The sequence below is a fragment of the Cellulomonas sp. P2_B4 genome, assembly GCF_056404795.1.
The window spans coordinates 223,928-448,951 of the sequence record NZ_JBFUDI010000002.1 but is presented as its reverse complement, the minus strand read 5'-3'; the positions used below and the strand labels follow the sequence as shown (position 1 = coordinate 448,951).

The window sequence follows — 225,024 nt, the reverse complement described above, 5'->3', positions numbered from 1 at the left end:
GGTAGACGTGGTCGGCGCCGACGACCACGACGATGTCCGGCCGCTCGTCGTCGATGATGTTCAGGCACTGGTAGATGGCGTCGGCGCTGCCCAGGTACCAGTGCTTCCCGACGCGCTGCTGCGCCGGGACCGCCGCCACGTAGTTGCCCAGGAGCGAGCTCATCCGCCACGTCTGCGCGACGTGGCGGTCGAGGCTATGGGACTTGTACTGGGTGAGCACGATCACGTGCAGGTACCGGGAGTTGATGACGTTCGACAGGGCGAAGTCGACCAACCGGTACAGCCCCCCGAAGGGCACCGCCGGCTTCGCTCTGTGTGCCGTGAGGGGCATCAGGCGTTTGCCTTCCCCACCTGCGAGGACGATAGCGAGGACGCGCGGCGCTGCCATGCCTCGACCCTAGGCCCCCGTCGCGGTCCCAGCGAGGCCAGGCGCCGCTCACGCGCTAGCGTGTCGCGAGAAGAGCCGGTCGTCGGTGCCGGTGGGCGAGGGGATGGTTCGCGTGCGTGTCGATCTGCTGACCCGGGAGTACCCCCCGAACGTCTACGGGGGTGCCGGCGTGCACGTCGTGGGCCTCACCCGCGTGCTCGCCCGCTCGATCGACGTCCGGGTGCACTGCTTCGACGGTCCGCGCGACGAGCCGGGCGTGTCGGGCTACTCGGTGCCCGCCGACCTCGCCACGGCGAACGCGGCCCTCCAGACGTTCGGGGTCGACCTCGAGATCGCCGACGCGGTCGGGCACGTCGGTGCCGACGGGGTCGCCTCCGACCTCGTGCACTCGCACACCTGGTACGCGAACCTGGGCGGCCACCTGGCGGGGCTGCTGAACGGGATCCCGCACGTCGTCACCGCGCACAGCCTCGAACCGCTGCGGCCGTGGAAGGCGGAGCAGCTCGGCGGCGGCTACGCGCTGTCGAGCTGGGCCGAGAAGACCGCGTACGAGGGCGCCGCGGCCGTGATCGCCGTCAGCGGCGGCATGCGCGAGGACATCCTGCGCTCGTACCCGGCGGTGGACCCCTCCCTGGTCAAGGTCGTGCACAACGGGATCGACCTCGACCAGTGGCAGCGGCCGACGGGCGACGAGGCCCTGGCCCGCGCGGACGCCACCGTCCGTGCGCTCGGCATCGACCCGTCCCGGCCGTCGGTCGTGTTCGTCGGCCGGATCACGCGGCAGAAGGGCCTGCCGTACTTCCTGCGCGCGGTCGAGCTGCTGCCCCCGGACGTGCAGGTGGTGCTCTGCGCCGGTGCACCGGACACGCCCGAGATCCTGGCCGAGGTGACCGGCCTGGTCGACGTGCTGCGGACGAAGCGCACCGGCGTGGTGTGGATCGAGCAGATGCTCCCGCGCGAGGACCTGATCGCCGTCCTCTCGCACGGCACGGTCTTCGCGTGCCCGTCCGTGTACGAACCCCTGGGCATCGTGAACCTCGAGGCCATGGCTGTCGGGCTGCCTGTCGTCGGCACCGCCACCGGTGGCATCCCCGAGGTCATCGACGACGGGGTCACCGGACGGCTCGTACCGATCGAGCAGCTGCAGGACGGCACCGGGACGCCCGTGGATCCCGCCGCGTTCGTCGCGGACCTGGGTGCGGCGCTCACCGACGCCGTGAGCGACACCGCGCGGACGGCGCAGTGGGGCCTCGCGTCGCGCAAGCGCGTCGAGGACCACTTCTCGTGGGAGGCCGTCGGCGACCGCACGCTCGAGGTCTACCGGGCAGCGCTGGCCTGACGCTCAGGACCCGCGCGCGGCCAGCTCCTGCAGGAACGCCGGCATCCGTCCGACGCCGAAGTCGTAGTAGCGCGCCCAGGTGGGCCTGATCGCGATCCGTGCCATCTGGTCGTACATGCCGCGGACGCTCTTCTCGAACTGCGCCGCGGCCTCCGGGCCCATCGACTTCCGGCTGGCGGCGAGGTACTCGGGGACGACCCCGTCGACGATCCGGATGCTCGCCGTCCCGCGCACGGACAGCGCGCGCGCCCCCGACGGCGTGTCGCCCCGGTCGATCGTCAGGGCGACCTCGGGTCGCGACGACAATGCGGCGACCTTCGGTGCCGTCGACGCGGTGGAGACGACGAACTCCTCGCCCGTCCAGAAGAAGCCGACCGGGACCACGCGGGGCGTGCCGTCCTGCGCCGTGTAGGCGAGGTGGGCCTCCGAGGTCGAGTCGACGAGCTCCTGAGCGTCGGAGAGCTCTCGGTCGATGTCGTTCTGCTGCATCACTACCTCCAGCACGTCAGGCTACGAGCGCCGCCGCCGCAGCGCTCGTCGCGACCCGTCGGGCAGTCGGGCTCGCGGAGTGCACCGGTCGCGTCACCCGGTCACGCGGCTCCGGCTCCAGTTCCACTGGACGTCCTGCAGGCCGGCGAGGTTCTCCTCGGTACGCGGACCGGTCGGGTTCGTGAAGTCGTCCGGGGGAACCGTCGCGAGCGCACCCGCGACCACCGCGTCCGCGAGGCTCCACGATCCGGGGAAGTCGTAGGAGCTCTCGCGCGTGCGCTGGTACTGCCAGCACCGGGCGACCATGATCGCCTGCCGGGCGTCCATCGGCGAGACCTCGCGGAAGGTGTAGCCGGCCAGCCGAGCGGCGTAGACCGCGGCCTCGGCCTCCAGCTCGGACCGTTCCTCCGCGTCGAGCTCGTCCCACTCCTCAGGATCGCCCAGGTAGCGGCCGACCACGGTCTGGACGTTCTCCTCGAGCATCGTGCGACCGATCTCGGTGGAGTCCCGCTGGGCGACCCCCGGGTAGTTCGGTGCGTAGCGACGGACGGCCGTCACCAGGTAGTCGATGTGGTCGGTACCGACGACGAACGAGCTCATGAGCATTCCCCCTGCGGTGTCGGGCCGGCCCTCGCCTGGCCACAGGTCCGCACGGTAGACGTCCGCACGGCATCGCGGGAGGAAGTCACCCGACCGGAGCAGGGTCAGTCCGAGAGCGTCGTCGCCGCCGCGCTCATCGCCCGGCGGGCCATCCGGTCCACGTCGCGCAGGGCCGTCGAGCGCTGGTCGGCCTGCCAGAGGTTGACCGCGGCGCCGTCGTCCTGGGCGGCCAGCGAGACGATGGCGCGCAGGCGGGCGGCGCTCGTCAGCACGCGCACGGTCCGCCCGTCGAGGCCGTCGGGCAGGCGCCACGACGGGATCCCGATGTCGCGCAGCGCCGCGATCGAGTGTGCGGCGTCCTCGCGCCAGCGCGCCACGTCGAGCCGCTGCAGGGCCTCGGTCGCCTGCAGGAGCCCCTGCCGCAGGTCGCGCTCCGCCTCGGCGAGCGAGCCGGTGGCGCCGTGGACGGCGTGCCGCCAGTCGGAGACCTCGGTGACCTCCCAGGTGACCAGGTGGCCCGGCTCGAGGTCCGAGCCGAACCGCTCGACCACCGGGACGGCGACGACGCACGTGCGGGCGGTGCGCACCAGCACCGCCTCGCCGGCGTCGGTCGCGGCGGCGCTCACCACCGCCGGCGTCGCGCCGAGGTCGCCGGGCGCGGGCAGCACCGTGGCGGTCTCGCGCGGCCCGGGTTCGAGCGCGTCGAGGAACGAGGTCAGCGGCTCCGTCGTGACGTCGTCGCGGACGGGGTCGTCCGCGGCCGGCTCGTAGCGCACCGTGTGCGGTTCGTCGTCGGACTGGACGGCGTTCAGCAGGGGTCCGCGACCGGCTCCGTCACCGCCGAGCCACAGGGCCAGCAGGACGGAGCGAGGTAGCTCCAGGGCAACGTCCACCGGACAAAGGTAGGACAGTGACAGAACCCACGGGCGCGCGGCCCGTCGTGACGCCCGGCGACCTCGCCCGCCGGTTAGGGTCATGCCCATGACGGACGTGCTCGACCTGCAGGACGTGACCATCCGCCGCGGGACGACGACGATCCTGGACGGGGTGTCGTGGACGGTCCGTGACGGCGAGCGCTGGGTGGTCCTCGGGCGCAACGGTGCCGGCAAGACGACGCTCGTGCAGGTCGCGGCCGGTCGGATGCACCCGACGACGGGCACCGCCGACCTGCTCGGCTCGCGCCTCGGCCGCGTCGACGTGTTCGAGCTGCGCCCGCGCATCGGGCTGTCCAGCGCGGCGCTCGCGGATCGGATCCCCGCCGGCGAGAAGGTGCGCGACGTCGTGCTCACCGCCGCCTACGGCGTGACCGGACGCTGGCGTGAGGACTACGAGTCCCTCGACGAGGCGCGCGCTGGCGACCTGCTGAACGCGTTCGGCGTGGCACACCTGACCGACCGGTACTTCGGGACGCTCAGCGAGGGGGAGCGCAAGCGCGTCCAGATCGCCCGCTCGCTCATGACCGACCCCGAGCTCCTCCTGCTCGACGAGCCTGCGGCCGGACTCGACCTGGGCGGCCGCGAGGAGCTGGTCGCCGCGCTCGCCGAGCTGGCGGCCGACCGGAAGTCGCCCGTGCTCGTCCTCGTCACGCACCACGTCGAGGAGATCCCCCCGGGGTTCACGCACCTCCTGCTGCTGCGCCAGGGCAAGGCGTTCGCCGCCGGCCCCGTCGACGAGGTGCTCACCGCGGAGACGCTGTCGGGCGCGTTCGACCTCGATCTCGTCGTCGACAAGATCGACGGACGGTGGTCGGCCCGCGCGGCCGCCCCGCGATGAGGTCCCCGCGGTCCTAGTATCGAAGGACGGATCCTCCGACGTCGGAGACCGCCGATGCAGGGGAGTGAAGCCGGATGGGTTGGCTGTGGTGGGTAGGCGCCGCGCTCGTGTTCGGCATCCTCGAGATGCTGTCGCTGGACCTGGTGCTGATCATGTTCGCCGGCGGGTGCCTGGCCGGCGCCGCCGCGTGGGGGCTCGGCGCTCCCGTCGGGGTGCAGGTCCTCGTCGCCGCGCTCACGTCCGTCCTCCTGCTGGCCACGCTGCGGCCGTTCCTGCTCAAGCACCTGCGGGAGCGCACGCCCCTCGTGGAGACCAACTCCGCGGCGCTCGTCGGCCAGGAGGCGGTCGTGGTCTCGACCGTCACCGTCGAGGGTGGTCGCGTGAAGCTCAACGGTGAGGTGTGGAGTGCGCGCGTCGACGCCGCGCAGGCCATCCCGCCCGGCACCGAGGTGCGGGTCGCCCGCATCGACGGGGCCACCGCAGTGGTCGCGCCCGTCGTGGGCAGCTGACCGCACTCGTCGTACGACCCGCGGGCAGGGTGCCCGCGCGTGAGCCTGTGGAGGATCGATGGACCAGGAGCCCGGAACGATCGCTGCGTACGTCGTCGGTGCCCTCATCCTGCTGTTCGTCATCATCGCTCTGGTGCGCGCGGTGCGGATCGTGCCGCAGGCGACGGCGGTCGTCGTCGAGCGGCTCGGCCGGTACTCGCGGACGCTGGACGCGGGCCTACACCTGCTCATCCCGTTCATCGACCGGGTGCGCGCGAGCGTCGACCTGCGCGAGCAGGTGGTCTCGTTCCCGCCGCAGCCCGTGATCACCTCGGACAACCTCGTGGTGAGCATCGACACCGTCATCTACTTCCAGGTCACCGAGCCCAAGTCGGCGGTCTACGAGATCGCCAACTACATCCAGGGCATCGAGCAGCTGACCGTCACCACCCTGCGCAACGTCGTCGGCTCGATGGACCTCGAGCAGACGCTGACCAGCCGCGACCAGATCAACGGCCAGCTGCGCGGCGTGCTCGACGAGGCGACCGGCAAGTGGGGCGTGCGCGTCAACCGCGTGGAGCTCAAGTCGATCGACCCGCCCGACAGCATCAAGGGATCGATGGAGCAGCAGATGCGTGCCGAGCGTGACCGTCGCGCCACGATCCTCACCGCGGAGGGCGTCAAGCAGTCGCAGATCCTCACCGCCGAGGGCGAGAAGCAGGCGGCGATCCTGCGCGCCGAGGGCAACGCCCAGGCCGCGATCCTGAACGCCGAGGGCGAGGCCCGCGCCATCCTGCAGGTCTTCGACGCCGTGCACCGCGGCGACGCCGACCCCAAGCTGCTGGCCTACCAGTATCTGCAGACGCTGCCGAAGATCGCCGCGTACCCGTCGAACAAGATGTGGTTCCTGCCCTCGGAGCTGACCAGCGCGCTGGGCACGTTCGCGAAGGGCTTCGGCGGGCCGTTCACGCAGGACGCCGACGACGCCCCCACCCGGCCCGCCGGGACGTCCCCGCTGAGCGACGACCTGCCGCCGACGACCTTGAAGGATCCGGCCGAGGCCCTGGCCGAGGCGCGGCGCGAGTCGGCGGCCGCCACCGCCGACGCGACGAGCTCGGGAACGCTCAGCGGGGTCCCGTTCGACCCCGCCGTCGAGCTCGGGCAGCGCCCGGGCGGGGGACCCGTGCCGCCGCGTCCCGTCGAGCCTCCCGCCGAGGGCTGAGCGCCGCCGCGACGGGGCCGGGCAGCGCGGCTCGGCCGTTCTCGACGGGAGGCTGAGCGGAAAAGCATCCGTTCGCTCACAGCGAACAGACTAACTGAGTGAGTGCTCACTCAGTTACGGTCGGCGCATGGAGACTGTTGCCCCGACCAAGGGTCGCGCGGCGCCGCTGCCCCCGGAGGAGCGCCGGGCCGCGATCCTCGTCGCCGTCCGCCCGGTCCTCCTCGAGCGGGGGGCGTCGGTGACCACGCGTGAGCTCGCCGAGGCCGCGGGCGTCGCGGAGGGAACCCTCTTCCGGGTGTTCACCGACAAGGTGACCCTGATCCGCGCGGCAGTCTGGGCGGCGACCGACCCGGCGGACGCCGTGCCCGGGATCGACGCGGTCGACCGCACGCTGCCGTTGCGCGAGCGCCTGATCACCCTGATGCAGCTCGGCTTCGCGCGCGTCGACACGATGATGCGCTGGATGACCCTCCTGCACGAGATCGGTCGCAACCAGCCCGCGCCGAGCGACATCGAAAATCGGATGCAGGAGTGGGGCCGTCGGCAGGAGGCTGGCAACGCCGCGGTGAATGCTGCCGTGGAGCGGGTGATCGGGCCCGACGCCGCCTCGCTCCGCATGCCCGTCGACCAGGCCGTGGCGCTCTTCTCCACGGTCCTGGTCGGGGCGACGATGCAGGCCGTCGACGCGAGACGCCGTCAGCTGGGCGTGCCTCCTCCAGACGCGGAGCAGCTCGTCGACCTCGTCCTGCACGGCGTCGTGCTCATCCCGCCCCTGTCGTCCCCCGAGCCCCCCGAGAGGAGCGCCTGATGCTCATCAAGCTGCTCAAGGTGCATCTCAAGCCCTACCAGGGAGCCGTGATCGCGGTCGTCCTGCTCCAGCTGATCCAGACGATGGCGACGCTGTACCTGCCGAGCCTGAACGCCCGGATCATCGACGACGGCGTGGTCGTCGGCGACACCGACGAGATTCTGCGCCTGGGCGGGATCATGCTCGCGGTCAGCTTCGTGCAGGTCATCGCCGCGATCATCGCCGTCTACTACGGCTCGCGCACCGCGATGGCCTTCGGGCGGGACGTGCGCAAGCGGCTGTTCGGCCAGGTGCAGACGTTCTCGGCGCAGGAGGTGGCCAAGTTCGGCGCGCCGACGCTGATCACCCGCACGACGAACGACGTCCAGCAGGTGCAGATGGTGACGATGATGACGTTCACCATGATGATCATGGCGCCGATCATGCTGGTCGGCGGCGTGATCATGGCGATGCGCGAGGACGTGGTCCTCTCCGGCATCCTGCTCGTCTCCGTGCCGGTTCTCGGCCTGATCATCGGCCTGATCATCTCGCGGATGGTGCCGTACTTCCGGTCCATGCAGAAGCGCATCGACGGGATCAACCGCGTGCTGCGCGAGCAGATCGCCGGCGTCCGAGTCGTGCGCGCGTTCGTCCGCGAGCGCCGCGAGTCCGAGCGGTTCGACGGCGCGAACAGCGAGCTCTACGACACGTCGCTGCGCGTCGGCAAGCTCATGGCCCTCATGTTCCCGTCGGTCATGGTCGTGCTGAACGTGACCAGCGTGGCCGTCCTGTGGTTCGGCGCGTTCCGCGTCGACGCGGGCGACATGCAGATCGGCCAGCTCACCGCGTTCCTGTCGTACATCGCCTACATCCTCATCGCGGTCATGATGTCGACGATGATGTTCGTGATGGTCCCGCGGGCCGTCGTCTCCTCCGAGCGGATCGGCGAGGTGCTCGAGACCGAGACCTCCGTGGTCCCGTCGTCGAACCCCGTCGGCCTGCCGGGCACCAGCACCGGGCTGCTCCAGCTGCGCGGCGTCGAGTTCCGCTATCCCGGTGCCGAGCGCTCCGTCCTGCACGGCGTCGACCTGCTGGCCGAGCCCGGGAAGACCACCGCGATCATCGGCTCGACCGGCTCCGGCAAGACGACGCTGGTCAACCTCATCCCGCGACTGTTCGACGTGACCGGCGGCTCCGTGCTGCTGGACGGCGTCGACGTGCGCGAGCTCGACCCGGACGTGCTCTGGACGCAGATCGGGCTGGTGCCGCAGAAGCCGTACCTGTTCGCCGGCACGGTGCGGTCCAACCTCGAGTACGGCAAGCCGGGGGCGTCCGACGAGGAGCTGTGGCACGCGCTCGAGGTCGCGCAGGCGCGCCCGTTCGTCGAGGCGCTGGCCGAGGGCCTCGACGCCCCGATCGCCCAGGGCGGCACCAACGTGTCCGGCGGCCAGCGACAACGGCTGGCGATAGCCCGCGCGCTCGTCAGGAAGCCGTCGGTGTACCTCTTCGACGACTCGTTCTCCGCGCTCGACTACGCGACGGACGCGGCGCTGCGTGCGGCGCTCGTCCCCGAGACCCGGGACGCGACCGTGCTGGTCGTCGCCCAGCGGGTGGCCACCATCCGGCATGCCGACTCGATCGTCGTCATGGAGGACGGCCTGGTGGTCGGCGTGGGCACGCACGCCGAGCTGCTGGAGACCTCGGAGACCTACCGGGAGATCGTGTACTCGCAGGTGAGCGTGGAGGAGGCGGCATGAGCACCGACGAGCGTCAGGCACCCGCCCAGCGGATCCCTCCTCAGCGCCGCGGCCCCGGCGGCGGCGGTCCCATGATGAACATGGGCATGCCCGGCGAGAAGTCGATGAACTTCCGTGCGTCGGCCAAGCGGTTCCTCGGCGAGATGCGCGGGGAGCGGTGGGCGCTGGTCGCGATCCTCGTGATGGGCACCGCGTCCGTGTTCCTGGCGGTCATCGGTCCCAAGCTGCTCGGCAACGCGACGAACGTCATCTTCGACGGGGTCATCGGCAAGCAGCTGCCCGCCGGGCTGACGAACGCCGAGGCTGCGGACGCCCTGCGCGCCGCGGGGCAGACCACCCAGGCGAACGTCGTCGAGTCGTCGGGAGCCGTTCCCGGCGTCGGCATCGACTTCACGCAGCTGCGCAACATCCTGCTCGTCGTCCTGGTGATCTACCTGGGCTCGTTCCTGTTCGGGTGGCTGCAAGGCCGCATGACCGCCGTGGTCGTGCAGCGTGTCGTCTACCAGATGCGCCAGCGCGTCGAGGCGAAGCTGTCCCGGCTGCCCCTGAAGTACCACGACGGGCAGCCGCGCGGTGAGCTGCTCAGCCGCGTCACCAACGACATCGACAACGTCGCGCAGACCCTGCAGCAGACGCTGTCGCAGGTCATCACGTCCGTGCTCACGGTCATCGGTGTGCTCGCGATGATGTTCTTCATCTCGCCGCTGCTGGCGGTGATCGCCCTGATCACGGTGCCGCTGTCCATCTGGATCGCCGGGATGATCGCCAAGCGGTCGCGCCCCCAGTTCATGCAGCAGTGGGCGTGGACGGGGCAGCTCAACGCGCACATCGAGGAGATGTACACGGGCCACTCGCTGGTCACCGTCTTCGGTCGGCAGAAGGAGGCCGCCGAGACGTTCGCGGACCGCAACGAAAAGCTGTACGAGTCGAGCTTCAAGGCGCAGTTCATCTCGGGGATCATCCAGCCCGCGCTCGGCTTCGTCGCCAACCTCAACTACGTGATCGTGGCCGTCGTCGGCGGCCTGCAGGTGGCCTCCGGTGCCCTCTCGCTCGGGTCCGTGCAGGCGTTCATCCAGTACAGCCGCCAGTTCACGCAGCCGATCACGCAGCTCGCCTCGATGGCGAACCTGCTGCAGTCCGGCGTCGCGTCCGTGGAGCGCGTGTTCGAGCTCCTCGACGCCGACGAGCAGGAGCCGGACCCGGCCACGCCGGTCCAGCCCGACCAGCCGATCCAGGGCCGGGTCGCGTTCGAGAACGTGGCGTTCAGCTACTCGCCCGACAAGCCGCTCATCCGCGACCTGTCGCTGGTGGCCGAGCCGGGTCAGACGATCGCGATCGTCGGCCCGACCGGCGCGGGCAAGACGACGCTGGTCAACCTGCTCATGCGGTTCTACGAGGTCGACGACGGGCGCATCACCCTCGACGGCGTCGACGTGCGCGACATGACGCGCGACGCGCTCCGCTCCGAGATGGGCATGGTCCTGCAGGACACCTGGCTGTTCGGCGGGACCCTGGCCGAGAACATCGCGTACGGCGTGGAGCACGCCACGCAGGACGAGATCGTCGAGGCGGCCGTGGCCACCCACGTCGACCGGTTCGTGCGCACGCTGCCCGACGGCTACGACACTGTGGTCGACGACGAGGGCGCGAACGTCTCGGCGGGGGAGAAGCAGCTGCTCACCATCGCCCGAGCGTTCCTGGCCGACCCGGCGATCCTCATCCTCGACGAGGCGACCTCGTCGGTGGACACCCGCACCGAGGTGCTCGTGCAGCAGGCGATGAACGCGCTGCGGCACGGCCGGACCTCGTTCGTCATCGCGCACCGCCTGTCCACCATCCGCGACGCGGACATCATCCTGGTGATGGAGGACGGCGCGATCGTCGAGCAGGGCTCGCACGACGAGCTGCTCGCGGCCGACGGTGCGTACGCGCGCCTGTACGCGAGCCAGTTCGCCGCGGCGGTGGCTCCGGTCGACTGAGGCAACCGGCCCGTACGCTCGGCGCATGTCCACGCTCCCCGGCGCCGAGCGTGCGGGCTTCTCCCGTGACCGGATCACCGTCGCGTTCTACGGCACGTTCGTCGTCTGGGGCTGGTTCCTCTACAGCTTCAACCCCAGCGTCCCCCTGCTCGCCGACGACCTGGGCGTCTCGGACGCGCAGGCGGGGCTGCACGGGACGGCGATGGCGGTCGGCGCCGTCCTCGCCGCGTTCGTCACCCCGCGGCTCGTCCTGGGGACCGGTCGGCGCCCCTCGCTCATGGCGTCGGTGAGCCTGATCGCCGTCGGCGTCGTGGCGCTCGTCCTCGCGCCCACGCTGGCGTGGAGCCTGGCCGCGATCTTCGTCGTCTCCGTGGGCGGCAACGTGGCGATCACGGCGATGCAGCCCGGCCTCGTCCTGCGGCACGGCCGGGCGTCCTCCGCCGCGCTGACCGAGGGGAACGGCGTCGGGTCGTCGATCGGGCTCGTCGGCCCGCTGGCCGTCGGGGCGTGCGTCGCGGTCGGTTGGGGCTGGCAGCCCGCCGTCGCGGTGACGGCGGTCCTCGCTCTCGTCTCGGTGCTGGTCTACTCGCGGATCCCGGTCGGCGGACCGATGACGCCTGCACACGCCGCGCCGGTCCCGGCTCCCGTGACGACGACGGCGCGCTCGACCCGCACCGCCCTGCCCGCCTGGTGCTTCCTCGTGACCATGGTCGCGGCGGTCGCGATGGAGTTCGCCACCACGTATTGGGCCACCGGGCTCGTCATCGACCAGACCGACGCCGGGGCGGGCATCGCCGCTGCTACGACCGCAGGCCTCGTGCTCGGCATGTCGGTGATCCGGTTCGTCGTCGGCCCCCTGTCCCTGCGGATCGCGCCCGCGTTCCTGCTGGCCGTGGCGTTCGTCGTGGCCATCGGCGGCTGGACGATCCTGTGGACGGCGACCACGCCGGCCGTGGCGATGGTCGGGCTGGTCGTGTCGGGCCTGGGCTACGGCGCGCAGTACCCGCTGTCGATCGCCCTGCTGCTGGCCACGGCCCCGCACCGGCCGGACGCGACGCAGGCGCGGGCCACGCTCGCCGCGGGGCTCGCCATCGGTGTCGCACCCTTCGCCCTCGGGGCCCTGGCGGACCAGTTCGGCACGCACCGGGCGTTCATCCTCGTGCCGGTCGTCGCCGTCGTCGGGGCGGCGGCCGCCGTGGTCGGAGGTCGCGCGGTACGACGAGCGGTCGTGGCCGAGGTGGACTCGGTCGCCCTGGAAGGATGACCGCGTGCCCCGCCCCGACCTGCAGACCGTCACGTCGTCCGACGACGCCCGCCTCACCGACTACGTCTCGCTGACCGACGTCGCGCTGCGCTCGAGGCTCGAGCCGTCGAAGGGGCTGTACATCGCCGAGAGCTCGACGGTGCTCGGCCGGGCCCTCGCGGCCGGCCACCGGCCGCGGTCGGTCCTGCTCGCGCCGCGCTGGGTGCCGGACCTGGAGCGGATGCTGGCGTCGCTGCCGGTCGACGACGTCGTCGTCCCCGTGTATGTGGCCGAGGAGCCCGTGCTGGAGGCCATCACGGGCTTCCACGTGCACCGCGGAGCGCTGGCGGCGATGCACCGGCCCGTCCTGGCGCCCGTCGTCGACGTCCTGCACGGAGCCCGTCGCGTCGCCGTGCTCGAGGACATCGTCGACCACACCAACGTCGGCGCAGCGATGCGCGCGTGCGCGGCCTTCGGCCTGGACGCGGTGCTCATCACGCCGCGCTGCGCCGACCCGCTGTACCGGCGCTCCGTGCGCGTCTCCATGGGCACCGTGTTCCAGGTGCCGTGGACCCGCATCGACCCCTGGCCGGACGGGCTGGCGCTGCTGCGCTCGCTCGGCTTCGTCACCGCGTCGCTGGCGCTCACGGACGACTCGATCTCGCTGGACGCGCTGGCCGCGGACCCACCGCCGAAGCTGGCCCTCATCCTCGGTGCCGAGGGCGACGGGCTCAAGGCCTCGACGATCGCCGGGTCCGACCTCGTGGTCCGCATCCCGATGGCGGGCGGCGTGGACTCGCTCAACGTCGCATCCGCTGCCGCCGTGGCCTTCTGGGCGACCCGGGTTTCCTGACACGATCGGTTCATGACCACTGATCTGTTCGAGCCGGTCGGTGCGGGCACCGACGACGTCGCCAACCGGCTGCTCGCCGCGACGCTGGGTGCGCAGGAGCTGTTCGCCGTCTACCTCGGGGACCGGCTCGGCTGGTACGCGTCTCTGGCGGAGCACGGCGCGTCCTCGTCGGACGAGCTCGCACAGCGGACCGGGACCGACGAGCGGTACGCGCGCGAGTGGCTCGAGCACCAGGCCGTCGCCGGGTACGCGACCGTCGACGACGACCACCGGTTCGCGCTCACGGACGGTGCGCGCGAGGTGCTCACCGATGCGGACTCGCCGGCGTTCCTCGCGCCGCTCGGTCGGATGCAGGCGGCCTCCGGACGCGTCGTCGACGACCTCCTCGAGGCCTTCCGCACCGGCGGCGGGGTGTCCTGGGGCCGGATGGGGGACGACGCCCGGACCGCGCAGGCCGCGCTCAACCGGCCGTTCTTCCTCGGCGCCCTCGTCGACGAGGTGATCCCGTCGATCCCGACGCTGCACGCGCTGCTGCGACAGGGCGGCCGGCTCGCGGACCTCGGGTGCGGGCAGGGCTGGTCGTCGATCGCGATCGCGCGGGAGTACCCGGAGGCCTCCGTCGTCGGCATCGACATCGACGCGCCGTCCATCGACGAGGCTCGTCGCAACGCCGCATCGGTGAGCGTGGACGTCGCCTTCGAGCTGGCCGACGCAGCGTCCGTGCGCGACGCACGCTTCGACGTCGTGACGTTCTTCGAGTGCGTGCACGACATGTCCGACCCGGTCTCGGTGCTCGCCGCGGCACGGGCGATGGTGCGCGACGACGGGTACGTGCTCGTCGCCGACGAGCGCACGCAGGAGACGTTCACCGCACCCGCCGACGCCGTCGAGCGGCTCTTCTACGGCTGGTCGCTGACCGTCTGCCTGCCCGACGGCCGCTCGACGACGCCGAGCGTCGCCACCGGCACGGTCATGCGACCGTCGACGCTGGAGCGTTATGCGCGCGAGGCGGGCTTCGTCGGGATCGAGATCCTGCCCGTCGAGCTCGACCTGCTGCGCTTCTACCGGCTGCTGCTCCCGCCGCGCAAGCCCTGAGGGCTTTCGTCCTGGCGCGCCACCGGCGGATGAGCGTAGCGTCGAACCGGGGCGAAATGACCGGAATGTCGCTTGTCGCTCGCGAAGGAGAGAGACGATGAGGAAGCCTGCTCTTGCCGTCACCGCCGCCGCGCTCCTGGTCCTCGGACCGGTCGGCGCCGCCACCGCGACACCGCCGCCACCGGGGCCGGTGACGCTCGCTCAGGGCCTGGTCGGTCCGCTGCACCTCTCGGTCGGGCCCGGGAAGTCGGTCACCGTCTCGCAGGAGTTCGCCTCCCAGCTCACGACCGTCAGCAGGGGCTCGACGACGCCGCTGTACGACGGTGGCCCGGACTGGGACGTCTCCGGCGTCGACAACCGGGGGAGCACGGTCTACTTCCTGCAGAGCCAGGGCGCGGGCCCGGACGACCCCCGACCGCTCGTCGGGGTGCTGAAGGCCATCGACGCGCGCGGGAACGTCAGCACCGTCACCGACCAGATCGGGGCCTACGAGACCTCGGTCAACCCCGACAGCGGCAACGCCTACGGGCTGTCTGTGGCCGACGCGGCGGCCAACCCCGGCTGCGTCGCGCAGCTCACGGCCCTCGGCTTCCCGGTCAGCTACACCGGGGAGATCGACTCCCACCCGTACGCGCTCACCGTCGTCGGCAGCACCGCCTACGTCGCCGACGCCGGGATCAACGCCGTGCTCGCCGTGAACCTGCACTCAGGCACGATCCGGACCGTCGCCGTCCTCCCGCCGCGGCCCGCCCCGATCACCGCGGAGGCCGGTGCGGCCTTCGGGCTCACCGACTGCGTCGGTCTGACCTACGCCTTCGAGCCGGTGCCGACCGACGTCGAGATGGGTCCGGACGGCCGGCTGTACGTCTCGTCTCTGCCGGGCGGGCCGGAGGACGCCAGCCTCGGCGCCCGGGGCGCGGTCTTCCGGGTCGCGCCGAGGAGCGGAGCCACCGACGTCTACGCGGAGGGCCTCATGACACCGACCGGGCTCACGCTCGACGGACGGGGCAACGTGTACGTCGCGTCGCTCTTCGGGGAGGGCGTCTACAAGATCTCGGCCAGGTCCCACGCCGTGACCGTGGTCCTGCCGGCGACCAACGCCGCCGACGTCGAGATCAAGGGCTCGACGCTCTACGCGACCACCGACGCCTTCGGCAACGGGACGCTCGTCTCGCTCCGGCTCTAGCCCGGGCGGTCAGCCCAGGGCGAGACCGTCGACGACCAGGACGCCCGGTGCGCGGGCGAGCAGGGCGCCGGGCAGCGCGATCTTGGAGCGGCGCACGCCGCTGCCGATGATGACGACGGGTCCGGCGTCCGGGTCGTCGACGGCCACGGACGCGTCCACGAGCACCCGGTAGCGGGCGGGAAGGCCGAGCGGCGTGATGCCGCCGTACTCCATGCCCGACTCCTCGACCGCGCGGTCCATCGGCAGGAACGAGGCCTTGCGGACGTCGAGCAGCCGCTTCACCGCGTTGTTGACGTCGGCGCGGGTGGTTGCGCGCACGACGCATGCGGCGACACGCTCCTCGCCCTCGCGACGGCCGGCGACGAGCACGCAGTTGGCCGACGCGGCGGGGGGCAGGGCGAACGACTCGGTCAGCGTCGCGGTGTCGGCCAGGTCCGGGTCGATCTCGGTGACCAGCACGGCGTCGGCCACGCTCGCGTCCTGCTCCGCCCACGCGGTGATCGTCGCGAGGGTGGAGGTGGCCAGGAGGTGGGGGTGGTCGAGCGCGCGGGTCCAGGTGAGCGTGCCCAGGCTCATCGCTGGTAGGTCCCGACGAGGATCGCGCGGGCGAGCGTGTGGAACAGGACCGCCGTGTTGGCGGCGCCCGGCATGGTGTCCGCGGAGAACCCGAGCGAGTCCGTGTCGAGGGCGTGGACGACGAAGAAGTAGCGGTGCACCTGGTCGCCGGGAGGTGGTGCCGCGCCGACGTAGCCGGCGACACCGTCGTCGCCCTTCAGCTGGATCGCGCCCGCGGGCAGGCCCGAGCCGTCCGGGTTGCCGGCGCCGCGAGCGAGGGACGTGACGCTCGCCGGGACGTCCGCCAGCGTCCAGTGCCACCAGCCGGCGGGTCCGGGGGCGTCCGGGTCGAAGCAGCTGACCAGGAACGACCTCGTGGCGTCCGGGAAGCCTGACCAGGACAGCTGGGGGGAGACGTTGCGGTCGGCGCCGGTGTTCGTGTGCACGTCGGGCACGCGCTCGCCGGCGACGACGTCCTCGCTGGTCAGCGTGAAGTCGGGGACCTTCGGCAGGAGCGAGTAGGGGTCCGGGGCGACGGGACGGGTGAGGTTCACGGCCATGGCGCCATCATCTCGCGGGCGGGGCCGGGGTGCTCGCCGTCCCGGCCAGGGAAGGCTCCAGCGCCTCGTCGCGAGGTCCGATCAGCACACGGGCAGGCAGCAGACGGTCGATGCCGACGAGCGCGAGGCCGAGCAGGAAGAAGCCGATCGCGTAGATGACGACGTTCTTCATCAGCCCGCCGTAGCCGATCTCGGACACGTCGACGAAGCCGTACGGGTAGGGGCTGCCCGGGCTGACGACGCCGCGGATCGTGCTGAACGCGCAGTACGCCACGGGGTAGGCCAGCCACCAGGCGGCCGTCCGGACGTGCAGCCGGCGGTGGGGGACCATCAGCAGGAAGTGCACGAACGTCGCGATGGGCGTCAGCCGGTGCACGAGCTGGTCGTGCGTCAGGCCCAGGGCGATGATCTCCTCGCCGGGCGGGGCAGGGTCGAGGATGAAGTACGAGACGAGCCCGGTGATCAGCAGGAACAGGGTCACGGCGCCCCAGAGCCAGGGCTGCGGCTCCCGTCGGCGGGCGAGGACCGCGATGCCGCCCCAGAGCATGACGACCGCCAGCAGCAGGTTCGACTGGTTGGTGAAGTAGACGTAGTCCTCGAGGTCGAGGCTGACGCCGCCGCTCGGCGACCAGAACAGCGCGATCAGCGTGATCGCTGCCAGCGCGAGGCGATAGACGCCGACGACGATTCTCATAGCTGCCCTTCCGGCTCGCCGGCGACGCTGCCGGTCGGCGAAAACGTACATCGCCCACGTGGGTGGTCGGCGGATTGACAGTGCCGACGATGTCAGCGTGTACTGAGATACTTCGAACAGTTGTTCGAGCCGACACCACGGACTCAACTCCACACCGCGACGAGGGAGGTGCGCATGACCGCCGGAACCATGACCCGCGAGGACCGGGTCCGGCTCGCGCGCGCGGCCCTCGCACGCGCCGAGGAGCGGACCGGCGCACGCAGCGTGCTGCCCATCGGCACCCGGCCCGAGGAGCCGGTCGTCACCCTCGTGCCGGTGGTGTCGGAGGCTGCGCCGGACCCTGCTCCCGCGGGGATCCTCACCACCGAGCGGCCGCCGATGGCCGTGCCGCCGGCCCTCGTCCCACTGCTCCCCGAGGGGCTGCGCCGCGGCGCGACGACCGTCGTCAGCGGGTCCACCTCGCTCGTGCTCGCCCTGCTCGCGCACGCGTGCGCGGGTGGCGCGTGGGCGGCGGTGGTCGGGCAGCCGACCGTCGGGCTGCTCGCCGCCGCGCAGGCGGGGGTGTCGCTCGAGCGGCTGGCCGTCGTGCCTCGGCCCGGGCTCGAGTCGCCCACCGTGCTCGCCGCGCTGCTCGACGGGGTGGACGTGGTGGTCGTCGGACCCCAGGTCTCGCTCACCGACACCGACCGTCGGCGTCTGTCCGCCCGCGCGCGCGACCGGGGGTCCGTGCTGCTGTCGACCACCGACTGGCCCGGTGCGGGCGTGGTGCTCACCGTGCAGCAGGGGCGGTGGACCGGGGTGGACGCKGGCGAGGGTCGGTTGCGGACCCACGAGATCCGGGTGGCGCGCACCGGACGTGGCAGCGCCGCGGTGCCGCAGTCGCTCGACCTCACGCTGCCGCTGGGTGCCGAGCCGATCGCCACTGAGCCGGCCACCGCTGCGCTCCCCGCGACCGGGCTGAGGCTCGTCGGATGAGCACCCGGACCACGGTGCTGTGGGTGCCCGACTGGCCGGTCGTGGCCGCGGCCGCCACCGAGGAGGTGCCCGCCCACCTGCCCGCCGCGGTGCACGACGGGCAGCGGCTCACCGCGGTGTCCGCCCTCGCCCGGGCGGAGGGGGTGCGGCGCGGGATGCGACGACGGCAGGCGCAGGGGGTCTGCCCGGAGCTGGTCCTGCTGCCCGCCGACGACACCCGCGACGTGCGCCTGTTCGAGCCCGTCGCTGCCGCCGCGGAGACCGTCGTGGCGGGCATCGAGGTGGTGCGCGCGGGAATGCTCCTGCTGCCCGCGGGCGGCGCGAGCCGATACCATGGGTCCGAGGAGGCGCTCGCGGAGCTGCTGGTCGACGCGGTCGCCTCCCGGTCGGGGCACGAGTGCGCGGTCGGCACCGCGGACGGGTTGCTGGCCGCGGTCCTGGCCACCCGGTCCGGGACCGTGGTGCCGCCCGGTCAGTCGCCCGCCTACCTCGCTCGGCACGGCGTGACCGAGCTGGTGCACGCGGCGGTCACCGACGAGGCCGCGGCCGCGGTGACGGACCTGGTGGACCTGCTGCACCGCCTCGGGCTGCGCACCCTCGGACAGCTGGCCGCCCTGCCGCCCACCGACGTGAGCGCCCGGTTCGGTCGCCTCGGGGCGTGGGCGCAGCTGCTCGCGCGCGGGGACGACGAGCGCCCGCCGGCCCGCCGCCGCCCGGAGGCGGACCTCGAGGTGTCCACCGAGCTGGACCCGCCGCTCGACCGGGTCGACCAGGCGACCTTCGCCGGGCGCAGGCTGGCCGAGGAGCTGCACGAGCTGCTGGTGGCGCACTCCGTGACCTGCGGACGCCTGCAGATCGCCGCCCGCACCGACGAGGGTGACGACCTGGTCCGGACCTGGCGCACCGACCTCGGCGGCTGGGGCGGCCTGACGCCCGCACGGATCACCGACCGGATCCGCTGGCAGCTGGAGGGCTGGCTGGCCGCGACCGCGGTCGAGACCGCCCGCAGCCGCTCCCTGGACGACCCGGCGGCACGTGCACGCTCGGCCGGCGCACGTGCGGCCGTGGCGTCCGGCAAGGACCCGTGGGCGCACGACGACCTGCCCGTGGACCCGTGGCCCGACGACTCCCGCCCGGTCGCGCTCGTGCACCTGGCGGTCACCGCCCTGGACGTCGCCCCGGCGGGTGCCGAGCAGGGGCGACTGTGGGGCGGACCGTCCGGCGGGGACCTGCGCGCGCACCGGGCACTGGACCGGGTGCAGGGGATCGTCGGCGGTTCGGGGATCCTCGTGGCGACGCTGCAGGGCGGTCGGGACGTCCGTGACCAGGTGCACCTGCAGCCGTGGGGTGAGCAGACCGAGCCCGCACGGCCGGTGGACCGCCCGTGGCCCGGGCGGCTGCCCGATCCCGCCCCGGCGACGGTCCTCGACCCGCCCGAGCGCGTCGAGGTCCGCGACGCCGCGGGGGTGCCCGTGGTGCTCGACGTGCGTGCCGGGATGACGGGGGAGCCGGCGTGGGTGCGGTGGATGCCGCGGGAGGACGAGGACGTGCCCCTGCGTCAGCGCGGGCCGAGCCGCTCCGTCGGGCGCCCGGCTCGTCTGGGTGACGACGTGCTGTTCGGTGGCCCGCGGTCTACGGACGACGTGCGGTCCGTCGTCGGGTGGGCGGGGCCGTGGCTGCTGAGCGAGCGGTGGTGGACCGACGACCGCCCAGGGCTGCGTGCGCACCTGCAGGTGACGTTCGACGACGGGCGCGCGGTGCTGCTCGCCTGCACGGCGAGCGGCTGGACGTGCGAGGCGTCGTATGACTGACCGGTTGCGCTACGCCGAGCTCCACGCGCACACGGCGTTCAGCTTCCTGGACGGGGCGAGCCAGCCCGAGGAGCTGGCCGCGGAGGCGTCCCGGCTCGGGCTGCGGGCGCTCGCGGTCACCGACCACGACGGCCTGTACGGCGTGGTGCGGTTCGCCCAGGCAGCCAAGGCGGTCGGGCTGCCGACGGTGTTCGGCGCCGAGCTGCACCTGCCCGCGCCGGACGGACGACGGCACCACCGGGAGGTGCGGGTGACGCCCGGACCACCGGTGCTGGACCTGCCGACGGGCGTCCCGGACCCGCGCGCGTCGCACCTGCTGGTGCTCGCCCGCGGTCCCGACGGGTACCGCGCCCTGTCCCGCGCGATCGCGGAGGCGCACCTGCGCACCGGGAAGAAGGGCGCTGCCGACTACCGGCTCGAGGAGCTCGCCGCGACGGCCGCCGGGCAGTGGCTCGTGCTCACCGGCTGCCGCAAGGGGTCGGTCCGGCGGGCGCTCGCCGGCGGCGATCCCTCGGGGGTCGCGGGCGTCAGCGCGACGGGGGTGGCCGCCGCACGCAGGGAGCTGGACCGGCTCGTCGCCCTGTTCGGGCGGGACAACGTGGCGGTCGAGACGACGGCGGCGGGGGACCCGTACGACGCGGAGCGCGCCGACGCCCTCGCCTACCTGGCGAAGGAGGCGGGTCTGCCCCTGGTGGCCACCGGGAACGTCCACTACGCCACACCGCGCGACGCCGACCTGGCCTCCGCGCTCGCCGCCGTCCGGGCGCGGTCGTCGCTGGAGGACCTGGACGGCTGGCTGCCCGGGGGACCGGGCGCGCACATGCGGTCGGCGGCCGAGATGCTCGCGCTGCACCGCCGGCACCCGTCGGCCGTCGGCACCGCGGCGGATCTGGCCGACGAGTGCGCGTTCGACCTCTCCCTCGTCGCGCCGAACCTGCCGCCCTACCCGGTGCCCCCCGGGCACACCGAGGCCACCTGGCTGCGCGAGCTGGTACGACTGGGTGCCCTCGAGCTGTACGGACCGCCGGAGAAGGAGCGCGTGCCCGGTGCGTACGCGCAGCTGGCGCACGAGCTGCGCGTGATCGAGGACCTCGGGTTCCCCGGGTACTTCCTGGTCGTCTACGACCTGGTCGACTTCTGCCGCCGCAACGGGATCATGGCGCAGGGTCGCGGGTCGGCGGCCAACTCGGCGGTCTGCTACGCGCTGCGGGTCACCGCCGTCGACGCCGTGCGGCACGGCCTGCTCTTCGAGCGGTTCCTCGCCCCGGAGCGCGACGGGCCACCGGACATCGACGTGGACATCGAGTCCGCGCGCCGCGAGGAGGTCATCCAGTACGTCTACGAGAAGCACGGTCGTACGCACGCGGCGCAGGTGGCCAACGTCATCTCCTACCGGCCGCGGTCGGCGGTCCGGGACGCCGCCCGGGCGCTCGGGTACGACACCGGGCAGCAGGACGCGTGGGCGTCGTCGATCGAGCGCTGGGGGAGCCTGCGCCCCGCCGCCGCCCCGGTGCCTGCCGAGCCCGAGCGCCCCTCGAGCACGCGACGACGCCCGCACGTCGGTCACGTCGGCCCGGTGCCCGAGCAGCCCACCTCCGTGGTCACCGCGCGCGAGGAGCGGTGGCGCACGCGTGCCTCGATGTGGGGCAACACGTGGGAGCCACCGTCGGTGCTGCGAGCTCCGAAGGGTGTGGACACGCCGGGGCTGGCCACCGCGGACGGGCACGACGTGGTCCCGGCGATCCTGCCCCCGTCGGCGAGCGACCTGGACGAGATCCCGGAGCAGGTCATCGACCTGGCGGACCGGTTCCTGCGCCTGCCACGGCACCTGGGGATCCACTCGGGCGGCATGGTCATGTGCGACCGGCCGGTGATCGAGGTGTGCCCGGTGGAGTGGGCGCGGATGCCCGGTCGCACGGTGCTGCAGTGGGACAAGGAGGACTGTGCCGACGCGGGGCTGGTGAAGTTCGACCTGCTCGGGCTGGGCATGCTCACCGCGCTGCGGATCGGGTTCATGTCGGTCAAGGAGCACGAGGGGCAGGTGCTCGACCTGCACGGGCTGCCCGCGGAGGACCCGCGGGTGTACGACCTGCTCAGCGCGGCGGACACGGTCGGGGTGTTCCAGGTGGAGTCGCGCGCGCAGATGGGCACGCTGCCTCGTCTGCAGCCCCGGACGTTCTACGACATCGTCATCGAGGTCGCCCTCATCCGCCCCGGCCCGATCCAGGGCGGTTCGGTGCACCCGTACATCGAGCGCGCGCACGGCCGGCAGCCGGTCACGTACCTGCACCCGCTGCTCGAGAAGTCGCTGGCCAAGACCAAGGGCGTCCCGCTGTTCCAGGAGCAGCTCATGCAGATGGCCATCGACGTCGCCGACTTCACGCCGGCAGAGGCGGACCAGCTCCGGCGCGCGATGGGGTCCAAGCGCTCGACCGAGCGGATGGAGGCGCTGCGTGGGCGCCTGCTGGCAGGGATGGCCGGGCACGGGATCGACGCGGAGACCGGCCAGCAGATCTTCGACAAGCTCAAGGCGTTCGCGGACTTCGGGTTCCCCGAGTCGCACGCGTACTCGTTCGCGTTCCTCGTGTACGCCAGCGCGTGGCTGAAGGTCTACCACCCGGCCGCGTTCTACGCGGGGCTGCTGGCGGCGCAGCCGATGGGGTTCTACTCGCCGCAGTCCCTCGCCGCCGATGCCCGTCGGCACGGGCTGGAGGTCCTGCGCCCGGACATCCAGGCCTCCGACGTGCAGGCGTGCGTGGAGCGGCTGGGGCCGACCCCGGTGGGCGGCGAGCCGCGGCTCGTACCGACGCCGAGCGGCACCGGCCCGGTCACGGCGCCCGGCGTGCGGACGGGGGACGGCAGGCGCTCGCTCGCGGTCCGTCTCGGGCTGGCCTCGGTGCGGTCGGTCGGGGAGGACGTCGCGCAGCGGGTGGTCGACGAGCGCCGGGCGCGCGGCCCGTACGCCGACCTGCGCCAGCTGGTCCGTCGCGTCCAGCTCTCGACCGCCCAGCTCGAGGCGCTGGCCACGTCGGGGGCGCTCGACAGCCTGGGCGTGACCCGCAGGGAGGCGCTGTGGGCGGCCGGTGCGCTGGCGCAGGAGGGGCCGGACACGCTGCCCGGGGTCTCGGTCGGGGTGAGCGCACCGACGCTGCCCGGGCTGAGCGAGGTCGAGGTCGCCACCGCGGACGTCTGGGCGACGGGGGTGTCCGTCGACTCCTACCCGACGCAGTTCGTGCGCGACGGGCTGGACGCGGCGGGGGTCCTCCGTGTGGAGCAGGCGTACACGCACGAGCTCGGGCGGCGCGTGGCCGTCGCGGGTGTGGTCACGCACCGGCAGCGCCCGGGGACTGCCGGCGGGATCACGTTCCTGTCCCTGGAGGACGAGACCGGGCTGCTCAACATCATCTGCTCGGCGGGCCTGTGGCAACGGTTCCGCAAGGTGGCGCGGACGTCGCGCGCCCTGGTGGTCCGGGGACGGCTGGAGCGTTCCGACGGGGCGACCAACCTGGTCGCCGAGCACCTGGTGCCCATGTCGCTGCGGGTCCGGACGACCTCACGCGACTTCCACTGACCGTCACCCTTCGGCGACCGGCTCCTTGTCCTCGATCGACTCGACCTCGTCCACGGGCTCGACGTCGTCGTCCGCCTCGTCCTCCTCCATCGGAGGATCGAGCGTCCTCAGCCGGGAGAAGATCGCCCAGCAGACCGCGACGAACGGCACGGCGATGACGGCGCCGAGGAGACCGAAGGACAACGTCCCGGCCGTCACGGACAGGGCGATGACCACGGGATGCAGCCGGACCTGTCTGCCCATGATGAACGGCTGGAAGATGTGGCCTTCCAGCTGCCCGATCGCGGCGATGCCGATGGTGACGAACACGGCCGACCAGAAGCCGTTGGCGGCCAGGGCCACGATCGCAGCGATGACCATCGCCAAGGGCGCACCGATCAGCGGGATGAACGCGCCGATGATGACCAGCACAGCGAGTGGTGCCGCGAGCGGCACGTGCAGGACGAGCAGGAGGATGAACGCCAGGATGCCGTCCGTGAGGGCGATGAGCACCGTGCCGCGGGTGTACCCGGAGAACGTGTACCACCCGGCCCCGGCGGCGGCGATCCACGTCTCGCGGACCCGGGACGGCAGCTGGTTGAGGAACCACGTCCACATCTGCCTGCCCCGCGCCAGGAAGAACGCCGTGCAGAAGATGGCCAGGGCGAGCGCGGTGAACACCTCGACCACGGAGCCGGCACCCGCGGCGGCCTGACCCGCCAGGTCGCCCGCATGGTCCTGCACCCACTTCTGGCCGTTGTTGATCCACTCGGCGATCTGCTCGTTGGTGATGGTGAACGGCAGCTTCCCGCTCTCCAGGAAGTCGGTGATCTGGGTGAGCCCGTTGCCGAACTGCTTGGTGAGGTCGGTCCACTGGTTGGCCACGGAGTACGCGACGTAGGCGAGCAGCCCGATGAAGACGAAGAACCCGCCGAAGATCGCCAGCGCAGTCGAGAGGCCACGGGGCAGGAACCGGCTGAGGAAGTCGACGATCGGTCGGAGCACCGCGGTGAACACGAAGGCGATGAACAGCGCGACGAAGAGCAGCATCACCTTCCCGACGACGAAGAAGATGAGCGCCACCATCACCAGGACGACGAGCAACCGCCACGAGACGCCGGCCGAGTTGCGCAGCCATCGCGGGGCCGTGTGCTCGACGCCGTACACGGCGGGGTTGCGTCGCGCACCTGCCACCTTGCGCGCGGCCGGTCCAGGCCCACGCCCCGGCGTCTGGCTCGCGTCCGTCATCAGGCTCCCTGCGTCGTCGGCACCCCTGTCGCTGCCACGCGCACAGTCTGCACCGGGTGGCCGATGCATGCCTGCCAGCCGCGCCGTGCTATCTTTTCTGCCGCACCTGAGGGCGCCTCCGGGTGTCTCACGGTCCACCTGTCCGGGTGGCGGAATGGCAGACGCGCTAGCTTGAGGTGCTAGTGCCCTAACGGGCGTGGGGGTTCAAGTCCCCCTCCGGACACTCGTTGAGACAGCGAGCATGAGGGCTCTGACCTGCGGAAACGCCGGGTCAGAGCCTTTCGTGTTTTGCCCAGGACCGCAGCCGTCCAGGCATGTCTGCAGGGCGTCCGCGGCACCACACCCGGGGAACCGTGAGTTTCGCAGCGTTCACTCGCTGACGACCCGGCTCCACGCTTACCGGGGTAGCACTGCGTCGAGCAGTCGGCCGCATCGTCGAGGATCCTCCGTCAGCCCGTGCTCGAGGCACCACAGGAGGTACGACGCCGCGCGATAGAGCACCCACGCCCGCGCGCGTCGCTCGTCGAGCCCGGCGATGTCGACGACCGTCCGTAGATGCCCCAGAACCTCATGGGAGTCGGCCATCTCGTCGATTCGGCTCCACAGCACGCGCGCGAGGTCGCACTCTATGTCGCCGCGCAAGAGGACCGGATCGACCACCAGCCATGTTTCCCGCGAACCTGCCAGAACCTGGCCCGCATGCAGGTCCGCATTGGCCGCGAGGTCGGAGCTGGTTGCGCTGAGCAGGTCGGCTGCCTCTTCGGCGGCATGGAACTGCGCCAGCGTGGCGTGGCGCCCTGCCCCTGCGGAGTGCCACGCCGCGACGAGCGTCGCGCGTTCCTCGAGGGGTCGCTGCGTGGTCGACGGCACGTGGGCGGGCGCCGGGCGCGCGAGTCGCAGCATCGTTCGGGCGAGAACGGGGATCGCGTCGTCGAGCGGGAGAGAGGACAGCGAACGCCGGGCGTCCAGGCGTTCGAGGAGCAGCGCACCCGCGGGCACGTCGACGTCAACCAGCGTCACGGTCCCGCGACCGTCCCAGAACCGCAGAGCCTCCACCAGAGCCGAGAGATCGTCGCCTGGTGGAGTCATGCGCAGTGCCAGGGCGTCGTCCCCACGTGGACCTCCTCGAACCGGCACCACGATCGCGTTGGACCCGTGCAGGGGAAGACCGTCGACCTGCAGGCCCCACACCTCGCACTGGGCGTCGACCAGGCCCGGCAGGCCGTCCAGCCACTCCGTCCCGCCACGCCACCAGCGCGGCATCGCTCGGAACGACGGGGGCACGCTGATCACCAAGCCACGCTAACGGGCACGGACACCGGATCGCAGTCGGTGGACGATGGGAGGAACGGCGGCTCGACGTGCGCGTGGGTCGGTCAAGGTGGCGTCGCGCTCGCGCCCTCACCGGCGTGCCTGCTCGTTCGTCCTCGCGCGCTCGAGAGAATTCGCAGGAACGTCGGCTCCGTGACGGCGAGACTCGCACGATGACCACCAGCGAAACGACCTACGAGTGGCGCGGCTCGTTCACCAACGACGAGGCCAACGCCCTGCACGCGGAGGCGTTCGAGCACCACCCGTCCGACGACGACTGGAACGACCGGCTCGCCCGCCTCAGCCTCGGCTGGGTCGTCGCCCGGGACCGCGACGGCATGGTCGGCTCCGTCAACGTCATCTGGGACGGGCTCGAGCACGCGTTCATCGAGGACACGTCGGTCGCTCTGCGCGCTCGCCGACGAGGGATCGGGGTCCGACTGATCGAGGTCGCGCGCGAGCACGCGGCCGCTGCCGGGTGCGCGTGGTTGCACGTCGACTTCGACGACGACCTGCGCACCTTCTACCTCGACGCGTGCGGTTTCACCCCGACGAGCGCCGGCCTGATGCGGCTGCGCTGAGCCCGGCGCCTATGCGTCGGCCGCGCCGGGGACCTTGTCGGTGACGTCCTCGTACGCGGCGTCGTTCGGCAGTGCGCCCGGCGCGTAGATCAGGCGGACGACGCCGGTCGGGAAGACGTCCGAGCGCAGCAGCGTGAGCGGGTAGATGGGCTCGCCCTCGTCGAAGAGGCGCTCGCCCTTGCGCGCGGCGACGGGGTGCACCAGCAGGCGGAGCTCGTCGAGGAGACCGGCGGCCAGCAGCTGGCGGACCACCGAGACCGAGCCGGCGACGAGGATCTTCCCTGGCGCCTTCTTCAGCTCGGCGACGGCGGCGACGAGCTCGCCGTCGACCTTCTCGACGTTGCGCCAGCCGAGGTCCTGCGAGCCCCGGGTTGCGACGACCTTGCGCATGTCGCCGAGCCGCGCCGCGAACGTGGCGTCCTCGCCGCCGGCGGCCTCCCGGTCGGGCCAGGCGCCGGCGAAGCTGTCGTAGGTGACGCGCCCCAGGAGGAGGACGTCGACGTCCTCGTAGTCCTCGGTCACCGCGGCGCCCATGTTCGCGTCGAAGTACGGGAAGTGCCATGTCGGGTCGATCTCGACGACGCCGTCGAGAGAGCTGAACAGGGTGGAGACGATCGTCGCCATGAGGTCCTCCGTGGGTCGTCGGCCGGGACGCGGCTCGGCGGAGCCGCAGGTGGGAAGCACTCTTGTGCCCGCCGCGCGAGCGGGCCTACGTTGAAAGTACCGCCGCCGGACGTCGGACCGCGGCTGCAGCGAAGCAGGCATCCATGTCCTCCGCGCTCTCCACGCTCGGCCGCTGGGCCTACCGGTCACGGCGACTGGTGGTGCTGCTCTGGGTCGGCGTGCTCGCGGTGCTCCTCGTGGCCGCCGGGCTCCTCGGCACCGGGACCGACAACACGTACAAGATCCCGGGCACCGAGTCGCAGGACGCGCTGGACGCCCTCGGGAGGACGTTCCCGCAGTTCAGCGGCACGTCGGCACAGCTGATCGCCGTCGCTCCGGACGGCGGCGACGTCACGGACCCGGACTTCGAGGCGGCCGTCGAGGCGACGGTCACCGCGATCACGGAGATCCCGCAGGTCTCCGGGGCGTCCTCGCCGTACGGCTCGTCGACGGCGAACCTGGCCACCGACCACTCGGCCGTGCTCGTGCCCGTCCAGCTGTCCGTGGGGACGACGTCGGTGCTCCCGGAGACGTCCGACGCGCTGCAGGAGGCGGGCGCGACGCTCGAGAAGGCCCTGCCCCCCGGGTCGCAGGTCGCGGTCGGTGGGCAGCTCTTCGCGCAGGGGTCCGCGGGGATCGGCGCCACCGAGCTCGTCGGGATCGCGGTCGCGTTCGTCGTCCTGCTCGTGACGTTCGGCACGCTCGCGGCGGCGGGGATGCCCCTGATCACCGCCCTGCTCGGTGCCGGCGCGTCGTTGGCGATCGTGTTCCTGGCCACGGGCTTCACGACGATCACGTCGACGACCCCGCTGCTCGCGCTCATGCTCGGCCTGGCGGTCGGCATCGATTACGCGCTGTTCATCCTGGCGCGCCACCAGGACCAGCTGAAGCAGGGGATCGAGCCGGAGGAGTCGGCGTCCCGCGCGGTAGCGACGGCGGGCTCGGCGGTCGTGTTCGCGGCGACGACCGTCATCATCGCGCTGCTGGGGCTGAGCGTCGCGGGCATCCCGTTCCTGACGACGATGGGGCTCGCGGCCGCGATGGCGGTGGGGATCGCGGTGGTCGTCTCCACGACCCTGACGCCCGCGCTGCTCGGGTTCGCGGGCTGGCGGGTGGCGCCGAAGCGGTACCGCCCGGACGCGCCCCAGGCCGAGGACGAGGACGAGGTCCCGAAGGAGCGCGTCGGCATCGTCCTCGGCTGGGTGCGGGCGGTGACACGGTGGCCGGTCGTGACCGTCGCCGCGGTCGTCCTCGTGCTCGGCGCGCTGGCGATCCCCGCGGCCGGCCTGCGGCTGGCGCTGCCCGACGCGGGTGCCCTGGACGAGCAGGAGCCGGCCCGCATCACCTACGATCTCGTCGCCGAGCACTTCGGCCCCGGCTACAACGGGCCCCTGGTCGTCACCGGGTCGGTCATCCAGAGCACCGACCCCGTCGGCCTCGTCGACGATGTCGCGGCCGAGATCGAGCAGGTCCCGGGCGTCGCGTCGGTGCCGCTGGCGACCCCCAACGAGACCGGCGACACCGCGATCATCCAGGTGGTTCCCGAGGGGTCGCCGGACTCGGAGGCGACCGCCGACCTGGTGGCGGCGCTGCGCGCGATGCACGACCACTTCGAGGACGAGTACCAGGTCGACCTTGCCGTCACCGGCTACACCGCGGCCGGGATCGACATCTCCGCACAGCTCGCGGCTGCGCTGCTGCCGTTCGGGCTGATCATCGTCGGCCTGTCGCTCGTCCTGCTCGCCATGGTGTTCCGGTCGATCGTCGTGCCGGTGACGGCGGCCCTCGGCTACGTCCTGTCGATCGCTGGCGCCTTCGGTCTCACCTCGCTGGTGTTCGTCGACGGGTTCCTCGCCGGGCCGCTGAACGTCGCGTCGGTGGGGTCGGTGGTCAGCTTCATGCCGATCATCCTCATGGGCGTCCTGTTCGGCCTGGCGATGGACTACGAGGTCTTCCTGGTCAGCCGCATGCGCGAGGACTACGTGCACCACGGCGACCCGGACCGAGCGGTCGAGCAGGGGTTCGTCAGCTCCGCGCGGGTGGTCACGGCCGCGGCGATCATCATGGTCGCCGTCTTCGCGGCGTTCATCCCCGAGGGAGACGCGAACATCCAGCCGATCGCGTTCGGGCTCGCGGTCGGGGTCGCGATCGACGCGTTCGTCGTCCGGATGACCTTCATCCCCGCCGTGCTCGCGCTGTTCGGGGACCGCGCCTGGTGGTTCCCGGGCTGGCTCGACCGGGCGTTGCCCCACTTCGACGTCGAGGGCGAGGGGCTGGCCAAGGAGCTGGCGCTCACGGGCTGGCCCGAGGGAGCCAGCATCGCGCTCGCCGCCGACGGCATGCGCGTCGGGGGCGCCGCCCAGATCGACATGCTGGTGCCGGCGGGCGACGTGCTGGTGGTCAGCGGGGGGTCGCACGCAGACCGGCAGCGGGTGCTGCTCGCGCTCGCCGGGCGGGCGGACGTGCTCGACGGGCACGTCAAGGTCGCCGGCCTCGTGCTGCCGCAGCGCGCGGGCTCGGTCCGTCGTCGCACCTCCTACGTGGACCTCGCGCTGCGGTCGGACCCGGTCGCCGACCTGCGTGCCGGGCTGCACGGTCCCGTGTCGGTCCTGCTCGTCGACGGCGTCGACACCATCGCCGACCCCCGCACCCGCGAGGCGGTCCGCGCGGCCCTGACCGAGGCCGGGCTCCGGACCCTCGTGCTCGCGTGCCGCGTCGACGCGGTCGTCGACGACGTCATCCCGGAGTCGCGCGTCGTGCACCGGCTCGACCTCCCGACCGTCGTGACGGTGGGCTGATGCGCGCCGGAAGAGCCGCCGCGGTCGGGCTCGTCGTCCTTCCGCTCGCCATCGCCGGGATCCTCACGTGGGCCTTGTCGAGCCCGACGGACGACCTCGACCGGATCACGGCCGCGATCGTCAACGACGACGTCCCGGTCACGCTGAACGGCCAGACCGTGCCGGTCGGACGCCAGTTCGCCGCCGGGCTGATGGGGGCCGACGACGGCTTCGACTGGGTCCTGACAAACGACGAGGACGCCGCCGAGGGCCTGGAGTCGGGGTCCTACGTCGCCGTCGTGAACATCCCGGCCAACTTCTCCGAGGCGGCCACGTCGTTCTCCGGCGCCGCCCAGAGCGCGCACCAGGCCGACGTGCGGATCGAGACGGCCCCGACGTCGGCGCTGCTGGACCCGGCCCTCACGCAGGCGGTCAGCGACGCGGCGGTCGCCGCCCTGAACCACCAGCTCACCGAGCAGTTCATCGCCCAGGTGCTCCAGGGCTACACCACGGTCGACGAGCAGATCGCCCAGGCGTCGGCCGGAGCCACCGACCTCGCGACCGGCGCGACCTCGCTCGCGGACGGGGCGGGACAGCTGACCACCGGCGCCGAGCAGCTCGCGTCGGGCCTGCAGACCCTCGACACGGGCGCGCAGGCGCTCGCGGACGGGACGGCGGAGCTCTCGTCGGGCGCGCAGGACCTGCCCGCGGACACGGCCGCCCTCGCCCGGGGATCGGCCGGCGTCGCGACGGCGACCGACACCGCGGCCGCCCAGCTCGACGCCGCGACCGACCAGCTGGCAGCGGCCGTCGCGACGATCTGCCAGACCCCCGGCCCCGCATGCACGCAGGCCTCGGACGCGCTGCTGCGGCTCCAGGGCGCCAGCGGCGACGTCGACGAGCTCGCAGGAGTGGCAGACCGCGTCGCGGCCGGCAACCGGTCGCTCGCCGCCGAGATGCCCGAGCTCGTCGACGGGATCGACAGCGCCGCGTCGGGTGCGGCCGACGTCGCGACCGGGGTCGACCAGGCGAGCACCGGGGCGTCCGAGCTGGTCACCGGCAGCCAGGGCGTGCAGGCGGGCGCCACCCAGCTCTCGACCGGCGCGACCGAGCTCGCGGACGGGCTCGCGCAGGCCGTCGGCCAGATCCCGACCTACACCGCCGACGACGTCGGCATCCTCGCGACGGTCGCCGCCCAGCCCGTCCGGGCCGACCAGGTCCACCCCGAGCCCGGCCTGCAGGCCGTCCCCTTCTTCGCCGTGATCGCGCTCTGGATCGGCGCGCTGGTGGTCGCGTACGTCCGACCGGCCCTGCCGCCGCGCTCGGCGCTGCTCACGGCCGAGTCGTCCACGTCGCTCGTCCTGCGCTCCCTGCTGCCCGGGGCGGTGCTCGGCGTCGTCCAGGGAGTCGTCGTCGGGATCGCGGTGCTGTTCGCGGCGCACGTCGACGCCGGTCAGTGGTTCGGGTTCGTCGCCGCGGCCGCGCTCGTCGGGCTCGTGTTCGCCGTCGTGAACCAGGGCCTCGCCGCCGCGCTGGGAGGGGTCGGACGGTTCGTCGCGGTCCTCGTGGCCGTGGTCGCGCTGGCGGTGGGCCTCTCGTCGACCGTGCCGCCCGCCCTCGACACCGTCGCGGGACTCCTGCCGACGACGTCCGCGCTCGGGCTGCTGCTCGGCGCGCTCACGGGAAGCTCGACGGTGTGGGCCGACGTGCTCGCCCTCGTCGTCTTCGGACTCCTCGGCGCGCTGCTCGTCCTCGTCGGGGTCGGGTCCCGTCGCCGGGTCCGCGCCGGCGAGCTCGCGGCAGCCTGACCGGCATCAGCCCCGGCGGGCCACCTGCTGCGCGTAGGCGTCGCGGATGACGGTCTCGGCGGCCTTGCCGAACACGGAGTAGTCCGAGTCGCCGGCCGCGGCGGACTCGTCGTACACCCGTGCCGGCCAGTCCCAGAGCATGAAGCCGCGCACCCAGTCCCGCCGCGCGCACGCACCGAACGCGGCCTCGTACCAGTCGACCTGCGCCTGCTGCGACGGCTCGCCCTGCAGGGTCCAGTCGTTGGGGATGGCGGGGGAGCCCTCGCGGCTCGGGCAGCCCGCCTCCATGAAGAAGAACGGCTTCCCGAGCTTCGTGACCACCGGTTCGATGCGGTCGAGCTGGTTCTCCCAGTCGTCGACAGGGTAGTAGCCGGACGACGAGACGACGTCGACCGCGTCCCACCAGGCGACGTGGTCCTCCTGGTACTTGTCGCAGTTGTAGGTGAGCACCCCGTCGTAGACCGCCCGCACCTGCGCGATCAGCGACCGCCACTCGGCCTCGCGGCGGTCCGTCTGCACCATCTCGCACCCGATGCAGAGCATCTCCACGCCCTCCTGCGCGGCGATGCGCGCGTGGTGGACGATGAACTCGGTGTAGCTGGCGAACCAGTGCGACCACTTGGGCTCGGGCGGCACCTCGATGTCGAAGAAGTTGATGTGTGCGCGCCAGGTGCCGTCGGCCACGTTGACCACGGGCTTCAGGACGACCTTCAGGCCCCGTGCCTTGGCCGCGCGGACCGCCCAGCGGACCTCGTCGTCCGTGACGGTGGGCTCGTCGCGGAAGTGGATCTCGGTGGACTGCGCCGTGTCCTGCAGAGCCGCGAACGTTATCGCGGTCCACGTCACGCCGAGCCGTTCGACCATCAGGTCCATCGACCGTTCGGCCTCGGCGTCCGCCCACGTGCCGCGCACGCCGGTCCAGCCCCAGGTCATGCCTGCCACGTAGGTGTCGTCGGTGATCACGAACCCCACCCTACGACTTACTTCGGCAATTGAACAAAGTGTCCCTGGAGTCGCGGACGGACGCCCGCGGCGTGACGATCGAGGTCCGACGACGGGAGGCGACCATGCCCAAGACCGCGAGGTCCGGTGCCGCCAGGCAGAGCGAGCTGCCGGCCACCTTGCAGCGATCCGACGAGAAGGCGCAGCGCACCTACGCCCACGCGTACGACGCAGCGATCGAGCAGTACGACGGTGACGAGGAGGCCGCTCACCGGGTCGCGTTCGCCGCGCTCAAGCACACGCACGAGAAGGTCGGCGACAGCTGGCGCCCCAAGGAGCACAACGGCCCGAGCGACGAGCGTGCCGAGGAGGGCTACGGGTCGACGGCCCCGACGGCCGGGGGTGTCGACGCGAACGCGTCGAAGGCGCACCTGTACGACGTCGCCAAGGAGCTCGACATCGCGGGCCGGTCGTCGATGACCAAGGACGAGCTGGTCGGGGCGATCGAGAGGGAGAACGACCGACGCAGCCGGCGCGCGACGTGATGTTCCTGGTCGGGCTGCGGCGGTCCGGACCGCTCTGGCAGCCGGGTGTCCCGTTGGAGGAGCAGTCCGGCTGGACGCAGCACGCCGCGTTCATGGACGGGCTCGTGGCCTCGGGCTTCGTGGTGCTCGGAGGGCCGTTGGCCGACGAGGTCCGCGTCGTCGAGGCGATCGAGGCGGACTCGGCCGACGCCGTGCGCGAGGTGCTCGCGGCCGACCCGTGGAGCGGGTCGCACCTGGTCGTCGACGCCGTCGAGCCCTGGACGATCCGGCTGGACGGCCGCCGCTAGTCGCCGAGGTCGCGCAGCGGTGACGTCCGCTCGCCGCCGGCGTCGCCGGTGTTCACCGTGCCCGCCGGCTCGACCAGCAGGGCGCACACCAACCCGTCGGCCCTCGGGCAGTGCTCGACGCCCTTCGGCACCACGTAGACGTCCTGCGGGCCGAGCTCGACGTCGCCGTCGCGCAGCTGGATGGTGAGGCGCCCGGAGACCACCAGGAAGAGCTCGTCGGTGTCCGGGTGGCTGTGCCAGACGAACTCGCCGTCGAGCTTGACCACCTTGACGTCGTAGTCGTTGACCGTGGCCAGGCGGTGGGGCTGCCAGGGCTGGGTGATCGTGTCGAGCGCGGTCTGGATGTTGCGCACCGGAGGCATCCGTCGAGCCTAGGTCGGCGGCTGCGCGCAGTCACCCGTCCGCGTGCCGAAAGCCGCCCGAAATGTCGCACTCAGCCGATAGGTTGCCGGTGCAGGCCGGGGCACGGGTCGCCGGCGACGAAGCCAGGGGGCATTCGAGACATGCGCGTTTCCCGATTCCGAGCCGGCGCGGTGGCGATCGTCGCCGCCGTCGCGGTGGTCGTCCCGGCAGTCTCCGCCTCCGCAGTGGCCAAGCCGGTCAACCGCCCGCCGGTCGTGTCCGAGGCCGGCATTGTCGACCCGGTCTCGTCGTGCGCCGTCGGCGCCGCACGCCCGACCATCCGCTCGACGACGCCGACCCTGCGAGCCGTGCTGAGGGACCCCGAGGGGACGAGCTCCTCGGCGACGTTCGGCATCCTCGACTCGCGCGGGAGGATCGTGTGGGGACCGACCGCGACGGCCGCGCAGGCTTCCGGTGCCGCGCACTCCGTCCGGGTGCCCGCGGGCAGGCTCGCCGACGGGGGTACCTACACCTGGGTCGTGAGCGGCCGAGACGCGTCCGGCCACTGGGCCCTGCCCAGGCTGTGCCAGTTCACGGTCGACAGCGTCGCCCCCGCGGTCCCGAGCGTCACGCCGGTCGCCGGTGAGCCGGCCGTCTACGTCGAGGGCGCCACCTCGGGAGGCACCGGTCTGCGGGGCTCGTTCACGCTCAGCGACACATCGGACGTCGTGTCGTACGTCTACGGGTTCAGCGGTGCCGCGAGCGGCTCCGTCCCGGCCGCGACGCCGACGATCGCCTACACCCCGACGGCGCCCGGCCCACAGACCCTGTCGGTCCAGGCCGTCGACGCCGCCGGGAACGTCAGTGATGCCCGGATCTACACGTTCACCGTCGCCTCCCCGGTCGTCACCGGCGGGGGGCGTTGGCTCCTCGACGAGGGAGCCGGAGCGGTCGGCGCCGAGGCCGCCGGGGGCGCGTCCCTCGCGCTCACCCCGAGCACCGGCTGGACCGGGGGCCCGCTGGCCGAGCTCGCCAACCGCCCCACCGACCGTGCCCTTCTCCTGGACTCGGTGGCCGACGGCGCGCAGACGGTGGGCTCGGTCGTGAACACGGGCGGCACGTTCACCGCGGTCGCGTTCGCGCGTCTCGACGCGACCGGCACCAGCGGGACGGTCCTGAGCCAGGACGGCACCAGCACGAGCGCGTTCACGCTCGGCTACACGTCCGAGGGCTGCGCCGCGGGCGTCGCGGCCTGCTGGAGCTTCGCCCTGCCGACATCGGACTCCGCGGCCGCGCCGCAGGCCGTCGTGCGGTCGGCCGCTGCCGTCGAGCCGGGCTCGTGGGTCGAGCTCACGGGCGTGCACAACGCCACGACCGGCGCCGTGTCGCTGTTCGTCTGCACGCTCGGGTCGGCCGCCAAGCCCGGCAGCGGGGTGCCCGTGGCGAGCGGTCCCGTCGCGTTCACGACGCCGTGGTCGGCGTCCGGCCCCTTGCTGGTCGGCCAGGCCTTCGGGGGAGCCGCGCCGTTCGCGGGAGCGGTCGGCTCGGTGCGCGTGCTCGAGGGTGTGGCGCAGACCGTCACGGACGTGCGGCGCTCCTGCGCCGCGGGCACCGTCTGAGCAGTCGTCGCGCCGGGCGCCGCCGAGGCTAGGACGGCTCCAGCGCGACGAGCGGCGGGACGAGCATCAGCGGCTCCGCGTCCAGGTCGAGCACCTGGGAGCGCGCCGGAGGGGTGTCGACGGACTCGAACCGGACCGTCGCCTCGCGGCCGCGCACGTGCACGACCCAGCCCCGGCCACGGGTCGGGTGCTCGATGTCGAGACCGGGGCGGGCGTTCTCCTCGGTGAGCGGTCGCGCCTGGCTCGGGTCCTCGGCCGGCAGGTCGAGCGGTTCCGGCTCGACGTCGAGGTCGTCGGCGTCCCAGGGGAGCGTCAGCTGGGCGTGCGCCGAGAGGTTGTGGAACGAGACCCCGAGCAGCCGCACGGAGTCGGTGAGGCCGGCGGCGAGCGCCGCCTGGTGGGCCGCCGCGCGCAGCTCGGCGGGCTCCGCGGAGGGCTGCGGGAGCGTGATCGACCGGGTGAGCGTCGTGAAGTCCGCGAACCGCACCTTGGCGACGACGGTCCGCGCGCCCCCGCCGTGCGCGGTGAGCCGGCGCAGCGCCTCGTCGGTCACCGCGTCGATCGCGGTGGTGATGGCGTCGCGACCGAAGATGTCGGCGGCGAACGTGCGCTCGGCGCCCACCGACTTGCGCTCTGCTCCCACCGTCACCGGCCGGGGGTCGATGCCACGGGCCAGACGGTAGAGGTTCGCCCCCGACGACTCGCCGACCGTCATGGTCAGGACGTCGAGCGGCTGGCGTCGCAGGTCCGCGACGGTCCGGGCGTCGAGCCGTTCGAGCGCCGCCGCCGTCGCCGGCCCGATGCCCGGCACGGCGCGCACGGGCAGGGGCAGGAGGAACGCGTCCTCGTCGGCAGGCTCCACGAGCCGGAGCCCGTCGGGCTTGGCGGCCTCCGAGGCGAGCTTGGCGACGAGCTTGGTCCGGCCGATCCCGATCGACACCGCGAGCCCGGTCAGGGCCCGGATCCGTGCGCGGACGTCGGCCGCCGCACCCGACGGGTCGTCGGCGAAGGTTCCGTCCTCCAGGTCGACGAACGCCTCGTCGATGCTCAGCTGCTCGACCACCGGCGAGAGGGTCGCGAGCTCGGCCATGATCGCGCGCGAGTACGCGCTGTAGGCCTCGAAGCGAGGGAACAGGACGGCCGCCGCCGGTGCGAGGCGTCGCGCCCGGCTCATCGGCATCGCCGACCGCGCGCCCGCCTGCCGTGCCTCGTACGACGCGGTCGAGACGACCCCACGCGGACCGGTGCCGCCGACCAGCACGGGCTTGCCCCGCAGCGAGGGCTTGTCGCGCTGCTCGACCGCCGCGAAGAACGAGTCGGCGTCGGCGTGCAGCACGGTCGCACGGGTGCGCAGGCGGTCGACCACGGGCCCACTCTGCCCGGTCGCCGACCGAGCCGGCGACATGCGTCAGGCGATGGCGAACGAGTCGCGCGACCGCAGCTCGTGCAGGGCGTTGAGCAGCACCCGGTTGAACGCGACGGGCGCGTGCGCGTTGACGTCGTGACCGGCACGCGGGACGACCGTCAGGCGCGTGCCGGGACGGGCCTCGAGGTAGCGGCGCTCGTCGAGGCGCAGCGGGTCGCGGCTGCCGTTGACCAGCCAGACCGGGACGGCGGTGCGGCGCAGGTCGGCGAGCGGGGAGTAGCCGGCGAGCGAGGTGAGCATGTCGGTGACGACGTGCCAGGAGCCGCCGCGCGGACGCAGGGTGCGGGCCACGAGATGGGCGACCCGTCGGTAGGCGCTGACGGGCTTGCCCTTGATCTCGGTGGAGCAGCCCGCCAGGACGACGCCGGCGATCTTCGTCTCGTGCTCACGGGTGTACGCCAGGCTCGCATAGCCGCCGAGGGAGAGCCCGACCAGCAGCGGGGGCTCGGAGCAGCTGTCGACGGCGCCGTCGATCGCGTCGAGCGCACCGGCCAGGCTGAACCGCTCCCCGGTGCGTGTGCCGTGCCCCGGCAGGTCGATGGCGATCGTCCGGTGACCGGACCGCTCCAGCGCGTCGACCTGTCGTCGCCAGATCGCCGACGACGTCCGTGTGCCGTGGACGAGGACGATCGGGCGACGGTGGATGGCGTGCTCCTTGCGTCGGGAGGCCGACCGGACGGTCGGGGCCTCTGGCAAGGTAATCGGCTCTCCTGGGAGTTTCGTGAGAGAGACTCAGAGCTGGGGCGCGCAGGAACCCGTCCCGAGCGCGGCGAGGCCCGCAAGATCACCCGGCTGGAACGTGGTGACGGCGGGCGAGGCGCGGGGGTACATGAGCTGGTTCGGGTCCTCGACGTGGTCGAGCCCGACGACGTGCCCGAGCTCGTGCGTGATCACGCCGTAGGCGCTGGTGGTGCCGCTCGGGGTGGCGAGCAGCTCCGCGAACCCGGGTCCGTCGAGGGTGACCGACCCGGTGACGTAGACGGACAGCCCCGCTCGCGTGACGGGGGCGGAGCCGCCGATCCCCACGGTGTCGCCGGCCAGCGCCGGGGTCTCCTCGGGCGTCGACCAGGCCACGAGCACCGGCGCCCAACGCTTCCCGTAGAGCTCGGGCTCGTAGGCGTCGCGGTCGACGTTCGGCGCCTCCTGCGTCAGCCCGTCGTCGACGAACACCAGCCCGGTCGCGGCCGACACCCGCGCGACCGCGGTGGCGATCAGCTCCGCGCCGTTGGCGGGACCGCCGTCGGGACGCACGACGTAGTGGATCGGTCGGCACGGGCTCCACGCGACGGGGCCGCTGCCGTCGGGCTGCATCGCTGCGAACGTGTGGTTGCCGGTCGCCTGCATGGTCTCGGGAGGCGGGGTGCCGAGAGGGGTCGCGGCTTCCTCGAAGCCGGCGGGCGGGACCGAGCTCTGGCCGATCGACCACAGGCGGCCGGTGAGGACCGCCGCAGCCGCGACGAGGACGACCATCGACAGCACGAACCCGCGGCGTGGGCCGCGACGCACCTGCACCGGAGGACCGAGGAACCGGATCCCGAACTCGTCCTCGAGCGGGGTCCGAGGAGTGGGGACCAGCGACGTCCGGGGCCCGTTCCCGCGCGCGTCGACCCACGGGTCGAACCCGTGCGGGTCTCCACCGCTCACCCGTGCCTCCTGGTCGTACGCCCCCGGAGGCGCTCCGCGTCGAGTGCACCGGTCCCGCAGAGGATCGCACACGGCCCGAACCGGCCGCGAGCGCTCGAGAGGGGAGCCGGAGCCGTCGGTAACCTCGTCGAATGCGTGCTCCGGAGGTCCCTGCGAACGTGCGCGACGGGGTGGGACGGACTCCCGACGGCGCCGTGTGGCTGTCGAGGCTGCCGGACCTGGTCACCCGTTCGGCGCAACGCTGGGGACTGGTCCTGGGTCGCCCGTTCGAGGCGGGCGCATCCGGTTGGACGGCACCCGGGCGGGACCGCGACGGGCGGGACGTGGTGCTCAAGATCGTGTTCCCGCACGACGAGGCGCGCGACGAGGCGGCGGGGCTGCGCGCCTGGCACGGCCACGGCGCCCCGGAGCTGATCGACCACGACCCCGACGACTGGGCGCTCCTGCTGGAGCGGGTCGTGCCGGGCACCCCGCTGGCCGACAGCGTGGCCAGTCCCGCGGACCAGCTCGTGACGGGCGCGCTCGTGGCGAGGACCCTGCACGAGGCGCCCGGGACGTCGGCGTTGGCGGTGGCCTCGATGGTCGACGTGTGCGCGGCCTGGGCCGACGTCCTCGAGCGGCGGGCCGACCGGCACGGTGTCGACGTGGGCACCGCCGCCGCTCTGCTGCGGACGCTCCCGGGCGGGGTCCCCGGGGTCGTCGTGCACGGCGACCTGAACCCGGGCAACCTCCTGCAGTCGGGCACCGGCACCGCCACCTTCGTCGCCATCGACCCGAAGCCGATGCGCGGGGACCCGGCCTACGACCCGTGGCCGCTGCTGGAGCAGGTGGACGACCCGTTCCGGCACGACGACGCGGTGCTCGCGGGGCGGGTGGCCCTCGTCGCCGAGCATCTCGGGACCGATCCGTGGCGCATCGCGGCCTGGGGGACGGCACGGGCCACGGAGTCGGCGCTGTGGACGTGGGACGCGTTGGGCGACGAGCGCGGTGCCCGCGAGGGCCTCGACCGGGCGCGGGCGTGGGCGCGGGTGGCGGGTCTCTAGAGCGCGGCGGTGCCGGGTGCGTGGACGTGCTCGAACACGAGGCTCGTCTGCGTGTGTGCCACCTCGGGGCGCGTGCTCAGGTGCTCCAGGACGAACCTGCGCAGCTCGGGGGAGTCGCGGACCGCGACGTGCACCAGGACGTCGTCGACACCCGCGAGCAGGTAGACGTCGCGCACCTCGGGACGCTGCGCCAGGCGGTGCGCGACCTCCGAGAGCCGGGAGCGAGCGGCGGCCTGCAGCCGGACCGCGATCATCGCCTGCAGCCCGCGTCCGACGGCCTCGGGATCCACCTGGGCGTGGAAGCCGCGCAGCACCCCGGAGTCCCGCAGGGCCCGCACGCGGGCGTGGCACGTCGACGGCGCCACCCCGACGAGGGCGGCCAGCTCCTTGTTCGAGATGCGCCCGTCGCGCTCGAGCTCACGCAGGAGGTCGCGGTCGATGTCGTCGAGCACCGGCGCCGGGCCGAACGTCGTTCGGTCAGAATCGGCCACACGTCGGACTGGAGAATCGGATGCGGACATGACGGCAATCTAGCGAATCTTCTGCCGTTGTCATCTGGCTGTGACACAGGAAGTTCAGACTGGTCGAGTCAGTTTCGACGCACCCGGACGGAGCCCCACCGATGAAGGTCGGCATCCCCAGCGAGGTCAAGAACCGCGAGTACCGCGTGGCCATCACGCCCGCCGGCGTGCACCACCTGGTCGCGTCGGGGCACGAGGTCATCGTGCAGGCGGGTGCGGGGGTCGGCTCCGCGATCAGCGACGAGGACTACCTGGCGGCCGGCGCCGCGGTCGTCGGCGACGCCGCGGAGGTCTGGGCGCGCGCGGACCTCGTCTGCAAGGTCAAGGAACCGGTCGCCTCGGAGTACGGGTTCCTGCGCGACGACCTCGTGCTGTTCACGTACCTGCACCTCGCGGCCGACCGCCCCGGCACGGACGCGCTGCTGGCCGCCGGGACCACGTCGATCGCCTACGAGACGGTCCAGCTCCCCGACGGGACGCTGCCTCTGCTGGCGCCGATGAGCGAGGTCGCGGGCCGGTTGTCCACCCAGGTCGGCGCCTACCACCTGATGAAGAACGAGGGTGGCTCCGGGGTGCTGCTGGGCGGGGTCCCGGGGGTCGACGCCGCGAAGGTCGTCGTCCTCGGTGGCGGGGTCGTCGGGCGGCACGCGGCCGAGATCGCGGTCGGCATGCGGGCGGACGTCGCGGTCCTCGACCTCTCGCTGCCGCGGCTGCGCGAGACCGACACCGTCTTCGGTGGACGCGTGCGCACCGTGGCGTCCAGCGCGTACGCCGTCGAGCGCGAGGTGCTCGACGCGGACCTCGTGATCGGCGCCGTCCTGGTCACCGGGGCCCGGGCGCCGAGGCTGGTCACCAACGAGCTGGTCTCGCGGATGAAGCCGGGATCGGTGCTCGTCGACGTCGCCGTGGACCAGGGCGGGTGCTTCGAGGACACGCGCGCGACGACGCACGACGACCCGACGTTCGTCGTGCACGGGTCGGTCTTCTACTGCGTGGCCAACATGCCCGGCGCGGTCCCGGTGACGTCCACGAGGGCGCTGACCAACGTGACCCTGCCGTACCTGTCCGCGCTCGCGGACCTCGGCTGGGAGGGGGCGACGGCCGCGCTGCCGTCGCTCGGGGCGGGCCTGACCACGCACGCGGGAACGCTGCGCAACAGTGCCGTGGCGCAGGCCCACGGCTACGAGGTGGCGCTCACGTCCCGCTGACGTAGCGTCGGCTCTCGTGGCGACTGCTCTGGTGATCGGCGGCGGCGGTCAGATCGGCCGGACGGCCGTCCCGGCGCTGCTCGCGGACGGCTGGGACGTGCGGGTGCTCGCACGGCACGCCCCGCCGCTGGAGGGTGTCGAGCCGGTGCTGGGCGACCGGTCCGACCCGGAGGCCGTGGACCGCGCGCTCGGCACGGGCGTCGACGTCGTCGTCGACGTCGTCGCCTACGACGACCGCCAGGCCGAGCCGCTGCTGGGGCGTCGGGACCGGATCGGCTCCGCGATCGTCGTCTCGAGCGCGGCGGTCTACGTCGACGAGCACCAGATGGGCTTCGAGTCGGAGGTCTTCGGCACGTTCCCGGTGCCGATCACCGAGCACCAGCCGACCGTGGACCCCGGCCACGACTCCTACGCCACCGGCAAGGTCGCCCTCGAGCAGGCGTGGCTCGCGTCCGAGGTCCCGACGACGATCCTGCGCCCGGGCGCGATCCACGGCCCCGGCTGCCGGCAGCCGCGCGAGTGGACGTTCGTCAAGCGTGTGCTGGACGGGCGCGACGTGCGCGTGCTGGCCTTCGACGGCAAGAGCCGCTTCCACACCACGTCGACCGCCGTCCTGGCGGAGCTGGTGCGGCTCGCGGCGGCCCGGCCCGGCCACCGCGTGCTCAACGCGGTCGACCCGGAGGCGCTCACGGTCGAGGAGATCGCCCGGACGATCGACGCGGTCATGGGCGCGACCTCGCGCATCGTCCGGGTACCGGGCGAGCCGTCCAAGGACGTCGGGCTCACCCCGTGGGCGGTGCCGACGCCGCTGGTGCTCGACATGGGCGCGGCCTCGCGCGAGCTCGGCTACCTGGCGCCGGGCGGCTACGCGGAGACGGTCGGCGCGTGCGTCACGTGGCTCGTCGAGGAGGCGGCGCGCACCGACTGGCGCGAGGCGTTCCCCGGCTTCGGCCGGATGGAGGCGATGGGTGACTTCTTCGCCTACGACGCCGAGGACGAATTCCTTTCCGGCGTCGGCCATGATGAACGCCATGACGACCGATCTCGCCGCTGACAACCCGTTCGCCACCACGTCGACGCTGCCGTACGGCCTGCCCGACCACGCGCGCATCCGTGAGGAGCACTACCGACCCGCCCTGCTCGCGGGCATGACCGAGCAGCGCGCCGAGATCGAGGCGATCGCGACGAACCCCGACGCGCCCACCGTCGAGAACACGCTGGAGGCGCTCGAGCGCTCCGGTCGCCTCCTGCAGCGCGCCGCGGTGTCGTTCTTCAACCAGTCCAGCTCGGACTCTTCGCCCGGCCTCGACGCGATCGAGGAGGAGATCTCCCCGCTGCTCGCCGCGCACCACGACGCGATCTACCTGGACCCGCGCCTGTTCGCGCGCGTCGAGGCCCTCCGGGAGTCGGCCACCGACCTCGAGCCCGACACCGCGTGGCTCCTCGAGCGCACGCACATCCAGTTCGTCCGCTCGGGCGTGGGTCTCGACGAGGCCTCGCAGGACCGCCTGCGCGTCCTGAACGGCGAGATCAACTCGCTCGAGACCGCGTTCGGCCGCGACCTGCTGGCGGCGACCAACGCCGCGGCCGTCCTGGTGACCGACGAGGGCGAGCTCGACGGGCTCGCCGAGGACGCGCGGGTCGCCGCGGCGAAGGCAGCCCGCGACCGCGGCATCGAGGACGGCTGGCTCCTCGAGCTCGAGCTGCCGACCCAGCAGGCGCCGCTCACGTCGCTGACCGACCGCGCCGTGCGCGAGCGGGTGTTCCGCGCGTCGATCACGCGCGGCACCGCGGGCGACGACCACGACACACGGGCGACGCTGCTCGGCCTGGCCCGCAAGCGCGCCGAGCGCGCCCAGCTGCTCGGGTACGCCCACCACGCGGAGTACGTCGCCGCGGACGCGACCGCCAAGACCGCCGAGGCCGTCGCGGACATCCTCGAGAAGCTCGCCCCGGCCGCCGTGGCCAACGCGAAGGTCGAGGCCGCCGAGCTGGCGGCCGCGCTGGAGGCCGACGAGCCCGGCGCCACGCTGGAGCCGTGGGACTGGGCGTTCTACGCCGAGAAGGTCAAGAAGGAGAAGCGCTCGCTCAGCGAGGACCAGCTGCGCCCGTACCTCGAGCTCGAGCGGGTGCTCGCCGACGGCGTCTTCCGGGCCGCGAACCACCTGTACGGCCTCACGTTCGCCGAGCGGCACGACCTGGTCGGCTACCACCCGGACGTGCGCGTCTTCGAGGTGTTCGACGAGGACGGCACCGGGATCGGCCTGTTCCTCGGCGACTTCTGGACGCGGGAGAGCAAGCGCGGCGGCGCCTGGATGAACAACCTCGTCGACCAGTCGACGCTCCTGGGCGAGCCGGCCGTGGTCGTCAACAACCTCAACATCCCGAAGCCGCCCGAGGGGGAGCCCACGCTCCTGACCTGGGACAACGTGATCACGCTGTTCCACGAGTTCGGTCACGCCCTGCACGGGCTGTTCTCGGCCGTGCGCTGGCCGTCCCAGTCCGGCACCGAGGTGCCGCGCGACTTCGTCGAGTACCCGTCGCAGGTCAACGAGATCTGGGCGTGGGAGCCGTCGATCGTGCGCGCGTTCGCCCTGCACCACGAGACCGGCGAGCCCATGCCGAGCGCCTGGGTGGACACGCTGCTGGCCGCCCGGCAGGACGGCGAGGGCTTCGCGACGACCGAGTACCTGGCCGCCGCGCTGCTCGACCAGGCCTGGTACCGGCTCTCGCCCGACCAGGTCCCGACCGACGTCGCCGAGGTCGAGGCCTTCGAGGCCGCCGCCCTGGAGAAGGCCGGGGTCGCGTTCGCGCCGGTGCCGCCCCGCTACCGGACCTCGTACTTCAACCACATCTTCGGCGGCGGGTACTCGGCGGGCTACTACTCGTACATCTGGTCCGAGGTCCTCGACGCCGACACCGTCGAGTGGTTCCGCGAGAACGGCGGGCTGCAGCGCGCGAACGGGGACGCGTTCCGCGCGAAGCTGCTCTCCCGGGGCGGGTCGGTCGACGCCATGGAGCTGTTCCGCGACCTGCGCGGCCGGGACCCGATCATCGAGCCGCTGCTCGTCCGTCGCGGTCTGGACGCGGCCTCCTCGTCCTGACCGCCCCGGTAGGTTGATCGCCATGCCCACCACGCTTCCCCCCTCGGCCGAGGACGAGGTCGTCGGCATCTGCCGCGACCTCATCCGGATCGACACCTCGAACTACGGTGACGACACCGGTCCGGGGGAGCGGGTCGCGGCGGAGCACGTGATGGGGCTGCTGACCGAGGTCGGGCTCGACCCGGAGCTCTTCGAGAGCGAGCCCGGCCGGTCCAGCGTCGTCGTGCGCCTGGAGGGCTCGGACTCGTCGCGCCCGGCGCTCGTCCTGCACGGGCACCTCGACGTGGTGCCGGCGCGGGCCGACGACTGGTCGGTCGACCCTTTCGGTGCCGAGGAGGTCGACGGCCTCGTCTGGGGCCGCGGCGCCGTGGACATGAAGGACATGGACGCGATGATCCTGGCGGTCGTGCGACAGATGGCCCGGGAGGGCCGTCGCCCCGCACGGGACGTCGTCGTCGCGATGTTCGCCGACGAGGAGGCCGGCGGCGCCAAGGGCGCGCGCTGGGCGGTGGACAACCGCCCGGAGCTGTTCGAGGGCGCGACCGAGGCGATCAGCGAGGTCGGCGGCTTCTCCGTCGACGTCGACGGCCGCCGTGCCTACCTGCTGCAGACCGCCGAGAAGGGCCTGTCGTGGCTGCGGCTCGTCGCCGACGGCCGTGCCGGCCACGGCAGCCAGGTCAACGCCGACAACGCGGTGACGCACCTGGCCGAGGCGGTCGCTCGGCTCGGCCGGCACCCGTGGCCGCTGCAGCTGACGCCCACCGTGCAGGCGCTGCTCGACGGCGTCGGCAAGCTCACCGGCCTGACCTACGACCCCGAGGACCCGGCCGCGATCGACGCCCTCGTGGCGGCCCTGGGACCCGCGTCGAAGTTCGTCGGCGCCACGCTGCGCAACACGACGAACCCCACGCAGCTGACCGCCGGCTACAAGGCGAACGTCATCCCCGGCTCGGCGGAGGCGACCGTCGACGGGCGCTTCCTGCCGGGCCACGAGGAGGAGTTCCTCTCGACCGTGCGCGAGCTGGCCGGCGAGCACGTGACGGTCACGCCGCTGCACCACGACCAGGCGCTCGAGGTGCCGTTCTCGGGCGACCTCGTCGACCGCATGGTCGACGCGCTCGTGGCCGAGGACCCGGACGCCGTGGTGCTGCCCTACACGCTCTCCGGCGGCACGGACAACAAGTCGCTGGCCCGCCTGGGCATCCGCGGCTACGGCTTCGCACCCCTGCGCCTGCCCCCGGAGCTGGACTTCGCCGGCATGTTCCACGGTGTCGACGAGCGCGTGCCCACCGACGCCCTGCGCTTCGGCACCCGCGTGCTCGACCGGCTCCTGCGCGACTGCTGAGCACCAAACCCTTCTCAACTGGCCTCTGCGTGTCGATGGCTAGAGCAAGGGAGTGCCGCGACGAGGGAGTCGGCCATGGACGAGCACACGCACGAGACCGCAGGGCACGAGGACGCTGGCCTGCACCGGGTCGACGAGCGCGAGGTGCGCCTCGCCATGGATCGCCTGGACCTGTCCGACCGGACCCTCAACGTCTACCGGGCCACCGCGTTCCTCACCGCGCTCGGCGTCACCGTCTCGCACGACGACCCGTCGGCGGACCAGACGGACGAGGACGAGCCCGAGGCGACGGCCGGCGACGTGGCGAACCTCATCGAGGTCCAGGGCTGGCTCCGCGAGCGCCGACCCGCGATGACCGTCGAGCAGTTCCGGGAGCGTCGCCGGGTCACGACCTTGCACCGCCGCGCCGCGACCGCGTAGGTCAGTCGAGGCTCGTGGTCTCCGCGAGGGTCGAGCGCACGCGGATGATCTTGCGACGCAGCCAGACCTTGCGCTCCCCGCCCGCGAACAGGAGCGTCCGTGACAGCTCCCAGCGGCCCAGCTCGGCCTGCTCGGTCAGCATGCGGCGTGCGTCGTTCCGGGACACGGTCGCGGGGATCCTGAGCTCGCGGTACTCGTACTGACCGCCTTGCGCGACCCAGTCGGGGCGCTTCGTCCGTGTCTGACCGTTTGCCATCCGTCACCCCATCGCCGCCGTCGTCCGACCTACGCCGCAACTCGAAGTCCTGCCGGTGCCGGGACACCTTACGCGCTCCCATTGTGCCGCGCAGGAGGCTAACGTCGTCGCATGACCGTCGACCCGCGTGCCGCGCTGGACCGCCTGATCGCAGCCCTCGAGGCCCACTACACCGCAGTCGCCTCACCGCACGGCGAGGACGACCCGGCCGTCGACGACGCGTACGACATCCTGGCCGACGCGTTCGAGGTCTACGACGACGCGCTCGGCACCGTGCACGGCGAGGCCACGCCGTTCTACCTCGCCGAGGAGGACGACGACGACGAGGACGACGAGGACGACGACGAGGACTACGACCCCGACGTCGACGCGGACGTCGACGACCTCGCCGAGGCCTGACCCGTCGCCTAGAACCGCTCGGGGTACCCGAGTGCCGGTGCGCTGACCTCGCTCAACGCGCGGCGCAGCTCGTCGGGAAGCTCCAGGTCGAGCGCCGCCAGAGACCCCCGCAGCTGCGTGGCCGTCCGGGCCCCGACGATCGCCGCGGAGATCCCGCGGCTCAGCACCCACGCGAGCGCGACGTCCAGCGGCGTGCGCTCGAGTCCCTCAGCGGCGGTGGCGACCGCCTCGACGACGGCGGCCGACGAGCGCGCCAGGTAGGGCTCGACGAACCCGGCCAGGTGCGGGGACGCCGCACGGGAGTCGGCGGGGATGGTGCGGCGGTACTTGCCGGTCAGCACCCCGCGACCGAGCGGCGACCAGGCGAGCACGCCGATGCCGAGGACGGTCGCGGCGGGCACGACCTCGCGCTCGATCCCGCGCTGCAGCAGCGAGTACTCGGCCTCGACCGCGGTCAGCCCGATCTCGTCCTCGAGCAGGGTCGCCGCGCGGGCGACCTGCCACCCGGCGTGGTTGGACAGGCCGACGTAGCGTGCGCGACCGCTCGTCACGGCGAGTCGCAGCGCCGAGACGGTCTCGTCGAGCGGGGTGCGCGGGTCGGGCGTCTGGACGAGCCAGAGGTCCACGTGGTCGGTGCGCAGCCGGCGCAGCGAGGCGTCCAGCGAGCTCAGCAGGCCACCGCGCGAGGCGTCGATCACGCCGCCGGTGCTCGTCTGCCGGATGCCTGCCTTGGTGCACAGCACCATCTCGTCGCGCGGGACGACGTCGTCGAGCAGCGCGCCGAGCAGCTCCTCGGCGCCGCCGTCGGCGTAGGAGGCCGACGTGTCGATGAGCGTGCCCCCGGCGTCGGCGAAGTCCCGCAGCTGCTCGGAGGCGTCGTGCGCGTCCGTGTCGCGGCTCCACGTCATCGTGCCGAGCCCGAGCCGGGAGACCCGCAGACCGGTCCGGCCCAGGTGGCGCTGTTCCATGAGGCGCAACACTAATCGGCGCGGGCTGCGCACCTGTGGCAACACGGCACGGCTAGGGTTCCGCTCGTGACTTCGGGAATGGGTTTGGGCGAGGCGATCCTTCTGGGGTTCGTGCAGGGGTTGACCGAGTTCCTGCCGATCTCGTCGAGCGCGCACCTGCGGATCGTCGGCGACCTGCTGGGCTCGGACCCGGGTGCGGCGTTCACCGCGATCACGCAGCTGGGCACCGAGACCGCCGTGATCCTGTACTTCCGGCGCGACATCGCGCGGATCTTCCGCGCCTGGTGGTCGGCGCTGCGCGGGTCGCTGGGCACGTCCTGGCGGGCACGCGTCGGCGCACCGGTCGGCGAGCCGTCCGACCACGACGCGCTCATGGCCTGGTACATCGTGCTGGGATCGATCCCGATCGTCGTGCTCGGCCTGCTGTTCCAGGACGCGATCGAGCAGACGTTCCGCAACCTGTGGCTCATCGCGCTCACGCTCGCCGTCTTCGGCCTGCTGCTGGGGTGGGCCGACAAGGTGGGCGCCAAACGGCTGGCGCTGGAGCAGATGTCCGGCCGGAACGCCGTGCAGTTCGGGTTCTGGCAGGCGCTCGCGCTGGTGCCCGGCGTCTCGCGGTCGGGCGGCACGATCACCGGTGGTCTGCTCATGGGCTACACCCGGTCGGCGGCGGCGCGGTACTCGTTCCTGCTGGCCATCCCGGCGGTCTTCGGGTCGGGCCTGTTCCAGCTGGCCAAGAGCCTCGACGGCTTCGGGAAGGACGGCGCCCCCGGGTTCTTCGCGACCCTCGTCGCGACGCTCGTGGCCTTCGTCGTCGGCTATCTCGTCATCATCGTGTTCCTGAAGATCGTCTCGACCTTCAGCTACAAGCCCTTCGTGTACTACCGGCTCGGCCTGGCGGCCCTCGTCGTCCTGCTGCTGCTCACGGGCGTGCTGGAGCCCAACTCGACCGTCGCCGGGTAGGTCCCGTGGTCGTCGTGCCGCACCGCCGTGGGGACTACATGACGACGCGGACCTCCTGCGGCCAGCCGCATCCCTCGGCGACCCTGCCCGCCCACATCTTGGCCGTCTCCAGGTCGGGCACGTCGATGACGGTGATCCCGCCCAGGTACTCGGTGGTCTCGGTGTAGGGACCGTCGGTGATCGACACGGTCCCGCTCGTCGCGTCGGCGCTGAACGCGTCGGCCATGTTCTCCTCGAGACCGCCGGCGAAGACCAGGACCCCGGCCGCCTCCATGTCACGGACGACCGCCGTGCTGGGCTCGACGCGGGTCTGGAACCACTCGGCCGGGTGGTCTCCGACCCACTGCTGGTTGAAGTAGATGGCGTACTGCGTCATGTCGCTCCTCCTGTTCGGCGGCCCCTGTGGCCTGTCCCCACTGTGACGGACGAGCCTCGCCGGAATCGACAGGCCGGTCGTGCGAGCGCGCAGCGCTGCCTGCAGCCGCACGAGAGCGACGCAGGTCTGGGAGACACGTCCTGGGCGGCTACAGCCAGCCCGACCGTCGGAACAGCGCGTACAGCGAGCCGCAGATGAGGGCCATCGCGCCGAGCGCCAGCGGGTAGCCGTACGTCCAGTCGAGCTCGGGCATGTGCTCGAAGTTCATGCCGTAGATGCTGGCCACCAGCGTCGGGGCCGCCGCGATGGCCGCCCACGACGAGATCTTGCGGACGTCCTCGTTCTGCCGGACCGAGACCTGCGACAGGTGTGCCGAGAGCATGTCGGTCAGCAGGTCGTCGTACCCGTCCAGGTGCTTGTCGAGCCGCTCGACCCATGCCGTCAGCCGTTGCAGCCACGGCTGCGAGTGCCTGCGGTGGTCGGCCTCCTCGGCCTCGGCGACGAGCTCGGGGAGGACCGTGGTGACCGGACTCAGCGCGCGCCGGGCCTCCGCGATCTCGCGCTTGAGGTCGTAGATCTCCTCGACGGGGCTCCGTCGGCTGCTCGAGAACACCGCGCGCTCGACCTCGGCGACCGCGTCCCCGAGCCCGACCTCGACGTCCGAGGCCTCCGCGACGAGCGACATCAGGACCGCCGCCAGGACCTGGTGGACGCCCTCGTCGGGGACCGGGAAGCCTCCGGTGAGCTTCTCCAGCGCACGGCCGACCACGTCCGCGTCGCCCAGCTCGCACATGAGCACGACGCCGTTGCCCACGACGCTGACCAGCGCGCCCGTGTGCACGTCCCTCGTCCGCTCGACGTAGGACAGCGTCGGCACGGTCAGCACGATCTCGCCGTCGGGGGAGCGGTCCAGGCGCGCGCGCAGCGGGTGGTCCGCCGACGACGGGTGCGAGCCCGGCCCACGGTGCTCGAGCATGTTCAGCGCGGTCTCGCCGATGCCGTGCCGGCGACACGCCTCGGCCAGGTCCCGGCGTTCCGCGACGATCACCCAGAGCGTGCCGCCTCGCTTGAGCCCGAGCGTCGGCTCGCCCCACCCGGTGGCGGTCCGGGCCACGACGCGTTCGCCGTCGTCGTTCGGTTCGAGGTCCTGCAGGCGGATCGGTTCATCGGTCACGTGGGCATTGTGGACCTCGGACCCGTGTGCCGCCGGGACGCGGTTAGGCTTCCGCCGTGCTCACCTGGCCGCCGCCGCATGTCCCTGCGCTCCCCGGGCACGGTGACCCGGTCCGGGTCCTCGACTCGTCGACCGGGCAGGTCGTGCTGGCCGCCTCGCGGGGAGACGCCACGCTCTACGTGTGCGGCATCACGCCGTACGACGCCACCCACATGGGCCACGCTGCCACCTACGTCGCCTTCGACGTGCTGGGCCGCGCCTGGCGCGACGCCGGGCACACCGTGCGGTACGCCTCCAACGTCACCGACGTCGACGACCCGTTGCTGGAGCGCGCCACCGCGACGGGCGTCGACTGGCGCGACCTCGCCCAGTCGCAGACCGCCCTGTACGCCGAGGACATGGCCGCGCTGGCCGTCATCCCGCCGGACGTCTACTCCGGGGTGGTCGAGGCCATCCCCGCCGTCGTCGAGGCCGTCGAGAAGCTGCTCGCCGCCGGCGCCGCCTACCGGGTGCCCACCGAGGGCCACGAGCGCGGCGACATCTACGCGGACCTGTCGGCGGACGTCTCGTTCGGGTCCGTCGCCGGTCTCGAGGACGACCTCATGCGGACACTGGCCGCCGAGCGCGGCGGTGACCCCGACCGTCCCGGCAAGCGTGACCCGCTCGACCCCCTGCTCTGGCGGCGCTCGCGCGACGGCGAACCCGCGTGGGACGGCGGCAGCCTCGGCGACGGCCGCCCCGGGTGGCACATCGAGTGCGCGGTCATCGCGCGCGACGCCCTGGGCCTGCCGTTCGACGTCGAGGGCGGCGGCTCCGACCTGTTGTTCCCGCACCACGAGATGAGCACCTCGCACGCGCGCCTGCTCGACGCCGGCCACGGTGCCCGGGTGCACGTGCACACAGGCATGGTCGGTCTCGACGGGCACAAGATGAGCAAGTCGCTCGGCAACCTCGTGCTCGTCTCACGGCTGCGCGAACAGGGGGTCGACCCGATGGCGATCCGGCTCGCGATCCTGGCGCACCGCTACCGCGACGACTGGGACTGGACCGACGCGGGCCTGGTCGAGGCGCAGGCCCGGGTGGAGCACTGGCGTGCAGCCGTCTCGGGCAACGGAGGACCTGACCCCGACGCGACCCTTGCCGCCGTGCGCGCGGCCGTCGCCGACGACCTCGACACCCCCACCGCGCTGACCGTCGTCGACGCCTGGGCGGACCTCTCGCTCGCCGGCACCGCCGACCCGGTCGAGGGCGCGCCGGGCGTCATCGCCCGCATGGTCGACGCCCTGCTGGGCATCCGACTCTAACCTCTGCGCATCGTCCGCGCGGGTGGGCCGACGCCCACCGCGGGTGAGCGTCAGCCGCCGGTGCCCTTGTCGCGGCGACGCAGGTAGCGCTCGAACTCCTGCGCGATCGCCTCGCCGCTGGCCTCCGGGAGGTCGGCGGTGTCCTTGGCCTCCTCGAGCTGCTGCACGTACTCGCCGATCTCCGAGTCCTCGGCGGCGAGCTCGTCGACGCCGTGCTGCCACGCCGCGGCGTCGTCGGGCAGCTCGCCCAGCGGGACGGGCTCGCCCAGCAGCTGCTCGATCCGGTGCAGCAGCGCGAGCGTGGCCTTGGGCGACGGCGGGTGCGCGACGTAGTGCGGCACCGCGGCCCACAGCGACAGCGACCGCATCCCGCGCGCCGCGGCCTCGTGCTGCAGGACGCCGACGATGCCGGTCGGGCCCTCGTAGGTGTTGGGCTCGAGCCCGAAGATGTCGCGGACCTCGGCGTCCTCGCTCGTGGCGTTCACCGGGATCGGCCGGGTGTGCGGGACGTCCGCGAGCAGCGCGCCGAGGGTCACCACGGTGTTCACCCCGAGGCCGGCGGCGATGTCCAGCAGCTCGGTGCAGTACCGGCGCCAGCGCATCGACGGCTCGATGCCGTGCACGAGCACGACCCGGCGACCGCTGACCGGCGCGTTCGTGACGGCCACCGCCGTCGTCGGCCAGGTGATCTCGCGGCGACCGTCGGGACCGTGCCCCACGATCGGCCGGTTCACCTGGAAGTCGTGGTACTCCTCGGGGTCGAGCTCGTCGACGTGCTCGGCGTCCCAGACCTCGTGCAGGTGCTCCAGGGCCTGCGTGGCCGCCGACCCCGCGTCGTTCCACCCCTCGAACGCCGCGAGCAGGACCGTCTCGTTGGCGGGCAGGTCCGCGGCTGGCGTGCTCATCGGTCCAGCCTAGGGCGCGTGGCTGCGGTGACGCCGGACGGGACGTGCCTGAGCGCGTCGGCAGCCCCTCGTACGATGGCTCGGTGAACCCCCACCTCGCTGCAGTCCTCTGGGACATGGACGGCACCCTCATCGACACCGAGCCGTTCTGGATCGCGGCCGAGACCGAGCTGGTCGAGGCGCACGGCGGTGTCTGGACGCACGAGGACGGCCTCGCCATGGTCGGCAACCCGATGATGGTGAGCGCGAAGGCCCTCGCCGAGCGCGGCGTCGACCTCCCGTACGACGAGATCGTCGACTTCCTGAACCAGCGAGTCGCGTCCGGCGTCGCGGCCGGGATCCCGTGGCAGCCGGGCGCCCAGGAGCTGCTCCGCGCCGTGCACGCGGCGGGGGTCCCGATGGCGCTGGTGACCTCGTCGTTCGCCGTGCTGGCCGACCCGTTCGCCGCGGCCGTGGGCCTGTTCGACGTCGTCGTCAGCGGCGACGAGGTCAGCCGCGCGAAGCCCGACCCGGAGCCCTACCTCCTGGCCGCCGAGCGCCTCGGGGTCGACGTCGCGTCGTGCATCGCGGTCGAGGACTCGCGGTCGGGCATCGCCTCGGCGGTCGCGTCGGGTGCCCGCACGATCGCGGTCGAGGTGCACCACGCGGTCGCGTCCCGACCGGGCCTCAGCCGGGTCGGCTCCCTCGAGGACGTGTCGGTGGCGGACCTGCTGCGGGTGGCCGAGGGCGACGTGCTGGACCTGCGCGCCGCTAGCTGAGCGCCGTCGGCTGCACGCCGATCGACCGCTCGACTGCGCCCTCCGGCACCTCGGGCGGCGTCCCCCCGAACGCGGGGCACAGTGCCTTGAACGAGCACCAGTCGCACAGCCTGGACGGCCGCGGCCGCCAGTCGCCCGATCGTGCGGCGTCCTCGATGCCGCCCCAGATCGACCGCACGCGCGCCTCGATGGTCGCCATCTCCGACTCGGACGGCTCGTGCGTGAGCACGACCCCGTCGCCGAGGTACTCGAGCTGCAGCCGCTTGGGCAGGATCCCGCGCGTGCGCCAGATGACGTAGGCGTAGAACCGCATCTGGAAGAGGGCCGAGCTCTCGAACCCGGGACGCGGCGACTTGCCGGTCTTGTAGTCCACGACGCGCACCCACCCGTTCGGTGCGACGTCGACCCGGTCGATGATCCCGCGCAGCTGGGGACCGCCCTCGGACAGCTCGGTGGACACCATGAGCTCGCGCTCGCGCGGCTCGAGGCGGGTGGGGTCCTCCAGCGTGAAGTACGTCGCCAGCAGCGCCTCGGCGCTCGTCAGCCACTCGGCGAGGTCCGTCGGCTCCGCGAACAGCTCACCGATCGACGGGTCGCGCTCCAGCAGCATCTCCCACTGCACCGGCAGCAGCGCCTGCGCGGCCTCGACCGTGCGCTCGGGGGCGGGCAGGTCGAACAGGTGCTCCAGCACGGCGTGCACCAGGGTGCCGCGTGCCGCGGCCGGGCTGGGCGGCTCGGGGAGCCGGTCGATCACCCGGAACCGGAACAGCTGAGGGCACTGCAGGAAGTCGTTGGCCCGCGACGGGGACAGACCGGGCCGCGACGGCGGCCGGTCGCCCGTGACGAGCTGCTCGACGGCGTCCTCGACGGCCTCGTCGACCACCTCGAGCTCGAGCGCGTCGCTGGTCATGCGGCGGGTCTTCCGTCGGAGCTGTGCACGCCTCCGACCCTAGGCGCCACCACCGACAGCGGGGCGGATCGACGCACACCTACTCTGGGCACGTGAGCAGCAACAGACCCACCGAACGCCGGACGTCGGGCTGGGTGATCGGCCGCGTCGTCGGCGCCCCGATCATCCTGGCCCCCAGCTGGCTGCTCGCCGCCGTCGTGCTGACGCTGTTCATCGCGCCCAGCGTGCGCCGCTGGCTCGGCGGGGACGTCGGCGTGAAGATCTACGTCGTCGCGCTCGGGTTCGTCGTCCTGCTGTTCGCCTCGGTGCTCGTCCACGAGCTCGCCCACGGCCTCATGGCGCGGGCACGCGGTCAGCAGCCACGCGAGTTCGTGCTCACCCTCTGGGGCGGCCACACGAGCTTCGGCGGGGTGTCCCCGACGCCTCTGACGAGCATCCTCGTCGCGATCGTCGGGCCGATCTCGAACCTCGTGTGCGCCGGCATCTTCGCCTTCCTGGCCGCGCGCGTCGGCACCGACAGCATCGGGGGGCTCCTGCTCTGGTCCGGCGCCGTCTCCAACGGGTTCCTCGGGGTGTTCAACCTCATCCCGGGCCTCCCGCTCGACGGCGGCTGGGTGCTCGAGGCCGCGGTCTGGGGCATCACCAAGAACCGGCACACCGGCACGGTCGTCGCCGGCTGGGCGGGTCGCGTCGTCGCCGTGGGCGTGCTCGCCTGGGCCCTCGTCGTGCCGCTCCTGAGCGGTCGGCAGCCGGAGATCAGCAGCGTGGTGTGGTCCGCCCTGATCGGGGCTTTCCTGTGGTCCGGGGCCTCGTCCGCGGTCCGCGGGGGGCGGACGCAGAAGGCAGTCCAGCAGATCACCCTGGCGAGCGTCGGGCGCCGGGCGGTCGGGGTCGGCCACACCGACTCCCTCGCGCACGCCGGGGCCGTCGCCGCCGCGGCCGGCGCCGAGGAGGTCGTCATCCTGTCCCCGGACGGCCGGCCCGCCGCCTACGTCGACCGCGCCGCCGCCGCCTCGGTCCCGGCCGAGGCAGCGGGCACGACGCCGGTGACCGCCGTCTCCATCCCGCTGCCCGTCGGGGCCACCGTCGACGGCCTGCTCAGCGGCCCGGCGCTCGTGGGCGCGATCGGGGAGGCCACCCGGAACTCGCCCGTCGTCGCCGCGCTCGTCGACGGCAAGGTGGTCGGCCTGATCCGCGCGATGGACGTCGTGGCAGCCATCCGCTCCTAGACTCGGGGACCGTGAACCCCGACCAGACGTCCACCGGTGCCGCGCAACGCCGCGGTCCCTTCCGAGCGGGCGACCGCGTGCAGCTGACCGACCCGCGCGGCCGGCTGCACACGATCACGCTCGCCGAGGGCGGGTCGTTCCACACGCATCGCGGCTACCTGACGCACGACTCGCTGCTCGGGGCGCCCGAGGGCACGGTCGTGCGGAACACGTCGGGCATCGAGTACCTCGCGGTGCGGCCGCTGCTGGCCGACTACGTGCTGTCCATGCCGCGCGGCGCCGCGGTGGTCTACCCGAAGGACTCGGGGCAGATCGTCGCGATGGCCGACATCTACCCGGGCGCGCGCGTGATCGAGGCCGGCGTCGGGTCCGGGGCGCTGACGATGTCGCTCCTGCGTGCCGTCGGCGACGGCGGGTCGCTGCACTCCATCGAGCGGCGAGCGGACTTCGCGGCCATCGCCCGCGGGAACGTCGAGGGCTTCTTCGGCGGCCCGCACCCCGCGTGGGAGCTGTCGGTCGGCGACCTGTCCGACGTGCTGCCGACCGTTGCCGAGCCCGGCAGCGTCGACCGCGTCGTGCTCGACATGCTCGCGCCGTGGGAGAACCTCGACGCCGTCGCGGAGGCCCTCGCGCCCGGCGGGGTGTTCATCTCCTACGTCGCGACGACGACCCAGCTGTCGCGGCTCGCCGAGGACATCCGCAGCGACGGCCGCTACACCGAGCCCGAGGCCTGGGAGTCCATGGTGCGCGGCTGGCACCTCGAGGGCCTGGCCGTCCGGCCGCAGCACCGGATGATCGGCCACACCGGCTTCCTGCTCACCACGCGGCGGCTCGCCGACGGGGTGGACGCCCCGCAGCGTCGTCGCCGTCCCGCCAAGGGGGCGTACCCCGTGGCCGCCGACGGAGCACCGGCCGTCGACGACGCCGAGCTCTGGTCGCCGGAGGCCATGGGGGAGCGCACGGTGTCCGACAAGAAGCTGCGCCGCGCACGCCGCGACGTCGGCCAGGCGCCCACCGTCTGAGCCGTCCCGCCGTCCTCGCGCGACCTCCGCCCGCCCGTGGCGCCGTGGTCGCGCGACCACCGCGCGACCCGCCGTCCACAGATCGGGATGAACCGGTCGAGTCGGGTGCGTCGGGCCCCCGACTGTTGACATCTGTGGTTAGGGTCGTCGGACCAGCAGGCACAACGCGGTGCACGATGGAGACGGAGACACACTTCGCGCAAGCGGGACGGAGGCCGACGACATGACTGATCCGGGCGCCCCTGGACGGGACATCCACCGAGAGCTCAGTGTGCTGGCGGCCAAGAACGAGCGTCTCAGCGACGCGCTCGTCGCCGCTCGCGAGCAGATCATCGACCTCAAGCGGCAGGTGGACGACCTGGCCAAGCCGCCGGGCACGTACGCCACGTACCTCGGCTCCCGCGACGACGGCAGCGTCGACATCATCTCCGCCGGCCGCAAGATGCACGTGGGCGCCAGCCCGTCGCTCGACGTCTCCACGCTGCGCCCCGGCCAGGAGGTCATGCTCAACGAGGCCCTTACGGTCGTCGAGGCCGGCGGGTACGAGGAGGTCGGCGAGCTCGTCACGGTCAAGGAGCTGCTGGGCACCGACCGTGCGCTCGTGGTCGGGCGTGGCGACGAGGAGCGCGTCGTGCGCTTCGCCGGGCAGGTCCGTGACGCGCACGTGCGGATCGGCGACGCCCTGACGATCGACTCGCGCAGCGGGTTCGTGTTCGAGGTCATCCCGCGCGCCGAGGTCGAGGACCTGGTCCTCGAAGAGGTGCCGGACATCGACTACAAGGACATCGGTGGCCTGGGCCCGCAGATCGAGGCGATCCGCGACGCGGTCGAGCTGCCGTTCCTGCACCCGGAGCTGTTCCGCGAGCACGGCCTCAAGCCGCCGAAGGGTGTGCTGCTGTACGGCCCGCCCGGATGCGGCAAGACGCTCATCGCCAAGGCCGTCGCGCACTCGCTCGCGGCCACCGCGGCCGCCGCGCGGGGCGAGGACACCGCCGACACCAAGAGCTTCTTCCTGAACGTCAAAGGCCCCGAGCTGCTGAACAAGTACGTCGGCGAGACCGAGCGGCACATCCGCCTGATCTTCGCCCGTGCCCGCGAGAAGGCGTCGCAGGGGCACCCGGTCGTCGTGTTCTTCGACGAGATGGAGTCGCTCTTCCGTACCCGCGGCACCGGCGTCTCGAGCGACGTCGAGACGACGATCGTGCCGCAGCTGCTCAGCGAGATCGACGGCGTGGAGCGGCTGGAGAACGTCATCGTCATCGGCGCCTCGAACCGTGAGGACATGATCGACCCGGCCATCCTGCGGCCCGGCCGCCTGGACGTGAAGATCAAGATCGAGCGCCCGGACGCCGAGGGCGCGCGCGAGATCTTCGCCAAGTACCTGGTGCCCAGCCTGCCGATCCACCCGGACGACCTGTCCGAGCACGGCGGGTCTGCGACGGAGGCCGTCGAGGCGATGATCAGCCGCGTCGTCGAGCGGATGTACACCGAGAGCGACGAGAACCGCTTCCTCGAGGTCACCTACGCGAGCGGCGACAAGGAGGTCCTGTACTTCAAGGACTTCAACTCGGGCGCCATGATCCAGAACGTCGTCGACCGCGCCAAGAAGTCGGCCATCAAGGACTTCCTGGCCAGCGGGCAGCGGGGCATCCGGGTGGACCACCTGCTCACGGCCTGCGTCGACGAGTTCCGCGAGAACGAGGACCTGCCCAACACGACCAACCCCGACGACTGGGCGCGCATCTCCGGGAAGAAGGGCGAGCGCATCGTCTTCATCCGGACGATCGTGCAGGGCAAGAAGGGTGCGGAGGGCTCGCGCACCATCGAGACCGTCACGAGCACCGGGCAGTACCTGTAGCGGCGGACAGTCTGCGCGCCCGGTTGCGGGACGACCCTAGGGTGGTCCCGTGACCGTGCGCCGAGTGATGGGGATCGAGACCGAGTACGGGATCCTCCAGCCCGGACGCCCGCTGGCCAACCCGATGCTGCTCTCCTCGCACGTGGTCGCGGTGCACGCCGCCGCGCGTGAGGGGGCACGGACCCGTGCGCGCTGGGACTACGACGACGAGGACCCGCTGCACGACGCCCGCGGGTTCCACCTGCAGCGCGCGTCGGCCCATCCGTCGCTGCTCACCGACGACCCGGACGTGCCGGCACCGTCGGGTGACGGCCCGCAGGCCCTCCCGCGCGCGTCCAGCGACGAGTACGAGGACCCGGGTGCCGCGAACGTCATCCTCACCAACGGCGCCCGGCTGTACGTCGACCACGCCCACCCGGAGTACTCGTCGCCGGAGGTGACCAACCCCCTCGACGCGGTGCGCTGGGACCGCGCGGGCGAGCGGGTGATGCTCGCGTCGGTGCGAGCCCTGGCCTCGACGCAGGCCCTGCCGGACGTCGCCCTCTACAAGAACAACGTGGACGGCAAGGGCGCCACCTACGGCATGCACGAGAACTACCTCGTCGACCGGGCCGTGCCGTTCAACGACCTCGCGGCCCGCCTGATCCCGTTCTTCGCGACCCGCCAGGTGTTCACCGGCGCCGGCCGCGTGGGCATCGGCCAGCGCGGCGAGACGCCCGGCTTCCAGCTGTCCCAGCGCGCGGACTACATGGAGGCCGAGATCGGCCTCGAGACGACCCTGCGCCGCCCGATCATCAACACCCGCGACGAGCCCCACGCCGACCCGGACCGGTGGCGCCGCCTGCACGTCATCATCGGCGACGCGACGATGCTCGAGGTCTCCACGTACCTGCGCCTGGGCACGACGTCGCTGGTCCTGTGGCTCATCGAGCGCGCCGTCGCCGAGGGCGGCGCCGGGGGAGCTCTCGCGATCGTCGACCGGCTGACGCTGCGCGACCCGGTGCAGGCCGTCCACCTGATCAGCCACGACCTGACCCTGACCACCCGCGTCGAGCTGGCCGACGGTCGGCACCTGACCGCCCTGGAGATTCAGCGCGAGTACCTGACGGCCGTGCGGACCGCGCTCGCCCACACCGGCGGCGACCTCGACGCGCAGAGCGAGGACGTGCTGGACCGATGGGCGTCCGTGCTCGACCGCCTGGCGACCGACCCGGCGAGCTGTGCCCGCGAGGTGGAGTGGCTGGCCAAGCTGCGGCTCCTCGAGGGCATGCGCCGGCGCGACCACCTCGCGTGGGACCACCCCCGCCTGGCCGCGATGGACCTGCAGTGGTCCGACGTGCGGCCGGAGCGCGGCCTGTACCACCGCCTGGTGAGCGCGGGAGCCGTCGAGCTGCTCGTCACGGCCGAGCAGGTGGCCGAGGCCGTCCTGCACCCGCCGAGGGACACGCGCGCGTACTTCCGGGGCGAGGCGGTGGCTCGGTACGGGACCGAGATCTCCGCCGCGAGCTGGGACTCGGTCGTGTTCGACGTCCCCGGTGCCGCGACGCTGCAGCGGGTGCCGATGCGCGACCCGCTGCGCGGGACCGCGGCGCACGTCGGCGAGCTGCTCGACCGGAGCCCCGACGCGGCGTCGCTGCTCGAGGCGCTCGGCGCCTAGCTCATCTGCGCGACGTATCGGGCGGCCTCCCGGGCGTCCCGCAGCCGTCGCTCGTAGGTCAGTCCGAGGCCCAGCAGGGCGGCGCCGCCGAGCGCGAGGACAGGCCACCAGCCGAGCCCGCCGACGGCCTGACGAGCGACGGGTGCCAGCTGGACGACCAGCTCCAGCAGGAGCGCCAGCGCCCCGACGACGAACGGCGCCTGCCACCGCCGCACAGCGCCGACGACCACGGCGAGCAGCCCGCCCGCGATCGCCACGCCGATGCGCCAGCCGGTGCCGGTGGCCAGCGCGGTGAGCGTGGGGACACCGAGCGCCAGGGCCAGTCCCGGTCCCAGTGCGCTCCACGTCGGCGTCGTGGGCTCCGTCCGCATCCGCACCGCACCCACGACCAGGACGAGCACGCCGAGGACGACGAGGACCGCGTCCTGCGGCACCGCCCAGGTCCGGGCCAGGGCGGCGACGGTGGTCACGACGAGCAGCGACGCGCCCATCCCGACCAGGTCCGGCGCCGGCGGCGACCAGCGGGCACCGGGGAGCGCGCCGAGGCCCGCGGCTCCCCGGGCGGCGAGGTAGGTGCCGAGCGCGGCACCCACGGCGATCCGGGCGAGCCCGGCGGGTCCGTCGTCCTGCGTGAGCAGGGCCGGGATCGTGGCGACGAGCAGCACGCCCCACGGGACCACCCGGCGAAGCCCCGCATCCTGACCGGGCCGGGCGAGCAGCCAGGCCGCGCCCGCGCCGGCGAGCAGGGCGGCGGCGGGCAGGGCCCACAGCTCCGTCGGCGGCTGGGGCTCGGTCCAGCTCAGGCCCGCCAGGACGACGGCGCGACGTGCCGGACCGAGCACGGCGAGCAGGGCGCCGACCGCGGCCACGCAGAGCACCGGGTCGTTCCCCGCCGTGTACGGCGCCGAGCGCCGCCGGACGAGGAGGAGCGCGGTGAGGACGAGGACGGCGGCCGCGACGGTCGCGAGCATCGTCCGGTCCAGCGTCGCGCGCCCGATCGTGATCGGGTCCACGATCACGGCGGTGGGGACAGTCGCGAGGGCGAGCCCGCAACCGAGGAGCTCGGCGGCGGATCGTCCGCCGGACCGCCACCGCACGACGCCGACGGCCGCGAGCACGGCCCCGAGCGGGGCCAGGTACGCCTCGGGGACACCGACGTCCCGGATCGCGAGCGCGCACCAGGACGCGGCGACGAGCAGGCCGAGCGCCGCCCACAGCTCGGCGCGACGGTCGCGACGGCTCGCGCACGCGGCGGCGACCAGCGACGCGAGGACGAGGCTCAGCGCGGCCGCGGAGACGCTCTGGCCGAACGACGCCGCGATGCCGGTGCCGACCACGACCCAGCCCACGCCCTCGAGCGGGAGCCGCCGGTCGGCGAGCGACGCCGGGAGCGTCCCGGCGACCAGGGCCGCAGCGCCCCCGAGGACGACGGCCGCGAAGCAGACGGCCACGGCGTCCGGCCAGCCGGTGAGCGCCTGGGCCGTGACGAGCTCGAGCATCGCCACGGGGGCGACGGCAGCCGTCGCCCAGACGACCACGGGCGCGACGAGGCGGGACCCGCCGACGAGCGCCACGGCGAGGACCGAGACCGCGACGACGGCGCCGAGCACGATGCTCGGCGCGACGACGGCCGGTACGGGGGAGACGCCCGTCATCCAGCACCCGAGACCGACGAGCGCGGCTGCACCGAGGGAGACGTGGCGCTCCGCAGTGCTCCTGGCGACCCGCAGCGCGACCAGGGTCAGGATCGCGACGGTGACCGAGGCGGCGACCGTCACGGGTGCGGCGACGTCCCCGGCGGCAAGGAGCTGCGCGAGCGCCGCGAGGCCGACCAGGGCGGTCGTGCCGGTCGAGACGGCCCGGGCGACCGGGGCGCCGCCCCACCAGCGTGCCGTGTACGCGACCGCTGCGCCGGCGGCCAGGACGCTGCCCGACCACCATGCCCCACCCCCGGTGGTGAGCTGCGCGGCCACGAACGCCGCGCCCAGCGACAGGAGCGTGCCGACCCGCAGGTACCAGCGCAGCCAGCCCGTGCGCAGCAGCCCGACGACCGCGCCCACGACGCCGACGGCGAGCAGCGCGGCGGTCGCCTCGTCGCCGCCGGCGACGGCGGCTCCMACGAGCACGATCTCGACGGTCACCGCGGCGGCTGCGTGCCGGGCGGCACGGGCCGCCCGACCGGCACCCCGCCACACCGCGATCGCGACGAGCAGGACTGCGACGGCCACGACGCCGGAGAGCCGGCGGAGCACCTCGGACGTGGGCGCACCGTCGACACCGGTGATCGCGTCGATCCCGTCGCCGTACAGCAGCACCGCCGCGGGGACACCGACGGCGAGGGCCGTCAGGCCGGCGCTGTCCGCGCACGCGCGCACGAGTCCGCGTCCGGGCCGGGTCGCCGGCCAGCGGGACGTGGTCGCGACGAGGGCGACGGCGATAGCCGCCGGGATCACGGCAGCCGCGAGCCCGAGGACGACGGAGACGGCGGTCGCGGTGGTGATGGCGAGGACCCCCGCGCCGTAGGCCCAGACGCGTCCGGCGCCCGCCCGGCGGCCGGCGGCGCGAGCCTCTCGCGCGGCGAGCGCACCCTGCGCCAGGGCGACGACGGTCKCGGCGGCCAGGACGGTGACCGGCGGCCAGACCTCACCGCCGTCCCACTCGACCACGACCCCGACCAGGGCCGTCGCCCAGGCCGCGACCAGCCCGACGGCCGCGGCGCCCGCCAGGACGGCCCGCTCGCCGCGCATGCCCCACGGCAGCAGGAAGCGGAGGGTCCCGACGACCGAGACGCCGAGCAGCAGCGCCGCGACCCCGGCCGCGCTCCCGCCGTGCCCGAGCAGCATGAGCGGGGCGGCAGGCAGGAGCAGGCTCGCGGTCACGGTGCCGGCGCGCACGCCCGTCTGCCGGCCGTACGCACCGAGGGCGGCTGCGCAGACGACGCAGGCCACCGCCGCGTAGGCGGCGGGGTCGGCCTTCGGGAAGATGCCGATCGCGTGCACGGCCCAGGCGTCGAGGACGACCAGGACCGAGCCGAGCACGCCGACCGCCTGGGCCGAGCCCTCGAGGTCCCGGCGCTTGAGCCAGGCGGCCAGGACGAGCACGACGACCGTGCCCAGCGCGATGACGCCGCCACGTTGGGCGACCGTCAGGACGTCCCAGCTGAAGACGAGGAACACGAGGCTGGCCATCGCGAGCAGCGCGACGCCGAGGATCTGGAGCACCGTCTGCACACGCCACGGCGCACGCGGCTCGGCGACGGGTCGCGGTGCAGGCGCCGGCCGCGGCACCGGTACCGACATCGCGAGCGGGGCCGGGGCGACGGGAGGAGGCACGGCCGGCGAGCCCGCGGCGGGGGAGGAGTACCGCGGCCGGGCGGCCAGCTGCTCACCGCGCACCTCGGCGGCCAGCGCGGCGCGCGCCTCGATCGCGGCGACGGCCTCGAGCGACGAGCGCCAGATCCGCAGCCCCGCGTCGCCCGACAGGTCGATCCCGCACGTACCGCACGTGGTCGTCCCGATCGGTCCCGCGCAGACGGGGCACGCCCGGGTGTCCAGGAGGATCGCCCGGGCGCGGGCCATCTCGGACGTGAGGTGGATCGCGGGGTCCGTCATCGGGTGATGATGGCAGCGCGCGCTTCCCGGTGACGGGACATCCGTCGATCTGTGGACGAGGTTCGCCCGTCGGTTCGTCCGAACGGCGGGCGCCTGAGCCGGGCACGTCCGAGGATGGGCCTAGGGTGGAGCTGAGCACGTCAGCTGGCACACCGGGAGGGTTCACGATGGCTGGTCAGGAACACGTACGCCCACGTCGCGAGGACGAGGAGCCGGAAGGCGGTCCGGACACCCCCACGCCGGCGACGCCCAGCGCGCAGTCCCGAGACGCGGACGTCGACGCCCTGCTCGACGAGATCGACGACGTCCTGGAGTCCAACGCGGAGCAGTTCGTGCGCGGGTTCGTCCAGAAGGGCGGCCAGTGAACCAGTACGACACGTCGTCCTCCGGGCGGCTGCCGCACGCGTTCACGACGCCCGGCTCGTCGTCGTTCGTCGAGTTCCTCTCCAGCCATGCACCGCACCTCCTGCCGGGCAGCCGCCCGGCCGGTGAGCTGCAGGCGCCCCACGGCACCACGATCGTCGCGCTCGCGTTCGACGGCGGCATCGTCATGGCCGGCGACCGCCGCGCCACGATGGGGTCGATGATCGCGAGCCGGGACATCGAGAAGGTGTTCCCGGCCGACGAGTACTCCGCCGTCGGCATCGCGGGCACCGCCGGGCTGGCGATCGAGCTGGTCCGCCTGTTCCAGCTCGAGCTCGAGCACTACGAGAAGATCGAGGGCTCGCTGCTCTCGCTCGACGGCAAGGCCAACCGCCTCGCGACGATGATCCGGGGCAACCTCGGCCTCGCCATGCAGGGCCTGGCCGTGGTGCCGCTGTTCGGCGGCTACGACCTGGACAGGCGGACGGGGCGCATCTTCTCCTACGACGTCACGGGCGGTCAGTACGAGGAGCACGACCACCACGCGGTCGGGTCGGGGTCGGTGTTCGCGCGCGGCTCGCTCAAGAAGCTGTGGAAGCACGGGCTCGACGCCGAGGGCGCCGTCCGCGTCGCCGTCGAGGCGCTGTGGGACGCGGCCGACGACGACTCCGCCACCGGCGGGCCGGACCGGACGCGGGGGATCTGGCCCGTCGTCGCGACCGTGACCGAGGCCGGCTACCTGCGCGCTCCCGACGAGCAGCTCTCGGCGATCGTCGAGCAGGTCGAGGAGCAACGACGAGGGGCCCACCGGGCGCGGGGAGGTGGCCAGCGATGAGCATGCCGTTCTACGTCTCGCCCGAGCAGCTCATGAAGGACCGGGCCGACTACGCGCGCAAGGGCATCGCCCGCGGCCGGTCGGTCGTCGTCCTGCAGTACGACGACGGGATCGCGTTCGCCACGGAGAACGCGTCGCGGGCGCTGCACAAGATCTCGGAGATTTACGACCGCATCGGCTTCGCGGCCGTCGGCAAGTACAACGAGTTCGAGAACCTCCGGGTCGCCGGCGTGCGCTACGCCGACCTGCGGGGCTACTCCTACGACCGGGTCGACGTGACGGCCCGCGGGCTGGCCAACGCCTACGCCCAGACGCTCGGCACGGTGTTCACCACGGAGTCCAAGCCCCTCGAGGTGGAGATCGTCGTCGCCGAGGTCGGCCACGAGGTGTCCGGCGACCAGATCTACCGGCTCGCGTACGACGGCTCGGTCACCGACGAGCACGGCTACGTCGTCATGGGCGGCCAGGCGGAACGGCTCGACACGATCGTCGCCGAGGGCTGGCACGCCGGGATGACGCTGCCGGAGGTGCTGGCGCTCGCGGTCAAGGCGCTCGGTGCACCCGCGGAGGAGAGCGGCGAGCAGCGGGTGATCCCGGCCGCGCAGCTGGAGGTCGCGGTGCTGGACCGCACGCGTCCGCGTCGGACGTTCCGTCGCCTGGCGGGCGCACTGCTCGAGGACCTGCTCGACTGAGAGCACGCGCCCTCCACAGCGAGGGCACGAGGCAAGGCACGACCGAGGGAGGTACGGCGATGGACAGGCGGATCTTCGGCCTGGAGACCGAGTACGGCGTGACGTGCGCCGCCCAGGACGGGCGTGGGCTGTCGGCCGACGAGGTCGCGCGGTACCTGTTCCGCAAGGTCGTCGCGTGGGGGCGCTCGTCCAACGTGTTCCTGCGCAACGGCTCGCGGCTCTACCTGGACGTCGGGTCGCACCCCGAGTACGCCACGGCGGAGTGCGACGACGTCCGCCAGCTGGTCACGCACGACCGCGCCGGCGAGCGCATCCTCGAGGGGCTCGTGGCGGACGCCCAGCAGCGGCTCGAGCACGAGGGCCTGCCGGGCACGATCCACCTGTTCAAGAACAACACCGACTCGGCCGGCAACTCCTACGGCTGCCACGAGAACTACCTGGTGCGTCGGCAGGGCGACTTCTCGCGGCTGTCCGACGTCCTGGTGCCGTTCCTCATCACGCGCCAGATCCTCACGGGCGCCGGCAAGGTGCTGGCGACGCCCCGCGGTGCCGTCTACTGCCTCTCGCAGCGCGCCGACCACATCTGGGAGGCCGTCAGCAGCGCGACCACCCGCAGCCGGCCGATCATCAACACGCGCGACGAACCGCACGCGGACGCGGAGCACTACCGGCGCCTGCACGTGATCGTCGGGGACTCGTCGATGTCCGAGACGACGACGATGCTCAAGGTCGGCACGACCGACCTGCTGCTGCGCATGATCGAGGCGGGCGTCCCCATGCGGGAGATGGCCCTGGAGAACCCGATCCGGGCGATCCGCGAGATCAGCCACGACATGACGGGCATGCACCCGATCACGATGGCGAACGGGCGGACCGTCACGGCGGTCGACCTCCAGGAGGAGTACCTGACCCGCGTCACCGACTTCCTCGCGTCCGAGGGCGGGCCGACGCCGGAGAACAAGCAGGTGCTGGACCTGTGGGAGCGCGGGCTGCGCGCCCTGCGCACCGGTGACCTGTCGCTCGTGGAGCGCGAGCTCGACTGGGTGATCAAGTACAAGCTCATCGAGCGCTACCAGGCCAAGCACAACCTCGAGCTGTCGGACGTGCGCGTGCAGCGCCTCGACCTGGCGTACCACGACATCTCGCGCACCGAGGGTCTGTACAACCTGCTCGCGGCGCGCGGCATGGTCGAGCGCGTCACCACGGACCTCGAGATCTTCGAGGCGACCGCGGTGCCGCCGCAGACGACGCGGGCGAAGCTGCGCGGTGACTTCGTGCGGGCCGCCCAGGACGCCCGACGCGACTACACGGTCGACTGGGTGCACCTCAAGCTGAACGACCAGGCCCAGCGCACGGTGCTGTGCAAGGACCCGTTCCGCAGCGTCGACGAGCGGGTGGACCGGCTGATCGAGTCGATGTGAGGACCTGGTGAGAGGCTCGCCCGCGAGTCCCTGAGCACCAGGTCGGGACCGTACAGTGTCCCGGTGCGTCGGCCGGTCGTCCGGGCGGCGTCCCATCTGCCCGTGACGAGGAGGACCGACCGTGCGACGACTGCGCGCCCTGGCGGCTGCGGCCGCGCTCGCGCTCACCTTCGTCGGCCTCGCCGGGTGCAGCACGCCCGAGACGTCGGTCCCGGACGTGACGGTCACCGGTGAGCCCGGTGAGGCGCCGACGATCACGTACCTGACGCCCCTCGACGTCACGACGACGCACACCGAGCAGATCTGGCCGGGCACGGGTCCGGACCTGGTCAACGGCTCCGCGGTCCTCATCGACTTCTGGCTCGAGGACGCCGCCGACGCGTCCCTGGTCAAGGAGAGCTACTCCACCAAGCCGACGGCGCTGCTGCTCACCGAGGTGGACCTGGGCAAGGACCTGTTCGACACGTTGCAGGGCCAGAAGGTCGGGGCGCGTCTGCTCCAGATCAGCCCGGGCACCGGCAACGGCGCCTCGGACTACCCCACGGTGACCGTCATCGACGTGCTCCCGACGCGGGCGTCGGGCGAGGCCGTCCCCCCGCGTGCCGACCTGCCCGCCGTCACGCTCGACCCGTCGGGGGCGCCGTCGCTGACGCCCACCGGGACCGAACCGCCGGCCGGGCTCGTCGCGCAGCCGCTGGTCCGAGGTTCCGGCGAGCAGGTCCAGGCCGACGACGTCGTGACGGTGCAGTACACGGGGTTCGCGTGGACGTCCGGCGAGTCGTTCGACTCGACGTGGTCGCACGACGGGCTGCCGGTCTCGTTCTCGTTGCAGGACGTGCAGGCCTGGGCGGAGGGTCTCATCGACCAACCGGTCGGCAGCCAGGTGATGCTCGTCGTCCCGCCGACCTACGCGCTCGGCGTCACGGAGAGCGAGGAGCTGGCCGGCCAGACGGTCGTCTTCGTCGTGGACATCCTCGACACCGGGCACCCGACCGCGGCCGCGGGCTGATCAGGCGGGCAGGACGCGCTCCAGCTCGCTGAGGTCGTCCGCGGCACCCTGCAGGTCGACGTGCGCCGCGGCGCCGCGTCCGAACAGGTACAGCGCCAGCTCGCTCACCGCGCCGCGGACCACGACCGAGCCGTACCCGTCGCGGGCCCGGTGCTGGACGTGGCGGACACCGTCGGGGCGGACCAGGACCACCCCCACGGGCACGTGGCGCAGGCGTCCGCCGCCCTGCCGGACCAGGGCCACCCACAGCGCCTCGGTCTGCTCGGGGTCGAGCGTCCGCGGACCGACGGGTCCGGCGCCGCGTCGCACGTCCTCGGTGTGCACGAAGAGCTCGAGCAGGTTCATGAGCTCCGGGGCCCAGGCGATCGGGTGCAGCCGGGACGGGCCGGCGGCGACCCGGTCGACGAGCTGCGCGTAGTCGCCGGGCGCGCGGGACTCGTCGGCGAGCCGGTCGATGGCCGACTCGGCCCGCCCGGAAAGCGGTGGGACGGCGAGCGCGAGGCCGACGACGGGCGAGTGCTCGCGCAGCACGACGTGCGCGGCGAGGTGACGTGCCTGCCAGCCCTCGCACAGGGTGGGGGCGTCGGGCGCGACGGCGCTGAGGGCTTCGGCCAGCTGCTCGCGCTCGATCGTGTGCCAGGGCATGCCGCATGCTCGCACGGTGCCCCGGGTGCGGTCCCGCCGAGGAGACCTGCTGTCCGACCCGTGAGAAACTTGCTGGCAACCCCCATCGGCTCCCTGGAAGGTCCTTGTCGTGCCCCCACTGCGATCGACGGCGCTCACCGGCTCGGTGCCGAGCCGCGCGACGCAGCTGATCTGGCGGGGCATGCGGGCACACCCGGGCACCTACGTCGTCGCGGTCGGCACGTCGGCCGTCTTCGGGGTGCTGACGGTCGGCGTCAGCCGGGTGCTCGGCACGATCACGGACGAGGTCGTCGTGCCGGCGATCTCGGGCTCGCAGGAGGCGCAGGACCGGATCTGGCTGGCGGGCGCGGCGATCGCGCTCGTGGCGGTCTCGCTCGCGGTGACGGTCGCGCTGCGCCGGATCTTCGCCGGTCGCGGGTTCGCCCTGATCCAGGAGGACCATCGCACGAGCGTCACGCGCCAGTACCTGCACCTGCCGATGAGCTGGCACCGCAGGCACCCGACCGGCCAGCTGCTGTCCAACGCGAGCGCGGACGTCGAGGCGGCCACCAACATCTTCAACCCGCTGCCGTTCGCGCTGGGCGTGGCGGTCATGCTGGTCGTGGCCACGGTCGCGCTGTTCCGGACCGACGTCTGGTTGGCGCTGGCGGCGCTCGTCGTCCTGCCGCTGGCCGTCGTCGCGAACCTGGTGTTCCAGCGCCGGATGTCCCCGGCGGCCATCCGCGCCCAGCAGCTGCGCGCCGACGTCGCCGACATCGCGCACGAGAGCTTCGAGGCAGCGGTGCTGGTGACGTCGCTGGGCACGGCGGCGCGCGAGGAGGCCCGGTTCGCCCGGCGGGCGCAGGAGCTGCGCGACGCCAACGTCCGCGTCGGCATCGTGCGTGCGCTGTTCGACCCCGTGATCGACGTCCTGCCCGGCCTGGGCACGCTCCTGGTCCTCGTCGTCGGCACCGTGCAGGTCAGCGCCGGGCACATCGAGACCGGCGACGTCGTCGCCGCTGCCTACCTGCTGACCCTGCTCGCGATCCCCGTGCGGGCGTTCGGCTGGGTGCTCGGCGAGGTCCCGCGGGCGCTGGTCGGGTACGACCGGATCTCCCGGGTGCTCGACGCGCGCAGCTCCCTGCCGGCGGGCGACCGGTCGTGGGTGCCCACCGGGGGCGGCGCCCGGGTCGAGCTGCGCGACGTCGGACTCTCGGTCGACCTGCCGGGCGGCGGGGACCTGGCGCTGCTGCGGGAGGTCTCGGTGGACGTCGCGCCGGGCCGGACCGTGGCCGTCGTCGGGCCGACCGGGGCCGGCAAGACCACGCTCGTCTCGCTCGTCGGCCGCCTGAGTGACCCGACGACCGGCGCGGTCCTGCTCGACGGCGTCGACCTGCGGGACCTCGACCCGGCCGACCTCGCCCGGCACGTCGCGCTGGTGTCGCAGTCGACGTTCGTGTTCGAGGACACCGTGCGCGGCAACGTGACGCTGGCCGACGAGGGCGAGCCCGGGGCGCCCGACGACGACGCCGTCTGGGACGCGCTGCACGTCGCGCGCGTCGACGACGTGGTCCGCGCGCTGCCCGGCGGCCTGGACTCCAAGCTGGGGGAGCGCGGCGCGAACCTGTCCGGCGGGCAGCGGCAGCGGCTCGCGCTCGCCCGCGCGCTGGTCCGGCGGCCGGCCGTCCTGATCCTCGACGACGCGACCTCCGCGGTCGACCCGCGCATCGAGCAGGCGATCCTGCGGGGTCTGCGCGGGACCGGCGGTCCGACGGTGCTGCTCGTCGCCTACCGGATGTCGTCCGTGCTCCTCGCCGACGAGGTGGTGCATGTCGAAGGTGGTCGCGTGGTGGACCGCGGGACGCACGACGAGCTGCTGGCCCGCGACACCGGGTACCGGGAGCTCGCCACCGCCTACGAGCAGGAGACCGCCCGTCGCGCCGCCGAGGCGGACGACGAGCTGGCGCTCGACGAGGTCATCGAGTCGTTCGCGCAGGACCCGGCATGAGCGCCATGGCACCCGCGAGCTCGCTCGGCGTCGTCGCGACGCTCCGGCGCGGTCTGGCGGTGTCCCCGCAGCTCCTGGTCGGCTGGAAGCTCACGCTCGTGCTGGCCGTCGTCGCGTCCCTCGGGCGGATCCTCGTGCCGATCGCCGTCCAGCAGACCGTGGACACCGGGATCCTCGCGCCCGGCGGTCCGGACGTGCACCGCGTGGTGGTGCTGACGAGCATCGCGGCGGTCGGCCTGCTGATCGGGGCGGTGTGCTCGGGGTACGTGAACGTCCGCCTCTTCCGGTCGAGCGAGAGCGGCCTGCTGTCGCTGCGGACGAAGGCGTTCCGCCACGTGCACGACCTGTCGGTGCTCACGCAGAACACCGAGCGCCGCGGTTCGCTGGTCTCCCGCGTGACGTCCGACGTCGACACGATCTCCCTGTTCGTGCAGTGGGGCGGGATCATGCTCCTCGTCTCGGTGCTGCAGATCGGCGTCGCGACGATCCTCATGGCGGTCTACTCCTGGCAGCTGACCCTGATCGTCTGGGCGGGCTTCGTGCCGCTCTTCCTCGCGCTGCGACCGCTGCAGAAGCGGGTCAACGGGCGCTACACGGTGGTGCGCGAACGCGTCGGCGCCATGCTCGGTGCCATCTCCGAGGCCGTCGTCGGGGCCGAGACCATCCGGGCGTACGGCGTCGGTGAGCGCACGCAGCGCCGGATCGACGCCGCGGTCGGTGCCACGCGCTCGGCGATGGTCCGGGCGCAGAACCTCGTCGGCGTCGTGTTCTCCAGCGGCGTCCTGGTGGCGAACCTCGTCCTCGCCGTCGTGGTGGTCGCGGGCACATACCTCGGGATCGCGGGGCAGATGTCGGTCGGCAAGCTGCTCGCGTTCCTGTTCCTCGTCCAGCTGTTCACCGGTCCGGTCCAGATGGCCACCGAGGTGCTCAACGAGCTGCAGAACGCCGTCGCGGGCTGGCGCCGCGTCCTCGGCGTGCTCGAGACCCCCGTCGAGGTGGTCGACGCAGGCTCCGACGGCGTCCCGAGCCCTCGCGGCCCGGCGACGCTCGAGCTGCGCGACGTGGCCTACCACTACCCGGACGGCCCCGCCGTGCTCCTCGACATCGACCTCGCGGTCCCGGCAGGGACCTCGGTGGCGGTCGTCGGCGCGACGGGCTCGGGCAAGACGACGATCGCCAAGCTCGTCGCCCGGTTCATGGATCCGACCGCGGGAGCGGTGCTGCTCGACGGCGTGGACCTGCGCGACATCCCGGTGGACGACCTGCGTCGCCGGATCGTGCTCGTGCCGCAGGAGGGGTTCCTGTTCGACGGCACGCTCGCGGAGAACATCGCGTACGGCCTGCGTTCGGACGACGACGCGAGCACGGCCTCGGCCGACGACGAGCGCGTCCGCGCGGCCGTCGACGCGCTCGGGCTGGCGGACTGGGTCGACGACCTCGCCGCCGGGCTCGGCACGCCGGTCGGCCAGCGCGGCGAGTCCCTGTCGGCGGGGGAGCGCCAGCTCGTCGCCCTCACCCGTGCGTACCTGGCCGACGCCGACCTGCTGCTCCTCGACGAGGCGACGTCCGCGGTCGACCCCGCGACCGAGGTGCGCATCGCGCGCGCCCTCGAGTCGCTCACGCGTGGCCGGAGCACCGTCACCATCGCGCACCGGCTGTCCACCGCCGAGGCCGCCGACGCCGTCGTCGTCGTCGACGCCGGGCGCGTGGTGGAGGTCGGGCACCACGACGACCTCGTCGCGCGCGAGGGGCACTACGCCGCGCTGCACGCCGCCTGGGTGTCGCAGACGCGGTAGGCCGGACGCCCGCCGACGCCCGTCGTCATACGTGGCAGGATTCGGGGCGTGTCGTCCGCACCCGTCCCCACGCTCGATCCCGCCGTCGCCGAACGCCTCCGCCACGACCCGCAGGGGCTCGTGGCCGCGATCGTGCAGCAGCACGACACCCGCGAGGTGCTGATGCTCGGCTGGATGGACGACGAGGCGCTGCACCGCACGCTGACCACGGGTCGCGTCGTGTTCTGGAGCCGGTCGCGCCAGGAGTACTGGCGCAAGGGCGACACGTCGGGGAACGCCCAGTACGTCAAGGCGGTGAGCCTCGACTGCGACGGCGACGCGCTCCTCGTCGAGGTCGACCAGGTCGGCGCCGCCTGCCACACCGGCGCCCGCACGTGCTTCGACGCGGGCGGGCCGCTGCCCGCCGTCGTCGGCGACCGCCCCACCGAGACCGGAGGCCGTGCATGAGCGCGCCGACGCTCCCGACCCACGTCGCCGCCGCCGAGGTCCCCTGGGGTGGCACGTGGCCGTCGCTGGAGACCTTCCGTGTGCTCGCCACCGAGCGGCGCGTGATCCCGGTGGTCCGCCGCCTGCTGGCCGACGACGTCACGCCGGTGGGCCTGTACCGCACCCTCGCCGCCGGCCGGCCGGGGACGTTCATCCTCGAGTCCGCCGAGGCCGACGGGACGTGGGACCGCTACTCGTTCGTCGGCGTGCACTCGCGCGCGACGCTCACCGTGCGCGACGGGGCTCCCGTCTGGGTCGGGGACGTGCCCGTGGGGGTGCCCACCGAGGGTGACGCCCTCGACGTCCTGGCCGGGACGCTCGACGCTCTGCGCACGCCCGCGATCGGCGGCCTCCCGCCGTTGACCAGCGGCCTGGTCGGCGCGCTCGGCTGGGACATCGTGCGGCACTGGGAGCCGACGCTGCCCGCCAACGCGCCCGACGAGCTCGGCGTCCCCGAGCTGACCCTGCTGCTGGCCACCGACCTCGCGGTCGTCGACCACCACGACGGCTCGGTCTGGCTGGTGGCCAACGCGATCAACTTCGACGACACCGACGAGCGCGTCGACGACGCGCACGCGGACGCGGTGGCCCGCCTCGACGCGATGCAGGCCGCCCTGCTGCACCCGGTGGAGCCCGGTCTCGCCGTACTCACCGACGTCGAGGAGCCCGAGCTGACCTTCCGGTCGACCCGCGAGGAGTTCGAGAGCTCCGTGCGCACGGGTCAGGAGGCCATCCGCGACGGCGAGGTGTTCCAGGTCGTCCTGTCGCAGCGGCTCGACCTCGACTGCCCGGCCGACCCGCTGGACGTCTACCGCGTGCTGCGCACCATCAACCCGAGCCCGTACATGTACTACCTGCAGCTGCAGGACGCGGACGGCCGGGACTTCGCGGTCGTCGGCTCGAGCCCGGAGACGCTGGTCAAGGTGACGTCCGGCCGCGTCGTGACGTTCCCGATCGCCGGGTCGCGTCCGCGCGGTGCGACGCCCGAGGAGGACCTGCGCCTGCAGGACGAGGTGCTCGCCGACCCCAAGGAGCGCGCCGAGCACATCATGCTCGTCGACCTCTCCCGCAACGACCTCGTCAAGGTCTGCGAGCCGACGAGCGTCGAGGTCGTCGAGTTCATGGCGGTGAAGCGCTACTCCCACATCATGCACATCTGCTCGACGGTGGTCGGCCGCCTGCGCGAGGGCGCCACCGCGCTGCAGACCCTGGTCGCGACGTTCCCGGCGGGCACGCTCTCGGGTGCGCCCAAGCCGCGCGCGATCGCGCTGATCGACCAGATCGAGCCGGCTCGCCGCGGCATCTACGGGGGCACGGTCGGCTACTTCGACTTCGCGGGCGACATGGACATGGCCATCGCCATCCGCACGGCCCTCATCCGCGAGGGGCGCGCGAGCGTGCAGGCCGGCGGAGGGATCGTGGCCGACTCGGTCCCGGCGCTGGAGTACGAGGAGTCCCGGAACAAGGCCGCCGCCGCGGTGCGCGCCGTCCAGGTGGCCTCGCGGCTGCGGCGCGCGGGCGCGTGAGCGGTCCCGCACGCCGGAGGGCCGGACGCGGACGCGCGGCCGCGCTCCTGCTGGTCCTCGCGGGCCTGACCGCCCTGACGGCCGTCCCCGTCTGGTTCACGACGACCGGCTCGACCGCGCTCGAGGGCACGGTCGACGTCGCGGTCCAGGGCACCGACGTGGCTCCGGGGATCCTCGCCGCCGCCGTGGCGATCCTGGCGGCCGGCGCCGCGGTCGGGCTGGTGGGGCGCGTCGGCCGCTGGGTCGTCGCGCTCGTCGTCGCCGGGTGCGGCGTCCTCGTCGTCGCGACGACGGTCTCGGCGCTTACCGACCCCGCCGCCGCCGTGGCGCCCGTGGTCGCCGCCCAGACGGGCGTCGGCCACCTCGCCGGGCCTGTCGCGACGAGCGCGTGGCCGACGGTCGCGCTCGTGGTCGGCGCACTCGACATCCTCGCCGCCGTCTGGCTCGTGGTCGCGTCCCGGGGCTGGGCCGGCCCGACGCGCCGGTACCAGTCGACCTCGACCGACCTGACGGACCCGGCATCGTCCGGACCGACGACGACCCCTGACGAGCGCGCCGACTGGGACGCGCTCAGCCGCGGCGACGATCCCTCCTGACCTGGATGCCGACACGGCCGAACCTGCGCGTCGGTCCGCTAGGGTGAGCCGCAGAACCGAGCACGAAAGGCACCACACCATGGCCGACCGCACCCTCGCGCACCGCGCGCAGAACGTCACCGTCACCGAGAAGCTGAACCTCCCGCCGACGGCGGCGCCGACGAACCACGGCAAGACGGTCGCCGCCTGGTTCACCACCTACGCGGTCGTCATCGCGTTCACGGTCGCCGGCCTCGGCGTCGCGTTCGCGCTCGTGTGGCTCTTCTGGGTCGGCATCGGCCTCATCGTGCTGAGCCTGATCGTCTCCCGGCTGCTCGTCGCGGCCGGCTACGGCCAGGGCGGCGCCAAGACGCGGGCGCACCAGGCCAACCACGGCGGTCACTGAGCTCGTCGCCGCGTCGCGTCCGGCGCCCTGACGCGCCGACGAAATCTCGGTGCGACGTGGTCGGATGCGCCTACGATGACCGGACATGGCACCGGTCGTGGGGGCAGGCTGTGTGCGTTCGCGACACTGCCTGCATCGACGTAGCCCGGGCTGCCCGCGACCCAGGAGGAACGATGTCCACCCCCGACGAGCCGCAGAACCCCTACGACCCGCAGGGCCAGCCCGCGCAGCCGCAGGACCCGTCGGCCCCGCAGACCCCGCCGCCCGCGCCCTACGGCGCGCCGGCCGATCCGCCGCCCGCACCGCCCGCTCCGTACGGGTCGCCCACCGAGCCGCCGTACCCGCCCGCGACGCCGTACGGCTCGCCGCAGTACGGACAGCCGCCGCAGCAGCCGCCGGCCCCGCAGTACGGCGCGCCGTCGCCCTACGGCCAGCAGCCGTACGGCCAGCCCCAGTACGGGCAGCAGCCGCAGTACGGGCAGCAGCCCCAGTACGGCGCACCGGGCGGATACCCCGGCTACGGCCCGCCCGAGTACCCCGTGAAGAACAAGAACGCGCTCGGCGTCTGGGCGCTGGTCACGGGAATCCTCGGCGTCATCCCGTGCTGCAGCATCCTGATCGTCTCGATCGCCGCCATCATCCTCGGCTCGCTCTCGCGCAAGGCGGTCGCCCGCGGCGAGGCGACCAACGGCGGGATGGCGACGGCCGGGCTCATCCTGGGCATCGTCGGTGTCGTCCTCGGCATCGGCTACTGGATCGTCTTCGCCTCCGGGGGACTCGACGGCTACTCGTCCGATTACCAGTTCTAGGCCTGCGACGGCGGCGCGCGCGGCGGACCCTCGCGCGCCGCTGGTCGTCGGCGCCTCCGTGGCGCTCGGGGTCGCGGTCATCGCGCTCCACGACCCGCACGTCTCCGGCAGCTACGGCGTCTGCCCGCTCTACGCCATGACCGGACTGTGGTGCCCGCTGTGCGGAGGCCTGCGTGCGACGCACGACCTCGCGCGCGCCGACGTCGCCGGGGCGTGGGCGATGAACCCGCTGTGGGTCGTCGTCGCCCCGCTCCTCGTGCTCGCGTGGGCGCGCTGGCTCGTCGCGACGACGCGCGGACGACCCACGAGCCGCCGTCTCCCGGCCGCGCTGCCGTGGGTCCTGCTCGGCGCGGTCGTCGCCTTCGGCATCCTGCGGAACATCCCCGCGTTGGCCCCGTACCTCGCCCCCTGACCGGCTGAGTCCGGGAGCGGCGTCCCAGCACCTGGTTGTGGTCGGGGTCACCTGTCCACCCCCTCTACGATGGAACCCGGCCCCGAGCCACTCACGACGGTGTGCGGGCCGAGCCGACAGGGGAGAGGGTGAGTCTTCGATGACCGTGCTGGACGACATCATCGCCGGAGTCAGGCAGGACCTGGCCGTCCGCGAGGAAGCAACGCCGCTCGCGCTGGTCAAGGAGCAGGCGGACCGTCGTCCGTCGGCGCTCGACTGCCTCAACCGGCTGCGCGCCGAGGACGCCGTCCGGGTGATCGCCGAGGTGAAGCGCTCGAGCCCGAGCAAGGGCGCCCTCGCGACCATCAAGGACCCCGCGGCGCTGGCCGCCGAGTACGAGAAGGGTGGCGCCGCGGTCATCTCGGTGCTCACCGAGGAGCGCCGCTTCCACGGGTCGCTGGCCGACCTCGACGCCGTCCGCGCCCGGGTCGACGTCCCGGTGCTGCGCAAGGACTTCGTCGTCACGCCGTACCAGGTCTGGGAAGCACGCGCGCACGGCGCCGACCTGGTCCTGCTCATCGTCGCGGCGCTCGAGCAGACGGTCCTCGAGTCGCTCGTCGAGCGGGTCCACTCCCTGGGGATGACGGCCCTCGTCGAGGTGCACGACGTCGACGAGGTCGAGCGCGCCGCCGACGCCGGTGCCCGGGTGATCGGCGTGAACGCGCGCGACCTGCGCTCGCTCGAGGTGGACCGCACGACCTTCGCCCGGGTCGCCCCGGCGATCCCGTCGCACATCATCAAGATCGCCGAGTCCGGGGTCCGCGGCCCGCACGACGTCATGGACTACGCCCGCGCCGGTGCGGACGCGGTGCTCGTCGGGGAGGCCCTCGTCACCGACGACGCCCCGCGCGAGTCCGTCGCGGACCTCGTCGCCGCCGGTGCCCACCCGTCCCTGCGCGCGGTGCGCCAGTGACCGGTCGGCCATCGGTCGGACCGCTGTCCGACAAGCTGCTCGAGGCCGTGTCCGACGGCCCGCTGTCGACGCACGCGGGTCCGTACTTCGGCCAGTTCGGCGGCAGGTACGTCCCGGAGGCGCTCATCGCGGCGCTGGACGAGCTCGACACCGAGTACCACAAGGCCCTCACCGACCCGGCGTTCGGGCGCGAGCTGGCGCGGCTGCACCGCACGTACACGGGCCGCCCGAGCCCGTTGACCGAGGTCCCGCGGTTCGCGAAGCACGTGGCCGAGGGCGTGCGCGTCTTCCTCAAGCGCGAGGACCTGAACCACACGGGCTCGCACAAGATCAACAACGTGCTGGGGCAGGCCCTGCTGGTCAAGCGCATGGGCAAGACGCGCGTGATCGCGGAGACCGGTGCGGGCCAGCACGGCGTCGCCACGGCCACCGCCGCTGCGCTGCTGGACCTCGAGTGCGTCGTGTACATGGGCGAGGAGGACACGCGCCGGCAGGCCCTCAACGTCGCGCGCATGCGCCTGCTCGGTGCGGAGGTCATCCCGGTCGCCATCGGGACCCGCACCCTCAAGGATGCGATCAACGAGGCCCTGCGCGACTGGGTGGCCAACGTCGAGACGACGCACTACCTCCTCGGCACGGTGACGGGTCCGCACCCGTTCCCCGAGATGGTCCGCGACTTCCACAAGATCATCGGCGAGGAGGCCAAGGCCCAGCTCCTCGAGGAGATCGGGCGGCTGCCCGACGCCGTCGCCGCGTGCGTGGGTGGCGGGTCGAACGCGATGGGCATCTTCAACGCCTTCCTCGACGACCCCGAGGTGCGGCTGTTCGGCTTCGAGGCCGGCGGCGAGGGCATCTCGTCGGGGAGGCACGCCGCACGGTTCTCCGGCGGCGAGCCCGGCGTGCTGCACGGCGCCAAGTCCTACCTGCTGCAGGACGACGACGGCCAGACGCTGCCCAGCCACTCGGTGTCCGCCGGCCTGGACTACCCGAGCGTCGGTCCCGAGCACGCGTGGCTGCACGACATCGGCCGCGCCGACTACCGGCCGGTCACCGACGTCGAGGCCATGGACGCGTTCCGCGTCCTGTGCCGGACCGAGGGGATCATCCCGGCGATCGAGTCCGCGCACGCCCTCGCGGGTGCCATCGCGCTCGGTCCCGAGCTCGCGGGCTGGACCGGCGACGACGGCCACGAGCCGGTGCTCCTGGTGAACCTGTCCGGTCGCGGCGACAAGGACGTGGCCACGGCCGCGGCCTGGTTCGACCTGATCGACGACGAACCGGTCGTGCTCGCCGACCAGGGAGAACAGCTATGACGCCGGTCGCCGTGCGGTCGCAGGTCGCAGAGTTCCTCGACGGCCTGGGGCGGTCCGCGCTCGTCGGGTACCTGCCGGTCGGCTACCCGAGCGTCGACGGCTCGATCGACGCCGTGCGCACCATGATCGACGCGGGAGCGGACGTCGTCGAGCTCGGCGTGCCCTACAGCGACCCGGTCATGGACGGCCCGCTGATCCAGAAGGCCGTCGACGCGGCGCTCGCCCGCGGCTTCAAGGTCCGCGACACGATCCGCGCGGTGGAGCAGGTGTCCGGCCGCGGTGCGCCGATCCTCGTCATGACGTACTGGAACCTCGTGCTGCGCTACGGCGTCGACGCGTTCGCCCGCGACCTCGCCTCCGCGGGTGGCGCCGGCCTGATCACGCCCGACCTGATCCCCGACGAGGCCTCCGACTGGATCGCTGCGTCCGACGAGCACGGCCTGGACCGCGTCTTCCTCGTCGCGCCGAGCTCCACACCCGAGCGGCTGGCCTCGACGAGCGCCGCCTCCCGCGGGTTCGTCTACGCCGCCTCGACCATGGGCGTGACCGGCGAGCGGACGTCGCTCGGCAACCGCGCCGAGCAGCTGGTGGCGGACACGCGCGCCGCCGGCGCCGGGCACGTCTGCGTCGGCCTCGGGGTCTCCCGGCCGGAGCAGGCCGCGCAGGTGGCCGGCTACGCCGACGGGGTGATCGTCGGCTCCGCGCTGGTGCGCGCCGTGCTCGACGCGCCGGACGCCGCCGCGGGTCGTGCCGAGCTCGCCCGGGTCACGGCGGCCCTCGCAGAAGGCGTGAGGTCGGCGCGGTGATCGCGGCCATCCCGAGCCCGTCCCAGGGCGTCTGGCACCTGGGTCCGTTCCCGCTGCGTGCCTACGCGCTCGCGATCCTCCTCGGCATCGTCGTCGCGCTCTGGATGACGCGACGACGCTGGGTCGAGCGCGGCGGTGAGGCCGACACGGTCCTGGAGATCTCGTTCTGGGCGGTGCCGTTCGGCATCGTCGGCGGCCGGATCTACCACGTGATCACCTCGCCCGAGGCGTACTTCGGCGCGGGCGGCGACCCCGTCAAGGCCCTGTTCATCTGGCAGGGCGGCCTCGGCATCTGGGGCGCGGTCGCGTTCGGCGGCGTCGGTGCCTGGATCGGCTGCCGTCGCCAGGGCGTGCGGCTCGCACCGTTCGCGGACGCGCTGGCGCCCGGCCTGCTGGTGGCCCAGGGGATCGGTCGGCTCGGCAACTGGTTCAACCAGGAGCTGTTCGGCGCCGCGACCACGTTGCCGTGGGGTCTGCGGATCGACGACGCGTTCCTCCCGCCGGGCTACGAGTCCGGCACGCTGTTCCACCCGACGTTCCTGTACGAGATGCTCTGGAACTTCGCGGGCGCCGCCCTGCTCATCTGGATCGACCGTCGCTACCGGCTCGGCTACGGTCGCGTCTTCTGGCTCTACGTGATGATCTACACCACCGGCCGGCTCTGGATCGAGATGCTCCGTGTCGATCCGGCGAACCACATCTTCGGCGTCCGCCTCAACGTCTGGACGGCCATCATCGTGGGCGTCGGAGCGCTGGTAGCGTTCGTTGTGGTCGGGCGCCGGCACCCAGGACGTGACACGACCCTCCTGCTGGCACCCCCGACAGTGCAGGAAGACTTGTCGCAGGTGAACGAGACAGCGACCGACCCGCCCGCTGACCCGCGGGAAGCCGGAAGCGCTTCTCAGCTCTGACGATGCGTGTGGTCTGCGGACCGCCCTGTATCGTCGCCACGTCTGGGCCGACGACGTCCCGCTATCCCTCTTGTTCGTGCTATTCCCCGACCCCCGGGGACCGTGAGGACGGTGCTGATGTCGACGTCGCCCGTGAGCCCTGGCGCACTTCGTGCGCCACTGCCGCAGGGTCTCTACGACCCCACCGCCGAGCACGACGCGTGCGGCTTCGCCTTCGTGGCCACGTTGCGGGGGACGCCCGGCAGGGACATCGTCGACGCCGGTCTGACCGCTCTGCTCAACCTCGACCACCGCGGCGCCGTCGGTGCCGAGGAGGACAGCGGTGACGGTGCGGGCATCCTCACGCAGATCCCGGACGCCTTCCTTCGTGATGTCGTCGACGCCGAGCTCCCGCCCGCCGGCTACTACGCGATCGGCATGGCGTTCCTGCCCGTCGACGAGGCGGAGCAGCGCAGCGCGGTGAGCGCGATCGAGTCGATCGCCGCGGAGGAGAAGCTGGACGTCCTCGCGTGGCGCGAGGTCGTCGTCACTGCGGACCTGGTCGGTCCCACGGCGCGCGCGTCCATGCCGGTGTTCCGTCAGCTCGTCGTCGCGGACCCGTCCCGGGAGCTGTCGGGCGTCGAGCTCGACCGCCGCGCGTACCGGCTGCGCAAGCGGGCCGAGCGTGAGCACGGCCTCTACTTCGCGTCGCTGTCCGCCCGCACGCTCGCCTACAAGGGCATGCTCACCACGGGGCAGCTCGAGCCGTTCTTCGCGGACCTGTCGGACCCGCGGTACGCCTCCGAGATCGCACTGGTGCACTCGCGCTTCTCCACTAACACGTTCCCGTCCTGGCCGCTCGCGCAGCCGTTCCGGATGATCGCCCACAACGGCGAGATCAACACGGTGCGCGGCAACCGCAACTGGATGGCGGCCCGCGAGGGCACGCTCGCCAGCGACGAGCTGGGCGACCTCGCCCCGCTCCTGCCCGTCTGTACGCCGGGCGGGTCGGACTCCGGCAGCTTCGACGAGGTGCTGGAGCTGCTGCACCTGTCCGGACGCTCCCTGCCGCACGCGGTGATGATGATGATCCCGGAGGCGTGGGAGAACCACGCCCAGATGGACCCCGCCCGCCGCGCGTTCTACGAGTACCACTCCACGCTCATGGAGCCGTGGGACGGCCCGGCCGCCATGACGTTCACCGACGGCACCCTGATCGGCTCCGTGCAGGACCGCAACGGTCTGCGTCCCGGCCGGTACTGGGTCACCGAGGACGGCCTCGTCGTGTGCGCGTCGGAGGCCGGCGTCCTGGACATCGACCCCGCCACCGTCGTCGCCAAGGGCCGCCTCGAGCCCGGCCGCATGTTCCTCGTCGACACCGGCAAGGGCCGGATCATCGACGACCAGGAGATCAAGTCCACGCTCGCCGCGCAGAAGCCGTACGCCCAGTGGGTGCGGGAGAACTCGGTCTACCTGGCGCAGCTGCCCGAGCGCGAGCACGTGGCGCACTCGGCGGCCTCCGTGCGTCGTCGCCAGCGGGCGTTCGGCTACACCGAGGAAGAGCTGAAGATCCTGCTCAGCCCGATGGCCGCAGCCGGTGCGGAGCCGCTCGGTGCCATGGGGTCGGACACGCCCGTCGCGGTGCTGTCCAGCCGCCCGCGCATGCTCTTCGACTACTTCACGCAGATGTTCGCGCAGGTCACCAACCCGCCGCTGGACGCCATCCGCGAGGAGCTGGTCACGGCCATCGGCGGGGCGATCGGCCCCGAGCCCAACCTGCTCGAGGACGGCCCCGGCCACGCTCGCAAGCTGATCCTGCCGTTCCCGGTGATCGACAACGACCAGCTCGCCAAGATCGTGCACGTCGCCAAGGAGCCGTCGCTCGGCTTCCGGTCGACCATCATCCGCGGCCTGTACAAGGTCAGCGGCGGGGGAGAGGCCCTGCAGGCGCGGCTCGACGAGATCTTCGCCGAGGTCGACGCGGCGGTGGCCGACGGCGTCAGCTTCATCGTGCTCTCCGACCGCAACTCGGACGCGGACCTCGCGCCGATCCCGTCCCTGCTGCTGCTGAGCGCCGTGCACCACCACACGCTGCGCCGGCACACCCGCACGATGATCTCGCTGGTGGTCGAGGCGGGCGACGTCCGCGAGGTGCACCACACGGCGCTGCTCATCGGCTACGGCGCGGCCGCTGTCAACCCGTACCTCGCGATGGAGACCGTCGAGGACCTCGCGCGCTCGGGCTACCTGCCGGGTGTCGAGGAGACCAAGGCCGTCGCCAACCTCATCAAGGCGCTCGGCAAGGGCGTCCTGAAGGTCATGTCGAAGATGGGCATCTCGACCATCGCGTCCTACCGCGGCGCCCAGGTCTTCGAGGCCATCGGCCTGTCGCAGGCCCTCGTCGACCGGTACTTCACGGGCACGACGAGCCGGCTCGGCGGTATCGGCCTGGACGTCATCGCGGCGGAGGTCGCCGCCCGGCACGCCGACGCGTACCCGGCCAGCGGCAACCGCCAGGCGCACCTGCGGCTCGCGGTCGGCGGCGAGTACCAGTGGCGTCGCGACGGCGAGGACCACCTGTTCGACCCCGAGACCGTCTTCCGCCTGCAGCACTCGACGCGGACGCGGCAGTTCGACATCTTCCAGCAGTACACCCGCCGGGTGGACGAGCAGTCGTCGCGCCTGATGACCCTGCGCGGCCTGCTCGCGTTCAAGGACGGCGCGCGGACCCCGGTGCCGCTCGACGAGGTCGAGCCGGTCAGCGAGATCGTCAAGCGGTTCAACACCGGCGCGATGTCCTACGGCTCCATCTCGGCGGAGGCGCACGAGACGCTCGCCGTGGCGATGAACAGCATCGGCGCCAAGTCGAACACCGGTGAGGGCGGCGAGGACTCCGACCGTCTCAACGACCCGGTGCGCCGCTCGGCGATCAAGCAGATCGCCTCGGGCCGCTTCGGCGTGACCAGCGAGTACCTGACCAACGCGGACGACATCCAGATCAAGCTCGCGCAGGGTGCCAAGCCGGGCGAGGGCGGTCAGCTGCCGGGTCACAAGGTGTACCCGTGGGTGGCCAAGACGCGGCACTCGACGCCGGGCGTCGGGCTCATCTCGCCGCCGCCGCACCACGACATCTACTCGATCGAAGACCTGGCGCAGCTGATCCACGACGCCAAGAACGCCAACCCGAGGGCACGCATCCACACCAAGCTCGTCAGCGAGTTCGGCGTGGGCACGATCGCCGCGGGCGTCGCCAAGGCGCACTCGGACGTCGTGCTCATCTCGGGTCACGACGGCGGCACGGGTGCCTCCCCGCTGACCTCGCTCAAGCACGCGGGCACCCCTTGGGAGATCGGCCTGGCCGAGACCCAGCAGACGCTCGTGCTGAACAACCTGCGCGACCGCGTCGTCGTCCAGGTCGACGGCCAGCTCAAGACCGGCCGCGACGTGGTGATCGGTGCGCTGCTCGGCGCCGAGGAGTTCGGCTTCGCGACGGCGCCCCTGGTCGTCTCGGGCTGCATCATGATGCGCGTCTGCCACCTCGACACCTGCCCGGTCGGCGTCGCCACGCAGAACCCCGAGCTGCGCGCCCGGTTCACCGGCAAGCCCGAGTTCGTCGTGACGTTCATGGAGTTCATCGCGCAGGAGGTCCGCGAGCTGCTCGCGCAGCTGGGCTTCCGCACGCTGCTCGAGGCCGTCGGCCACGTGGAGCTGCTGGACACCCGCGCGGCGATCGACCACTGGAAGGCCGAGGGCCTGGACCTCGCCCCGGTGCTCGCGGTGCCGTCGCCGGTCGCCGGTACGGAGCTGCACCAGACCAAGCTGCAGGACCACGGCCTGGACCGCGCGCTGGACAACCGGCTCATCGCGCTGGCGACGGACGCCCTCGAGCGCCGCGAGCCGGTCCGGATCGCCCTCCCGGTGCGCAACGTCAACCGGACCGTCGGCACGATGCTCGGCCACGAGGTGACCAAGCGGTTCGGCGGCGCGGGTCTGGCCGACGACACGATCGACGTCACCCTCACGGGCTCGGCGGGCCAGTCGTTCGGCGCGTTCCTGCCGCGCGGCGTCACGCTGCGGCTGTTCGGCGACGCCAACGACTACGTCGGCAAGGGCCTCTCGGGCGGGCGCATAGCGATCCGTCCCGACCGCAACGCGGTGCTCTCCTCCGAGCACAACGTCGTGGCGGGCAACGTCATCGGCTACGGCGCCACGACCGGGCAGATCTTCCTGCGCGGCCTGGTCGGCGAGCGGTTCGGCGTCCGCAACTCCGGCGCGACGCTCGTCGTCGAGGGCGTGGGCGACCACGGGTGCGAGTACATGACCGGCGGTACCGTCCTGGTGCTCGGCCGGACGGGTCGCAACTTCGGAGCCGGGATGTCGGGAGGCACGGCCTACGTGCTGGACCTGGTGCCCGCGCTCGTGAACCTGGACGCCGTGCGGACCAACGAGCTCGCGCTCGACCCGCTCGACGACGAGGACGCCGCGCTGGTGGAACAGCTGCTGCGCGCCCACCACGAGGAGACGGGGTCGCCGGTCGCGGCCCAGCTGCTCGAGGACTTCCCCCAGACCCGGGCGCGGTTCACGCGCCTGCTGCCCACCGAGTACGCCCGCGTCCGTCGCGCGCTCGCGCAGGCCGAGGCCGACGGCCTCGACCCCGCAGCGCCCGGCGTGTGGGACACGATCCTGGAGGTGGCCCGTGGCTGACCCCCGTGGCTTCCTCAAGGTCCGCGACCGCGAGCTCCCGCCCAACCGTCCCGTCGAGATCCGCCTGCGTGACTGGGCGGACGTGCACGAGCACCTGCAGGAGGGGCAGCCCTACCTCAAGGAGCAGGCCGGCCGCTGCATGGACTGCGGGATCCCGTTCTGCCACAACGGCTGCCCGCTCGGGAACCTGATCCCCGAGTGGAACGACCTGGTGTGGCGCGGTCAGTGGTCGGACGCGATCGACCGGCTGCACGCGACCAACAACTTCCCGGAGTTCACCGGTCGCATCTGCCCCGCGCCGTGCGAGTCGAGTTGCGTGCTGGGCATCAACCAGCCCGCGGTCACCATCAAGAACGTCGAGGTCTCGATCATCGACGAGGCGTTCGACCAGGGTCTGGTGACCCCGCAGGTCCCGCAGCGCCTCACCGGCCACACGGTCGCGGTCGTCGGCTCGGGCCCGGCCGGCCTGGCCGCCGCCCAGCAGCTCACGCGCGCCGGCCACACGGTCGCCGTGTACGAGCGGGACGACGCGATCGGCGGCCTGCTGCGGTACGGCGTGCCCGACTTCAAGCTCGAGAAGATCCACATCGACCGCCGCCTCGAGCAGATGGAGGCCGAGGGCACGCGGTTCCGCCCGGGCGTCGAGGTCGGCCGCGACGTGACCTGGCCGCAGCTGCAGGCGCGGTACGACGCGATCGTCATCGCGACCGGCGCCACCGTGCCGCGCGAGCTGACGGTGCCCGGCAAGGAGCTCACCGGCGTGCACGTCGCCATGGAGTACCTGCACCAGGCGAACGGGGTCGCGGCCGGCAAGCAGGTGGCCGACCAGATCACCGCGACCGGCAAGCACGTCATCATCATCGGCGGCGGCGACACGGGTTCGGACTGCCTCGGCACCGCGCTGCGCCAGGGCGCCGCGAGCGTCACCACGCTGGCGATCGGCAAGCGCCCGCCGCAGGACCGTCCCGAGCACCAGCCGTGGCCGACCGACCCCATCCTCTTCGAGGTCTCGTCCTCGCACGCCGAGGGTGGCGACCGCGCGTACCTGGCGTCGACGGTCGAGTTCCTCGGCGACGAGGACGGCACGGTCAACCGGCTCAAGCTTGCGACGACCGAGTACCTCTCCGACGGCCGGCGCGTGCCCAAGGCCGGCACCGAGCGCGAGATCCCGGCGGACCTCGTGCTCGTCGCGATGGGCTTCTCCGGGCCGGAGACGACGCCGCTGACCGACCAGATCGGGATCGAGCTGACCTCGCGCGGGCTCGTCACACGGTCCGACGACTTCGCCACCTCGGTGCCCGGTGTGTTCGTCGCCGGTGACGCCGGCCGCGGCCAGTCGCTCATCGTCTGGGCGATCGCGGAGGGCCGCGCCGCCGCGGCCGCCGTCGACACCTACCTCTCGGGCAGCACCGAGCTGCCCTCGCCGGTGACCGCCTCCACGGTGGCGCTGCGCCCCTAGACCACCCCTTCGACCGGCGTCGACAACCGCCCGGCCCTGGGGGCCGGACCGGGGCGTGCGGTCAGCCACGAAAAACACGGAAGGCATAGGCTCGCCCCATGCGTAGAGCAAAGATCGTCTGCACCATCGGCCCGGCCACGGAGTCCGCGGAGCAGATCCAGGCACTCGTCGACGCCGGGATGGACGTGGCGCGGCTCAACCGCAGCCACGGCGACACCGAGGTGCACCAGCGCGTGTACGACAACGTCCGCGCAGCGGCGCAGGCGTCCGGCCGCTCGGTCGCCGTCCTGGTCGACCTGCAGGGCCCCAAGATCCGCCTGGGCCGCTTCGTCGACGGTCCGCACAGCCTGGCGGTCGGTGACGTGTTCACGATCACGACCGACGACGTCGAGGGCACCAAGGAGCGCGTCTCCACGACCCACAAGGGCCTGACCGGCGACGCGCGCGTGGGCGACCCGATCCTCATCGACGACGGCAAGGTGCTCGTGCGCGTCACGGCCGTCGAGGGCAACGACGTGGTCACCCGCGTCGAGGTCCCCGGACCCGTCTCGAACAACAAGGGCCTCAACCTGCCCGGTGTCGCCGTCTCCGTCCCCGCCATGAGCGACAAGGACGAGGACGACCTGCGCTGGGCCCTGCGCGTCGGCGCGGACATCATCGCGCTGTCGTTCGTGCGCTCCGCCGAGGACTACACGGACGTGCGCCGGATCATGGAGGAGGAGAACCGGGTCGTCCCGGTCATCGCCAAGATCGAGAAGCCGCAGGCCGTCGAGAACCTGGCCGAGATCATCGCCGCGTTCGACGGCATCATGGTCGCCCGCGGCGACCTGGGCGTCGAGCTGCCGCTCGAGCAGGTTCCGCTGGTGCAGAAGCGTGCGGTCGAGCTGGCCCGCCGCAACGCCAAGCCGGTCATCGTCGCCACCCAGGTGCTCGAGTCCATGACCACGAGCCCGCGCCCGACCCGCGCCGAGACCTCGGACTGCGCCAACGCGGTGCTCGACGGTGCCGACGCCGTCATGCTCTCGGGCGAGACCTCGGTGGGCGACTACCCGATCGAGACCGTGCGCACGATGGCGCGGATCATCGAGGCGACCGAGGAGATGGGCCGCGAGCGGATGGCGCCCCTGGGCTCCACGCCGCACACCCGCGGTGGCGCGATCACGCGCGCGGCCGCCGAGATCGGCGAGACGCTCGACGTGAAGTACCTCGTCACGTTCACGCAGTCGGGCGACTCGGCGCGCCGGATGTCGCGCCTGCGCTCGGCGATCCCGCTGCTCGCGTTCACGCCCGTCGAGGACGTGCGCAACACGCTCTCGCTGAGCTGGGGCGTCCAGACCTACCGGTCGCCGCAGGTCGAGAGCACTGACGAGATGGTGAACCAGGTCGACTCGACCCTGCGTGCGAACGGCCTCGCGGAGGTCGGCGACTACGTCGTCGTCGTCGCGGGCGCGCCGGTCGGCGTCGTGGGCTCGACCAACTCGATCGTGGTGCACAAGATCGGTGACGACGAGCGCTCGAGCGGCCGCGTCGCCTGATCCAGCCGTACCGACGAGAGGCCCGGAGGACGTCCTCCGGGCCTCTCGTCGCGCAGGGACCGCCTCAGAGCTGCGTCCAGGCACACGCGCGCCCGGGGACGAGACGTCCCCGGGCGTGCGGTACGGCGGTCCTCAGGAGGTGAGGATCTTGTTCTTCTGGACCTCGAACTCGATGTCGCTCAGGACGCCGGCGTCGCGCAGCGCACCGAGCTGTGCGAGCTGGGCGAGCTTGGCGTCCATGTCGGCCGGTGCGGCGGCGGGCGCCGGAGCGGCGTAGGCGGGCTGCGGGGGCGGCGGCGCGTACTGCGGCTCCGCGTACTGCGGCGCCTGCTGGGCGGCCTGCTGCTGCTCCTTCGCGTTCCAGCGGCCCGCCTGACGGCGGGACACGTTGTTGGAGACATGGGTCGCGGTGCCGGCGATGACGGCGGTCCGGGCGACACCACGGATCAGTCCTGGCATGGTCTGGCCTTTCTCGGGTGGTGAGGGGGGAGGGTCACTCGGCGTCGAGCTCGTCCAGCTTCGCCAGGATGGCCTGGACGGGGATGCGGCCGCTCGCCACGAGCTGGCCCCCGGCCCGGCGCAGCGCGGCGGCGAACGGTGCCGCCCAGACGTTCTCGTAGACGAGGACCGCGGCCGCGGTGTCGGGCAGGAGCGCCTCGCCGGCCTCGGCGACGTCGTCGTCACCGATCAGGCCGGAGTGGACCCCGGCGAAGATCGTCAGGTCGAAGCCGCCGCCGTCGAGCTGGTCGAGCTCGATCGCGCCGACGTTCCCGTCGCCGTCCTTCAGCACGAAGACGAGGTCGAGGATGCGGATCGTGTTGTTGTCGACCAGGTCGAGCAGCAGCGGAAACGCTTCGCCGGTGAAGTTGGTCCGGGGGAACTCGACGACGAGATAGTCGATGGGACCAGTCTCTTCGAGGCTCTCGGTACCGGCGAGGTCGTCGGTCATGGTGGGCAGTCCTTTCGTCGCGCTGTACGCCCTGGCATGGATGGTGCGGCAGAACATTGCGACCTTAGCGCGCATATCCGGCCGCAGGGGACGACTCACACCGACGCCCGAGGTGGTTCGCCCAGACGCCGGAGGCCCTCATCCGTGCAGAGGACGTGCACGGGGCGCGCATGTGGAGACGGTGGCGTTCGGCCGGAGGATCCCGACGACGCGGGTCTAGTAGTGCGCGTCCTGCTTCTCGAAGTCCTCGGTCCGCACGCGCGCACGGAACACGTAGTACGTCCACCCCTGGTAGAGCAGGATCAGCGGGAGGAACACGACGGTGATGATCGTCATCAGCTTGAGCGCGTAGTCGCCCGAGGCGGAGTTGACCACCGTCAGGTCGTTGGACGAGCTCGTCGTGGAGACCAGGAGGCGCGGGTAGAGGTCGACGAACAACCCCAGCAGGGTGGTGGCGATGGTGACGCAGGTCGCGACGAACGCCCAGCCCGCCGCCTTCTCGTGCACCAGCCACCACGCAGCGACCACCGCGACGACGGCGACGACCTGCAGGACGTTGATCAGCACCCCCTTGTCGGCCACGACGTGCGTCCAGACCACGAACGCGAGCACGACGACGGCCGCGAGGGGCGCGATGCGGGAGGCGAACCGTGCGCTGCGCTCCTCGAGGTCGTCGCTCGTCTTGAGCCACAGGAAGACGGACCCGTGCAGCAGGCAGACCACGACGAGGGTCAGCCCGAAGTAGATCGGGTACGGCTGGAGAAGATCGACGATCGAGCCGGTGAACTCCTGGTCCTCGTCGACGGGCAGGCCGTTGAGCAGGCTCCCCAGGATGATGCCGATGACGAGCGGCACGACGACACTGCCGACGGTCATGAGGCCGTCCCACGTCCGGCGCCACGCGGCCGAGTCGTGCTTGCCCCGGTACTCGAAGGACACGCCCCGACCGATCAGCGCGACGAGCAGGAGCACCACCAGCAGGTACGCCGCAGAGAACGTGGTGGCGTACCAGGCGGGGAACGCGGCGAACATCGCGGCCGCGGCCACGACCAACCACACCTCGTTGCCATCCCAGAGCGGACCGATCGTCCCGACCGCCGCGCGCTTGCCGGCCTCGGACCCGCCGATGTGCCCGTGCAGCATGCCGACGCCCAGGTCGAAGCCCTCGAGGATGAAGAAGCCCGTCCACAGGACGGCGATGAGGATGAACCACAGCTCAGGAAGCGTCATGAGTTTCCCCGCTCAGAAGGTCATGGCCGGGACGTCGACCGGCTGCTCGGGCTCGGACGCGGGACCGGGGGGGAGGTCCTTTCGCGCGTAGCGCGTCATGAGGATCCAGGCGATCAGGGTCAGTGTCGCGTAGAGCAGGAAGAAGACGACCACGCTGATCACGACCTCGGCGGTGCTCACCGACGGTGAGACCCCGTCCTTCGTCAGCAGGAGCCCTTGGACGATCCATGGTTGCCGCCCGTTCTCGGTCAGCACCCAGCCGGCGGTGTTGATGACGAACGGCAGGATCGCGACCCAGACGGCGAGGCGCAGGAAGAGGGTCGACGTCGGCAGCTTCTTTCGCCACAGCCGCCACAGTCCCCAGAGGGTGAACAGCAGCAGCAGCCCCGCCGTGTAGGCCATGACCCGCATCGCCCAGTACTGGATGAACACGTTGGGCACGTACTCGCCCGGGCCGTACTCCGTCTCGTACTGGCTCTGCAGCTCGTCGAGGCCGATCACCTTGCCGTTCCACGAGTTGGTGGCCAGGAGCGAGAGCAGGTGGGGGATCTCGATGACCTTGACCGGGTCGTGGTCGTTCTTGCCGCCGCCGATCTGGAAGACCGAGAACGAGCAGGGCTGGCACGTCTCCCACTGGGCCTCCGACGCGGCGATCTTCATCGGCTGGAAGTCGGCCTCGGTCACGCCGAGCTCGCTGCCGACGAGCATGTTGACCAGCAGCGCGGGAACGACGAGCACCAGCGACAGGCGCGCCGCCGGCTGGAAGACCTCGGGCTCCTTGCCCTTGCGCAGCTGCCACGCGGAGATCGCGAGCATGATGATGGCGCCCGTGATCAGCGACGCGAGGACCACGTGCAGGTAGCCGCGCAGGAACACCGGGTTGGTGAGCAGCGCAGCGATGTCGTTGAGCTGGGGCAGGCCGGTGTCGGGGTTGATCTCGTACCCGACGGGATTCTGCATCCATGAGTTCGCCGCCATGATGAACGCCGCCGACCCCACGCCGCCGAGCGCCACGGCCCAGATGGTCAGGAGGTGGATGCGCGGGCTCAGCACGTTCCAGCCGAAGATCCACAGGCCCAGGAACGTCGACTCCAGGAAGAACGCGGCCAGGCCCTCCATCGCCAGCGGGGCGCCGAAGACGTCGCCGACGGTGCGCGCGTACGAGGACCAGTTCATGCCGAACTGGAACTCCTGGACCAGGCCGGTCACCACCCCGACCGCGATGTTGATGACCAGGAGCGTCCCGAAGAACTTGGTGAGCCGCAGGTACTCCGGCCGGCCCGTGCGGTGCCAGGACGTCTGCAGCAGGGCGATCAGGAAGCTGAGCCCGATCGTCACCGGGACGAAGAGGAAATGGTAGATCGACGTCATCGCGAACTGGGTCCGCGCGAGGTCCAGCTCGCTCATGCGTCGTCCTCCGGAGGTCGGCCGGTGTCGTGCGCCTCGGGGGATCATCGTCGTCTTTCACACAAACCGTCATCATCCGCGCCGGACGATGACGCCGGCAGGCGGGAAGACGACGGTCGTTCCGTGGCCGAAGCGCAGACATACGACGTCATCGTGATCGGGTCCGGCGCAGGCGGAGGGACGCTCGTCCATCGTCTGGCGCCCACCGGGAAGAAGATCTTGCTGCTCGAACGCGGGGGTTACCTTCCGCGTGAGATCGACAACTGGTCCTCGTCAGCCGTCTTCGTGCGCGGCAAGTACCGCGCGCCCGAGTTCTGGTACGACGGCCAGGGCAAGGAGTTCCCCCCCGAGGTCAACTACTACGTGGGCGGCAACACCAAGTTCTACGGCGCCGCGCTCTTCCGGCTGCGGCCCGAGGACTTCGGCGAGATCCGGCACCACGGGGGCCTCTCCCCGGCGTGGCCGATCAGCTATGACGACCTCGAGCCGTACTACACGCAGGCCGAGCACCTGTACAAGGTGCACGGGCATCACGGCGAGGACCCCACCGAGGGCCACGCCAGCGCGCAGTACGCGTACGAGGCCGTGAAGCACGAGCCCCGGATCCAGCAGCTGAGCGACGACCTCGAGCGGGTGGGCCTGCACCCGTTCCACCTGCCGATCGGCGTGGACCTCACGCAGGACGCGGACGGCAACGCCACGCAGACGAGCGCGTGCATCCGCTGCAACAGGGTGGACGGCTTCCCGTGCCTGCTCGGCGCCAAGTCCGACGCGCAGGTGCTGTGCGTGGATCCGGCACTGGAGTACGAGAACGTGTCGATGATCACGCACGCCCAGGTGCTCCGGCTCGAGACCGACGCGTCCGGGCGGACCGTCACCGGGGTCGTCGCGCAGGTCGAGGACGGCTCGACGGTGACGTTCAGCGCGGACGTCGTCGTGGTGTCGGCGGGGGCGGTCAACTCGGCGGTACTCCTGCTGCGCTCCCGGAACGACAACCACCCCAACGGGCTGGCCAACAGCTCGGACGTCGTCGGCCGGCACTACATGCGGCACAACAACCTCGCGGTCATGGGGCTCTCGCGCACGCCGAACCCGACGCGGTTCCAGAAGACGCTCGCGCTGAACGACTGGTACGCCGGGTCCGACGACTGGGACTTCCCGCTGGGCGGGATCCAGATGCTCGGCAAGGCGGACGCCGAGCAGGTGCGCTCGAACGCGCCGATGCACCTGGGCAAGCTCTCGCCGAAGTTCCCGCTCGAGCTCGTCGCCCACCACTCGGTCGACTTCTGGCTGTGCGGAGAGGACCTGCCGCTGCCGGAGAGCCGCGTGACCCTGGGGGCCGACGACAGCGTCCACCTGGCGTTGGACGAGGACAACAACATCGAGGGCGTCAAGCGCCTGCGCCACAAGCTCCAGTCGATGCTGCCCGCCCTCGGAATGGAGGACCACGACCTCCTCGACCACAGCATCTACTTCCACAAGGGCATGCCGATCGGAGCGACCGCGCACCAGGCCGGCACCGTCCGTTTCGGCTCCGACCCGACGAGCTCGGCGCTCGACCCGTTCTGCAAGGCGCACGACGTGGACAACCTCTACGTCGTCGACACGAGCTTCTTCCCGAGCATCGGCGCCGTGAACCCCTCGCTGACCGCGATCGCCAACGCGCTGCGCGTGGGGGACCACATCGCGGCACGCCTGTCCTGACCCCGTCCTGAAGGAGCTCGAGTACACATGCCGACCGAACCCATGGACGCCCTGGTGATCTTCGGGGCGACCGGAGACCTGGCCAAGCTCGAGACGTTCCCCGCTCTGGTCGGGCTCGTCGACCGTGGCGTGCTCACGGTGCCGATCATCGGGGTGGCCAAGAGCGGGTGGGGGCTCGACCAGTTCCGGGAGTATGCGGCCGCGTCGCTCCGGCTCAACGGGATGGACCCGACGACGCCCGCGGCGACGACGATGCTCTCCCTGCTGAAGTACGTCGACGGCGACCTCGACGACCCGGCCACCTACACGGCCATGTCGGAGGCGATGGGTTCTGGCAGCCGGGCCCTGTACTACCTCGAGGTCCCGCCGCCGCTGTTCGGACGCATCGCCAAGGGGATCGCGGGGGCCGGGCGGGCCGCCGGTGCGCGCGTCATGGTGGAGAAGCCGTTCGGCACCGACCTGGGGAGCGCGCAGGCGCTCAACGCCACGATGCACGAGGTGTTCGACGAGGGGTCGGTGTACCGCGTCGACCACTGGCTCGGCCTGGACCCTCTGGAGAACGTGCTGTTCGCGCGGTTCGCCAACTCGATCGTCGAGCCGCTGCTCAACCGGACGCACGTGAAGAGCGTGCAGATCACCATGGCCGAGGCGTTCGACGTGGCCGACCGCGGCAGCTTCTACGATCGCACCGGCGCCATCCGGGACGTCATCCAGAACCACATGCTGCAGGTGCTCGCCAGCGTGCTGGCCGAGCCGCCGTCGGGACCCGACGTCACCTCGTGGTCGGCCTCGAAGTCGGCGGTGATCGAGGCACTGCGTCCGCTCGACGCCGCGCACACGGTGTTCGGCCAGTACGACGGGTACCACGACGTCGCAGGAGTGGCGCCGGGCTCGACGACCGAGACGTACGCCGCCGTCAGCCTCGCGTGCGACTCGTGGCGCTGGGCCGACGTCCCGATCCTGATCCGTGCGGGCAAGAGCCTGGCCGTGACGTCGACCGAGATCTCGTTCCAGTTCCGCCGCCCGCCGCACGACATCTTCGGCCTGAAGGACTCCGCCGTCAGGAACGAGCTCCGGTTCCGGATCTGGCCGGAGGTCGCGGTGGGCCTGACGCTCGTGGGCAAGAAGCCGGGCGCCGGGTGGAACCAGCAGGTCGAGGACCTCTCGTTCGCGGAGCAGGCTGCCGGCGACATGCGACCGTACGACCGGCTCATCGGCGCGGCGCTCGAGGGCCAGCGCTGGCTGTTCGCGCAGCAGGAGACCGTCGAGGCGGCGTGGCACGTGGTGGACCCGATCCTCACGGGCGACATCCCGGTGCACGCCTACGCCCCGGGCAGCTGGGGACCGGCGCAGGCCGACGCGCTGCTGCCCGACGGCGCCGTCTGGCACGACCCGACCGGCTGATGGCCCGCCCGAAGGTGGTGATCGTCGGCGGCGGTTTCGCCGGCCTGTTCGCCGCGCGCTCGTTGAAGAAGTCCGCGGTCGACATCGTGCTGGTGGACCGCAACGGTCACCACCTCTTCCAGCCGCTCCTCTACCAGTGCGCCACGGGAATCCTGTCCGAGGGGCAGATCGCCGCACCTCTGCGCGACGTCCTCAAGAGGCACAAGAACGTCGAGTGCCTGCTCGCCGAGGTCGAGGACGTCGACGTCGAGCGACGGGTGGTGCACGCCGTCCGCCCCGGCGGCGACGCCCTCGAGCTGCCGTACGACCATCTGATCGTCGCGGCGGGCGTGCGTCAGTCGTACTTCGGGCACGACGAATACGCGCAGTTCGCGCCGGGGATGAAGACGATCTCCGACGCCCTGGCCATCCGGCGCCGGGTGTTCGGGGCGTTCGAGCTGGCCGAGACCGCGTCCAGCGACGAGGAGCGGACCCAGTGGCTGACGTTCGCGCTCGTCGGCGGGGGACCGACGGGCGTCGAGCTGGCCGGCCAGATCCGCGAGCTCGCCACGCAGACGCTGAGCGAGGAGTTCCGCACGATCAGCCCGCAGGACGCCCGGGTCCTGCTGTTCGACGGCGGGGACGCACCCCTGAAGGCGTTCGGGCCCACGCTGTCCGCCAAGGCGGCCGAGCGGCTGACCCATCTCGGCGTCGAGCTGCACATGGGTGCGCGGGTGACGTCGGTGGATGCAGGCGGGCTCCAGGTGAGCGAGGCCGGCAACGACGTGCGCTACGACGCGCGCACGATCCTGTGGACCGCCGGCGTCGAGGCGCCCCCGCTGGCGGCCAGGATCGCCGAGGCCTCCGGTGCGGAGCACGACCGGTCCGGCCGCATCGCCGTGGGCCCGGACTGCACCATCGAGGGCCATCCCGAGATCTTCGTGGTCGGCGACGTCATGACCCTGAACGGCATGCCCGGGCTGGCCGAGGTCGCGATGCAGTCCGGCGCCTACGCGGGCCGGCACATCCGGCACCAGGTCGAGGGCAAAGGGGCGCCGAAACCGTTCCGGTACCTCGATCTCGGGACCGCGGCCTACCTGTGTCGCGGCAGGGCGGTGGTCTCGGCGGGACCGTTGCACCTCACCGGCCGCTTCGGCTGGTTGGTCTGGCTCTTCATCCACATCGCGTTCATGACGGGCTATCGCAACCGGTTCACAGCGATCATGACGTGGCTCGTGGCGTTCTCCCGAGGCATCCGTCGCGAGCGGGCATTCATCACGCAGCCGGTGGACACGCATCGCGACCCGTACCGGCGGAACGCGGGTGCGAGCGGTGCCTGAACGACCCTGACCAGCACGAACATTTTCCCTGAATGAGGTAGGTAGACCCTTGTCCCGTCTCGTTCCGAGGGCTTGACTGGCCAACGGAGCGGTCTTGCCGGGGGGGAACCCAGCACGACGTGCCCTGCGGTCGGCATACTCGCGAAGGGGACGGGCGATGAGCAGCAGCACGTTTCCGCACGGGACGGTCGACCGACCACCGGCCGCTGCCGTCGGCATCCCGGCGCCCGCACCGCACGTCCTCGAGCGCCCCCGGCTGACCGAGGCCCTGTCCGTCGACGTCCCGCTCGCTCTCGTCGTCGCCCCCGCGGGCGCCGGCAAGACCGTGGCCGTGTCCACCTGGGCGGCGACCGTCCGGGGGCCGCTCGCGTGGGTGTCGTTCGACCGCACCGACCTCGACGGTCCCGCGCCGTGGGGGACGATCGTCGACGCCCTGCGCGGCGCCGGGGTGCGGGTGCCGTCGCTGATGTCGCTCGGCGACCGGGAGCAGGACCGTCGGGCGCTCCCGACGATGGTCGGCGCGCACGTCGCGGCGCACCCCGGCGGGGTCGTGCTGGTGCTCGACTGCGACGGTCCGGTGCCCGTGGACCTCGCCGAGGGCCTCGAGCGCGTGCTGCGGCACTCCCTGGGTCGGCTCCGGCTCGTGGTGCTGGCGCGCACCGACCCTCCACTGCCCCTGCAGCGTCACCGGCTGGACGGCTCGGTCACCGAGCTGCGGGCAGGCGATCTCTCGTTCCGCCCCGAGGAGGTGACCGCCCTGCTCGCCTCGAGCCGGCTCGTGCGGTCCCGCGACACGAGCCGCTCGCTGCACCTGCGCACGTGGGGCTGGGCCGCGGGCCTGAGGTTCGCGGTCCTCGACGCCACGCGTCGGGGCGGTGCCGAGGCGTCGGTCCGCGATCTGACGGGTTCGGCCGGACCTGTCGCGGAGTACCTGCGCACGGAGGTCCTCGACGCTCTGGACGTCCCCGACCGCCGCCTCCTGCTGGACTGCAGCGTCGTCGAGCTCCTCCCGCCGGGCCTGGTCGACGCTCTGGGCGGCCCGCGCGCCGGTCGGCGGCTGGAGCGGCTGGGGTGGGCCTTCGTCGAGGAGGTGCCGGAGCACCCCGGGTCGCTCCGCGTGCACCCTCTCGTCCGGGAGCTGCTCTACGACCAGCTGATCGTCGACGAGCCCGTCAGGGCGCAGGACCTGCACCAGCGGGTCGGACGGTGGCTGGCCGGGCTCGGCCGGTTCGACGAGGCGACCCGGCAGGCCGCCAGCGCCGGGGCGTGGCAGGACGCGGCCGGCTACGCGATCGAGGCCGGAGTCGCCGAGAGCCTGCTCGGCCCGTCGCGCACCGACCTGCTGCCCGTGCTCGACCCGATGCCCGCAGGGACGCCGGGTGCCGGCGCCGCGATCGTGCGCGCGGTTGCCGCGGCGACCCGCGAGGACCTGGGCGAGGCGGCTGCCCAGGCGGCCGAGGCCCGGGCCGCGGCGACGGCCGTGTCGCCGGCCGCAGCCGTAGCCCTCGACCTCCTCGACCTGGCCGTCGCGTCCGGCTCCGGCGACGCGGAGGACGCCCTGGCGGCGGCCGACCGGACGACGCAGGCGGTCGTCGCGGGTCCGGGGCTCGCGGCGGCGATCGGAGCCCGCCGCGGCGACGCGCTCCTCGTCCTGGGACGGCTGGAGGAGGCGGCGCAGGCGTACCGCGGCATCGACGCCCGACTGGGTCGGCACGCGTTGGTCGAGGCGGTCTCCGGGCAGCTGCGCACGGCTCGGGCGCTCGCGGAACGCGCGCTGGCACTGCCGGGCGCCGCGGACCCGTGCGCACAGCTCGCACTGGCCTGGGTGGACGCCGAGGGCGACGCGTTCGACCTCGCGCGCACACAGCTGCGTCGGGCCGGCGCCGTCGCGGTGACGACGGCCGACCCGGTGCCAGGCGTGCTGCTCGCGGTGCTCGACGCCCGGCTGCGCCGGGCGGCGGGCGACCTCGAGGGCGCGCGGGCCGCACTGGCGGTTCCGCCCGAGGAGCCGGCATGGCTCGCCGACCTGCTGATGCTCGAGCTCGCCGCGCTCGACCTCGCGGAGGGCCTGCCGTCGACCGCCCTCGAGCGGCACGCCGCCCTCGCGGACCGGACGAGTGTCGGTGGTCAGCGGCTGCTCTGGCAGGTGCGCCTGGCCCAGTGGGCCGACGGTTCGCACCCGGAGCCCGACCCGGGCGCCACGCTCGCGGCGCGCGTCGAGGGCTGGCTGCTCGAGGCGTCGCGACGACTGAGCCTGGGGGAGCCGGCCGCGGCTCGCCGGGCCGTGCAGCGCGCGCTCAGCATCGCCGCGCCGGAACAGCTGCGACGACCCTTCCGTGAGGCGTCCGCGGACGTGCGTCGGCTCCTGCTCGAGGAGGGCGCGGTCCGGGCGCCGGCGCGCTCGACCCAGGGTCGGCCGGTGCGGCCGGACCCGATGAGCGCCGAGCCCGTGCGAGACCTCGTCGAGCCGCTGACCGAGAAGGAGCGCGAGGTGCTGGGCCACCTGGCGGCCATGCTGTCCACCGACGAGATCGCGGCCGCGATGTTCGTGTCGGTCAACACGGTGCGCACCCATGTGCGCAACATCCTGCGCAAGCTGGGCGCCGCTCGTCGCAACGAAGCGGTCCGGCGTGCGCGCGCCCTGCAGCTGATCCCCGCCTGAACGGGCCCGTCAGACGTCGGTGAACAGGCAGGTGACGACGAACCGGATGCTCCGGTCGAAGGTGTAGGTACGGTCACCCTCGTTGGCGTCCCCGAGGTCGCTCACGAAGTACTGCCGCCCGTGCTTGATGGCGACGAACGCCACCGCCGACGGCTTGGTCCAGGTGTGCACGCCGGGCGGCAGGTCGGTCCGCGAGCAGTCGTACACGCCGCCGTACTCCCAGTACGTGGGGTTCGCCCGCGGGTCCGCGGGACAGGCCGCCGCGGGCCCGGCGGCTGCCAGGAGTGCTCCGGCGGCCAGCGCGGCCGCGGTCAGGGTGGTGCGAAGTCGAACCATGGTCTGCCCCCTCGTGGATGTCCGGAATGTCCACGTTGGCAGGCTCGCGCCTCACTCGGAAGGATGAAGCGCAGGTTCACCCGTCGTGGTCGCGCTCGACCAGGAAGGTGCGACCGTCCGGCCCGACCACGCGCACGAACTCCTGGCGGAGCTGGCTGTCGCGCTCGCGCTCGGCGTCGGTGAGGGCGCGCCTGCGGCCCCGGATGTTGCCCACCTGTGCCGGCCCGAAGTAGGTCAGGAGCCATTCGGTGGCGTCCCGGCGGCGCTTCTCGCTCACATCGTCTCCTATGCTTAGTGCACTAACTATATCCCGGAGGAGGGGCGATGTCCGACGAGCAGCCCGACCCGCTCGCCGTCGAGGCGCAGGTCTGCCTGACGGTCTCGGCCGCGGCGCGCAGCCTCGTGGGCTTCTACCGGCCCCTGCTGGAGCCGCTGGGCCTGACGCACCCGCAGTACCTGGCGATGCTGGCGCTGTGGCAGTACGGCCCCATCTCGTTGACCGAGCTGGCGGGCCACCTGCACCTCGAGCCGGCCACCACGTCGCCGCTGGTCCGGCGCCTCGAGGCGATGGGCCTGCTGCGCCGCGAGCGGGACACCGCCGACGAGCGCGCACTGCTCCTCGTGCTCACGGACGAGGGCCGCGAGCTCCGCGCCCAGGCCGTGCCCATCCCGGCGACGATGGTCGACCGGCTTGCGCTCCAGCCCGCGCAGATCGAGGAGATCCGGCGGGCTGCCGAGCTGCTCGTCGCCGCCTGCGCCGCCGCGTCCTCCTGAGGAGCCTCAGCCTGGCCGGAGCGTCGCGAGCGCGAGTCCCCGGGCGTCTGAGCGATGTCGTGTCCGGCATGCGGCACGATGGCCGCATGCCGGACCCTGAGACCCCGCGCCGCCCGGGCGCCGTGCGGCACCTGTGGTGGCGCGCCCGGGACTACGCGAGCGTGCTGGGCTGGCAGCTCGCCTCGTCGCGGGGTGCGGACGCGTGGGAGGCACCGGACGCACCGGTCGGGCCGCCCGTGGTGCTCGTGCCCGGCGTGTGGGAGCCGTGGCAGTTCCTCAAGCCGCTGGGGGAGCTGCTGTTCGTGCACGGCGTCCGCGTGCACACGGTCCCGGCCCTGGGCTACAACCGCCGCCCGGTCGCCGAGGCCGCGGCGGTCCTCGGTGCCTACCTGGTCGAGCACGACCTGCGCGACGTCGTCCTGGTCGCGCACAGCAAGGGCGGGCTGATCGGCAAGCTCGCGATGCTGCAGCAGGACCCCGACGGCCGGATCGACTCGATGGTCGCGGTCAACACGCCGTTCGCCGGCTCGGTCTACGCGCGCTGGATCCCCATGCGCTCGGTGCGGGCGTTCATCCCGTCCGACGCGACGATCGTGGCGCTGGCCGCCGAGGTCGAGGTGAACCGCCGGATCACGTCCGTCCACGCCTTCTGGGACCCGCACATCCCCGGCGGCAGCGCGCTCGACGGTGCTCAGGACGTCGTGCTGGACACGCCGGGACACTTCCGGCCCCTGGCCGACCCGCAGCTGCAGGCGCTCCTGCTGGACCGACTGACGGCGTGATCAGCCGCGCGGCAGCCGCAGCACCCGGGTCAGACCGGGCTGGTCGGGGTCGTCGACGATCTCCTTGTCGTCCAGCCACGACGTGATCACGTGCGCCAGCTCGCCGGGGTGGCTGAAGTTGATCGCGTGCGCGGCGCCCTCGATGAGCACGACCGTGACGTGGTCGGGCGAGATGCTGCTGACCTCGCGGACGCGCCGGGGCTCGGGCATCAGCGGGTCCTTCGAGCCGATGACCGCCAGCGACGGCACCGGGACGCGGATGAGCCGCTCGAGAGACGGGAACCGCGTGAGCTCACCGAGAAGGTTCAGCGTGTTGATCGGGCCGAACTTCAGGTAGTCCGGCACGGCGACGCGCGCCATCTTCGGGCTCTCGCGCACGCCGTCGGTCGCGAGCTGCTTGAGCGCCCGGCTCAGCGGCTGGTTGTGGACACCGCCCGCCGGGGAGACCAGGACCAGCCGGTGCACCCGCTCGGGGGCGGCGTGCGCGACCTCGAGGCTGACGACGGCACCCATCGAGTTGCCGATGAGGATGGACTTCTCGAAGCCTAGGGTGTCGAGCATCTCCAGCAGCGCGTGCCCGAGCGCGGGGATCCCGAGCGTGTGCGGCGGGCGCTCGCTGCGTCCGTAGCCCGGCATGTCGGGGACGAAGTTGGCGCCGCGGTCGGCCAGGAGGCGCGCGGTCGGCATCAGGTACGACCCGGAGATCCCGAACCCGTGGACGTGCACGATCGGGATGCCCCCCTCGACGTCGGGGCTGCGCCGGTAGAACACCTGGCGACCGTCGAGGGTCATGCTCGCTTCGGTCCAGGTCGCGTCGGTGCTGGTCACGTGCTGATCGTGACAGAGGGTTCGACCAAGATCGAGGGTGAACCGCCGACAGGTCCTACTTGCGACGTCCCGTGCTCGACGTCTGGCCCGTCAGCCCGCGCGCGTGGAGCACCGAGCGCTCGAGCGGCGAGAAGACGATGAGCTCGATCGCGATGCCCACCAGGAAGATCAGGAAGATCGACACGATGACCAGCGACATGTCGTTGAGGCTGCGGCCCGTGTCGAGGAGCTGGCCGAGGCCACCCCCGATGGACACGGTGATGAGCTCGGCCGCCATGAGCGAGCGCCACGCGAACGCCCAGCCCTGCTTGAGCCCGCCGAGGAAGCCCGGCAGCGCGGCCGGCAGCAGCACGTACCGGATCCGCGTCCAGCCGCGGGCGCCCAGCACCTGGCCGACCCGCAGGAACAGGGGCGGCACCTGGTCGGTGCCCGTGAGCAGGCCGTTGACGATCGACGGGACGGCGCCGAGCAGGATGACCGCGTACATCGTCGCGTCGGTCAGGCCGAACCAGATGATGGCGGCGGGCACCCAGGCGACCGACGGCAGGGACTGCAGGCCGGTGATGATCGGTCCGAACGCGCGGCGCAGCAGCGGCGAGGCGGCCAGCGCGGTACCGATCGCGACACCGGCGACGACCGACATCACGAAGCCGACCGCCGCGCGACGGACGCTCGTGCTCATCGCGAGCCACGCCGTGCCGTCCTGCACCGTGGTAAGGAACGTCTGCCAGGTGTCGGCCGGGCTGGGCAGCGCGTAGGGCGGCTTGAGCTCGAGCACGAACGCGATCTGCCAGACGACGACGAGGGCGACGAGCGCGGCGAGCACGGGCCAGGCCGAACGCCAGACCTGGGACAGGAACGACGGGCGCGGGTTGAGGATCGGGGTCTCGAGCGCGTCGAGCCCCGCCGCCAGGGCGCTGTCGGACGGCTTCTCGTGGACCGGGGCCGTGACCGGCGCGGTGGTCTCAGTGGCCATGGCGGGCGATCTCCTCACGCAGGTGCTCGGTGATCTCGGCACTGAGCGCGGACACGTCGGCGTCCTCGATGCGACGCGGCTGCGGGATGTCGATGCGCCACTCGCGCACCACCCGACCGGGTCGAGACGACAGCAGGACGACGCGCTGGCCGAGCCGGACGGCCTCGCGCACGTTGTGGGTCACGAAGATCACGGCGCGGCCGGTCTCCGACCAGATCCGGGTGAGCTCCTCGTGCAGGACGTCGCGCGTGATCGCGTCGAGCGCGGCGAACGGCTCGTCCATGAGCAGGAGGTCGCCCTCCTGCGCGAGCGCGCGGGCCAGCGCGACGCGCTGCCGCATGCCGCCGGACAGCTCGTGCACGCGCTTGGGCGCGGCACCGTCGAGCCGGACCAGCGACAGCAGTCGCTGCGCCTCCGTCTTGCGCTCCTTGCGGGGCACGCCGCGCAGACGCAGCGCCAGCTCGACGTTCGAGCCGGCGGAGAGCCAGGGATAGAGAGCGGGCTCCTGGAACATCAGCGCGGGCCGGCCGCCCGGCACCTCGACCGTGCCGCTGACGGGCTTGTCCAGCCCGGCGACGAGCGAGAGGAGCGTCGACTTGCCGCACCCGGAGGCGCCGAGCAGGCAGACGAACTCCCCGGGCTCGACCGTCAGGTCGATGTGCTCGAGGACCGGCGGGCGCGAGGCCTCGCCGAAGTGCTGGGTGACGTCGGTGAGGCGCGCCGCAACGGCGGCCGGGGCATCGGAGATGCCCGGGCCGCCGGCCGCCGTCGCGGTGGTGGTCACTTGCCGCCTGCTCCCAACCCGGCGTCGTCCGCCGCCTTCTGTCCGTTGGCCTCGAGCACCTGGTTGAGGAGCGTGAGGTCGTAGATGCCCGTGAGGTCGGTCTCCTTGGAGGTGCCGACCGCGACGGCGTGGTCCGCGGACGTCTGCAGGCTCGACGCGATCGGGTCGAGCGTCAGACGCAGGTTGCCCCACGCCCGGTCGAGCACACCGTCGGCCAGCGGCTTGCCGGTGAGCTTCTCGATGTTCGCGTTGGCCGCGGTCTTGGCGGCGTCCGGGTTGGCGGTGATCCACTCGTTGGTCGCGTACTCCGCCTCGATCAGCTTCTTCACCGTACCGGGGTACTTGTCGAGGTACTCGGTGGAGACGATGAGGTGCGTGGTGACGAAGTCGCCGTCCGGCCACAGGTCCTTCTCGTCGACGAGCACGTGCGCGCCGGCGTCGACCAGCCGCGAGGCCCACGGCTCGGGAAGCCACGCGCCGTCGACCTGGCCCGCCTTGAAGGCGTCCAGGGTCTGCGAGTTCTCCTGCGGGACGATGTTCACGTCCGAGGCCGCACCCGTGAGCGAGCTGCTGAGGTCCTGGTCGTCGAGCCAGGCGCGCAGGGCGACGTCCTGGGTGTTGCCGAGCTGAGGCGTGGCCAGCGTCTTGCCCTTGAGGTCTGCCGCCGTCGTGATCGAGTCGTTCACGACGAGCTGCGCACCGCCGGACGTCGCACCGGCGACGATGCGGATGGCCTCGCCGTTCGACTGCGCGAACGCGTTGATGGCCGGGTTCGGGCCGACATACGCGGCGTCGATCGCACCGCCGAACAGCGCCTCGACGGCGGCCGGTCCGGCGTTGAAGATCTCCGTGGTCAGCTTCGTGTCGCCGAGCGTCTTCTGGTAGGTGCCGTCCTCCACACCGATCAGGGGCAGCGCGTGCGTGACGTTGGCGAAGTAGCCGAGACGCAGCTCGGGGGCCTCCGCGAGCGCGGCCGGCGCGTCGTCGGTCGCGGTCGCCGACGGCTCGGCGGTCGCGCCGGCGTCCGAGGAGCAGGCGGCGAGGGAGGCGAGGACGCCCGCGGTGAGCAGGGCGGTGAAGGTGGCGGCAAGGCGGCGCGCGCGGTGCGCGGGGCGAGCGGTCATGTCAGGGTCCTTCGGGATCGAGTCGGTCGGTCAACGCGTGCGGCGGGCGGGCGACGGACATCGCCGACATCGCGCGGCAGCACGGACCGGCTCGTGCGCGACGGCACGGCCAGGGACTCGGGCAGGAACGAACAAGGTGGACGCCATGAGGGCGTTTCCTCCGCGGGGGACGGGGGTGGCACGCGGTCCTACCAGGCCGTCGTCCGTGACGGGGGCCGGGCGGTGAACGCGCGGCCGAGGGGGGACGGGGCCGAGGGTTCAGATGCTCCGCGGACAGCAGGGGCACGCGGAAGCCATGACGACGTGACAACACGTCGAGGCGGCGCGGCTGGTCTGCATGTGAAGAGGATGGCGGTCCCAGGCGTGGGGCGACACCCACGTCTCGAATATTGGACTAAGCGGGTCGGAATTTGGGACTTGTCGTCACGCCGTCGGTGGAGGGCTCGTCAGGACGAGCACCGACCAGCCGGGCACCCACACGCGCGCGCCGGCGCTCCGCGGCGCCACGACGGCGGGAGCGCCCGTCGGTTCGGACGAGTCCAGCGCCGCTGTCCAGCTCGCCCCGGGGCGGGCGTCCGGCACCGTGAACTCGACGTCGCCCGACCATCCGTTGACCAGGAGGAGCAGGTCGGTGTCGACGAGCGGCGCACCGAGGTCGTCGCGATCGGGGGCGTCCGAGCCGTCCAGGTACATCGCGACGCAGCGCGCGCGGGGGTCGGACCAGTCGGCGCCGGTCATGAACTGTCCGGTGGTCGCGTACCAGCCGATCTCCTCGGCCTGCGCGCCGGTCAGGAACCGTCGCCGCCGCAGGACCGGGTGCGCCCGGCGCAGAGCGATCAGGCGTCGGGTGAACGTCAGCAGGGTCGGGTCAGCCGTCGACCAGTCCACCCACGCGATCGGGCCGTCCTGGCAGTACGCGTTGTTGTTGCCGTCCTGGGTCCGTCCGAGCTCGTCGCCCCCGAGCAGCAGCGGTGCACCGAGCGAGGTCATCAGCGTCGTGAGGATCGCGCGGGTGCGCAGCCCGCGCAGCTCCTCGACCGCCTCGTCGTCGGTCGGCCCCTCGGCGCCGCTGTTCCACGACCGGTTGTCGGTGGAGCCGTCGCGGTTCTCCTCGCCGTTGGCCTCGTTGTGCTTCTGGTCGTAGCTGACCAGGTCGCGCAGCGTGAAGCCGTCGTGCACCGTGACCAGGTTGATCGACGCCGACGGGCGCCGGACCGAGCCGCCGAACAGGTCCGACGAGCCGGACAGCCGGGTGGCGAGCTCGCCGAGCATCCCGTCGGTGCCGCGCCAGAAGTCGCGCACCCCGTCGCGGTACCGACCGTTCCACTCGCTCCACAGCGGGGGGAACCGGCCCAGGCTGTAGCTGTCCATCTGGCCGACGTCCCACGGCTCTGCGATGAGCTTGGTCCGGCCGACGACGGGGTCCTGGGTGATCAGGTCGAAGAACGAGGCCGTGCGTTCGAAGCTCCCGTCCTCGCGCGCGAGCGTGGTCGCCAGGTCGAAGCGGAAGCCGTCCACGTGCATCTCGAGGATCCAGTAGCGCAGCGAGTCCATGATCAGCCGCAGCGTGGTCGCATGGTCGACGTTGAGCGAGTTCCCGCAACCGGTCGTGTCGACGTAGTAGCGCGGGTCGGCGGGGCTCAGGCGGTAGTAGGCGGGGTTGTCGATGCCGCGGTGGCACAGCGTGGGACCGCCGTCGCCCGCCTCTGCGGTGTGGTTGAAGACGACGTCGAGGATGACCTCGAGCCCGGCGGCGTGCAGCCGCTTGACCATCGTCTTGAACTCGTCCACCTGCCCGCCGACCAGACCGGCGCGCGCGTGCGCCGAGTACCCCTCGTGGGGCGCCAGGTAGCCGATCGTGTTGTAGCCCCAGTAGTTGGTGCGCCCGCTCTGGGCGAGAAACGCTTCGGGGACGCTGTGGTGCACAGGCAGCAGCTCGACCGACGTGACGCCGAGCTCGACCAGGTGGGCGATGACCGAGGGGTGCCCGAGCGCCGCATAGGTGCCACGCAGCTCGGCGGGGACGTCAGGGTGCAGGGCCGTCAGCCCCTTGACGTGGGCCTCGTAGAAGACCGTGTCGGCGTAGTTGGTCCCCGGGTGCACGTCCCCCTCCCAGTCGAAGGACTGGTCGACGACCACGCTGCGGGGCACGTGGGCGGCGGAGTCCAGGAGGCTCGGCACGTCGGGGGAGCCCTCGGCGAACCCGAGGACCTCCGGGCCGAAGACCACCTCACCGGTGATGGCTCGCGCGTACGGGTCCAGGAGCAGCTTGGCCGGGTTGCAGCGCAGACCCCTCGACGGGTCCCACGGACCGGTGGCACGGAACCCGTAGGGCGTGCCTGCCTCGACCCCCGGGACGAACGCGTGCCACACACCAGCGTCGTTGTCGACCAGCGGGACCTGGTGCTCGGTGCCGTCGGCGTCGAAGAGGCACAGGATCATGCCGACCGCGACGTCGGACGCCACGGCGAAGTTGGTACCCCCGGGCAGCAGCGTGGAGCCGAGCGGGAAGGCCGAGCCCGGGGTCGACCGGACAGGTACAGGAAGGGTGCCGGTGGCACTCACGATGCGGTCCTCACGAGGTGCTGGAGCGGGTGGTCCGGGCCGAGGTGATCACGAAGGCGCAGACGCCGAGAACGAGCGCGAGCACGGCGGTGCCGGCGAAGAGGGTCGACAGCGAGACGCCGGAGTCCTGCAAGGGACCGGTGCCGAAGGCGGCGACGCCGTATCCGAGCTGGTAGAACGCGATGATCGCACCGGCCGCGGCCGTCGACATGGTCACCAGCTGGCCCTGACCGAAGCTGATGGTCAACGGCAGGAGCGCCGAGCAGCCGAGGCCTGCCAGCCCGAACGCCACGACACCGGCGACCTGACTGCCCTCCGGGAGCGCGGCGATGAGCCCCAGGGCCAGTGCGAGCACGAACGGCAGGAGCCGGTACGCGCTCGCGGCAGGGAACCGACGCTGCACGGCCGCGATGAGGAGCCGACCGACCGTCACCATGCCCCAGAACGCGCTGAGCGCGATCGAGGCAACGGTCGCGGACGCGCCGAGCCGGCCCGTCATGTCCTGCTGGGCCCAGTTGCCGTTCATCGTCTCGCAGATGCCGTACAGCACGGCCGCGGCCGCGAACAGCCAGAACCGCGCTGGTACGGAGCCGGTGGAACGTGCTGCCTGCGTGGTGGCGATCCTCAGCGGCAGCCGGGCGCTGACGACGAGCAGGAAGACCAGCAGCAGGACGGACAGCAACGGCAGCCCCMACCAGATGCCGAGGCCCACGAAGACGGCGACGAACACGGGAGCCAGAGCGGTGCCCAGGCCGAGCAGAGCGTTGAGCACGAGCACCGAGCGATCGACGCGGTCGGGGTGGAACGCGGCGGCGAAGGTGTTGAGCGCGGGCACGGTGAGCCCGAAGCCGAGGCCGACGAAGGCGGTCGCGACGAGCAGCAGGGGGAAGGCCGCCGTGTCGCCGGCGAGGGGTGCGCTGACGACCAGAAGGATCATCGCAACCAGGCTGGAGACCAGTCCGGCCAGGCAGACCCGCTTCGTGCTGGACCGTCGTGCGAGCGAGCTGCCCAGCAACGAGCCCGAGATCGCGGTGACGACCTGCGGCAGGAACAGCGTCCCGTACTGGGTGCTCGACAGGTCGTACTCGTCGGACGACGTGAAGATCGTGCTGGCGGCGGGGAACGTGACGAGCACGATGCCCTGGACCAACCCTGCGGCGTTGACGACCCGTGACTCGAGAGCGGAGGCCATGGCCGCTACCGCGTGGGTGGGACGGGGTTGGTCGGGGCAGGTCCGGGCGGGGCCGTGCTGGAAGGGAACGGGCTGGACGGCAGGTGCAGGAGATCGCTCAGCGACGCGACGCCGGACCCGGGCCTACGCCGGATCAGGTCTGCGACGAGCCCCGTCCAGCCGGTCTGGTGGGTAGCGCCGAGTCCCGCCCCGTTGTCGCCGTGGAAGTACTCGTTGAACTGCACGAGCCCCTGCCAGTGCGGGTTGTCCCGGAACTGGGGGACGTAGCCGTAGCAGGGTCGACGTCCGTCGTCGCCGAGCGTGAACAACGAGATCAATCGGGTCCGCAGGTCCTCGGCGACCTCCGTGAGCGACTTGTGCACACCCGAGCCCGTCGGGAACTCGACGCGGGCGTCGTCGCCGAAGAACGTGCCGTAGACCCTGATGGAGCTCGCGAGCAGGTAGTTCAGCGGGAACCAGATGGGACCCCGCCAGTTGGAGTTGCCGCCGAACATCGCGGTCGTGGACTCGGCGGGCTCGTAGTCGATGCTCGCGGTGAGCTCGCCGATCTCGAGCACGTACGGGTGGTCCCGATGGGTGGCCGAGACGGCGCGCAGGCCGTAGGGCGAGAGGAACTCGCTCTCGTCGAAGAGCCGCGTGAAGAGCCGTTCGATGCGCTCGACACCCACGACCCCGATGAGCATCCGGCGGTCGCCGGGGGTGCCCCGGACGGCGCCGCTGCCCGGGGTGAGGTTCGCCGGGTCCAGGGCATCGCCCAGGAGGTTGGCGAAGCCCTTGCCGAGGGTCCCCACCTGCGAGATGAGCGACTCGTCGATCACCAGCCCGGCGAGGACGGGCAGGACACCGACCATCGAGCGCACCTTCACGGGGATGCGCTGACCGTCGTCGAGAGCGATGCGGTCGTAGAAGAACCCGTCGGTCTCGTCCCAGAGCCCCTGGTCGTCCAGGGCGTTCTTGATCAGGGCGAAGTGCTCGAGGAACTTGATGGTCAGGTCCTGCGTCGGCTGGTTGCCCCGGCGGCGCAGGACGAACGCCATCGTGGCCATGTGCAGCGAGTACAGGCCCATCCACGCGGTCGCGTCGGACTGCTGCAGGACGCCCTCGACCGGCAGCCTGTCGCGGTCGATCGGGCCGATGTTGTCGAGCCCGAGGAACCCGCCCTCGAAGAGGTTGGACCCGTCGGCGTCCTCGCGGTTGATCCACCAGGTGAAGTTGACCAGCAGCTTGTCGAAGACGCGCCGCAGGAAGTCGAGGTCGGTGCCCCCGTCCACCGCGAACACCTCGAGTGCGGCCCAGGCCTGGACCGGCGGGTTGAGGTCGTCGAACGACCACTCGTACGCGGGCAGCGCTCCCGTGGGGTGCTGGAACCACTCGCGGCAGATCAGGATGAGCTGGTACTTGGCGAACGCGGGGTCGATGTGCGCGAGGGCGACGCAGTGGAACGCCAGGTCCCACGCCGCGAACCAGGGGTACTCCCACGGGTCGGGCATCGACATGATGTCGAAGGCGTCGAAGCTGCGCCACGTGCTGTTCCGCCCGGTCTTGCGCGACTCGGGGGGCACCGGCTGCCCGGGGTCGCCGTCGAGCCAGCGTCCGACGTCGTACGCGTAGAGCTGCTTGGACCAGAGCATCCCGGCGAAGGCCTGACGCATGACGAGTGCCTCGTCGGCGCTCGTGCCCGCCGGCGTCAGCTCGGCGTAGAACTCGTCGGCCTCAGCGCGGCGCAGCGCGGTGACGGCGTCGAACGACGACCCGAGCGCCGGGCGCGCCCCGCCGCGCGGCCGCAGCCGCAGACGCAGCTCGACCGTCTGCTGCGACGCGACCTCGACCTGGTACCAGGCCGCAGCCTTGGTACCCGCACGCCGCGGGTCGACCGTGTCCGCGCCGTGCAGGACGTGGTCGTTGATCCCGTCCTTGGGGTAGGCAGGGCTCTCGTCGACGTCGAAGAGCTTCGCGGCGTTGGTCTCGTTGTCGCAGAACAGCAGCGGGGGAGCGACGCCGTCCGGTCCGGGACCGACGACGAGCTCCAGGTCGCCGAACAGCGGGTGGTCGATGTCGATCGACGACCCCTCGCCCGCCCGCAGCTGCGGCTTGGGCTCGTCGTCGCCCCACGACCAGGTGTTCCGGAACCAGACCGTCGGCAGGACGTGCAAGGTCTCCGTGTCGGGTCCGGCGTTGGTGACCTGCACCGTCATCAGCACGTCGTGCGGGCCGTCCTTCGTGTACTCCACCTCGACCGCCCAGAACCGGTCGTCGTCGAAGGCTCCGGTGTCCAGCAGCTCGTACTCGGGCTGGAGCTTGTCCCGTCGGCCGTTCTCGGCAACGAGCTCCTCGTACGGGAACTCTCCCTGCGGGTAGTGGTAGCGCCAGCGGTTGAGCGCGTGGCTCGGGAGGGCGTCCTTGAACCACCAGTACTCCTTGACGTCCTCCCCATGGTTGCCCTGGTTGCCCGTCAGGCCGAACATCCGCTCCTTGAGGATCGGGTCGGAGCCGTTCCAGAGCGCCAGCGACAGGCAGAGGCGCTGCTGTATGTCGCTGAAGCCGGCCATACCGTCCTCGCCCCACCGGTAGGCACGCGAGCGCGCCTGGTCGTGCGGGAAGTGGTCCCAGGCCTCGCCGTCGGCGCTGTAGTCCTCGCGGACGGTGCCCCACTGGCGCTCGCTGAGGTACGGGCCCCACAGGTACCAGTCGCTGGCGTGGAGCAGCCCGTCCTCGAGCTTCCCGAACGAATTGACGCGATCCCGCTCGGCGCCCACGTCAGGACTTCGCGTTCAGGGCCGTGCAGCTCTCGGTGTCCGCGAACGCCGACTTCAGCGTCGCTCCGGAGTTCGAGGCCGTCGTCAGGAGGGTGGTCGCGTAGTCCTTCGCGGCGGTCATCGCGGCCGAGGTCGCCGTCAGCGCAGCACCGGCCGAGCCCAGGAAGCCGGCCACGTTCTCGGCGTCGGCGGCCTCCTGCGCGGCATCCCTGGCCTCCTGCGTCGCGGTGCCGACCTCGTCGGCGCTGGTCTGCAGGCTCGCCTGGAACGCCTCGGCCTCCTCGGTGTCAGGAGCGTCACCGATCGCCGACCTGAGGTCGTCCAGCGAGGCTCCGGCCGTCGCGATGTTGTCGCTCAGCTGCGTCTTGAGCTGGTCGAGCGCGTCGCCGGAGCCCAGCTCCACGCTCAGGCCGTCCGCCACGGCGCCGATGTCGGTCGTGAGGTCGCCCAGCGCCGTGCAGACGTTGTCGGCCCACGCCGCCGCCGACAGCCCGGTCGGCGTCGGGGTGGGGGAAGGAGTCGGCGTGGGTCCCGCGCCGGGTTCGTCCGACGAGCATGCTGCGAGCGCCAGGAGGGCGACCACGACGAGGCTCGGCACGGAACTTCGGACGGAAAGACGCATGCGAGGCCTCCGGGTTCGACGACTCACCCTCTGCAGACTCTCCGTCGCCGAGGTGCACGTCATCATCCGGATCAGATGAAGACAGTGCACCTCAGCGCAGGAAGAACTCCCGGAGCACGGGCGCCAGCGCCGCGGCGTCGACGTCGTGCGTCTGCCCGTCCAGGGTCGTGTGCTCGCCCTGCGGCAGCTGGTCCACGACGGCCTTCCCGGCGGTGTGCAGGAACTGCGGGCTGGCTCCGCCGGTGACGACCAGGACCGGCGCGTGGACCGCCTGGGCGATCGCGCCCGGGACGCGGCTGCCCGTCATGAGCTCGTTGTCGTAGGCGAGCGTGGGCGCGATGGCCTCGAACAGGTCCCAGCCCGGTTGCGTGCGCATGCCGGCCACGACGGGCGCCGGGACGCCGACGTAGGACATGAAGGCCGCGACCGCGTCGCCGGTCCGCTTCTCGGCGAGGGCGCCGGTGAGCTCGGCCGTGTACTGGTCCGCGCGCTCCTGCAGTCCCGCCTCCGCCGTGTAGGGCGGCTCGTACAGGGCCAGCCTCGTGAGGCCCGGTCTCGTCGCGGCGGTCCGGAGGGCCAGCGCGCCGCCCGACGACATCGCGTAGACGCCGACGGAGCCGCCGGCGAGGTCGACCAGGGCCGACAGGTCCTCGACCTCGCGCTCGACCGAGTACGGGTGGGTGTCGGTGCTCCCGCCCCGCCCGCGACGGTCGTACGTGTAGACGGTGAAGGCGTCCTGCAGCAGCTCTGCCATCGCGTCCATCGGGCCTGCGCCGCGGTAGCACATCGCACCGTCGACGAGGATCAGGGGCGGGCCGTCTCCGGCGCGGGTGTAGGCGATGGTGGTGCCGTCGGTGGAGGTCAGGGTGCTCATCGGGGTGCTCCGTCGAGGATGTAGGCGTCGAAACGGTCCAGGCTGGTGACGAACCCGGCCTGCGCCTGCGGGTTCGCGAAGAGTGCGGGCACACGGCTCTGGTGGGTGACCACCTCGGTGCGCCCGTCGTGCAGGTCCACGAACGTGATCGTGGTGAGCATGTCGGTGTCGACGTCCTGCCAGACGAGGCGGTCGGGCCGTTCGATCTCCACGTAGACAGCGCGCATCGTGTACGTCCCGCCGTCGGACTCGCTGACCATGGTGGTCTCGAACGCGCCGCCCGGTCGCAGGTCGACGGTGATGTTCTCGACCGGGGTCGTCGTGCCCTGGGGACCCCAGAAGTGCGTCAGGTGCTCGGGCGTGGTCATGCAGTCGAACAGCAGCTCGGGCGTCGCCTGGTGGATCCGGCGGAAGGTCAGCTCGGTCACAGCGTCTCCAGGTGGGCGGCGAGGCGGTCGTGCCGGTCGGCCCAGACCTGCCGGTTGGTCTCGATCCAGCGGACGGCCTCGGCCAGGCGCTCGGCGTCCAGCGAGCACGGGCGCGACTGCCCGATGCGTGAGCGCGAGATGAGCTGGGCACGCTCGAGCACGAGCAGGTGCTTGGAGACGGCTTGCTGGGACATCGCGAAGGGTGCGGAGAGCTGGTGCACGGTGGCATCACCGTGCGAGAGGCGTTCGAGGATCGCGCGGCGGGTGGGGTCCGCGAGCGCGGTGAACACGAGCGTCAGGTCGTCCTCCAGAACGGGCATGGACCGAGCGTATGCACAACCGTTCTGTTGCACAACTCATTAGTTGTGAATGGGCCGATGTGGGAGCGCGCCGCCATAGTGGCGGGATGAGCGACGAGAAAGAGACCTTGCACGAGTACCTGCGGGAGCAGAGGGCGAGCCTGCTGAGCAAGCTCGACGGGCTCGACGAGTACAGCGTCCGCCGGCCCATGACCGGCACGGGCACCAACCTGCTCGGCCTGGTCAAGCACGTGGCGAGCGTCGAGGTCGGGTACTTCGGCGAGGTCTTCGACCGCCCCTCGGGCATCGACCTGCCGTGGTTCGAGGACGGTGCGCCCGACAACGCGGACCTGTGGGTCCCGGCCGACGAGAGCCGCGAGCAGATCGTGGAGCTGCACCACCGGTGCGCTGCCCACAGTGACGCGACGATCGAGGCGCTGCCGCTCGACGCCGTCGGCACCGTCCCGTGGTGGGGCGACCGGGGCAGGGTGACCCTGCACCAGATGCTCGTGCACATGGCGGTCGAGACGGCACGGCACGCCGGCCACGCCGACATCGTGCGCGAGCTCATCGACGGCAGCGTCGGCCGCCGGCCGGACGACCCGAACATCCCGGAGATCGACTGGGCCGCCTACGTCGCCGAGATCGAGGCCGCGGCGCAGGCGGCCGGGGGAGTCTGACGGTCCAGGTCGGGGCGCGCACCGACCCGGCGCTCCGCGTGCGGTGCGACGGTCCGTCGGCGTCGCGGACCGAGGGTTACGCAGGCGGGAGAAGGACCTCGACGTCGTGCTCCCGCAGGGCGTCCGCGAGCTCGGCGGGCGGGGCGGCGTCCGTGACCAGGTAGTTGGCGCGGCCCAGGTCGGCCACCTGCGCGAACAACCGCCGGCCGAACTTGGAGGAGTCGGCCAGGATGGCGACCCTCGAGGCCCGGTCCATCATGTCGTTCATCATCGCGGCCTCGCCGAGATTGCTCGTCGAGTAGCCGCCCGTGGACACCGCGCCGACGGAGATCAGGGCGAGGTCGCACTGGATGTCGCGGTCGTCGCCCACCGCGGCCTGGAAGCTCACCGGGCCGACGGTGGCCTGCGCGGTGAGCCGGACGGCGCCGCCGAACACGTAGAGGTCGCGGAACACGGTCGGGGAGATCTCCGCCGGGATGCGCAGGCTGTTCGTCGCGACCGTCAGCTCGCGGTGGTCGCGCAGGTGCCGCACGAGCGCGAGCGTCGTGGTGCCGGCGTTGATCATGATCGCCGTGCCGTCCTCGATGAGCCCGGCCGCGAGCGCGCCGATCTGCTCCTTCGCCGCGGTCTGCAGCCGCAGGCGCACGTCGAGGCCGGTGTCGGCGCGTGGCAAGGCCGAGAGGCTGACCGCCCCGCCGTGCGTCCGGATGAGCACACCGTCCGCGTCGAGCTGGTCGAGGTCGCGGCGGATCGTGTCGGGGGAGACGTCGAAGCGCTCGGCGAGCCGGGCGACCGTGACCTGTCCGACCTCGCCGACGAATGCGGCCAGGTCGGCCTTGCGGCCGGCAGGGAGGCGTCGGTCGCCTTCGGACGTGGGCAGGCTGGTCGCAGACACACAGAACTTCTAGCACAAAACCGCTCGAACCTGCGAGGTTCTGCGGTTTGTCGAGCCCCATGGACCCAGGGCGACCCCGCGAGATCGCCTCTGACGTGCGGTTCTGCGACGGTAGCCCCGCGCAACTACGCACGAAAGTGCAACGCTGCTGCAGCGGGCTAGCTAGGGGCCCGGTCGCCGCCACGAGAAACAATATGTGTCCTGACCTGCAGTTACGGACACGTGTTGCGAAATCTGACCGCAAGGTAACGATTCGGGTACCAGTTGCAGACCGGCACGAATCAGGGGTTGACGCCCGATTTGGCCGGGCCTACGTTGAGCAAACACGCAGAAGTCCGCATGGAGTCGCATGATGCGGCAACCAACGATGGGAGAGTCATGGGCAACGGAGCTCACGGTGGACGCTTCATTGCGGTCCTCGGCGCCGGCGCGATCGTGCTGGCCGGCTGCAGCGGTGGCAGTGGTTCGGACGACGGCGCTTCCTCAGGCGGGGACGTGACGCTCGAGTTCGCGCAGTGGTGGGAGCCCGAGCTTCCGGACGGCGCGCTGCGCGGGGTCATGGACGACTTCGAGGCTGCCAACCCCGGCATCAAGGTCAAGCTGCTCAGCGGTCCGTACGCCTCGACGAAGGAGCAGATCGTCGCCGGGTCCGCGGCCGGCACCATGTCGGACGTCGTCGGTCTCGACGGCGCGTGGGTCAACGACTTCGCCAAGCAGGGATCGCTCGCCGACCTCACGTCGCTCATGTCCGACAACGGATACGACGACAGCGAGCTGGCCAGCCAGATCCAGGTCGATGGTTCGACCTACATGATCCCGGTGGTGAACTTCGTGTACCCGATGTTCACCAACGACGACCTGCTCACGCAGGCCGGTGTGGCGGCGCCGCCCACCAACCGCACCGAGTTCGAGTCCGCCGCCGAGGCGGTCACGGGTCTCGGCGGCGAGGTGCACGGCTGGGTCCTGCCGCTGTCGATGGAGGCGCCGAACGGCATCCAGAACGACGTCATGTCCTGGGTCTGGGCCTCGGGTGGCTCGATGCTCAAGGACGGCAAGCCGGACGTCACCAACGACGACGTCGCCAGCGCCACGAACTTCGTCGTCGACATGTACGACAAGGGCTACGTCGCTCCCGGTGCGCTGACCATGAAGGAGCAGGACAAGGTCGAGGAGTTCACCAACGGCCGGGTCGGCATGATGATCGACTCCCTGGCCCACGTGACCACGATCCGTGAGGCCAACCCCGACCTGAAGTTCTCCATCGCCGCCATCCCGGCAGCCGACGACTACTCCGGAGAGCGCGGCATCCCGTACGCGTCCTGGGGCATCGGGGTCGCCGAGAACAGCAAGCACAAGGCCGAGGCGTGGAAGCTCATCGACTTCCTGATGTCGCAGGAGACGAATTCCGAGCTGTCGACGATGGCCAAGGCGTTCCCGGGCAACACCCAGTCGACGCCCGACTTCCTCGGTGACGACGCGCTCTACCAGACCGCCTTCGACATCTACAAGGCCGGCTACCCGGCCAACGAGTTCACCGGGCTGCCGGTGGCTGAGCAGCTGATGCGCGAGTTCGACGAGCAGCTCCAGCAGACGCTCTCGGGGGACCAGTCGGTCGACGACACCCTCCAGAAGGCACAAGACGCGTGGACGGCTGAGTTCTAGGCCCTCACACCGCAGCGGTCGCGCCAGGCCCTCACAGACGACGCCTGGCGCGGCCGCGATCCCGAGGAGATCCGCCCGTGTCCACTTCCCAGCTCGAACGCCCGACCGTCCCGGTCGCGGACGTCCCCCGGCAGCGCCCACGCTGGACCCTGTTCAAGCGCCGGGCCACGCCGTACGGCTTCCTGGCACCGACAGTCGTCCTGATGCTCGTCCTGATGATCACGCCGATCATCATGGTCATCGGCTACTCGCTCCTGAGCGGCGTGATCACCAACAAGAACCCGGTGTTCGTCGGCCTCGACAACTACCTCGAGGTGGTCCAGGACCCGGTGTTCTTCACCGCGATCCGCAACACCCTGTTCTTCACGATCGTGAGCGTCGCGGCACACCTGCTGATCGGCATGACGTTCGCGATGATGCTGAACACCAAGCTGCTCAGCAGCAGGCTCGTCGGCCTGTTCCGCGTGATCTACGTCCTGCCGTGGCTTTTCACCGTCGCGATCGTCGCGGTCCTGTGGCGGCTGATGCTGGCCCCGAACGGTGTCATCAACTACTTGCTGAACTCCGACGTCGAGTGGCTGGCCTCCCCGTCGCACGCGCTCATGTCGGTCACGTTCATCAACATCTGGGCGGGCTACCCGTTCTTCATGATCAGCCTGCTGGCCGGGCTGCAGGGCATTCCGGCGGACCTTTACGAGGCGGCCCGCGTGGACGGCGCCAATGCGGTCCAACGATTCTTCAACATCACGATCCCGCAGCTGCGGCCGATCATCATCAGCATGGCTCTGCTGGACTTCATCTGGACGTCCCAGCAGTTCGCGCTGATCTGGATGACGACGGGCGGCGGTCCGATCAATGTCACCGAGATGTTGAGCACGTTCACGTACAAGCTCGCATTCAGCCGGTACGAGTTCTCCGTGGCCTCGGCCGCCGCGGTCATCATTCTTCTCCTGTCGATGATCCTGGCCGTCTTCTACGCCAGGCACCAGAAAGCGCGGGACTGACCATGGCGACAGTCGTCTCTCCTCCGGTGACGTCCCAGACGCGCCGGCCCATGACGGTCAAGCAGGCACGGACGCGTCGGGCCAAGAAGGGCGGCCTGATCCTCGGGCTGCTCGTCGGCGCGGTGTTCGCGGGCTTCCCGGTGCTGTGGATGCTCTCGAGCTCGTTCAAGTCGAACCTCGAGATCTTCCAGTACCCGCCGCGGCTCATCACCAAGTCGTTCTCGTTCGACGCGTACACGACGATCTTCACCGACCCGACCAAGCTGCGGTTCTTCTTCAACAGCTACGTGGTCGCCTTGTCGGTGACGTTCCTGACGCTCGTCGTCGCGATCCTCGCGGCCTACGCGTTCAGCCGCTACGACTTCAAGTTCAAGCGGATCCTCAGCGTCGTGATCGTCAGCGTGCAGGCGGTCCCGCCGATCACCCTGCTCATCCCGTACTTCGGGCTGGTCGTCGCGCTCAAGCTCTACAACACCTACCAGGGCCTGATCCTCACCTACATGGTGTTCACGCTGCCCTACGCGATCATCATGCTCACCGGGTATTTCAACACGCTGCCCAAGGAGCTGGACGAGGCCGTCAAGGTCGATGGCGCCGGTCCGCTCACCGCGTTGTGGCGCATCCTCGTCCCCATCTCCGTGCCCGGTCTGGTCTCCGTGGGCGTCTACACGTTCATGATCTGCTGGAACGAGTTCCTCTTCGCGCTCACCCTGACGCGGACGGAGGACATGCGCACGGTGCCCATCGGCATCCAGCTCCTCATGGGTCAGCATTCCTATGAGTGGAACGAGATGATGGCGATGAGCATTCTCGGCTGCATTCCCGTGCTGGCACTCTTCCTGTTCTTCCAGCGGTATTTCATCGGTGGGATGACGGCCGGTGCCGTCAAGGTTTGATTCAACCCGCACGTCCAACTAGCAAGGAGAGTTGTACCCATGTTGCTGAACGGCGTAGACCTGCTGTCCGTGGCGAACGACAACGATTTCGCCGTGCCGGCGTTCAACATCAGCGACTACGCGATGCTGAACGGGATCATCGAGATCAGCGAGGAGAAGGAGTCCCCGGTCATCATCGCGATCCACCCCGACGAGCTGAGCCACATCGGCGAGGACGTGATGCCGGCGATCATCCAGCGCGCCCACCGCGCCAGCGTCCCGGTGACGATCCACTGGGACCACGGCGGCACCTACGAGCAGATCCTCACGGCGATCCAGTGCGGCTTCACGTCGGTGATGATCGACGGTTCGATGCTTCCGTTCGAGGAGAACGTCGCGATCACCAGGAAGGTCGTCGACGCGGCGCACGCGGTCGGCCTGTCGGTCGAGGGCGAGCTGGGCACGATCGGGAAGATGGACGACGAGGCCGAGGACGGCGCCTCGCAGATCATCTACACCGACCCCGACCAGGCGGTCGAGTTCGTCGAGCGCACGGGCGTCGACAGCCTCGCGATCGCGATCGGGACGAGCCATGGCATCTACCCGTCGACCATGAAGCCCGAGCTCAAGCTCGACCTGCTCACGCAGATCAAGGACAAGGTGCGCGTGCCCCTCGTGCTGCACGGTGGCTCGAACAACCCCGACGACGAGATCGGCCAGTCGGTCAAGCTCGGTGTGAACAAGATCAACATCTCCAGCGACATCAAGGTGGCCTACCACCAGAAGATGCGCGAGGTCCTGGCCGACGGGACGCTGAGGGAGCCCAACTCCATCCAGCCGCCCTGCATCGAGGCCATGAAGGTGACCGCCGCGCAGAAGATCGACCTCTTCAACGCGGCCGGCAAGTCGACCCTGTACTGACGGACAAGGACCAGCACACCCAGATGAGCACCAGCTTCGTCCTGGGCCTCGGCGGCACGGTCGACTACGAGATCCGGTGGGACTCCCGTGTCGTCGAGGCCCTGGTCCTGGAGTACGCCATCCGCGYGGCCGAGGTGAGCGCGACGGTTCCGATCGAGTCCGAGCGAGACCTGCTCAGGACGTTGCTGGCCTTCGTCCGCGACGGCGTCGGGGGAGAGCGGTTCGTCGCCTCCTCCGACATCGTCGAGGTGTTCGCCGCCCGGTTCGAGCGGCGCATCACGCTGGGCGGCACGTGCGTCCGGGCCGCGCTCGCCATGGACAAGCTCGGCATCCCGAGCACCGTGCACCTGGTGAGCATCGACGACCACGTGCGCCGGCTCCTGCCGGCATCGGTCGACTATCTCTGCAGCGCGACGCAGGACACGACCGACCCGCACCTGATCGTGCAGTTTGCGGCCGGGGCGCACATCGCCGCGGGCGACGTCGATGTCACGGCCGCCCACCCCAACCGCATCATCTACACCAACGACCCGCCCAACCGGGAGCTCCGCCTGAGCCCGGACCTCGGGCCGGCCCTGACGGACGCTGACGTGTTCCTGGTGTCGGGCTTCAACACGATCCAGGACCCGACCGTGCTCGACGAGCGCCTGGCCGAGACGCGCAAGGCGATCGAGTTCCTGCCGGACCGGGCGGTCGTGGTCTACGAGGACGCGGGCTTCCACGTCCCGGCGCTGGCCGCGCACGCGCGGGAGGCGCTGGTCGACCTGATCGACGTGTACAGCCTCAACGAGGACGAGCTGCAGGCGTACGTCGGGCGCTCGCTCGACCTGCTGGACGCGGGGGAGGTCGCCGAGGCGCTGCTGAGCCTGCACCACCTGGTGCCCGTCCCAGCGCTCGTCGTGCACACGAAGCACTGGGCCCTGGCGGTCAGCATGCACGCCTGGCGGTACCGCGCGGCGCTGCGGGGCGGGGTGACGATGGCAGGGGTCCGGTACCTGCTCGGCGACGGTTTCACCGCCGACGACTACGCCGGGATGGTCGAGCGGCCGGTCAGCCCCGAGGGTGTCGCGTTCGGCGAGGCGATCGAGAGCGCGCTGCCCGACCGGGTGGTGTGCGTCCCCGCCTTCGCGCTGACCACGGACGACCCGACGACGATCGGCCTCGGCGACACCTTCGTCGGCGGCTTCCTGGCGGCCCTGTCGTGACGCTCCTGGACGACGGGTTCACTGCCCTGCCGGACGGTGTCGCGAGCGTCTGGGAAGGAATCAGCGCACGGGGTGAGCGGGTCCTGTCGCTGCGGCTGCTCGACGGGCTGCACCTCGACGTCCTGCCCGACCGGGGCCTCGACCTCGGCGCGGCATGGTGGGGCGGGACACCCGTGGCGTGGCGCTCCCCGAACCCCGTCGACCCCGGTCCCGGACGCGACTGGGAGTCGCGGTTCCTCGGCGGCCAGCTGGCTACCTGCGGACCGGACAACATCGGCCCGCCGCGGGGCTCGTCGGGACAGCACGGCACGCACCACCTGACGCCCGCGCACGAGGTCCGGTGGTGGCGCGAGCGCACGCAGTCTGGCGTCGAGGTGCACGTGCACGGGCTGGTCGCGCACACGTCGCTGGGCGGCCCGCGGATCGTCGTCGAGCGCGAGATCGTCACGGCGACGGGGTCGCCGTGCGTCGAGGTCATCGACGTCGTCCGCAACGTCGGGGACGCCCCGGCCGGCGTGCCGCTGCTCTACCACGTCAACCTCGGCGCACCCCTGCTCGCGCCCGGCGGCGCGCTCGAGGTCGTCGCGGCGGAACCGGTCCTGCGCGACCCGCTGCCGCCCGGCCGGCACCCGCTGCGGATGCCGTCGCCGTCGCTCGGCGCCGAGCCCGTGGTGGCAGAGCACCGGGACCTGCGTCAGGACGGCGGCTGGGCGCGCGCCCTGCTGACCGGTGGACCGCATGCAGACGTGCTCGTCGAGTGGTCCGCCCAAATCCTGCCCCGCCTGTGCACCTGGAGCTGGCCCGCGACCGGGGCCTGGGTGCTCGGCGTCGAGCCGACCAACGCCCCGCTGTTCGGCCCCGAGCGCGACCGGCCCTTCGCGGGCGCGCCCCGGTCCTCGAGCCGGGGGAGCAGTGGCGCACTGCCGTCCGCGTGGTCGTCGTTCCGCGCGACCTCGAGCACTAGGAGATGAACGTTTCGGCGCAGCAGCTCCGGGCGAACCAGCCGCCGGACCGGTTCTACGCGGGCGGCGACCGCATCGCGGCGTTCCGTGGCGAACAGGTGCGCTCGCACCACGTGCCCGAGGACTGGGTCGCGTCGACCACGACTCTGTTCGGCGAGTCGATGCTCGGCCTCTCGACGCTGCCCGGAGGCGACCTTCTGGCCGACGCGATCGCCCGCGACCCGCTGGGCTGGCTCGGCCCGGAGCACGTGGCGGCGTTCGGCGACAACCCCGAGCTGCTGGTGAAGCTGCTCGACGCGGGCCAGAGGCTGCCGGTGCACGCCCACCCGGACGTGGCGTTCGCCGCCGAGCACCTGGGCCTCGCGAACGGCAAGACCGAGGCGTGGGTCATGCTCGAGCCGGCGACGGTCCACCTCGGCTTCACGCGCGGCGTCTCCGTGGACGAGCTGACCCGGTGGACGGACACGCAGGATGTGGACGCGATGCTGCACGCGATGCACCGGGTGCCGCTCGCGGCCGGGGACGCGGTCCTCGTCCCGGCCGGCCTGCCGCACGCGATCGGCGAGGGGGCGTTCCTGGTCGAGCTGCAGGAGCCCACGGACCTGTCGATCCTGCTCGAGTGGACCGGCTTCGACATCGACGGGCCCCGCGACGGCCACCTCGGTGTCGGCTTCGACGCCGCGCTGGCGGCGGTCGACCGGCGCGGCTGGTCCGCCGACGAGATCGCACTCCTGCGCGGCGCGCGGGCGTCGACCACGGGGGACCTGCTGCCGGACGCCGCACCGTTCTTCCGCGCGGAACGGCTCCGGGGCGACGCGACCCTCGACGCGGGTTACAGCGTCCTGGTCGTCGTCGCCGGCGCGGGGACGCTCGCAGGCGCGCAGCAGCTGCAGGCAGGGCAGACCCTCGTGGTGCCCTACGACGCGGGCCCGCTCGATCTGCGCGGCGTTCACCTGGAGGTCATCCGCTGCCGTCCGCCGCGGGCCTGACCAGCGGCTACAGTCGGATCGCCCGGATTCATGCACTTCACGTCAAGGAGCTACACATGTCTGAGGACAACGACATCGAGGTCGTCGCCGCCGTGAGCGACGGGGCGTACACGCTGCTCGTCGCCGACTTCGCCGACCTGGACACCGCCTGGGAGGCCTACCAGGTCCTCGAGGAGCTCGAGGACGGGCGCACCGTCGAGATCGAGGGTGTCGTCGTCGTCAAGCGCACGCAGGACGGCAAGCTCGAGGTCCAGAAGGCGACCGACCACAGCACCAAGTCGGGCCTCAAGTGGGGCATCGTCGGCGGGATCGCGCTCGGCGTGATCTTCCCGCCGTCGATCATCGGCAGCGCCGCGGTGCTGGGTGGTGCGGGTGCCGCCATCGGCAAGGTGCGCGAGCTGAAGAACAAGGGCGAGCTGGCCAAGGAGCTCGAGGACGCGATCCTGCCCGGTCACTCGGGTCTGCTCGCGCTCGTCTCCGACCCCGGCGAGGTCAAGATCCGCAAGGCGCTCGAGAAGGCCGACCGGATCGTCGAGGGCGCGATCGAGGACGTCGTCGCCCAGGACATCAAGGCCGCCGCCAAGGACGCCGACGCCTGACGGCACGACGAAGGGCGCCGCACCGGTGGGTGCGGCGCCCTTCGCGTTGTCACGGAGTGATCGTGAGCGGCGTACCGCCCGACGTCAGCTGCCAGTCGGGGTTGGTCGACGAGAACGTCGCCGGGTCGACCACCTCGTTCTGGCTCACCCAGTCGATGAGCAGCTGCCGGATCTCGACCTGCCGGTTGTAGACGACTGGTGCGCCGACGACGCCCGGGAAGTTGCCGCCGCCGGACTGCCGGTAGTTGTTGATCGCGACGACGAACTCCTGGGTGTCGGTGACCGGCACCCCGCCGTAGGCGAGCCCGGTGATGCGGCTGCCGACGGGCTGCGCGAGGTCGATGTCGTAGGTCAGCGGCTGGTCCAGCCCGCCCATGACGTCGTAGTTGTAGTCGGGGGTGCCGTTCGGCGCCGTGGCCGTGGGCGCGTTGGTGAGGTCGGCCGCGGCGTAGGTGCCCGGTGCGGCGGCCGGCTTGAAGTACTCCGCCGACTTCTCGAGGTACGCCTTGACCTGGGCGCCCGTGAGCTTGATGCCCAGGAGCGTGTTGTCGTAGATGTACAGGCCCGCGATGTCGCGGACCGAGACGTCGCCGGCGGGGATGGCGGCGTCCTTGTTGAACGGCGCCGCGATGGACAGGACCGGAAGGTCGGCGTCGGCCCCGGTCAGCTCGGCCTTCACCGCCCCGGCCTGGACGTAGTTGATGAAGTCGAGCGCCGCGGTGTCCTCGTAGCGTGCGGTCGCCGCGGACATGGACTCGGTAGCCGTGCCGATGACGCCGTTGACGTAGGAGACGACCTTGGCCTGGTCGGCGCTCAGCATCTGCACGATCTTCGGGTCCTCGGGCACCGTGTTCGTGTTGAGCACCTGGGCGCCGACCGACTGCACGGACCAGCGTCCGCGCGCGAACGACAGGTCGATGTCGAACACCGACAGGCGCTCGCCCCACTTGAGCGGCTCGGAGAGGACGACGGGCTTGCCGGTGGCGGTGTTGGTCACGACGCGCTGTGCGATCTCCTGGTGCGCGTGGCCGACCAGGATCGCGTCGATGCCGGGCACCTGCTGGGCCACGAGCGTCGCGGCGTTCTCCGGGAACGGCAGCGTGTCGCCGTACGAGCTGGACGTGTCGGCACCCGAGTGCGCGGCGACGACCACGACGTCGGCCCCGCGGCGCTTCATCTCGGGCACGTACCGGGAGGCCTGCTCGACGAGCCCGTCGAAGTGCATCTTGCCCTCGACGTTGGCCTTGTCCCAGATCGCGATGCCCGGGTTGGTGAGCCCGAGGATGCCGACCTTGATCGGCTTGCCGTGCGGGGGCTTGACGGTCTTGATGACGTACGGCTCGAACGCCGGCCGGCCGGTCCCGTCGTCCAGCGCGTTCGCGGCCAGCAGCGGGAAGTCGAGCTGCTTCTCGAACGTCCGCAGGTACGGGATGCCGTAGTTGAACTCGTGGTTGCCGACGGCCGCGGCGTCGTAGCCGATGGCGTTCATCGCGGCTGCCATCGGGTGCTCGGTGCGCTTCGAGATCGGCTCGATCTTGGCGTAGTAGTAGGCGAGCGACGTGCCCTGGATGGTGTCGCCGGCGTCGATCAGGAGGGTGTTGCGCTTCCCCTTCTCGCCGCGGACCTGGTTCACGAGGGTCGAGACCTTGGCCAGCCCGACGTCGTTGTGGGCGCTGTCGTCGTACTCGGCGTTCTTGAAGTAGTCCCAGTTCAACGCGCTGCCGTGCAGGTCCGTCGTGCCCATGACCGTCAGGTGGTAGTCGTCGGAACCGCCGTGCCCTCGCCCGTCGGCCTGATCGCCGGCGGTGGCCGGTGAGGCGAGCGCGACGACCAGCGTTGCCGCTGCCGCGACCACCCCGGCCCCCAGACCTGTTCTGATACCCATCTCGGATTCCCTCCTGTGCATCGACTGTGCACCGGGTTGCGGTGCGTCGCGCACGGTATCCCGATCGGGTGAAGGAGACATCTCGGGGCGATCGGGTGGATCCAGAGTTCTGCCGCAGTTCGCCCGGCGGTCGCATTCCCCCGTCCGAGTGACGCGAGAACACTGGTGACATGGCACCGATCCCGACCCCGCCGCCGCCGAGCTGCCCGATCAGCTGGCAGCCCCAGGCGCTCGCGCCCGTCTTCTGGGGAGCGCGGTCGCTGGGTCCGGCCGACGGGGCGCCGGTCGACCTGCGCATCTTCTTCCCCAGTCTCGACCGCGCCGTCGAGTCCGCGCCGCTGCTCGCCGGGTGCTCGACGGGTCGCGCACGACGAGCCGCGGGACGACGCCGTGAGCGTCCAGCCCCCGGGCGACGAGCCCGCCGACGGTGCCCGTCGCGCCGGTGACCGCGATCAGGAGCGCCCGTCGTCGGGCTGGGCCAGCAGGTGGTCCGGGTCCAGCCGGCTCAGGATGCGCGCGGTGATCCGGTCGAGGTCGGCGACGTCGGCATCGCTGAGCGGATCGATGACCAGGTTCTTCACGGTGGCGACGTGCCCCGGGGCGGCGTCGACGACCATCCTCCAGCCCTGCTCGGTCAGCACGGCGTTCGTCGCACGCCGGTCCTGCGCGCAGGGTTCGCGACGGATGAGCCCGCGCTTCTCCAACCGCGACACGACGTGCGACAGGCGGGCGAGCGTCGCGTTCGTGCGCGCCGCGAGGGCGGTCATGCGCAGGGTGCGCGCGGGCGCCTCGGAGAGCATCGCGAGCGTGAAGTACTCGAAGTGGCTGAGGTCCGCGTCGCGCTGGAGCTGCGACTCGAGCGATCCCGGCAGCAGCTCGACCACCGCGATGAGCTGCTTCCAGGCGTGCAGCTGCTCGGCGGTGAGCCAGCGGTCGTCGTCCACGAGATCGACCCTACCCGTTACTTGACGCTACAAGCATTCGTCGCCTCAGGCCGGCGTCGCGACGGGCAGGTCGAACGGGCGCCAGAGGTGATCGTCGAGGAACCGCGTCACGGCCTCGACCCGGTCGCCGGCGAGCGTGAGGACGAGCAGCCCGCCCCACGCGCCGCCGAGGTAGCAGCCGAACGCGGGCTGGCCGTTCGCCGTGGTGGGCAGAAGGGTCAGGTCCCCGTTGCCCGGCCAGCCCCAGCTCGCCGCCAGGAACGCCGCGATGTCGTCGGCCCCGCGGTACTCGTGCGGTGCGGGCGGCATCGACCAGGTCGCGTGCTCGGCGAGCAGCGCGACGACGCCCTCGATGTCGCGGGCGACGAAGGCCGTCGCGAACCGGGCGGCCAGCGCGTCCGCCGCGATGCTCGGCGGGGTCGCGACGGGCCGTGACGCGAGCGTGGCGCGACCGCGCTGCAGCAGGCCCTTCACCGCGAGCGGCGTGGTGTCGAGGATGCCGGCGACCTCGTCGAGCGAGAAGTCGAGCACGTCGCAGAGCACGACGGCGGCGAGCTGACGGGGCGGAAGGTGCTGCAGCGCGACGACGAAGGCCAGCGAGACCTCCTCCCGGGCGTCGTGGCGGCTCGTCGGGTCGGTGTCGACCCACGACGTCGGGCACGGCTGGAGCCAGGTGATCTCTGCGCGGCTCGTCGGCTCGGGCACGTCGAACGGTGGCACCGGCACGGCCGGCCGGCGGCTCCCGGCACGCAGCACGTTCAGGCAGGTCCGGGTCGCGACCTGGTACAGCCACGTGCGCAGCGAGGAGCGCCCCTCGAACCGGGGGAGCCCGCGCCACGCCGCCAGCAGCACGTCCTGCAGGGCGTCCTCGGCGTCGGTCGCGGAGCCCAGGATGCGGTAGCAGTGCAGGCGCAGCTCACGTAGGTACGGCGCGACGAGCGCGGCGAAGTCCGCGTCGTGATCAGGTCCCACCTCGACGGTCGACGCCATGCCGCGAGTATCCGCGTTCCGTCCGACACCCGCGCGGTGTCTACACCTGCGTCGGCTCGATCACGAAGGAGGCCCGTCATGGGCAAGGCCACGGGCAAGGCACTGCAGACATCGTCGGCGTACTTCGCCGCCTGGACGGCCGGGGACCTCGACGCGGCGATGGCGTACGTCAGCCCGGACGTCGTGGTGGTCGCTCCACCGGGTCGCCTCGAGGGCGCGGAACGGCTCCGCGCGTTCATGGAGCCGTTCGCGCGGACCGTCCTCTCGTCGGCGATCCTGTCGGCGTTCGGGGACGACGAGGTCGCGGTCCTCTACTACGACACGTCGACCGTGCTGGTCGCGTCCGCGCCCGGGGCCGAGCGGCACACGGTGGTGGACGGACTGATCACCGAGGTGCGCATCGTGTTCGACCGGCTCCCGTTCGAGCAGGCGCGAGCCGCCGCCGCAGTCACGGCCGCAGCAGCACCTTGATGGCCCGCCGCTCGTCCATCGCCCGGTAGGCCTCGGCCACCTCGGCCAGGGGGAGCGTCAGGTCGAAGACCTTCCCCGGGTCGATCTGCCGCCGCCACACGAGGTCGATCAGGTGCGGCAGGTAGGCGCGCACGGGCGCCGGGCCGCCGCGGATGCCCTTGTTCTGCCAGAACAGCTGGTCGGTCGGGATGTCGCCGTGGGGGACGCCGACCAGCCCGATCATGGCGCCGGGCCGGGCGCTGTCGATCGCCTGCACGCGCGCCTCCTGCGTCCCGACGCACTCCAGCACCGCGTCGGCGCCGATGCCGTCGGTGAGCTCGCGGACCTGGGCGAGCCCCTCCTCGCCGCGATCGGCGATGACGTGGGTCGCGCCGAACTCCCTGGCGAGCTGCTGGCGCGGCTCGTGCCGGCTCATCGCGATGATGGTCGTCGCGCCGAGCTCGGCCGAGGCCAGCACCCCACTGAGCCCGACTGCGCCGTCCCCGACGACCACCACGCTCATCCCCGGCCCGACGCCGGCGCTGACCGCGGCGTGCCAGCCCGTGCACATGACGTCCGAGAGGGAGAGCAGGCTCGGGATCAGGTCGGCGTCCGGCTGCCCGGGTGTCGCGATGAGCGTGCCGTCGGCGTCCGGGATGCGGATGAGCTCGGCCTGGCACCCGTCGTAGCCGCCTCCGTGCAGGCACGCCGAGTGCATCCCCTTGCGGCACACGGCGCACGTGTTGTCGCTGTGCAGGAAGCCGCCGACGACGAAGTCGCCCGGCTGCACGGTCGTCACGGCGGCGCCGACCTGCTCGACGACGCCGACGTACTCGTGCCCGATCGGCGTCGGCTTCGGCACGTCGGAGATGCCCCGGTAGCGCCACAGGTCCGACCCGCACACGCAGGCCGCGACGGTGCGGACGACGGCGTCCGTGGGTTCGACGACGACGGGGTCGGGCCGCTCCTCCAAGCGCACGTCGCCAGGTCCGTAGATGATCGCTCCTCGCATGCCACCAGCGAATCACGCCCGGTCCGCCCGCGGCAGTTACTGCCAGTACCTCCCAATCCTGCGGAATTGGCCCGGGCTGCCGATGGGACATGACGGGCGTTCCGCCGAGCGCCCGACACGTCGCCGTCCCGGGAGCTCGATCGCATGCCGTTCCGCCCGCTCGTCACCCTCGCCGCTCTCGGCGCCGTCCTGGCGGGGGTGCTCCTGGCGCCGTCCGCGGCCGCAGACGGTCCGGACCCGCTGCGGTCGGACCCGCGCGGCATCCTGCTCGGCGCGCACGTCACGACGGGGACGCAGCCCGATGCCGAGTCGGCGATCACGGCGTTCGAGGGCACGCTCGACCGGCGTCTCGACGTCGAGCGCTGGTACTCGCGGTGGGACGACGTCCAGCCGGTCACACCGGTGGCGCAGGCCGTCGCGCGCGGCCGGACGCCGCTCCTGTCCATCTGGCCGAAGAAGAAGGACGACACCATCGTCACGTGGGCCGCGATCGCGCGCGGGGACGCCGACGCGCAGATCCGTGCCCAGGCGACCGGCATCGCCTCGCTCGGCGTCCCGGTGTACGTCGCGTTCCACCAGGAGATGGACACCTCGAGCTCGTGGGGCACGCCCACCGAGTTCCGGGCCGCCTGGCGGCACTACGTCGAGGTGTCCCGGGCGGCGGGCGCGACCAACGCACTCTGGACCTGGGTCACGACGACCGGCAGCTACGGGCTCGTCTCCACCGCGGGCGCCGACGCCTACTACCCCGGTGACGACGTGGTCGACCGGGTGGGCCTCAACGCCTACAACTGGAACGCCTGCTCCGTGAACAAGATCAAGGACTGGCGCTCGCTCGAGACGATCACCGCCGCCTTCCGGACGTGGGCGAAGGCCCGCGGGAAGACCCCCGTGCTCGCCGAGTTCGGGACGGTCGAGGACGCCGCCGACCCCGGTCGCAAGGCCGCCTGGCTCACCGACGCGTTCGCCCTCTTCCGTTCGTGGCCCGAGCTCGAGGCGGCCGTCTACTACCAGGGCACCGGGACCTGCCCGTGGTCGGTGACGACCTCGACCGCGGCGACGTCCGCCTTCGCCGGGGCGGCGTCGGCGCCGACCGCCCACGGCCGCCCCGAGGCCTGGCTCATCCCGTCGACCAGGCTCGGCGGCGCACCCCTGGCGGTGTCCTTCGACATGTCCCGCAGCACCGGAGCCTCCTCGACCAACCGCTCGGGTGTCGTGCGCTGGCAGCTCGACCCGGGCGACGGCACCCCGGTGCTCTCCGGGACGGGCCAGCCCGGCAAGGTGTCGCACACCTATGCGGCGGGCAGCTGGACTCCCCGCCTGACGGTCACCGACGCGTCCGGCGCGACCGCGACCGACTCACGTCCGGTCCGCTCCGCGCCGAAGCCGACCGTCACGGCGGGGGAGCGCGACGTGACGAGCGCGTCCGCGACCCTGCAGACGTGGGTCGGTTCGCAGGGGCTGGCCGCGACGGTGCGGATCGCGTGGACCTCGTCGGCCGGGGGCGGCTCGGCGGACCTGGCCGTCGGCGCGCAGACCTCGACGCAGAAGCTCACGCAGGCGGTCTCCGGTCTTGCGCCGGGCACCACGTACACCTGGACCGTGACGGCGACGAGCGCGGCCGGGACGACCGTGCTCAGCCGCACGTTCCACACGCAGGCGCCGCCGTCGGTCCGCGCCGCACCCGCGATCGACCTCGCCCGCACCGCGGGCACGGTCAAGCTGCGCGTCACGCCCCACATGCTCGCGACGACCTCCTGGGTCGAGTGGGGACCGTCGTTCGCCCACCGCACGGCCGAGGTGCCGATGTCCGCGGTCTCCTACGAGTGCGGCTCGACGGCACGACTCACCGGACTCAGCCCGAAGACCACGTACGCGTACCGGGTGGTCGCCCGCAACGCGCTCGGCACCACGTACGGCCCGACGCAGACGCTGGTCACCACGTCGTGAGGCTCACGTCATGATGTTGACGGCGCGAGCGAGCACCACGGCGAACGTGGCGAGCGAGACGAACGACTCCCAGACCATCAGCATCTTGGCGGTCCGGCTCAGGGGCATCGTGTCCGTCGGCGAGAACGCGACGAGGTTGGTGATCGCGAGGTAGAGGTAGTCCAGGAACCGCGGCTGCCAGCTGTCGAACTGGTCCGAGTACTCGCGGATCGCGTCCTGCGTGAACCAGAACGACATCCGCTCGGGGTCCGGCAGGGCGCGACCGTTCGGCCCGCCGCGGTCGAGCTGCCAGAACAGCAGCCCGAACCCGACCGTGAGCACCACGAGGATCTGGACGCCCTCCGAGAAGAGCTGCTGGACGCTGACCGGGTCGACGTCGATCACGTCGGCGATGAGAAGCGCCGCGGAGCTCGTGGCCGAGATCGCGAGCACCAGGGCGAGTGCGTAGCGCAGCACGCCCGCTCGGCGGCGTTCCGCGACGAGCACCCCGTCGACGATGACGAGCGCGACGCAGAGCGCGACCTCGACGGTCGGCACGAGCAGGGGTGGCCCGAGCACGATGCGGTCGCGCATCAGGACCTGGGCGAGCACGGCGACGGCGACCGCGCTCAGGGGTGCGAGGCGCGTGCCGAGCGTCGGATAGGGCGTGGGCGGCTCGGTCACCCCGCCAGCCTCCCACTCCGACGCCGCCGGCCCGCCATGGTGCGAGCGCCGAGCACGTTAGCCTCCGGGCATGAGCACCCTTGACGAGGTCGGCGAGCGCGACGGCTGGCGATGCTGGCTGTGCGACGAGCCGGTCGACCCGGACGCGTCCGTGAACTCCGACCGCGGTCCGAGCATCGACGGGGGAGCGACGCCCAAGGGCAAGAAGCCGGTCCCGGGGTCGGAGCGGCTCGCGCACCGTGCGTGCAACACGCGCAAGGGAGCGGTCAAGCCGGTCGTGGCCTGGTCGCCGTCGCTGTTCGTCGTCGAGCCCGCACCGATCGTGTCCACCGTCGAGCGCCTGACGCGCAAGGGCGGCCGCGAGGTCGTGGGTCGGTGCCCCACCCGTGCCGACGGCGACGAGGCCGCCGCGTGGCTCGAGGACCGTCTCTCCCGGTTCGCGCCGGACCTGCGGGTCGCGGCCGACGTCGAACCGGGAGGCGGTCAGTTCCTGCTCGTGCTGCGCACGCTCTGAGGGCTCCTACGGGATCGGGTTGACCCGCAGGTTGTCGAACGCCGAGACGATCGGCCCGTTGGTCACCGACCCGCCGACGTACGTCGACAGGGCGAACGAGCCAGGAACCTGCAGACCGTCCGTCGAGTCGGTCATCGTCGCGTTCCAGGCGGCGGGCTCGGGCTGCGCGGCGGGCCAGATCTTCGCCCGGACCGTCGTCGGGGACGTCCCCTGCACCTGGACCCGGACCTGGAGCTGGTCGCCCGCGGCGAAGGTCAGTCCAGCGACCGTCCCACCCGCGACCGGCGTGCCGTTGCCACGCGTCACATGCAGCTGGACCGTGCCGTTCGCCTGCAGCGCGACACGTGCACCGTAGAAGTTCGTCGGTGCGGCGCGGCGCGCCTGGACGCTCAGCCACACGTACGACCCGGTCGGCGCCTTGTCGGCGCTGAGGGTGAGCGTCGTGTCGCTCGTCGTGGTCGAGACCGCGTCGAGGGTCGACGTGGCCGTCTGCCCCGCTGCGAGCGTGTGCAGCCCGCGCTGTCCGGCGACCGAGTAGCGGCTGGCCGTCGTCGCGGCCGCCCAGCTGCCGCCGAAGTCCGCCGGACCCCAGCCGTTCGACACGGTGCGACCGAAGTCGTCGACCACGAACGCCTGACCGGGGTCGGGCGGTGCCACGACGGTCACGTCGCGCGTGGTCGAGGCGGTCGCGCCCTGGTTGTCCGTCACCGTGAGGGTGATCGTGTAGGTGCCGGCCGTGGCGTACGTGTGGCTCGCCGGGTTTCCGGTCGACGTGCCGCCGTCGCCGAAGTTCCAGGCGTAGCCGGTCACCGATCCGTCCGGGTCGCTCGAGGCCGCGCCGTCCACCGACACCCCGAGCCCGTTGCTCGATGCCGTGAACGACGCCGTCGGGCTCTGGTTGGCAGGCGGCGTCGCCGTGACCTGCCGTGTCGTCGTGCCCGTGGCTCCAAGGTTGTCGGTCACCGTCAGCGTCACGGTGTAGGTGCCCGCGGTCGCGTAGGTGTGGTTGGCCGTGACCCCGGTGCCCGTGGTGCCGTCGCCGAACGCCCACGAGTACCCGACGACGGTGCCGTCCGGGTCCGTCGAGGCCGACGCGTTGAGGGCGACCGACATCAGCGACGGGGTCGCGGTGAACGAGGCGACCGGGCTCTGGTTGGACGGCGGCACGGCACTGCGTGCGACGAAGTGCGCCGAGACCGAACCTGCGCTGAGCACCCGGTTGTACACGGCGACCTCGTCGAGGTCCCCGTTGAGGTAGTCGCTGGTCGGCCGGTTCGGGAAGTTGGTCAGCCGGTCGCCACCGACGCGCCAGTAGCCCCAGATGTTGCGCAGGTAGACCACGTCGGTGCGCTGAGCGACCTGTACCCCGTCGACGTAGAGCCGCATGGCGCCGGCGCCGTACGTGCCGACCACGTGGTGCCAGGCGTTGTTGTTGAACCCCGTGCCGCTGTTGACGGTCATGATCGCGGAGCTCTGGACGCCGAAGAAGACGCGGCCGCTGTTGTCGAGGTACAGCGTGCGGTCGGCCTGCGAGGAGGTCCCGTTCGCGCTGTTGCCCCATCCGACGATCCGGCCGCCGCGGTTGGACGACGTCTTCACCCAGGCCTCGACCGAGAAGACGTCGGGGGCGTTGCCCACGGCATCGGTCGTCGAGAAGTAACCGGTGGACGTCCCGCTGAACCTCGACGCGGTGTTCGTGTCGTTCAGCAGCGCCCCGGGCACGTTGCGGGTCACGCCTGCCGCGGCGGTCGCCGGCAGGAAGCCCGTGGTGTCGTTCACGGCGGTCCCGGAGGGCTCGCCGAGCCGCCAGTAGGCGAACGGTCCGTCGTTCAGGACGGTGCGGGCGTAGGTCGACGGGGTTCCGTCGGACGCGACGGTCACGGTGATCCAGTTGGACCGTGCGACGTTGCCGAAGGGGTCGCTCGCCACGATCCGGTACCTCTGCGAGGAGCCGGGCACCTGTCCCGAGTCCCGGAAGCTCATCGCCTGGGGCTTCCAGAACGGTGTGGTCACGGTCGACGTGTAGATCGCCGGGTTGGACTCAGAGGCGCGGTACAGGTTGTAGGTCAGCGTCTCGTTGTCACGGTCCCAGTTGGTCTGCCACGTCAGCTGGACGCTCCCGGGTCCGTCGGGCGTCGCGACGAGCGGGAAGCCCTGTGCCGTGGACTCGGGGCCGACGGCGTTCGGGGCGCTCGACGACGGGGCGAACCGGACGAGGCCCTGCTGCGGGACGCCGTTGACCTCGGTGAACTCGCCGCCGTACAGGACGTACGAGCCCGAGCCGGTGACGGTCCAGGGTCCCTGCGACTTGCCGGTGAACGTGCCCGCGTTGATGTCGGGGTACCAGTTCAGGAGGGCCGGCGCCGGCAGGCCGCGGTGGTCGGCGTACCCGTTGTACTCCGGCGTGATGACGCCCATGGCCGCCTTGGACAGCGCGGTGCCGCGGTGGAACTGCCACGGCGTCGTCTGCGGGAAGCCACCGATGTTGCCGCAGAAGTGCTTGTGGCTGGCCGCGTAGACCGCGTCGCCGACCGGGTAGGCCGAGTACGTGTCGCCGTGGCAGTCCTCCATCCACGTGAGGTTCGCCGTGGCCCAGTCGGCCGCGAACGTCCCCTCGAAGTTCCCGCCGCCACCGAACGTGAAGCCGGTGCCGTAGAAGCTGGTCGCGTCGCTCTCCAGGTCCAGGATCGCGGCGTTGTTGCCCCCGTTGCGCACGAGCGTGTTGACGGGCATGGGAAGCGAGGCGCCGGTGCTCGCGTTCAGCCGCGCGAGCCCGTAGCCCGGGCTGCCGGAGCCGTTCATCGTGGTGAACCCACCACCGACGACCACCGTGCCGCCGTCGGGCGACACGGTCAGGGCCTGGATGCCACCGCCGGCGGGGGTCGCCGCGAAGGGCAGGGTCGCGGCGTCGGACGCACGCAGCGACGCGAGGTTCGACTTGGCCACGCCGTTCACGCTGGTGAACGAACCGCCGATGAAGACCGCGTCGCCGACGGCGTCGATCGCGGAGACCGGGGCGTTGATGGTCGGCTTGAAGGTGGTCAGCAGTGCGCCGGTCGCGGTGCTGAATGCGGCGACCCGGTACCGGTTGGCGCCGTTGACGGTGGTGAACTGCCCGGCGACGTACAGCACGGTGCCGTCCGGGGAGGCGGCGAGGTCCTTGACCTGCGCGTTGAGCACCGGAGCGAACGGCAGGAGTGCGCCCGTCGTGAGGTCGTACGACATCAGGTAGGTGCGCGGCGACTCGTTGGTGCCGGCCGGCGAGCCCGGCGGACGGGCCGACGAGAAGTCGCCGCCGACGAACACGGTGCTGCCGATCACCTGCTGCTTCCAGACGACGCCGTTGATCTGCGCCGTCGGCAGCGGGTCGGCGGAGACGGTTGCCGGCAGCGACGGGTCGGACGGCGCCGTGTCGGCCTGAGCGCTCGGCACGGTCGCGCCGACGCACAGGACCGCCGCGACGGTGACGAGGGCGACGCGTGTACGCAACCTGCCGAGTGCAACCATGATCAGACTCCGATGCCGGGGGACCGCCCACCCGCCGCGGGGCGTACAGCGACGTGGGCGCAATACGGACAATTGTCACAGTTCCGGCAAGCGCGGGACGGGTGAATTCGGGGTCCGTGGGCCGAACGAGCGAAGCCGAGCGGCGTTCTTCACCCATCGGTGGTGCCCGGAAGGGTTGCGCAGCGCGGTTCGGGCGCCGAAATCCCGGAGCGCCAGCGCGCCTCTGGCTTTGACCTGCGGTTTCGGCAATGATCCGATTCGGGGCACTTGCTCCGGTTGCTCGAGACAGCGAGGCGACACCGCCTCGCGACGACGCGCCCGCGAAGGGGACCGACCATGAGCACGCAACGCAGCGGTCTGGCAGTCGGCATGACGATGTTCGCCGCGACGATGATGATCCTCATCGGCCTCTTCCAGGCCATGCAGGGGCTCGTCGCGCTCGTCAACGACTCGTTCTACGTGGTCGGCCAGAAATGGGTCTTCACGTTCGACGTCACGACGTGGGGGTGGATCCACCTCATCCTCGGCATCCTGATCGGTCTGGCCGGCGTCTTCATCCTCATGGGCCAGGTGTGGGCCCGCGTCGTCGGCGTGATCGTCGCGACCTTCAGTGCCGTCGTGAACTTCGCGTGGCTCCCGTACTACCCCGTCTGGGGCGTCATCGTCATCGCGCTCGACGTGTTCGTGATCTGGGCGCTCACCGTGCACGGACGCGACGTCACGAGCTGACCGCTGCGGTACACCCTTTGTCGACTTCGCCGCGCTAGCGTGGCGAGGGAGTTGAACCGCCAGCAAAACCGATGGGAGTCCTCGTGACACCGACCTCTGCACCGACGTCGATCGCGACGGCGGAGACCGAGCCGACGAGATGGTGGGCTCGCACGCCGGAGGAGGCCACCACCGAGCTGGGGAGCAACCTCGAGACCGGACTCACCGCCGCCGAGGTCGCCGAACGGCAGGCGCGGTACGGCCCGAACACCCTGACCGCGCAGGCGCCGCCGTCGCTCTGGGCGGTGCTGCTCCAGCAGGTGCGCGACCCCATGAACATCATGCTGGTCGCGGTCGCGGTGGTGAGCGCCGCCATCGGGCAGGGCTCGACCGCGCTGATCGTCGGGTTCCTGGTCGTGCTGAACGTCGTCATCGGCGCACGCCAGGAGATGCTCGCCCGCAAGAGCGTCGACGCGCTGGCGACCATGCAGGAGCCGCAGTCACGCGTGCGCCGCGACGGGGTGCTCGTCCAGATCCCGGCCCACGACCTGGTGCCCGGGGACGTCGTGGAGCTGGAGGCCGGCGACATCGTGCCGGCGGACGGGCGGCTCGTGCGCACGGCCACGATGGAGACGCAGGAGGCGGCACTCACGGGGGAGAGCGCGCCGATCGGCAAGGAGGTCCTGCCGCTCGCCGACGACGAGGTCCCGTTGGGCGACCGCGCCAACATGGCGTTCCAGAACACCTCGGTCACGCGCGGCACGGGAACGATGCTCGTCACGGCCACGGGCATGACCACGCAGATCGGCAACATCGCGACGCTGCTGTCGTCGGTCGAGAAGACCAAGTCGCCCCTGCAGCGCGAGCTCGACAAGCTCACCAAGGTGCTCGGCGCGATCGCCTGGAGCGCCGTCACCGTGATCGTGCTCATCGGCATCCTGCGCGGCGAGTCCCTGAGCGACCTGCTGTTCCTGGCGACGGCCGTGGCGATCTCGGCGATCCCGACGGGCCTGCCCACGTTCGTGCAGGCGATGCTCGCGTACGGGGCACGGCAGCTCGCGGACGCCAAGGCGGTCGTCGCCAACCTCAACGACGTCGAGACGCTCGGCGCGACGAGCTCGATCAACTCGGACAAGACCGGGACCCTGACCCTCAACGAGATGACGGTGACCGCGCTGTACACGGTCGGCCAGCACTTCGTCGTCGAGGGCACCGGCTACGGCAAGACCGGCAGGATCCTCGGTGCGGCGGGCGGCGAGGTCCCCGACCTGACCCCGCTCGCCTACGGCCTCTGCCTGGCCAGCGACGCGACCGTGTCCGACGACGGCGCCGTGATCGGCGACCCGACGGAGGCAGCGCTGGTGGTGCTGGCCGCGAAGGTCGGCATCGACGCCGAGGAGAGCCGTCGCACCTACCCGCGCGTGGCCTCGGTGCCGTTCGACTCCGCCTACAAGTTCATGGCGACGACGCAGTGGCTGCCCTGGCGCGGTGATCGCACCCTCGTCGAGGTGGTCAAGGGCGGCCCCGACGTCGTCCTGCAGCGCTGCACCAAGGCGCTGTCCGGCCCGGGCGAGGTCGTCGACATCGAGACGATGCGCGCCGACATCGAGGCCGAGATGGAGCGGCTCGCCCAGAAGGGGCTGCGCACGCTCGCGTTCGCGACGCGCTTCCTCACGCCGGCCGACGAGGCTCCGCTCACGGCCGACCCGATGTCCTACGTCGAGGACCTCATCTTCGTCGGGCTCGTCGGCATCGTCGACCCGCTGCGCCCGACGGCCAAGATCGCCGTCGAGCTCGCGCTCAAGGCCGGCATCGAGGTCCGCATGATCACCGGCGACCACGCCGTCACGGCGAGCGCGATCGGTGCCGAGCTCGGGCTGGGCCCGGGCGCGATCAGCGGTCCGGAGCTGGCCAGGCTCACCGACGAGGAGCTGCTCGAGCAGCTGCCGAACCTGCACGTCTTCGGCCGGGTCACCCCGGAGGACAAGCTGCGGCTCGTCCAGCTCATGCAGAAGCAAGGGCTGGTCGTCGCCATGACCGGCGACGCCGTCAACGACGCTGCCGCCATCAAGCAGGCGGACATCGGCGTCGCGATGGGCTCCGGCAGCGAGGTCACGAAGCAGGCCGCTCGACTGGTCCTGACCGACGACAACTTCAGCACGCTGGTGCACGCGGTCGAGCTGGGCCGCAGCATCTACCAGAAGATCACCGCGTACATCCGGTTCCAGATGAGCCAGCTCATCGGGCTGGTGCTGCTCTTCCTCGCGGCGAGCGTGTTCGACATCGCGGACGGCGTCGCGATGACGCCGATGATGGTGCTGTTCCTCAACTTCTTCGTCTGCGTCTTCCCGGTGATCGCGATCATGCTCGACCCGGTCGGGCCCGGGATCATGGACCGCGTCCCCCGCGACCCCAAGGTCGGCATCAGCAACGGCCGGGCCGTGAGCCGCTGGATCCTCTACGGCACGGTCCTGTGCGTCTCGTCCGGGCTCCCGCTCGTGCTCGGGCCGGACACCCCGACCCCCGACCACGCGACCGCGTCGATGACGATGGCGTTCGTCGTCATGGGCCTCGGGTCGGTGCTGTCCGGCCTGGTCCTGCGCCGCGAGCCCGACTCCGGGCTGGCCGCGCCGTTGCTGACCGCCATCAAGGTGCTCTCGGCCCCGATCATCCTCATCGTGCTGGCCACCGAGCTGGACTTCCTGCAGGGCTGGCTGACCACCCAGTCGCTGACGGGAGACCAGTGGCTGGTGGCCCTGGGCCTCGCGCTCCTGCTGCCGCTCGTCGCCGAGATCGACAAGGTGATCATGCGGCGCCGCGCCGCGACGCCGACCGTCCTTGCGACGCAGGACGCGGTCGTCCCCGCCCGCGCTCGTGTCTGAGGGACGCTCGGCCGACCCGGCGGGGTCCGGGCTGCGCGCGACGGACTGAGCGGTAGCCGCCGGAGGATGGTCGAGAGCCGGCGGTTCCTCGGAGCGCGCCACCGCGACGTGTACCGACGCCAGAGCAGACCGGGCCGCCGGATCGTCGCCGCGTTCGCCCTCGGTGTCGCCGCCGGCACGGTGCTGCTGCTGCTACCCGTCGCGCGTGCCGGTCCCGGCGGCGCGTCCCTGCTGCAGGCGCTGTTCACGGCCACGTCCGCCCTGTGCGTCACCGGGCTGACCGTCGTCGACACCGCGACCTACTGGTCGACCTTCGGCCAGGTGACCATCCTCGTGCTCATCCAGGTGGGCGGCTTCGGGGTCATGACGCTCGCGTCCCTGCTCGGCCTGCTCATCTCCCGGCGGCTCGGTCTGGGCTCCCGGCTGCTCGCGGCCAAGGAGACCAAGAGCACGCGCCTCGGCGACGTCCGGACGGTCCTGCTCGGCGTCGCGCGCATCAGCCTCACGGTCGAGGCCGTCACCGCCGTGATCCTGACCGCGCGCTTCGCCCTGGCCTACCACTACGGATGGGGCGAAGCCCTGTGGCTGGGTGTCTTCCACTCGGTCTCGGCGTTCAACAACGCCGGCTTCTCCCTGTTCAGCGACAACCTGGTCGGCTTTGCCACCGACCCCTGGATCTGCCTGCCGATCGCCCTCGCGGTGATCATCGGAGGCCTCGGCTTCCCCGTCGTCCTCGAGCTCCTGCGGCACCGGCGGCGTCGGCACTGGAGCGCGCACACCCGCCTCACCGTGACGATGACGGCGATCCTGCTCGTCGGCGGGACGCTGTTCGTGACCGTCGCCGAGTGGAACAACCCGGCGACGCTCGGCATGTTCGACCCGGCCGGGCGGACCCTGGCGGGCTTCTTCCAGGCGGTCATGCCACGCACCGCCGGGTTCAACAGCGTCGATCCCGGGGCGATGAACACCGGGACGCTGCTCGGCGTCGACGTCCTGATGTTCATCGGCGGCGGCAGCGCCGGCACCGCGGGCGGCATCAAGGTGGGGACGTTCGCCGTCCTGCTCCTGGTCATCATCGCCGAGCTGCGCGGCGACCCCGACGCCGACGTGTACGACCGGCGGCTGCCGACGTCGACGATCCGGCAGGCCCTGTCGGTGGCGCTGCTCAGCGTCGCCGCCGTCGTCGTCTCCACGCTGGTCATCGCGATGACCAGCCCGTACACCCTGGACCAGATCCTCTACGAGTGCGTCTCCGCGTTCGCCACGGTGGGGCTGACCACCGGGATCACGGCCCACCTGCACCCCGCCCAGCAGCTCATCCTCGTCCTGCTGATGTTCGCGGGCCGGCTGGGTCCGGTGACGTTCGCCTCGGCGCTCGTCCTGCGGGAACGGCAACGGCTGTTCCGACGACCCGAGGGACGCCCGCTGATCGGCTGAGCCGGCAGCGTGTCGGCGCCGCGGACTAGCCTGGCGCGAGCCCAGGGAAGGAAATGCCGACATGGTCCTGATCGGTGCACACACGCACGGCGACGATCCCGTCGCGACCGCCGCCGGGCTGGACGCGCAGAGCGTCCAGCTGTTCCTCGCGGACCCGCAGGGGTGGAAGAAGCCGGTGCGACGCGACGACGCCGACGCGCTGATCGCCTCCGGGCTGGGCATCTATGCGCACGCGCCGTACCTGGTCAACGTCGCGTCGACCAACAACCGGATCCGCATCCCGAGCCGGAACATGATCGCGCAGCACTCCGCGGCCGCGGCCGACCTCGGTGCGCGCGGGCTGATCGTGCACGGCGGCCACGTCGGCGACGGCGACGACATCGCGGTCGGCATCGACAACTGGCGCAAGACGTTCGAGCGCGCCACGTTCCCGGTGCGCGTCCTGGTGGAGAACACGGCCGGCGGCGACAACGCGTGCGCCCGCACCCTCGACCGGATCGCGATGCTCTGGGACGCGATCGGGCAGTACGACGTCGGCTTCTGCCTCGACACGTGCCACGCCTGGGCGGCGGGCGAGGACCTCGAGACGATCGTCGAGCGCCTGCGGGCCATCACCGGGCGGATCGACCTCGTGCACGCGAACAGCTCGCGCGACGAGGCGGGCTCGAGCCGCGACCGGCACGCGAACTACGCGAAGGGCACGATCCCGCCCGAGCTCGTCGCGCACGTCGTGCGGGAGGCCGGCTGCGACGCGATCGTCGAGACGCCGCCCGAGGGCCAGGCCCAGGACATCGCGTTCCTCAAGGCTGCGCTCGCCGGCTGAGGCTGTCAGATCCGTCCGCGCACAGGCGTGCGCTCGACCGGGTCCTGCGGCATCTCCATCTCCGCGCGCACGCCCAGCAGCCGGACCTCACGATCCTCGAGCGTCTCGGCCAGGGCGGTCGCCGCCGCGACGACGACCTCCGGGTCGTGGGTGGGCTCCGCGAGCTTGCGGCTGATCGTCTTGGTCACGAACGGCGCGTAACGCACCTTGAGCGCGACCCGGGTGACCGGCCGCCCGTCGGCCTCGGTGTCCTGGACGACGTCTCGTGCGAGCACGGCGACCGCGTCGCGCACCTGCTCGGGTGTCGTGAGGTTCTGCTGGTAGGTCGTCTCGCGGCTGTGCCCGCGCGGCACCCACGGGGTGTCGTCGACCGTCGTCGGCCCGAGCCCCCGACCGAGCCCGTGGTACCAGACGCCCATCCGCGGCCCGAACTCCGCGACGAGCGCCTCCTCGGGTGCGTCGGCCAGCTCGCGCACCGTCGTGATGCCCAGCGAGGTCAGCCGCCCCGACACCTTCGACCCGACGCCCCACAGCTCCCGGGTCGCCCGGTGCCCCATGACCTCGAACCAGTTCTCGGCGGTGAGCCGGAACATGCCCGCGGGCTTGCCGAACTCCGTGGCGATCTTGGCGCGCACCTTGTTGTCGCCGATGCCGACCGAGCAGTGCAGGCGCGTCTCGCGCAGCACCGCCTCCTGGGCGGTCCTCGCGAGCGCCTCGGGGTCGTCGGTGGTGACCCCGAGGAACGCCTCGTCCCACCCGAGCACCTCCACGACGACCCCCAGCGACCGCAGCGTCGCCATCACCTGCTCCGAGGCCTCCTCGTAGGCGGGGGCGTCGACGGGCAGGAACACCGCGTCGGGCAGCTTGCGCGCCGCGATCCGCAGCGGCAGCCCGGACCGCACCCCGAACGCACGCGCCTCGTAGGACGCGGTGGAGACGACGCCGCGCTCGGTCGGGTCGCCCCGGCCGCCTACGACCACCGGCTTGCCGGCCAGCTCCGGGTTGCGCAGCACCTCGACGGCCGCGACGAACTGGTCGAGGTCGACGTGCAGCACCCAGGGGACGCCCATGCCCCGAGTCTGCCCGGTCGGTCCGACAGCTGTCGTCAGCGGACGCGTTCGGGGCCCTCGAGCCCGTGCGACCCGCTCATCCGGGCGTTGCGCTCGGGCGGCTGACAGAGCGCCCCGCGCCGGAGAGCCGTCGTGACACGCGGTGTGCCTCGAGCAGCAGGAGGCGTCCGAGCTCGGGCTGCCGGTCCGGCTGGAACCGTGTCTCGATGCCGGTGAGCGTCAGTGCCCACATCGGGCGGTTGCCGCGGTCGAAGATCGCCGCCGCCATGCCCCAGCTGCCCTCGACGATGCGCCCCGGGTTGACGATGTAGCCGAGCCGCTGCGCGTCGGCGATCGTCTGCCGGATCGCGGGGATGGACTGCTTGACGCCCCAGCGCTGTCCGCGCAGGTCCAGCCGCGCGAGCGCGTCCTCGCGCTCGGCCTCGTCGAGATGGGCGAGGATCGCCAGCCCCGCCGAGCCGATGCCGAGCGGGAAGCGGGTCCCCTCGGTCAGCACGAACGAGCGGATCGGGAAGCTGCCCTCCTCGCGCAGCAGGCAGATGGTCTCGTTGCCACGCCGCATCGAGAGGAACGCCGACTCGCCCGTGGCCGCGGCGAGCCGCACCAGCGAGGGGTGGGCGATCTCCTCGATCGGGAACCGGCTCGCCGCAGCCGTGCCCATGACGTACATCTCCGGGCCGAGGAACCAGCGGCCGGTCTCGTCGTCCTGGTCGAGCAGCCCCTCGACCGCCAGGGCACTGAGCAAGCGGTGCACGGTGGGCTTGGTCAGTCCGGTCGACTCGACGAGGTCGCTCAGCCGGGCTCCGGTCTCCCGGGCGAGGGAGATCTGGCGCAGCAGCGAACCGACGCGCTGCACCACCTGCGTGCCGGCGGGATGCGGCGCCGTGGCCGACAGAAAGTCCATCATGTGGAATCAAGCCTCCTGGATTCCACATCGTAGTCCACATGATGAAAAGGCTTGCGATCCGTTCTACGGTTCCGACGACAGCGATCGAACGCTCGAGGGAGAGACGTGTCGAAGCAGGTGGAGAGCGCCGCGGCCGCCGTCCGGGACGTCGTCCGGGACGGGATGACGATCGCCGTCGGCGGGTTCGGGCTCAGCGGCAACCCGTTCGACCTGATCGACGCCGTGCGCGACTCGGGGGCCAGCGACCTGACCATCGTCTCGAACAACATGGGCGTCGACGGCGTCGGGCTCGGGGTCCTGCTCGAGAACAACCAGGTGGCCAAGGTCATCGCGTCGTACGTGGGCGAGAACAAGCTCTTCGCGCAGCAGTACCTCTCGGGCGTGCTCGACGTCGAGTTCGTGCCACAGGGCACCCTCGCGGAGCGCCTCCGTGCGGGCGGCGCCGGGATCCCCGCCTTCTACACCCGCACCGGCGTCGGCACCCTGGTCGCCGAGGGCAAGCCGACGGCCGAGTTCGACGGCGTCACCTACCTGCAGGAGCGGGCGATCACGGCCGACGTGGCGCTCGTGCGCGCGCACCGCGCGGACACCGCGGGCAACCTCACGTACCGCTACACGGCTCGCAACTTCAACCCGGCCGTCGCGACCGCCGGCCGGATCACTCTGGCTGAGGTCGAGGTGGTCGTCGAGGCGGGCGCGATCGACCCGGACGTCGTCGTGACCCCCGGGATCTTCGTGCAGCGCGTCGTCGTCGCGACGGCCCGGCCCAAGCCCATCGAGCAGCGCACCGTGCGATCCCGCGTCGCCGCGACCGCGTGAAGGAGACGACACCCATGCCCTGGACGAGAGACGAGATGGCCGCCCGTGCCGCCTCCGAGCTGCGTGACGGCAGCTACGTCAACCTGGGCATCGGCATCCCGACGCTCGTCGCCAACAACATCCCCGACGGGCTGACCGTGACCCTGCAGAGCGAGAACGGCCTGCTCGGCATGGGGCCGTTCCCGTTCGAGGGCGACGAGGACGCCGACCTCATCAACGCCGGCAAGCAGACCGTGACGGTGCTGCCCGGCGGCAGCATCTTCGACTCGGCCGCGTCGTTCGGCATGATCCGGGGCGGCCACGTCGACATCGCGTTCCTCGGCGCCATGCAGGTGTCGGGCGCAGGTGACCTGGCCAACTGGTCGATCCCGGGCAAGCTCGTGAAAGGCATGGGTGGAGCGATGGACCTCGTCGCCGGCACCAAACGCGTCGTCGTGCTCACCGAGCACACGGCCAAGGACGGGGCACCGAAGATCGTCGACGAGTGCACGCTGCCGCTGACCGGTCTGCGGTGCGTGCAGCGCATCATCACGAACCTCGCGGACTTCGAGATCACCCCGGACGGCCTGGTCCTGACACAGCTGGCGCCGGACGTGACCCTCGACGAGGTGCGCGCGTCCACGGGTGCGTCGTTCGTGGTCGAGATGGCGGTGGCGCGATGAGCCTCGTGGACCGCTTCGGCACCGACGTCCTGCTCAGCGGATGGGGCCACTCGCGCTTCGGCAAGCTGACGGACGAGAGCCTGGAGTCGCTCATCGTGCAGGTCGCCCGCGAGGCGATCGTCGCGAGCGGCCTGGCTCCCCGGGACATCGACGAGATCTACCTCGGCCAGTTCAACTCGGGCCTCGTCCCGCTCGGCTTCGCGTCGTCGCTCGCCCTGCAGGTGTCCGACGACCTCGCGGGCGTCCCCTCCACACGGGTCGAGAACGCGTGCGCCTCCGGCTCGGCCGCGCTCCAGCAGGGCGTGAAGTCGCTGCTCGCGGGCACGGCCAGGACCGTGCTGGTGATCGGAGCCGAGAAGATGACGCACGCCCCGGCGTCCCTGGTCGGCTCCGCGCTGCTCGGTGCCGACTACGAGGCCGCCGGGACCGAGTCGACGAGCGGGTTCGCCGGTCTGTTCGCGAACACCGCGCGCTCCTACCAGGACCGGTACGGCAGCGTCTCGGACGTGCTCGGCTCGATCGCGTCGAAGAACCACCACAACGGCATGGCCAACCCGTACGCGCAGCTGCACAAGGAGCTGTCCGTCGAGTTCTGCCGCACCGTCTCGGAGCAGAACCCGATGGTCGCCGACCCGCTGCGGCGCACGGACTGCTCGCCCGTCTCCGACGGGGCCGCGGCCGTCGTCCTGACGACGTCGCGCGTCCCCGGCGCGACGACGGACGCCGTGCGGCTGGTCGGGTTCGGTCAGGCCAACGACTTCCTGCCCGCGAGCAAGCGCGACCCGGTCGCGTTCGCGGGGAGCGTCGCGGCGTGGAACCGCGCCCTCGACATGGCCGGCGTGACGGTCGACGACCTCGACCTGGCCGAGGTGCACGACTGCTTCACCATCGCCGAGCTGGTCATGTACGAGGTCATGGGGCTGGTTCCCCAGGGCAAGGGTGCGCTGGCGATCGAGGACGGGTCGGTCTACCGCGACGGCCGGCTGCCGGTGAACCTCTCGGGCGGCCTGAAGGCGAAGGGGCACCCGGTCGGCGCGACGGGGGTGTCCCAGCACGTCATCGCGGCGATGCAGCTGTCCGGGACGGCCGGCGAGATGCAGCTGCCGGGTGCGCGCCGTGCCGCCGTGCACAACATGGGCGGCCTGGCCGTGGCGAACTACGTGAGCGTCCTCGAAGCCGTCTGACGGACCACCTGCCCACCATGGCGGCCGCTCTCGAGAGCCTGGCTTCGTCTGGGGTACCGCCGATCCGCACGAGCCCGTCCTGCGGAGCATCCACGAGTGGTTCGAGAACGCGCGCCCGGACCTGACCCCGCGCACGTGGGGGCCGCCTGAGGTGGCCCGAGGTCGCGACGTCAGCCGCCGGCTGTGGGGCCCGGGGGCGCGGGCTGCGACCACCGATGGCATGACCGACCAATGACAGTGTCGTCATCCACCGCACGGGCACCGCGTGCACTCCTAGTGTTTCCGCCATCGCCACGGTGTCGCCGGGAAGGTGGATCCGCGAGTGCACGCGCCCATCCGAGCTGTCGGAGGCCGACGACGCGCGCCGGTCGGACGAGAGCGTGCGTGGCAGGTCGTCGGGCGGGCGTCCGCCCTGCTCGCGTGCGTCCTGGTCGCGGTCGTGCTCGGCGCCCCCTCCGCGCAGGCGCACGCGCTCCTCGTCAGGTCCGATCCGGCGAGCGGTTCGGTCCTGGAAGAGCCGCCGACCGTGATCACGCTGTGGTTCGACGAAGAGATCTCGCAGCCGCTCAGCTCCGTGCGGCTGGTCGACGACGGCGGGAGAACCCTCGGGGGGACGCATGTGGGCACGCCCTCGGACGACGAGCGGATCGTCACCGTGACCCTGCCCCGACTGGGCGACGGCTCGTACGGCGTCCTCTGGCAGGTGCTCGCCCAGGACGACGGCCACACCTCGTCGGGAACCGTGGTGTTCACGGTCGGGGAACCGTCGGGACGACCTGGCCCGGAGCCGACCGTGGGCGCGGGACCGACGCCGTTCGACGTCGCCCTTCGCTGGGCGCGCATCGGCGCACTGGCCGCGCTCGTCGGAGCGCTCGTCGTCCGCGGCCTCGTTCTCGGCCGGTCCCGGACCGAGCTGTCACCGCCCCTCACGCTGACGCTGAGCACGACCCGGCGCCGGCTGCTGGCCATGGCGATCGCTGCGGCGGCGGTCGGCGCGTTGGTGGGTCTCGTCGACCTCGTCGCCGAGGTGCGCAGGCTGCGGCCGCCCGGGAGCCCGTGGGCGGCCACGGTCGGCGGGCTGCTCGGCGACGCGCGATGGGGGCGGCTCTGGCTCGCGCGCGAGGTGGCGCTGGTCGTCGTGGTCGTCCTGCTCGGGGCTGCGTGGTCGCGCGGCGGCGCGGGCCGCTGGGCGTTGCCGGGTGCGGGTGCCGCAGCCCTCGCACTCGTCGCCGTCGAGGCGCTCGGGAGTCACGCGGCAGCCGCAGACACCGACCGGACGTGGGTGATCGCCGTCGACGCCGTGCACGTCCTCACCGCGTGCGTGTGGCTCGGCGCGGTCGCCGCGCTCGGTGTGATGCTCTGGCCGCACGCCGCCGGCGCGAGCGGAGGTGCGTTGGCACGCGCCCACCGGGAGGCGTTCTCGCGGATCCTGGTGACGAGCGTCGTCCTGGTCCTGGCCTCCGGGCTCTACGGCGGAGGCCGGCAGGTCGCGTCCGTCGACGACCTCGTGACGACGACGTACGGCCGCACGCTGCTGGTCAAGCTGGCGCTCGTGGCGGCGATGCTCGGCCTCGGGTTCGTCAACTCCACACGGCTGCACGGCGTGCGAGTCCTCGGTGCCCGTCGGCCCCTGTCCCGACGTCTGGTCGCCGTCGAGGTCGGCGTCGCGGCCGTCCTGCTCGTCGCCGTCGGCGCGCTCGTCGAGACAGCACCGCGTGGTGTGGAGGGCACCGCGCCGCCAGCGTCCGGCGGGGTGGTCAGCGGGTCGGCGGCCGACCTGGTCGTCACCGTCGCGGCGACGCCGGGCCGGCCAGGTCTCAACGGGTTCACCGTGACGGTGGCGAGCACCCGACGGCCCGCACCGGCGAGCGTCGACGGCGTGGCCCTCGAGCTCGTGGGTGGCGGCGTGACCTCGGCGCTGACGCTCCAGCAGGTCGACGGCGACCGCTACTTCGGCACTGCTGAGGTCGCCGCGTCCGGACCTGTCGCCATCACCGCCGTTGTCGACCGCGCCGGGGCCCAGGTGGAGGTCCCGATCGTGTGGCGCGCCGACCCACCGGACTCACAGCCGACCGTCTCGCGCTCGCTCGCTCCCTACGCGAACGGGCTCGCGGTGCTCCTGGTCGTGGTGGCACTCGTAACCGTGACCACCCGCCGGCGGGCGCAGCGCAGGCGAACTGTCCTGGACCAGCACACGCCGGTCCAGGACGACGACGTCGTGGCGAGCCACCGCTAGAACGGCTACCGCACGACCACGGTCAGCGTGGTCTGGTGCACGAGCGAGCCGTTCTTGCCCGAGATGCGGATCGTGAACGTCCCTCGTGGCGTCTGCGTCGTCGTGCGGACCCGGAGCGTCGACGTCCCGGCCGTGGTCACGGGATTGACCGAGAACGTGGCGGTGGATCCGGAGGGCAGCCCGGTCACCGACAGCGTGACCCCTCCGGTGAAGCCGCCCTTCGCACCGACCGTGACGACCGACGCCGCCGTCTGGCCGCGCGTGACGGTGACCGACGTCGGCGCCGTCGAGAGGGAGAAGTCCCGGGCGACGACGACGAGCGATACGGACGCGGTGTGGACGACGGAGCCGCTCGTACCGGCGACCGTGAGTACATAGGTGCCCGCGGGCGCGGTGGCGAGGGTGGTGATCGTCAGCACGGTGTTCCCCGCGCCGTTGACCACGGTCGGCGCGAACGACGCCGTGCCGACCCCGGCGGGCAGTCCGGTCAGGGCGAGCGTGACGCCGCCCGTGAAGCCGTTCTTCGCGCCGACCGCGGCGGTGAAGGTGGCGCTGCCGCCTGCGTTCACGGTGCGGCTCGCTGGTGACGCCCCGAGCGTGAAACCCGGTGGGGGTGCGACGACGAGCGTGGCGGCGGTGCTGCGCGTCGTCGTGCCGCTCGTCCCCGTGATGGTGAGCGGGTACGAGCCTGCGGGCAGGGTCGGGTCGGTCGTCACGGTGAGCGTCGAGCTCCCGGACGCGCCAGGCACGACCGCCGGGGAGAAGCTCCACGACTGCGGTGCCCCGAGCCCGGTGAGCGCGAGCGCGACGTTGCCGACGAAGCCGCTGACCGGTGCGACCGTGACGGTGAACGTGGCCGTGCCGCCCGCCGGCGCGGTGACCGACGAGGGCGACGCCGTGACGGTGAAGCTCGGCGCCGCGGGGACGACCAGGACGAGCGGTACCGCGTGAGCGAGCGTGCCGCTCGTCCCGGTGATCGTGAGCGGGTACGTGCCCGCGGGGAGCGTCGGGTCGGTCGTCACCGTGAGCGTCGCGGTCCCGGACCCGCCGGTGACGCGGGCGGGGGCGAAGGAGCCGGCACCCTGTGCCGCCGTGAGACCCGCGAGCGACAGGTCGACGTCGGCGGCGAAACCACGCACCGCCCCGACGGACACGGTGACGGAGGCCGAAGCACCCGCTGCCACGGTGACGGATGCCGGGGACGCCGCGACCGTGAAGTCCGGGGTCGTCGCGAGCCACTGGTAGGCCGCGGCGACGTCGAGACGTCCGTAGCCGGTGTCGTTGTCGAGCCCCACCGTTCCCAGGTCGACCGCGCTGACCTCCAGGGCACTCTCCTGCCGGTCGGCGGGCAGGTCGGGGAACGCCGACAGCAGCAGCGCGAGCGCGCCCGCGACGTGCGGCGCCGCCAGGGACGTCCCCTCCGCGGTCAGGTAGAGGCCGTACAGGTCCGTCGTGCGGATGCCGACGGCCGGGGCAGCGAGCTTCGGGGTGGTCGCGCCGGCGCAGCTCGAGGGTCCACGGCTCGTCGAGCTGTACAGGCCGTCGCTGTTGTCCGTCCCGCCGACCGCGAAGGCCTCCGGATTGTTCGCCGGGCTACGGATGTTGCCCGCCGTCGCGCCCTCGTTGCCGGCCGCGAACACGGGGAGGATCCCGGCTGCGCGCAGGCTGCGCAGGTCCGCCTGGAACTCGAGGGAGCAGCCGGCGACGGACATCGTCCACGAGTCGTTGACGACGTTCGGCGCGTCAGCCGTCGCGATGTTCCCGTCGGGGTCGAGCAGCCACTGGAATCCGCGGTGGATGTTGGTCGACGTCGCCGCTCCGCGGTCGTCGAAGATCTTCACCGCGATCCAGGTCGCGGCGGGTGCCACCCCGATCGAGCTGCCGCCCGCCGCGCCGCCGACCATCACCCCCATCGTCGCGGTCCCGTGGCCGTTGACGTCGGTCGGTGTGGGGTGCTGGCCGTTCGGGTCGAACCAGCTGTTCGTCCCGCCCCGCCAGGTGCTCGCGAGCTCGGGCTGGGACACGTCGACACCGGTGTCCATGTTCGCGACGACGATGCCCTGGCCGCGGAACCCCTGCGCCCACATGGCCGGTGCGCCGACGCGCTCGATGTTCGGCTCTGTCGCCGCTGCCGCCGCTGCCGCGACCGCGCCCACGGTAGAGGCGCGCAGCACGATCGTCGACCGGACGCGGGCGACGTCGGGCCGCGCGGCGAGCTCCCGGATGACCGACGGCGTCGCCCGCAGGTCGATCTCGTTCGTCACCCAGAGCGGCACGACGTCCGAGACGAGGCTCTGCGCCTGCCGTGCGGCGAGGAGCGCGCGGAGACCCCTCTGTGTCCGGTCGGAGTGCGTCCGCAGCGTGCGCTCGACGGCGCCGAGCCGCGCCTGTCGCTTCAGGTTGCGGACCGCGCTCAGGTCGGCACGCGTGGTCAGGACGACGGCGACGTCGAGGCGGTCGGTCGGAGCCGCGGCGGCGAGCTGCTGCTCGAGCGCGGGATCGATCGACCCCGTGCCGACGGCGGACGAGGCTCTCGCGGTCGCGGTCGCGGGCGCAGCGCCTCCGACCAGGACCAGCGCGAGCCCCAGGATCGCCGCGAGCACCGGCCTACCCGACGATGACATGCTCCACCTGCGCGTCCCCCAGCAGGACCGTGACGACGCTGCCCTGGTGGATCCAGTTGTTCGGGTTCGTGAAGACGAGGTAGTAGGTGATCCCGGCCTTGAACGCGCCGCTGTGGGCGTGGTTCATCAGGAGGTCGTGGACGACGAGCCCCGACTCCTCGTCGATCACCGCGGGCGGCGTCCGTGGGTCGTGGAGCGCGTTCGCGGCGTCCGGGTCGACGACCTGGTAGCGCAGGTCCACCAGCCCGCCGCCGCCGGAGACGGTGACCTGCGTGATCCGCACGCCGCTGCGCCGCACGAGCTCGTCGGCGCCGACCGCCGGCCGTCCCCAAGCCACGGCGACCTGACCGTCCGCCGCGGCGCCGGCAGGCTCGGCCGGGCCGCGAGTCAGCCAGAGCAACACCCCGATCACCGCGGCAGCGAGCACCGCGCCGGTGACCAGGCCGAGCACCCGGAACCCGAGGCCGTGCCGGGTCGGCGGCGCCGGAGGCGTCGCAGCCGGCTCGACCGTCGTCTGGCTGGTCACCGCGGGCTCACGGGTGGATGAACGTCAGCATGCCGCCGCCGGTCACCGGTGTCGGGCTCGTCGCCGTCTGCGGACCGTTGGTGAGGTGCAGCTGCCGGTTGTACAGCGGGAAGCCGTTCGGGCTCGGCGGGGCGGTGGCGGGGACGGTGGCGATCGCGTCCTCGGTGGCGCCGGCCGGGAGGGTCTCCGCGGCGGCGTCGACGGGGACGTTCAGCAACCGCGCGTCGCGGGCCACGACGTGCTGGCGCATCCCGAGCAGCGTCATCGTCGTGTTGTCGAAGCCCGCGTTGACGTAGCGCAGCAGGACCCGTTGGCCGGCCGAGGCGATGACGGGTGCCGTCTGCGGGTAGGGCTGTCCGCCGATGAGCCACGACGTCGCGCGGTAGCCGTGCAGGTCGAACGTGTCCGGTGCCGCGTTGAACGCCGGGTCCACCGCGCTGAGCACGAGGACGGCTTCCACGTCGTACGCGGTCGAGGCGACGTCGTAGGCCTGGTTGGCCGTCGTCGGGCGGACGACGAGTGCGCCGTAGAGCCCCATCGCCTCCTGGCGTCCCGCGTCCCCGCCGCTCTGGTACAGGTACGTGCCGGGCGCAGTCGCGGTGAACGTCCGGGTCACGGTCGAGCCGACCGGCGCATCCGTGGGCCCGGGGTCGAACGCGATCCCGGGAGCCTCGAACCGGAGCACGTGCGGGACGTCAGACGTCCCGGCAGGCAGGGCGTTGGTGACCGCGATCGTCACCGTGTCTCCCTCGGTCACCGAGAGGGTCGGACCGGGCAGGCTCACGGTGGCGGTCGCGCAGTTGCCTGGGGTCGTCGGAACTCCGAAGCCCCAGATCGGCACGGGCGCGATCTCGCCCGGGAGCGTGGTGGTCCCCGCCCTGGCGCACAGGGTGAGGGCGACCGGTGCGGCCGAGGCGCTCGAGCTCACGAGACTGAGCCCGGCGCACGCCATGACGAGCGCGACGAGCGCCGTGATCCTGGTGCGGGTGCGTGCAGGCATCGCCAACCTCCGGGACTGCTCGGGTCTGGTCATGGCGCGTCATAGACGACCCGGAGGAGGTTTCCCCAGGTCGAGAAGGCGGTCGGCGAGGGCGCGGTGAAGCGCTGGGTGTGCACCAGCACCCGCACCTGCCCCTTGTTGGCGCCCGTGCCGACGTACGCGGCTGCGGGGTTGGGCAGCGCCCAGGTCGAGGTGACGTCGGTCGACCCGACGCCCTGGGGCTGGGCGGGCGGCGCGGGCAGCGCCACCCAGCCGGCCGACGTCGACGTCGTGCAGCCGGCCGCACCGGCGATCGTCCAGTTGCAGATCTTCACGGTCTGCTGCGGCAGGTTGGTCGTCAGGGCCGCGCAGGTCCCTGCGGTCGTGGTCGCACAGTTGGCGCCCCGGTACGTGACCTTGAGGTTCTGGGAACCGGCGGGGAGGCCTGTGAACCCGGCGTACCAGTCGGTGGCCAGTGCGGTGACCGTCGCTCCGCTCACGTGCGCGGCCGCCGCCGTGCCGAGCTGACCACGGGACACCGTCCACGTCGTCGTGCCCTGCCCGCCGGTGACCTGCAGGACCTCGTTGTCGATCCGGACGGCGTACGTGCCCGCGGTCGGGAAGCCGGATGCCGAGGCCACCGTGATGCTCGTCGCCGCTGCGGTCGTGGCCGTCGGGCGCGTGGTCGTCTTCGGGTTGACCTGGTAGTACGTGGAGTCGGCCACCCCGAGAGCCGTGACGGCGCCGCTCTTCAGCGCCCCGCCGACGAGCGTGGCGGAGGCCGGGAACGCACTGCAGCCACCCACCGGGTCGACGCGGAGCAGCGTGCCCATGCCGCCGAACCCTTGGTCGAAGTTGGTGAACTCGTTGAGGGCGTGGCTGTGCCAGGGGAAGTACCACTCGCCGCAGATGTTCTGCGACACCGTCCCGGTCGGGAGCGTCCCCTTGTAGCCCAGGTACGGGCTGCCGCTGTAGTAGGTGTTGCCGTCCTTGAAGACGACGTTCCGGTAGTTCGGCGGGGTGAGCGGGAACGGGTTGGTGGTCGGGTTCCAGCTGTCGGTGTCGTCCCAGCGCAGCAGGAAGTCCTCGGTCTGCCCGGAGCCGATCGTCTCGCCGAAGTGCTCCGTCGCGACGACCTGGCGGCCGTCCTGCGCGATCTGCGTGGTGTGGTTGCCGTGCGGGTGGAACGGGTGGTTGAGCAGACCCACGTTGATCATGCGGACGAGGGCGGGCTGGGTGCTGGTCGCCGTGTTCGGCTGGATCCGGACCAGCGAGCCGTACGGCTGGTTCGGCAGCTCGCCCGTGCCGTTGTCCTTGACGGTGTCGGGGAACTCCCGGCCGTTGATCGAGAAGTACCGGTCGTGCTGGGCGTTGAGATCGTAGGTGGCGCCCACCTCGACCGCGTGGTGCAGGTCCGGGTCGAGCTCGCTGAGCAGCAGGAGGTACTCACGGCTGGGGTCGAACTGGGTCGACGCCCCGTAGGCGTAGCCCGCGCCCAGGCTCGGGCGGATCACCAGCGCGCCGTAGAGACCCATCTCGACCTGCTTGGCGACGTCGGAGCCGCTCTCATAGAGGTACGTGCCGGGGCTGCCGGCGACGAAGCTGTAGCTGACTGTCCCCGAGGATGCTGCCGCCTCGGTCGTGAGGAGGCCTGCCGCGCCACCCGTCGCGGTCACGGCGGAGTCCTGGCCGGGGAACACGATCCCCGACGGCTCGGGCAGAGTGTTCGTCAGGTTGACGACCACGGTCTGCCCCTGGGTAGCGCACAGCACGGGGCCGGGGCTCTGGAACTTGCCGTTGTCGGTCGCGTCGGCGTTCGCGTAGCTCCACATGAAGACGCTGTTGCCGTCGGGGGTGTCGATGTAGCCGGGCTTGGCGACCAGGTTGAACGTGTGGGTGCCGCCGGTGATGGTCCCGGGGGTGCAGACCATTCCGGTCTTGGGCGCACCGGCGGGCAGGGCGAGGGCGGCCGACGGTGCGACGGCCATCAGCCCGGCTGCCAGCGCAGCGACGAGGGCGACGTGCCGAGCTGGCCTCATCGTGACCTTCTTTCCGCGTCGCGGGTCCACCGCTCGCTCAGACATAGGTCTGGCTCACGACGGTCTGTGCGGGCAGGGGGGTCTGGTAGACGCGGACCTCGGTCATCATCCCGCCGGCGCCGGGGGGCGCTCCGAAGTTGGTGAGCCTGCGCCAGTCCCGGTTCTTGAGGTAGTAGACGTTGTAGCTGCCGCGCGTGTCCGTGCCCGACGGACGTGCGGCGGAGTAGGCGGGCGCGTCGAAGAGCACGTCGCGGGCCTCACCGGGGCCGATGTAGAGGGTGTTGGTCCAGTACGACGTGTCCGTCCCCCCGACGCCACCGATGCGCAGCAGGGAGGCGTCCTGGCCGATGACGTGCATCGGGATCCCGGGCAGCTGCATGGCGTGCTGCTGGTACCCCAGGTTGGCCAGCCGCAGCAGGACCCGGTCGCCCGGGCTCACCTGGACGAGTGCGGAGTTGGGCTGGCTGTAGTCGAGCGCGTCGTCGTAGTTCGGGTTCGGCGTCGCGATGCGGGACGAGGCCGGCAGGCTCGGCGCGTCGTTGGGGAGCACGGTCTGCGGGTACACGCGACCGTTGAGCGTGAACCACTGCGGGTCGTAGTCCGTCGCGATCGACTCCTGGATGTCCCGGTCGCCGTCGTGGAAGTTGCGCCACAGCTCGTTCAGGAGGATGGCGAAGTGGCGGTGGTAGCCGGTCGACCCGTCGCCGTCGTTGTACGCGAACTTCGTGAACCCGCCGACAGGCGTGCCGTCTTGCAGCGGGCGCACGAAGACGATGCCGGTCATGCCCATCTGCACGTGCTCGACGTCCTCGAAGTGGCAGTGGTACATGTACGTGCCCTCCCGGTGAGGGCGGTAGAAGTAGGTGAACTGCTTGGCGATCGGCACCGCCACGGACACCTCCGGGACGCCGTCGTTGAGCGGTGACGGGATGTCGAACCCGTGCCAGTGGATCGTGTGCGCGTCGGTCAGGTCGGGGCGCTGCACGAGGCCGAGGTTCGTGAGCGTGATCTTGATGTCGTCGTTCTGCAGGAAGTCGAGCGTCGGGGCCGTGTGCTTGGCGTGGCCCTTGTAGGTCGTGATCAGCTGCGAGACCGACAGGCTCGGGTCGACAGGCACGAACCCGAAGATGTAGAGCGGGTTCCCCTCCCGCCCCGGCACCGAGATGTAGCCGTCCGTCGCGACGAGCGACAGCGACGTGCTCGCTGCCGCGGCGGGGACGAGCAGCCCCTGTCCCACCACGTCCGCGGCCACGACCGTGCCGAAGGCGCCGAGGCCCACGAGCTGGAGGAACGCCCTTCGGTCGAGGCCGTTCTGGCGAGGTTCCATCCCACCCTCCTTGGAGGCGATGTCGGTCGGTCGAGCGGGTCAGGGCAGGAGGACGGGGACGCCGATGAGCTCGTCGGCCCCGAGGTCCCACGGCGTCCTGACCCGCAGCGTCCGGAGCATGGGGCGGTACTGGCCGTCGTAGTCGCCGAGACCACCGAGCGAGGGCGTCAGCGTCGGCGCCTGGATCCCGCCACCGGTGCAGGCGCTCAGCGCGCCGGCGGGTGCGGGGAACGCGGTGTTGGAGCAGCGCACACCTCGGTCGACGACGGGCGAAGCGCCCGTGAGGTGGAAGTTGCTCGTGAGCCCGACGGGCGGGTCGCCGGCCGTGAGAGTCACGGCCGCCGTCTGGGGGTCGAGCCGCGACCCGGTGACGGCCAGCTCCGTCGTGATCCCGATCGGGTTCACGAAGAGGGGATCGGAGCTCAGGTTGCCCTGACCGGCCGGCACCGGGTGCAGCACGCCGTTCGGACCGAGGATCTGGCCGTTGGTCAGGTCCGAGTACCGCGGCGTGAACGAGTCGGCGTTGGTCGTCGTCCCGTGGATCTCGAGGTCGATGACCCCCTGGGGGACGAGGGTCGCGCCAGGTCCGGGCTGGCTCAGTGTGTAGGCGGTGTTGTTCCAGAACACGTTGTTGAACAGTGCGGCGGGCCGGGAGAAGTCCGGAGACCCGGGAGGCAGGGTCGCCTGGAACAAGGGGTCGTTGCCCTCCGAGGCCAGGCCGGCCGAGTGCGCGTTGCCGTCGGAGTTCTCCGAGGAGGCGGTCGAGACGTTGTTCGCGATCGTGGTGTTGATGATCCGGACGTTGGAGGCGTCGTCGAGCATGATGCCGCCCGCGATGTCCGCCGCGCCGTTGTCGACGATCAGGTCGTCGCGCAGGTTGATGGCGGCGCTGAACGGGTCGAGCACGAACACGCCACCACCGTCGTCGCCGCTGAAGTTCGCGGTGATGAGGTTGCGGTCGACGTTGACCGGACCGGTGCCCGCGCCGAGACCGCCGCCCACGGGCAGCTCGGACTCGATCGCGACACCGCCGCCGGAGTCCACCGCGTCGTTGTAGTAGATCTGGTTGTCGTGGATGTTGCCGTTGGGGCTGAGCCCGATGTGCGACAGACCGGCGCCGTAGTTCACGCTGAAGTTCGAGCACAGGATGCTGCCGGCCACCTCGTAGCCGTTGGAGTTGTCGAAGATCCCGAGACCGCCGGCCTGGGTCAGGCCGCCGTTCCCGAGGAAGCGGTCGTTGGCGACCTTGACGTTGAAGTTGTGGCTGGCCGGTGCGTACGGCTGCCCGATGGCCATGCCACCCGCGACCACGCCGCCGTTGTTCTCGAGCACGGTGTTGGTGACCTGCAGGTTGTTGACGTTCGCCTGGACCTGGATGCCCCCGGCACCCTCGCCCTGACCGGTCATGAGGCCGACGCCGTCGGCGCGCGCCGCGCTGAAGACGCCGATCGTGCCGGCGGGGACGTTGTACGCGGCCGCAGTCTGCGCCACGAGGGTCAGGTCGGCGCCGCGCAGGACGGTCGGCATCGTCGGATCGACCGCGTACGGCGCGTGGGCCGCGATCGTGGCGTCGTAGGCCGTCGCGTTCTGCTGGAAGTAGCGGCCGTCGATCACAGAGCCACGCACGTTGAAGCGCGGGTCCTCAGGGTCACGCGCCTGCAGCTCGTGGGCGCCGATGATGCCGCCGGCTCCGACGCCCTGGATCTTGAGCGGCTTCCACTGCACGACGTTCTCGTTGTAGACGCCGGGGCGGAGCACCAGCAGGCTGCCGGCCGCTGCGCCGTCGATCGCGTGCTGGAGGGCGTGCGCGTCCGTGCCGGCGCCGGGCGGGGGAGCCGCGACATTGACCACGGGCGGGTTGTAGGTGATGCCGCCGCCGGTGCCGAGGGCGTGCACGGTGATGCCGTTGACGGTGGACACGCCGCCGTTCGCGTTCGCCGTCGTGATGGACAGCTGCTTCTGACCCGCGGGGAAGAGGACGCTCAGAGCAGGCACCTGGATGACGATCGTGTCCGGAGTCGCACCGGTTCCCGGGGTCCAGCTCACGACCCCGCCGTTGGCGCGCGTCAGCGTCGTCGTGGCACCCGTCCGATCGTCGGTGAGCGTCACGCGCCCGCCGGTGGCGCCGGTCGGGCCGGCCGTCCCGATGAAGTCGGCGAGGATCGTGATCCGCCGCGGGTTCGCGGCGTTGCCGCCGTTGCCGGGCGCCGCGTTGGGCACGTACGGCGTCGAGATCTGGAGCAGCTCGGGCCGTGCCGGGACGGCCGGGTCCTCGCAGCCCGTGCCGGAGATCGGGTCCAGCGGCAGGTCGAGCTGGGTGCTCAGACCGGGCCACGCCTCAGCCGGGGTCGTCGCGGTGAGCAGGTTCGGGTTGTACCCGGCGTTCTTGGCCGTCGTCGTGCCGGGGTCGTCGACCTTGACCAGGTACATCCCGGGGCACGGCCCCTGGGGGATCGGGCAGTTGAAGGTCTCGGTCGACGGCACGAGCGCTTCGAACGAGCCGTCCGGGCTCGTCGTCACCGTGGTGAGCAGGCGCCAGTTGTTGGCGTCGTACGGGGCGTTCACGTTCGGCGTGGCGCAGCCGGGCTCGTCCGCCGGGCAGACCGTGTCGACCCGCGCGTAGATGCCGACCGGGATGCCGGCGATCGGCCGGGGCTCGCCGTACCAGGGGGACTGCGGGTCCCGTTCGAAGTAGATGTCGTTGAACACCTGCCCGACCAGGCGGCCCGGCTCCTGCACGTCACCGGTCCGCGTGTCCGTGTCGTCCGACCCGTTGGGATCGGTGCGGAAGTTCGTCATCAGGTTGAAGTCGGCGTTGGCGTTCTGCCCGTTGGTCAGGACGATGAGGCGCTTGTCGCACAGGGGTGCGTGCGCGCCCGCCACGCCGTAGTACGTGCTCCGGGTGACCAGCGAAGTCTGGTCGATGACGTGGTTGTCACCGGTGCACGCGGGCGGCGGGATGGCCGGCGTGAACTTGTTGCCGAGGTCCACGTTGACGTCCTCCTCCCGGACAGGCCGGTAGAGGCAGCCGTCGCCGTCGCCCGGGATAGCGCCCTTGGCGCTGCTGACGTTCTTGAAGCCGTTCGCGTTCGTCGGGTTGCACGCCCGGGTGTCCTGCTCGTCCTTCGGCATGACGACGTGGGTGATGTAGGTGCCTGCGACGAGCGGGCTCGGGTCGGAGCCGCCGACGCACGTGCCGTCGTCGTTCGCCAGGTCGTACCCGTTCGGGCAGTAGTCGGCGAACGCGTAGCCGCCGTCGAAGGCTCCGTCCTTGGTGTGCGCACCGGTGAGCGGGACCTCGAGGCAGTTGGGTCCGATCTTGTCGGCGAACTGGTCGGTGATGTCCGTCCCGGTGAAGTCACGGATCGGGTTGCAGTTCTGGGTGAACGCGTTGCCGTCCGCCTGCGGGTCCTGGCTCGCGTTCGGTTGCTGCCAGTGGTCGGTCACGTACTTGTTGAGCACGACGTCGTCGGCCGTGTTCGGTTGCCCGTCGGCGCCGAGCCCTTCGAGGAGCACAGTCACGTCGGGAACGGCCGGCTCGTAGTCCTCGTGGGCCTGGAAGCGCGCGTCGAACTCGTTGCGGGTGGTCGAGAAGTAGGTGATGCCGACGATCTGCCCCGGCGTCCCGGCCGGGTAGTCGCGCTTGCCCCAGTCCACGGTCGCTCGGTGGCCCTCGAGCAGGAGCTGGTTGGTCAGCAGGCCGCCGCCCTGGTCCGTCGGGACGCAGGTGTCGGCCGGTGTCACACCGGGCGCGGTCGCGCACGACGGCGTCACGGCGTCGGTGATCTCGTCGTGAGCCGACGGTCCGGGGTAGGCGGAGAACCGCGCGAAGCCTTGCTCGTTGACGATCCAGCGGCCGAGGGCGCCCCCCTCGGCGGTCGGGTACGAGTAGTAGCCCTGCGAGTCGGTGAACGTCGCTTCCTTGATGGACCCGTCGCGCCACCGCTGGTCCACGTCGGTGTTGCCGATGAGCGTCTCGCCGGGATCGAGCATGCCGTTCCCGTTCTGGTCCTTGTAGACATGGCCGTCGAGCCAGCCGAACCAGCGGGAGACGCCGACGCCGCTGCTGCCGTCGTCGCCGGTCTCGTTGACGTCGACGGACTCGCCCGGACCGACCGTGATGGGCTTGAACCGCATGATGTAGCTCAGCTGCTCGTCCCAGATCGCCAGGTTGTACGTGCCGGGCGGCACGCCTTGGATGTCGAAGTTGCCCTCCCCGTCGCCCTGGCCGATGTAGACCGTGCGGTCGGTCGTGCTGTCGGAGAGGGCGACGAACGGGTTCTCGACGGGGTCGTTGAAGGTGCCTGTCGTGTAGGGCGCCCATTCCACCCAGTTGCGTGCCGTGCCGGTGATCTCGCCGGTCCCCGTCGAGGCGAACGCCTGCGGTGCGCAGACGAACCCGAACCAGTACGCCGTGCGGTTGTTCGGTGCCTCCCAGAGCTGCTCGCCGGGCGCGCCGGTTCCGTCGCTGCCCTCCTCGACCGAGGCGAGCAGCTGGAGCCCGCCGTCGATCGTGGTGGTCTGGTACCACTGGCTGCTCGGGTCGGCGTTGCAGGGGCCCTCGGGCGGGTGCACGTCGATGAAGTACGTGGCCGGCCCGAGGTTGTCGAGCTGGACGAAGCCGTCGCCAGCCGTCAGGCACGTGCCTCCGCAGAGCGGGTCGTTGTTGTAGTCGACCGTGACCGCGCTGTGGGTCTGCTCCTCGAGCCCGACCTGGAACCCTTCCAGACCGCCTTCCTCGGTGTCCGGGGCGCCGTTGGCCCAGGCGGTGTCCTGGAACACGAAGACCCGGATCTTTCCGAGCGGGAGGGGGTGGTCGTCGCTCTGCACGGACAGGTCGATCCGTGCGGTGAGGGAGCCGTCGGCCGCCGTAGAGGGCAGCGTGATGTGCTGGCCCCACATCTTGTGATCGAGCGAGCGCACGGAGATCAGGTACCGTCCGGCCGGCAGGTTCACCGCGGTGCGGTCCTGGTCCCCCTCGGCGACGATCGCGCTGTTGCTCTCCGTGCTGACGGCCAGCGGATCGTCGGGCAGCTTCGAGTTGTCGACGTTGATGATGTAGGTGAAGTCGCCGAGCGGGGCTCCGGTCGGCAGGTCCCGAGCGTCCACGGTGACCGCGCAGCCCGCCGCCGGACAGGTCGTGGCGGCCTGGGCGACCGGCGTGGTCGACGGTGCCAGCGCGGCGACGCAGGTGACGAACGCCGTCGCCAGGGCGACGACCGCACCCCGCACCACCTCGTGCCAGCTGTGCGCCCTGCGGCCGGGTCGCGACGGGGGAGCCGTCGCGTCGTCGGCCCCCGCTTCAGAGCGAGGGCTGCCGGAACCGTCGACCGACCCGTATCCGCGCATGGTCACACCTTCCAGGCGGCGCTCCGTTGCGGGCGGCCGTGCCCGTGGGATGCGTCGGCGCCTCCATGGAAGCGGTTGCGACGATGGCGGCGTGGGTTCCTGACCGAGATGTCATCGCGTCGTCACAGCGCGGTCATGCGCCGCTCACAGGCTCAGCCCTGCGTGGCGGTCAAAGGGTCGTGTCGACCTCGAGCCGGGGGCTCGGCGATCTCTTTGGCGAGGGTCTCGCTCGTCGCCGCCGTGGTCAGCCGGAGAGCCGGGACCGACATCAGCAGCAGAGCGCCGCCCTCGCTCGACCGCCCGGCGATCAACCGTCCGCCCCGAGCCGAGACGAGGTTGCGCACGAGGCTCAGGCCCAGACCCGTCTGGGAGAGCTCGTCGCGCGGCGTGCGCAGGTCGTCGTCGGAGTCGTTGATGACAGCAACGAGCTCGGCGCTCAGGCCGGACCCGGAGTCCGCGACCCCGAGCACGACCTGGTCGCTCTCTCGCGCTCCGATGAGGCGCACCGTGTCGCCGTCCCTCGTGTAGCGGACGGCGTTCTCGATCAGGGTGTCCAGGCACGCGCGGATCCGCTCCGCGGAACCCTCGTACCGCCCGGCGTGGGCCTCGACCACCCAGTGCCGGTCCGCGACCTGGGTCCACCGCTCGGTCGTCTGGTGCAGGATCTCGTCGAGATCGACCGGTCCCATCTCGCGGCCGCCCTGCAGCCGGATCACCCGTACCAGCCGTTCGGTCACCCTCGTCAGCCGGTCCAGCTCGTCGTCGACGATGGCCAGGTCGTGGGCCTGCTCGGGTTCCTGCTCCCGGCTGAGCATCAGCTCGACGTAGCCGCGCGCGATGGTCAGCGGTGTCCGCATCTCGTGGGAGGTCAGCCTGGTCAGTCGCTGGTTGTCCTGGGCCCGCTTCCGCTCGCGCTCGGCCATCACCGTGAGCTCGGCCAGCGCGGCCTGCCGCCGCCGCACGTGCCAGACCATGAGCACCATGAGAAGCGACATCAGGGGTATCTCGGCAGTCTCCTGCCAGCTGAGGACCCCCGTGGCCGCCCGGTCGATGAGGATCGCCCCCGTCGCCACGGCGTAGATCACCAAGCCGGTGACGGCGCGGCGCAGCCGCCAGTTGCCGAGTCCGTACAGGAGCGCGAACCCTGCCCAGGCGACGTGGTACGGGATGGTCTCGTTGCCGGGCGACATCCACATCAGCCACGTGCACACGACCGCCAGCGCGAGCCAGGGGTAGTACAGGTCCCGCCGGACGGGCTCGTCACTCAGCGGCGAAGCAGTAGCCCACACAGCGGATCGTCTCGATCGGGGGCTCCGGCTGCAGCTTGTTCCGCAGCCGTCGGACGCAGACCTCGACGATGTTGCTCCCGGGATCGAAGTCCAGGCCCCAGACGTCGTGCACGAGCTCGGAGCGTCGGCACACCTCTCCGCGTCGGCGCATCAGGTGCGCCAGCAGCGAGCACTCGCGCTCGGTGAGGGACACCTCGCGGTCGGCGACGATCGCGCAGCGTCGCTCGAGGTCGAGCCTGATGCCTCCCGCCGTCAGGAACCTCGGTTCTGCCCGTGTCACGGTCGCGGCCTCGAGGTGTCGCCGCGTCCGGGCGAGCAGCTCGACGAGCGAGAACGGCTTGGCGACGACGTCGACCGCGCCGCGGTCGAGCGCCTGCACGCGGGTCGCGACGTCGGTCACTCCGGTCAGGACGATGACGGGGGTGCCGTCCTCGCGCTGGCGCATCGACGACAGCACCGTGGAGCCGTCGCAGCGCGGCATGACCAGGTCGAGGAGCACGAGGTCGACGTCCTCGGAGGCCAGCCAGTCGAGCGCCCGGAAGCCGTCGGCGGCGGACACCACGTTGTGTCCCGCCGACGACAGCGACCGGCTGACGAGAGCGCGGATGCGCTCCTCGTCGTCGACGACCATCACCGTGCTCAACGGGTCCGCACCTCCTCGACCCTGACCCGCGGACTGTCCGTACCCGACGGGCCCGTCTCGGCTCCGCGCGCCGCAGCCGACGCCCCCTGTGGGGCCACCCCGACGCTGCCGGCGTAGGGATGACCCGAAAAACTGGACGGTTAGGCCCACCTTGGCCCGGACAAGTGGGGTGCAACAGGGGCAAATCGGGTGAAGTTGGCACGTGACCGGTGGCTGGTCGCAGGCTCAGGCTCGACGGGGACCCGAAGGACGCGGCCGTGGTCAGCTGTCGGTCGTCGCCGCCGTGCTCGGAGCTGCCGGTTCGGCCTGATCGTCGACCGCTGGATCTGGCTGGGCCGGGCACGGCGGCAGCGGTGGCTCGTCGCTCGCAGCCGCCGGCTCGAGCTCGGCAGCCGGCGACGGAGGGGGCGTGGACGACGCGCCGTCCGCCTGGGGAGCCGCCTCGGAGACCACCGGAGGGTCGTTCGGCGAGCCCGGGATCGTCTGGTCTTCGCACGTGGGGCCCACATGCTCGGCGACGTCGGGAGAGTCTGGAGCGTCCGGTGGTGCCGGGTCGGGGAGCGAGGGTTCGAGGAGCGCGGGAGATGTCGGCTGTTCCGTGTGCTGGTCCTCGATCGGCTCGGCGACGGGCACGAGCGGGGGCGCCACGTCGGACGGCGGTCCCGCCGACGGGCTGGGCACCACCGGAGCGGCGACCGGTTCCGTGACGAGCGGAAGCACCACGGGCGAGCCCTCGGCCCGAGCCGGCGATGACCTCGACGGGTGGTGGTCGGTCGTCCCGAACTCCCAGTGCCACGGTTCGTGCGGTCCGACTCCGTCCCGGTCCATGTACGCGGGGTGGTGCCAGCCATACCGCGCGGCGTGTTCCTCGAGCCAGGCGTACTGGGGCGAGTCGTAGGACTCGACGCCGCCACCGAGGTCGACCGCCAACCCCCACCCGTGGTTCGAGGTCCCGGGAAGCGCCGCGAGAAACGGCTTGGCTGCCTTCACGGCGAACTGGCCACCGAGGCTCCTGTACGAGTCGGTGAGGGCCAGGTCGGTGCCCAGCGCAGCACGGAATGCGACGTTCAGCTCGTGGAGCGCGTCGGCCGCATCGCAGCGCAACCGGTGGCCCGGCGCAAATGTCACTGGACAGAGCACCTCGAGCGGGATCATGCCGTTGGCGTAACCGTCCGTGGTGCGGGCCCCCCGGGACCGATCGGCCGCCGGCTCGTCGGCGTCGAGCGCGTGCGTGGCCGCCGGCTCGTCGGCGTCGCGCGCGTGCTCGGTGATCGAGTGCAGGGCTGCCGCCAGGTCGCGGGACTGGGCGGCGTACCGAGCCGACGGCTCGACGGATCGCGCCGCGGCGGCGAGGTGCACCAGCCTGGCTGCGCGGTCGAGCCGCCCGACGAGCTCGTGGTCCGGCCAGGCGGCGCGGTCGGGTGCGGCGGACTGGACGGCGTGCTCGCAGATCTCCACGGCGGCCGCGAGGACGGCATGCTCGGCGTGCAGCACCAGGCTCCGCCCTGCGGCCAGGTCGTGCTCGTCGAGGGCGTTCTGCAGCTCGATGAGGATCGCGTCGATGTGGGCGTGCGTCTGGGCCGGATGAGGGGACTCGTCGGCCGGCGCACGAGCAGCGACCTGGACGACCGTCATCGATCGCCCAGGCTCTGGCTGGACTGGCGAGATCGTTCCGGCCAGAACCGCCGCCGCGGTCCGCACGCTCGCCGCCCGACGGACGAGCAGCGGGAGCTCGTCAGCCTCGTCGGGCCACGTGATGTGAGCCTCGGCCTCCCGGTCCGGTGCGTTCGCCAGGATCAGCTGCAGCCGCTGCTCGTGCGCGGAAGAGGTCCATGACGCGGAGACCAGTGCCGACCCTCCCGCGATCAGCGCCAGCGCGGTCGACGCGCCCACCACCCGGAGCGCGATGCCGGAGCGGCGGCGCAGCGAGGGCGGCACGAGATTCGGGATCGCAGCATGACCGGTGCGCTGGCCGGACGACGGGATCATCAGGGGATGTCGAATGCGTCGGTGTCGAGGGTGTCGTTGGCCAGGCCGTGGCTGGTGCCCTCCGCCGCGACCCGCCACCCAGGAGTCCCTGTCGCGGCAACCGCCAGCTCGCGCATGTGCTGCACCCCTTCGGCCCACCGAACGCTATGAGTCCCCAAGGTCGCCCCTGTGGGTCGTGGATCGGCGCTGAATGTCGAGGCCGTCACGTGCTCGTCATCTCGGCGTCATCGTGCGGACGCGGCGTGCCACGGGCTGAATCCACCGCTCTCGTGCTCCGGGCCCGACCAGAATCCGTGCGCTCCACGTTCGACGGCGACACCGTGCGGCTCGGCGGTGCGCGCGCCGCGGGGTGGGTCGACCCGACGGCGGAGCGCTCCTGGTGACGCGGGTCCCGGCTGTCGTCGGCACCCGGCCCTCCCGCTCGGAATCGACCAATGGGTCGCCACGCCAGGGCGCTGCAACCCGTGGCTGTGCCCGGTCGCATCCCGGGATCGCGCCGCAGGCCGCAGAATGCGCGCAAGGACGCGGACCCGCGAGCGATGCCATGTTGCTCGACGACTACCTCGCCGAGACGATGGAGCTGCTCGGCGGGGACGACGTCGAGGTGCTGGTCGAACGTGCGAGGGTGCGACGAGACGCTCAGCGCCCCGACGAGGTCGGCGTCACCGAACGGTTCAACGACATGATGCGCGGCACAGCCGCACCCAGGAAGGCGTGACGTGAAGCTCCACGAACTGCGTACGTACAAGAGCTCCGAGCCGCTGCCGCGCGAGCAGCAGCTGGCCTGGAAGATCGCCGAGGTCGCCGCGGACCCGGTGGCCGTCGACGCCGACGTCACCGAGATGATCGTGAACCGGTTCATCGACAACGCGTCGGTCGCGGTCGCGTCGCTGAAGCGCGCGCCCATCGTCGCGGCCCGCGGTCAGGCGCAGGCCCACCCGGTCGGCCCGGCGTCCGGGGGAGCGGGCGCGACGGTCTTCGGCATCGACGGGCGGTACGGGCCGGAGTGGGCCGCGTACGCGAACGGCGTGGCGGTGCGCGAGCTCGACTACCACGACACGTTCCTGTCGGCCGAGTACTCGCACCCGGGCGACAACATCCCGCCGATCCTCGCGGTCGCCCAGCACACCGGCGCGGACGGCACCGCCCTCGTGCGCGGCATCGCCACCGGGTACGAGATCCAGGTCGACCTGGTGAAGGCGATCTCGCTGCACGCCCACAAGATCGACCACGTCGCCCACCTCGGTCCGTCCGCGGCCGCGGGCATCGGCACGCTGCTCGGGCTGCCGGTGGAGACGATCTACCAGGCGATCGGCCAGGCCCTGCACACCACGACGGCCACGCGGCAGTCGCGCAAGGGCGAGATCTCGACCTGGAAGGCGTCCGCCCCGGCGTTCGCCGGGAAGATGGCGATCGAGGCGGTCGACCGGGCCATGCGCRGCCAGACGAGCCCGTCGCCGATCTGGGAGGGCGAGGACGGCGTCATCGCGTGGCTGCTGGACGGGCCCTCGGGCCGGTACGAGGTGCCGCTGCCGGAGAAGGGCGAGGCCAAGCGCGCGATCCTCGACACGTACACCAAGGAGCACTCGGCGGAGTACCAGGCGCAGGCGTGGATCGACCTGGCCCGCGCGCTCGGCGCGAAGCACCCCGAGATCCGCGACCCCGCCAACGTCGAGCGGATCGTGCTGGCCACGAGCCACCACACGCACTACGTGATCGGGACGGGCGCCGACGACCCGCAGAAGTTCGACCCCGAGGCCAGCCGCGAGACCCTCGACCACTCCATCGCGTACATCTTCGCGGTCGCGCTGCAGGACGGGTCGTGGGACCACGACCTCTCGTACGCGCGGTCGCGGGCGACCCGCGCCGACACGGTCGCGCTCTGGCACAAGATCAGCACCGTCGAGGACCCGGAGTGGACGCGGCGGTACCACTCGAACGACCTGACCGAGAAGGCGTTCGGCGGCCGCGTCGAGATCGACCTGGTGGACGGTGGACGGATCGTCGACGAGATCGCGCTCGCCGACGCCCACCCGCTGGGCGCGCGACCCTTCACGCGGCCCGACTACGTGCGCAAGTTCCGCACGCTGGCCGGTCCCGTGCTGTCGGAGGGCCAGATCGACGACTTCCTGGCGCTCGCCGAGCGGCTGCCGTCGTTGACCGCGGCCGAGGTCGGCGACCTCAACGTCCTGGTCGCGGACCTGCCCGAGGCCCCGAAGGGACTCCTCTGATGCTGCACTCAGGCGTGAGCGCTGCCGACAAGCGCGCGTCGTTCCGTGCGCGACTGGCCCAGGGTGACCTCCTGCGGATGCCCGGCGCGTTCAACCCCCTGAGCGCGGCCCTCATCCAGGACAAGGGCTTCGAGGGTGTCTACATCTCCGGCGCCGTGCTGTCGGCGGACCTGGGCCTGCCGGACATCGGCCTGACGACGCTGACCGAGGTTGCGCAGCGCGGCGGGCAGATCGCCCGGGTCACCGACCTGCCCACCCTGATCGACGCGGACACGGGATTCGGCGAACCGATGAACGTCGCCCGGACCGTCCAGGTGCTCGAGGACGCCGGCATCTGCGGCATGCACCTCGAGGACCAGGTCAACCCGAAGCGCTGCGGGCACCTCGACGGCAAGGAGGTCGTCGACGAGGCCACGGCGCTCAAGCGCATCCGCGCGGCCGTCGAGGGTCGTCGCGACCCGAACTTCCTCGTCATGGCGCGCACCGACATCCGGGGCGTCGAGGGGCTGGGCGCCGCCGTCGACCGAGCCAAGGCGCTGCAGGACGCGGGCGCCGACGCGATCTTCCCCGAGGCGATGGCGTCGCTGGAGGAGTTCGAGGCGATCCGGGCCGCGGTGAGCGTGCCGATCCTGGCCAACATGACCGAGTTCGGCAAGAGCGAGCTGTTCACCACGGCTCAGCTGGCCGACGTCGGCGTGAACATCGTCATCTTCCCGGTGTCTCTGCTCCGGCTGGCGATGGGCGCGGCCGAGCGCGGCCTGGAGACGATCCTCGCCGAGGGGTCGCTGACCACGAAGGTGCCCGAGATGCAGACCCGCGCCCGCCTCTACGAGCTGCTCGACTACGAGGCCTACTCCACCTTCGACTCCGGAATCTTCACGTTCGACCTGGACAACAACAGGAGCGGTGCATGAGCGACATCAAGAAGGGGCTCGCCGGCGTCTACGCCGACGTCACGGCCGTCTCCAAGGTCAACCCCGAGACCAACTCGCTGCTCTACCGCGGCTACCCCGTGCAGGAGCTGGCGTCCACGCAGCCGTTCGAGGCCGTCGCGTACCTGCTGTGGCACGGAGAGCTTCCCGACGAGGAGCAGCTCGCGGTGCAGAGGGCGGCGGAGCGGCCGCTGCGCGCCCTCGATACCGACGTCCGCACGATCCTGGACCTGCTCCCGCTCGACGCGCACCCGATGGACGACCTGCGCACCGCCGTGAGCCTCCTGGGTGCCGTCGACCTCGCCGGCTCGGGTTCGGTGCTCGACGCGAGCGGGAGCGCCGACGACAACCTCGCGCGCAGCCTGCAGCTGTTCGCGGCGCTGCCCGCGATCGTCGCCTACGGCCAGCGGCGTCGTCGCGGGCTGGACGTCGTCGAGCCGCGGGACGACCTGGACTACGCGGCCAACTTCCTCTGGATGACCTTCGGCGAGGAGGCCGACGAGGCCGTCGTCGACGCCTTCAACCAGTCGATGGTGCTGTACGCCGAGCACTCCTTCAACGCGTCGACGTTCACCGCGCGCGTGGTCACCTCGACGCTCAGCGACCTCTACTCGGCCGTCGTCGCCGCGATCGGTGCCCTGAAGGGCCCGCTGCACGGCGGCGCCAACGAGGCGGTGATGCACATCTTCGACGAGATCGGCTCCGCGGAGAACGTGTCCGCCTGGCTCGACACGGCCCTCGGCGAGAAGCGCAAGATCATGGGCTTCGGGCACCGGGTCTACAAGCGCGGGGACTCCCGGGTGCCCACCATGAGGGCGGCGCTCGAGGACCTCGTCGAGCACTACGACCGGCCGGACGTCCTGGCGCTGTACACGGCGCTGGAGGAGGACTTCGTCGCACGCAAGGGCATCTACCCCAACCTCGACTTCCCGTCCGGGCCGGCCTACAACCTCATCGGCTTCGACACCCCGACGTTCACGCCGATCTTCGTCGCGTCGCGCATCACGGGGTGGACCGCGCACATCCTCGAGCAGGCGGCGTCCAACGCCCTCATCCGCCCGCTGTCGGAGTACGTCGGCCCCGACGAGCGGCACATCGAGGGCTACGTCCCGCACGCCCACGAGCTCGCCATCGCCGACCGCCCGGACGAGGCGGGCTGACACCCCGAACAGGTGCCGATCGGCCCTGATGCGCGGCGGTGCCTGCGTGCCACCGTTCTGGTGTGCTGACGATCGACGACGCCATGGACCACCAGGCCGACTACGCCGCGGCGAAGGTGGGTCTGACCCGCCGCCCCCTGGCCTACCTCGTGCAGGCCGCGCTCGCGGGGTCGTTCATCGGCGTCGCCGTCGTGCTGATGGTCTCCGCGGCCGGGGGCCTCGCCCTCGCGGGGTCGCCCTGGACCCGGCTCGTGCAGGGGCTGGTGTTCGGCGTGGCCCTGACGCTGGTGTTCAGCGCCGGCGGCGAGCTCGCGACCTCGAACATGATGACCTTGACGCAGGGCGCGATCCGCCGGTCCATCGGGTGGTGGGCCGCGGGCGTGACGCTGATGTTCTCGTTCGTCGGCAACCTCGTCGGCAGCGTGCTGTTCGCGGGGATGGTGCACGCGACCGGGCTGCTCGAGCCCGAGACCCCCGCGGGCACGATGCTCGCGAGCCTCCTGGCGGCCAAGAGCCACGAGTCCGGGGGACAGCTGTTCTGGCGCGGGGTGCTCTGCAACATGCTCGTCTGCCTGGCGATGTGGTCCGCGGCCCGGCTGCGCAGCGAGGGCGCCAAGCTCGTCGTCATCTTCTGGTGCCTGCTCGCGTTCATCACCTCGGGCTTCGAGCACGTGGTCGCCAACATGACGACGTTCTCTCTCGGCCTGTTCGGCGACGTCCCCGGAGCGACGGTCGAGGCGTTCGGCCGCAACCTCCTGCTCGTCGGCGTGGGCAACCTCGTGGGCGGCGCGGTCGTCGTCGGTGCTGCCTACGCGCTGGTCGCGGGCCGCGAGGCGCGTCCCGGCGCAGTCGCCGACCGCGACGGGGCGTCCGAGCTCGCCGACCGCCCCGCCTGACTGCGGGAACCGACCGGTCGAGCAAACGGGTTGCTCCCACCGCGCGGTCCGGCCACGGTGGAGCCATGGAACCGGTCCCCGCGGCGCACGGTCTCGCCGTGTGCGTCGCGCACCCCGACGACGAGGCCTACGCGGTCTACGGCACGGTCGCGCTGCACCGCGACGACCCCGAGTTCCGGCTCACCGTGCTGCACGCGACGGACGGTGACGCGGGGGAGATCGCCCCGGGCGTCGACGCCACGCCCGAGACGCTCGCGGCGGTCCGTCGTGAGGAGTCACGACGGGGGTGGCTCGCGGCCGGGGTCGCGCCGGCCCGGCACGACTTCCTCGGGCTGCCGGACGGTCGCCTCCCGGACGCGCCGTTCGACGAGCTCGTCGACACCGTCGCGAGGTTCCTCGACGAGGAGCGTCCGGCGGTCGTGATGACCTTCGGTCCCGATGGCGTCACCGGCCACCCCGACCACGTGACGATCGGCCGGGCGACGGACCTGGCGTTCGAGCGGGTGCGCCGGGACGGCGGGCCGGGCCTGCACCGGCTCGTGCACGGCGGGATCCCGACGGCGCTCTTCGAGCGGATGCAGGCGTCGCTGGCCCGGCACGGCAAGCCGCTCTGGGACCCGAACCGCACGTACCACCTGCGCGGCTTTCCCGACGAGCTGCTCGGGATCACCGTCGACTCACGTCCGGTCGCGCAGGCGGTCGTCGACGGTCTGCTCGAGCACCGCACCCAGCGCCACGTCCTGTGGGACGGGTCCGACGACCTGTGGCGGCGCACGGTCGGCGTCGAGAACTACGCGATCGCGTGGCCGCCGGGACGACCGGACCCGGTGCTGACGGACGTGTTCGAGGGGTTGTGACGCCACGAGCGAACGGTCGCACGACGTGCGGCGACGCCCGACCGGGACGACGATGCAGATGTCCCGATCAAGCAGCGGTGGGGACCACACCGGCGACGGCGACGTCGCCTCGTCCAGGAAGGCACGGCCGTGGCTCTGTGGCTCATCCTCATCATCATCGGTGTCGTCATGATCATCCTGGGCGTCGCCGTCACCGCAGCGAAGGTGCTGCTGTGGATCGGCATCGCCCTCCTCGTGATCAGCCTGATCGGCTGGCTGCTCGGACGGGGCAGGTCGCGCGCTTAGGCGCCGCCGCGGACGCCTCCGGTCCCGGCGTGGGACCGGAGGTCGTGCACGAGCTCGGACTCGTCGTGACGTTGCACTCGTCGCGCACCGGCGGCCGCTCGGTGAGAGGCTCGACCAGCTGAAGCAGGCGGCACCGGCACGTCGTGCAGGGAGCGAATCATGTCCGACAGCACGCCGCAATTCCCCGCCCAGCAGCAGCAACCACCCGGGCTGACCAGCCGCATGTCACCGGTCCCCGACCACGGCGAGTCCAGCTACCAGGGCTCCGACCTGCTGTCAGGCAGGCGGGCGCTCATCACGGGCGGGGACTCCGGGATCGGCCGGGCCGTCGCGATCGCGTTCGCTCGCGAGGGCGCCGACGTCGCGATCGTGTTCCTGCCCGAGGAGAAGGTCGACGCCGACGAGACCGCCGCCTGGGTCGAGCGCGCGGGCCGCCGATGCGTGCTCGTCGCAGCCGACCTCCGCGACGAGCAGCAGGCCCGCGACGCCGTGGCGCGCGCCGTCGACGAGCTCGGTGGCCTCGACATCCTGGTGAACAACGCCGGCTACCAGTGGGCGAGGCGGTCGTCGATCGCGGACATCACCACCGAGCAGCTCGACCGGGTCCTCAAGACGAACCTCTACGCCCTGTTCTGGGTGACGCAGGCCGCCCTCGAGCACCTGGGCGAGGGCAGCGTCATCCTCAACAACTCCTCGATCCAGGCCTACCAGCCTTCGGAGGCCCTGCTCGACTACGCCTCGACCAAGGCCGCGATCAACAACATCACGGTCAATCTCGCCTCCGAGCTGGGACCGCGCGGCATCCGGGTCAACGCGGTAGCCCCCGGCCCGATCTGGACGCCGCTGCAGCCCGCCACCCAGCCGCCGGAGAAGATCGAGGCGTTCGGCACGGACACCCCGCTGGGCCGAGCGGGACAACCGGCCGAGGTCGCCCCGGCCTTCGTCTTCCTGGCCGCGCAGTCGACCGCGTCGTACGTCTCCGGCACGGTCCTGGGCGTCACGGGAGGCAAGCCGGTCTTCTGACGGCGCGGACTACCGCAGGTCCAGGACCACGCGGCCGTCGATCTCGCCGCGGAGCATCTCGGCGAAGATCGCGTTGATGTCCTCGAGCGGCCGGAGCGTGTAGGTCGGGTGGATCAGGCCGCGGGCGTAGAAGTCGAGCGCCTCGGTCATGTCCTTTCGTGTGCCGACGATGGAACCGCGCACCGTCAGCCCGAACAGCACCGTCGTGAAGATGTCGAGCGGGAACTGGTCCGGCGGCAGCCCGACGAGCGCCACGGTGCCGCCCCGACGCAGCGCGCCGACGGCCTGCGGGAACGCGTGCGCGTTGACGGCCGTCACCAGCGCGCCGTGCACCCCGCCCGTGAGCTCCTGGAGCCGCGCAGCCGGGTCCGCCTCGAGCGCGGCGTTCACCACGACCTCGGCCCCGTGCTTGGTCGCGAGCGCGAGCTTGGTCTCGTCGACGTCGATCGCCGCCACGCGCCGCCCCATCGCGACGGCGTACTGCACGGCGAGGTGGCCGAGTCCGCCGATGCCGGAGATCAGCACCCACTCGCCCGGACGCGTGTCGGTCATCTTGAGGCCCTTGTAGACGGTCACGCCGGCGCACAGCACGGGTGCCGCGCCGGCCGGGTCGACGCCGGAGGGGATCACCGGGCAGTACCGCGAGTCGACGACCATGTACTGGCCGAAGGAACCGTCCACCGAGTAGCCGCTGTTGCGCTGGTTCGGGCACAGCGTCTCCCAGCCGGTCTCGCAGTACTCGCACTCGCCGCACGCCGATGCGAGCCAGGCGTTGCCGACGAGGTCGCCGACCGCGACGCGCGTGACGCCCGCGCCGACCGCGACGACGTGCCCGACGCCCTCGTGCCCGGGGACGAAGGGCGGTATGGGCTTGACGGGCCAGTCCCCGCGAGCGGCGTGCAGGTCGGTGTGGCACACCCCTGAGTAGTCGACGCGGACCAGTGCCTCGTGCGGACCGACCGCGGGGACCGCGACCTCCGTCACGTCGAGATCCTCGGTGAACGACCGGACGACGCCGGCCCTCATGGTGTCCATGGCGCGCACTCCTCGCTGAGCTGCTTCCCTGTGACGGGTCCCCGCGACGGTGCGGGGACCTCCAGTCTTCGCCGCGGTGGAACAGCCCCGTAGGGCCGAAGGGCCCGAGCCGACCTGTACGCGCTGCGTCGGCGCGCCCAGACTGGGCTCAGCCCCGGGAGGTGCCATGACCGCAACCAGCAGCCCGCGTCACATCGCGCTCGTCGCCCACGACAACAAGAAGGTGGAGCTGCTGCGGTGGGCGGAGTACAACCGCGGCACCCTGGCCGATCACGTGCTCTACGCCACCGGCACCACCGGCACGATGCTCGAGTTCGAGCTCGGGCTCCCGGTGCACCGCTTCCTGTCCGGTCCGGTGGGAGGCGACCAGCAGATCGGCGCCCGCATCGCCGAGGGCTCCATCTCCATGCTGATCTTCTTCTGGGACCCGCTGGAGCCGCAGCCGCACGACCCGGACGTGAAGGCGCTGCTGCGGATCGCGACGGTCTGGAACGTCCCGATGGCGTGCAACGTCTCGACCGCGGACATGATCATCTCGTCGCCGCTCCTGGCGGGCGACTACGAGAACACGCGCCCGGACCTGAGCCCGCGCACGTGGGAGGGCCCGACCGAGGAGGCCTGAGGTCACGCCGCCGACGAGCCCCGTCGTAGGAGGATGAGGCCGTGACCACCGATCATGCGTGCTGCGCTCCCGGAGCCGGGCACGACCACGGACCGGCGACGATCCCGCTCGGCGTCCCCACGCTCGCTGCAGACGTCACCGCGAGGCTGCGCGCCTCCGTCCTCGCCGACATGGTCGACGTGCCCGGCGGCGAGTTCGTCATGGGGCACGACGGACCCGACGGCTACCCCTCCGACGGCGAGGGGCCGGCCCACGTCGTGCGGCTCCGACCGTTCCGGATGATGCGGACCGCGGTGACGAACGCCCAGTTCGCCGGCTTCGTCGACGCGACGGGGTATCGCACAGAGGCTGAGGTCTACGGCTGGTCGTTCGTCTTCGCGGGCCTGCTGCCTGACGACTTCCCGCCCACCCGGAGCGTCGTCGGCACGCCGTGGTGGCGCCAGGTCGAGGGCTCGGACTGGCGCCATCCCGAAGGACCGCACTCCGACGTGGCCGACCGTGCCGACCACCCGGTCGTCCACGTGAGCTGGACGGATGCCTCCGCGTTCGCCTCGTGGGCCGGGGTCCGGCTGCCGACCGAGGCCGAGTGGGAGCGCGCGGCGCGGGGCGGTCGTGGGGGCGCTCACTACCCCTGGGGAGACGAGCGCGAGCCGGACGGTGAGCACCGGATGAACGTGTGGCAGGGGGAGTTCCCCGCCCGGAACACGCTCGAGGACGGCTACCTGGGCACGGCCCCGGCGGCAGCGTTCGCCCCCAACGAGTTCGGGTTGCACAACACCACCGGGAACGTCTGGGAATGGTGCCAGGACTGGTTCGCCACGGACACGTACCGCTCGTCGCCCGGTTCCGACCCGACGGGACCGGCTCAGGGATCGGCGCGGGTGATGCGGGGAGGCTCCTACCTGTGCCACGAGTCGTACTGCTTCCGCTACCGCGTCGACTCGCGCAGCTCGAGCTCACCTGACTCCTCGGCGGGCAACGTCGGCTTTCGATGCGTAGCCGAAGCAGGTTCACACGTAGGGGGTGATGTCGCGGCAGCTGCCCGCACCTAGCGTGGAGGGACGCGGGCATGCCGCCCGAGACCGGACGGAGACTCCCGATGCGCCCCGACAGCCACGCCCGCACGATGCTGCCCATCCCCGACCGGCCTGCGCCGACGCTGACGACGTACGACGCGAAGGACCCGGACACGGCGTTTCCGCCGATCGAGCCGCTCCTGCCGCCTGAGGGCTCTCCGAACGTGCTGGTGATCCTGCTCGACGATGTGGGCTTCGGGGCGTCGAGCGCGTTCGGCGGTCCGTGCAGCACCCCGACCGCGGAACGGCTGGCGGAGGGTGGTCTGCGGTACAACCGGTTCCACACCACGGCGCTGTGCGCACCGACCCGGCAGGCGATGCTCACCGGGCGCAATCACCACTCGGTGGGCATGGGAAGCATCACCGAGACCGCGACGTCGGCGCCCGGGAACAGCTCCGTCCGCCCGAACACCAAGGCGCCGCTGGCGATGACGCTCAAGCTCAACGGGTACTCGACCGCGCAGTTCGGCAAGTGCCACGAGGTGCCTGTGTGGCAGACCTCGCCCATGGGCCCCTTCGACGCATGGCCGTCCGGAGGAGGAGGGTTCGAGACCTTCTACGGGTTCATCGGTGGCGAGAACAACCAGTACGACCCGGCGCTGTACGAGGGGACGACGCCCGTCGAGCCACCGGCCACAGCGGAAGAGGGGTACCACCTCACCGAGGACCTCGCGGACCACGCGGTGGCGTGGGTGCGCCAGCAGAAGGCACTCATGCCGGACAAGCCGTTCTTCATGTACTTCGCTCCGGGCGCCACGCATGCGCCGCACCACGTGCCGAAGGAGTGGATCGAGAAGTATCGAGGGCGGTTCGACGAGGGTTGGGACGTCCAGCGCGAGCGCACGTTCGTCCGCCAGAAGGAGCTCGGGGTCGTCCCCGCCGAGACCGTGCTGACCGCGCGGCACGACGAGATCCCGGCGTGGGACGACATGCCGGACGAGCTCAAGCCGGTGCTGGCGCGCCAGATGGAGGTGTACGCGGCGTTCCTGGAGCACACGGACCATCACGTCGGGCGCGTCATCGACGCCATCGAGGACCTCGGGGTGCTGGACGACACCCTGATCTACTACATCGTCGGCGACAACGGTGCATCGGCCGAGGGCACGCCGAACGGCGCGTTCAACGAGATGGCGAACTTCAACGGCATGGCTGCCTTGGAGACGCCGGAGTACCTGCGGAGCCGGATGGACGAGCTCGGTTCGCCCACCTCGTACAACCACTACGCGGTCGGCTGGGCCTGGGCCATGAACTCGCCCTTGCAGTGGACCAAGCAGATCGCGTCGCACTGGGGCGGCACCCGTAACGGGACCATCGTGCACTGGCCGAGCGGCATCGCGGAGAAGGGCGGGCTCCGCTCGCAGTTCACGCACGTGATCGACGTCGCCCCGACGATCCTGGAGGCGGCCAGGCTCCCCGAGCCGGCGATGGTCAACGGCGTGCAGCAGTCGCCCATGGAGGGCACCAGCATGCTGTACACGTTCGACCAGGCGGACAGCCCCGAGCGTCACGACCTGCAGTACTTCGAGATGTTCGGCAACCGCGGGATCTACCACCGCGGGTGGAGCGCGGTCACCAAGCACCGCACGCCCTGGATCATGGTCGGCGGCACCGTCCCGGCGTTCGACGACGACGTCTGGGAGCTCTACGACGGCTCCGTGGACTTCAGCCAGGCGCACAACCTGGCCGCGGAGCGACCCGACCTCCTCGCCAAGCTCCAGCGCCTCTGGTTGATCGAGGCGACCAAGTACAACGTTCTCCCCATCGACGACCGCACGGCCGAGCGGTTCGACCCCCCGACAGCCGGGCGGCCGACGTTGATCCGGGGGACGTCCCAGCTGTTCTTCGCCGGGATGGGCCGGCTCTCGGAGAACAGCGTGGTGAGCATCAAGAACCGCTCGTACTCCGTCACGGCCGAGATCGACGTCCGCGAGGAGGGGGCGCACGGCGTCCTCATCGCACAGGGAGGCAAGTTCGGAGGATGGAGCGTGTGGGTCAGCTCAGGTCGCCTGACGTACACCTACAACATGCTTGGCATCCAGGAGTTCACGGTGACGGCCGACGAACCCGTGCCGCCGGGCAAGCACCAGGTGCGCATGGAGTTCGCCTACGACGGCGGCGGGCTGGCCAAGGGGGGCGACGTGACGCTCTTCCACGACGGGACGCCGGTGGGCAGCGGGCGCGTCGGAGCGACGCAGCCGATGATCTTCTCCGCCGACGAGACGACGGACATCGGCTACGAGTCCGGCACCACCGTCAGCTCGGGCTACACCGCACGGACCAGCCGCTTCACCGGCAAGATCCACTGGGTGCAGCTCGACGTCGGCACCGACGACAACGACCACTTCATCGATCCCGACGAACGCTTGCGGATCGCCATGGCTCGGCAGTAGGCCGGGTCGCCGTGTCCGGTGTGCGCGCAGGCCAGCTCGGGACGCGGCGGGAGCGACGCCGCATCCTCACCGGGATGGTCGTCCGTTGCGTCGGCGTCGTCGCGCTGCTGACAGCCGTCTACGCCCTCCTCCCGTTCGACCGCATCGCCGACGTCCCGCTCTGGCTCCTGCTGCCGGTCGGCATCCTCGTGCTCACGGCGGTGGCCGCGTTGCAGATGCGGTCGGTCCTCCGGTCGTCGACCCCAGCTCTGCGCGCGATCGAGGCGCTCACCGTGACGGTGACGCTGTTCCTGCTGCTGTTCGCCAGCTGCTACGCCGTCCTGTCGCGCGTGGACGAGGGGAGTTTCGACCTGCCCTCGATGACCCGCACGGACGCGCTTTACTTCACGGTCACCGTCTTCTCGACCGTCGGCTTCGGTGACCTGAGCCCGGTGAGCCAGGGCGCGCGCGTCATCGTGACGATCCAGATGGTGCTCGATCTGCTGCTGGTGGGCCTGGGGATCCGCGCGCTCGTCGGTGTGGTGAACGAGGGGCGTCAGCGCGTGGCGGGCGAGTCGGGCGCCGGCGCGTCGGTGACGAGCGAGTGAGGTGCGCTCAGGGCGTCGTGCCCACCCGTTCCAGCGCGAGCTCGACCACCTGGTAGGGGTCCTGCCCCGGCACGACGTTGTGCATCGTGAGGACGGCATCGCGTGGCCGGACGTGGATCTGCCAGCCCCAGTCCGGCCCCTCCTCGGCGGGATAGGTCCCGTTCAGCCGCAGCTCGTCGTCCTCGACGCCGCCCGTGAAGCTCATCCAGGTCGGACCGGTGTGCCAGGAGTCCACCCAGACGGCCGAGGCCTCGTCGGCCGTGCCGCCGATCAGGATCAGCCCGTCCTGCGGGGCGTCACCGTCCGCCCACGTGTAGGCGACGGAGACGAAGCGGAGGGCCGTGACGCCGACCGTCGCGGTGGCCGGCGAGGACTGGTAGTCGTCGGTGGGCATCAGGCGCAGGAGGTTCGTGCCCTGCCAGCTGCCGGACAGGGGAGCGAGGTGGTCGACGACACTCATGGGCCGACTGTAGCGACCGGTGTTGCTCGGCTGACCAGAGCGACGTGGGTCCACGGGTCGCACGTTAGGGTCGGCCGATGGCCCTGATCCACCGCGCCTCCATCCGTCCGACCAAGGCGGAGCTGCTCGCCGACTGGGTACCCGCTCAGCCGTGGGGGGAGCCGGAGTTCGAGCTGGTCGGTGCGTACCGGTTCGACGACCCGGACGGCGAGGTCGGTATCGAGACGCACGTCCTGTCGACTCCCGACGGGCACCTGCTCCAGGTTCCGCTGACCTATCGCGGCGCCCCGATGCCCGAGACGGAGCAGTTCCTGGTCTGCACCATGGAGCACTCGGTGCTCGGGCGGCGCTGGATCTACGACGCGACCGGGGACCCCGTCTATGCCCGCGTGCTTGCGTCCGTGCTGCTGGCGGGCGTCGACCAGGCCGAGGAGCTGGTCGAGGGCGCCGACGGACCGCGCGAACCGAGCGTGCGCGTCACCGGGAGCGGGTCCCGCTCGCGGGAGGTCCCGGCCATCAGCGACGTGAGCTCGTCGTCCGACGGCTCGACGACGGTCATGGAGATGCCGGGTGCTCCGCAGATCGTCATCTGCCGCCGTCTCGACCGGCACGCACCCACGGCCGACCGTGCGGCCACCCTCACGGGCACGTGGTCGGGTCTTGAGGCGCCGGTCCTGCTGGCCTACGTCGCCTGAGGCGTCGCCGCGCCGGGCTGCCGAACCCGTGAACGACGACGAGCGGCCAGGGCGGCACCGAGCTGCGATGTTCGGCAACGTTCATCCCAGTCGTCCGATCCCGGGGCGACCCCGCACCTACGCTGGCGATCGTGCCCTCCCGAGCGTCCAGGCGCGCAGTCGTGGCCGCCGCGACCTGGGCTGTGTGCCTCGTCGTGGTCTGGGTCGGCGGCCTCCTGCTCGAGCACGCCGGTGCCGTGATCACGTACAACGACGCGCCGCCGTTCGTCGGGCATCTTCGTCTGCGCGTCTCGGTCGGGACGGTCGTCGCCGTGCTCGTCGCAACCTTGGTGGTCGTCTGCGGTCCGGCGTTCGCGCGGTCGGCGCGTTGGGGCGTGCTCCTGCTGCTGGGCTGGGTCGCGACCGCCGCGTTCGCGGTCGCGCTCGCGACCACCGACGGCTGGTCCGCCGTGACGGCGCCGCTGCGGGGCGAGCACGACTACCTCGGTGTCGTGCCGCTGGTCCGGGACGACCCCGGGGCGTTCCTGCGGACGTTCACCGACCGCGCGTTGGACTACCCGATCCATGTGCGCGGGCACCCGCCCGGGTTCCCGCTGCTGCTCGCCGGAATGGACAGGGTCGGGCTCGGGGGCGCCGGCTGGGCGGCCGCTCTCGTGATCGGGGTGGGGGCGAGCGCGGTCGTCGCCGTCGCGGTCACCGTCCGGGCGCTCGCAGGCGGACCGGGGCAGGACGTCGTGCGGCGCGCGCTGCCTGCGGTGGTCGTGGCGCCGGCGGCCCTCTGGCTCGCGACGACCGCCGACGCGTTCTTCGCCGGCGTGCTCGCCTGGGGCATCGCCCTGCTGGCACTGGCCTCGACGCGGGAACGGGGCTGGCCGTGGGCGCTGGCCTCCGGGCTCGTGCTCGGGCTGTGCCCGTTCCTGTCCTACGGCCTGCTCCCCGTGGGTGCGCTCGCGCTCGTCGTCGGCGTCGCCACGAGGCGCTGGCTGCCGACGATCATCGCGGGGTGCGTCGTCCTGGCGAGCGCCGGCGCGTGGGCGGCCGCAGGGTTCTGGCTGCCCGACGGCATCGCGGTGACCCACCTCGCCTCGTCGCTCGGGCGGGCCGCCGACCGGCCGTACGCGTACTTCGTCGTCGCGGACCTCGTGCTCCTCGGCCTGCTCGTAGGTCCCGCCGGGGTGGGCGGGCTGACGGGCCTGCGGAACCTGCCGCGGGCCGTGCGGCTCCTCGTCCTCGTCGCTCTCGCCGCCGCCCTCGTCGGCGCGCTGTCGGGTGTGGAACGCGGCGAGGTCGAGAGGATCTGGCTGCCTCTGGCCTGCTGGGTCGTGCCGGCTGCGGCGGTCCTCGCGCCGAGCCGACGCTGGCTGGTCGCCCAGGCGGCCACCACCGTCGTGCTCCAGGTCGTCCTCGCCTCGGCCTGGTGAACGGCATCGTCACGTAGCCGTCATCGCCCGGCCGGGTTCGTGGGCCGTGGTCCGAAATACCGTCGAGAGCATGAGCCGCCTGTCCGAGCTCCGGCGCCTGGCGAAGCCTCCCGACCAGGACGACTTCGCGTCGCCGATCCACGACCCCCGCGTCGTCGCGCGGGTCGGCGTGCTGCTCGCGACCGCGATCGTCGTCGCGTTCCTCACCGGCCTGCTCTCCCACCTGCACCAGAACCCGACCCCGCTGCTCCCGCTCCCGCCCGTGCCTGTGTGGGGCTACCGGATCACCCAGGGGCTGCACGTCGCCGCCGGCCTGGCCGCGATCCCGCTGCTGCTGGCCAAGCTGTACGCCGCCTATCCCGCCCTCTTCGCCCGGCCGAGGCTGCGCAGCCCGCTGCACGCGGTCGAGCGAGCGTCGGTGGCCGTGCTCGTGGCGAGCGCGATCTTCCAGGTGGCGACCGGGCTGCTGAACATCTTCCAGTGGTACCCGTGGTCGTTCTCGTTCGTCCGCGTGCACTTCGCGGTCGCCTGGGTGCTCGTCGGCTCGATCATGGTGCACGTCGCCGTGAAGCTGCCGGTCATCATCGACGCGTTCCGGCGACCCGTCGCGGAGCCGTCGGAGCCCTCTGAGGTGGGGACGACGCGCCGTGGGTTCCTGGCAGGCGTCGCCGTCACGGTGCTGGGGTTGACCGCCCTGACGGTCGGCCAGACGGTCCCGGCGCTGTCGGGAGCCGCCATCCTCTCGCCGAGACAGGCCGGGAACGGGCCGCAGGGTCTACCCGTGAACCGGACGGCCCGAGCCGCAGGCGTCGAGGTGACGGCGACCGACCCGGCGTGGCAGCTCTCCCTCGTCGGGCCCGCACGGACCGTTCTCCTCTCTCGCGCCGACCTCGAGGCGTTGCCGCAGGTCACGGTCGTGCTGCCGATCGCCTGCGTGGAGGGGTGGAGCACGACGGCGACGTGGGAGGGCGTGCGCGTTCGGGATCTCGTGGCGCTCGCGGACGGGTCGGTCGACGACGACGTCCGCTTCGTCAGCCTGCAGCAGGGTGGGTCGTACAGGGAGTCGGTGCTGCCGGCCTCGTTCGTGCAGCACCCCGACAGCCTGCTCGCGCTGCGCCTGGGCGGTGAGGACCTCGACCTCGATCACGGATACCCCGCGCGGCTGATCGCGCCGGACCGACCCGGCGTCCTGCAGACCAAGTGGGTGGACCGGATCGAGGTTCTCGCATGAGGTGGTCGGTCGGTCGGCTCGCCCTGCTCGGGGTCGGCGTCGCGCTCGTCGGCGTCGGCGCGGTGGTCGGTCTGACGTCGATCCCGCAGAGGCAGTGGCCCGGCATCGTGCTCTGGATGGCCGGCGGCGTCGCGCTGCACGACGCGATCCTCGCGCCCGCCGCGGTGCTTCTCGGGCTCGTCGTCCTGCCCCGGGTCGAGCCGAGATGGCGGCCGGCGCTGCGGGCCGGCGCGCTGGGGGCCGCGGTGCTCGCGATCTTCGCGGTGGTGATCGTCGGTGCCGCGAGCCGTCGGCGCAACGACTCTGTGGTACCGGTGGCGCCGACGACATCCCTGGTGACCGCGGGCGCCGTGCTCGTGATCGCGGTGCTCGTCGGCGCCGGGGTGGGCTCGTGGACCCGGGGGCGTCGCGCGCCCGCGGATCCCGACCTGCTGCCGCGCGAGACCGACTAGGTGGCCCGGAGCGCCACGACGGTCCGGCCCTTCAGCTGCCACTGCTCGAGCACGGCGAAACCGCAGGTCGGCGCCAGGACGGCCATCGTCCGGGCACCGACACGCGCCCACGGCATGGGCCGGCTCACGTGCCCGTCGGCGGACCGCAGCGTGAGCGGCTCGGTGTCGTCGGCGTCCGGGTCGGCGTCCGTCTCGACGAGCACCAGGCCTCGGGGTCCGACGAGCAGCCGGCACCGACGCAACAGGGCCGCCGGGTCGCCACCGATGCCGATGTTGCCGTCCGCGAGCAGGACCGTACCCCAGCGCCCCTCGGCCGGCACGGGCTGCTCGACGGCGCGACGCAGCGCCATCGCCCCGCGGCGGCGGGTCTGCTCGACCGCGCGCGGTGACACGTCGATCCCGAGCGCCGGTACGCCGCGGGCGTTGAGCGCCCCCACCAGCCGGCCGGGGCCGCACCCGACGTCGAGCACCGGAGCCTCGCACCGCGCGAGCATCAGGTGGTCGACGTCGTCGGGCTCGTCGCTCCAGCGGGCGACCGCGAGGGTCACCGCCCCGGCCGAGCCCACCGCGACCACGGAGGCGCCCTCCAGCGCCGACTCGTAGACCGCGAGCGGGTGCGGGCGCATCAGGCGTCGACCCCGGTCAGGCGCCGCCAGGCGGCAGCGAAACGGGTGTCGGGGTGAGCGAGCGCCACGGCCCGGGCGTCGGCAGGCTCGTCGACGTCGCGCAGCCGGGGCAACATCCGCACGCTCAGGCCGAGCTCGTGGAGCCGGGCCAGCTGGTCGGCTCCGGTGCGGGCCGTCGACATCGGGACTCCGTCGAAGGCGCCGGGGCAGGGCTCGCGCAGGCCGACGGCCCAGAAACCGCCGTCATCCGTCGGCCCGAGAACGGCGTCCGCCCCCCGGAACGAGACGTCGAGCGAGAGCTGGGGCGTGTCCATCCCGACGAGGAGCACGGGCCCGCCGCGGTCGAGACCGGCGTCGACGGCGGCGGTCAGGCGTGCCCCGAGATCGCCCGACGGCTGTCCGACCACCTCGAAGCCGGGCGGCAGCCACGGCCCTGGCCGCCCGTCGAGCGCGACGAGCAGGTGCTCGGCCTCTGCCGCCGCCATGGCGGTCACGGTGTCCTCGATCGCCGCCGACGCGAGCTCGGCGGCCTCGGTCGAAGAGAAGGCGCTGTGCAACCGGGTCTTGACCCGGCCAGGTACCGGCTCCTTGGCGAGCAGGACCAGGGTCCGTGCCCTGTCTGCGGTCGTCACGAGGCGAGCACCCCGGACATGTCGCGCACCGCCCGCACGACCCCCAGCGGCGTGCCGGTCACCTTCGAGCGGCCCGTCCGGGGGGCGTAGTCCACGTCCACCTCGGCGACGGACCACTGCTCGTCGGCAGCCTTCACGACCATCTCGAGCGGGTAGCCCGAGCGTCGGTCCGTCAGCCGCAGGTCGAGCAGCGCGGACCGCCGCGCCGCTCGCATGGGACCCAGGTCGTGCAGCCGCAGGCCTGTACGTCGTTCGAGGCGACCAAGGAGCACGCGGTTGGCGTAGCGCAGGTGCCACGGCCACGCCCGCGTGCTCGTGGGGCGGCGCCGTCCGAGCACCAGGTCGGCCGCGCCGTCCAGGACCGGTCCGAGCACCCGGGGCAGCTGGGCCGGGTCGAGGCTGCCGTCAGCGTCCATGAACGCGACGACGTCCGCCGTCGACGCCAGCAGGCCGGCATGGCAGGCCGAACCGAACCCGCGCCGGTCCTCGTGCACGACGAGGGCGCCGTGCTCGGCGGCAACCGCGTCGCTCCCGTCCGTCGAGCCGTTGTCGACGACGACCGCGCGACAGCCGGTGGGCAACCGGGGGAGCAGCCAACGCAGGGCAGGCGCCTCGTCGAGGCAGGGGAGGACCACATCCACGGTCATCTCTCCACGCTAGGTCGGGGGCACCGACCGGGTCCGTCGCGCCCGATGACGGTTGCCTGACGGATCGCCGCGACGCACGCTCGCGGCGGGTCCCTCGTCATCGGGTGCGGGCTAGCGTGGCCCTATGCCGACGGTTCTGGTGGTGGACGACGAGGAGCTCGTGGTGCGCAGCATCGCCGCCTACCTCGAGGCCGACGGCGTGCACGCCGAGGTGGCGGGCGACGCGCGTGCGGGCGAACGTCTGTGGCGCGAGCTGCGCCCCGACGCCGTGGTGCTGGACGTCCGCCTGCCGGGTGCGTCGGGACTCGACCTGCTGCGCAAGATGCGGCTCGACGCCGACCGGACCCCGGTGGTGCTCCTGTCCGGTCTCGACACGGTGGACGACCGGATCGTGGGCCTGGAGTTCGGTGCCGACGACTACCTGACGAAGCCGTTCAGCCCGCGCGAGCTCGTGCTCCGGCTGCATGCCCTTCTGCGACGCGGCGACATCCAGCCGGGAGACGGCTCGCGTCCGTTCACGGTCGGTCCGCTGACGCTCGACCCGACGGTCCGCACGGCGACGTTCGGCGGCGACGTCCAGACGCTCGCGCCGCGCGAGTTCGACCTCCTGCTGTTCCTCGCGCGGCACGCCGGGTCGACGTTCGGAACGCGCGAGCTGCTTCGTCGCGTGTGGGGGTGGGACTTCGGCGACGACTCGACCGTCGTCGTCCACGTCCGACGTCTGCGCCGCAAGTTCGAGCCGGACCCGGCCGCGCCGGTCCTTCTCACCACCGTCCGCGGGACCGGCTACCGGCTGGCGACCGCGGACGAGCTGGCCGTGGCCGTCGGAGCGGCCCGATGAGCAGGGACCTGTGGTTCATGACCGGCATGACCGCGCTGTGCGCGCTCGGCGTCGGGCTCGTGGGCGCGCTCGTCGTGAGCCGGGTCCGCCGTGCCTCGCTCGTCGCCGCACTGGTCGTGACCGCGCTCGTGCCGGCCGCGGTGATCGGGCTGGCCCTGTGGATCAACGTCGGCGCGATGTTCTTGTCGGACCACGACGCGGCCGTCGCCCGGCTGGTCCTCGTCCTGTCGTCCGTGCCGGCGGTCGTGCTGGCCGTGCTGCTCGGGCGGATGCTCCTCGCCGACGTGCGGTCGGTGGGGGAGCAGGCCCGCGCGCTGGCCGCCGGGTCGACCGCGCCCGCCGCGGGACCGGTGACCGCCGAGCTGGCCGAGCTCGGGGCCGAGCTCGCGCGGACCCGGTCGAGCCTCGAGGCGTCGCGGGCTCGCGAGCAGGCGCTGGAGTCCGCGCGGCGGCAGGTGCTGGCGTTCGTCAGCCACGACCTGCGGTCACCGTTGTCGGGGATCCGCGCAACCGTCGACGGGCTTCGTGACGGGGTGCTGGTCGACACGGGCTCGGCCTACGCCGGGATCGAGGCGGCCACCGACCGGCTGGGTCGCATGATCGACGACCTTGCCGAGCTGTCCCGGACCGAGGCCGTGCCCACCGAGCCCTCGCCGACCGACGTTCCGCTGAGCGAGGTCCTGCACGAGGTCCTGGCCCACTCGGCGGCCGGCGCAGCCGCTCGATCGGTGGCCCTCGAGATCGACGTGCAGCCGGGCCTGCGGGTACGAGGCGTCTCCGAGGAGCTGGCCCGGGTGCTCGACAACCTGGTCGGCAACGCGGTGCGCAGCAGCGGCACGGGCGGGACGGTGCGTGTCGCCGGGCGACGCGCCGACGGCCAGGTGCGCGTCGCGGTCGAGGACACGTGCGGTGGCATCCCCGACGACGACCGGGCGCACGTGTTCGACGAGGGCTTCCAGGGCCACGGCGTATCCGCCGGCGTGGGAGCGTCGGGTCTCGGCCTGGCCATCGTCGGCACCGTCGTCGCGGCGCACGGCGGTCGCGTGGGGGTCGAGGCGACCGACGGGGGCTGTCTGTTCGAGGTCCTGCTGCCGGCGAGCTAGCTCTGCGACAGCCCGTCGGACAGCGACGTCGTCGCGTGCCAGCCGAGCACCTCGCGCGCCATGTCCGACGACGCGGTGACGTGCCGGACGTCGCCGAGGCGGTACTGCCCCGTCACGACGGGCTCGGGCCCACCGACCGCGTGCGCGAGCGCCTCGGCGAGGCCACCGACCGTGGTGACGGTCCCCGATCCCACGTTGAGCGCGACGAAGCCGTCGGTGTCCGCGCGGACTGCGGCACCGACGGCTGCCGCGACGTCGTGCACGTGCACGAAGTCGCGCCGCTGCCCGCCGTCCTCGAACACGCGCGGTGGTCGCCCMGCAGCGAGCTCGGAGCGGAAGAGCGACGCGACGCCGGCGTAGGGCGTGTCCCGCGGAGATCCCGCGCCGTAGACGTTGTGGAACCGGAGGGCGACCGCGCTTCCACCGGTCTCCCGCACCCAGGCGGACAGCAGGTGCTCGCCGTGCACCTTGGTCGCTGCGTAGACGTTGCGGGGATCGAGCGGGGCGTCCTCCGCCACGAGCGTCGGTACCAGGACGGCGTCGCAGCGGGGGCAGCGCGGGTCGAAGATGCCCGCGTCCAGGTCCGCCGGCCTGCGCGGTCCGGGCGCGACCCGTCCGTGCTCCGCGCAGTCGTAGGCGCCCTCGCCGTACACGACCATCGAGCTGGCGAACACGACCCGTGCGACGTTCTCGGTCGCGGCGGCTCTCAGGATGCAGGCCGTGCCGAGGTCGTTCGAGGACACGTAGTCGACGATGTCGCCGAGGTCCACCCCGAGGCCGACCTTCGCGGCGAGGTGGACCACGACCTCGGCGTCCTGGGTGAGCGTCCCGACGAGATCCTCGTCGCGGATGTCGCCGCGCACGAGTCGGCCACCGGATGCCTCCGGCGCGGCCGGGTGCACGTCGGGCCGCAGGGAGTCGAGCACGGTGATGTCGTGACCGGCCCTCGCCAGGGCGCGGACGGTCGGACGGCCGATGAAGCCGGCTCCGCCGGTGACGAGGACGCGCATTCCACCAGCATCTGCGCGGCACGCCCTCGACGGCAGGGCGGCGGTGATGACGGGATCCTGACGGATCGCCGGCGCGATGGGTCCAGGCTCCGACCTCGGGCTACGGTCGCCGCATGGACGCATCGCCCATCGGGATCATCGGCGGATCAGGTCTCTACGAGCTGTTGGAGGATGCGTCGCAGGTGCGGGTGCAGACCCCGTACGGCGATCCCAGCGATCCTGTGCACCTCGGACGGCTCGGCGGGCGGAACGTCGCGTTCCTGCCGCGGCACGGCGCCGACCACCGCTTCCCGCCTCACCGGGTGCCGTACCGAGCCAACCTGTGGGCCTTGCGTTCTCTCGGTGTCCGGCGCGTCCTGGCACCCAGCGCGGTCGGTGCGCTGCGCCCCGACCTCGCACCGGGCACGCTCGTCGTTCCCGACCAGATCATCGACTCGACCTGGGGTCGGGAATCGACGTACTACGACGCGCCGGGCGCCGTCGTGCACGTCGGCTTCGCGGACCCGTACTGCCCGCAGGGGCGCACGGCGGTCCGCTCGGGCGGGATGCCGGTCGTCGACGGCGGCACGCTCGTCGTCATCCAGGGGCCACGGTTCTCGACGCGTGCCGAGTCCCGGCGCAACTCGGTCGCGGGCGGCGACGTCGTGGGCATGACCGGCATGCCGGAGGCGGTGCTGGCCCGCGAGCTCGCGCTCTGCTACACCGGCCTGGCCGTCGTCACGGACGCCGACGCCGGAGTCGAGGCGGCCGGTGCTGTGAGCCACCAGGCCGTGCTCGAGCAGTTCGCGCACAGCGTCTCCCACCTGCGCACGGTGCTCGCCGACGTCGTCGCCGCACTGCCCGTCGAGGACGAGTGCTCGTGCCGTCACGCCCTGGACGGGCTCACCCTGCCGTTCGAGCTGCCTACCTCGTCGGGCCCCTACTGACGTTCGCACCGCTTGCGCCCCGGAGCGCTGCGGGGTCAAGATCGGCGGACGGCTCCAGCCGTCCCCACGAAGGAGGTCGGCGCATGGCCACGACCGAGACAGCGATCCTCGCCGGCGGATGCTTCTGGGGTGCGCAGCAGCTGCTGCGACGCCGCCCGGGAGTGATCTCCACGCGCGTCGGCTACTCCGGCGGTGCCACGCCGAACGCCACGTATCGCAACCATGGCGACCACGCCGAGGCGGTCGAGATCGTCTTCGATCCTGAGGAGATCTCCTACCGGACCCTGCTGGAGTTCTTCTTCCAGATCCACGACCCGTCGACGAAGAACCGGCAGGGCAACGACATCGGCCGCAGCTACCGGTCGGCGATCTTCTACACCTCTGAGGAGCAGCGTCGCGTTGCGCTCGACACGATCGCGGACGTCGACGCGTCCGGACTGTGGCCCGGCGCGGTCGTGACCGAGGTCGAGCCGGCCGGTGAGTTCTGGGAGGCCGAGGAGGAGCACCAGGACTACCTGGAGAAGCTCCCGCACGGTTACACGTGCCACTACGTGCGGCCGGGCTGGCAGCTTCCGCACCGCGACGAGCAGCGGGTCGGGTAGAGCCTGAGGTTCTGCACTCGGGCGGCGACGTCGCCGTGTGCGACCCCTCGTTCATGCCTTCCGCCCGACCCGCGCGTCGGGTCACACGCCCTGTCACACGGGTGCGCAGTCTCCTGGTGCCTCGAGCCCGACGGACGTCGCCGGGCTGAGCACCGGAAGGTAGACGCAATGGCACTCTTCATGGACGCCCACACCGTCGCGGGCGGAGTCTCGGCAGCCGCCGTCGCATCCGCCCACCAGGCGGACGTGGCGACGCAGGACGCGTACGGCGTCAACTACATGCGGTACTGGGTCGACGAAGCGGCAGGCAAGATCTTCTGCCTCGTCGAGGCGCCGGACGCCGAGACCGCCTCCACCGTGCACCGCGAGGCCCATGGCCTCGTCGCCGACGAAATCTACTCCGTCGCCGAGGGTGCCTGACCCAGCGGGTCGGCAGCGACGCGGCCTCGTTCTGCGTCGCTGCCCGACCCGTGCCGCACACCCACATCCTTGCCGCGCCCAGATCGGGCGTACGGACCTCCAGACAGAAGGTGCAGCACCATGGATCCGAAGGGCACGTTGCCCGCAGGGTCGACGTCTCACGCGCGAACCTCGTCGCGGCGGGCGGTCGAGCACACCAGGCTCGCGGCGGGAGAGCGCCGCGCCGCCGTCGCGCACGGCCGTTCCGCGCAGCCGCCGGGCACCGGCCTCCGGCGATCGGCGGAGCCGTTCCGCTCAGGGACGGTCGAGCTGGCGCAGGTACTCGACCAGGCCGCGCACCGCATCGCCGAGAAGGGCACGTCTGTTGAACGCCGCCTGTTCGAGGCCATGGCCGAGGTGGCGGCCCAGTCCGCGCCGGGTGTCGCAGCGGCACTGACGGACCCGGACGGTACGGAGATCTCTCGGCTGCGCGCGTTCGGCCTGGCGCACACCCATCTGCTGGAGTCGCTCGGTCCGCGCGAGCACGCCTGGTTGCTCGACCTCCTCGAGGGCGAGACGGGCGGCCTCGAGCGTTCTGCCGTCCCGGCGTGATGGGACGCCTCCGACGTCACCGACCGGCCGCGTCCCCGGGTGTTGTGCAAGGCTGCTCGACGTGAGCGCGAGCCCGCAGGAGCCGGCGCGGACCCCGCCGTCGAGGCTGGTCGTCCAGCTGCTCGGCCGGCCCCGCACCGACGTCGACGGCGCACCCGGGTACCGGTTGCGCAGCCGCAAGAGCTGGGCGCTCCTGGCCTTCCTGCTGCTCGGCGAGAGGCCGCCCACACGCACCCAGCTGGCCTCGCTGCTCTTCGCCGAGGCGGACGACCCCCTCGGGGCCCTGCGGTGGTGCCTGGCGGAGATCCGACGCGCGCTCGGCCACGGTGTCGTCCTCGACGGCGACCCCGTCACGATCTCCCTGCCCGTCGGTACCACCGTGGACGTGGACGTGCTGGTCCGCGGTCACTGGAGCGCGGCGGTCGAGCTCCCGGGTCTCGGCCAGGACCTGCTCGACGGCCTGGTGATCCAGCATGCCGATGCCTTCGAGTCGTGGTTGCTCTCCGAGCGCCGTCGGCTCACGGCCGCCACGGAGTCGATTCTGCACGAGGCGGCGCTCGGGCATCTCGCCCGTGGGGATCTCGACCGCGCGCGCGACCTGGCCGTCCGGGCGGCCGTGCTGAGTCCTCTGGACGAGAACCACCAGGCCCTGCTGATCAGGCTCTACCGTCTGGCAGGCGACGACGAGGCCGCCCGGCGCCAGTTCGACGCCTGGGCGGCGGTCGCGGAGCAGGAGCTCGGCGCGCCTCCCGGCGCTCCGGTGCTGCTCGCGATGCGGGAGGGACCCAGGCCGGCAGGCGGTGCGGGGGCCGTCTCGATCCAGGCGGTGACCGAGGCCGGGGTCGCGGCCGTCTCCGCGGGTGCTCTGGCCGCCGGCGTGTCCTCGTTCGAGAACGCGGTCGGACTCGCCGACCGCAGCGGCGTCGACAGCGCGCGGATCTCGACCCGCCTGGTGCTCGCCGAGGCTCTCATCCATACGTTGGGCGGCCTCGACGAGGCGGGTCTGACGATCCTGACCGAGGCCGAGCGCATCGCCGTCGCGAACGGTGACCGCGAGGCCACGACCCGGGTGCAGGCCGAGGTGGGGTACGTCGACTTCCTGCGCGCACGGTACGACCGAGCTGAACGATCGCTGTCCCAGGTGCTCGCCGAGGAGGCGACGTCGCCGTCCGTCCGGGCCAAGGCGCTGACCTACCTCGGGTGCGTGGCCAGCGACCGCGCGGAGTATCCACGCGCCGTCGCCCTGCTGCAGGGCGCAGTTCACGCCTCGCGCGAGGTCGACGAGCCCCGGCGAGAGGCCTTCGCTCTGTCGATGCTGGGCCGGGTCAGCCTGCTCCGGGGGGACCTGGCCGGAGCCACCGAGATCCTTGCGTCCGCGAGCGACCTCGCCGAACGCGACCACTGGCTCTCGTTCCTGCCGTGGCCGCAGGCGCTGCTGGGCCAGACCTGGCTGTCGCTCGGCGACCTCGACGCCGCCGAGCGCGCGCTCCACCAGTCGTTCGCCCGGGCGTGCCAGATCGGTGACCCCTGCTGGGAGGGGATCTCGGCCCGCGGGCTGGCCCTGCTGGGGGAGGCTCAGGGTGAGGTGGACCAGGCGTTCGAGGTGCTCCTGGACGCGCGGGCGCGCACCAACCGACTGGCCGACCCGTACGTCTGGCTCGACGTCCACATCCTCGACGCGCTGTGCGAGATCGGACGACGTCACGGACATCCGCTGACCGCGTCGTGGGCCGACGCGATGCTCGACCGGTCGTCGCGCACCGGCATGCGGGAGCTGACCGTGCGAGCGATGCTCCACCAGGCCGCATTGCGCGTCCGCGGGGACGCCGAGCTGGCCGCCCTGCTGGCCGACGACATCGACAGCCCGGTGCTCTCCGCGCTGGTCGCGGCGGCCGACGAGCGCTGACAGCGCTGCACGTCCTTCGTGGCACCGGGACGAGCCGGGGTGCATCCCGCTCAGCGGGCGCAGGCGCCGAGGAGATCGGCGCCTGCGCCGCCGGGTGTCAGTCCGCGTCGGCAGGTCGAGCAGGATCGGCGCCCGTCGGGTCGTCGGGGTAGATCTTCTCCACGGGCACGTCCTGGTTGTCGCCCTGCTCGGGTTCTCCCTGTTCGGGCTTGGACTCCGGCAGGGCGGGCTCGTCAACGGCCGGGCGCAGCGTCGGGTCGTCTGTCGTCATGGGCCTTTCCTTCCTTGTCAGGATGCCGCGCGGGCTCGGGCGACGAGCGCGTCGGCGACCGCGGGCACGAAGCGGTGGAGGTCGTCGGGGTTCCTCGAGGTGATGAGCCGGTAACCACGGTCGTCGTCCACGGCGACCGGTTCGTCGACCCAGGTGGCGCCGGCGTTGCGCAGGTCGGTCTGCAGCGAGGCGTACGACGTCAGCGTCTTGCCGCGGACCACGTCGGCCTCGACGAGCGACCACGGTCCGTGGCAGATGGCGGCGATCGGCTTCCCGGCAGTCGCGAACGAGCGGACGATGTCGACGGCCGCGGTCTCGAGCCGCAGGGAGTCGGCGTTCAGGGTGCCGCCCGGGAGCAGGAGCAGGTCGAAGTCGTCGGGCGAGACGTCGGACAGCGCGGCGTCGGCGTCGACGGTCCGTCCCGGATCCTTGTCACCGACGAGCGTCTGGACCGGATCGTTCGACACGGCGGCGACGACGACGGTCGCTCCTTGTGCGCGGAGCCGGTCGACGGGCACGACGAGCTCGTCCTGCTCGACGCCGTAGTTGGTCACGAGAGCGAGGACCGACCGGTCCGTGAGATCAGGGTCCGTCATGACGCCTTTCCTTTCGCCTTGTCGGTGGTGATTGGCCCGTAGAGCGGCTGGACCTCGGCCATCTCCAGGTCGGCGGTGGCCTGGATGAGAGCCAGGAGATCGGTGTCCAGCCCCGGGGAGAACTCCTCGTAGCGCTCCTCGGCGATCGTCGAAGGGACGCCTGCGGGTGCCTGCTCGGTCGCGTCCAGCTGGGTGCCGTCCTTCGACGGCGACATGCCCTGGAAGATCTTCCCGGCCTCCGAGGCCGCGGTCAGGTCGAAGCTGTACTGCTTGCTCTGGAGCCCGAGGTCGACCAGCTTCTTGACCTCGGGGAACCGCTCCGCGTTGGTCTTGGGGATGGGCAGCACCTTGGCCCAGTCGACGCCCAGCGTCTCGAGGGCGCGCGCGTAGGCGTTCTCGTGCGCCTGGTCGCGCACGATGAGGTAGGCGATCGTCGACCGCGCCGTCTTGTTGGCGGTCATCTCGTAGATCCGGCACTTCTGCAGACGACCGGTGGACTCGAGCATCAGGTTGTAGAGCAGGTCGAGCACGAGGTTGCCGGAGTTGTAGACGTAGGAGCCGCTCCAGGGGTTGCCGGCGGCGTCCACGGGGAGTGCTCCCTGCGAGGCGACGAGGTAGTGGTGGATGTTGCCCTGGTCGAGCGCGGACTCCAGCGGCGTGGCACCCCCTGCACCCGGCTTGTCGAGCGGGTCGGACTTCTTGCCGTTGTAGGCGGGGGAGCCGTCGAGCAGTCGCGCGATGGTGGTGCCGATGAGCTCGACGTGGCTGATCTCCTCGGTGCCGATGCCTTGGAGCAGGTCGCGGTACGGCTTGGCCTTCGGTCCTCGGAAGTTGATGCTCTGGAAGAGGTACTGCATCATCGTGCGCATCTCGCCGAACTGACCGCCGAGCCCCTCCTGCAGGGCATTGGCGGCGGCCGGGTCCGGCTCGTCGGCCTCGATGTCGTTGATCAGGCGCTGCACGTGCAGGTACATCGGATCTCCTTCGATCGGGGGTCTATCGCTGGTCGGTGTCGTCGTCCTTGCCGCGCGACTGTCGCAAGGCGCGACCCCGTCGCTCGTCGTCGTCCTGCTTGGCCTGCTTCTTCTCGCTCGCCGTCGTGTCTCGCGGCGGGAGCTGGATGGTCTTCTCGGCGGCGATCCCGCCCTGAAGCTCGCGCCCGCGCTCGACCTCGGCGTCGAGCTCGGCCCCGAACAGCAGCGCCAGGTTCGTGATCCACAGCCACAGCAGCAGCACGATCACGCCGGCCAGCGACCCGTAGGTCTTGTCGTAGCTGGAGAAGTTCGACACGTAGAGGCCGAACCCGACCGACGCCAGGACCCACACGACGATCGCGACGACGGCGCCGATGCTGGTCCAGCGGAACTTCGGCTGGCGCACGTTCGGCGTGAAGTGGAACAGGATCGCGACGGCGGCCACGACGAGCACGAGGACGACCGGCCACTTCACGATGTTCCAGACGGTCACCGTCGCGTCGCTGAGGCCGACGGTCGAGCCGACCGACCGTGCGACGTCGCCCGAGAGCACGAGCGCGGCGACGACGACCACCGCGATGACGACGAGGACCAGCGTGACCAGCAGCAGGACGGGACGCAGCTTCCAGATCGGCCGCCCCTCGTCGATCTCGTAGACGCGGTTCATGCCCCGGCTGAACGCCGCGACGTACCCGGACGCGGACCACAGGGCCACGACGAGCCCCAGGACGAGCGCGAATCCCGCCGCCGGTGCCTTGGTCAGCTGATCGAGGATCGGCTCGAGGCTCTCGACCGCGGACGCCGATCCCAGGTCGCCCACGATCTCGAGGACGTCGTCGACCATCTTCTGCGGGTCACCGAGCAGGCCCAGGATCGAGACGAGGGCCAGCAGCGCGGGGGCGATCGCCAGGACGGCGTAGTACGTGAGCGCCGCCGCCAGGTCCGTGCACTCGTCCTTGGCGAACTCGCGCAGCGTCTTGCGGACCACGTAGGTCCACGACGGGCGCGTGATGTCGTCGGGCGAGTCGGGCTTGCGTGGGTCCTCAGGAGCGGGCGCGCGCTCCTTCTCGGTGCTGCGGGTGCTCGCGGTGTCGTGCGTGGTCATACGGCCGGGCCGTTCCCCGTCTGGGTGTGCACGCCGCGCACCGAGTCCGCCGCCTCGGACGCGTCCGACCGCAGGCCCGAGGCGGCGGACCGGCCCTCGTCGGCGAGCGTGCTGCCCGCCTCGCTCGCGCGATCCTTCACCGCGGCCGCGGCGTCCTGCGCCGGCTGCCGCAGGTTCTCCGCGAGATCCTGAGCGGCATCCTTCGCCTCCTCGACCAGCGGCGCAGCCTGCTCCTTCGCGGACTGCGCAAGACGCTGCTCCTGACGGGTGCTGGGAAGCAGCGACGACACCAGCCAACCCGCTCCGAAGGCGATCAAGCCTGCAGCGAGCGGGTTCCCTCGCGTCCGCTCCTTGGCCGCACCGGGCAGACCGGAGGCGGCCTCGCCGAGGCCCTTCGCGGCGGAGCCCGCGGCGTCCGTCCCGTCGGAGACACCTCCCATGAGCCGGTCCTTCACCCCGGCGGCGGCACCCCGCAGCCGTTCGGCCTGCCGCTGCGCGGCCTGGGTGGGGCTGACCTTGTCGGTGAGCGCGTCGACGTCCGAGCTGAGCTCGGCACGCGTGCGCTCGATGTCCTGGCGAATCTGGTCCGGGTCGGTGCTCATCGGTTCTTCTCCTCGTGACCTTGCAGTGCGTGGGGGATCTTCTTGACGGACGAGGCGGTCTGCTGCAGACCGCGGACGCGGCGCGTCTCGGCACGACCGCGCACGGCAAGAACGGCGCCCACGACCGCCCAGACGCCGGCGACGACGAGGGCCGACCAGCCCCAGCCGAGGGACTCGCCGAGTCCCCACCAGAGGGCGACCGAGAGGAACAGCAGCACCATGTGAGCGGCGACGGCGGCGCCGGCGAACATCGACCCGCCCTTGGCGGCCTGCTTCGCGGACTGTCGGACCTCGGCCTTGGCGAGCTCGACCTCCTGGCGGAGCAGCGTCGACAGGTCTCGGGTCACATCGCCCAGGAGGTCGCCGACGGACTGACGGGGCGGCGCATCCAGCGGGTCGGTCATGTCTGGTCCCAACCCACCGTGCTCGGCACGGGTGTGGCGAGGTCGTCGCTGAAGCGCGGACGCTCCTCGACCGGGTCACCGTCGAGGCGGTGCGTCCCGCCCGTGCGTGCAGCCTCCGGCGCCGCAGGCGACGCGTCGCGGAGCCCCCGGGTGAGGCGTCCGAGAACCACGCCGGCCGCAGCAGACGCGATCAGGAACGTGCCGGGGCGGCGTCGCGCGAAGGCGACGATCTCGTCGAGGACCTCGTCGGGTCCCCGGCTCTCGAGCCAGCGCCCGGCGCGGCCGATGCGGTCGCCGAGCTCCCGCACCACCTCGGCGCCCACGCCGGGACCGGCCGCGGACGTCGCCATCTGGTTCAGCTGGTCGCCGACGGACGACAGGCCCGAGGCGATCCGGCTCTGCTGCGCGCCCGTCTGGTCGGCGAACTCGGCCCGTGCCTGTCCCCACAGGTCACCGATCTGGCGCTTCGCCTCGTCGGTCACCGCACCGGCCTCGCTCTTGGCGTCGTCGAGGAGCTGATGTCCTGCCTCGACCGCCGAGTCCTTGAGGGAGGCCCCTTCGTCCCGCACTGCCTCGGCGGTGGTGGTCGGCGAGTCGTGCCTTGCGCCGGTCGTGCCGGGATAGGGGCTTGCGTACTGGTCCGTCATGGTGGCCTCGTCTCGTGTCGAGCGGGGCCCGAGGACCGGACGTCGAGGGACGACCGGGCGCCGGGCCTGGTCGCGAGGAGCGACCGTCCGCATGGGGGTGGGAGCGCGCTACGCGCTCGGTGGTGCATCACGGTGTGCGCGAGAGCCGGCACACCTACCCATGTCCGGCGACATGTCCTGTCCCGGGCGACGGTCGACGGACGGAGAGTTCCCGTCCGGTCCTCGGACGCTAAGCCTGATGCCGGCGTCTCGCCACCGGAAGGTCGCTCCTGGCGCGCGAGAGGCTGGTCCCCGGGCTCAGCTGCGCTGGCGGAAGGTGTCCGTGAGCTGCGGTGCCCTGCCGGTCACGGCCTCGACGATCGTCGCCGCGACCTCGCGCAGCTTGACCTTGCGATGCTGCGACGCCGCGCGCAGGATGGCCATCGCCTCATCGGTTGAGCAGCGGTTCTCTGCCATCACGACACCGAGGGCCTGGTCGATCACGGCGCGCGAGGCGAGCGCGGCGCGAAGGTCGGCGTTCATCTCGACCTGCTCCGCGCTCTTCAGGCACAGGGAGACGGCGCGGGCGATCTCATCGGCGTACATGTCGGCCACGCGGATCGCGGCCTCGTCCCACGCGTTCGCCTCGACGGCGTAGAGGTTCAGTGCGATGTGGGCTCCGTCGCGTACCTGCCGGGGGAGGGCAGCAGCCGACCTGAAGGTGCCCTCGGCCGCGGCCCTCCAGGCTGGCCAGCGGGTCTCTGCGGCGATGTCGGGGACATGCACGATCTCTCCGATGTCGATGGAGGTCAGGCACGGGCCGTCATCGGCGGAGTACTCGACCTCGTCGCACACCGCTGCCATGGGGTCGCTCGCGGCGACGAGCGTCGGGCGGCCGTTGCGGCGCAGGGTGATGGTCGCGGAGGTCGCGGCGCCCACGTGGCGCGCAGCCGCTTCGGCGACGCCGTCGAGGAAGTCCTCCACCGTCGTGGTCGTCAGCAGGACGTCCTGGAGCTCCCTGTAGGCGGTGACCTGCTCGGCCTCGTTCATCTCAGCGCATCTCCTTGCGTCCCACCGGGGCGGCTCTCGGAGCACGCCCGTCCCGCGTGTCTGCACTCTGAACGCTACGCCGGTCACGGTCGTCGGACACGGACGTCGACGGCGACGAGGCCGGGCACCGAGACCGCGCGGGTGGCACGGCACGTCGAGAGGAGCGGATCTGACGTGACCTGCGCCAACGTCACGGCGACGAGGCCCTCCGCGGTCGCCAGCTCGACGTACCAACCGTCCTCGCGACGCTCCTCCAGCACCGGGGGGAACGCGCCGATGCGCAGGTCTCCCAGCAGTCGCCGAGCGGCGTCCTGGGCCGACTGGACGGCGTGCGAGAAGCAGCTGCGGCCGCGCAGCAGAGCCGGCACGACCCGTGCGTCCAGGTAGGCGTCGGCGACGTCCACGGCGTCTGCGTCGTCCACCCGCCCGTAGTACAGCCCGTGCGGCAGCACGACCATGGTGCCCGCGAACCGGTCGCCGCCGAGGTGGGAGCACTCCCAGGTCTGCTCGGGGTAGCGCTCGGCGAGCCGCAGCGCGACGGGCCTGCCCCGGACGGCGCAGCACTGGTCATGGCGACCGTGCGTGCACACCGCGAAGACGGGCTCGTCGGACGACCTCCCGCTCGAGCCGTCGAGAGGCACCTCGAGGAGCTCGCCGGGGTGGTCGACCTCGCCCCAGACGACGGTCTCCGTCCCGGGCCGGGAGTCGACCCAGGCCCAGCGCACGGTGGAGGGGGCCCGTCGCCGGTCGACCCGACGGATCGCGAGCGGACGGACGCCGGCGTCTTCCACCCGTCGAACGAGCTCGCGGCCGAGGCGCACGTCGTACGGCGGGTCCAGGAACGCGTGGGCTCCCCAGCCGGCCGGGCTCTCGACCAGGAACCACGTGTCCCCCCGGGACGCCGTGCCGGCGAGCGGATCGACGCGTTCGCGGGCACGGTCGCTGCACGGTGCCCAGTCGCTCACTCCGCGGTCACCACGTACCCCTCGCGCAGCAGGCGTCGGCCGACGACCACGCCGCTGGCCGGGTCGAGCCCAGGGAGCGCACCCACCGCGACCGGTTCGCCCGTCAGGATCCGACGTAGCGCGGGCTCCGCCTCCGCGGGCAGCGTCACCACCTTGCCTCGGGCTGCGAGCCTGACTCGGCCGCCGACCGTGCGCAGCTCCGGATCGAGCGCCTCGCGGAGCCGGACTCGTGTCGTCGCAGTCATCGATGCAGCCCGGGACAGCGTGCCGACGGGCCCGACAGGCTCCGGCCGGGTGTCGCGTCGGAATCGCGCGCCCAGCCGGTCGGCGACGAGGGCTGGAGAGTCGTCGGCGCTGCCGGTGAGCGCGTCGACGAGCAGGTCGGCGACCTCGTCGACGAGCGGGCGCAGCTGCTCGGGGTCGCTGACGTCCACGCCGAGCGGCAGCGAGGACCGCAGGCCGGCGCTGTCCCCGATCGTGCTGACCAGTGCATCGACGATGTCGGCTCGGGTATAGGCCGACATGCCGACCGTCAGGTGCACGGAGGTATCGCCCAGCGCCTTCGCCGAGTGGATCCATCCGCGCGGCAGGTAGAGGGCGTCGCCCGGCCGCAGGACCTCGTCGATCACCGGAGCGCCCTGCGCGGCGAGTACGACCTCGTCGCGGTGCTCGGTCCACGGCTGGTCCGCGAGCGGGTCAGGGTGGACGGGCGCGTGGATGGTCCAGTGCTTCTCCCCGGCGATCTGCAGGACGAACACGTCGTGCGTGTCGTAGTGCGGGTCGAAGCCCTGCGAGGAGGGCGGCGTGACGTAGGCGTTGACCTGGGCCGGATGGCCGATCTCCGCGACGAGCCGTCGTGTGAAGTCGATCAGGGGCGGCCACAGGCGGTGCAGGCCCTGGAGCACGATGGTCGCTCCCGCGCCGAACTCGGTCAGGACCTTGTCGGACGAGAGCTGGTCGCCGACCTCGGCACCGTAGCCGCCGGGCGCGGTGAACCGGCCCGGAGGCAGGACCGTGCCTTCGTGAGCGAGCCGCACGAACGGCGTCCGGACCCCTCGGCGGGCGACGAGCTCGTCCACCGCGTCGACCGAGAAGAGGTCCTTGAAGCCGCCGTCCCCGAGCGTGTCAGCGCGCGAGAGCAGCGGCGCCTGCGCCCAGAACTCGCGCGCGAACTGCTCGGTGGGGATGCCGAGACACCGGCCCAGGACCGAGCCTGGGCCGGTCGTGAGCCCGACCACTACGCCGAGCCGTCGGCGCCGCCGTCGTGGCCCTCGGCGTTGGCCCCGCCGTCCGCGGGACCCTCGCCCGCCGAGCCGTCGGCTCCGCCGTCGTGCCCGCTCGGGTTGGCGCCGCCGTCCGCCGGGCCCTCGCCCGCCGAGCCGTCCGCTCCACCGTCGTGACCTGTGAGGTTCGCCCCGCCGTCGGCAGGTCCTTCGCCCTCGGACGGCTGCTCGGTCGTGATGTCGTCGTCGTTGATGCTCATCGTTCACCCCTTGCTCGGCGTGCCAGCCCTGCTGCTCGAGCTTGCTGCCGTCCGAGCGTATAGACGGACTACCGCGTCCGCCGGTCGGGAGAGGTCAGCCCGACAGGGCCGAGCGCAGGTACCGGGCGTAGCCGCCCGGCGTGCGACCCGTCGTGCGGCCGGACGTGAGCACGTCCCCGTCGTCGCAGGCGACGAGGACCGCGGACCCGGTCGACGCGATCCGCTGCACGAGGTGGACGTCCTCGTGCTCCGGCTCGTGGTCGAACCCCCCTGCGCGGAGGTAGGCGTCCGCCCGGACGCCCAGGTTCGCCCCGTGCACGTGACCGTTCGGCCGACCGGGGATGCGTGTCGCGGCCCACCTCGCGAGCTGCTGCTCGTCCAGGTCGCGAGGATCAGGGCGCACCGTGCCGACGACCACGTCGGCGCCCAGGTCGGCGTGCGCGAGCTGCCGGGTCAACCAGTGGGTGGGCACCTGCGAGTCGGCGTCCGTGCTGGCGATCCACGTGCGGGCCAGGTCCGAGCGCGCAGCCGACAGCCCGTGGGACACCCCGAACGCCCGGGCGGCACCGACCGACCGCGAGGCGATCGTCTGCACGTCCACGGGGAACCGGACGGCGATCGCCTCGGTCGCGTCGTCGCAGTCGTCGAGCACGACGACGACGTGCACGCTGGGACCGACGGTCGCCGCAGCCGCCTGGGTCACCGACTGCAGGCAGCGGGCGATGAGGACCTCCTCGTTGCGCGCAGGCACGACGACGACCACGTGCTCGATCGGCGCCGTCACGCCAGCCCCGCCCGGCTCGCGACCGAGCGCGGATCGCGGCTCCACGCCTCGAGGACGAAGTCGTCCTCGACGTGCACCAGGAGCCGTCGCGCATCGATCGAGCGGCGCAGGACGTGGTGCACCGCGTCGCCGCCCAGCGGGTACTCCGCCACGGGGTGTCGCCAGTGGCACGCCACCAGGGTGCCCGTCTCGGTGAGCGCGCCCGTCAGCTCGGACGCCAGTCGCCGCAGATGTGGCGCGGTCAGGTAGTACCCGACCTCTGAGAGGACGATCAGGTCGTAGGGACCACCCGGGACACCCTCCGCCATGTCGTGCTGGACGAGGTCGACGTTCGACAGGTGGCCGAGTCGTTCCTTCGCCTGTGCCAACGCTGCCGACGAGACGTCTGTCGCCACCAGCCGGTCGCAGCGCCGAGCGAGCTCGACGGTGAGCGTGCCGATCGAGCAACCGATCTCGAGGACGCTCCCGAGCTCGTCGTCGGGGATCGCGGCGAGCGTTGCTGCCCGCTTTCGGCGCTCGTACCACCGCGTCGCCAGGTACCACGGGTCGCCGCGGCGGGCGTAGCTCGCGTCGAAGAACGCCGAGGGCAGATCGTTCGACGGCTCCCCGGCGGTGACGAAGACCTCGACGTCCCGGTCGAACGCGCGAAGGAACTCGGGGTGCAGCGGGGCCTCGTCCGCAGCTGCCGGCGACGCCGCGCGGACCTGCGTGATGTGCGCGCGGACCGCCCGGTTCTTCAGCACGATCGAGCGGTCGGACAGCGGCAGCGCCCGCATGTGCGACCACGGCACGTCCGGGTCCGCCGGCGTCGCCCAGTGCCAGAGCCAGATCGGGTACTCGAGCAGCAGTGCGCCGGTCTGGGCGGCGAGCTCGGCGCAGATCTCACCCAGCACCCGGTGGTCCCGGTGGCCATCGCCCCGCCACGGCGCCACCAGGGTCGCGACCGAGGCGCCGCAGATCTCGGCCAGCTCGGCGGCGATGGGCTCACGCTCCTCCAGGACGCTGCCGTCCCGATGGCCGAGAAGCGTCACCGGCGAGTCGGGTGACAGGAGTGCGACGGCCCGCCGGACCTCGTCTGCCCGGAGCGCGGCGAGCCTGTCCGGCGGCAGGGTCGCCGAACCCGGGTGAGAGGCGCTCCCGTCGGTCGCGACGACGATCTGCGGGGGACGCCCGGCCGCGGCGAGCTCGGCGATCAGGCCACCCGCGCCCAACGTCTCGTCGTCCGGGTGTGCCGCCACGACGACCACGCGGCCACGTCCGGGCAGGGTGATCGGGTCGAGGTCCGCGAGCCGGCAGTCCGTCGACCAGTCGTCCGCCGACGTGCCGGGCGCGCGTCCGTCGAACGTCACCATGGCTCGTCCGACGACGCTGCCAACGCCACGCCCAGTGACGCGTCGTCGCGCTCGGCGTGGTGCTGTCGGACGTAGACCTGCAGGTCCACCACGCGCTTGGCGTGGTCCTCCTCCTGCGTCAGCGGTGCCGGGCCCAGGGCGTGAGCCGAGCTCTGCAGGACGTCCTCGCAGGCCCGCGCGACGACCGCGCGCACGCGGCGGGCCAGCAGCCGACCGGCCTCCCGTTCGCTGTCGGAAGCCATCGCGCGTCCGCCGTCGGTCGCGCGCCCGGAGGCATCGACGGCGCGTGCGGCGTGGGCGAGGGCGTAGCGCGCCGCCGCGAGCCGTTCGTCGATCTGGCCGACGTGCATGGCGAGCAGGCGGTCGTCGGGCCGTCGGCGCACCTCGTTCAGGACTCGTCGGGCGATGCCGACCGCGCCTCCGTACCAGCATGCGGCGACGCCGATCCCACCCCACCAGAAGCCCGGTCGTCGCACGTACCAGTCGCTGTCGCGGACGAACTCCGCACGCACGTCGGAGAACTGGACGGCGGTGCTCGGGATCTCGCGCAGTCCACGCGACACCCACGCGTCGCTCATGACGGTGAGACCCGGGTCGCGCAGGTCCACGACGAACAAGCCGTGGTCGTCGGCCTCGCCGGGCAGCTGCGCGGTGACGAGCGCGCCGTCCAGTCGGTCCGCGAGCGAGCACCAGGGCTTGACCCCATGGAGCCGCCACGGCTCGCCCGGTGCTCGCGTCGCGCGCAACCGCTGGGTGGGCGTCTGGGCGGCGAACACGCCCCACGTCCCCAGCGGACCGCTGGTGATCTCGGCGGGCTGGGCCTGGTCCAGGATCGCTCGCGCGTCGAGGTGCGGCTCGACCGCGCGGGCCACGGCCAGGTCCGAGGCTGCGAGCGACGCCAGCAGCTCCCACAGTCGCATCGTGTCGCCGTGCCCGGGCAGCAGGTCGTCGGGCCAGTCCGGGACGTCCCGCAAGGCCTCGTCGACGCTGCCGGGGAGTCCCGAGAGGGGGCGGGCCGGGCCGGGCCCGATGCGAACGCCCACCGGGCCGACGCCTGCCGGCGCCGCCGGCCGCATGGTCGTGCTCAACGGGACCGCGGGGTGTGGACGAGGTCGAGCGTGGTCATCGACGGCCCGCAACCGTTCCCGGCGCTCGGACCTGGATGTCGCTGGGGCATGGGCCGGCCTCTCGTTCTCCGGCGTGGCAAGCCCGCCGGTCTCGACAGCCGCTCCTTGACCTGGCACGAGCGTAGGTACTTCCCCGTGTGATCGCGCGCCACCGGCTGCGGCCGGTCAGCATCGAGCGAGCGTGAGTCTGGACCGATGTGCCCGCTCGGATTGCCGAGTCGCGCCATCCATCCGACGATCGGCCGTGCATCGAGAGCCCGGTGCTCCTGCCACAGACGGGAACCCTTGGTGTCCGGTGACGGTGTTCAGCAGCCCGTGACGGTCTCCGTCGTCATCCCAGCACTCGACGACGCGGAGATGCTCGAGCGATGCCTGGAGACGCTCGCGGCGCAGCGGATGATGCCGCACGAGGTGATCGTGGTGGACAACGGGAGCTCCGACCACACAGTCCTGGTGGCTCGTGCGCACGGCGCGACGGTCATCGCCGAGCGCCGGACGGGGATCGGGTACGCGGCGTCGACCGGGTACGACGCCGCCCGCGGCGAGGTCGTCGCCCGATGCGACGCCGACAGCCTCCTGCCGGTGGACTGGATCGACCGGATCGCCCTCTCGTTCGTCGAGAGCGACGAGCGGGGCGCCGTGACGGGGCCAGGCACGTTCTACGGCGCTCCCTGGCTGGCACGGTGCGTCGGCGACGTCTTCTACATGCGCGCGTACTTCGCCATCATGCGGGTGACGCTCGGGCACCCGGCCCTGTTCGGCTCGAACGTCGCGTTCCGACGCTCGCTCTGGCTCACCGTGCGCGACGAGGTCCACAACGGAGCGCACCTCCACGACGACATCGACCTGAGCTACCACCTCGGTGACCTGAGCGTCGTCCGGTACGACCGGTCGTTGCGCGTCGGCATCTCGGCGCGACCCCTACGATCGGCCCGAGGTCTCGTGCTGCGCTGGCGCAGGGGCGTGCGATCCGTCCTGACGCACTGGCCCGACGAGGCACCCTGGAGGCGCTGGAGCCGACGGCGGGGCCGCGTCGACCGTCGACCTCTCGTCGGTGCCATGTCACCTGCTCCTGCGCGGAGGACGCCATGAGCAGCCCGGTTCCCGACCCTGGCAGGGTCCCGGACGGTCCGTCGAGCCGCCGGACCAGTGGTTGTTCGCGTCTCGGAGCTGCCCGCACGAGGAGGTGACGCCGCCTGTGCCCTGCCGACGTGCCGGCGGGTCCGAGAGCTGCCCATCCTGCACGCCACATCCGAGCCGAAGGACGCGAATGGGTCGCTCCCGTGCCCCAGACCGACGTTCTCGGCTAGTCGTCGGGGACGTCGTGCGAGGTCTCGCCGCATCGAGCCTGCTGGTCGCGGCGACGCAGTGGGGCCTCGTCGGCGCAGCTCTGTTCCTCCTCGTCCTCGGCGGGACGATCCTGCCGCGGGTGCTCGGCGCGCCGGACGCGCTGGACGTCGCGTGCTGCAGCACCCTGCTCTTCGCCGCCTGGGCGGCTCAGCTCGACTGGTACGTGGCGGTGAGCTGGCTGGACGTCGTCGTGCACGCGGCGGCGACCGGGCTCCTGGCGATCGTGGCGTGGCTGCTGGTGGCGCGTCGGGACCCCGAGGCCGGGATGTTCGGCAGTCTCGGCACGTCCGTGCTGGTGGTGGGCGCAGGCGCCGCGCTCGCCATCCTCTGGGAGCTGGGGGAGTGGTTCGGGCACACGTATCTCGACGGCCGGATCCAGGTGGGATACGAGGACACGATGGGGGACCTGGCCGCAGGAGTCCTGGGCAGCGTGCTCGCCGCCGTGCTCGTCGTGCGCGCGCCGAGGTCGGTCTGGGCGCGGAGGTTCGCCGAGCGCGAACAGTGACCGATCTCCGCTGGCACTCGCGGTGGTCGAGTGCTAATTCTTCTGCTGTAGCCGCTCCGGCCGAGGCCGGAGAGCATCCGGGCGCCGGACCGTCCGACGCCCACCGAGAGGGAGGTGAGGATCATGGCTACGCGATTCGACCCGTTCCAGGAGCTCGACCGGATCTTCGGCCAGCTGGTCACCGCCGAGCGATCCTCGGCGACGATGCCGATGGACCTGTACCGAGCCGGCGACCACTACGTCCTCCACATGGACCTGCCGGGCGCCGACCCCGGGACCATCGACGTGAACGTCGAGGACCGGACCCTGACGATCAGGGCGCAGCGCACGGCGAGGCCGGACGAGGGCGTGCAGTGGCTGGCCAAGGAGCGCGCCGTCGGAACCTACGCGAGGCAGCTGACGGTAGGCCGCGGCCTGGCTCTGGACGACATCTCCGCCACGTACGCCGACGGTGTCCTGACGCTCAGCATCCCGGTCGCGGAGGAAGCCAAGCCGCGCCGGATCACGGTCCAGCACGGCAGCGAGGCAGCCGAGATCACCGCGGCGGCGGACGCCACCGCATAGCAGAGTGATCGGTGGGGGCGCGCGGCGCGGACTGCGAGAGCGCCGCCGACGAGGCGAGGGACGTCCTGTGCGGACGAGCCGGACCTGCGCGCCCCTACCGCGCTCGCTGCCGTCTGCGAGGACTGATGCCGGCAGCGCCGGGGTGCGAGCATGCGCTCGCCGACCGACGATGGAGGTCGACGTCGAACAGGGCGCGTCGGTGGTTCACCGGATCACTGGAGGCACCCATGTGGTTTCTGCTCCTTCGGCGGGTACGCCTGCTGCTCGTCGTCGTCGTCCTCCTTCCCCTCGTCGCGACCATCGCCCGGCGGCTCGCGCTCAGGGTCGAGCGTCATCAGGAGGGCCCGACGCTCGGATCGCGCGGCCTCCACGTGGTCGAGTCGTCGGCGACGAAGGCTCGGTCGCTGCTGCGAGCGCACTAGCGAGCCCCGCCCGGGGCGACGCTCGGCCGTCGGTCCGGACGGCGGAGGTCTGTGCGAGCCGTAAGCGCTGGAGCCGTGCACGAAGAATGAGGAGGTCGATGATGAGCGAGAACACACCCGACCGGACAGACGTCCCGGAACTGCCCGACGCGCTCGACGGGCTGCCGGACAGGGAGCCCGCCGACTCGCCGCCGGCGACGGAGGACCCGGCTGACCCGGACGCGCACGGTCCCCTCATCCAGGCGTGAGGCGCAGCCGTCAGGCGTGGCGCCAGTCGTCGGATCGCAGGTGCGAGCCCGCCATCGGGCCCATCGTGAGCATGCCGCCGTCAACGGCCCATGATGCGCCCGTGACGTAGCCGCCGTCGGGCCGGCACAGGAGCCGCACGACCGCGGCGATCTCGCGTGCGTCACCCGGACGCCCGAGGGGGATGCCCGGGCGTGCCTTGCCCTCCAGGACCGACTCGTCCTCCTGGCCGGTCATGGGCGTCGCGATCTCGCCGGGTGCGACGGCGTTCACGGTGATCCCGTGCTCGGCGAGCTCGAGGGCGGCAACCTTCACGAGCAGGCCCAGCCCGCCCTTGGCCGCGCAGTAGGGAGCACTGCCGACGCGCGGCGCGTGCTCGTGGACGCTCGTGATGGCGACGATCCGTCCACCCGTGCCCTGGTCGACCATGTGCCGGGCGCTGCGCTGCAGGCACAGGAACGCGCCGTCCAGGTCGACGGCCACGACGTCGCGCCACTGCTGCCAGGTGACGTCGAGCAACGGTGTAGCCGTACCCGTGCCGGCGTTGAGCACGACGGCGTCGAGGCCCCCCATGGCGGTGACTGCGGCGTCGACCGCGGTCGGCGCGCGCGTCGGGTCCGTGAGATCGAGGTGCAGCACGTGCGCGGTGGCGCCGTGCGCCGCGATCTCGTCGGCGGTCCGGCGCGCCCCGTCCTCGTCGCCGTGCCAGGTGATCGCGACATGGTCGGCCTCGTCGGCGAGCGTCACCGCGATCGCCTTGCCGATGCCCGAGTCCGCGCCCGTGACGAGCACGCGGCGGGGACCGCGCCCCTGCGTGGGGTCGGGCACCTCGACGGTGGGGGTCTGGGTCGGGGAATCTGTCATCGTCACGGCCTCGGGAGCGACGGGCGGCCACGTTCTCGACCCGCCCGCAAGCCTAGGCATCGTCGATCGCGTCTGCGAGGGCTGCGCAGCTGCGACGGCGTCGTCACCCCGCCGGCCTCGCTGACGAGACCTAGGCAGACAGCTCGGTCAGAAGACCCGGGACCTCGTCGACGAGCTCGCCGGCCAGGTATCCGACCCGGCCGACGCGGACGGCCAGCCGATCGCCGGCGGCGGCATGCAGGTGCGTGGCCCAGCATGCCGCCTGCTCGGCGTCGGCACCCCGGGCCAGCAGACCGACGAGGATGCCGGCGAGGACGTCCCCGCTGCCCGAGGTGGCCAGCCCGGGCGACCCCGTCGTCATCTGCCACGAGCGCCCGTCCGCTGCGGCGACGGTGCCACGGCAGGACACGACGGCGCCGTACTTCTCCGCGATACGTCGGGGAGCGTCGTCCGTGACGTCGTCGACCCCGAGCAGGATCGCCGCCTCGGTCTCGTTGGGCGTGAGCACGAGGCGGCCGGCAAGGGACTCGGCCACCTCGGTGACCCGGGGCAGGACGCCGAGGGCGTAGGCGTCCACCAGCACGGGAGTCGTCTTGCCGATCCTGGGGGTGATCGCACGCAAGAGGTCGACCGTCCGGTCGGCGTCGTCGAGCCCGGGCCCGACGAGCACGGCATCCGCCGCGGCGAGATCCTCGTCGAGGATCTCCGTCCCGGTGCCGTCCGGGGCGCCGGACTCCGTCTCGGGAAGACCGTGGACGCCCGCCTCGGGGAGTGCGACCGCCAGCTGGACGGCGACCGTCCGTGCCACGGCGACCGTCAGTCGACCGGCTCCCGCTCGGAGTGCGGACCTGCCCGCCAGCAGGGCCGCACCGGGCGCGGACCGAGCACCGCCGACGACCACGACCTCCCCCCGGGAGTACTTGGAGCCACCTGGCGCGGGCAGCGGCCAGTCGCGCAGCACCGCCACCGTGAGCGGCTCAGTGCGGGAGGGCATCGCGGTCTCCGGCGTGCTGGGTGACGGGCGTGTCCTGCCGGACCAGGTGCTCGTCCTCGTTCTCCTCGCGTGCCTCCCAGCCGTCCGCTCCCCGGACGAGGCGAGTGACGGCGGCGTTGCGCACCGGGGCGTGGCGAGCGAGATCGAGCACCTCTCGCTCGGACAGGCCCTCGCATGCGTAGCGGATGCACATGATCACCGCGTCGTGGGCCACCACGAGCACACGGCGCCCGTCCTCGATCCGGGCCAGGTCCCCCAGGAACGCCCGAACCCGGAGCACGAGGTCCGCCCAGGACTCCCCGCCCGGTGGCCGGTAGTAGAACTTGCCGAGCTGCCGTCGCCGTGCGCTCTCCGCCGGGAACCGGGCGTCCACACCGGTCGCCGTGAGTCGATCGAGGATGCCCAGCTCGCGATCGCGCAGGCGCTCGTCCTGACGCAGGGACAGGTCGGAGCCGGCAGCCCGCAGCGCGATCGTCGCGGTCTGCACGGCCCGCACGTACGGCGAGCACCAGACCACCTCGGGGCCGGCGTCCGCGGCCTGCTCGGCGAGCCAGGCCCCGAACGCCGCTGCCTGCTGCTCGCCGAGCGACGACAGCGGGGTGTCCGCGTCCCGGGTCTCGAGCTCGAGCTCCTCGTGCCCTGCCCGCTCAGCGCGTGTCGCCGCGACGTTGCCGACGCTCTCACCGTGGCGGACGAGGATCAGCTCCCGTGCACCGCTGCGGGTCCGATCGGGCGCCCTCACGGCGAGTCAGCCGGTTCGTCGGTGATCGGCCGGTCGTCACCGGGGTCGGCGTGCGCGCGCCGGTCACCGACCACCAGCTCCGCCACGTCGTCTCCGGCCTGGGCGATGGTGGGCGACGGGCCGTCACCGCGCTCCTCGACCAGCGGTTCGGGTGGCCTGTTCTCGTCGCGTTGCTGTCCTGCGGTCATCGATGCGCTCCGGTGCCGTCCGTCGTGAGCTCGCACAGCGGCCCGCGCGTTGCGCCGAGCCCCGGTGCCGGCCCGCTGCTCGACCGGGATTTCACGGTATCCGGCCGACCGGCCGGCGCAACCGGCCGCAGATCCTTCGCGGGTTCGCTCGCGCGCCGGTGGAACGCCACGCATCCTGGATCGATGATCCACGTCCACGTGCCCACCCTCGCTCTGCCGGGCGGGGCGATCCCCGTCGTCGGTCTCGGTACCTGGCAGGCGGGCGGTGGCGCGGCCGAGCGGGCCGTCAGCGCCGCTCTGCAGCTGGGCTACCGCCACATCGACACCGCCACCATGTACCGCAACGAGGCCGAGGTGGGACGCGCGCTCGCGACGGTCGGCATCGAGCGCGACGACGTCTTCGTCACCAGCAAGCTCCCGCCCGAACGCGTCGGGCGCGAACGGCGGACGCTCATCGAGTCGCTGGCCGCGCTCCACCTCGACCACCTGGACCTCTGGCTCATCCACTGGCCGCCAGGCGGTGCTGCGGCGCCGCGGACGTGGGACGCGTTCCGCGCAGCCCGGGACGAGGGACTGGTCCGCTCGATCGGCGTCTCGAACTACTCGATCGCGCAGATCGACGAGCTGATCGACGCGACCGGCGAGACGCCCGCCGTGAACCAGATCCCGTACAGCCCGGCGGACCATTACCCGGAGCTGCTCGCCGCGCACCGCGAGCGGGGGATCGTCGTCGAGGGCTACAGCCCGCTGAAGCGCTCCGACCTGCGGGCCCCGGCCCTGGCCGAGACGGCCACTGCGCACGACGTCACGCCCGCTCAGGTGGTGATCCGCTGGCATCTGCAGCACGAGGTGGTCGTGATCCCCAAGTCGACCGACCGGGACCGGATCGCCGCCAACCTCGACGTGCTCGGGTTCGAGCTCACAGCCTCGGAGATGGCCCGGATCGACGCGCTCGCCTGAGGTACGCCTGTCCGGACCTTCCGACGGCGCCGAGCGGCGTGCGGTCCCGGCTCGAGTCGCGATGGCCGACGGGGGAGCGCACGATGCCTGTCAGGTGCAGAGACGTCGCCGGCCTGACGACCAGGAGGACCGACGTGCGAGCACTCACCTGGCAAGGACGCGAGGACGTCCGGGTCGAGACCGTCCCCGACCCCCGTATCGAGGAGCCGACCGACGCGATCGTGCGGGTCACGTCGACCGCGATCTGCGGATCGGACCTGCACCTGTACAGCGTGCTGGGGATGTACCTCGACAAGGGCGACATCCTCGGGCACGAGACGATGGGTGTCGTCGAGGAGGTCGGGCCACAGGCGTCACGGCTCAAGCCCGGCGACCGGGTCGTCGTGCCGTTCGGGATCGCGTGCGGGACCTGTTGGATGTGCACGCACGGCCTCACCTCGCAGTGCGAGACGACGCAGGTGCGCGACCAGGACAAGGGTGCCGCCCTCTTCGGGTACACCAAGCTGTACGGCCAGGTCCCGGGCGGGCAGGCGCAGTACCTGCGGGTCCCGCAGGCACAGTTCGGACCCGTGGTCATTCCGGACGACGGCTCGCCCGACGAGCGCTACCTGTACCTCTCGGACGTCCTGCCGACCGCGTGGCAGGCGGTCGAGTACGCGCAGGTGCGGCCGGGCGGCTCGGTCGTCGTCGTGGGGCTGGGGCCGATCGGGCAGATGGCGGCGCGCATCGCTGCGCACCGCGGAGCCGGGCGGGTGATCGGCCTGGACCTCGTTCCGGAACGTCTGGCCATGGCCCGCCGGCACGGCATCGACGTGCTCGACGTGACGGAGGTCGACGACCTCGAGTCCGCCGTGCGCGACCTCACGGACGGGCGCGGTGCCGACGCCACGATCGACGCCGTCGGGATGGAGGCGCACGGGTCGCCCGCAGCGACGGGCGCCCAGAAGGTCGCCGGCCTCCTGCCGGACGTCCTGGCGCGACCGATGATCGAGAAGGCCGGGATCGACCGCCTGGCCGCCTTGCAGACGGCCATCCGGCTGGCGCGGCGCGGCGGCACGGTGTCGATCTCCGGCGTCTACGGCGGTGCGGTGGACCCCATGCCCATGATGGACCTCTTCGACCGCCAGCTGACCCTGCGGATGGGGCAGGCGAACGTCCGTCGCTGGGTCGACGACCTCCTGCCCCTGGTCTCGGGGGACGACGACCCGCTCGGCGTGCTCGACCTGCGCACGCACCGGCTCCCGCTGGAGCAGGCTCCTGAGGCCTATGCGATGTTCCAGGCCAAGGAGGACGGCTGCATCAAGGTCGTCCTGGACCCGGCGGAGCCGGCGAGCTGATGGCGACGGTCACCAGGGTGATGGGCTGTTCGTCGCAGGCCGTCCTGGACGTGCTGGCCGACGGCTGGACCTACGCCACGTGGGTGGTCGGGACGTCGCGGCTGCGCACCGTCGACGCGGACTTCCCGGCGCCCGGGTCCGTGATCGCCCACTCGTTCGGTGTGTGGCCCGCGGTGATCGACGACGAGACGATCGTGCGGGCGTGGCGTCCGGACCGCGGCATCGAGCTGCAGGCCCGCGGCTGGCCGGCAGGAGAGGCGCGGGTCCGCATCGACGTGCGTCCCGACAAGGACGGCTGCTCGGTGCGGATGGACGAGGATGCCGTGCGCGGACCCGGCCTGCTGGTGCCCCGGGTGCTGCGCGCGGCGGTGCTCACTCGTCGCAACACCGAGGCCCTCCAGCGACTCGCCCACCTGGCTGAGGGCCGCCCTGCGCCCTGACCCGGTCAGCTGTCCGCGCTCCTGCTGTGCGGTGGCTCCCGTGCCCGTGCCCGCGCCAAAAGGGCTGGCGCGGGCCTGCGATAGTCGGTCTCCATGGATGGTGCGCACCTTGGCCCGCGGCTCGACGCACGGCCACACTTCGCCCCCGAGCTCGCCGAGCTGCTGCGGACCCTGCGCGCCCTGGGTCCGCAGGACTGGCAGCGACCAGCTGTTCCTGGGTGGACCGTGCACGACGTCACCGCACACCTGCTCGGCGACTGCTACGGGCGGCTGAGCGGAGGTCGCGACGGGTATCGCGACGGCCCCGCGCCAGCTGCCGACGAGCCCCTGCCGCGGTACATCGACCGCATGAACCAGCAGTGGGTGACCGCGTTCGCCCGGGTCAGCCCAGGTGTGCTGATCGACACGCTCGAGCTCATCGGTGGTCAGGCGGTCGAGTTCTTCGAGACTGCCGATCTCGACAGGCCGTCGATCGGTGTCTCCTGGGCAGGGATCGATCCTGCGCCGATGTGGCTGGACGCGGCTCGTGAGTACACCGAGCTCTGGACGCACCGCCAGCAGATCCGCCACGCGGTCGGGCAGGGCACCGACCCGGACGCACACAGGCTGGCGTTCGTGCTCGACACATTCATGCGGGCGTTGCCCCACACCCTGAGCTCGACCCCGGCCGACGTCGGGACGCAGGTCCAGGTCCGGGTCGGCCCCTGGGCGTGGACCGTGACTCGCGCTACGACGGGCTGGTCGCTGGCTGTCCCGTACCAGGGCGTGCCCGCAGCATCGGTAGAGCTCGATCCGGAGTCCGCGTGGCGCTTGTGCGTGCGCGGCATCGAACCGGCCGAGGCGCTGGCGAGGGCCGCCGTCGCCGGCGACCCGGCTCTGGCGGCCGCGGCCTGCGAGGTGCTGTCGATCGTGCGTTGAACGCCCGTGCCGTCACGTGAGGTGTGTCTGCTGAGGGGCAGGGCACCGATGCGGGTGCCGGTGAAGCCCGTGCGGTTCTGCGTGCGTCAGCCGCGGTGGACGGTGACCGTCACACCGTCGGTGTACACGTTGTTGGTCAGCGCGAGCAGCGGGGCCGTGGTGCCCGGCGCGATGATCGCGCAGTCGGCGACCCTGGTGTTGCGGCCGAACACGTTGTCCTTGAACGAGAGTCCCCGCAGCCCGCCTCCGCCGAAGTGCGCCTGGACCGCGACGGCCCGCAGCCCGGGGGTTGATGCCGACGAAGAGCAGCCGCGTCGGGCTCCCGAGGAGGTCGGGAAGGCCCTGGCCACGGTACGAGTCCAGGTCAGCTCGGCTGAGCCGCACGCGAGAACCGCTCGACCGGAGGCTCGACGTCGTCATAGATGCGCACCGCCGTCAGCCGGTCGTCCGCATCCCGCTCGTAGACGGCCACGCCTGCCTGGGGCGGGAACTCCCCGTCGCCCCAGCGGACGCAGTTGTACTCGACCGCGGACCGAGCACCGTCGTCGGTCACGGTGCAAGGCTGCAGCTCGATGCCGCCCCCCGCGCTGAAGCTCGTCGTGAAGTAGGCACGCAGCTGCTCGCTCCCGCGGTGCGCCGCGTGCGGACCGAAGGACTCGCGCAGGTACGCGTCGTCGGCGAACACCGTCATGACGGCGTCGAGGTCGGCGCCTGCCAGCGCCGTCTGGAAGCGCCCGACGACGCCGTCGAGGGCGTGGTGGCTCGCCGGCAGGACGGGTGGCCGGACGTGCCGCCGGCCGTCGACCGGCCACTGGCTGCAGTAGGTGCGGAAGACGATCGACCGGTCGTCCGGAGACTCGGCGACGACGGCGACGGGCCAGTCCGTGGCGTTCCCCTCGTCGTCGTCGACGCGGGCCAGCAGCTCCACTACGGCGCGTCGCCCATCGGTGGTGGAGGCGACGGTCTCGACGCGGGCGTGGTGGCCGGCCAGCCAGGCCGTGTTGCGCTTGACGAACTGCCGGAGCTGCGAGTGGCCGTGCACCTCGCCGACGCGCGGGTCGTGGACCACCACGTGGCCGGGCCACACGTACTCCAGGTCGCGGGAGTCGCCCGTGTCCAGAGCCCTCAGGTACTGCGCGACCGGGTCGGCATGCACCTGCTCGCGCGCCTGCTTGCGGGCCAGCTCGGCGGCGGAGACGAACTCCGGGAACCACGGCATCCCGTCACAATGCACCCTCGCCGACGCCGGCGACAGGGGGCGGTGAACCCTTGACGACGCCTGTTGCCGAGAGCATGTTGTGACACGAGCACCGGACCACGTCGCCGTGGGGGTTTCTCTCGCGGAGACAGCTACGCGAAGGAGCAGGGGATGACCAGCACCGACATGAACAGTGCGAGCTCCGCCGCGAGCCCGCCGGTGGAGCCGGGGCAGGTGAGGCTCGAGGTGGTGGTCATCCCGGTTTCCGACGTCGACCGCGCCAAGGTCTTCTACGAGTCGCTGGGCTGGCGGCTCGACGCCGACCTCGCGGTCGACGAGGGCTACCGGGTGGTGCAGCTGACGCCGCCGGGGTCGGCGTGCTCCATCATCTTCGGCACGGGCCTGACGGCGGCGGCGCCCGGCTCGTTCGAGGGCCTGCAGCTCTCTGTCTACGACATCGACGCTGCGCGCGCCGACCTGGTCGGGCGGGGCGTCGAGGTGAGCGAGCCGTTCCACGACGAGACCGGCATCTTCCATCACGCCGGTACCGCGGGACGGGTCGACGGCGCCGCACCCGGTCACGCCGACTACGGCTCGTTCGTCGCGTTCAACGATCCGGACGGCAACGGCTGGCTGCTCCAGGAGATCAAGACGCGCCTGCCCGGTCGATGAGGGGGATGACCCGATGGACACGAGCTACGAGTCCGTGAGCGATCTGGCCGCCGCCCTGCGCCGCGCCGCCGCGGCCCACGGCGAGCACGAGGCGCGGACGGGCCAGGACGACCCGGACTGGCCCGACTGGTACGCGCTCTACATGGTCCGCGAGCGCGCCGGCGACGAGCTGCCGACGTGACCGCCGACTACGACGTGATCGTGCTCGGCGGGGGTTCGCCCGGTGAGCACTGCGCAGGCGCCCTGGCCGAGGGTGGGCTGCGCGTCGCCGTCGTCGAGCGGGAGCTGGTCGGCGGGGAGTGCTCGTACTGGGCGTGCATCCCGTCGAAGACCCTGCTGCGGCCGGGCGAGGCCGTGCACGCCGCTCGCGAGGCCGCTGCGACGGCCGAGGTCGACCTCGAGGCCGTGTTCGCCTGGCGCAACTTCCAGGTCTCGGACTACTCCGACGCCGGTCAGGTGACGTGGCTCGCGGACAACGGCATCGACCTGCTGCGGGGGGACGGACGGCTCGCCGGACCCGGTGCCGTGGAGGTCGACGGCGTGCGGCACACGGCCGACCACGTCGTGCTCGCCAACGGCGCCTCGCCGATCGTTCCCCCGGTGCCCGGACTACGTGAGCTGGACGGCCTCTGGACCAGCCGCGAGGCCACCTCGATGACGGCGGTCCCGCGTCGCCTGCTCATCATGGGCGGCGGACCGGTCGGGGTGGAGATCGCACAGGTCGTCCGCCGGCTCGGGGGCGAGGTGGCCTTGGTCGACCGGTCCGCGCACGTGCTCGGGCGGGAGCCCGCGCCGCTCGGCGAGGCGCTCGGCGAGGTGCTGCGCGGCGAGGGCGTCGAGCTCGTCCTGTCGGCCGGTGTGGCCCGAGCGCGGCGCGACGCGGACGACTACGTCCTGGAGCTCGACGACGGGCGCGAGCTGCGCGGCGACAAGCTGCTCGTCGCCACGGGACGCCGGCCGCGCGTGCACGACCTCGGCCTCGAGACCGTCGGCATCGAGCCCGACGACAAGGGCGTGCCCGTCGACGAGCGCCTGCGCGTCACCGACGGCCTGTGGGCGATCGGCGACGTGACCGGGCTCTGGCCGCTGACGCACGTCGGCAAGTACCAGGGCGACGTGGTCGCGGCGAACATCCTGGGGGAGCGACGGGCCGCCAGCTACGAGGCCGTCCCGCGGGTGACGTACACCGACCCGCAGGCGGCGGCCGTGGGCATCGCGGACGACCGCTATCAGGCGACCGTCCCGGTGTCCGGCGTGGCGAAGACGTCGACCTACACGCGCGCCTACGCCGAGAGCAACGGGTTCCTCACGCTCGTCAGCGACGGCGAGCGGCTGACCGGCGCCTACGCGCTCGGACCGGAGGCGGGCGAGTGGCTGCAGCAGGCCACGCTGGCCATACGCGCCCACGTGCCGATCGACGTCCTGGCCGACACGATCCAGCCCTTCCCGACCTTCTCGGAGATCTACGTCCCCGCGCTGAAGGCCCTGCGCGGCGAGATCGCCCGATGAGCCGGGCTGCGCGTGAGCCCGCGCTGGCGGGCCAGACGGTCGTCGTGATCGGCGGGAGCGCGGGCATCGGGCTGGCGACCGCACGGCTGGCGCGGTCCGAGGGCGCCGACGTGGTGCTGACGGCTCGCGACCCCGACCGGCTCCGCCGTGCGGCCGACGAGGTCGGCGCGCGGAGCACCGCCGCGTTCGACGCGAACGACCTCGCCGCCCTGGAGAGCTTCTTCGCCGGGCTCGCCGCCCCGATCGACCACGTCATGGTCACCGCCGGTACGCCGTTCTACGCGCCGCTGCTCGACATGGACCTCGAGGACGCGCGCCGCGCCCTCGCCGAGCACCCGATGGTGATGCTCGGCGTGGCCCGCTTCACCGTGGGCCGGATCCGTCAGGGCGGGACGCTGCTGTTCATGGGCGGCACGGGCGCGCGCCAGCCGGCCGTGGGTCTGTCGATCACCGCGGCCCTGACCGCGGCCCTGCCAGTGCTGGCGGCCAACCTCGCGCTCGAGCTCGCCCCGGTGCGCGTCAACCTCGTCGCCGCCGGTTTCGTCGACACCCCGCTGTCCGCGTCGCTGCTGGGGGACGGGCTCGACGCACGGCGCGACCAGCTGCGCGCCACGTTGCCCATCGGTCGCGTCGTCGGGCCCGACGACGTCGCGGCGCTGGCGGTTCACGTCATGGCGAACACGGCCCTGACCGGGGCGACGTTCGACGTCGACGGCGGCCAGCAGGTCCTCCGCGGGTAGATCCGTCAGAGGTCGATCACAAGGTCCGTGGTCGGCCGGGCCGAGCAGATGAGCAGCTCGTCGTCCCCGGGCGGCTCGAGCGGCGGGGTCCCGTACGACGCCGAGCCTGCCAGCACGGCGGTCACGCACGTGTGGCACACGCCCGTGCGGCACGACCACTGCGTCGGGACGTCGCAGGCTTCGGCGAGCTCGAGCACGGAGTCGTACGTGTCGGACCACCCGGTCGAGAGCCCGGAACGGGCGAACGTCACGGCCGGGCCGGTCCCCGGCGGAACCGGTGGCTGGTGGGGCGGCGGCGCGTCCGCCGCGACGACGCCGGGGTTGATCGGGGAGCGCGAGCCGAACTGCTCGGTGCGGACCCGGCTCGGGTCGAGGCCGACGGCGGTGAGGGCGGCCACGATGTCGTCCATGAACGGCTCCGGGCCGCAGACGTAGGCGATCGCGTCGATGGGAAGCTCGAGCCCGGTGATCACTGCCGCGGTGAGCCGCCCAGCCCGGGCTCCCGCCGGCAGCGGGCGGCTCGGCGTCGTGTAGACGACGAGCGAACGAGCCCGCGGGAGGTGTGCCACCAGGTCGGCCGCCTCGGAGCCGAGGACCTGCGTCTGCTCGTCGTGGGTCGTGTGGATCCACCACACCTCGCGCGTGCTGCGCGTGCTCGCGAGCCGGTGCAGCATCGCGAGCACGGGCGTCACCCCGATGCCCGCGGAGACGAGCACGACCGGGCCGTCGCCGTCGTCGAGCACGAAGCCGCCGCGCGGCGCCGCGACCTCGATCCGGTCCCCGGGGTGCAGGAGCGCACGCAGGCGACCGCTGATCCCGCCGTCGGGCTCGGCCTTCACGCTGATCCGGTACTCGCCGCCGCCCGGGTCGCCCGAGAGCGAGTACGTCCGCACGGGCGCCGGGTCGCCGGCCCCCCGCACGCGCACGCTGACGAACTGGCCGGCCTCGAACGCGGGCAGGGCGTCGTCGGCCGTCAGCCGGAACGACGTCACGGTGGCGGACTCGGCGACGACGTCCGTCACGGTCAGCGCGCGGAAGCCCGGCCACGACGGCTTCGTCGCGACCGCGACGCCGGCGGGTTGGGCGCCGCCGTCGAGCATGCTCCGGAACGACTGGCGCCAACCGGGGCTCAGAGCCGGGATGTCGAGCGCGGTCTCGAGCCGCGTCGCGTCGTGCCCCGGCAGGTACAGCAGCGCGTCGACGTCCGCCACGGTCAGCTCGTGCGGTCCGCGCCCGGTGCGTTCGATCGGGTCGCCGGCGCGGACACGGCCCTCGGTCAGCACACGCATGTAGAAGCCCGGGCGGTGGTGGGCGACGAGCAAGGACGGGAGCTGCGGCTGTCCCAGGCGCATCCCCACGCGGAAACAGGTGACGCGCGGTTGCGTGACCTCGAACTCCGCCTCGCCGATGCGATAGCGGTCGCCGATGCAGACCTCGTCGTCGCCGAGCCCGTCGACCGTGAAGTTCTCGCCGAACGCTCCGTGCTCGAGGTCGTCGCGCCCGAAGACCTCCTGCCAGTGGCGGTAGGACTCGATCTGGTAGACGAGGACGGCGCGCTGCTCGCCGCCGTGGCCGGCCAGGTCGCCCTGCCCGTCGCCGTCGATGTTGAGGCGGCGGACCATCCGCGGGCCGTGCACCTCGCTCTTCCAGACGCCGGTGTGCACTGTCCGGCCGCGCCAGGGGACGTCCTGGGGCATCCCGACGTTCACCGACAGGAGCGTGGCCATCGCGTCAGCCGGCCAGGTCCGGATCGCTCAGGCCGCGGGCCTGCCGGACCTGCTCGGGCGACCACCGCTCCCAGCCGTGGAAGCTCGAGACGTCGCCCGCGTCCCACGCCTCGCGTAGTCCGGGGGTGCTGAGGTCCCAGTCCGGCCGGGCCTCGCTCGTGGCGGCACGCAGGTCGCGCCAGAGCTCGTCGACCGACGGACGCCCCCAGAACCAGTAGCCGTTGTAGACGCTGTGGACCACGAGCCCCGGCTTCAGCACGAGCGTGTGGGGGATCATCGGGTCGTTCGCCGGGTCCGTGTACTCCTGGATGTCGAGATCCTGCTGCACGATGCGGCCCGGGTCGGAGAGGAACGGCCAGTGCGCGCCCACCGAGGCGCGAAACTCCTGGAGCGTGTGGCGCTCATCCGTCGCGATGGTGGCGATGCGCGTGTACGCCACCCCCAGCTTGGGCTGCATCGCGGCGAGGTCGAGATGCTGCTGGTGCTCCTTCGGGCAGTAGTGGCCGCGGGCGAGCGTGAGGATCATCGGGTCCTCGCCCTGGATCTCGCTCAGCCGGCGACGGGCTCCCGTCTGATCCGGGAGCTCGTAGTCGGGAAAGACGCCGCCGGGCACGATGTCGGACCGCATGGGCTCTCATCTCTCGTCACGCCGGGACTGCTGCGGGAACCCACCCATCCTTCCGCACCGCTCGCGGCCGCGCAGTCGCACGAGCCCGGAGTCACGCCGGGAGGATGCTGCGAGGCCGTGCAGTCGCGAGTGGCTGTGGGGGTCGTCGCCATGGTCGGGTGGGTCTGGTGCCGCGACGACGTCGCCGGGACGGATCTCGTGGATCTCGCCGCCTGCCCGCCGCTCTGCGTGAAGATCACGGATCTTCTCCTTCCGTTCGGTGGCGCGCGGTTGGATCGGCCGTGCGCGGGACGGCGCCCGGCTCAGCCTTCGTCGGCCGCGATGGTGACGGTGACGTCCCGCGGGCCTGCCGCGAGAAGGTCGATGCCGGCGTCGTCGAAGGTGCCGAGGCGAGCGATGCCGTTCCAGTAGCCGACGTCGCCGTAGTACAGGACCAGGTCTGAGGTGGGCGCGTACCAGCCGATCTCGCCGGGTTCGGGGTCATCGCCCGCGGGCATGCCGTCCATGGTGAGGGCCGGGTCGATGGAGGCGGTCTTCTCGACCGCGTTGTAGTCGACGGAGGTGAGAGTCAGCGGCAGGCGTGTGGCCAAGTCTCGTGCGGCAGGGTTGTCCCACAACCGACCCCGCAGCGTGGTGTCGCCGATCGTGACGGTGACAGCTGTTCCTGGCACGGTTGCGGTCGAGTCCGGTGTGGTGCTCGGAGAGCGGGCCACGGTCGATGTCCTCTCGAGAGTCGAGACCGACTCGCGCGTGCCGGAGCCGGAGCAGGCTGTCAGGCCCAGCGCGAGCAGGGTGGCGGCCGCGGTCAGGATCAGGACGGCTCTGGCCGAGCTTGATCGCACGGGGTACCTCCTTCGGGTCGGAGCCAGGCCCACACGCAGCGGGATGGTGTGGGCCTGACCCTGTTCGTCAGAGGGTGAGCAGGACCTTGGTGGCGCGCCGCTCGTCCATGGCCTGGTAGCCGTCGGCGGCCTGCTCGAGGGGCAGGATCAGGTCGAAGACCTTGCCGGGGTCGATGGCGCGGTCCCAGATGAGCTGGATGAGCTCGGGCAGGAAGCGGCGCACGGGTGCGGGCCCGCCGTGCAGGTGCACGCCGGAGAAGAAGAGCTCCTGACCGGGCAACGACACGTCGTGGGAGACGCCGACGTAGCCGACGTGTCCGCCGGCCCGGGTGGCGCGGATGGCCTGCATCATCGACTCCTGGGTGCCGACGGCCTCGATCGTGCTGTGCGCGCCGAGGCCACCGGTGAGCTCCTTGATGCGTGACACACCCTCGTCCCCGCGCTCCTCGACGATGTCGGTGGCGCCGAACTCGCGGGCGAGGGCCTGCCGGTCGGCGTGACGCGACATCGCGATGATCCGCTCGGCGCCGAGCTGCTTGGCGGCGAGGACGCCGAGCAGGCCGACCGCGCCGTCCCCGACGACGACAACGGTCTTGCCCGGGCCGACCTCGGCCGCGACGGCGGCGAACCAACCGGTGCCCAGCACGTCGGAGGCGGCCAGCAGCGACGGGATGAGGTCGGGGTCCGGCGTCCCGGGAGTGGCGACGAGCGTGCCGTCGGCGTGCGGGATCCGCGCGTACTCGGCCTGGGCGCCGGGGAGCGCGCCGGGCTGCCGGTGCAGGCAGTGCGTCTGGTAGCCGGCCACGCAGATGTCGCAGGTGTTGTCGGAGGCGAAGAACGATCCGACGACGAAGTCACCGACCTTGACGTTCGCCACGTCTGTGCCGACCTGCTCGACGACACCGACGTATTCGTGGCCCATGGGTTGGTGGTCCACGTCGTCGGCCCCCCGGTAGGGCCAGAGGTCGGATCCGCAGATGCAGGTGGCCGCGAGCTTGAGGATCGCGTCGGTGGGCTCGACGATCGTCGGCCGCTCGGTCTGGTCGACCCGGACGTCGCCCGGGGCGTACATGACGACTGCGCGCATGGTGGTGGTGCCTCTCTGTCGGTATGCCCCCACCCCACCCCCGCCCGCGAGCGTCGGGGAGTCCCTGACGAGGGGTGTACCGCCGGTGCACCTCTCACCATGGACTCCCTCCGCCGACGGACCGGGCCTACGGTCGAGTGCATGGACAACCGAGCGGACGTGCGCGAGTTCCTCATGTCGCGGCGCGCGAAGGTCACCCCCGACGCCGCGGGCGTCATCGGCGGGACCAACCGGCGCGTGCCCGGCCTGCGCCGCAGCGAGGTCGCGGCCCTGGCGGGCGTGAGCGTCGAGTACTACGCCAAGCTCGAGCGCGGGGCGATCGGCGGCGCGTCGGCCTCCGTCCTGGACTCCGTCGCGCAGGCCCTGCAGCTCGACGACTCCGAGCGCGCGCACCTGTTCGACCTCGCCCGCGCCGCGGACGGCATCCCCTCGTCGGGCCGGTCCCGCCGGCGCGGCACGCGCTCGTCGGCACCCCGACCGAGCCTGCATTGGACGCTCTCGGCGATCACCGACGGAGTCGCGTTCGTCCGCGACCAGCGCCAGGACCTGCTGGCCACCAACGCGCTCGGCCGCGCCTTCTACTCGCCCGTCCTCGGCGACGGCGGCCGGACACCGAACCTCGCGCGGTTCCAGTTCCTCGATCCCGCCGCCCGCGACTTCTACCCCGACTGGGACCTGTTCGCCGAGATGTGCGTCGCGATCATGCGCGCCGAGGCGGGCCGCGACCCGCACGACAAGGGGCTGCAGGACCTCGTCGGCGAGCTCTCCACCCGCAGCGAGACCTTCCGCACGCTCTGGGGCGCGCACGACGTCCGCACGCACGGAGCCGGCACCAAACGGTTCCACCACCCCGTGGTCGGCGAGCTCACCCTCGCCTACGAGGAGCTCGCCATCACCGCCGAGCCCGGCCAGGTGCTCATGGTCTACACCGCCGAGCCCGGCTCCCCGTCGGCCGAACGCCTCCGCCTGCTCGCCTCCTGGGCGGCCGACCCGGCGCGCGCCGACGCGTCGTCGTGACCACACCACCTCGACCACAGGGCCAGCAGATGAACCTCCACGACTTCCTCGACCACGTGCGGACCGGCGCCGTCCTGGTGGGCGGGTCCGCGGAGCACGCCTTCCTGCACCAGGCAGCCCAGGACGCCCTGCGGATCACCGCCGAGCTGAACACCGGGTTCCACCCGCCGGAGGAGGTCCGCGCCCTGCTGTCGCGGCTGACCGGCCGAGCGGTGCCGGACTCGGTGACCGTCTTCCCGCCGTTCCACTGCGAGTTCGGCAAGAACCTCACGCTCGGCGACGACGTCTTCATCAACATGGGCTGCACGTTCCAAGACGCCGGGGGAATCACCATCGGCGCCGGCACGCTCATCGGTCACGGCTGCACGGTGGTCACCCTCAACCACGCGGTCGACCCCGCCCGCCGTGCCGACATGATCCCGGCACCGGTCGTCATCGGGCGCAAGGTCTGGCTGGGTGCGGGCGTCACGATCGTCCCGGGCGTGACGATCGGCGACGGTGCGATCGTCGGCGCCGGCGCGGTCGTCACCAAGGACGTGCCGGGCAATGCGGTCGTGGCCGGCGTCCCGGCCCGACTGATTCGAACCACGGGCTTCGACGCGTTCGGCACCTAGCAGCGCACGTGTCGGTGGGTGTCGGGTGGAGGATCGTCACCGCAGAGCGGCGTAGCCTCCTTCAGCAACCAGCTGCGAGGGCGGAGAGGCGGCGGCGGTGTCGTTCGAGGGGCTCCAGGCTCGCGCGTGGGTGCGGAAGACGGTGCCGCGCAGTCTGGGCAAGCGCACCGGTGGGGGACCGGATCCCACTCGGGTAGGGCGTGTGACCTGCAGGTTCGCCCGTGGCTGCCCCCTGCGGGACTTAGCACCGTCCCCACAATGTGCCCGTCGCACAGGCAGAATCTTGTCTTGACCTGCGGTTTTGCGTCGCGTCGAAGTGCCCCGAGTGGGATTCGAACCCACACTGGATCGGGTTTGAGCCGAACGCCTCTGCCGGTTGGGCTATCGGGGCCGTGCAGCAGGATACCGGCCGAGCACAGGACCGAGACGCAGGTGGGCGGGCTCACAGGCGCACCTGCTGCGAACGGACGGGTGGCGCCTACTACTCTGTGCACGTGAGCACCGACGCCAAGCCCGATCCCACGCAGGCCGCCCTCGACCTGAGCTCGACCGCTCCCGAGGCGGAGTCGACGCCGACGCCGGCGCGCGCCGCTCGCCGGGCGGTGGTGGCCGAGGACGAGGCGCTCATCCGCATGGACGTCGTCGAGACGCTGCGCGACGCGGGCTTCGACGTGGTCGGCGAGGCCGGCGACGGCGAGACCGCCGTCCAGCTCGTCACCGACCTCAAGCCGGACGTCGTCGTCATGGACGTCAAGATGCCGATCCTCGACGGGATCTCCGCGGCGGAGCGCATCGGCAAGGCGCACCTGGCACCCGTGGTGCTGCTGACGGCCTTCTCGCAGAAGGAGCTCGTCGAGCGCGCCAACGAGGCGGGCGCCATGGCGTACGTCATCAAGCCGTTCAGCCCCGCCGACCTGCTGCCCGCCGTCGAGATCGCCATCTCGCGGTACGCGCAGATCGCCGCGCTCGAGTCCGAGGTCGCCGACCTGGCGGAGCGGTTCGAGACCCGCAAGCGCGTGGACCGGGCCAAGGGCCTGCTCATGACGAAGATGGGCCTGACCGAGCCGGAGTCGTTCCGGTGGATCCAGAAGACCTCGATGGACCGTCGCCTGACCATGCGCGAGGTGGCCGACGCGGTCATCGAGCAGGTCGGTGGCGGCTCGGCCTGAGTCTCGTCAGGCAAGACAGCAGGTCACGCCGACGTCGCGGTGGCGCCCGGTTTGGTTCGCTCCGTGTCACAACTCGGCAACAACACGCCCCGGTAACTTCCGGTTTCACACGCTGGACACAAACTATGAGTACTTTCACGCCACACTGCAGGATCTCTACCGAGATCCCGCGGATCGCAGTACTCACAGAGGGGTACCACGCATGATTCGTTCGACACACGCAGTCCGGCTCGCGGCCCTGGCAGGCGCTACGGCGCTCGTGCTGGCCGCATGCGGCAGCAGCGACGACAGCGGTGACGGCTCGTCCGAGTCCGCCGCAGCGCCGTCCGCCGATGCGCTGATCATCGGCACGCTCCTTCCGCAGACGGGATCCCTGGCCTACCTCGGCCCGCCCGAGATCGCGGGCGTCGGCCTGGCCGTCAAGGAGATCAACGAGGCCGGTGGCGTCCTGGGCAAGGACGTCGTCCAGGAGGACGCGGACTCGTCCGACGCCGACCACGCCGAGGTTGCGACGCAGTCGGTGACCGACCTTCTCTCCAAGAAGGTCCAGGTCATCATCGGCGCGGCATCCTCGTCGGTCACCCTGAACGTCGTCGACGACATCACCGCCGCGAAGGTCGTGCAGATCTCGCCGGCCAACACGGCCACGAAGCTGTCCGGCTACTCGCCGTACTACTTCCGCACCGCCCCGCCGGACACGGTCCAGGGCGCGGCGCTCGGCAACCTGATCACCGGTGACGGGCACGCGAACGTCGGCATCCTCGTCTTCAACGACGACTACGGCACGTCGCTGCGCGACGTGGCGCAGAAGACGATCGAGGCCGCGGGTGGCACGGTCACCTACGGTGCCAACGGTGCCGGCCAGGAGTTCGACCCGGCTGCGAGCAGCTTCGACTCCGACATCACGGCCCTGCTCGCCACGAACCCCGACTCCGTCGCGGTCCTGGCGTTCGAGCAGACCAAGCAGATCATCCCCGGGCTGGTCGCCGCGGGCGTCTCCCCGGCGAACATCTACCTGGTCGACGGCAACACGGCCGACTACTCCGCGGACTTCCAGCCCGGAACGCTCGAGGGTGCCCAGGGCACCATCCCGGGCGCCTTCCCGAGCGACGAGTTCCAGGCGTCCCTCAAGACGGTCGACCCGAACCTCAAGGACTTCGCGTACGGCCCCGAGTCGTACGACGCGGCCATCCTCGCCGCCCTCGCGGCGGTCAAGGGCGGCGGCACCGACGGCGAGACCATCCAGGCGAACCTGGCTGCGGTCTCGGGTGCCGACGGTGGCGAGGAGTGCTCGTCGTTCAAGGACTGCGTCGCCCTCATCGAGGACGGCAAGGACATCCAGTACAAGGGCCAGGCCGGTGTCGGACCGTTCAACGCCGACAACGACCCGTCCAGCGCGTTCATCGGCGTCTACAAGTACGGGGCCGACAACAAGAATGTCTGGGTCAAGGCCGTCGAGGGCAAGGTCGAGGACTGACCTGACCTGACGCCTCACCCGGCGTGACATCGGCGGAGGCCGGCGCGGAGCGATCCACGCCGGCCTTCGTCGCGTCTAGCCGAGCTCGAGGTCCACGACGAGGGCCCGGTGGTCGGAGACGCCGGTGTCGATCGTCCGGGCCGGCCCGGACGCGTAGACGGGGCCGTACGCCAGGACGTGGTCGAGCTGCTGGGTCGGACGGCCGACGGGGTACGTGGGCCCGGTCGCCAGCGGCTCGAACTCCGACACGCTCGTCGCGGTGCCCAGGTCGAGGTTCAGGTCGCCCAGCAGGACGACGGGGCGGGGGAGAGCCCGCGCCTGCCCCGCGAGATGCCTCAGCTGCCGGACGTTGTGGCCGGGGATGTACGTCAGGTGGGTCGCGACGACCGTGACGTCCCCCTGTGGCGTCCGTAC

211 protein-coding genes and 2 tRNA genes (2 of these 213 only partly in view) are annotated in these 225,024 nt (G+C 72.0%); 122 read left to right on the top strand and 91 right to left on the bottom strand.

Going from position 1 to position 225,024, the window contains the following annotated elements; genetic code table 11:
* Positions 1-388: the beginning of a glucose-1-phosphate adenylyltransferase gene (gene glgC / locus AC1DZC_RS04700; protein ID WP_477039228.1), read on the bottom strand. The gene continues 857 nt to the left of window position 1, outside the view; the window shows 388 of its 1,245 coding nt (coding positions 1-388); it begins with the start codon at positions 386-388; its stop codon lies beyond the left edge, outside the window.
* Positions 389-500: 112 nt separating this feature from the next.
* On the opposite strand from glgC, the gene glgA reads away from it, so the two are divergent.
* Positions 501-1,727 carry a glycogen synthase gene (glgA, locus tag AC1DZC_RS04695; protein WP_477042423.1) on the top strand — a complete coding sequence of 409 codons (1,227 nt, stop codon included), beginning with the start codon at positions 501-503 and terminating at the stop codon, positions 1,725-1,727.
* A gap of 3 nt (positions 1,728-1,730) precedes the next feature.
* Here the strand turns inward: glgA and AC1DZC_RS04690 are convergent, their stop codons facing one another.
* The 3 genes from AC1DZC_RS04690 to AC1DZC_RS04680 all read right to left on the bottom strand — a co-directional run bounded on the left by AC1DZC_RS04690 (position 1,731) and on the right by AC1DZC_RS04680 (position 3,709).
* Positions 1,731-2,216, bottom strand: a complete 486-nt coding sequence (locus tag AC1DZC_RS04690) for a pyridoxamine 5'-phosphate oxidase family protein (protein WP_477042422.1) — start codon at positions 2,214-2,216, stop codon at positions 1,731-1,733.
* A 93-nt stretch (positions 2,217-2,309) separates the two neighbouring features.
* Complete coding sequence (locus tag AC1DZC_RS04685; protein ID WP_477042421.1) at positions 2,310-2,816, bottom strand: hypothetical protein; 507 nt, start codon at positions 2,814-2,816, stop codon at positions 2,310-2,312.
* Positions 2,817-2,920: 104 nt separating this feature from the next.
* The gene (locus AC1DZC_RS04680) at positions 2,921-3,709 is read right to left on the bottom strand and encodes a hypothetical protein (RefSeq protein WP_477042420.1); all 789 of its coding nucleotides are present in this window, start codon (positions 3,707-3,709) and stop codon (positions 2,921-2,923) included.
* Positions 3,710-3,797: 88 nt separating this feature from the next.
* On the opposite strand from AC1DZC_RS04680, the gene AC1DZC_RS04675 reads away from it, so the two are divergent.
* The 10 genes from AC1DZC_RS04675 (at position 3,798) to AC1DZC_RS04630 (ending at position 15,199) form a co-directional block, all read left to right on the top strand.
* Entirely contained in the window at positions 3,798-4,589 is a 792-nt protein-coding gene (locus AC1DZC_RS04675; RefSeq protein ID WP_477042419.1) for an ABC transporter ATP-binding protein, read from the top strand.
* Between the two features lie 74 nt (positions 4,590-4,663).
* Positions 4,664-5,098 carry an NfeD family protein gene (locus AC1DZC_RS04670; RefSeq protein ID WP_477039222.1) on the top strand — a complete coding sequence of 145 codons (435 nt, stop codon included), beginning with the start codon at positions 4,664-4,666 and terminating at the stop codon, positions 5,096-5,098.
* Positions 5,099-5,156: 58 nt separating this feature from the next.
* Complete coding sequence (locus AC1DZC_RS04665; RefSeq protein WP_477042418.1) at positions 5,157-6,299, top strand: SPFH domain-containing protein; 1,143 nt, start codon at positions 5,157-5,159, stop codon at positions 6,297-6,299.
* A gap of 127 nt (positions 6,300-6,426) precedes the next feature.
* Complete coding sequence (locus AC1DZC_RS04660) at positions 6,427-7,107, top strand: TetR/AcrR family transcriptional regulator (RefSeq protein WP_477039220.1); 681 nt, start codon at positions 6,427-6,429, stop codon at positions 7,105-7,107.
* The gene (locus AC1DZC_RS04655; RefSeq protein ID WP_477039219.1) at positions 7,107-8,843 is read left to right on the top strand and encodes an ABC transporter ATP-binding protein; all 1,737 of its coding nucleotides are present in this window, start codon (positions 7,107-7,109) and stop codon (positions 8,841-8,843) included. The genes AC1DZC_RS04660 and AC1DZC_RS04655 overlap by 1 nt, the downstream gene beginning before the upstream one ends.
* Positions 8,840-10,822 (top strand): ABC transporter ATP-binding protein, encoded by a 1,983-nt coding sequence (locus tag AC1DZC_RS04650; RefSeq protein ID WP_477042417.1) that lies wholly within the window; start codon positions 8,840-8,842, stop codon positions 10,820-10,822. The genes AC1DZC_RS04655 and AC1DZC_RS04650 overlap by 4 nt, the downstream gene beginning before the upstream one ends.
* Positions 10,823-10,847: 25 nt before the next feature.
* Positions 10,848-12,086: an MFS transporter gene (locus tag AC1DZC_RS04645; RefSeq protein ID WP_477039218.1), complete on the top strand. Its 1,239-nt coding sequence runs from the start codon at positions 10,848-10,850 to the stop codon at positions 12,084-12,086.
* Positions 12,087-12,090: 4 nt separating this feature from the next.
* Positions 12,091-12,918: a TrmH family RNA methyltransferase gene (locus tag AC1DZC_RS04640; RefSeq protein WP_477042416.1), complete on the top strand. Its 828-nt coding sequence runs from the start codon at positions 12,091-12,093 to the stop codon at positions 12,916-12,918.
* Between the two features lie 12 nt (positions 12,919-12,930).
* The gene (locus AC1DZC_RS04635; protein WP_477042415.1) at positions 12,931-14,013 is read left to right on the top strand and encodes a class I SAM-dependent methyltransferase; all 1,083 of its coding nucleotides are present in this window, start codon (positions 12,931-12,933) and stop codon (positions 14,011-14,013) included.
* A gap of 97 nt (positions 14,014-14,110) precedes the next feature.
* Positions 14,111-15,199 carry a ScyD/ScyE family protein gene (locus AC1DZC_RS04630; RefSeq protein WP_477042414.1) on the top strand — a complete coding sequence of 363 codons (1,089 nt, stop codon included), beginning with the start codon at positions 14,111-14,113 and terminating at the stop codon, positions 15,197-15,199.
* A gap of 9 nt (positions 15,200-15,208) precedes the next feature.
* On the opposite strand, the gene AC1DZC_RS04625 is transcribed toward AC1DZC_RS04630, so the two are convergent.
* From AC1DZC_RS04625 to AC1DZC_RS04615, 3 genes are read right to left on the bottom strand one after another with little or no spacing between them, the layout of a single operon-like run.
* Positions 15,209-15,775: a YbaK/EbsC family protein gene (locus tag AC1DZC_RS04625; RefSeq protein ID WP_477039214.1), complete on the bottom strand. Its 567-nt coding sequence runs from the start codon at positions 15,773-15,775 to the stop codon at positions 15,209-15,211.
* Positions 15,772-16,314 carry a YbhB/YbcL family Raf kinase inhibitor-like protein gene (locus AC1DZC_RS04620; protein WP_477039213.1) on the bottom strand — a complete coding sequence of 181 codons (543 nt, stop codon included), beginning with the start codon at positions 16,312-16,314 and terminating at the stop codon, positions 15,772-15,774. The genes AC1DZC_RS04625 and AC1DZC_RS04620 overlap by 4 nt, the downstream gene beginning before the upstream one ends.
* 7 nt (positions 16,315-16,321) lie before the next feature.
* Positions 16,322-17,008, bottom strand: coding sequence for a Pr6Pr family membrane protein (locus tag AC1DZC_RS04615; protein WP_477042413.1), 687 nt, complete (start codon positions 17,006-17,008; stop codon positions 16,322-16,324).
* Positions 17,009-17,182: 174 nt separating this feature from the next.
* On the opposite strand from AC1DZC_RS04615, the gene AC1DZC_RS04610 reads away from it, so the two are divergent.
* From AC1DZC_RS04610 to AC1DZC_RS04600, 3 genes are read left to right on the top strand one after another with little or no spacing between them, the layout of a single operon-like run.
* Positions 17,183-17,983: a hypothetical protein gene (locus AC1DZC_RS04610; RefSeq protein WP_477042412.1), complete on the top strand. Its 801-nt coding sequence runs from the start codon at positions 17,183-17,185 to the stop codon at positions 17,981-17,983.
* A complete protein-coding gene (locus AC1DZC_RS04605) occupies positions 17,980-19,794 on the top strand; it encodes a DNA polymerase Y family protein (protein WP_477042411.1) in 1,815 nt (604 codons plus the stop codon). Before AC1DZC_RS04610 ends, AC1DZC_RS04605 begins: the two co-directional genes overlap by 4 nt.
* On the top strand, positions 19,787-23,365 hold the full coding sequence (locus AC1DZC_RS04600; RefSeq protein WP_477039209.1) for an error-prone DNA polymerase: 3,579 nt from the start codon (positions 19,787-19,789) through the stop codon (positions 23,363-23,365). The genes AC1DZC_RS04605 and AC1DZC_RS04600 overlap by 8 nt, the downstream gene beginning before the upstream one ends.
* Positions 23,366-23,368: 3 nt before the next feature.
* On the opposite strand, the gene AC1DZC_RS04595 is transcribed toward AC1DZC_RS04600, so the two are convergent.
* The gene (locus tag AC1DZC_RS04595; RefSeq protein WP_477042410.1) at positions 23,369-24,592 is read right to left on the bottom strand and encodes an AI-2E family transporter; all 1,224 of its coding nucleotides are present in this window, start codon (positions 24,590-24,592) and stop codon (positions 23,369-23,371) included.
* 140 nt (positions 24,593-24,732) lie between these two features.
* Here AC1DZC_RS04595 and AC1DZC_RS04590 point away from each other — a divergent pair.
* Positions 24,733-24,815 (top strand) — tRNA-Leu (locus AC1DZC_RS04590).
* 173 nt (positions 24,816-24,988) lie between these two features.
* Here the strand turns inward: AC1DZC_RS04590 and AC1DZC_RS04585 are convergent.
* Positions 24,989-25,855: an aminoglycoside phosphotransferase family protein gene (locus AC1DZC_RS04585; RefSeq protein ID WP_477042409.1), complete on the bottom strand. Its 867-nt coding sequence runs from the start codon at positions 25,853-25,855 to the stop codon at positions 24,989-24,991.
* Positions 25,856-26,076: 221 nt separating this feature from the next.
* Here AC1DZC_RS04585 and AC1DZC_RS04580 point away from each other — a divergent pair, with 221 nt between their 5' ends.
* Positions 26,077-26,484: a GNAT family N-acetyltransferase gene (locus AC1DZC_RS04580; protein ID WP_477042408.1), complete on the top strand. Its 408-nt coding sequence runs from the start codon at positions 26,077-26,079 to the stop codon at positions 26,482-26,484.
* A gap of 9 nt (positions 26,485-26,493) precedes the next feature.
* Here AC1DZC_RS04580 and AC1DZC_RS04575 read toward each other — a convergent pair whose 3' ends face one another.
* A complete protein-coding gene (locus AC1DZC_RS04575; RefSeq protein WP_477042407.1) occupies positions 26,494-27,108 on the bottom strand; it encodes a dihydrofolate reductase family protein in 615 nt (204 codons plus the stop codon).
* A 143-nt stretch (positions 27,109-27,251) separates the two neighbouring features.
* On the opposite strand from AC1DZC_RS04575, the gene AC1DZC_RS04570 reads away from it, so the two are divergent.
* Both AC1DZC_RS04570 and AC1DZC_RS04565 read left to right on the top strand, forming a co-directional pair.
* Entirely contained in the window at positions 27,252-29,945 is a 2,694-nt protein-coding gene (locus AC1DZC_RS04570) for an MMPL family transporter (protein WP_477042406.1), read from the top strand.
* Entirely contained in the window at positions 29,945-31,732 is a 1,788-nt protein-coding gene (locus AC1DZC_RS04565) for a YhgE/Pip domain-containing protein (RefSeq protein ID WP_477042405.1), read from the top strand. Before AC1DZC_RS04570 ends, AC1DZC_RS04565 begins: the two co-directional genes overlap by 1 nt.
* A gap of 6 nt (positions 31,733-31,738) precedes the next feature.
* Here AC1DZC_RS04565 and AC1DZC_RS04560 read toward each other — a convergent pair whose 3' ends face one another.
* Positions 31,739-32,695, bottom strand: a complete 957-nt coding sequence (locus AC1DZC_RS04560; protein ID WP_477042404.1) for a glycoside hydrolase family 113 — start codon at positions 32,693-32,695, stop codon at positions 31,739-31,741.
* Between the two features lie 104 nt (positions 32,696-32,799).
* Here AC1DZC_RS04560 and AC1DZC_RS04555 point away from each other — a divergent pair, with 104 nt between their 5' ends.
* Positions 32,800-33,219, top strand: coding sequence for a ChaB family protein (locus AC1DZC_RS04555; protein ID WP_477039282.1), 420 nt, complete (start codon positions 32,800-32,802; stop codon positions 33,217-33,219).
* Complete coding sequence (locus AC1DZC_RS04550) at positions 33,216-33,506, top strand: YciI family protein (RefSeq protein WP_477039203.1); 291 nt, start codon at positions 33,216-33,218, stop codon at positions 33,504-33,506. Before AC1DZC_RS04555 ends, AC1DZC_RS04550 begins: the two co-directional genes overlap by 4 nt.
* Here the strand turns inward: AC1DZC_RS04550 and AC1DZC_RS04545 are convergent.
* A complete protein-coding gene (locus AC1DZC_RS04545) occupies positions 33,503-33,868 on the bottom strand; it encodes a cupin domain-containing protein (protein ID WP_477042403.1) in 366 nt (121 codons plus the stop codon). The genes AC1DZC_RS04550 and AC1DZC_RS04545 overlap by 4 nt on opposite strands.
* Positions 33,869-34,009: 141 nt before the next feature.
* Here AC1DZC_RS04545 and AC1DZC_RS04540 point away from each other — a divergent pair, with 141 nt between their 5' ends.
* On the top strand, positions 34,010-35,467 hold the full coding sequence (locus AC1DZC_RS04540; RefSeq protein WP_477042402.1) for a LamG-like jellyroll fold domain-containing protein: 1,458 nt from the start codon (positions 34,010-34,012) through the stop codon (positions 35,465-35,467).
* Positions 35,468-35,495: 28 nt separating this feature from the next.
* Here the strand turns inward: AC1DZC_RS04540 and AC1DZC_RS04535 are convergent, their stop codons facing one another.
* The 3 genes from AC1DZC_RS04535 to AC1DZC_RS04525 are packed head-to-tail and all read right to left on the bottom strand — an operon-like array spanning position 35,496 to position 38,537.
* Positions 35,496-36,833 carry a DNA polymerase IV gene (locus AC1DZC_RS04535; RefSeq protein ID WP_477042401.1) on the bottom strand — a complete coding sequence of 446 codons (1,338 nt, stop codon included), beginning with the start codon at positions 36,831-36,833 and terminating at the stop codon, positions 35,496-35,498.
* A 42-nt stretch (positions 36,834-36,875) separates the two neighbouring features.
* The gene (locus AC1DZC_RS04530; RefSeq protein WP_477039200.1) at positions 36,876-37,589 is read right to left on the bottom strand and encodes an alpha/beta fold hydrolase; all 714 of its coding nucleotides are present in this window, start codon (positions 37,587-37,589) and stop codon (positions 36,876-36,878) included.
* Positions 37,590-37,625: 36 nt separating this feature from the next.
* Positions 37,626-38,537 (bottom strand): matrixin family metalloprotease, encoded by a 912-nt coding sequence (locus AC1DZC_RS04525; RefSeq protein WP_477042400.1) that lies wholly within the window; start codon positions 38,535-38,537, stop codon positions 37,626-37,628.
* A 131-nt stretch (positions 38,538-38,668) separates the two neighbouring features.
* Here AC1DZC_RS04525 and AC1DZC_RS04520 point away from each other — a divergent pair, with 131 nt between their 5' ends.
* Positions 38,669-39,580, top strand: a complete 912-nt coding sequence (locus AC1DZC_RS04520) for an aminoglycoside phosphotransferase family protein (RefSeq protein WP_477042399.1) — start codon at positions 38,669-38,671, stop codon at positions 39,578-39,580.
* Here AC1DZC_RS04520 and AC1DZC_RS04515 read toward each other — a convergent pair.
* Positions 39,577-40,071 (bottom strand): Lrp/AsnC family transcriptional regulator, encoded by a 495-nt coding sequence (locus AC1DZC_RS04515; protein ID WP_477039197.1) that lies wholly within the window; start codon positions 40,069-40,071, stop codon positions 39,577-39,579. The two genes, AC1DZC_RS04520 and AC1DZC_RS04515, sit on opposite strands and share 4 nt — an antisense overlap.
* 131 nt (positions 40,072-40,202) lie before the next feature.
* Between AC1DZC_RS04515 and ald the strand changes: the two genes are divergently transcribed.
* The 5 genes from ald to AC1DZC_RS04490 all read left to right on the top strand — a co-directional run bounded on the left by ald (position 40,203) and on the right by AC1DZC_RS04490 (position 46,178).
* The gene (gene ald, locus AC1DZC_RS04510) at positions 40,203-41,309 is read left to right on the top strand and encodes an alanine dehydrogenase (RefSeq protein WP_477042398.1); all 1,107 of its coding nucleotides are present in this window, start codon (positions 40,203-40,205) and stop codon (positions 41,307-41,309) included.
* Between the two features lie 16 nt (positions 41,310-41,325).
* Complete coding sequence (locus AC1DZC_RS04505) at positions 41,326-42,363, top strand: NAD-dependent epimerase/dehydratase family protein (RefSeq protein WP_477042397.1); 1,038 nt, start codon at positions 41,326-41,328, stop codon at positions 42,361-42,363.
* Entirely contained in the window at positions 42,332-44,413 is a 2,082-nt protein-coding gene (locus tag AC1DZC_RS04500) for a M3 family metallopeptidase (RefSeq protein ID WP_477039281.1), read from the top strand. Before AC1DZC_RS04505 ends, AC1DZC_RS04500 begins: the two co-directional genes overlap by 32 nt.
* Positions 44,414-44,435: 22 nt before the next feature.
* On the top strand, positions 44,436-45,758 hold the full coding sequence (locus AC1DZC_RS04495) for a M20/M25/M40 family metallo-hydrolase (RefSeq protein ID WP_477039194.1): 1,323 nt from the start codon (positions 44,436-44,438) through the stop codon (positions 45,756-45,758).
* 75 nt (positions 45,759-45,833) lie between these two features.
* Entirely contained in the window at positions 45,834-46,178 is a 345-nt protein-coding gene (locus AC1DZC_RS04490) for a hypothetical protein (protein WP_477039193.1), read from the top strand.
* A 1-nt stretch (position 46,179) separates the two neighbouring features.
* Here the strand turns inward: AC1DZC_RS04490 and AC1DZC_RS04485 are convergent, their stop codons facing one another.
* Complete coding sequence (locus AC1DZC_RS04485; RefSeq protein WP_477039192.1) at positions 46,180-46,434, bottom strand: DUF5703 family protein; 255 nt, start codon at positions 46,432-46,434, stop codon at positions 46,180-46,182.
* Positions 46,435-46,545: 111 nt separating this feature from the next.
* Between AC1DZC_RS04485 and AC1DZC_RS04480 the strand changes: the two genes are divergently transcribed.
* Positions 46,546-46,833 (top strand): primosomal protein, encoded by a 288-nt coding sequence (locus AC1DZC_RS04480; RefSeq protein ID WP_477039191.1) that lies wholly within the window; start codon positions 46,546-46,548, stop codon positions 46,831-46,833.
* Positions 46,834-46,841: 8 nt separating this feature from the next.
* On the opposite strand, the gene AC1DZC_RS04475 is transcribed toward AC1DZC_RS04480, so the two are convergent.
* Positions 46,842-47,801, bottom strand: a complete 960-nt coding sequence (locus tag AC1DZC_RS04475) for an aldo/keto reductase (protein WP_477039190.1) — start codon at positions 47,799-47,801, stop codon at positions 46,842-46,844.
* A gap of 78 nt (positions 47,802-47,879) precedes the next feature.
* Between AC1DZC_RS04475 and uppP the strand changes: the two genes are divergently transcribed.
* Positions 47,880-48,764, top strand: coding sequence for an undecaprenyl-diphosphatase UppP (gene uppP, locus AC1DZC_RS04470; protein WP_477039280.1), 885 nt, complete (start codon positions 47,880-47,882; stop codon positions 48,762-48,764).
* A 34-nt stretch (positions 48,765-48,798) separates the two neighbouring features.
* Here uppP and AC1DZC_RS04465 read toward each other — a convergent pair whose 3' ends face one another.
* Together AC1DZC_RS04465 and AC1DZC_RS04460 are read right to left on the bottom strand one after the other, a co-directional pair.
* Positions 48,799-49,140 carry a YciI family protein gene (locus tag AC1DZC_RS04465; RefSeq protein ID WP_477039189.1) on the bottom strand — a complete coding sequence of 114 codons (342 nt, stop codon included), beginning with the start codon at positions 49,138-49,140 and terminating at the stop codon, positions 48,799-48,801.
* Between the two features lie 148 nt (positions 49,141-49,288).
* The gene (locus tag AC1DZC_RS04460) at positions 49,289-50,314 is read right to left on the bottom strand and encodes a magnesium and cobalt transport protein CorA (RefSeq protein WP_477039188.1); all 1,026 of its coding nucleotides are present in this window, start codon (positions 50,312-50,314) and stop codon (positions 49,289-49,291) included.
* A gap of 56 nt (positions 50,315-50,370) precedes the next feature.
* Between AC1DZC_RS04460 and mshC the strand changes: the two genes are divergently transcribed.
* Positions 50,371-51,618, top strand: a complete 1,248-nt coding sequence (gene mshC / locus AC1DZC_RS04455; protein ID WP_477042396.1) for a cysteine--1-D-myo-inosityl 2-amino-2-deoxy-alpha-D-glucopyranoside ligase — start codon at positions 50,371-50,373, stop codon at positions 51,616-51,618.
* Positions 51,619-51,668: 50 nt separating this feature from the next.
* Here the strand turns inward: mshC and AC1DZC_RS04450 are convergent, their stop codons facing one another.
* Positions 51,669-52,523, bottom strand: coding sequence for a PAC2 family protein (locus AC1DZC_RS04450; protein WP_477039186.1), 855 nt, complete (start codon positions 52,521-52,523; stop codon positions 51,669-51,671).
* Positions 52,524-52,606: 83 nt separating this feature from the next.
* Here AC1DZC_RS04450 and AC1DZC_RS04445 point away from each other — a divergent pair, with 83 nt between their 5' ends.
* Entirely contained in the window at positions 52,607-53,281 is a 675-nt protein-coding gene (locus AC1DZC_RS04445) for an HAD family hydrolase (RefSeq protein WP_477039185.1), read from the top strand.
* Here the strand turns inward: AC1DZC_RS04445 and AC1DZC_RS04440 are convergent.
* Positions 53,274-54,191: a RecB family exonuclease gene (locus tag AC1DZC_RS04440; RefSeq protein WP_477039184.1), complete on the bottom strand. Its 918-nt coding sequence runs from the start codon at positions 54,189-54,191 to the stop codon at positions 53,274-53,276. The two genes, AC1DZC_RS04445 and AC1DZC_RS04440, sit on opposite strands and share 8 nt — an antisense overlap.
* A gap of 92 nt (positions 54,192-54,283) precedes the next feature.
* Here AC1DZC_RS04440 and AC1DZC_RS04435 point away from each other — a divergent pair, with 92 nt between their 5' ends.
* From AC1DZC_RS04435 to dop, 4 genes are all read left to right on the top strand, one after another.
* Positions 54,284-55,420 carry a site-2 protease family protein gene (locus tag AC1DZC_RS04435; RefSeq protein WP_477039183.1) on the top strand — a complete coding sequence of 379 codons (1,137 nt, stop codon included), beginning with the start codon at positions 54,284-54,286 and terminating at the stop codon, positions 55,418-55,420.
* Positions 55,421-55,431: 11 nt separating this feature from the next.
* Positions 55,432-56,442, top strand: coding sequence for a tRNA (adenine-N1)-methyltransferase (locus AC1DZC_RS04430; protein WP_477042395.1), 1,011 nt, complete (start codon positions 55,432-55,434; stop codon positions 56,440-56,442).
* 223 nt (positions 56,443-56,665) lie between these two features.
* A complete protein-coding gene (gene arc, locus AC1DZC_RS04425) occupies positions 56,666-58,300 on the top strand; it encodes a proteasome ATPase (protein WP_477039181.1) in 1,635 nt (544 codons plus the stop codon).
* A gap of 49 nt (positions 58,301-58,349) precedes the next feature.
* Positions 58,350-59,957: a depupylase/deamidase Dop gene (gene dop / locus AC1DZC_RS04420; RefSeq protein WP_477039180.1), complete on the top strand. Its 1,608-nt coding sequence runs from the start codon at positions 58,350-58,352 to the stop codon at positions 59,955-59,957.
* Here the strand turns inward: dop and AC1DZC_RS04415 are convergent.
* On the bottom strand, positions 59,954-63,568 hold the full coding sequence (locus AC1DZC_RS04415; RefSeq protein ID WP_477042394.1) for an SCO7613 C-terminal domain-containing membrane protein: 3,615 nt from the start codon (positions 63,566-63,568) through the stop codon (positions 59,954-59,956). The two genes, dop and AC1DZC_RS04415, sit on opposite strands and share 4 nt — an antisense overlap.
* Positions 63,569-63,735: 167 nt before the next feature.
* Here AC1DZC_RS04415 and AC1DZC_RS04410 point away from each other — a divergent pair, with 167 nt between their 5' ends.
* From AC1DZC_RS04410 to AC1DZC_RS04390, 5 genes are all read left to right on the top strand, one after another.
* Positions 63,736-63,933 (top strand): ubiquitin-like protein Pup, encoded by a 198-nt coding sequence (locus AC1DZC_RS04410; protein WP_477039178.1) that lies wholly within the window; start codon positions 63,736-63,738, stop codon positions 63,931-63,933.
* Entirely contained in the window at positions 63,930-64,766 is an 837-nt protein-coding gene (gene prcB / locus AC1DZC_RS04405; protein ID WP_477039177.1) for a proteasome subunit beta, read from the top strand. Before AC1DZC_RS04410 ends, prcB begins: the two co-directional genes overlap by 4 nt.
* On the top strand, positions 64,763-65,458 hold the full coding sequence (gene prcA, locus AC1DZC_RS04400) for a proteasome subunit alpha (RefSeq protein WP_477042393.1): 696 nt from the start codon (positions 64,763-64,765) through the stop codon (positions 65,456-65,458). The genes prcB and prcA overlap by 4 nt, the downstream gene beginning before the upstream one ends.
* Before the next feature lie 59 nt (positions 65,459-65,517).
* On the top strand, positions 65,518-66,879 hold the full coding sequence (gene pafA, locus AC1DZC_RS04395) for a Pup--protein ligase (RefSeq protein ID WP_477039175.1): 1,362 nt from the start codon (positions 65,518-65,520) through the stop codon (positions 66,877-66,879).
* A 121-nt stretch (positions 66,880-67,000) separates the two neighbouring features.
* Positions 67,001-67,888, top strand: a complete 888-nt coding sequence (locus AC1DZC_RS04390) for an FKBP-type peptidyl-prolyl cis-trans isomerase (protein ID WP_477042392.1) — start codon at positions 67,001-67,003, stop codon at positions 67,886-67,888.
* Here AC1DZC_RS04390 and AC1DZC_RS04385 read toward each other — a convergent pair whose 3' ends face one another.
* Positions 67,889-68,533 carry a TIGR03085 family metal-binding protein gene (locus AC1DZC_RS04385; protein WP_477042391.1) on the bottom strand — a complete coding sequence of 215 codons (645 nt, stop codon included), beginning with the start codon at positions 68,531-68,533 and terminating at the stop codon, positions 67,889-67,891.
* Between the two features lie 181 nt (positions 68,534-68,714).
* Between AC1DZC_RS04385 and AC1DZC_RS04380 the strand changes: the two genes are divergently transcribed.
* The 15 genes from AC1DZC_RS04380 to pyk all read left to right on the top strand — a co-directional run bounded on the left by AC1DZC_RS04380 (position 68,715) and on the right by pyk (position 88,189).
* Complete coding sequence (locus tag AC1DZC_RS04380) at positions 68,715-70,520, top strand: ABC transporter ATP-binding protein (RefSeq protein WP_477042457.1); 1,806 nt, start codon at positions 68,715-68,717, stop codon at positions 70,518-70,520.
* On the top strand, positions 70,517-72,316 hold the full coding sequence (locus tag AC1DZC_RS04375) for an ABC transporter ATP-binding protein (protein WP_477042390.1): 1,800 nt from the start codon (positions 70,517-70,519) through the stop codon (positions 72,314-72,316). The genes AC1DZC_RS04380 and AC1DZC_RS04375 overlap by 4 nt, the downstream gene beginning before the upstream one ends.
* Positions 72,317-72,364: 48 nt before the next feature.
* On the top strand, positions 72,365-72,763 hold the full coding sequence (hisI, locus tag AC1DZC_RS04370; RefSeq protein ID WP_477039171.1) for a phosphoribosyl-AMP cyclohydrolase: 399 nt from the start codon (positions 72,365-72,367) through the stop codon (positions 72,761-72,763).
* Complete coding sequence (locus AC1DZC_RS04365) at positions 72,760-74,328, top strand: anthranilate synthase component I (protein ID WP_477039170.1); 1,569 nt, start codon at positions 72,760-72,762, stop codon at positions 74,326-74,328. Before hisI ends, AC1DZC_RS04365 begins: the two co-directional genes overlap by 4 nt.
* Positions 74,325-74,924: a Trp biosynthesis-associated membrane protein gene (locus AC1DZC_RS04360; protein ID WP_477042389.1), complete on the top strand. Its 600-nt coding sequence runs from the start codon at positions 74,325-74,327 to the stop codon at positions 74,922-74,924. The genes AC1DZC_RS04365 and AC1DZC_RS04360 overlap by 4 nt, the downstream gene beginning before the upstream one ends.
* Positions 74,925-75,003: 79 nt before the next feature.
* Positions 75,004-75,309 (top strand): HGxxPAAW family protein, encoded by a 306-nt coding sequence (locus tag AC1DZC_RS04355; RefSeq protein ID WP_477039168.1) that lies wholly within the window; start codon positions 75,004-75,006, stop codon positions 75,307-75,309.
* Between the two features lie 173 nt (positions 75,310-75,482).
* Positions 75,483-76,118, top strand: coding sequence for a DUF4190 domain-containing protein (locus AC1DZC_RS04350; RefSeq protein WP_477039167.1), 636 nt, complete (start codon positions 75,483-75,485; stop codon positions 76,116-76,118).
* 58 nt (positions 76,119-76,176) lie between these two features.
* Positions 76,177-76,530 carry a DUF2752 domain-containing protein gene (locus AC1DZC_RS04345; RefSeq protein ID WP_477039166.1) on the top strand — a complete coding sequence of 118 codons (354 nt, stop codon included), beginning with the start codon at positions 76,177-76,179 and terminating at the stop codon, positions 76,528-76,530.
* Between the two features lie 139 nt (positions 76,531-76,669).
* A complete protein-coding gene (trpC, locus tag AC1DZC_RS04340; protein ID WP_477042388.1) occupies positions 76,670-77,482 on the top strand; it encodes an indole-3-glycerol phosphate synthase TrpC in 813 nt (270 codons plus the stop codon).
* The gene (trpB, locus tag AC1DZC_RS04335; protein ID WP_477042387.1) at positions 77,479-78,795 is read left to right on the top strand and encodes a tryptophan synthase subunit beta; all 1,317 of its coding nucleotides are present in this window, start codon (positions 77,479-77,481) and stop codon (positions 78,793-78,795) included. The genes trpC and trpB overlap by 4 nt, the downstream gene beginning before the upstream one ends.
* The gene (trpA, locus tag AC1DZC_RS04330; protein ID WP_477039163.1) at positions 78,792-79,601 is read left to right on the top strand and encodes a tryptophan synthase subunit alpha; all 810 of its coding nucleotides are present in this window, start codon (positions 78,792-78,794) and stop codon (positions 79,599-79,601) included. Before trpB ends, trpA begins: the two co-directional genes overlap by 4 nt.
* Positions 79,598-80,512 carry a prolipoprotein diacylglyceryl transferase gene (gene lgt, locus AC1DZC_RS04325; RefSeq protein WP_477039162.1) on the top strand — a complete coding sequence of 305 codons (915 nt, stop codon included), beginning with the start codon at positions 79,598-79,600 and terminating at the stop codon, positions 80,510-80,512. Before trpA ends, lgt begins: the two co-directional genes overlap by 4 nt.
* A gap of 117 nt (positions 80,513-80,629) precedes the next feature.
* Positions 80,630-85,195: a glutamate synthase large subunit gene (gene gltB, locus AC1DZC_RS04320; protein WP_477042386.1), complete on the top strand. Its 4,566-nt coding sequence runs from the start codon at positions 80,630-80,632 to the stop codon at positions 85,193-85,195.
* The gene (locus tag AC1DZC_RS04315) at positions 85,188-86,654 is read left to right on the top strand and encodes a glutamate synthase subunit beta (protein WP_477042385.1); all 1,467 of its coding nucleotides are present in this window, start codon (positions 85,188-85,190) and stop codon (positions 86,652-86,654) included. Before gltB ends, AC1DZC_RS04315 begins: the two co-directional genes overlap by 8 nt.
* Positions 86,655-86,752: 98 nt before the next feature.
* Positions 86,753-88,189, top strand: coding sequence for a pyruvate kinase (gene pyk, locus AC1DZC_RS04310; protein WP_477042384.1), 1,437 nt, complete (start codon positions 86,753-86,755; stop codon positions 88,187-88,189).
* A gap of 132 nt (positions 88,190-88,321) precedes the next feature.
* On the opposite strand, the gene AC1DZC_RS04305 is transcribed toward pyk, so the two are convergent.
* From AC1DZC_RS04305 to AC1DZC_RS04290, 4 genes are all read right to left on the bottom strand, one after another.
* On the bottom strand, positions 88,322-88,648 hold the full coding sequence (locus AC1DZC_RS04305) for an SHOCT domain-containing protein (protein ID WP_477042383.1): 327 nt from the start codon (positions 88,646-88,648) through the stop codon (positions 88,322-88,324).
* A gap of 34 nt (positions 88,649-88,682) precedes the next feature.
* Positions 88,683-89,138: a DUF6325 family protein gene (locus tag AC1DZC_RS04300; protein WP_477039159.1), complete on the bottom strand. Its 456-nt coding sequence runs from the start codon at positions 89,136-89,138 to the stop codon at positions 88,683-88,685.
* A gap of 216 nt (positions 89,139-89,354) precedes the next feature.
* A complete protein-coding gene (gene cydB / locus AC1DZC_RS04295; protein WP_477042382.1) occupies positions 89,355-90,368 on the bottom strand; it encodes a cytochrome d ubiquinol oxidase subunit II in 1,014 nt (337 codons plus the stop codon).
* A 12-nt stretch (positions 90,369-90,380) separates the two neighbouring features.
* Positions 90,381-91,775, bottom strand: a complete 1,395-nt coding sequence (locus AC1DZC_RS04290; RefSeq protein ID WP_477039157.1) for a cytochrome ubiquinol oxidase subunit I — start codon at positions 91,773-91,775, stop codon at positions 90,381-90,383.
* Positions 91,776-91,898: 123 nt separating this feature from the next.
* Between AC1DZC_RS04290 and AC1DZC_RS04285 the strand changes: the two genes are divergently transcribed.
* From AC1DZC_RS04285 to AC1DZC_RS04270, 4 genes are all read left to right on the top strand, one after another.
* Positions 91,899-93,479, top strand: coding sequence for a GMC family oxidoreductase (locus AC1DZC_RS04285; protein WP_477042381.1), 1,581 nt, complete (start codon positions 91,899-91,901; stop codon positions 93,477-93,479).
* 27 nt (positions 93,480-93,506) lie between these two features.
* Complete coding sequence (locus AC1DZC_RS04280; RefSeq protein WP_477042380.1) at positions 93,507-94,883, top strand: glucose-6-phosphate dehydrogenase; 1,377 nt, start codon at positions 93,507-93,509, stop codon at positions 94,881-94,883.
* A complete protein-coding gene (locus AC1DZC_RS04275; RefSeq protein WP_477039154.1) occupies positions 94,883-96,202 on the top strand; it encodes an NAD(P)/FAD-dependent oxidoreductase in 1,320 nt (439 codons plus the stop codon). The genes AC1DZC_RS04280 and AC1DZC_RS04275 overlap by 1 nt, the downstream gene beginning before the upstream one ends.
* A 157-nt stretch (positions 96,203-96,359) precedes the next feature.
* Entirely contained in the window at positions 96,360-98,864 is a 2,505-nt protein-coding gene (locus AC1DZC_RS04270) for a LuxR C-terminal-related transcriptional regulator (protein ID WP_477042379.1), read from the top strand.
* A gap of 9 nt (positions 98,865-98,873) precedes the next feature.
* Here AC1DZC_RS04270 and AC1DZC_RS04265 read toward each other — a convergent pair whose 3' ends face one another.
* Together AC1DZC_RS04265 and AC1DZC_RS04260 are read right to left on the bottom strand one after the other, a co-directional pair.
* On the bottom strand, positions 98,874-99,200 hold the full coding sequence (locus tag AC1DZC_RS04265) for a hypothetical protein (RefSeq protein WP_477039152.1): 327 nt from the start codon (positions 99,198-99,200) through the stop codon (positions 98,874-98,876).
* Between the two features lie 76 nt (positions 99,201-99,276).
* Positions 99,277-99,477 carry a hypothetical protein gene (locus AC1DZC_RS04260; protein WP_477039151.1) on the bottom strand — a complete coding sequence of 67 codons (201 nt, stop codon included), beginning with the start codon at positions 99,475-99,477 and terminating at the stop codon, positions 99,277-99,279.
* Positions 99,478-99,524: 47 nt separating this feature from the next.
* Here AC1DZC_RS04260 and AC1DZC_RS04255 point away from each other — a divergent pair, with 47 nt between their 5' ends.
* Together AC1DZC_RS04255 and AC1DZC_RS04250 are read left to right on the top strand one after the other, a co-directional pair.
* On the top strand, positions 99,525-99,974 hold the full coding sequence (locus tag AC1DZC_RS04255; protein WP_477042378.1) for a MarR family winged helix-turn-helix transcriptional regulator: 450 nt from the start codon (positions 99,525-99,527) through the stop codon (positions 99,972-99,974).
* A gap of 86 nt (positions 99,975-100,060) precedes the next feature.
* Positions 100,061-100,756 (top strand): esterase/lipase family protein, encoded by a 696-nt coding sequence (locus tag AC1DZC_RS04250; protein WP_477042377.1) that lies wholly within the window; start codon positions 100,061-100,063, stop codon positions 100,754-100,756.
* Here AC1DZC_RS04250 and AC1DZC_RS04245 read toward each other — a convergent pair whose 3' ends face one another.
* From AC1DZC_RS04245 to AC1DZC_RS04195, 11 genes are all read right to left on the bottom strand, one after another.
* The gene (locus AC1DZC_RS04245) at positions 100,757-101,584 is read right to left on the bottom strand and encodes an alpha/beta fold hydrolase (RefSeq protein WP_477039148.1); all 828 of its coding nucleotides are present in this window, start codon (positions 101,582-101,584) and stop codon (positions 100,757-100,759) included.
* A gap of 55 nt (positions 101,585-101,639) precedes the next feature.
* Positions 101,640-102,560 (bottom strand): ABC transporter permease, encoded by a 921-nt coding sequence (locus AC1DZC_RS04240; protein WP_477042376.1) that lies wholly within the window; start codon positions 102,558-102,560, stop codon positions 101,640-101,642.
* A complete protein-coding gene (locus AC1DZC_RS04235; RefSeq protein WP_477042456.1) occupies positions 102,550-103,308 on the bottom strand; it encodes an ABC transporter ATP-binding protein in 759 nt (252 codons plus the stop codon). The genes AC1DZC_RS04240 and AC1DZC_RS04235 overlap by 11 nt, the downstream gene beginning before the upstream one ends.
* A 32-nt stretch (positions 103,309-103,340) precedes the next feature.
* Positions 103,341-104,468, bottom strand: a complete 1,128-nt coding sequence (locus AC1DZC_RS04230) for an ABC transporter substrate-binding protein (protein WP_477039141.1) — start codon at positions 104,466-104,468, stop codon at positions 103,341-103,343.
* Positions 104,469-104,891: 423 nt separating this feature from the next.
* Positions 104,892-107,033: a glycogen debranching protein GlgX gene (glgX, locus tag AC1DZC_RS04225; protein ID WP_477042375.1), complete on the bottom strand. Its 2,142-nt coding sequence runs from the start codon at positions 107,031-107,033 to the stop codon at positions 104,892-104,894.
* A 10-nt stretch (positions 107,034-107,043) separates the two neighbouring features.
* Positions 107,044-108,225 (bottom strand): MFS transporter, encoded by a 1,182-nt coding sequence (locus AC1DZC_RS04220; RefSeq protein WP_477042374.1) that lies wholly within the window; start codon positions 108,223-108,225, stop codon positions 107,044-107,046.
* Positions 108,226-108,230: 5 nt separating this feature from the next.
* A complete protein-coding gene (locus AC1DZC_RS04215; protein WP_477042373.1) occupies positions 108,231-110,981 on the bottom strand; it encodes an MGH1-like glycoside hydrolase domain-containing protein in 2,751 nt (916 codons plus the stop codon).
* A gap of 1 nt (position 110,982) precedes the next feature.
* Positions 110,983-111,603 carry a hypothetical protein gene (locus AC1DZC_RS04210; RefSeq protein ID WP_477042372.1) on the bottom strand — a complete coding sequence of 207 codons (621 nt, stop codon included), beginning with the start codon at positions 111,601-111,603 and terminating at the stop codon, positions 110,983-110,985.
* A 91-nt stretch (positions 111,604-111,694) separates the two neighbouring features.
* Positions 111,695-112,477: an alpha/beta fold hydrolase gene (locus AC1DZC_RS04205; protein WP_477042371.1), complete on the bottom strand. Its 783-nt coding sequence runs from the start codon at positions 112,475-112,477 to the stop codon at positions 111,695-111,697.
* Complete coding sequence (locus AC1DZC_RS04200; protein ID WP_477042370.1) at positions 112,474-112,905, bottom strand: SRPBCC family protein; 432 nt, start codon at positions 112,903-112,905, stop codon at positions 112,474-112,476. The genes AC1DZC_RS04205 and AC1DZC_RS04200 overlap by 4 nt, the downstream gene beginning before the upstream one ends.
* On the bottom strand, positions 112,902-113,225 hold the full coding sequence (locus tag AC1DZC_RS04195; protein WP_477042369.1) for an ArsR/SmtB family transcription factor: 324 nt from the start codon (positions 113,223-113,225) through the stop codon (positions 112,902-112,904). Before AC1DZC_RS04195 ends, AC1DZC_RS04200 begins: the two co-directional genes overlap by 4 nt.
* Before the next feature lie 86 nt (positions 113,226-113,311).
* On the opposite strand from AC1DZC_RS04195, the gene AC1DZC_RS04190 reads away from it, so the two are divergent.
* Positions 113,312-113,884, top strand: a complete 573-nt coding sequence (locus AC1DZC_RS04190; RefSeq protein ID WP_477042368.1) for a DinB family protein — start codon at positions 113,312-113,314, stop codon at positions 113,882-113,884.
* 76 nt (positions 113,885-113,960) lie between these two features.
* Here the strand turns inward: AC1DZC_RS04190 and AC1DZC_RS04185 are convergent, their stop codons facing one another.
* On the bottom strand, positions 113,961-114,779 hold the full coding sequence (locus tag AC1DZC_RS04185; protein WP_477042367.1) for a DeoR/GlpR family DNA-binding transcription regulator: 819 nt from the start codon (positions 114,777-114,779) through the stop codon (positions 113,961-113,963).
* Between the two features lie 495 nt (positions 114,780-115,274).
* Between AC1DZC_RS04185 and AC1DZC_RS04180 the strand changes: the two genes are divergently transcribed.
* The 8 genes from AC1DZC_RS04180 (at position 115,275) to AC1DZC_RS04145 (ending at position 122,996) form a co-directional block, all read left to right on the top strand.
* Complete coding sequence (locus tag AC1DZC_RS04180; RefSeq protein ID WP_477042366.1) at positions 115,275-116,441, top strand: ABC transporter substrate-binding protein; 1,167 nt, start codon at positions 115,275-115,277, stop codon at positions 116,439-116,441.
* Positions 116,442-116,518: 77 nt separating this feature from the next.
* Entirely contained in the window at positions 116,519-117,445 is a 927-nt protein-coding gene (locus AC1DZC_RS04175; protein ID WP_477042365.1) for a carbohydrate ABC transporter permease, read from the top strand.
* A 50-nt stretch (positions 117,446-117,495) separates the two neighbouring features.
* On the top strand, positions 117,496-118,341 hold the full coding sequence (locus AC1DZC_RS04170) for a carbohydrate ABC transporter permease (RefSeq protein ID WP_477042364.1): 846 nt from the start codon (positions 117,496-117,498) through the stop codon (positions 118,339-118,341).
* Positions 118,342-118,380: 39 nt separating this feature from the next.
* Complete coding sequence (locus AC1DZC_RS04165) at positions 118,381-119,241, top strand: ketose-bisphosphate aldolase (RefSeq protein ID WP_477042363.1); 861 nt, start codon at positions 118,381-118,383, stop codon at positions 119,239-119,241.
* Positions 119,242-119,264: 23 nt separating this feature from the next.
* Positions 119,265-120,446, top strand: coding sequence for an ADP-dependent glucokinase/phosphofructokinase (locus tag AC1DZC_RS04160; RefSeq protein ID WP_477042362.1), 1,182 nt, complete (start codon positions 119,265-119,267; stop codon positions 120,444-120,446).
* Positions 120,443-121,417 (top strand): DUF4432 family protein, encoded by a 975-nt coding sequence (locus tag AC1DZC_RS04155; protein ID WP_477042361.1) that lies wholly within the window; start codon positions 120,443-120,445, stop codon positions 121,415-121,417. The genes AC1DZC_RS04160 and AC1DZC_RS04155 overlap by 4 nt, the downstream gene beginning before the upstream one ends.
* The gene (locus AC1DZC_RS04150) at positions 121,414-122,397 is read left to right on the top strand and encodes a class I mannose-6-phosphate isomerase (RefSeq protein WP_477042360.1); all 984 of its coding nucleotides are present in this window, start codon (positions 121,414-121,416) and stop codon (positions 122,395-122,397) included. Before AC1DZC_RS04155 ends, AC1DZC_RS04150 begins: the two co-directional genes overlap by 4 nt.
* 56 nt (positions 122,398-122,453) lie before the next feature.
* Positions 122,454-122,996 (top strand): DUF1269 domain-containing protein, encoded by a 543-nt coding sequence (locus tag AC1DZC_RS04145; protein ID WP_477039124.1) that lies wholly within the window; start codon positions 122,454-122,456, stop codon positions 122,994-122,996.
* Positions 122,997-123,045: 49 nt separating this feature from the next.
* On the opposite strand, the gene AC1DZC_RS04140 is transcribed toward AC1DZC_RS04145, so the two are convergent.
* Positions 123,046-124,881 (bottom strand): bifunctional metallophosphatase/5'-nucleotidase, encoded by a 1,836-nt coding sequence (locus AC1DZC_RS04140; RefSeq protein ID WP_477042359.1) that lies wholly within the window; start codon positions 124,879-124,881, stop codon positions 123,046-123,048.
* 170 nt (positions 124,882-125,051) lie between these two features.
* On the opposite strand from AC1DZC_RS04140, the gene AC1DZC_RS04135 reads away from it, so the two are divergent.
* Positions 125,052-125,327, top strand: coding sequence for a hypothetical protein (locus AC1DZC_RS04135; protein WP_477039122.1), 276 nt, complete (start codon positions 125,052-125,054; stop codon positions 125,325-125,327).
* 6 nt (positions 125,328-125,333) lie between these two features.
* Here the strand turns inward: AC1DZC_RS04135 and AC1DZC_RS04130 are convergent, their stop codons facing one another.
* Both AC1DZC_RS04130 and AC1DZC_RS04125 read right to left on the bottom strand, forming a co-directional pair.
* Positions 125,334-125,825 carry a MarR family winged helix-turn-helix transcriptional regulator gene (locus AC1DZC_RS04130; RefSeq protein WP_477042358.1) on the bottom strand — a complete coding sequence of 164 codons (492 nt, stop codon included), beginning with the start codon at positions 125,823-125,825 and terminating at the stop codon, positions 125,334-125,336.
* A 45-nt stretch (positions 125,826-125,870) separates the two neighbouring features.
* A complete protein-coding gene (locus AC1DZC_RS04125) occupies positions 125,871-126,815 on the bottom strand; it encodes an RNA polymerase subunit sigma-70 (RefSeq protein WP_477042357.1) in 945 nt (314 codons plus the stop codon).
* A 78-nt stretch (positions 126,816-126,893) separates the two neighbouring features.
* Between AC1DZC_RS04125 and AC1DZC_RS04120 the strand changes: the two genes are divergently transcribed.
* Positions 126,894-127,286, top strand: a complete 393-nt coding sequence (locus AC1DZC_RS04120) for a nuclear transport factor 2 family protein (RefSeq protein WP_477042356.1) — start codon at positions 126,894-126,896, stop codon at positions 127,284-127,286.
* On the opposite strand, the gene AC1DZC_RS04115 is transcribed toward AC1DZC_RS04120, so the two are convergent.
* Positions 127,264-128,277 carry a zinc-dependent alcohol dehydrogenase family protein gene (locus AC1DZC_RS04115; protein ID WP_477042355.1) on the bottom strand — a complete coding sequence of 338 codons (1,014 nt, stop codon included), beginning with the start codon at positions 128,275-128,277 and terminating at the stop codon, positions 127,264-127,266. The genes AC1DZC_RS04120 and AC1DZC_RS04115 overlap by 23 nt on opposite strands.
* Positions 128,278-128,421: 144 nt before the next feature.
* On the opposite strand from AC1DZC_RS04115, the gene AC1DZC_RS04110 reads away from it, so the two are divergent.
* On the top strand, positions 128,422-130,227 hold the full coding sequence (locus AC1DZC_RS04110; protein ID WP_477042354.1) for a PKD domain-containing protein: 1,806 nt from the start codon (positions 128,422-128,424) through the stop codon (positions 130,225-130,227).
* A gap of 3 nt (positions 130,228-130,230) precedes the next feature.
* Here the strand turns inward: AC1DZC_RS04110 and AC1DZC_RS04105 are convergent, their stop codons facing one another.
* Entirely contained in the window at positions 130,231-130,890 is a 660-nt protein-coding gene (locus AC1DZC_RS04105; protein WP_477039117.1) for a hypothetical protein, read from the bottom strand.
* A gap of 70 nt (positions 130,891-130,960) precedes the next feature.
* Between AC1DZC_RS04105 and AC1DZC_RS04100 the strand changes: the two genes are divergently transcribed.
* On the top strand, positions 130,961-131,404 hold the full coding sequence (locus AC1DZC_RS04100) for a hypothetical protein (RefSeq protein ID WP_477039116.1): 444 nt from the start codon (positions 130,961-130,963) through the stop codon (positions 131,402-131,404).
* A gap of 6 nt (positions 131,405-131,410) precedes the next feature.
* Here the strand turns inward: AC1DZC_RS04100 and AC1DZC_RS04095 are convergent, their stop codons facing one another.
* The gene (locus tag AC1DZC_RS04095) at positions 131,411-134,893 is read right to left on the bottom strand and encodes a PKD domain-containing protein (RefSeq protein WP_477042353.1); all 3,483 of its coding nucleotides are present in this window, start codon (positions 134,891-134,893) and stop codon (positions 131,411-131,413) included.
* 354 nt (positions 134,894-135,247) lie between these two features.
* Between AC1DZC_RS04095 and AC1DZC_RS04090 the strand changes: the two genes are divergently transcribed.
* The 4 genes from AC1DZC_RS04090 to AC1DZC_RS04075 all read left to right on the top strand — a co-directional run bounded on the left by AC1DZC_RS04090 (position 135,248) and on the right by AC1DZC_RS04075 (position 140,761).
* A complete protein-coding gene (locus AC1DZC_RS04090; protein ID WP_477039114.1) occupies positions 135,248-135,640 on the top strand; it encodes a DUF7144 family membrane protein in 393 nt (130 codons plus the stop codon).
* Between the two features lie 83 nt (positions 135,641-135,723).
* Positions 135,724-138,501, top strand: coding sequence for a cation-translocating P-type ATPase (locus tag AC1DZC_RS04085; protein ID WP_477042352.1), 2,778 nt, complete (start codon positions 135,724-135,726; stop codon positions 138,499-138,501).
* Between the two features lie 66 nt (positions 138,502-138,567).
* Positions 138,568-139,938 carry a TrkH family potassium uptake protein gene (locus AC1DZC_RS04080; protein WP_477042351.1) on the top strand — a complete coding sequence of 457 codons (1,371 nt, stop codon included), beginning with the start codon at positions 138,568-138,570 and terminating at the stop codon, positions 139,936-139,938.
* 61 nt (positions 139,939-139,999) lie between these two features.
* A complete protein-coding gene (locus AC1DZC_RS04075; protein WP_477042350.1) occupies positions 140,000-140,761 on the top strand; it encodes a deoxyribonuclease IV in 762 nt (253 codons plus the stop codon).
* Between the two features lie 5 nt (positions 140,762-140,766).
* Here AC1DZC_RS04075 and AC1DZC_RS04070 read toward each other — a convergent pair whose 3' ends face one another.
* Both AC1DZC_RS04070 and AC1DZC_RS04065 read right to left on the bottom strand, forming a co-directional pair.
* On the bottom strand, positions 140,767-141,831 hold the full coding sequence (locus tag AC1DZC_RS04070) for a DNA polymerase IV (RefSeq protein WP_477042349.1): 1,065 nt from the start codon (positions 141,829-141,831) through the stop codon (positions 140,767-140,769).
* A gap of 76 nt (positions 141,832-141,907) precedes the next feature.
* A complete protein-coding gene (locus AC1DZC_RS04065; RefSeq protein WP_477042348.1) occupies positions 141,908-142,738 on the bottom strand; it encodes an IclR family transcriptional regulator in 831 nt (276 codons plus the stop codon).
* 105 nt (positions 142,739-142,843) lie between these two features.
* Here AC1DZC_RS04065 and AC1DZC_RS04060 point away from each other — a divergent pair, with 105 nt between their 5' ends.
* The 4 genes from AC1DZC_RS04060 to AC1DZC_RS04045 all read left to right on the top strand — a co-directional run bounded on the left by AC1DZC_RS04060 (position 142,844) and on the right by AC1DZC_RS04045 (position 147,639).
* Positions 142,844-143,557, top strand: a complete 714-nt coding sequence (locus tag AC1DZC_RS04060) for a CoA transferase subunit A (RefSeq protein WP_477042347.1) — start codon at positions 142,844-142,846, stop codon at positions 143,555-143,557.
* 14 nt (positions 143,558-143,571) lie between these two features.
* Complete coding sequence (locus tag AC1DZC_RS04055) at positions 143,572-144,219, top strand: CoA transferase subunit B (protein ID WP_477042346.1); 648 nt, start codon at positions 143,572-143,574, stop codon at positions 144,217-144,219.
* On the top strand, positions 144,216-145,403 hold the full coding sequence (locus AC1DZC_RS04050) for an acetyl-CoA acetyltransferase (RefSeq protein ID WP_477042345.1): 1,188 nt from the start codon (positions 144,216-144,218) through the stop codon (positions 145,401-145,403). The genes AC1DZC_RS04055 and AC1DZC_RS04050 overlap by 4 nt, the downstream gene beginning before the upstream one ends.
* Positions 145,404-145,725: 322 nt before the next feature.
* Positions 145,726-147,639, top strand: coding sequence for a copper resistance CopC/CopD family protein (locus tag AC1DZC_RS04045; RefSeq protein ID WP_477042344.1), 1,914 nt, complete (start codon positions 145,726-145,728; stop codon positions 147,637-147,639).
* Between the two features lie 5 nt (positions 147,640-147,644).
* Here AC1DZC_RS04045 and AC1DZC_RS04040 read toward each other — a convergent pair whose 3' ends face one another.
* The 9 genes from AC1DZC_RS04040 to AC1DZC_RS04000 form a co-directional block, all read right to left on the bottom strand.
* Positions 147,645-150,263, bottom strand: coding sequence for a S8 family serine peptidase (locus AC1DZC_RS04040; protein WP_477042343.1), 2,619 nt, complete (start codon positions 150,261-150,263; stop codon positions 147,645-147,647).
* A complete protein-coding gene (locus tag AC1DZC_RS04035; RefSeq protein ID WP_477042342.1) occupies positions 150,247-150,789 on the bottom strand; it encodes a hypothetical protein in 543 nt (180 codons plus the stop codon). Before AC1DZC_RS04035 ends, AC1DZC_RS04040 begins: the two co-directional genes overlap by 17 nt.
* Positions 150,790-150,796: 7 nt before the next feature.
* Positions 150,797-151,789: a multicopper oxidase domain-containing protein gene (locus tag AC1DZC_RS04030; protein WP_477042341.1), complete on the bottom strand. Its 993-nt coding sequence runs from the start codon at positions 151,787-151,789 to the stop codon at positions 150,797-150,799.
* Between the two features lie 29 nt (positions 151,790-151,818).
* Positions 151,819-153,807, bottom strand: a complete 1,989-nt coding sequence (locus AC1DZC_RS04025) for a multicopper oxidase domain-containing protein (RefSeq protein WP_477042340.1) — start codon at positions 153,805-153,807, stop codon at positions 151,819-151,821.
* Between the two features lie 37 nt (positions 153,808-153,844).
* Positions 153,845-155,134, bottom strand: a complete 1,290-nt coding sequence (locus AC1DZC_RS04020; protein ID WP_477042339.1) for a multicopper oxidase domain-containing protein — start codon at positions 155,132-155,134, stop codon at positions 153,845-153,847.
* Between the two features lie 39 nt (positions 155,135-155,173).
* Positions 155,174-160,483: a hypothetical protein gene (locus AC1DZC_RS04015; protein ID WP_477042338.1), complete on the bottom strand. Its 5,310-nt coding sequence runs from the start codon at positions 160,481-160,483 to the stop codon at positions 155,174-155,176.
* A gap of 152 nt (positions 160,484-160,635) precedes the next feature.
* The gene (locus tag AC1DZC_RS04010) at positions 160,636-161,772 is read right to left on the bottom strand and encodes a sensor histidine kinase (protein ID WP_477042337.1); all 1,137 of its coding nucleotides are present in this window, start codon (positions 161,770-161,772) and stop codon (positions 160,636-160,638) included.
* Complete coding sequence (locus AC1DZC_RS04005) at positions 161,744-162,406, bottom strand: response regulator transcription factor (protein ID WP_477042455.1); 663 nt, start codon at positions 162,404-162,406, stop codon at positions 161,744-161,746. Before AC1DZC_RS04005 ends, AC1DZC_RS04010 begins: the two co-directional genes overlap by 29 nt.
* A gap of 270 nt (positions 162,407-162,676) precedes the next feature.
* The gene (locus tag AC1DZC_RS04000) at positions 162,677-164,404 is read right to left on the bottom strand and encodes a M15 family metallopeptidase (protein ID WP_477042336.1); all 1,728 of its coding nucleotides are present in this window, start codon (positions 164,402-164,404) and stop codon (positions 162,677-162,679) included.
* 544 nt (positions 164,405-164,948) lie between these two features.
* On the opposite strand from AC1DZC_RS04000, the gene AC1DZC_RS03995 reads away from it, so the two are divergent.
* From AC1DZC_RS03995 to AC1DZC_RS03960, 8 genes are all read left to right on the top strand, one after another.
* Positions 164,949-165,122 (top strand): hypothetical protein, encoded by a 174-nt coding sequence (locus AC1DZC_RS03995; RefSeq protein ID WP_477042335.1) that lies wholly within the window; start codon positions 164,949-164,951, stop codon positions 165,120-165,122.
* Position 165,123: 1 nt separating this feature from the next.
* Positions 165,124-166,635 (top strand): MmgE/PrpD family protein, encoded by a 1,512-nt coding sequence (locus AC1DZC_RS03990; RefSeq protein WP_477042334.1) that lies wholly within the window; start codon positions 165,124-165,126, stop codon positions 166,633-166,635.
* Positions 166,635-167,549 carry a methylisocitrate lyase gene (prpB, locus tag AC1DZC_RS03985; RefSeq protein WP_477039094.1) on the top strand — a complete coding sequence of 305 codons (915 nt, stop codon included), beginning with the start codon at positions 166,635-166,637 and terminating at the stop codon, positions 167,547-167,549. The genes AC1DZC_RS03990 and prpB overlap by 1 nt, the downstream gene beginning before the upstream one ends.
* The gene (locus AC1DZC_RS03980) at positions 167,546-168,727 is read left to right on the top strand and encodes a bifunctional 2-methylcitrate synthase/citrate synthase (protein ID WP_477042333.1); all 1,182 of its coding nucleotides are present in this window, start codon (positions 167,546-167,548) and stop codon (positions 168,725-168,727) included. Before prpB ends, AC1DZC_RS03980 begins: the two co-directional genes overlap by 4 nt.
* A 62-nt stretch (positions 168,728-168,789) precedes the next feature.
* Positions 168,790-169,623 (top strand): formate/nitrite transporter family protein, encoded by an 834-nt coding sequence (locus AC1DZC_RS03975; RefSeq protein WP_477042332.1) that lies wholly within the window; start codon positions 168,790-168,792, stop codon positions 169,621-169,623.
* Between the two features lie 65 nt (positions 169,624-169,688).
* On the top strand, positions 169,689-170,480 hold the full coding sequence (locus tag AC1DZC_RS03970) for a PIG-L deacetylase family protein (RefSeq protein ID WP_477042331.1): 792 nt from the start codon (positions 169,689-169,691) through the stop codon (positions 170,478-170,480).
* Positions 170,481-170,609: 129 nt separating this feature from the next.
* A complete protein-coding gene (locus AC1DZC_RS03965; RefSeq protein WP_477039090.1) occupies positions 170,610-170,765 on the top strand; it encodes a hypothetical protein in 156 nt (51 codons plus the stop codon).
* A 159-nt stretch (positions 170,766-170,924) separates the two neighbouring features.
* Positions 170,925-171,788, top strand: a complete 864-nt coding sequence (locus tag AC1DZC_RS03960; RefSeq protein WP_477042330.1) for an SDR family oxidoreductase — start codon at positions 170,925-170,927, stop codon at positions 171,786-171,788.
* Between the two features lie 9 nt (positions 171,789-171,797).
* On the opposite strand, the gene adhP is transcribed toward AC1DZC_RS03960, so the two are convergent.
* Positions 171,798-172,823: an alcohol dehydrogenase AdhP gene (gene adhP / locus AC1DZC_RS03955; RefSeq protein ID WP_477042329.1), complete on the bottom strand. Its 1,026-nt coding sequence runs from the start codon at positions 172,821-172,823 to the stop codon at positions 171,798-171,800.
* Between the two features lie 166 nt (positions 172,824-172,989).
* On the opposite strand from adhP, the gene AC1DZC_RS03950 reads away from it, so the two are divergent.
* The 4 genes from AC1DZC_RS03950 to AC1DZC_RS03935 all read left to right on the top strand — a co-directional run bounded on the left by AC1DZC_RS03950 (position 172,990) and on the right by AC1DZC_RS03935 (position 177,498).
* Positions 172,990-173,445 (top strand): methylglyoxal synthase, encoded by a 456-nt coding sequence (locus AC1DZC_RS03950; protein ID WP_477042328.1) that lies wholly within the window; start codon positions 172,990-172,992, stop codon positions 173,443-173,445.
* Between the two features lie 41 nt (positions 173,446-173,486).
* A complete protein-coding gene (locus tag AC1DZC_RS03945) occupies positions 173,487-174,497 on the top strand; it encodes a formylglycine-generating enzyme family protein (protein ID WP_477042327.1) in 1,011 nt (336 codons plus the stop codon).
* Between the two features lie 47 nt (positions 174,498-174,544).
* The gene (locus AC1DZC_RS03940; protein WP_477042326.1) at positions 174,545-176,911 is read left to right on the top strand and encodes a sulfatase-like hydrolase/transferase; all 2,367 of its coding nucleotides are present in this window, start codon (positions 174,545-174,547) and stop codon (positions 176,909-176,911) included.
* A gap of 74 nt (positions 176,912-176,985) precedes the next feature.
* Positions 176,986-177,498: a potassium channel family protein gene (locus AC1DZC_RS03935; protein WP_477042325.1), complete on the top strand. Its 513-nt coding sequence runs from the start codon at positions 176,986-176,988 to the stop codon at positions 177,496-177,498.
* 7 nt (positions 177,499-177,505) lie between these two features.
* Here the strand turns inward: AC1DZC_RS03935 and AC1DZC_RS03930 are convergent, their stop codons facing one another.
* On the bottom strand, positions 177,506-177,958 hold the full coding sequence (locus AC1DZC_RS03930; RefSeq protein ID WP_477042324.1) for a DUF1579 family protein: 453 nt from the start codon (positions 177,956-177,958) through the stop codon (positions 177,506-177,508).
* Positions 177,959-178,035: 77 nt separating this feature from the next.
* Here AC1DZC_RS03930 and AC1DZC_RS03925 point away from each other — a divergent pair, with 77 nt between their 5' ends.
* The 4 genes from AC1DZC_RS03925 to AC1DZC_RS03910 all read left to right on the top strand — a co-directional run bounded on the left by AC1DZC_RS03925 (position 178,036) and on the right by AC1DZC_RS03910 (position 181,757).
* A complete protein-coding gene (locus tag AC1DZC_RS03925; RefSeq protein ID WP_477042323.1) occupies positions 178,036-178,653 on the top strand; it encodes a CG0192-related protein in 618 nt (205 codons plus the stop codon).
* A 131-nt stretch (positions 178,654-178,784) separates the two neighbouring features.
* Entirely contained in the window at positions 178,785-180,074 is a 1,290-nt protein-coding gene (locus AC1DZC_RS03920) for a hypothetical protein (RefSeq protein ID WP_477042322.1), read from the top strand.
* Positions 180,075-180,144: 70 nt separating this feature from the next.
* On the top strand, positions 180,145-181,305 hold the full coding sequence (locus tag AC1DZC_RS03915; RefSeq protein ID WP_477042321.1) for a molybdopterin-dependent oxidoreductase: 1,161 nt from the start codon (positions 180,145-180,147) through the stop codon (positions 181,303-181,305).
* A complete protein-coding gene (locus AC1DZC_RS03910) occupies positions 181,302-181,757 on the top strand; it encodes a hypothetical protein (RefSeq protein WP_477042320.1) in 456 nt (151 codons plus the stop codon). Before AC1DZC_RS03915 ends, AC1DZC_RS03910 begins: the two co-directional genes overlap by 4 nt.
* On the opposite strand, the gene AC1DZC_RS03905 is transcribed toward AC1DZC_RS03910, so the two are convergent.
* The 3 genes from AC1DZC_RS03905 to AC1DZC_RS03895 are packed head-to-tail and all read right to left on the bottom strand — an operon-like array spanning position 181,754 to position 183,662.
* The gene (locus tag AC1DZC_RS03905) at positions 181,754-182,383 is read right to left on the bottom strand and encodes a class I SAM-dependent methyltransferase (RefSeq protein WP_477042319.1); all 630 of its coding nucleotides are present in this window, start codon (positions 182,381-182,383) and stop codon (positions 181,754-181,756) included. The genes AC1DZC_RS03910 and AC1DZC_RS03905 overlap by 4 nt on opposite strands.
* Positions 182,383-183,015, bottom strand: coding sequence for a TIGR04282 family arsenosugar biosynthesis glycosyltransferase (locus AC1DZC_RS03900; protein ID WP_477042318.1), 633 nt, complete (start codon positions 183,013-183,015; stop codon positions 182,383-182,385). The genes AC1DZC_RS03905 and AC1DZC_RS03900 overlap by 1 nt, the downstream gene beginning before the upstream one ends.
* Positions 183,012-183,662, bottom strand: a complete 651-nt coding sequence (locus AC1DZC_RS03895; protein ID WP_477042317.1) for a glycosyltransferase family 2 protein — start codon at positions 183,660-183,662, stop codon at positions 183,012-183,014. The genes AC1DZC_RS03900 and AC1DZC_RS03895 overlap by 4 nt, the downstream gene beginning before the upstream one ends.
* A 124-nt stretch (positions 183,663-183,786) precedes the next feature.
* Between AC1DZC_RS03895 and AC1DZC_RS03890 the strand changes: the two genes are divergently transcribed.
* Both AC1DZC_RS03890 and AC1DZC_RS03885 read left to right on the top strand, forming a co-directional pair.
* The gene (locus AC1DZC_RS03890; protein WP_477039076.1) at positions 183,787-184,503 is read left to right on the top strand and encodes a response regulator transcription factor; all 717 of its coding nucleotides are present in this window, start codon (positions 183,787-183,789) and stop codon (positions 184,501-184,503) included.
* Positions 184,500-185,606 carry a sensor histidine kinase gene (locus AC1DZC_RS03885; RefSeq protein ID WP_477042316.1) on the top strand — a complete coding sequence of 369 codons (1,107 nt, stop codon included), beginning with the start codon at positions 184,500-184,502 and terminating at the stop codon, positions 185,604-185,606. Before AC1DZC_RS03890 ends, AC1DZC_RS03885 begins: the two co-directional genes overlap by 4 nt.
* Here the strand turns inward: AC1DZC_RS03885 and AC1DZC_RS03880 are convergent.
* Positions 185,603-186,616 carry an NAD-dependent epimerase/dehydratase family protein gene (locus tag AC1DZC_RS03880; RefSeq protein ID WP_477042315.1) on the bottom strand — a complete coding sequence of 338 codons (1,014 nt, stop codon included), beginning with the start codon at positions 186,614-186,616 and terminating at the stop codon, positions 185,603-185,605. The genes AC1DZC_RS03885 and AC1DZC_RS03880 overlap by 4 nt on opposite strands.
* A 113-nt stretch (positions 186,617-186,729) precedes the next feature.
* On the opposite strand from AC1DZC_RS03880, the gene AC1DZC_RS03875 reads away from it, so the two are divergent.
* From AC1DZC_RS03875 to AC1DZC_RS03855, 5 genes are all read left to right on the top strand, one after another.
* Positions 186,730-187,542 (top strand): S-methyl-5'-thioadenosine phosphorylase, encoded by an 813-nt coding sequence (locus AC1DZC_RS03875; RefSeq protein WP_477042314.1) that lies wholly within the window; start codon positions 186,730-186,732, stop codon positions 187,540-187,542.
* Between the two features lie 83 nt (positions 187,543-187,625).
* Positions 187,626-188,144, top strand: a complete 519-nt coding sequence (gene msrA / locus AC1DZC_RS03870; RefSeq protein ID WP_477042313.1) for a peptide-methionine (S)-S-oxide reductase MsrA — start codon at positions 187,626-187,628, stop codon at positions 188,142-188,144.
* 168 nt (positions 188,145-188,312) lie between these two features.
* Positions 188,313-188,564, top strand: coding sequence for a nickel-binding protein (locus AC1DZC_RS03865; RefSeq protein ID WP_477042312.1), 252 nt, complete (start codon positions 188,313-188,315; stop codon positions 188,562-188,564).
* Positions 188,565-188,684: 120 nt separating this feature from the next.
* Positions 188,685-189,155 (top strand): hypothetical protein, encoded by a 471-nt coding sequence (locus AC1DZC_RS03860; protein ID WP_477042311.1) that lies wholly within the window; start codon positions 188,685-188,687, stop codon positions 189,153-189,155.
* A 61-nt stretch (positions 189,156-189,216) separates the two neighbouring features.
* Entirely contained in the window at positions 189,217-191,061 is a 1,845-nt protein-coding gene (locus tag AC1DZC_RS03855) for a BTAD domain-containing putative transcriptional regulator (protein ID WP_477042310.1), read from the top strand.
* A gap of 97 nt (positions 191,062-191,158) precedes the next feature.
* Here AC1DZC_RS03855 and AC1DZC_RS03850 read toward each other — a convergent pair whose 3' ends face one another.
* From AC1DZC_RS03850 to AC1DZC_RS03785, 14 genes are all read right to left on the bottom strand, one after another.
* Positions 191,159-191,332 carry a hypothetical protein gene (locus AC1DZC_RS03850; protein ID WP_477042309.1) on the bottom strand — a complete coding sequence of 58 codons (174 nt, stop codon included), beginning with the start codon at positions 191,330-191,332 and terminating at the stop codon, positions 191,159-191,161.
* A 17-nt stretch (positions 191,333-191,349) separates the two neighbouring features.
* Positions 191,350-191,928, bottom strand: coding sequence for a type 1 glutamine amidotransferase domain-containing protein (locus tag AC1DZC_RS03845; protein ID WP_477042308.1), 579 nt, complete (start codon positions 191,926-191,928; stop codon positions 191,350-191,352).
* Complete coding sequence (locus AC1DZC_RS03840; protein WP_477042307.1) at positions 191,925-192,902, bottom strand: manganese catalase family protein; 978 nt, start codon at positions 192,900-192,902, stop codon at positions 191,925-191,927. The genes AC1DZC_RS03845 and AC1DZC_RS03840 overlap by 4 nt, the downstream gene beginning before the upstream one ends.
* Before the next feature lie 22 nt (positions 192,903-192,924).
* Positions 192,925-194,007, bottom strand: a complete 1,083-nt coding sequence (locus AC1DZC_RS03835; protein ID WP_477042306.1) for a YihY/virulence factor BrkB family protein — start codon at positions 194,005-194,007, stop codon at positions 192,925-192,927.
* Complete coding sequence (locus AC1DZC_RS03830; protein WP_477042305.1) at positions 194,004-194,609, bottom strand: DUF3618 domain-containing protein; 606 nt, start codon at positions 194,607-194,609, stop codon at positions 194,004-194,006. Before AC1DZC_RS03830 ends, AC1DZC_RS03835 begins: the two co-directional genes overlap by 4 nt.
* On the bottom strand, positions 194,606-195,013 hold the full coding sequence (locus AC1DZC_RS03825) for a phage holin family protein (RefSeq protein ID WP_477039065.1): 408 nt from the start codon (positions 195,011-195,013) through the stop codon (positions 194,606-194,608). The genes AC1DZC_RS03830 and AC1DZC_RS03825 overlap by 4 nt, the downstream gene beginning before the upstream one ends.
* Positions 195,010-195,660, bottom strand: coding sequence for a hypothetical protein (locus AC1DZC_RS03820; protein WP_477042304.1), 651 nt, complete (start codon positions 195,658-195,660; stop codon positions 195,010-195,012). The genes AC1DZC_RS03825 and AC1DZC_RS03820 overlap by 4 nt, the downstream gene beginning before the upstream one ends.
* 297 nt (positions 195,661-195,957) lie before the next feature.
* Positions 195,958-196,623, bottom strand: a complete 666-nt coding sequence (locus AC1DZC_RS03815) for a GAF and ANTAR domain-containing protein (protein WP_477042303.1) — start codon at positions 196,621-196,623, stop codon at positions 195,958-195,960.
* Between the two features lie 149 nt (positions 196,624-196,772).
* Positions 196,773-197,654, bottom strand: a complete 882-nt coding sequence (locus AC1DZC_RS03810; protein WP_477042302.1) for a sucrase ferredoxin — start codon at positions 197,652-197,654, stop codon at positions 196,773-196,775.
* Entirely contained in the window at positions 197,651-198,892 is a 1,242-nt protein-coding gene (locus AC1DZC_RS03805; RefSeq protein ID WP_477042301.1) for a cupin domain-containing protein, read from the bottom strand. The genes AC1DZC_RS03810 and AC1DZC_RS03805 overlap by 4 nt, the downstream gene beginning before the upstream one ends.
* Positions 198,892-199,137 (bottom strand): BatC protein, encoded by a 246-nt coding sequence (locus AC1DZC_RS03800; protein ID WP_477042300.1) that lies wholly within the window; start codon positions 199,135-199,137, stop codon positions 198,892-198,894. Before AC1DZC_RS03800 ends, AC1DZC_RS03805 begins: the two co-directional genes overlap by 1 nt.
* A 94-nt stretch (positions 199,138-199,231) precedes the next feature.
* Positions 199,232-199,921, bottom strand: coding sequence for a glycosyltransferase family 2 protein (locus AC1DZC_RS03795; protein ID WP_477042299.1), 690 nt, complete (start codon positions 199,919-199,921; stop codon positions 199,232-199,234).
* Positions 199,918-201,273, bottom strand: a complete 1,356-nt coding sequence (locus AC1DZC_RS03790) for a PIG-L family deacetylase (protein WP_477042298.1) — start codon at positions 201,271-201,273, stop codon at positions 199,918-199,920. Before AC1DZC_RS03790 ends, AC1DZC_RS03795 begins: the two co-directional genes overlap by 4 nt.
* Entirely contained in the window at positions 201,267-202,316 is a 1,050-nt protein-coding gene (locus AC1DZC_RS03785; protein ID WP_477042297.1) for an acyl-CoA dehydrogenase family protein, read from the bottom strand. Before AC1DZC_RS03785 ends, AC1DZC_RS03790 begins: the two co-directional genes overlap by 7 nt.
* Positions 202,317-202,715: 399 nt before the next feature.
* Between AC1DZC_RS03785 and AC1DZC_RS03780 the strand changes: the two genes are divergently transcribed.
* From AC1DZC_RS03780 to AC1DZC_RS03760, 5 genes are all read left to right on the top strand, one after another.
* Positions 202,716-203,492: a glycosyltransferase family 2 protein gene (locus AC1DZC_RS03780; RefSeq protein ID WP_477042296.1), complete on the top strand. Its 777-nt coding sequence runs from the start codon at positions 202,716-202,718 to the stop codon at positions 203,490-203,492.
* 232 nt (positions 203,493-203,724) lie between these two features.
* Positions 203,725-204,255 (top strand): DUF2238 domain-containing protein, encoded by a 531-nt coding sequence (locus AC1DZC_RS03775; protein WP_477042295.1) that lies wholly within the window; start codon positions 203,725-203,727, stop codon positions 204,253-204,255.
* Between the two features lie 123 nt (positions 204,256-204,378).
* Positions 204,379-204,819 (top strand): Hsp20/alpha crystallin family protein, encoded by a 441-nt coding sequence (locus AC1DZC_RS03770; protein WP_477039054.1) that lies wholly within the window; start codon positions 204,379-204,381, stop codon positions 204,817-204,819.
* Positions 204,820-205,046: 227 nt separating this feature from the next.
* Positions 205,047-205,241 carry a hypothetical protein gene (locus AC1DZC_RS03765; protein WP_477039053.1) on the top strand — a complete coding sequence of 65 codons (195 nt, stop codon included), beginning with the start codon at positions 205,047-205,049 and terminating at the stop codon, positions 205,239-205,241.
* A gap of 101 nt (positions 205,242-205,342) precedes the next feature.
* Positions 205,343-205,489 (top strand): hypothetical protein, encoded by a 147-nt coding sequence (locus AC1DZC_RS03760; protein ID WP_477039052.1) that lies wholly within the window; start codon positions 205,343-205,345, stop codon positions 205,487-205,489.
* 10 nt (positions 205,490-205,499) lie between these two features.
* Here the strand turns inward: AC1DZC_RS03760 and AC1DZC_RS03755 are convergent, their stop codons facing one another.
* The 4 genes from AC1DZC_RS03755 to AC1DZC_RS03740 all read right to left on the bottom strand — a co-directional run bounded on the left by AC1DZC_RS03755 (position 205,500) and on the right by AC1DZC_RS03740 (position 208,275).
* Entirely contained in the window at positions 205,500-206,351 is an 852-nt protein-coding gene (locus AC1DZC_RS03755) for an SDR family oxidoreductase (protein ID WP_477042294.1), read from the bottom strand.
* Positions 206,352-206,481: 130 nt separating this feature from the next.
* Positions 206,482-207,345 carry an NAD(P)H-hydrate dehydratase gene (locus AC1DZC_RS03750; protein WP_477042293.1) on the bottom strand — a complete coding sequence of 288 codons (864 nt, stop codon included), beginning with the start codon at positions 207,343-207,345 and terminating at the stop codon, positions 206,482-206,484.
* Positions 207,329-208,087, bottom strand: a complete 759-nt coding sequence (locus tag AC1DZC_RS03745; RefSeq protein WP_477042292.1) for a histidine phosphatase family protein — start codon at positions 208,085-208,087, stop codon at positions 207,329-207,331. The genes AC1DZC_RS03750 and AC1DZC_RS03745 overlap by 17 nt, the downstream gene beginning before the upstream one ends.
* On the bottom strand, positions 208,084-208,275 hold the full coding sequence (locus tag AC1DZC_RS03740) for a hypothetical protein (protein WP_477042291.1): 192 nt from the start codon (positions 208,273-208,275) through the stop codon (positions 208,084-208,086). The genes AC1DZC_RS03745 and AC1DZC_RS03740 overlap by 4 nt, the downstream gene beginning before the upstream one ends.
* A gap of 183 nt (positions 208,276-208,458) precedes the next feature.
* On the opposite strand from AC1DZC_RS03740, the gene AC1DZC_RS03735 reads away from it, so the two are divergent.
* The 4 genes from AC1DZC_RS03735 to AC1DZC_RS03720 all read left to right on the top strand — a co-directional run bounded on the left by AC1DZC_RS03735 (position 208,459) and on the right by AC1DZC_RS03720 (position 211,930).
* Positions 208,459-209,235 carry an aldo/keto reductase gene (locus tag AC1DZC_RS03735; protein ID WP_477042290.1) on the top strand — a complete coding sequence of 259 codons (777 nt, stop codon included), beginning with the start codon at positions 208,459-208,461 and terminating at the stop codon, positions 209,233-209,235.
* Between the two features lie 134 nt (positions 209,236-209,369).
* Positions 209,370-210,572: a zinc-dependent alcohol dehydrogenase gene (locus tag AC1DZC_RS03730; RefSeq protein WP_477042289.1), complete on the top strand. Its 1,203-nt coding sequence runs from the start codon at positions 209,370-209,372 to the stop codon at positions 210,570-210,572.
* The gene (locus tag AC1DZC_RS03725) at positions 210,572-211,012 is read left to right on the top strand and encodes an SRPBCC family protein (RefSeq protein ID WP_477042288.1); all 441 of its coding nucleotides are present in this window, start codon (positions 210,572-210,574) and stop codon (positions 211,010-211,012) included. The genes AC1DZC_RS03730 and AC1DZC_RS03725 overlap by 1 nt, the downstream gene beginning before the upstream one ends.
* A gap of 93 nt (positions 211,013-211,105) precedes the next feature.
* Positions 211,106-211,930, top strand: a complete 825-nt coding sequence (locus AC1DZC_RS03720; protein ID WP_477042287.1) for a maleylpyruvate isomerase family mycothiol-dependent enzyme — start codon at positions 211,106-211,108, stop codon at positions 211,928-211,930.
* Between the two features lie 86 nt (positions 211,931-212,016).
* Here AC1DZC_RS03720 and AC1DZC_RS03715 read toward each other — a convergent pair whose 3' ends face one another.
* Positions 212,017-212,280: a hypothetical protein gene (locus AC1DZC_RS03715; RefSeq protein WP_477042286.1), complete on the bottom strand. Its 264-nt coding sequence runs from the start codon at positions 212,278-212,280 to the stop codon at positions 212,017-212,019.
* A gap of 14 nt (positions 212,281-212,294) precedes the next feature.
* Entirely contained in the window at positions 212,295-213,149 is an 855-nt protein-coding gene (locus AC1DZC_RS03710; protein WP_477042285.1) for a nuclear transport factor 2 family protein, read from the bottom strand.
* Between the two features lie 150 nt (positions 213,150-213,299).
* Here AC1DZC_RS03710 and AC1DZC_RS03705 point away from each other — a divergent pair, with 150 nt between their 5' ends.
* The 4 genes from AC1DZC_RS03705 to AC1DZC_RS03690 are packed head-to-tail and all read left to right on the top strand — an operon-like array spanning position 213,300 to position 216,049.
* Entirely contained in the window at positions 213,300-213,800 is a 501-nt protein-coding gene (locus AC1DZC_RS03705) for a VOC family protein (RefSeq protein WP_477042284.1), read from the top strand.
* 13 nt (positions 213,801-213,813) lie between these two features.
* Positions 213,814-213,981 carry a hypothetical protein gene (locus tag AC1DZC_RS03700; RefSeq protein ID WP_477039040.1) on the top strand — a complete coding sequence of 56 codons (168 nt, stop codon included), beginning with the start codon at positions 213,814-213,816 and terminating at the stop codon, positions 213,979-213,981.
* Positions 213,978-215,309, top strand: a complete 1,332-nt coding sequence (locus tag AC1DZC_RS03695; RefSeq protein WP_477039039.1) for a dihydrolipoyl dehydrogenase family protein — start codon at positions 213,978-213,980, stop codon at positions 215,307-215,309. The genes AC1DZC_RS03700 and AC1DZC_RS03695 overlap by 4 nt, the downstream gene beginning before the upstream one ends.
* Positions 215,306-216,049, top strand: coding sequence for an SDR family oxidoreductase (locus tag AC1DZC_RS03690; protein ID WP_477042283.1), 744 nt, complete (start codon positions 215,306-215,308; stop codon positions 216,047-216,049). Before AC1DZC_RS03695 ends, AC1DZC_RS03690 begins: the two co-directional genes overlap by 4 nt.
* A 5-nt stretch (positions 216,050-216,054) precedes the next feature.
* Here AC1DZC_RS03690 and AC1DZC_RS03685 read toward each other — a convergent pair whose 3' ends face one another.
* The 4 genes from AC1DZC_RS03685 to AC1DZC_RS03670 form a co-directional block, all read right to left on the bottom strand.
* Positions 216,055-217,776, bottom strand: coding sequence for an MOSC domain-containing protein (locus AC1DZC_RS03685; RefSeq protein WP_477042282.1), 1,722 nt, complete (start codon positions 217,774-217,776; stop codon positions 216,055-216,057).
* A gap of 4 nt (positions 217,777-217,780) precedes the next feature.
* Positions 217,781-218,404, bottom strand: a complete 624-nt coding sequence (locus AC1DZC_RS03680; RefSeq protein ID WP_477042281.1) for a redoxin domain-containing protein — start codon at positions 218,402-218,404, stop codon at positions 217,781-217,783.
* Positions 218,405-218,706: 302 nt separating this feature from the next.
* Complete coding sequence (locus tag AC1DZC_RS03675; protein ID WP_477042454.1) at positions 218,707-219,075, bottom strand: cyclophilin-like fold protein; 369 nt, start codon at positions 219,073-219,075, stop codon at positions 218,707-218,709.
* Positions 219,076-219,313: 238 nt separating this feature from the next.
* Positions 219,314-220,333, bottom strand: coding sequence for a zinc-dependent alcohol dehydrogenase family protein (locus AC1DZC_RS03670; protein WP_477042280.1), 1,020 nt, complete (start codon positions 220,331-220,333; stop codon positions 219,314-219,316).
* A gap of 141 nt (positions 220,334-220,474) precedes the next feature.
* On the opposite strand from AC1DZC_RS03670, the gene AC1DZC_RS03665 reads away from it, so the two are divergent.
* On the top strand, positions 220,475-221,350 hold the full coding sequence (locus tag AC1DZC_RS03665; RefSeq protein ID WP_477042279.1) for a helix-turn-helix transcriptional regulator: 876 nt from the start codon (positions 220,475-220,477) through the stop codon (positions 221,348-221,350).
* A 29-nt stretch (positions 221,351-221,379) separates the two neighbouring features.
* Positions 221,380-221,964 carry a sugar O-acetyltransferase gene (locus tag AC1DZC_RS03660; protein WP_477042278.1) on the top strand — a complete coding sequence of 195 codons (585 nt, stop codon included), beginning with the start codon at positions 221,380-221,382 and terminating at the stop codon, positions 221,962-221,964.
* A 317-nt stretch (positions 221,965-222,281) separates the two neighbouring features.
* Here AC1DZC_RS03660 and AC1DZC_RS03655 read toward each other — a convergent pair.
* A tRNA-Leu gene (locus AC1DZC_RS03655) sits at positions 222,282-222,355 on the bottom strand.
* A 148-nt stretch (positions 222,356-222,503) separates the two neighbouring features.
* Here AC1DZC_RS03655 and AC1DZC_RS03650 point away from each other — a divergent pair.
* Positions 222,504-223,133: an ANTAR domain-containing response regulator gene (locus AC1DZC_RS03650; protein WP_477042453.1), complete on the top strand. Its 630-nt coding sequence runs from the start codon at positions 222,504-222,506 to the stop codon at positions 223,131-223,133.
* Positions 223,134-223,335: 202 nt separating this feature from the next.
* Positions 223,336-224,610 (top strand): ABC transporter substrate-binding protein, encoded by a 1,275-nt coding sequence (locus AC1DZC_RS03645; RefSeq protein ID WP_477042277.1) that lies wholly within the window; start codon positions 223,336-223,338, stop codon positions 224,608-224,610.
* Positions 224,611-224,685: 75 nt separating this feature from the next.
* Here the strand turns inward: AC1DZC_RS03645 and AC1DZC_RS03640 are convergent, their stop codons facing one another.
* A protein-coding gene (locus tag AC1DZC_RS03640) for an endonuclease/exonuclease/phosphatase family protein (protein WP_477042276.1) crosses the window boundary here: on the bottom strand, positions 224,686-225,024 show its 3' end. 426 nt of this gene lie beyond the right edge of the window; only the last 339 of its 765 coding nucleotides appear in the window; its start codon lies off the right edge, out of view; its stop codon occupies positions 224,686-224,688.

Excerpts from the sequence above, each read along its gene's own strand:
- AC1DZC_RS04465 (WP_477039189.1), bottom strand. The coding sequence starts at position 49,140 with ATGACGCAGTACGCCATCTACTTCAACCAGCAGTGGGTCGGAGACCAC.
- msrA (WP_477042313.1), top strand. The coding sequence starts at position 187,626 with ATGGCCACGACCGAGACAGCGATCCTCGCCGGCGGATGCTTCTGGGGT.
- arc (WP_477039181.1), top strand. The coding sequence starts at position 56,666 with ATGACTGATCCGGGCGCCCCTGGACGGGACATCCACCGAGAGCTCAGT.
- AC1DZC_RS03865 (WP_477042312.1), top strand. The coding sequence starts at position 188,313 with ATGGCACTCTTCATGGACGCCCACACCGTCGCGGGCGGAGTCTCGGCA.
- AC1DZC_RS04270 (WP_477042379.1), top strand. The coding sequence starts at position 96,360 with ATGAGCAGCAGCACGTTTCCGCACGGGACGGTCGACCGACCACCGGCC.
- AC1DZC_RS04080 (WP_477042351.1), top strand. The coding sequence starts at position 138,568 with ATGGTCGAGAGCCGGCGGTTCCTCGGAGCGCGCCACCGCGACGTGTAC.
- cydB (WP_477042382.1), bottom strand. The coding sequence starts at position 90,368 with ATGACGCTTCCTGAGCTGTGGTTCATCCTCATCGCCGTCCTGTGGACG.
- AC1DZC_RS04475 (WP_477039190.1), bottom strand. The coding sequence starts at position 47,801 with ATGGAACAGCGCCACCTGGGCCGGACCGGTCTGCGGGTCTCCCGGCTC.
- AC1DZC_RS04055 (WP_477042346.1), top strand. The coding sequence starts at position 143,572 with ATGCCCTGGACGAGAGACGAGATGGCCGCCCGTGCCGCCTCCGAGCTG.
- AC1DZC_RS04625 (WP_477039214.1), bottom strand. The coding sequence starts at position 15,775 with ATGAGCCTGGGCACGCTCACCTGGACCCGCGCGCTCGACCACCCCCAC.
- AC1DZC_RS04375 (WP_477042390.1), top strand. The coding sequence starts at position 70,517 with ATGAGCGCCATGGCACCCGCGAGCTCGCTCGGCGTCGTCGCGACGCTC.
- AC1DZC_RS03750 (WP_477042293.1), bottom strand. The coding sequence starts at position 207,345 with ATGCCCTCCCGCACTGAGCCGCTCACGGTGGCGGTGCTGCGCGACTGG.
- AC1DZC_RS03735 (WP_477042290.1), top strand. The coding sequence starts at position 208,459 with ATGATCCACGTCCACGTGCCCACCCTCGCTCTGCCGGGCGGGGCGATC.
- AC1DZC_RS03950 (WP_477042328.1), top strand. The coding sequence starts at position 172,990 with ATGACCGCAACCAGCAGCCCGCGTCACATCGCGCTCGTCGCCCACGAC.
- AC1DZC_RS04275 (WP_477039154.1), top strand. The coding sequence starts at position 94,883 with ATGGCCCGCCCGAAGGTGGTGATCGTCGGCGGCGGTTTCGCCGGCCTG.
- AC1DZC_RS03835 (WP_477042306.1), bottom strand. The coding sequence starts at position 194,007 with ATGACCACGCACGACACCGCGAGCACCCGCAGCACCGAGAAGGAGCGC.
- AC1DZC_RS04065 (WP_477042348.1), bottom strand. The coding sequence starts at position 142,738 with ATGATGGACTTTCTGTCGGCCACGGCGCCGCATCCCGCCGGCACGCAG.
- AC1DZC_RS04585 (WP_477042409.1), bottom strand. The coding sequence starts at position 25,855 with ATGCCGCGCTGGTGGCGTGGCGGGACGGAGTGGCTGGACGGCCTGCCG.
- AC1DZC_RS04605 (WP_477042411.1), top strand. The coding sequence starts at position 17,980 with ATGAGCACCCGGACCACGGTGCTGTGGGTGCCCGACTGGCCGGTCGTG.
- AC1DZC_RS03770 (WP_477039054.1), top strand. The coding sequence starts at position 204,379 with ATGGCTACGCGATTCGACCCGTTCCAGGAGCTCGACCGGATCTTCGGC.
- AC1DZC_RS03705 (WP_477042284.1), top strand. The coding sequence starts at position 213,300 with ATGACCAGCACCGACATGAACAGTGCGAGCTCCGCCGCGAGCCCGCCG.
- AC1DZC_RS04645 (WP_477039218.1), top strand. The coding sequence starts at position 10,848 with ATGTCCACGCTCCCCGGCGCCGAGCGTGCGGGCTTCTCCCGTGACCGG.
- AC1DZC_RS04565 (WP_477042405.1), top strand. The coding sequence starts at position 29,945 with ATGCGCGCCGGAAGAGCCGCCGCGGTCGGGCTCGTCGTCCTTCCGCTC.
- AC1DZC_RS04675 (WP_477042419.1), top strand. The coding sequence starts at position 3,798 with ATGACGGACGTGCTCGACCTGCAGGACGTGACCATCCGCCGCGGGACG.
- AC1DZC_RS04490 (WP_477039193.1), top strand. The coding sequence starts at position 45,834 with ATGGACGAGCACACGCACGAGACCGCAGGGCACGAGGACGCTGGCCTG.
- AC1DZC_RS04690 (WP_477042422.1), bottom strand. The coding sequence starts at position 2,216 with ATGCAGCAGAACGACATCGACCGAGAGCTCTCCGACGCTCAGGAGCTC.
- AC1DZC_RS04140 (WP_477042359.1), bottom strand. The coding sequence starts at position 124,881 with ATGGGTATCAGAACAGGTCTGGGGGCCGGGGTGGTCGCGGCAGCGGCA.
- AC1DZC_RS04050 (WP_477042345.1), top strand. The coding sequence starts at position 144,216 with ATGAGCCTCGTGGACCGCTTCGGCACCGACGTCCTGCTCAGCGGATGG.
- AC1DZC_RS03960 (WP_477042330.1), top strand. The coding sequence starts at position 170,925 with ATGTCCGACAGCACGCCGCAATTCCCCGCCCAGCAGCAGCAACCACCC.
- AC1DZC_RS04635 (WP_477042415.1), top strand. The coding sequence starts at position 12,931 with ATGACCACTGATCTGTTCGAGCCGGTCGGTGCGGGCACCGACGACGTC.
- AC1DZC_RS03875 (WP_477042314.1), top strand. The coding sequence starts at position 186,730 with ATGGACGCATCGCCCATCGGGATCATCGGCGGATCAGGTCTCTACGAG.
- AC1DZC_RS04110 (WP_477042354.1), top strand. The coding sequence starts at position 128,422 with ATGCCGTTCCGCCCGCTCGTCACCCTCGCCGCTCTCGGCGCCGTCCTG.
- AC1DZC_RS03885 (WP_477042316.1), top strand. The coding sequence starts at position 184,500 with ATGAGCAGGGACCTGTGGTTCATGACCGGCATGACCGCGCTGTGCGCG.
- AC1DZC_RS03670 (WP_477042280.1), bottom strand. The coding sequence starts at position 220,333 with ATGCGCGCAGTCGTCATGTACGCCCCGGGCGACGTCCGGGTCGACCAG.
- AC1DZC_RS04145 (WP_477039124.1), top strand. The coding sequence starts at position 122,454 with ATGTCTGAGGACAACGACATCGAGGTCGTCGCCGCCGTGAGCGACGGG.
- AC1DZC_RS04255 (WP_477042378.1), top strand. The coding sequence starts at position 99,525 with ATGTCCGACGAGCAGCCCGACCCGCTCGCCGTCGAGGCGCAGGTCTGC.
- AC1DZC_RS04135 (WP_477039122.1), top strand. The coding sequence starts at position 125,052 with ATGGCACCGATCCCGACCCCGCCGCCGCCGAGCTGCCCGATCAGCTGG.
- AC1DZC_RS04210 (WP_477042372.1), bottom strand. The coding sequence starts at position 111,603 with ATGCGTCTTTCCGTCCGAAGTTCCGTGCCGAGCCTCGTCGTGGTCGCC.
- AC1DZC_RS04485 (WP_477039192.1), bottom strand. The coding sequence starts at position 46,434 with ATGGCAAACGGTCAGACACGGACGAAGCGCCCCGACTGGGTCGCGCAA.
- AC1DZC_RS03760 (WP_477039052.1), top strand. The coding sequence starts at position 205,343 with ATGAGCGAGAACACACCCGACCGGACAGACGTCCCGGAACTGCCCGAC.
- AC1DZC_RS04355 (WP_477039168.1), top strand. The coding sequence starts at position 75,004 with ATGGCCGACCGCACCCTCGCGCACCGCGCGCAGAACGTCACCGTCACC.
- AC1DZC_RS04660 (WP_477039220.1), top strand. The coding sequence starts at position 6,427 with ATGGAGACTGTTGCCCCGACCAAGGGTCGCGCGGCGCCGCTGCCCCCG.
- AC1DZC_RS03890 (WP_477039076.1), top strand. The coding sequence starts at position 183,787 with ATGCCGACGGTTCTGGTGGTGGACGACGAGGAGCTCGTGGTGCGCAGC.
- AC1DZC_RS04520 (WP_477042399.1), top strand. The coding sequence starts at position 38,669 with ATGCGTGCTCCGGAGGTCCCTGCGAACGTGCGCGACGGGGTGGGACGG.
- AC1DZC_RS04615 (WP_477042413.1), bottom strand. The coding sequence starts at position 17,008 with ATGAGAATCGTCGTCGGCGTCTATCGCCTCGCGCTGGCAGCGATCACG.
- AC1DZC_RS03765 (WP_477039053.1), top strand. The coding sequence starts at position 205,047 with ATGTGGTTTCTGCTCCTTCGGCGGGTACGCCTGCTGCTCGTCGTCGTC.
- AC1DZC_RS03995 (WP_477042335.1), top strand. The coding sequence starts at position 164,949 with ATGTTGCTCGACGACTACCTCGCCGAGACGATGGAGCTGCTCGGCGGG.
- AC1DZC_RS03685 (WP_477042282.1), bottom strand. The coding sequence starts at position 217,776 with ATGGCCACGCTCCTGTCGGTGAACGTCGGGATGCCCCAGGACGTCCCC.
- AC1DZC_RS04195 (WP_477042369.1), bottom strand. The coding sequence starts at position 113,225 with ATGCCCGTTCTGGAGGACGACCTGACGCTCGTGTTCACCGCGCTCGCG.
- AC1DZC_RS03700 (WP_477039040.1), top strand. The coding sequence starts at position 213,814 with ATGGACACGAGCTACGAGTCCGTGAGCGATCTGGCCGCCGCCCTGCGC.
- AC1DZC_RS04000 (WP_477042336.1), bottom strand. The coding sequence starts at position 164,404 with ATGATCCCGTCGTCCGGCCAGCGCACCGGTCATGCTGCGATCCCGAAT.
- AC1DZC_RS04540 (WP_477042402.1), top strand. The coding sequence starts at position 34,010 with ATGCGCGTTTCCCGATTCCGAGCCGGCGCGGTGGCGATCGTCGCCGCC.
- AC1DZC_RS03940 (WP_477042326.1), top strand. The coding sequence starts at position 174,545 with ATGCGCCCCGACAGCCACGCCCGCACGATGCTGCCCATCCCCGACCGG.
- AC1DZC_RS03825 (WP_477039065.1), bottom strand. The coding sequence starts at position 195,013 with ATGACCGACCCGCTGGATGCGCCGCCCCGTCAGTCCGTCGGCGACCTC.
- AC1DZC_RS04650 (WP_477042417.1), top strand. The coding sequence starts at position 8,840 with ATGAGCACCGACGAGCGTCAGGCACCCGCCCAGCGGATCCCTCCTCAG.
- AC1DZC_RS04450 (WP_477039186.1), bottom strand. The coding sequence starts at position 52,523 with ATGAGCACGCCAGCCGCGGACCTGCCCGCCAACGAGACGGTCCTGCTC.
- AC1DZC_RS03690 (WP_477042283.1), top strand. The coding sequence starts at position 215,306 with ATGAGCCGGGCTGCGCGTGAGCCCGCGCTGGCGGGCCAGACGGTCGTC.
- AC1DZC_RS04190 (WP_477042368.1), top strand. The coding sequence starts at position 113,312 with ATGAGCGACGAGAAAGAGACCTTGCACGAGTACCTGCGGGAGCAGAGG.
- AC1DZC_RS03980 (WP_477042333.1), top strand. The coding sequence starts at position 167,546 with ATGAGCGACATCAAGAAGGGGCTCGCCGGCGTCTACGCCGACGTCACG.
- AC1DZC_RS04100 (WP_477039116.1), top strand. The coding sequence starts at position 130,961 with ATGAGCACCCTTGACGAGGTCGGCGAGCGCGACGGCTGGCGATGCTGG.
- AC1DZC_RS03800 (WP_477042300.1), bottom strand. The coding sequence starts at position 199,137 with ATGAGCATCAACGACGACGACATCACGACCGAGCAGCCGTCCGAGGGC.
- AC1DZC_RS03710 (WP_477042285.1), bottom strand. The coding sequence starts at position 213,149 with ATGCCGTGGTTCCCGGAGTTCGTCTCCGCCGCCGAGCTGGCCCGCAAG.
- AC1DZC_RS04040 (WP_477042343.1), bottom strand. The coding sequence starts at position 150,263 with ATGTCATCGTCGGGTAGGCCGGTGCTCGCGGCGATCCTGGGGCTCGCG.
- AC1DZC_RS04480 (WP_477039191.1), top strand. The coding sequence starts at position 46,546 with ATGACCGTCGACCCGCGTGCCGCGCTGGACCGCCTGATCGCAGCCCTC.
- AC1DZC_RS04115 (WP_477042355.1), bottom strand. The coding sequence starts at position 128,277 with ATGCGAGGAGCGATCATCTACGGACCTGGCGACGTGCGCTTGGAGGAG.
- AC1DZC_RS04545 (WP_477042403.1), bottom strand. The coding sequence starts at position 33,868 with ATGCCTCCGGTGCGCAACATCCAGACCGCGCTCGACACGATCACCCAG.
- AC1DZC_RS03820 (WP_477042304.1), bottom strand. The coding sequence starts at position 195,660 with ATGACGGACCAGTACGCAAGCCCCTATCCCGGCACGACCGGCGCAAGG.
- AC1DZC_RS03860 (WP_477042311.1), top strand. The coding sequence starts at position 188,685 with ATGGATCCGAAGGGCACGTTGCCCGCAGGGTCGACGTCTCACGCGCGA.
- AC1DZC_RS04305 (WP_477042383.1), bottom strand. The coding sequence starts at position 88,648 with ATGCCAGGACTGATCCGTGGTGTCGCCCGGACCGCCGTCATCGCCGGC.
- AC1DZC_RS03725 (WP_477042288.1), top strand. The coding sequence starts at position 210,572 with ATGGCGACGGTCACCAGGGTGATGGGCTGTTCGTCGCAGGCCGTCCTG.
- AC1DZC_RS04205 (WP_477042371.1), bottom strand. The coding sequence starts at position 112,477 with ATGAGCACCCTGACCTCCACCGACGGCACCACCATCGCCTACACCCGC.
- gltB (WP_477042386.1), top strand. The coding sequence starts at position 80,630 with ATGTCGACGTCGCCCGTGAGCCCTGGCGCACTTCGTGCGCCACTGCCG.
- AC1DZC_RS03660 (WP_477042278.1), top strand. The coding sequence starts at position 221,380 with ATGAACCTCCACGACTTCCTCGACCACGTGCGGACCGGCGCCGTCCTG.
- AC1DZC_RS04280 (WP_477042380.1), top strand. The coding sequence starts at position 93,507 with ATGCCGACCGAACCCATGGACGCCCTGGTGATCTTCGGGGCGACCGGA.
- AC1DZC_RS04265 (WP_477039152.1), bottom strand. The coding sequence starts at position 99,200 with ATGGTTCGACTTCGCACCACCCTGACCGCGGCCGCGCTGGCCGCCGGA.
- AC1DZC_RS03755 (WP_477042294.1), bottom strand. The coding sequence starts at position 206,351 with ATGACAGATTCCCCGACCCAGACCCCCACCGTCGAGGTGCCCGACCCC.
- AC1DZC_RS04015 (WP_477042338.1), bottom strand. The coding sequence starts at position 160,483 with ATGCGCGGATACGGGTCGGTCGACGGTTCCGGCAGCCCTCGCTCTGAA.
- trpA (WP_477039163.1), top strand. The coding sequence starts at position 78,792 with ATGACGCCGGTCGCCGTGCGGTCGCAGGTCGCAGAGTTCCTCGACGGC.
- AC1DZC_RS04665 (WP_477042418.1), top strand. The coding sequence starts at position 5,157 with ATGGACCAGGAGCCCGGAACGATCGCTGCGTACGTCGTCGGTGCCCTC.
- AC1DZC_RS03895 (WP_477042317.1), bottom strand. The coding sequence starts at position 183,662 with ATGACCGTGGATGTGGTCCTCCCCTGCCTCGACGAGGCGCCTGCCCTG.
- AC1DZC_RS04230 (WP_477039141.1), bottom strand. The coding sequence starts at position 104,468 with ATGACCGCTCGCCCCGCGCACCGCGCGCGCCGCCTTGCCGCCACCTTC.
- AC1DZC_RS03925 (WP_477042323.1), top strand. The coding sequence starts at position 178,036 with ATGGCCCTGATCCACCGCGCCTCCATCCGTCCGACCAAGGCGGAGCTG.
- AC1DZC_RS04570 (WP_477042406.1), top strand. The coding sequence starts at position 27,252 with ATGTCCTCCGCGCTCTCCACGCTCGGCCGCTGGGCCTACCGGTCACGG.
- AC1DZC_RS04125 (WP_477042357.1), bottom strand. The coding sequence starts at position 126,815 with ATGGCGTCGACCGTCGAGGTGGGACCTGATCACGACGCGGACTTCGCC.
- AC1DZC_RS03720 (WP_477042287.1), top strand. The coding sequence starts at position 211,106 with ATGGATGGTGCGCACCTTGGCCCGCGGCTCGACGCACGGCCACACTTC.
- AC1DZC_RS03840 (WP_477042307.1), bottom strand. The coding sequence starts at position 192,902 with ATGTACCTGCACGTGCAGCGCCTGATCAACGACATCGAGGCCGACGAG.
- AC1DZC_RS04495 (WP_477039194.1), top strand. The coding sequence starts at position 44,436 with ATGCCCACCACGCTTCCCCCCTCGGCCGAGGACGAGGTCGTCGGCATC.
- AC1DZC_RS04385 (WP_477042391.1), bottom strand. The coding sequence starts at position 68,533 with ATGCCCTGGCACACGATCGAGCGCGAGCAGCTGGCCGAAGCCCTCAGC.
- AC1DZC_RS03790 (WP_477042298.1), bottom strand. The coding sequence starts at position 201,273 with ATGGTGACGTTCGACGGACGCGCGCCCGGCACGTCGGCGGACGACTGG.
- AC1DZC_RS04685 (WP_477042421.1), bottom strand. The coding sequence starts at position 2,816 with ATGAGCTCGTTCGTCGTCGGTACCGACCACATCGACTACCTGGTGACG.
- AC1DZC_RS04090 (WP_477039114.1), top strand. The coding sequence starts at position 135,248 with ATGAGCACGCAACGCAGCGGTCTGGCAGTCGGCATGACGATGTTCGCC.
- AC1DZC_RS04555 (WP_477039282.1), top strand. The coding sequence starts at position 32,800 with ATGCCCAAGACCGCGAGGTCCGGTGCCGCCAGGCAGAGCGAGCTGCCG.
- AC1DZC_RS04600 (WP_477039209.1), top strand. The coding sequence starts at position 19,787 with ATGACTGACCGGTTGCGCTACGCCGAGCTCCACGCGCACACGGCGTTC.
- AC1DZC_RS03680 (WP_477042281.1), bottom strand. The coding sequence starts at position 218,404 with ATGCGGTCCGACATCGTGCCCGGCGGCGTCTTTCCCGACTACGAGCTC.
- AC1DZC_RS04030 (WP_477042341.1), bottom strand. The coding sequence starts at position 151,789 with ATGCCTGCACGCACCCGCACCAGGATCACGGCGCTCGTCGCGCTCGTC.
- AC1DZC_RS04365 (WP_477039170.1), top strand. The coding sequence starts at position 72,760 with ATGAGCGCGCCGACGCTCCCGACCCACGTCGCCGCCGCCGAGGTCCCC.
- AC1DZC_RS04250 (WP_477042377.1), top strand. The coding sequence starts at position 100,061 with ATGCCGGACCCTGAGACCCCGCGCCGCCCGGGCGCCGTGCGGCACCTG.
- AC1DZC_RS03645 (WP_477042277.1), top strand. The coding sequence starts at position 223,336 with ATGATTCGTTCGACACACGCAGTCCGGCTCGCGGCCCTGGCAGGCGCT.
- AC1DZC_RS03850 (WP_477042309.1), bottom strand. The coding sequence starts at position 191,332 with ATGACGACAGACGACCCGACGCTGCGCCCGGCCGTTGACGAGCCCGCC.
- AC1DZC_RS04070 (WP_477042349.1), bottom strand. The coding sequence starts at position 141,831 with ATGGGCGTCCCCTGGGTGCTGCACGTCGACCTCGACCAGTTCGTCGCG.
- AC1DZC_RS03740 (WP_477042291.1), bottom strand. The coding sequence starts at position 208,275 with ATGACCGCAGGACAGCAACGCGACGAGAACAGGCCACCCGAACCGCTG.
- AC1DZC_RS03930 (WP_477042324.1), bottom strand. The coding sequence starts at position 177,958 with ATGAGTGTCGTCGACCACCTCGCTCCCCTGTCCGGCAGCTGGCAGGGC.
- adhP (WP_477042329.1), bottom strand. The coding sequence starts at position 172,823 with ATGGACACCATGAGGGCCGGCGTCGTCCGGTCGTTCACCGAGGATCTC.
- AC1DZC_RS04575 (WP_477042407.1), bottom strand. The coding sequence starts at position 27,108 with ATGGCGACGATCGTCTCCACCCTGTTCAGCTCTCTCGACGGCGTCGTC.
- AC1DZC_RS04440 (WP_477039184.1), bottom strand. The coding sequence starts at position 54,191 with ATGACCAGCGACGCGCTCGAGCTCGAGGTGGTCGACGAGGCCGTCGAG.
- AC1DZC_RS04290 (WP_477039157.1), bottom strand. The coding sequence starts at position 91,775 with ATGAGCGAGCTGGACCTCGCGCGGACCCAGTTCGCGATGACGTCGATC.
- AC1DZC_RS04630 (WP_477042414.1), top strand. The coding sequence starts at position 14,111 with ATGAGGAAGCCTGCTCTTGCCGTCACCGCCGCCGCGCTCCTGGTCCTC.
- AC1DZC_RS04240 (WP_477042376.1), bottom strand. The coding sequence starts at position 102,560 with ATGGCCACTGAGACCACCGCGCCGGTCACGGCCCCGGTCCACGAGAAG.
- AC1DZC_RS04170 (WP_477042364.1), top strand. The coding sequence starts at position 117,496 with ATGACGGTCAAGCAGGCACGGACGCGTCGGGCCAAGAAGGGCGGCCTG.
- prpB (WP_477039094.1), top strand. The coding sequence starts at position 166,635 with ATGCTGCACTCAGGCGTGAGCGCTGCCGACAAGCGCGCGTCGTTCCGT.
- AC1DZC_RS04150 (WP_477042360.1), top strand. The coding sequence starts at position 121,414 with ATGAACGTTTCGGCGCAGCAGCTCCGGGCGAACCAGCCGCCGGACCGG.
- uppP (WP_477039280.1), top strand. The coding sequence starts at position 47,880 with ATGGGTTTGGGCGAGGCGATCCTTCTGGGGTTCGTGCAGGGGTTGACC.
- AC1DZC_RS04580 (WP_477042408.1), top strand. The coding sequence starts at position 26,077 with ATGACCACCAGCGAAACGACCTACGAGTGGCGCGGCTCGTTCACCAAC.
- AC1DZC_RS04020 (WP_477042339.1), bottom strand. The coding sequence starts at position 155,134 with ATGGAACCTCGCCAGAACGGCCTCGACCGAAGGGCGTTCCTCCAGCTC.
- AC1DZC_RS03845 (WP_477042308.1), bottom strand. The coding sequence starts at position 191,928 with ATGACGGACCCTGATCTCACGGACCGGTCGGTCCTCGCTCTCGTGACC.
- prcA (WP_477042393.1), top strand. The coding sequence starts at position 64,763 with ATGAGCATGCCGTTCTACGTCTCGCCCGAGCAGCTCATGAAGGACCGG.
- trpC (WP_477042388.1), top strand. The coding sequence starts at position 76,670 with ATGACCGTGCTGGACGACATCATCGCCGGAGTCAGGCAGGACCTGGCC.
- AC1DZC_RS03910 (WP_477042320.1), top strand. The coding sequence starts at position 181,302 with ATGAGGTGGTCGGTCGGTCGGCTCGCCCTGCTCGGGGTCGGCGTCGCG.
- AC1DZC_RS04410 (WP_477039178.1), top strand. The coding sequence starts at position 63,736 with ATGGCTGGTCAGGAACACGTACGCCCACGTCGCGAGGACGAGGAGCCG.
- AC1DZC_RS04165 (WP_477042363.1), top strand. The coding sequence starts at position 118,381 with ATGTTGCTGAACGGCGTAGACCTGCTGTCCGTGGCGAACGACAACGAT.
- pyk (WP_477042384.1), top strand. The coding sequence starts at position 86,753 with ATGCGTAGAGCAAAGATCGTCTGCACCATCGGCCCGGCCACGGAGTCC.
- AC1DZC_RS03935 (WP_477042325.1), top strand. The coding sequence starts at position 176,986 with ATGGTCGTCCGTTGCGTCGGCGTCGTCGCGCTGCTGACAGCCGTCTAC.
- AC1DZC_RS03970 (WP_477042331.1), top strand. The coding sequence starts at position 169,689 with ATGGAACCGGTCCCCGCGGCGCACGGTCTCGCCGTGTGCGTCGCGCAC.
- AC1DZC_RS03665 (WP_477042279.1), top strand. The coding sequence starts at position 220,475 with ATGGACAACCGAGCGGACGTGCGCGAGTTCCTCATGTCGCGGCGCGCG.
- pafA (WP_477039175.1), top strand. The coding sequence starts at position 65,518 with ATGGACAGGCGGATCTTCGGCCTGGAGACCGAGTACGGCGTGACGTGC.
- ald (WP_477042398.1), top strand. The coding sequence starts at position 40,203 with ATGAAGGTCGGCATCCCCAGCGAGGTCAAGAACCGCGAGTACCGCGTG.
- AC1DZC_RS04075 (WP_477042350.1), top strand. The coding sequence starts at position 140,000 with ATGGTCCTGATCGGTGCACACACGCACGGCGACGATCCCGTCGCGACC.
- AC1DZC_RS03915 (WP_477042321.1), top strand. The coding sequence starts at position 180,145 with ATGAGCCGCCTGTCCGAGCTCCGGCGCCTGGCGAAGCCTCCCGACCAG.
- AC1DZC_RS04025 (WP_477042340.1), bottom strand. The coding sequence starts at position 153,807 with ATGAGGCCAGCTCGGCACGTCGCCCTCGTCGCTGCGCTGGCAGCCGGG.
- AC1DZC_RS04300 (WP_477039159.1), bottom strand. The coding sequence starts at position 89,138 with ATGACCGACGACCTCGCCGGTACCGAGAGCCTCGAAGAGACTGGTCCC.
- AC1DZC_RS03905 (WP_477042319.1), bottom strand. The coding sequence starts at position 182,383 with ATGCGCCCGCACCCGCTCGCGGTCTACGAGTCGGCGCTGGAGGGCGCC.
- AC1DZC_RS04350 (WP_477039167.1), top strand. The coding sequence starts at position 75,483 with ATGTCCACCCCCGACGAGCCGCAGAACCCCTACGACCCGCAGGGCCAG.
- AC1DZC_RS03830 (WP_477042305.1), bottom strand. The coding sequence starts at position 194,609 with ATGAGCACCGACCCGGACCAGATTCGCCAGGACATCGAGCGCACGCGT.
- AC1DZC_RS04595 (WP_477042410.1), bottom strand. The coding sequence starts at position 24,592 with ATGACGGACGCGAGCCAGACGCCGGGGCGTGGGCCTGGACCGGCCGCG.
- AC1DZC_RS04655 (WP_477039219.1), top strand. The coding sequence starts at position 7,107 with ATGCTCATCAAGCTGCTCAAGGTGCATCTCAAGCCCTACCAGGGAGCC.
- AC1DZC_RS04670 (WP_477039222.1), top strand. The coding sequence starts at position 4,664 with ATGGGTTGGCTGTGGTGGGTAGGCGCCGCGCTCGTGTTCGGCATCCTC.
- AC1DZC_RS04120 (WP_477042356.1), top strand. The coding sequence starts at position 126,894 with ATGGGCAAGGCCACGGGCAAGGCACTGCAGACATCGTCGGCGTACTTC.
- AC1DZC_RS04620 (WP_477039213.1), bottom strand. The coding sequence starts at position 16,314 with ATGGCCGTGAACCTCACCCGTCCCGTCGCCCCGGACCCCTACTCGCTC.
- AC1DZC_RS04380 (WP_477042457.1), top strand. The coding sequence starts at position 68,715 with ATGCGGGCACACCCGGGCACCTACGTCGTCGCGGTCGGCACGTCGGCC.
- AC1DZC_RS04500 (WP_477039281.1), top strand. The coding sequence starts at position 42,332 with ATGAACGCCATGACGACCGATCTCGCCGCTGACAACCCGTTCGCCACC.